Annotated in this window: 197 protein-coding genes, 1 tRNA gene, 4 pseudogenes and 2 riboswitches (1 of these 204 running past the window's edge); of the genes and pseudogenes, 107 read left to right on the plus strand and 95 right to left on the minus strand. The window is 68.6% G+C overall.

Annotated features, from left to right (window positions below; all coding sequences use genetic code 11):
* Window positions 1-204 (plus strand): annotated as a pseudogene (locus ACXJKM_RS05860) (IS481 family transposase); the annotation flags it as partial.
* Window positions 205-343: 139 nt separating this feature from the next.
* Here ACXJKM_RS05860 and ACXJKM_RS05865 read toward each other — a convergent pair.
* Genes ACXJKM_RS05865 through ACXJKM_RS05885 form a run of 5 tightly spaced genes read right to left on the minus strand, consistent with a single transcriptional unit; the run spans window position 344 to window position 7,507 of the window.
* Window positions 344-1,444 (minus strand): S-(hydroxymethyl)glutathione dehydrogenase/class III alcohol dehydrogenase, encoded by a 1,101-nt coding sequence (locus ACXJKM_RS05865; RefSeq protein ID WP_457351375.1) that lies wholly within the window; start codon window positions 1,442-1,444, stop codon window positions 344-346.
* 2 nt (window positions 1,445-1,446) lie between these two features.
* Window positions 1,447-3,573, minus strand: coding sequence for an FUSC family protein (locus tag ACXJKM_RS05870; RefSeq protein WP_457350915.1), 2,127 nt, complete (start codon window positions 3,571-3,573; stop codon window positions 1,447-1,449).
* Window positions 3,570-5,990, minus strand: coding sequence for a tetratricopeptide repeat protein (locus ACXJKM_RS05875; RefSeq protein WP_457350916.1), 2,421 nt, complete (start codon window positions 5,988-5,990; stop codon window positions 3,570-3,572). The genes ACXJKM_RS05870 and ACXJKM_RS05875 overlap by 4 nt, the downstream gene beginning before the upstream one ends.
* Window positions 5,991-6,017: 27 nt before the next feature.
* The gene (locus ACXJKM_RS05880) at window positions 6,018-6,980 is read right to left on the minus strand and encodes a Bug family tripartite tricarboxylate transporter substrate binding protein (protein WP_056192369.1); all 963 of its coding nucleotides are present in this window, start codon (window positions 6,978-6,980) and stop codon (window positions 6,018-6,020) included.
* 23 nt (window positions 6,981-7,003) lie between these two features.
* The gene (locus ACXJKM_RS05885) at window positions 7,004-7,507 is read right to left on the minus strand and encodes a MarR family winged helix-turn-helix transcriptional regulator (RefSeq protein WP_457350918.1); all 504 of its coding nucleotides are present in this window, start codon (window positions 7,505-7,507) and stop codon (window positions 7,004-7,006) included.
* A gap of 64 nt (window positions 7,508-7,571) precedes the next feature.
* Between ACXJKM_RS05885 and ACXJKM_RS05890 the strand changes: the two genes are divergently transcribed.
* Together ACXJKM_RS05890 and ACXJKM_RS05895 are read left to right on the plus strand one after the other, a co-directional pair.
* A complete protein-coding gene (locus tag ACXJKM_RS05890; protein ID WP_457350920.1) occupies window positions 7,572-8,795 on the plus strand; it encodes a flavin-dependent oxidoreductase in 1,224 nt (407 codons plus the stop codon).
* Between the two features lie 33 nt (window positions 8,796-8,828).
* Window positions 8,829-10,742 carry a hypothetical protein gene (locus ACXJKM_RS05895; RefSeq protein WP_457350922.1) on the plus strand — a complete coding sequence of 638 codons (1,914 nt, stop codon included), beginning with the start codon at window positions 8,829-8,831 and terminating at the stop codon, window positions 10,740-10,742.
* Here the strand turns inward: ACXJKM_RS05895 and ACXJKM_RS05900 are convergent.
* Genes ACXJKM_RS05900 through ACXJKM_RS05910 form a run of 3 tightly spaced genes read right to left on the minus strand, consistent with a single transcriptional unit; the run spans window position 10,732 to window position 14,616 of the window.
* On the minus strand, window positions 10,732-12,435 hold the full coding sequence (locus ACXJKM_RS05900; RefSeq protein ID WP_457350924.1) for a DUF885 domain-containing protein: 1,704 nt from the start codon (window positions 12,433-12,435) through the stop codon (window positions 10,732-10,734). The two genes, ACXJKM_RS05895 and ACXJKM_RS05900, sit on opposite strands and share 11 nt — an antisense overlap.
* Entirely contained in the window at window positions 12,432-13,379 is a 948-nt protein-coding gene (gshB, locus tag ACXJKM_RS05905; RefSeq protein WP_457350926.1) for a glutathione synthase, read from the minus strand. Before gshB ends, ACXJKM_RS05900 begins: the two co-directional genes overlap by 4 nt.
* A 58-nt stretch (window positions 13,380-13,437) precedes the next feature.
* On the minus strand, window positions 13,438-14,616 hold the full coding sequence (locus ACXJKM_RS05910; protein ID WP_457350928.1) for a benzoate/H(+) symporter BenE family transporter: 1,179 nt from the start codon (window positions 14,614-14,616) through the stop codon (window positions 13,438-13,440).
* A gap of 191 nt (window positions 14,617-14,807) precedes the next feature.
* On the opposite strand from ACXJKM_RS05910, the gene ACXJKM_RS05915 reads away from it, so the two are divergent.
* Window positions 14,808-15,578 carry a class II glutamine amidotransferase gene (locus tag ACXJKM_RS05915; RefSeq protein WP_457350930.1) on the plus strand — a complete coding sequence of 257 codons (771 nt, stop codon included), beginning with the start codon at window positions 14,808-14,810 and terminating at the stop codon, window positions 15,576-15,578.
* On the opposite strand, the gene ACXJKM_RS05920 is transcribed toward ACXJKM_RS05915, so the two are convergent.
* From ACXJKM_RS05920 to ACXJKM_RS05955, 8 genes are all read right to left on the minus strand, one after another.
* Window positions 15,575-16,894, minus strand: coding sequence for an APC family permease (locus ACXJKM_RS05920; RefSeq protein WP_457350932.1), 1,320 nt, complete (start codon window positions 16,892-16,894; stop codon window positions 15,575-15,577). The two genes, ACXJKM_RS05915 and ACXJKM_RS05920, sit on opposite strands and share 4 nt — an antisense overlap.
* 138 nt (window positions 16,895-17,032) lie before the next feature.
* Complete coding sequence (locus tag ACXJKM_RS05925; RefSeq protein WP_056192339.1) at window positions 17,033-18,916, minus strand: potassium transporter Kup; 1,884 nt, start codon at window positions 18,914-18,916, stop codon at window positions 17,033-17,035.
* A gap of 149 nt (window positions 18,917-19,065) precedes the next feature.
* Complete coding sequence (locus ACXJKM_RS05930; protein ID WP_457350934.1) at window positions 19,066-21,066, minus strand: M13 family metallopeptidase; 2,001 nt, start codon at window positions 21,064-21,066, stop codon at window positions 19,066-19,068.
* A 68-nt stretch (window positions 21,067-21,134) separates the two neighbouring features.
* Window positions 21,135-22,400 carry a glutamate--cysteine ligase gene (gshA, locus tag ACXJKM_RS05935; protein ID WP_056192333.1) on the minus strand — a complete coding sequence of 422 codons (1,266 nt, stop codon included), beginning with the start codon at window positions 22,398-22,400 and terminating at the stop codon, window positions 21,135-21,137.
* A 208-nt stretch (window positions 22,401-22,608) separates the two neighbouring features.
* Complete coding sequence (locus ACXJKM_RS05940; protein WP_457350936.1) at window positions 22,609-23,754, minus strand: GGDEF domain-containing protein; 1,146 nt, start codon at window positions 23,752-23,754, stop codon at window positions 22,609-22,611.
* Between the two features lie 88 nt (window positions 23,755-23,842).
* The gene (gene amt / locus ACXJKM_RS05945; RefSeq protein ID WP_457350938.1) at window positions 23,843-25,357 is read right to left on the minus strand and encodes an ammonium transporter; all 1,515 of its coding nucleotides are present in this window, start codon (window positions 25,355-25,357) and stop codon (window positions 23,843-23,845) included.
* Between the two features lie 35 nt (window positions 25,358-25,392).
* Window positions 25,393-25,731 carry a P-II family nitrogen regulator gene (gene glnK, locus ACXJKM_RS05950; RefSeq protein ID WP_056192325.1) on the minus strand — a complete coding sequence of 113 codons (339 nt, stop codon included), beginning with the start codon at window positions 25,729-25,731 and terminating at the stop codon, window positions 25,393-25,395.
* A 15-nt stretch (window positions 25,732-25,746) separates the two neighbouring features.
* On the minus strand, window positions 25,747-26,484 hold the full coding sequence (locus tag ACXJKM_RS05955) for a TorF family putative porin (protein WP_056192317.1): 738 nt from the start codon (window positions 26,482-26,484) through the stop codon (window positions 25,747-25,749).
* Window positions 26,485-26,809: 325 nt separating this feature from the next.
* Between ACXJKM_RS05955 and ACXJKM_RS05960 the strand changes: the two genes are divergently transcribed.
* From ACXJKM_RS05960 to ACXJKM_RS05975, 4 genes are read left to right on the plus strand one after another with little or no spacing between them, the layout of a single operon-like run.
* Window positions 26,810-28,324, plus strand: a complete 1,515-nt coding sequence (locus ACXJKM_RS05960; RefSeq protein ID WP_457350940.1) for a YifB family Mg chelatase-like AAA ATPase — start codon at window positions 26,810-26,812, stop codon at window positions 28,322-28,324.
* Window positions 28,325-28,326: 2 nt separating this feature from the next.
* Complete coding sequence (locus ACXJKM_RS05965; protein WP_457350942.1) at window positions 28,327-29,307, plus strand: ABC transporter substrate-binding protein; 981 nt, start codon at window positions 28,327-28,329, stop codon at window positions 29,305-29,307.
* Window positions 29,308-29,315: 8 nt separating this feature from the next.
* Window positions 29,316-30,278, plus strand: coding sequence for an ABC transporter substrate-binding protein (locus ACXJKM_RS05970; RefSeq protein ID WP_457350944.1), 963 nt, complete (start codon window positions 29,316-29,318; stop codon window positions 30,276-30,278).
* An 11-nt stretch (window positions 30,279-30,289) separates the two neighbouring features.
* Entirely contained in the window at window positions 30,290-32,635 is a 2,346-nt protein-coding gene (locus ACXJKM_RS05975) for a diguanylate cyclase domain-containing protein (RefSeq protein WP_457350946.1), read from the plus strand.
* Between the two features lie 9 nt (window positions 32,636-32,644).
* Here ACXJKM_RS05975 and ACXJKM_RS05980 read toward each other — a convergent pair whose 3' ends face one another.
* The 3 genes from ACXJKM_RS05980 to metH all read right to left on the minus strand — a co-directional run bounded on the left by ACXJKM_RS05980 (window position 32,645) and on the right by metH (window position 36,505).
* Window positions 32,645-33,094 (minus strand): glycine zipper 2TM domain-containing protein, encoded by a 450-nt coding sequence (locus tag ACXJKM_RS05980; RefSeq protein ID WP_457350948.1) that lies wholly within the window; start codon window positions 33,092-33,094, stop codon window positions 32,645-32,647.
* Between the two features lie 44 nt (window positions 33,095-33,138).
* Window positions 33,139-33,708 (minus strand): glycine zipper 2TM domain-containing protein, encoded by a 570-nt coding sequence (locus tag ACXJKM_RS05985; protein ID WP_056192176.1) that lies wholly within the window; start codon window positions 33,706-33,708, stop codon window positions 33,139-33,141.
* A 94-nt stretch (window positions 33,709-33,802) separates the two neighbouring features.
* Window positions 33,803-36,505, minus strand: coding sequence for a methionine synthase (gene metH / locus ACXJKM_RS05990; RefSeq protein WP_457350950.1), 2,703 nt, complete (start codon window positions 36,503-36,505; stop codon window positions 33,803-33,805).
* A 19-nt stretch (window positions 36,506-36,524) separates the two neighbouring features.
* Window positions 36,525-36,596: riboswitch (S-adenosyl-L-homocysteine riboswitch) on the minus strand.
* 83 nt (window positions 36,597-36,679) lie between these two features.
* Here metH and ACXJKM_RS05995 point away from each other — a divergent pair.
* The 6 genes from ACXJKM_RS05995 (at window position 36,680) to ACXJKM_RS06020 (ending at window position 42,977) form a co-directional block, all read left to right on the plus strand.
* Window positions 36,680-37,882, plus strand: a complete 1,203-nt coding sequence (locus tag ACXJKM_RS05995; protein ID WP_457320153.1) for an HD-GYP domain-containing protein — start codon at window positions 36,680-36,682, stop codon at window positions 37,880-37,882.
* A gap of 142 nt (window positions 37,883-38,024) precedes the next feature.
* Window positions 38,025-38,369, plus strand: a complete 345-nt coding sequence (locus ACXJKM_RS06000; RefSeq protein ID WP_457350952.1) for a GntR family transcriptional regulator — start codon at window positions 38,025-38,027, stop codon at window positions 38,367-38,369.
* The gene (locus tag ACXJKM_RS06005; protein WP_457350954.1) at window positions 38,366-39,262 is read left to right on the plus strand and encodes an ABC transporter ATP-binding protein; all 897 of its coding nucleotides are present in this window, start codon (window positions 38,366-38,368) and stop codon (window positions 39,260-39,262) included. Before ACXJKM_RS06000 ends, ACXJKM_RS06005 begins: the two co-directional genes overlap by 4 nt.
* Window positions 39,259-39,927 (plus strand): hypothetical protein, encoded by a 669-nt coding sequence (locus tag ACXJKM_RS06010; RefSeq protein WP_457350956.1) that lies wholly within the window; start codon window positions 39,259-39,261, stop codon window positions 39,925-39,927. Before ACXJKM_RS06005 ends, ACXJKM_RS06010 begins: the two co-directional genes overlap by 4 nt.
* Window positions 39,928-40,098: 171 nt before the next feature.
* Window positions 40,099-42,192 (plus strand): ATP-binding cassette domain-containing protein, encoded by a 2,094-nt coding sequence (locus ACXJKM_RS06015; RefSeq protein ID WP_457350958.1) that lies wholly within the window; start codon window positions 40,099-40,101, stop codon window positions 42,190-42,192.
* Window positions 42,189-42,977 carry an ABC transporter permease gene (locus ACXJKM_RS06020; protein ID WP_056192159.1) on the plus strand — a complete coding sequence of 263 codons (789 nt, stop codon included), beginning with the start codon at window positions 42,189-42,191 and terminating at the stop codon, window positions 42,975-42,977. Before ACXJKM_RS06015 ends, ACXJKM_RS06020 begins: the two co-directional genes overlap by 4 nt.
* Before the next feature lie 52 nt (window positions 42,978-43,029).
* Here the strand turns inward: ACXJKM_RS06020 and ACXJKM_RS06025 are convergent, their stop codons facing one another.
* Both ACXJKM_RS06025 and ACXJKM_RS06030 read right to left on the minus strand, forming a co-directional pair.
* Entirely contained in the window at window positions 43,030-43,839 is an 810-nt protein-coding gene (locus ACXJKM_RS06025; protein WP_457350960.1) for a hypothetical protein, read from the minus strand.
* 109 nt (window positions 43,840-43,948) lie between these two features.
* A complete protein-coding gene (locus tag ACXJKM_RS06030) occupies window positions 43,949-45,241 on the minus strand; it encodes a S8 family serine peptidase (protein WP_457320478.1) in 1,293 nt (430 codons plus the stop codon).
* A 78-nt stretch (window positions 45,242-45,319) separates the two neighbouring features.
* Between ACXJKM_RS06030 and ACXJKM_RS06035 the strand changes: the two genes are divergently transcribed.
* The 3 genes from ACXJKM_RS06035 to ACXJKM_RS06045 all read left to right on the plus strand — a co-directional run bounded on the left by ACXJKM_RS06035 (window position 45,320) and on the right by ACXJKM_RS06045 (window position 48,347).
* Window positions 45,320-45,817, plus strand: coding sequence for an RNA polymerase sigma factor (locus ACXJKM_RS06035; RefSeq protein WP_457320476.1), 498 nt, complete (start codon window positions 45,320-45,322; stop codon window positions 45,815-45,817).
* Window positions 45,814-46,413: a hypothetical protein gene (locus tag ACXJKM_RS06040; RefSeq protein WP_457320474.1), complete on the plus strand. Its 600-nt coding sequence runs from the start codon at window positions 45,814-45,816 to the stop codon at window positions 46,411-46,413. The genes ACXJKM_RS06035 and ACXJKM_RS06040 overlap by 4 nt, the downstream gene beginning before the upstream one ends.
* 74 nt (window positions 46,414-46,487) lie before the next feature.
* A complete protein-coding gene (locus ACXJKM_RS06045) occupies window positions 46,488-48,347 on the plus strand; it encodes a diguanylate cyclase domain-containing protein (RefSeq protein ID WP_457350962.1) in 1,860 nt (619 codons plus the stop codon).
* 41 nt (window positions 48,348-48,388) lie between these two features.
* Here the strand turns inward: ACXJKM_RS06045 and ACXJKM_RS06050 are convergent, their stop codons facing one another.
* Complete coding sequence (locus ACXJKM_RS06050) at window positions 48,389-48,829, minus strand: nuclear transport factor 2 family protein (protein ID WP_457320470.1); 441 nt, start codon at window positions 48,827-48,829, stop codon at window positions 48,389-48,391.
* Window positions 48,829-49,461 carry a TetR family transcriptional regulator C-terminal domain-containing protein gene (locus tag ACXJKM_RS06055; protein ID WP_457320468.1) on the minus strand — a complete coding sequence of 211 codons (633 nt, stop codon included), beginning with the start codon at window positions 49,459-49,461 and terminating at the stop codon, window positions 48,829-48,831. The genes ACXJKM_RS06050 and ACXJKM_RS06055 overlap by 1 nt, the downstream gene beginning before the upstream one ends.
* Before the next feature lie 105 nt (window positions 49,462-49,566).
* On the opposite strand from ACXJKM_RS06055, the gene ACXJKM_RS06060 reads away from it, so the two are divergent.
* The 9 genes and pseudogenes from ACXJKM_RS06060 to ACXJKM_RS06100 all read left to right on the plus strand — a co-directional run.
* On the plus strand, window positions 49,567-50,940 hold the full coding sequence (locus tag ACXJKM_RS06060; RefSeq protein WP_457320466.1) for an NAD(P)-dependent oxidoreductase: 1,374 nt from the start codon (window positions 49,567-49,569) through the stop codon (window positions 50,938-50,940).
* Complete coding sequence (gene preA / locus ACXJKM_RS06065) at window positions 50,933-52,240, plus strand: NAD-dependent dihydropyrimidine dehydrogenase subunit PreA (RefSeq protein ID WP_457320464.1); 1,308 nt, start codon at window positions 50,933-50,935, stop codon at window positions 52,238-52,240. Before ACXJKM_RS06060 ends, preA begins: the two co-directional genes overlap by 8 nt.
* A 10-nt stretch (window positions 52,241-52,250) precedes the next feature.
* Entirely contained in the window at window positions 52,251-53,750 is a 1,500-nt protein-coding gene (locus tag ACXJKM_RS06070; protein ID WP_457350964.1) for a CoA-acylating methylmalonate-semialdehyde dehydrogenase, read from the plus strand.
* An 18-nt stretch (window positions 53,751-53,768) separates the two neighbouring features.
* Complete coding sequence (locus ACXJKM_RS06075) at window positions 53,769-55,238, plus strand: NCS1 family nucleobase:cation symporter-1 (protein ID WP_457350966.1); 1,470 nt, start codon at window positions 53,769-53,771, stop codon at window positions 55,236-55,238.
* On the plus strand, window positions 55,235-56,686 hold the full coding sequence (gene hydA / locus ACXJKM_RS06080) for a dihydropyrimidinase (RefSeq protein WP_457350968.1): 1,452 nt from the start codon (window positions 55,235-55,237) through the stop codon (window positions 56,684-56,686). The genes ACXJKM_RS06075 and hydA overlap by 4 nt, the downstream gene beginning before the upstream one ends.
* Complete coding sequence (locus ACXJKM_RS06085) at window positions 56,683-57,042, plus strand: bleomycin resistance protein (RefSeq protein ID WP_457320458.1); 360 nt, start codon at window positions 56,683-56,685, stop codon at window positions 57,040-57,042. The genes hydA and ACXJKM_RS06085 overlap by 4 nt, the downstream gene beginning before the upstream one ends.
* Window positions 57,043-57,051: 9 nt before the next feature.
* Window positions 57,052-58,308 carry a Zn-dependent hydrolase gene (locus ACXJKM_RS06090; RefSeq protein ID WP_457350970.1) on the plus strand — a complete coding sequence of 419 codons (1,257 nt, stop codon included), beginning with the start codon at window positions 57,052-57,054 and terminating at the stop codon, window positions 58,306-58,308.
* Window positions 58,309-58,313: 5 nt separating this feature from the next.
* Complete coding sequence (locus tag ACXJKM_RS06095; protein WP_457350972.1) at window positions 58,314-59,399, plus strand: hypothetical protein; 1,086 nt, start codon at window positions 58,314-58,316, stop codon at window positions 59,397-59,399.
* Between the two features lie 33 nt (window positions 59,400-59,432).
* Window positions 59,433-59,593: pseudogene (locus tag ACXJKM_RS06100) on the plus strand (Zn-dependent hydrolase); the annotation flags it as partial.
* 79 nt (window positions 59,594-59,672) lie between these two features.
* Here ACXJKM_RS06100 and ACXJKM_RS06105 read toward each other — a convergent pair.
* The 4 genes from ACXJKM_RS06105 to ACXJKM_RS06120 all read right to left on the minus strand — a co-directional run bounded on the left by ACXJKM_RS06105 (window position 59,673) and on the right by ACXJKM_RS06120 (window position 60,931).
* Window positions 59,673-59,864: a GIY-YIG nuclease family protein gene (locus ACXJKM_RS06105; protein WP_457350974.1), complete on the minus strand. Its 192-nt coding sequence runs from the start codon at window positions 59,862-59,864 to the stop codon at window positions 59,673-59,675.
* The gene (locus ACXJKM_RS06110; protein ID WP_457350976.1) at window positions 59,858-60,052 is read right to left on the minus strand and encodes a type II toxin-antitoxin system VapC family toxin; all 195 of its coding nucleotides are present in this window, start codon (window positions 60,050-60,052) and stop codon (window positions 59,858-59,860) included. Before ACXJKM_RS06110 ends, ACXJKM_RS06105 begins: the two co-directional genes overlap by 7 nt.
* A 163-nt stretch (window positions 60,053-60,215) precedes the next feature.
* A complete protein-coding gene (locus ACXJKM_RS06115; RefSeq protein WP_457350978.1) occupies window positions 60,216-60,458 on the minus strand; it encodes a type II toxin-antitoxin system Phd/YefM family antitoxin in 243 nt (80 codons plus the stop codon).
* Window positions 60,459-60,493: 35 nt separating this feature from the next.
* Window positions 60,494-60,931, minus strand: coding sequence for a hypothetical protein (locus ACXJKM_RS06120; protein ID WP_457350980.1), 438 nt, complete (start codon window positions 60,929-60,931; stop codon window positions 60,494-60,496).
* A gap of 78 nt (window positions 60,932-61,009) precedes the next feature.
* Here ACXJKM_RS06120 and ACXJKM_RS06125 point away from each other — a divergent pair, with 78 nt between their 5' ends.
* Window positions 61,010-61,384 (plus strand): MerR family transcriptional regulator, encoded by a 375-nt coding sequence (locus ACXJKM_RS06125; RefSeq protein ID WP_056192111.1) that lies wholly within the window; start codon window positions 61,010-61,012, stop codon window positions 61,382-61,384.
* Window positions 61,385-61,388: 4 nt separating this feature from the next.
* Here ACXJKM_RS06125 and ACXJKM_RS06130 read toward each other — a convergent pair whose 3' ends face one another.
* From ACXJKM_RS06130 to ACXJKM_RS06145, 4 genes are all read right to left on the minus strand, one after another.
* Window positions 61,389-62,072 carry a methyl-accepting chemotaxis protein gene (locus tag ACXJKM_RS06130; protein WP_457350982.1) on the minus strand — a complete coding sequence of 228 codons (684 nt, stop codon included), beginning with the start codon at window positions 62,070-62,072 and terminating at the stop codon, window positions 61,389-61,391.
* A 107-nt stretch (window positions 62,073-62,179) separates the two neighbouring features.
* Entirely contained in the window at window positions 62,180-63,331 is a 1,152-nt protein-coding gene (locus tag ACXJKM_RS06135; protein ID WP_457350984.1) for a methionine aminotransferase, read from the minus strand.
* A 26-nt stretch (window positions 63,332-63,357) separates the two neighbouring features.
* Window positions 63,358-63,819: a hypothetical protein gene (locus ACXJKM_RS06140; protein WP_457350986.1), complete on the minus strand. Its 462-nt coding sequence runs from the start codon at window positions 63,817-63,819 to the stop codon at window positions 63,358-63,360.
* Window positions 63,816-64,229: a VOC family protein gene (locus tag ACXJKM_RS06145; RefSeq protein WP_457350988.1), complete on the minus strand. Its 414-nt coding sequence runs from the start codon at window positions 64,227-64,229 to the stop codon at window positions 63,816-63,818. Before ACXJKM_RS06145 ends, ACXJKM_RS06140 begins: the two co-directional genes overlap by 4 nt.
* Window positions 64,230-64,380: 151 nt before the next feature.
* Here ACXJKM_RS06145 and ACXJKM_RS06150 point away from each other — a divergent pair, with 151 nt between their 5' ends.
* Genes ACXJKM_RS06150 through ACXJKM_RS06160 form a run of 3 tightly spaced genes read left to right on the plus strand, consistent with a single transcriptional unit; the run spans window position 64,381 to window position 66,651 of the window.
* Complete coding sequence (locus ACXJKM_RS06150; protein WP_457350990.1) at window positions 64,381-64,980, plus strand: RNA polymerase sigma factor; 600 nt, start codon at window positions 64,381-64,383, stop codon at window positions 64,978-64,980.
* Window positions 64,977-65,486: a hypothetical protein gene (locus ACXJKM_RS06155; protein WP_457350992.1), complete on the plus strand. Its 510-nt coding sequence runs from the start codon at window positions 64,977-64,979 to the stop codon at window positions 65,484-65,486. The genes ACXJKM_RS06150 and ACXJKM_RS06155 overlap by 4 nt, the downstream gene beginning before the upstream one ends.
* A 19-nt stretch (window positions 65,487-65,505) precedes the next feature.
* The gene (locus ACXJKM_RS06160) at window positions 65,506-66,651 is read left to right on the plus strand and encodes a hypothetical protein (RefSeq protein WP_457350994.1); all 1,146 of its coding nucleotides are present in this window, start codon (window positions 65,506-65,508) and stop codon (window positions 66,649-66,651) included.
* A gap of 3 nt (window positions 66,652-66,654) precedes the next feature.
* Here the strand turns inward: ACXJKM_RS06160 and ACXJKM_RS06165 are convergent, their stop codons facing one another.
* The 3 genes from ACXJKM_RS06165 to ACXJKM_RS06175 all read right to left on the minus strand — a co-directional run bounded on the left by ACXJKM_RS06165 (window position 66,655) and on the right by ACXJKM_RS06175 (window position 72,031).
* The gene (locus ACXJKM_RS06165) at window positions 66,655-67,719 is read right to left on the minus strand and encodes a homocysteine S-methyltransferase family protein (protein ID WP_457350996.1); all 1,065 of its coding nucleotides are present in this window, start codon (window positions 67,717-67,719) and stop codon (window positions 66,655-66,657) included.
* 130 nt (window positions 67,720-67,849) lie between these two features.
* Window positions 67,850-68,737, minus strand: a complete 888-nt coding sequence (locus ACXJKM_RS06170) for an alpha/beta fold hydrolase (protein ID WP_457350998.1) — start codon at window positions 68,735-68,737, stop codon at window positions 67,850-67,852.
* Between the two features lie 300 nt (window positions 68,738-69,037).
* Window positions 69,038-72,031: a hypothetical protein gene (locus tag ACXJKM_RS06175; RefSeq protein ID WP_457351000.1), complete on the minus strand. Its 2,994-nt coding sequence runs from the start codon at window positions 72,029-72,031 to the stop codon at window positions 69,038-69,040.
* 490 nt (window positions 72,032-72,521) lie between these two features.
* Here ACXJKM_RS06175 and ACXJKM_RS06180 point away from each other — a divergent pair, with 490 nt between their 5' ends.
* Genes ACXJKM_RS06180 through ACXJKM_RS06190 form a run of 3 tightly spaced genes read left to right on the plus strand, consistent with a single transcriptional unit; the run spans window position 72,522 to window position 75,603 of the window.
* On the plus strand, window positions 72,522-74,105 hold the full coding sequence (locus tag ACXJKM_RS06180) for an ABC transporter substrate-binding protein (protein WP_457351002.1): 1,584 nt from the start codon (window positions 72,522-72,524) through the stop codon (window positions 74,103-74,105).
* Window positions 74,102-75,001, plus strand: a complete 900-nt coding sequence (locus ACXJKM_RS06185) for a LysR family transcriptional regulator (protein ID WP_457351004.1) — start codon at window positions 74,102-74,104, stop codon at window positions 74,999-75,001. The genes ACXJKM_RS06180 and ACXJKM_RS06185 overlap by 4 nt, the downstream gene beginning before the upstream one ends.
* Window positions 74,998-75,603 (plus strand): M15 family metallopeptidase, encoded by a 606-nt coding sequence (locus ACXJKM_RS06190; RefSeq protein WP_457351006.1) that lies wholly within the window; start codon window positions 74,998-75,000, stop codon window positions 75,601-75,603. The genes ACXJKM_RS06185 and ACXJKM_RS06190 overlap by 4 nt, the downstream gene beginning before the upstream one ends.
* On the opposite strand, the gene ACXJKM_RS06195 is transcribed toward ACXJKM_RS06190, so the two are convergent.
* The 5 genes from ACXJKM_RS06195 to ACXJKM_RS06215 form a co-directional block, all read right to left on the minus strand.
* Entirely contained in the window at window positions 75,575-76,057 is a 483-nt protein-coding gene (locus ACXJKM_RS06195; protein WP_457351008.1) for a GNAT family N-acetyltransferase, read from the minus strand. The two genes, ACXJKM_RS06190 and ACXJKM_RS06195, sit on opposite strands and share 29 nt — an antisense overlap.
* Before the next feature lie 76 nt (window positions 76,058-76,133).
* Window positions 76,134-76,418: a hypothetical protein gene (locus tag ACXJKM_RS06200; RefSeq protein WP_457326247.1), complete on the minus strand. Its 285-nt coding sequence runs from the start codon at window positions 76,416-76,418 to the stop codon at window positions 76,134-76,136.
* A 22-nt stretch (window positions 76,419-76,440) separates the two neighbouring features.
* On the minus strand, window positions 76,441-77,208 hold the full coding sequence (locus ACXJKM_RS06205; protein WP_457351010.1) for a hypothetical protein: 768 nt from the start codon (window positions 77,206-77,208) through the stop codon (window positions 76,441-76,443).
* 573 nt (window positions 77,209-77,781) lie between these two features.
* Entirely contained in the window at window positions 77,782-78,177 is a 396-nt protein-coding gene (locus ACXJKM_RS06210; RefSeq protein WP_457351012.1) for a pentapeptide repeat-containing protein, read from the minus strand.
* A gap of 447 nt (window positions 78,178-78,624) precedes the next feature.
* Window positions 78,625-79,611 carry a helix-turn-helix transcriptional regulator gene (locus tag ACXJKM_RS06215; RefSeq protein ID WP_457351014.1) on the minus strand — a complete coding sequence of 329 codons (987 nt, stop codon included), beginning with the start codon at window positions 79,609-79,611 and terminating at the stop codon, window positions 78,625-78,627.
* 327 nt (window positions 79,612-79,938) lie between these two features.
* Here ACXJKM_RS06215 and ACXJKM_RS06220 point away from each other — a divergent pair, with 327 nt between their 5' ends.
* A complete protein-coding gene (locus tag ACXJKM_RS06220; RefSeq protein ID WP_457351016.1) occupies window positions 79,939-80,529 on the plus strand; it encodes a hypothetical protein in 591 nt (196 codons plus the stop codon).
* Here ACXJKM_RS06220 and ACXJKM_RS06225 read toward each other — a convergent pair whose 3' ends face one another.
* The 3 genes from ACXJKM_RS06225 to ACXJKM_RS06235 all read right to left on the minus strand — a co-directional run bounded on the left by ACXJKM_RS06225 (window position 80,530) and on the right by ACXJKM_RS06235 (window position 85,277).
* On the minus strand, window positions 80,530-81,993 hold the full coding sequence (locus ACXJKM_RS06225; protein WP_457351018.1) for a C13 family peptidase: 1,464 nt from the start codon (window positions 81,991-81,993) through the stop codon (window positions 80,530-80,532). It lies immediately after the preceding gene.
* 30 nt (window positions 81,994-82,023) lie between these two features.
* The gene (locus ACXJKM_RS06230) at window positions 82,024-82,257 is read right to left on the minus strand and encodes a DUF1653 domain-containing protein (RefSeq protein WP_457351020.1); all 234 of its coding nucleotides are present in this window, start codon (window positions 82,255-82,257) and stop codon (window positions 82,024-82,026) included.
* Between the two features lie 179 nt (window positions 82,258-82,436).
* Window positions 82,437-85,277 carry a peroxidase family protein gene (locus tag ACXJKM_RS06235; RefSeq protein WP_457351022.1) on the minus strand — a complete coding sequence of 947 codons (2,841 nt, stop codon included), beginning with the start codon at window positions 85,275-85,277 and terminating at the stop codon, window positions 82,437-82,439.
* Between the two features lie 245 nt (window positions 85,278-85,522).
* Here ACXJKM_RS06235 and ACXJKM_RS06240 point away from each other — a divergent pair, with 245 nt between their 5' ends.
* The 3 genes and pseudogenes from ACXJKM_RS06240 to ACXJKM_RS06250 all read left to right on the plus strand — a co-directional run.
* A complete protein-coding gene (locus ACXJKM_RS06240; RefSeq protein ID WP_056192060.1) occupies window positions 85,523-86,560 on the plus strand; it encodes a S66 peptidase family protein in 1,038 nt (345 codons plus the stop codon).
* Window positions 86,561-86,591: 31 nt separating this feature from the next.
* Entirely contained in the window at window positions 86,592-87,878 is a 1,287-nt protein-coding gene (locus ACXJKM_RS06245) for a glycosyltransferase family 4 protein (RefSeq protein WP_457351024.1), read from the plus strand.
* A 79-nt stretch (window positions 87,879-87,957) separates the two neighbouring features.
* Window positions 87,958-88,161, plus strand: a pseudogene (locus ACXJKM_RS06250) (IS701 family transposase); the annotation flags it as partial.
* On the opposite strand, the gene ACXJKM_RS06255 reads toward ACXJKM_RS06250, so the two are convergent.
* From ACXJKM_RS06255 to ACXJKM_RS06270, 4 genes are all read right to left on the minus strand, one after another.
* Window positions 88,155-90,005, minus strand: a complete 1,851-nt coding sequence (locus tag ACXJKM_RS06255) for a hypothetical protein (RefSeq protein ID WP_457351026.1) — start codon at window positions 90,003-90,005, stop codon at window positions 88,155-88,157. The pseudogene ACXJKM_RS06250 and the gene ACXJKM_RS06255 overlap by 7 nt on opposite strands.
* 561 nt (window positions 90,006-90,566) lie before the next feature.
* The gene (locus ACXJKM_RS06260; protein WP_457351028.1) at window positions 90,567-91,133 is read right to left on the minus strand and encodes an FxDxF family PEP-CTERM protein; all 567 of its coding nucleotides are present in this window, start codon (window positions 91,131-91,133) and stop codon (window positions 90,567-90,569) included.
* A 211-nt stretch (window positions 91,134-91,344) separates the two neighbouring features.
* Window positions 91,345-92,760 (minus strand): D-alanyl-D-alanine carboxypeptidase/D-alanyl-D-alanine endopeptidase, encoded by a 1,416-nt coding sequence (gene dacB / locus ACXJKM_RS06265; protein ID WP_457351030.1) that lies wholly within the window; start codon window positions 92,758-92,760, stop codon window positions 91,345-91,347.
* A gap of 256 nt (window positions 92,761-93,016) precedes the next feature.
* Entirely contained in the window at window positions 93,017-93,949 is a 933-nt protein-coding gene (locus ACXJKM_RS06270; protein WP_457351032.1) for an ornithine cyclodeaminase family protein, read from the minus strand.
* Window positions 93,950-94,151: 202 nt separating this feature from the next.
* Here ACXJKM_RS06270 and ACXJKM_RS06275 point away from each other — a divergent pair, with 202 nt between their 5' ends.
* On the plus strand, window positions 94,152-97,064 hold the full coding sequence (locus tag ACXJKM_RS06275; RefSeq protein ID WP_457351034.1) for a TonB-dependent receptor plug domain-containing protein: 2,913 nt from the start codon (window positions 94,152-94,154) through the stop codon (window positions 97,062-97,064).
* Window positions 97,065-97,240: 176 nt separating this feature from the next.
* Here the strand turns inward: ACXJKM_RS06275 and ACXJKM_RS06280 are convergent, their stop codons facing one another.
* The 5 genes from ACXJKM_RS06280 to ACXJKM_RS06300 form a co-directional block, all read right to left on the minus strand.
* The gene (locus tag ACXJKM_RS06280) at window positions 97,241-98,143 is read right to left on the minus strand and encodes a S66 peptidase family protein (protein WP_457351036.1); all 903 of its coding nucleotides are present in this window, start codon (window positions 98,141-98,143) and stop codon (window positions 97,241-97,243) included.
* Window positions 98,122-99,210, minus strand: a complete 1,089-nt coding sequence (locus ACXJKM_RS06285) for a serine hydrolase (RefSeq protein WP_457351038.1) — start codon at window positions 99,208-99,210, stop codon at window positions 98,122-98,124. The genes ACXJKM_RS06280 and ACXJKM_RS06285 overlap by 22 nt, the downstream gene beginning before the upstream one ends.
* A complete protein-coding gene (locus ACXJKM_RS06290; protein WP_457351040.1) occupies window positions 99,207-100,451 on the minus strand; it encodes a D-amino acid dehydrogenase in 1,245 nt (414 codons plus the stop codon). The genes ACXJKM_RS06285 and ACXJKM_RS06290 overlap by 4 nt, the downstream gene beginning before the upstream one ends.
* Window positions 100,452-100,559: 108 nt before the next feature.
* The gene (locus ACXJKM_RS06295) at window positions 100,560-101,453 is read right to left on the minus strand and encodes a hypothetical protein (protein WP_457351042.1); all 894 of its coding nucleotides are present in this window, start codon (window positions 101,451-101,453) and stop codon (window positions 100,560-100,562) included.
* A gap of 10 nt (window positions 101,454-101,463) precedes the next feature.
* Window positions 101,464-102,660 carry an amino acid aminotransferase gene (locus tag ACXJKM_RS06300; RefSeq protein WP_457351044.1) on the minus strand — a complete coding sequence of 399 codons (1,197 nt, stop codon included), beginning with the start codon at window positions 102,658-102,660 and terminating at the stop codon, window positions 101,464-101,466.
* 109 nt (window positions 102,661-102,769) lie between these two features.
* On the opposite strand from ACXJKM_RS06300, the gene ACXJKM_RS06305 reads away from it, so the two are divergent.
* Window positions 102,770-104,221, plus strand: coding sequence for an alkaline phosphatase family protein (locus ACXJKM_RS06305; protein ID WP_457351045.1), 1,452 nt, complete (start codon window positions 102,770-102,772; stop codon window positions 104,219-104,221).
* On the opposite strand, the gene ACXJKM_RS06310 is transcribed toward ACXJKM_RS06305, so the two are convergent.
* A complete protein-coding gene (locus ACXJKM_RS06310) occupies window positions 104,218-105,321 on the minus strand; it encodes a DUF2332 domain-containing protein (protein ID WP_457351047.1) in 1,104 nt (367 codons plus the stop codon). The two genes, ACXJKM_RS06305 and ACXJKM_RS06310, sit on opposite strands and share 4 nt — an antisense overlap.
* A 56-nt stretch (window positions 105,322-105,377) precedes the next feature.
* Between ACXJKM_RS06310 and ACXJKM_RS06315 the strand changes: the two genes are divergently transcribed.
* Both ACXJKM_RS06315 and ACXJKM_RS06320 read left to right on the plus strand, forming a co-directional pair.
* Window positions 105,378-106,031, plus strand: a complete 654-nt coding sequence (locus ACXJKM_RS06315) for a Crp/Fnr family transcriptional regulator (protein WP_056192022.1) — start codon at window positions 105,378-105,380, stop codon at window positions 106,029-106,031.
* Window positions 106,032-106,163: 132 nt separating this feature from the next.
* Entirely contained in the window at window positions 106,164-107,720 is a 1,557-nt protein-coding gene (locus tag ACXJKM_RS06320) for a tryptophan halogenase family protein (RefSeq protein WP_457351050.1), read from the plus strand.
* A gap of 6 nt (window positions 107,721-107,726) precedes the next feature.
* Here the strand turns inward: ACXJKM_RS06320 and ACXJKM_RS06325 are convergent, their stop codons facing one another.
* Window positions 107,727-108,218, minus strand: a complete 492-nt coding sequence (locus ACXJKM_RS06325) for a glutathione peroxidase (protein WP_457351051.1) — start codon at window positions 108,216-108,218, stop codon at window positions 107,727-107,729.
* Between the two features lie 158 nt (window positions 108,219-108,376).
* On the opposite strand from ACXJKM_RS06325, the gene ACXJKM_RS06330 reads away from it, so the two are divergent.
* The gene (locus ACXJKM_RS06330; protein WP_457351053.1) at window positions 108,377-109,339 is read left to right on the plus strand and encodes a hypothetical protein; all 963 of its coding nucleotides are present in this window, start codon (window positions 108,377-108,379) and stop codon (window positions 109,337-109,339) included.
* A gap of 45 nt (window positions 109,340-109,384) precedes the next feature.
* Here the strand turns inward: ACXJKM_RS06330 and lplT are convergent, their stop codons facing one another.
* Window positions 109,385-110,674: a lysophospholipid transporter LplT gene (lplT, locus tag ACXJKM_RS06335; RefSeq protein ID WP_457351055.1), complete on the minus strand. Its 1,290-nt coding sequence runs from the start codon at window positions 110,672-110,674 to the stop codon at window positions 109,385-109,387.
* Between the two features lie 121 nt (window positions 110,675-110,795).
* On the opposite strand from lplT, the gene alr reads away from it, so the two are divergent.
* Together alr and arfB are read left to right on the plus strand one after the other, a co-directional pair.
* Entirely contained in the window at window positions 110,796-111,896 is a 1,101-nt protein-coding gene (alr, locus tag ACXJKM_RS06340; RefSeq protein ID WP_457351057.1) for an alanine racemase, read from the plus strand.
* Entirely contained in the window at window positions 111,889-112,296 is a 408-nt protein-coding gene (gene arfB / locus ACXJKM_RS06345; protein WP_457351059.1) for an alternative ribosome rescue aminoacyl-tRNA hydrolase ArfB, read from the plus strand. The genes alr and arfB overlap by 8 nt, the downstream gene beginning before the upstream one ends.
* Here arfB and ACXJKM_RS06350 read toward each other — a convergent pair.
* Window positions 112,290-114,461: a prolyl oligopeptidase family serine peptidase gene (locus ACXJKM_RS06350; protein ID WP_457351061.1), complete on the minus strand. Its 2,172-nt coding sequence runs from the start codon at window positions 114,459-114,461 to the stop codon at window positions 112,290-112,292. The two genes, arfB and ACXJKM_RS06350, sit on opposite strands and share 7 nt — an antisense overlap.
* A gap of 65 nt (window positions 114,462-114,526) precedes the next feature.
* Window positions 114,527-115,732 carry a Tet(A)/Tet(B)/Tet(C) family tetracycline efflux MFS transporter gene (tet, locus tag ACXJKM_RS06355; protein ID WP_457351063.1) on the minus strand — a complete coding sequence of 402 codons (1,206 nt, stop codon included), beginning with the start codon at window positions 115,730-115,732 and terminating at the stop codon, window positions 114,527-114,529.
* 30 nt (window positions 115,733-115,762) lie between these two features.
* On the opposite strand from tet, the gene tetR reads away from it, so the two are divergent.
* The gene (tetR, locus tag ACXJKM_RS06360) at window positions 115,763-116,401 is read left to right on the plus strand and encodes a tetracycline resistance transcriptional repressor TetR (RefSeq protein ID WP_457351064.1); all 639 of its coding nucleotides are present in this window, start codon (window positions 115,763-115,765) and stop codon (window positions 116,399-116,401) included.
* Here the strand turns inward: tetR and ACXJKM_RS06365 are convergent.
* Complete coding sequence (locus ACXJKM_RS06365; protein ID WP_457324114.1) at window positions 116,398-116,766, minus strand: winged helix-turn-helix transcriptional regulator; 369 nt, start codon at window positions 116,764-116,766, stop codon at window positions 116,398-116,400. The genes tetR and ACXJKM_RS06365 overlap by 4 nt on opposite strands.
* A 91-nt stretch (window positions 116,767-116,857) precedes the next feature.
* Between ACXJKM_RS06365 and ACXJKM_RS06370 the strand changes: the two genes are divergently transcribed.
* Complete coding sequence (locus ACXJKM_RS06370) at window positions 116,858-117,175, plus strand: DMT family transporter (RefSeq protein WP_056191993.1); 318 nt, start codon at window positions 116,858-116,860, stop codon at window positions 117,173-117,175.
* A 2-nt stretch (window positions 117,176-117,177) separates the two neighbouring features.
* Window positions 117,178-117,810: an FMN-dependent NADH-azoreductase gene (locus tag ACXJKM_RS06375; protein ID WP_457351066.1), complete on the plus strand. Its 633-nt coding sequence runs from the start codon at window positions 117,178-117,180 to the stop codon at window positions 117,808-117,810.
* Here the strand turns inward: ACXJKM_RS06375 and ACXJKM_RS06380 are convergent.
* A complete protein-coding gene (locus ACXJKM_RS06380; protein ID WP_457324116.1) occupies window positions 117,807-118,709 on the minus strand; it encodes a DMT family transporter in 903 nt (300 codons plus the stop codon). The two genes, ACXJKM_RS06375 and ACXJKM_RS06380, sit on opposite strands and share 4 nt — an antisense overlap.
* Window positions 118,709-119,338 carry a LysE family transporter gene (locus ACXJKM_RS06385; RefSeq protein ID WP_056192635.1) on the minus strand — a complete coding sequence of 210 codons (630 nt, stop codon included), beginning with the start codon at window positions 119,336-119,338 and terminating at the stop codon, window positions 118,709-118,711. The genes ACXJKM_RS06380 and ACXJKM_RS06385 overlap by 1 nt, the downstream gene beginning before the upstream one ends.
* Before the next feature lie 115 nt (window positions 119,339-119,453).
* Here ACXJKM_RS06385 and ACXJKM_RS06390 point away from each other — a divergent pair, with 115 nt between their 5' ends.
* From ACXJKM_RS06390 to ACXJKM_RS06425, 8 genes are all read left to right on the plus strand, one after another.
* Window positions 119,454-120,623 carry an MFS transporter gene (locus tag ACXJKM_RS06390; RefSeq protein WP_457351069.1) on the plus strand — a complete coding sequence of 390 codons (1,170 nt, stop codon included), beginning with the start codon at window positions 119,454-119,456 and terminating at the stop codon, window positions 120,621-120,623.
* 269 nt (window positions 120,624-120,892) lie between these two features.
* Window positions 120,893-122,257, plus strand: a complete 1,365-nt coding sequence (gene radA, locus ACXJKM_RS06395) for a DNA repair protein RadA (protein WP_056191984.1) — start codon at window positions 120,893-120,895, stop codon at window positions 122,255-122,257.
* An 81-nt stretch (window positions 122,258-122,338) separates the two neighbouring features.
* Complete coding sequence (locus ACXJKM_RS06400; RefSeq protein ID WP_056191980.1) at window positions 122,339-122,770, plus strand: hypothetical protein; 432 nt, start codon at window positions 122,339-122,341, stop codon at window positions 122,768-122,770.
* Between the two features lie 7 nt (window positions 122,771-122,777).
* Window positions 122,778-123,194 carry a VOC family protein gene (locus tag ACXJKM_RS06405; RefSeq protein WP_056191978.1) on the plus strand — a complete coding sequence of 139 codons (417 nt, stop codon included), beginning with the start codon at window positions 122,778-122,780 and terminating at the stop codon, window positions 123,192-123,194.
* Window positions 123,195-123,215: 21 nt separating this feature from the next.
* A complete protein-coding gene (locus tag ACXJKM_RS06410) occupies window positions 123,216-123,563 on the plus strand; it encodes an antibiotic biosynthesis monooxygenase family protein (protein WP_457351071.1) in 348 nt (115 codons plus the stop codon).
* Entirely contained in the window at window positions 123,560-123,937 is a 378-nt protein-coding gene (locus tag ACXJKM_RS06415) for a hypothetical protein (RefSeq protein WP_056191972.1), read from the plus strand. The genes ACXJKM_RS06410 and ACXJKM_RS06415 overlap by 4 nt, the downstream gene beginning before the upstream one ends.
* A gap of 37 nt (window positions 123,938-123,974) precedes the next feature.
* Complete coding sequence (locus tag ACXJKM_RS06420; RefSeq protein ID WP_056191971.1) at window positions 123,975-124,907, plus strand: branched-chain amino acid transaminase; 933 nt, start codon at window positions 123,975-123,977, stop codon at window positions 124,905-124,907.
* An 11-nt stretch (window positions 124,908-124,918) separates the two neighbouring features.
* Window positions 124,919-125,137 (plus strand): zinc-finger domain-containing protein, encoded by a 219-nt coding sequence (locus ACXJKM_RS06425; RefSeq protein WP_457351074.1) that lies wholly within the window; start codon window positions 124,919-124,921, stop codon window positions 125,135-125,137.
* 3 nt (window positions 125,138-125,140) lie between these two features.
* Here ACXJKM_RS06425 and ACXJKM_RS06430 read toward each other — a convergent pair whose 3' ends face one another.
* A complete protein-coding gene (locus ACXJKM_RS06430; RefSeq protein WP_457351076.1) occupies window positions 125,141-127,096 on the minus strand; it encodes a hypothetical protein in 1,956 nt (651 codons plus the stop codon).
* Between the two features lie 67 nt (window positions 127,097-127,163).
* On the opposite strand from ACXJKM_RS06430, the gene ACXJKM_RS06435 reads away from it, so the two are divergent.
* Genes ACXJKM_RS06435 through ACXJKM_RS06445 form a run of 3 tightly spaced genes read left to right on the plus strand, consistent with a single transcriptional unit; the run spans window position 127,164 to window position 129,195 of the window.
* Window positions 127,164-127,607 carry a YybH family protein gene (locus ACXJKM_RS06435; protein ID WP_056191962.1) on the plus strand — a complete coding sequence of 148 codons (444 nt, stop codon included), beginning with the start codon at window positions 127,164-127,166 and terminating at the stop codon, window positions 127,605-127,607.
* Between the two features lie 10 nt (window positions 127,608-127,617).
* Entirely contained in the window at window positions 127,618-128,667 is a 1,050-nt protein-coding gene (locus tag ACXJKM_RS06440; RefSeq protein WP_457351078.1) for a YheT family hydrolase, read from the plus strand.
* A 12-nt stretch (window positions 128,668-128,679) separates the two neighbouring features.
* Window positions 128,680-129,195 carry a DUF2946 family protein gene (locus ACXJKM_RS06445; RefSeq protein ID WP_457351080.1) on the plus strand — a complete coding sequence of 172 codons (516 nt, stop codon included), beginning with the start codon at window positions 128,680-128,682 and terminating at the stop codon, window positions 129,193-129,195.
* A 55-nt stretch (window positions 129,196-129,250) separates the two neighbouring features.
* Here the strand turns inward: ACXJKM_RS06445 and ACXJKM_RS06450 are convergent, their stop codons facing one another.
* On the minus strand, window positions 129,251-129,790 hold the full coding sequence (locus ACXJKM_RS06450; RefSeq protein WP_056192630.1) for a c-type cytochrome: 540 nt from the start codon (window positions 129,788-129,790) through the stop codon (window positions 129,251-129,253).
* A 140-nt stretch (window positions 129,791-129,930) separates the two neighbouring features.
* Here ACXJKM_RS06450 and ACXJKM_RS06455 point away from each other — a divergent pair.
* Window positions 129,931-130,006 (plus strand) — tRNA-Arg (locus ACXJKM_RS06455).
* A gap of 65 nt (window positions 130,007-130,071) precedes the next feature.
* Here ACXJKM_RS06455 and ACXJKM_RS06460 read toward each other — a convergent pair.
* On the minus strand, window positions 130,072-130,623 hold the full coding sequence (locus ACXJKM_RS06460; protein WP_457351082.1) for a pyridoxamine 5'-phosphate oxidase family protein: 552 nt from the start codon (window positions 130,621-130,623) through the stop codon (window positions 130,072-130,074).
* 232 nt (window positions 130,624-130,855) lie between these two features.
* On the opposite strand from ACXJKM_RS06460, the gene ACXJKM_RS06465 reads away from it, so the two are divergent.
* Window positions 130,856-131,365 (plus strand): DUF4142 domain-containing protein, encoded by a 510-nt coding sequence (locus ACXJKM_RS06465; protein WP_457351084.1) that lies wholly within the window; start codon window positions 130,856-130,858, stop codon window positions 131,363-131,365.
* Between the two features lie 276 nt (window positions 131,366-131,641).
* Here the strand turns inward: ACXJKM_RS06465 and ACXJKM_RS06470 are convergent, their stop codons facing one another.
* Complete coding sequence (locus ACXJKM_RS06470; protein WP_457351086.1) at window positions 131,642-132,532, minus strand: LysR family transcriptional regulator; 891 nt, start codon at window positions 132,530-132,532, stop codon at window positions 131,642-131,644.
* Window positions 132,533-132,623: 91 nt separating this feature from the next.
* Here ACXJKM_RS06470 and ACXJKM_RS06475 point away from each other — a divergent pair, with 91 nt between their 5' ends.
* From ACXJKM_RS06475 to ACXJKM_RS06485, 3 genes are all read left to right on the plus strand, one after another.
* On the plus strand, window positions 132,624-133,628 hold the full coding sequence (locus tag ACXJKM_RS06475) for an NAD-dependent epimerase/dehydratase family protein (protein ID WP_457351088.1): 1,005 nt from the start codon (window positions 132,624-132,626) through the stop codon (window positions 133,626-133,628).
* 33 nt (window positions 133,629-133,661) lie between these two features.
* Complete coding sequence (locus ACXJKM_RS06480; RefSeq protein ID WP_056191944.1) at window positions 133,662-134,399, plus strand: proteasome-type protease; 738 nt, start codon at window positions 133,662-133,664, stop codon at window positions 134,397-134,399.
* 193 nt (window positions 134,400-134,592) lie between these two features.
* A complete protein-coding gene (locus ACXJKM_RS06485; RefSeq protein WP_457351090.1) occupies window positions 134,593-135,690 on the plus strand; it encodes a PEP-CTERM sorting domain-containing protein in 1,098 nt (365 codons plus the stop codon).
* Here the strand turns inward: ACXJKM_RS06485 and nadC are convergent.
* A complete protein-coding gene (gene nadC / locus ACXJKM_RS06490) occupies window positions 135,687-136,562 on the minus strand; it encodes a carboxylating nicotinate-nucleotide diphosphorylase (RefSeq protein ID WP_457351092.1) in 876 nt (291 codons plus the stop codon). The genes ACXJKM_RS06485 and nadC overlap by 4 nt on opposite strands.
* Window positions 136,563-136,564: 2 nt before the next feature.
* Window positions 136,565-137,263: a fumarylacetoacetate hydrolase family protein gene (locus tag ACXJKM_RS06495; protein ID WP_457351094.1), complete on the minus strand. Its 699-nt coding sequence runs from the start codon at window positions 137,261-137,263 to the stop codon at window positions 136,565-136,567.
* Between the two features lie 28 nt (window positions 137,264-137,291).
* Between ACXJKM_RS06495 and ACXJKM_RS06500 the strand changes: the two genes are divergently transcribed.
* Window positions 137,292-138,173, plus strand: a complete 882-nt coding sequence (locus ACXJKM_RS06500) for a septal ring lytic transglycosylase RlpA family protein (protein WP_457351096.1) — start codon at window positions 137,292-137,294, stop codon at window positions 138,171-138,173.
* On the opposite strand, the gene ACXJKM_RS06505 is transcribed toward ACXJKM_RS06500, so the two are convergent.
* The gene (locus ACXJKM_RS06505; RefSeq protein ID WP_457351097.1) at window positions 138,170-138,910 is read right to left on the minus strand and encodes an SDR family oxidoreductase; all 741 of its coding nucleotides are present in this window, start codon (window positions 138,908-138,910) and stop codon (window positions 138,170-138,172) included. The genes ACXJKM_RS06500 and ACXJKM_RS06505 overlap by 4 nt on opposite strands.
* 314 nt (window positions 138,911-139,224) lie before the next feature.
* On the opposite strand from ACXJKM_RS06505, the gene ACXJKM_RS06510 reads away from it, so the two are divergent.
* The 5 genes from ACXJKM_RS06510 (at window position 139,225) to ACXJKM_RS06530 (ending at window position 147,290) form a co-directional block, all read left to right on the plus strand.
* Window positions 139,225-140,418: a GGDEF domain-containing protein gene (locus ACXJKM_RS06510; RefSeq protein WP_056191933.1), complete on the plus strand. Its 1,194-nt coding sequence runs from the start codon at window positions 139,225-139,227 to the stop codon at window positions 140,416-140,418.
* Complete coding sequence (locus ACXJKM_RS06515; protein WP_056191931.1) at window positions 140,415-141,575, plus strand: GGDEF domain-containing protein; 1,161 nt, start codon at window positions 140,415-140,417, stop codon at window positions 141,573-141,575. The genes ACXJKM_RS06510 and ACXJKM_RS06515 overlap by 4 nt, the downstream gene beginning before the upstream one ends.
* 110 nt (window positions 141,576-141,685) lie before the next feature.
* Window positions 141,686-144,004, plus strand: coding sequence for a TonB-dependent siderophore receptor (locus ACXJKM_RS06520; protein WP_457351099.1), 2,319 nt, complete (start codon window positions 141,686-141,688; stop codon window positions 144,002-144,004).
* An 8-nt stretch (window positions 144,005-144,012) separates the two neighbouring features.
* Complete coding sequence (locus ACXJKM_RS06525) at window positions 144,013-144,579, plus strand: YfiR family protein (protein WP_457351101.1); 567 nt, start codon at window positions 144,013-144,015, stop codon at window positions 144,577-144,579.
* Window positions 144,576-147,290 (plus strand): response regulator, encoded by a 2,715-nt coding sequence (locus ACXJKM_RS06530; protein ID WP_457351103.1) that lies wholly within the window; start codon window positions 144,576-144,578, stop codon window positions 147,288-147,290. The genes ACXJKM_RS06525 and ACXJKM_RS06530 overlap by 4 nt, the downstream gene beginning before the upstream one ends.
* 20 nt (window positions 147,291-147,310) lie before the next feature.
* On the opposite strand, the gene ACXJKM_RS06535 is transcribed toward ACXJKM_RS06530, so the two are convergent.
* On the minus strand, window positions 147,311-148,333 hold the full coding sequence (locus ACXJKM_RS06535; RefSeq protein WP_457351104.1) for an alpha/beta hydrolase-fold protein: 1,023 nt from the start codon (window positions 148,331-148,333) through the stop codon (window positions 147,311-147,313).
* A gap of 91 nt (window positions 148,334-148,424) precedes the next feature.
* On the opposite strand from ACXJKM_RS06535, the gene ACXJKM_RS06540 reads away from it, so the two are divergent.
* Entirely contained in the window at window positions 148,425-149,027 is a 603-nt protein-coding gene (locus ACXJKM_RS06540; protein ID WP_056191920.1) for a DUF4337 domain-containing protein, read from the plus strand.
* 102 nt (window positions 149,028-149,129) lie between these two features.
* Here the strand turns inward: ACXJKM_RS06540 and ACXJKM_RS06545 are convergent, their stop codons facing one another.
* From ACXJKM_RS06545 to ACXJKM_RS06560, 4 genes are all read right to left on the minus strand, one after another.
* Window positions 149,130-149,609 (minus strand): hypothetical protein, encoded by a 480-nt coding sequence (locus ACXJKM_RS06545; protein WP_457351106.1) that lies wholly within the window; start codon window positions 149,607-149,609, stop codon window positions 149,130-149,132.
* 282 nt (window positions 149,610-149,891) lie between these two features.
* Window positions 149,892-151,271 (minus strand): TAXI family TRAP transporter solute-binding subunit, encoded by a 1,380-nt coding sequence (locus ACXJKM_RS06550; protein WP_457351108.1) that lies wholly within the window; start codon window positions 151,269-151,271, stop codon window positions 149,892-149,894.
* A 295-nt stretch (window positions 151,272-151,566) separates the two neighbouring features.
* On the minus strand, window positions 151,567-153,141 hold the full coding sequence (locus ACXJKM_RS06555; protein WP_457351110.1) for an MFS transporter: 1,575 nt from the start codon (window positions 153,139-153,141) through the stop codon (window positions 151,567-151,569).
* 176 nt (window positions 153,142-153,317) lie between these two features.
* Window positions 153,318-155,375, minus strand: coding sequence for a M13 family metallopeptidase (locus ACXJKM_RS06560; protein WP_457351112.1), 2,058 nt, complete (start codon window positions 155,373-155,375; stop codon window positions 153,318-153,320).
* 162 nt (window positions 155,376-155,537) lie between these two features.
* Here ACXJKM_RS06560 and ACXJKM_RS06565 point away from each other — a divergent pair, with 162 nt between their 5' ends.
* The gene (locus tag ACXJKM_RS06565) at window positions 155,538-156,470 is read left to right on the plus strand and encodes an NAD(P)-dependent oxidoreductase (protein ID WP_457321969.1); all 933 of its coding nucleotides are present in this window, start codon (window positions 155,538-155,540) and stop codon (window positions 156,468-156,470) included.
* Window position 156,471: 1 nt separating this feature from the next.
* Here ACXJKM_RS06565 and ACXJKM_RS06570 read toward each other — a convergent pair whose 3' ends face one another.
* A complete protein-coding gene (locus ACXJKM_RS06570; RefSeq protein WP_157281053.1) occupies window positions 156,472-156,732 on the minus strand; it encodes a hypothetical protein in 261 nt (86 codons plus the stop codon).
* Window positions 156,733-157,099: 367 nt separating this feature from the next.
* On the opposite strand from ACXJKM_RS06570, the gene ACXJKM_RS06575 reads away from it, so the two are divergent.
* On the plus strand, window positions 157,100-158,494 hold the full coding sequence (locus ACXJKM_RS06575; protein ID WP_457351114.1) for a TonB C-terminal domain-containing protein: 1,395 nt from the start codon (window positions 157,100-157,102) through the stop codon (window positions 158,492-158,494).
* Window positions 158,495-158,528: 34 nt separating this feature from the next.
* Here the strand turns inward: ACXJKM_RS06575 and ACXJKM_RS06580 are convergent, their stop codons facing one another.
* Entirely contained in the window at window positions 158,529-159,725 is a 1,197-nt protein-coding gene (locus ACXJKM_RS06580) for a hypothetical protein (protein ID WP_457351116.1), read from the minus strand.
* Between the two features lie 251 nt (window positions 159,726-159,976).
* On the opposite strand from ACXJKM_RS06580, the gene ACXJKM_RS06585 reads away from it, so the two are divergent.
* The 12 genes from ACXJKM_RS06585 (at window position 159,977) to ACXJKM_RS06640 (ending at window position 175,568) form a co-directional block, all read left to right on the plus strand.
* On the plus strand, window positions 159,977-161,077 hold the full coding sequence (locus ACXJKM_RS06585) for an SGNH/GDSL hydrolase family protein (protein ID WP_457351118.1): 1,101 nt from the start codon (window positions 159,977-159,979) through the stop codon (window positions 161,075-161,077).
* Window positions 161,078-161,094: 17 nt separating this feature from the next.
* On the plus strand, window positions 161,095-161,757 hold the full coding sequence (locus tag ACXJKM_RS06590; RefSeq protein WP_457351120.1) for a hypothetical protein: 663 nt from the start codon (window positions 161,095-161,097) through the stop codon (window positions 161,755-161,757).
* Window positions 161,758-161,768: 11 nt separating this feature from the next.
* Window positions 161,769-164,201, plus strand: a complete 2,433-nt coding sequence (lnt, locus tag ACXJKM_RS06595; protein ID WP_457351122.1) for an apolipoprotein N-acyltransferase — start codon at window positions 161,769-161,771, stop codon at window positions 164,199-164,201.
* A 94-nt stretch (window positions 164,202-164,295) separates the two neighbouring features.
* On the plus strand, window positions 164,296-165,090 hold the full coding sequence (locus tag ACXJKM_RS06600) for a helix-turn-helix transcriptional regulator (protein WP_457351124.1): 795 nt from the start codon (window positions 164,296-164,298) through the stop codon (window positions 165,088-165,090).
* 89 nt (window positions 165,091-165,179) lie between these two features.
* The gene (locus ACXJKM_RS06605; protein ID WP_056191902.1) at window positions 165,180-165,701 is read left to right on the plus strand and encodes a (2Fe-2S)-binding protein; all 522 of its coding nucleotides are present in this window, start codon (window positions 165,180-165,182) and stop codon (window positions 165,699-165,701) included.
* Window positions 165,698-166,687 (plus strand): FAD binding domain-containing protein, encoded by a 990-nt coding sequence (locus ACXJKM_RS06610; RefSeq protein WP_457321984.1) that lies wholly within the window; start codon window positions 165,698-165,700, stop codon window positions 166,685-166,687. Before ACXJKM_RS06605 ends, ACXJKM_RS06610 begins: the two co-directional genes overlap by 4 nt.
* The gene (locus ACXJKM_RS06615; protein ID WP_457351126.1) at window positions 166,684-168,858 is read left to right on the plus strand and encodes a xanthine dehydrogenase family protein molybdopterin-binding subunit; all 2,175 of its coding nucleotides are present in this window, start codon (window positions 166,684-166,686) and stop codon (window positions 168,856-168,858) included. Before ACXJKM_RS06610 ends, ACXJKM_RS06615 begins: the two co-directional genes overlap by 4 nt.
* A gap of 110 nt (window positions 168,859-168,968) precedes the next feature.
* Window positions 168,969-169,625, plus strand: coding sequence for a TetR/AcrR family transcriptional regulator (locus ACXJKM_RS06620; RefSeq protein WP_082532361.1), 657 nt, complete (start codon window positions 168,969-168,971; stop codon window positions 169,623-169,625).
* A gap of 204 nt (window positions 169,626-169,829) precedes the next feature.
* Entirely contained in the window at window positions 169,830-170,624 is a 795-nt protein-coding gene (locus tag ACXJKM_RS06625) for an alpha/beta fold hydrolase (RefSeq protein ID WP_056191898.1), read from the plus strand.
* 253 nt (window positions 170,625-170,877) lie between these two features.
* Complete coding sequence (locus tag ACXJKM_RS06630; RefSeq protein WP_457351129.1) at window positions 170,878-172,377, plus strand: FAD-dependent monooxygenase; 1,500 nt, start codon at window positions 170,878-170,880, stop codon at window positions 172,375-172,377.
* A 365-nt stretch (window positions 172,378-172,742) separates the two neighbouring features.
* Window positions 172,743-174,311, plus strand: a complete 1,569-nt coding sequence (locus tag ACXJKM_RS06635; RefSeq protein WP_457351131.1) for a flavin monoamine oxidase family protein — start codon at window positions 172,743-172,745, stop codon at window positions 174,309-174,311.
* A gap of 54 nt (window positions 174,312-174,365) precedes the next feature.
* Window positions 174,366-175,568, plus strand: a complete 1,203-nt coding sequence (locus tag ACXJKM_RS06640; protein ID WP_457351133.1) for an erythromycin esterase family protein — start codon at window positions 174,366-174,368, stop codon at window positions 175,566-175,568.
* 4 nt (window positions 175,569-175,572) lie between these two features.
* Here ACXJKM_RS06640 and ACXJKM_RS06645 read toward each other — a convergent pair whose 3' ends face one another.
* The 5 genes from ACXJKM_RS06645 to ACXJKM_RS06665 form a co-directional block, all read right to left on the minus strand.
* Window positions 175,573-176,055 (minus strand): hypothetical protein, encoded by a 483-nt coding sequence (locus ACXJKM_RS06645; protein WP_056191892.1) that lies wholly within the window; start codon window positions 176,053-176,055, stop codon window positions 175,573-175,575.
* A 38-nt stretch (window positions 176,056-176,093) separates the two neighbouring features.
* The gene (locus tag ACXJKM_RS06650) at window positions 176,094-177,101 is read right to left on the minus strand and encodes a reverse transcriptase family protein (protein WP_457351135.1); all 1,008 of its coding nucleotides are present in this window, start codon (window positions 177,099-177,101) and stop codon (window positions 176,094-176,096) included.
* A 512-nt stretch (window positions 177,102-177,613) separates the two neighbouring features.
* Window positions 177,614-178,666: a 2-oxoacid:ferredoxin oxidoreductase subunit beta gene (locus tag ACXJKM_RS06655; protein WP_056191887.1), complete on the minus strand. Its 1,053-nt coding sequence runs from the start codon at window positions 178,664-178,666 to the stop codon at window positions 177,614-177,616.
* Window positions 178,663-180,498, minus strand: coding sequence for a 2-oxoacid:acceptor oxidoreductase subunit alpha (locus tag ACXJKM_RS06660; protein ID WP_457351137.1), 1,836 nt, complete (start codon window positions 180,496-180,498; stop codon window positions 178,663-178,665). Before ACXJKM_RS06660 ends, ACXJKM_RS06655 begins: the two co-directional genes overlap by 4 nt.
* A 79-nt stretch (window positions 180,499-180,577) precedes the next feature.
* Window positions 180,578-182,356: an FAD-dependent oxidoreductase gene (locus ACXJKM_RS06665; RefSeq protein WP_457351139.1), complete on the minus strand. Its 1,779-nt coding sequence runs from the start codon at window positions 182,354-182,356 to the stop codon at window positions 180,578-180,580.
* A 415-nt stretch (window positions 182,357-182,771) separates the two neighbouring features.
* On the opposite strand from ACXJKM_RS06665, the gene ACXJKM_RS06670 reads away from it, so the two are divergent.
* On the plus strand, window positions 182,772-183,482 hold the full coding sequence (locus ACXJKM_RS06670; RefSeq protein WP_457351141.1) for an Hcp family type VI secretion system effector: 711 nt from the start codon (window positions 182,772-182,774) through the stop codon (window positions 183,480-183,482).
* Here the strand turns inward: ACXJKM_RS06670 and ACXJKM_RS06675 are convergent.
* Window positions 183,460-184,161 carry a phosphatase PAP2 family protein gene (locus ACXJKM_RS06675; RefSeq protein ID WP_056191880.1) on the minus strand — a complete coding sequence of 234 codons (702 nt, stop codon included), beginning with the start codon at window positions 184,159-184,161 and terminating at the stop codon, window positions 183,460-183,462. The two genes, ACXJKM_RS06670 and ACXJKM_RS06675, sit on opposite strands and share 23 nt — an antisense overlap.
* A 137-nt stretch (window positions 184,162-184,298) precedes the next feature.
* Here ACXJKM_RS06675 and ACXJKM_RS06680 point away from each other — a divergent pair, with 137 nt between their 5' ends.
* The 5 genes from ACXJKM_RS06680 to ACXJKM_RS06700 all read left to right on the plus strand — a co-directional run bounded on the left by ACXJKM_RS06680 (window position 184,299) and on the right by ACXJKM_RS06700 (window position 189,845).
* On the plus strand, window positions 184,299-185,285 hold the full coding sequence (locus tag ACXJKM_RS06680) for a KpsF/GutQ family sugar-phosphate isomerase (protein ID WP_457351143.1): 987 nt from the start codon (window positions 184,299-184,301) through the stop codon (window positions 185,283-185,285).
* Window position 185,286: 1 nt separating this feature from the next.
* Entirely contained in the window at window positions 185,287-185,868 is a 582-nt protein-coding gene (locus ACXJKM_RS06685) for a KdsC family phosphatase (RefSeq protein WP_457351145.1), read from the plus strand.
* Window positions 185,865-186,524 (plus strand): LPS export ABC transporter periplasmic protein LptC, encoded by a 660-nt coding sequence (gene lptC, locus ACXJKM_RS06690; RefSeq protein WP_457351147.1) that lies wholly within the window; start codon window positions 185,865-185,867, stop codon window positions 186,522-186,524. Before ACXJKM_RS06685 ends, lptC begins: the two co-directional genes overlap by 4 nt.
* Window positions 186,521-187,294 carry an SDR family oxidoreductase gene (locus ACXJKM_RS06695; protein ID WP_457351149.1) on the plus strand — a complete coding sequence of 258 codons (774 nt, stop codon included), beginning with the start codon at window positions 186,521-186,523 and terminating at the stop codon, window positions 187,292-187,294. The genes lptC and ACXJKM_RS06695 overlap by 4 nt, the downstream gene beginning before the upstream one ends.
* 223 nt (window positions 187,295-187,517) lie before the next feature.
* Window positions 187,518-189,845, plus strand: coding sequence for a DUF5916 domain-containing protein (locus ACXJKM_RS06700; RefSeq protein ID WP_457351151.1), 2,328 nt, complete (start codon window positions 187,518-187,520; stop codon window positions 189,843-189,845).
* Window positions 189,846-189,915: 70 nt separating this feature from the next.
* Here the strand turns inward: ACXJKM_RS06700 and ACXJKM_RS06705 are convergent, their stop codons facing one another.
* Window positions 189,916-190,461, minus strand: a complete 546-nt coding sequence (locus tag ACXJKM_RS06705) for an RNA recognition motif domain-containing protein (RefSeq protein ID WP_457351153.1) — start codon at window positions 190,459-190,461, stop codon at window positions 189,916-189,918.
* A 234-nt stretch (window positions 190,462-190,695) separates the two neighbouring features.
* On the opposite strand from ACXJKM_RS06705, the gene ACXJKM_RS06710 reads away from it, so the two are divergent.
* From ACXJKM_RS06710 to ACXJKM_RS06745, 8 genes are all read left to right on the plus strand, one after another.
* The gene (locus ACXJKM_RS06710) at window positions 190,696-191,595 is read left to right on the plus strand and encodes a hypothetical protein (RefSeq protein ID WP_056191870.1); all 900 of its coding nucleotides are present in this window, start codon (window positions 190,696-190,698) and stop codon (window positions 191,593-191,595) included.
* Window positions 191,592-192,371 (plus strand): helical backbone metal receptor, encoded by a 780-nt coding sequence (locus tag ACXJKM_RS06715; protein WP_457351155.1) that lies wholly within the window; start codon window positions 191,592-191,594, stop codon window positions 192,369-192,371. Before ACXJKM_RS06710 ends, ACXJKM_RS06715 begins: the two co-directional genes overlap by 4 nt.
* Window positions 192,372-192,416: 45 nt before the next feature.
* Window positions 192,417-193,058 (plus strand): MarC family protein, encoded by a 642-nt coding sequence (locus ACXJKM_RS06720; RefSeq protein WP_056191866.1) that lies wholly within the window; start codon window positions 192,417-192,419, stop codon window positions 193,056-193,058.
* A 4-nt stretch (window positions 193,059-193,062) separates the two neighbouring features.
* A complete protein-coding gene (locus ACXJKM_RS06725) occupies window positions 193,063-194,088 on the plus strand; it encodes a nitronate monooxygenase (protein ID WP_457351157.1) in 1,026 nt (341 codons plus the stop codon).
* Window positions 194,076-194,744, plus strand: a complete 669-nt coding sequence (gene creB / locus ACXJKM_RS06730) for a two-component system response regulator CreB (RefSeq protein ID WP_457351159.1) — start codon at window positions 194,076-194,078, stop codon at window positions 194,742-194,744. Before ACXJKM_RS06725 ends, creB begins: the two co-directional genes overlap by 13 nt.
* Window positions 194,745-194,852: 108 nt before the next feature.
* The gene (creC, locus tag ACXJKM_RS06735) at window positions 194,853-196,274 is read left to right on the plus strand and encodes a two-component system sensor histidine kinase CreC (RefSeq protein ID WP_457351161.1); all 1,422 of its coding nucleotides are present in this window, start codon (window positions 194,853-194,855) and stop codon (window positions 196,272-196,274) included.
* 60 nt (window positions 196,275-196,334) lie between these two features.
* The gene (creD, locus tag ACXJKM_RS06740; protein ID WP_056192615.1) at window positions 196,335-197,714 is read left to right on the plus strand and encodes a cell envelope integrity protein CreD; all 1,380 of its coding nucleotides are present in this window, start codon (window positions 196,335-196,337) and stop codon (window positions 197,712-197,714) included.
* Window positions 197,715-197,765: 51 nt separating this feature from the next.
* The gene (locus ACXJKM_RS06745; protein ID WP_457351163.1) at window positions 197,766-199,415 is read left to right on the plus strand and encodes a GMC family oxidoreductase; all 1,650 of its coding nucleotides are present in this window, start codon (window positions 197,766-197,768) and stop codon (window positions 199,413-199,415) included.
* A gap of 37 nt (window positions 199,416-199,452) precedes the next feature.
* On the opposite strand, the gene ACXJKM_RS06750 is transcribed toward ACXJKM_RS06745, so the two are convergent.
* Genes ACXJKM_RS06750 through ACXJKM_RS06760 form a run of 3 tightly spaced genes read right to left on the minus strand, consistent with a single transcriptional unit; the run spans window position 199,453 to window position 204,670 of the window.
* Window positions 199,453-200,865, minus strand: coding sequence for an ATP-binding protein (locus ACXJKM_RS06750; protein WP_457351165.1), 1,413 nt, complete (start codon window positions 200,863-200,865; stop codon window positions 199,453-199,455).
* Entirely contained in the window at window positions 200,862-202,451 is a 1,590-nt protein-coding gene (locus ACXJKM_RS06755) for a sensor histidine kinase (protein ID WP_235531788.1), read from the minus strand. Before ACXJKM_RS06755 ends, ACXJKM_RS06750 begins: the two co-directional genes overlap by 4 nt.
* A 59-nt stretch (window positions 202,452-202,510) precedes the next feature.
* Window positions 202,511-204,670, minus strand: a complete 2,160-nt coding sequence (locus ACXJKM_RS06760; protein WP_056191853.1) for a S8 family serine peptidase — start codon at window positions 204,668-204,670, stop codon at window positions 202,511-202,513.
* A gap of 112 nt (window positions 204,671-204,782) precedes the next feature.
* A riboswitch (cyclic di-GMP riboswitch) is annotated at window positions 204,783-204,873 on the minus strand.
* 253 nt (window positions 204,874-205,126) lie between these two features.
* Here ACXJKM_RS06760 and ACXJKM_RS06765 point away from each other — a divergent pair.
* A pseudogene (locus ACXJKM_RS06765) lies at window positions 205,127-205,306 on the plus strand (GMC oxidoreductase); the annotation flags it as partial.
* Window positions 205,307-205,354: 48 nt separating this feature from the next.
* On the opposite strand, the gene ACXJKM_RS06770 reads toward ACXJKM_RS06765, so the two are convergent.
* Entirely contained in the window at window positions 205,355-207,781 is a 2,427-nt protein-coding gene (locus tag ACXJKM_RS06770) for a YCF48-related protein (RefSeq protein WP_457351167.1), read from the minus strand.
* Window positions 207,782-207,958: 177 nt separating this feature from the next.
* On the opposite strand from ACXJKM_RS06770, the gene ACXJKM_RS06775 reads away from it, so the two are divergent.
* From ACXJKM_RS06775 to ACXJKM_RS06790, 4 genes are read left to right on the plus strand one after another with little or no spacing between them, the layout of a single operon-like run.
* Window positions 207,959-209,869 carry a B12-binding domain-containing radical SAM protein gene (locus ACXJKM_RS06775; protein ID WP_457351169.1) on the plus strand — a complete coding sequence of 637 codons (1,911 nt, stop codon included), beginning with the start codon at window positions 207,959-207,961 and terminating at the stop codon, window positions 209,867-209,869.
* Window positions 209,869-210,201, plus strand: a complete 333-nt coding sequence (locus ACXJKM_RS06780) for an antibiotic biosynthesis monooxygenase family protein (protein ID WP_056191846.1) — start codon at window positions 209,869-209,871, stop codon at window positions 210,199-210,201. The genes ACXJKM_RS06775 and ACXJKM_RS06780 overlap by 1 nt, the downstream gene beginning before the upstream one ends.
* A 45-nt stretch (window positions 210,202-210,246) precedes the next feature.
* Window positions 210,247-211,011 (plus strand): ParA family protein, encoded by a 765-nt coding sequence (locus tag ACXJKM_RS06785; protein WP_457319924.1) that lies wholly within the window; start codon window positions 210,247-210,249, stop codon window positions 211,009-211,011.
* A 53-nt stretch (window positions 211,012-211,064) separates the two neighbouring features.
* Window positions 211,065-211,655, plus strand: a complete 591-nt coding sequence (locus ACXJKM_RS06790; RefSeq protein ID WP_457351171.1) for a hypothetical protein — start codon at window positions 211,065-211,067, stop codon at window positions 211,653-211,655.
* Here ACXJKM_RS06790 and ACXJKM_RS06795 read toward each other — a convergent pair.
* The 4 genes from ACXJKM_RS06795 to ACXJKM_RS06810 form a co-directional block, all read right to left on the minus strand.
* Window positions 211,612-213,006: a sensor histidine kinase gene (locus ACXJKM_RS06795; protein ID WP_457351173.1), complete on the minus strand. Its 1,395-nt coding sequence runs from the start codon at window positions 213,004-213,006 to the stop codon at window positions 211,612-211,614. The two genes, ACXJKM_RS06790 and ACXJKM_RS06795, sit on opposite strands and share 44 nt — an antisense overlap.
* Window positions 213,007-213,018: 12 nt before the next feature.
* Complete coding sequence (locus ACXJKM_RS06800) at window positions 213,019-213,687, minus strand: response regulator (protein WP_056191837.1); 669 nt, start codon at window positions 213,685-213,687, stop codon at window positions 213,019-213,021.
* 96 nt (window positions 213,688-213,783) lie between these two features.
* Window positions 213,784-214,713, minus strand: coding sequence for a hypothetical protein (locus ACXJKM_RS06805; RefSeq protein WP_457351175.1), 930 nt, complete (start codon window positions 214,711-214,713; stop codon window positions 213,784-213,786).
* Window positions 214,697-214,876: a DUF1731 domain-containing protein gene (locus ACXJKM_RS06810; RefSeq protein ID WP_457351177.1), complete on the minus strand. Its 180-nt coding sequence runs from the start codon at window positions 214,874-214,876 to the stop codon at window positions 214,697-214,699. The genes ACXJKM_RS06805 and ACXJKM_RS06810 overlap by 17 nt, the downstream gene beginning before the upstream one ends.
* Before the next feature lie 167 nt (window positions 214,877-215,043).
* On the opposite strand from ACXJKM_RS06810, the gene ACXJKM_RS06815 reads away from it, so the two are divergent.
* Window positions 215,044-215,916 carry a c-type heme family protein gene (locus ACXJKM_RS06815; RefSeq protein WP_056191831.1) on the plus strand — a complete coding sequence of 291 codons (873 nt, stop codon included), beginning with the start codon at window positions 215,044-215,046 and terminating at the stop codon, window positions 215,914-215,916.
* A gap of 13 nt (window positions 215,917-215,929) precedes the next feature.
* Window positions 215,930-217,429 carry a serine/threonine-protein kinase gene (locus ACXJKM_RS06820; RefSeq protein WP_457351179.1) on the plus strand — a complete coding sequence of 500 codons (1,500 nt, stop codon included), beginning with the start codon at window positions 215,930-215,932 and terminating at the stop codon, window positions 217,427-217,429.
* Window positions 217,430-217,441: 12 nt separating this feature from the next.
* Here the strand turns inward: ACXJKM_RS06820 and ACXJKM_RS06825 are convergent, their stop codons facing one another.
* The gene (locus tag ACXJKM_RS06825; RefSeq protein WP_457351180.1) at window positions 217,442-218,350 is read right to left on the minus strand and encodes a class I SAM-dependent methyltransferase; all 909 of its coding nucleotides are present in this window, start codon (window positions 218,348-218,350) and stop codon (window positions 217,442-217,444) included.
* A 34-nt stretch (window positions 218,351-218,384) separates the two neighbouring features.
* Between ACXJKM_RS06825 and ACXJKM_RS06830 the strand changes: the two genes are divergently transcribed.
* A complete protein-coding gene (locus ACXJKM_RS06830) occupies window positions 218,385-219,299 on the plus strand; it encodes a glutaminase (protein ID WP_457351181.1) in 915 nt (304 codons plus the stop codon).
* Here the strand turns inward: ACXJKM_RS06830 and ACXJKM_RS06835 are convergent, their stop codons facing one another.
* The 5 genes from ACXJKM_RS06835 to ACXJKM_RS06855 all read right to left on the minus strand — a co-directional run bounded on the left by ACXJKM_RS06835 (window position 219,300) and on the right by ACXJKM_RS06855 (window position 223,455).
* Window positions 219,300-219,905 (minus strand): redoxin domain-containing protein, encoded by a 606-nt coding sequence (locus ACXJKM_RS06835; RefSeq protein WP_457351183.1) that lies wholly within the window; start codon window positions 219,903-219,905, stop codon window positions 219,300-219,302.
* Window positions 219,902-222,007: a protein-disulfide reductase DsbD family protein gene (locus tag ACXJKM_RS06840; protein WP_457351184.1), complete on the minus strand. Its 2,106-nt coding sequence runs from the start codon at window positions 222,005-222,007 to the stop codon at window positions 219,902-219,904. Before ACXJKM_RS06840 ends, ACXJKM_RS06835 begins: the two co-directional genes overlap by 4 nt.
* A gap of 9 nt (window positions 222,008-222,016) precedes the next feature.
* A complete protein-coding gene (locus ACXJKM_RS06845; RefSeq protein ID WP_457351186.1) occupies window positions 222,017-222,571 on the minus strand; it encodes a tRNA-uridine aminocarboxypropyltransferase in 555 nt (184 codons plus the stop codon).
* Between the two features lie 10 nt (window positions 222,572-222,581).
* On the minus strand, window positions 222,582-223,160 hold the full coding sequence (locus ACXJKM_RS06850; RefSeq protein WP_056191818.1) for a hypothetical protein: 579 nt from the start codon (window positions 223,158-223,160) through the stop codon (window positions 222,582-222,584).
* A gap of 118 nt (window positions 223,161-223,278) precedes the next feature.
* Window positions 223,279-223,455 (minus strand): hypothetical protein, encoded by a 177-nt coding sequence (locus ACXJKM_RS06855; RefSeq protein WP_457319903.1) that lies wholly within the window; start codon window positions 223,453-223,455, stop codon window positions 223,279-223,281.
* Window positions 223,456-223,624: 169 nt separating this feature from the next.
* On the opposite strand from ACXJKM_RS06855, the gene ACXJKM_RS06860 reads away from it, so the two are divergent.
* Entirely contained in the window at window positions 223,625-225,004 is a 1,380-nt protein-coding gene (locus ACXJKM_RS06860; RefSeq protein WP_457351188.1) for a leucyl aminopeptidase family protein, read from the plus strand.
* A 13-nt stretch (window positions 225,005-225,017) separates the two neighbouring features.
* On the opposite strand, the gene ACXJKM_RS06865 is transcribed toward ACXJKM_RS06860, so the two are convergent.
* On the minus strand, window positions 225,018-225,572 hold the 3' portion of the coding sequence (locus ACXJKM_RS06865) for a ProQ/FINO family protein (RefSeq protein WP_457351190.1). 357 nt of this gene lie beyond the right edge of the window; only the last 555 of its 912 coding nucleotides appear in the window; its start codon lies off the right edge, out of view — the gene reads right to left on this strand; it ends in the stop codon at window positions 225,018-225,020.

The following is a 225,572-nucleotide window of genomic DNA, read 5'->3' on the forward strand; positions in this document are numbered from 1 at the left end:
ACCGACTGCGCCGACTGCGTCGTTAACGTCGGCTGGAACGGCTTCCTTCACTTCCAGGGCCGCCGACTGCATGTGTCCAGCGCGTTGAAGGGACTGCCCATCGGCATCCGCCCCAGCTCCGAATGCGACAGCGTGTACGACGTGTACTTCTGTCATCAGCGCTTCACGCAGTTCGACCTGCACGAGCAGCCGGTGGACACTTGAGAAGGTGTTACCCATGTCCTGGCACGGGTGTTACCCATGTCTCCGGTCCAAACAGCGCGTCAGAGAAAAGTTACCCGCCCTGCCGGGGCGGACTCCCGGCTCACTGCACCGAGTCATGAGGTACTGGGCAAAGGCCTCCTCAAAACTCCACCACCGAGCGAATGCTCTCTCCTCTTCGCATCAACTCAAACCCCTCGTTGATCCTCTCCAGCGGCAACTTGTGCGTGATCAGCTCATCGATCCGCACCTTGCCTTCCATGTACCAGTCGACGATCTTCGGCACATCCGTCCGCCCCCGAGCGCCACCAAAGGCCGAGCCCTCCCACTTCCGCCCCGTCACCAACTGGAACGGCCGCGTTGAAATCTCAGCGCCAGCAGGTGCCACGCCGATGATGATGCTGCGCCCCCAGCCCTTGTGCGTGCATTCCAGCGCCTGGCGCATCAACTGCACATTGCCGACGCATTCGAACGAATAGTCGGCACCGCCATCGGTCAGTTGCACGATGTGATCGACCACGTTGGCCACGTCCTTCGGGTTCACGAAGTCCGTCATGCCGAACTGCCGCGCCATCGCCTCGCGCGCCGGGTTGATGTCCACGCCGATGATCTTGCCGGCGCCCACCATCTTGGCGCCCTGGATGACGTTCAGGCCGATGCCGCCGAGGCCGAAGACCACCACGTTGGCGCCCGCCTCCACCTTGGCCGTGAACAGCACGGCACCCACGCCGGTCGTCACGCCGCAGCCGATGTAGCAGACCTTGTCGAAGGGCGCATCGGGCCGGATCTTGGCCAGCGCAATGCCGGGCACGACGATGTGGTTCGCGAACGTGCTGGTGCCCATGTAGTGAAAGATCGGCTCGCCGTTCAGCGAGAAGCGCGACGTGCCGTTGGGCATCAGCCCTTTGCCCTGCGTCGAGCGGATCGCCTGGCAGAGATTCGTCTTGCGGCTCAGGCAGAACTTGCACTCGCGGCATTCGGGCGTGTACAGAGGAATGACATGGTCACCCGGCTTCAACCAGGGCACCTTGCTCTCCAGCACGACGCCCGCGCCCTCGTGGCCGAGCACGGCCGGGAACAGGCCTTCGGGGTCGGCGCCCGACAGCGTGAAGTCATCGGTGTGGCAGATGCCGGTGGCCTTGACCTCAACCAGCACCTCGCCGTCGCGCGGGCCTTCCAGGTCCAGGGTTTCGATGCTCAGCGGTTGGCCGGCCTTCCAGGCGACGGCGGCGCGGGTCTGGATGCTCATTTCGGTTCTCCTGCAGGGGTTTGAAGTCGGGTCAGTGCGGCGACGAATTCGCGCGCTTCAAGGCGGCACAGCCTGAGCCGGCGCAGCAGCCAGGGCGTCAGGTCCTGCTGGCCGAGATGCTCGGGCCAGGCGCCCGCGTCTCCATCGGGCGTCTCCGCCGGATCGGTGCCCGTCATCGGCTCGCCCTTGAGCACATCCACACAGGCTTTGCGCGCCAGCGGCAGTGCGGTCTCGGCCTTGGCGGCGTCCAGCCGGGCCGTGCGGCGCTGCACCTGGTGCTGCACCGCGCCGAGCAGCGCCATCAGTCGATAACCATGGCTCAAGGCCGACTCGATCTCGGCCTCCGGCAGGCGCACGCGCTCCGGCTCGACACGCGTGCGCTGGGCGGCCGCGGCAAGAGCGGCCAACGCCGTGTACGCCTGCTGGCGCGACAGGCGCTGGGCGGTCTGTTCTTCGGCACTCGGCATCCAGCGCAGCATGTTGGCCGAATGCCGTGCCAGCGCACCGCGCAACTGCGCCCCCAACCTCGGCACCGCGGCGCGCTCCCATGACGGCAGCACGAAGCTGAACAGCCATGCCAGGCCCGCGCCGATGACGGTGTCGGCCAGGCGTTCAGCGATAAAGGGGTCGCTGCCGGGCGCCAGCATCAGCGGCTGCAGCAGGGCCATCAACGTCGCGGCCGTCGCGGCGACACGGTAGCGGCGGTTCACATAGGCATGGGCCGTGCCCACGGCCGCGATGAAGCACAGGCTCAGCAGCGGCGTCCAGCTCACGTGCGCCAGCAGCAGCACCAGCAGGCAGCCCTGCACGGTGCCGATGATGCGTTCGTTGCGGCGCGACAGCGTCTGCTCCAGGTTGCCGCGCAGCACAACGGCCACGCTGAGCATCAACCAGAAGGGGTGAGCCGCCCAGGGCAGGGCCGCACCCAGCGCATAGGCGAACGACAGCGCCAGCGCCGAGCGCAGCGCATGGCGCATGACGCCGGATTGCAGGTTCAGATGAGGTTTCAGCGCCGCCAGCGGCCAGCCCTCGGGCGACACGAAGGGCGCGAGGCGCTCGGGTGTCCAGGGGCTGTCGGGGTTGTCCGCGGCAGTCTGGCGGGCCACCATGGCGCTGACGTCGTCCAGCATGTGGCCGACGCGCGACGCCAGCGCGGACGCGAGATGGGTGCGCGAGTCGCCAGCCGGCGCGCTGACATCGGCCAGCCGCGCCGCCAACTGCGCCCGCCAGGCGTCGGCAGACACCTCGGGCAAGGGTGCGCCATAGGCCACGGTGTCGGCCAGGGCTGCGAGCACGTCGGCGAGGTGGCGCAGCGCGTCGGCCAGCGCGGCGCGCCACTGGCGGCCTGGGAAGTCCTGGCCCAGCAGCTCCGTGTCCAGCCGGCTGGCCAGCAGCAGGTCGCGCAGCTCGATGAGGCCAAGCACGAGGTCGGTCTGGCGGCGGCTGCGCGGTGAGCGCCGTGCGGAAAAAACCTGGTCGCGCGCGGCCTGCAATGCATCGGCGAGCAGCACATCATCGGCAATGGAGGCACGGATGTTCGCCTCGGCGCCGCCCACCGCGCCGGCAATGCGCTGGGCACGCGAACGCAGCCGCTTCTCGGTGGCGCGCAGTGCCGTAGCCAGTGCCAACTCGCGCAGCCGGTGGCGCAGCACGACCGCGCTGCCGCGCGCCCAGCCGGCATAAACGCAGCCGCCCAGGCCCACCCAGAGCGCGTGCTCCAGCGGCGACGTGGCGCCGGCCGTGCGGTCCCAGGCCATCGCGAAGACCATGGCCAGCACCGGTGCGAACGACAGCGGCCCGGCACGCAGGCCCCAGGCCAGGGCCATCAACGACAGGAAGGTGACGACGGCGATCAGGGCGACGGTCAACGCGAGCGAGTGGTCCGTCAGTCCGACCAGCAGCGTCACGAGCGCCGCGGCGGCCGCTGCCGGCAACACGCGCGGCAGCACGCGCTGGGGCGGGTTGGGCAGATCGGTCAGGCTGGCGCAGACGGCGCCACCGACGGCCGCCAGGCCCGCCGTCTCGCCAAACAGCGCGCCGACGGCGAGATGCGTGGCTGCCACGCCCAGGGCCACGCTGAGGCCATTCAGATGGGCCGCCTCCAGGCGCTTGATGAATCTCACTTGACGAACAGCTCCATGACACGGCGCTCGCTGGCCGGCAGCTCATGCACCGAGAACCAGCCCGACTTCTCGGGCCGGTAGACGTATTGCGGCGGCGCGTTGCCGGCGATGCGCTGCTTCAGCGGCGCGAGAGTCACCTGCGCCGCCTCGCCCTGCCCCAGGGCCTGCAGTGCGGCGGCCTCGACGATGACGGCCAGATCGCTCCACGGCCCCAGCCGCAGCGCTTCCTCGGCATCGCGGCGTGCGGCATCGGCGTCGCCATCGAGAAGGGCCAGCCAGCCCTTCAGCGCCAGCGTGTCGGGGTCGGTCGGGTCGAGGATCAGCGCTTCCTTGATCTGCGCTCGCGCCGCCTCCTTTCGGCCGGCGCGCAGCAGGTCCAGCGCGTAATCGCGGCGCAGCGGCACGAGGCCGGTGCGCAGCCGCAACACGGCCTCGTACTGCTTGAAGGCGTCGTCCCAGCGACTGCCCAGCGCCAGCGTGGCGGCACGGCCCCACAGCGCCTCAGGCTGGTCGCCCTGGTAGGCCAGCACGGCCTCATAGGCCGCCAGCGCCCGCGGCACATCGCCGAGGCGCCGGTAGTAGTCGCCCAGCGCGAGGTCGACGCGGAAGCGGTCCTCGCCCTTCAGCGCCTCGACATCGCGCCCCAGGCCAGGCACAACCTCGGCAGCCAGTGGGCGGCCGCCATGCCAGAGGGCGTCGGCGACACCCGCGCGCAGCGCACCGCTGCGCGGATGAGCAGCCAGGGCGCGGGCCGCCAGTTCAGCAACGGCGGCGCCATCACCCTCGATGGCCAGCGCATTGAGCTGGGCCGTCAGCGCGCGCTCGTCGGTGGGCGCGAGCTTGAGAGCGCGCGCAAACAGCGGCTTGGCCTCGGCCAGCTGGCCATCTTCCAGCTTCTGGTTGCCGGCATTGACCAGGGCCACAGGCAAGCTGGCGCGCGTGTCGCGCTGGGCGAAGAAGCGCCGGATCTCGGCACGCAGGGCCGGGTCCATCTCGATGAGGCGCTCGCGCACGATCTCGCGGCCGTCATACGCGTCGCGCCGTGGCGAGGCCGCGGCATTGGCGCCCTCGGCGAAATACTCCCACACCGAGCCGCCGGCATACCGCGACAGGAAGCCGTTGCGTGTCCTGGCGTCACGCGACTTGGCCTGCTGGTAGAGGGTCTCGATGCTGCGCGCCTGGTCGGCCGTCAGCACGCCATGGACCTGGTGGGTCAGCTCGTGCAGCACAGTGTTGTAGCGATCGAAGATGCTGCGCTCGACGTCTTCGATGCCGGTGACGGTGAAGTGCCCGCCCATGCCGCGTACGTCGTCCCAGAGGCGCGAGTCGTAGTCGATGCGCGCATCCTTGAGCGCATGGGCCTGCGGCGTCTCGGACAGGCGCATCCACATCGGCTTGATGAAGTGGGTAGCGCCCCCTTCCACCAGCACCGGGATGAAGGCCTTCCACGGCGCGACGGACAGTGCTACACGCTTCTGGTGGCGCGGCGACAGCTCTTTCCAGTTCAGTACATAGCGCTCGATGCCCGGCACGGTGGGCATGGGCAGGGCCTTGAAGCGGCGCTCGTAGTCGGCGCGGTGCACATCAATGGCGAAGCGTTGCGACTCCAGCGCCTTGGCCGCGATGGCATGAGCCCGGCCGAGCTGCGGGCAACGCTCCAGCACGGCGAGGCTGATGAGCAGCGCCGTGTCGAAGTCGCCCTTCTCGAAGGCGTCGGAGGCGCGACGCACGTCGGCCATCAGCGGCGCGAAGCCGTCGCCCAGGCGAGCAGCGAGCTGGCTGTAGTTCTCGCGCACATAGCCATTGCCGAGCAGGTAGTGGGCGGCTTCGTGATGACGGTTCAGCGCGACGGCGCCCTCGGCCGCAGCAATCGCGTCTTCGGTGCGGCCGAGCCGGATCAACGTGTCGGCCAGCGCGGCCAGGCCGTCGGCGGTGCGTTCGGCGGCGATGCCGGCTTCGAGCTTTTGTAGCGAGGCGTCGAACTCACGCAGCTGGTAATGGCGCTGGCCCAGGCCGCGCAGGGCCTGCGCCTTGTCGACGGGCCGCTTTGCCCGCTCAAGGGCTTTCTCGAAGCACTGCCTGGCGCGCTCGAAATCGCGCCGGTCCAGCGCAAGGCGGCCGGCGGCGAGCAGGTCGATGGCGTCGACGTTGGAAGTGGTCAGCACATGACGCGTGCGGCGATCGATGGCAGCCCCGTCATCACGGGCGAACAGCCATTGGTAGATGACACCGCGCTCGGTGGCATCGGGTTGCCTGGCGCGCAGCAATGCGTCGACATCGGTGCTCACCGCGGCGTATTGCTGTTCGGTCAGCAACGCCTGCAGCCGCGCGGCGTCGGTCGCCGCATGGGCCGCATTCAGGGTCAGGCAAACAGCAAGGCAAGCAGCGAGGCCAACAGCCAGTCGACGCCAGGGCATTCAGGCTCCATGAGTGGAGCGCCGATGCTAATCGTCCGACGAGAACCCCGAAGCCTTGACGACCGGCCCCCAGTACTCGCGTTCGGCGGCCAGGCGCTTGGCGTAGTCTGCCGGCGGCAGCGACAGCGGCTCGAAGCCCAGCTTGGCCAGGGCCTCGATGACGCCGGGCTCGCGCACCGCGGCGCGGGCCACCTCAGCCAGCTTGTCGACCGTGGCCTGCGGCGTCTTGGCCGGCAGAAAGAGGCCGTAGGTCTCGACGCCAACGATGCCCTTGAAGCCCTGCTCCTCAAAGGTGGGCACATCGGGCACGAAGCGCGAGCGGGCCTTGTCGGTCACGCCGAGCAGGCGCACGCGGCCGGAGGCGAGGTGGGGCAGGAAGTCGCCGATGGAGAAGCAGCCCGCGGCAATCTGGCCGCCCATCAGGTCCTGCATGCCGGGCGCCGCGCCACGGTAGGGCGCGTGCGTGAGCTTGAGGCCGGCCGCGTGCTCGAACTGGTTGCCGAGGAAGTGGGGCATGGCGCCCGCTGCGGGCGAGGCGTAGGCGGCCTTGTCGGGGTTGGCCTTCAGCCAGTCGGCCAGTTGCGCCAGTGTCTTGACGGTGGCCGGCACCTGAGGCCCGACGCCGAAGCCGCAGGTCGACAGCGCCAGCGGCGAGACCGGGATGACGTCGGTCGCCGGGTTGTAGGCCAGCTTGCGGTAGGCATGCGGGTAGACGGTGAACATGGACGAAGGGCCGAGCAGCATCGTCAGGCCGTCGGGGGCCGCGTCCTTCAACGCGCCAATGGCGATGCGGCCACCGGCGCCCACCTTCTGCTCGACGAGGATGGTCTCGGCCAGCTTGCCGCGGCCGAATTCGGCGAAGCGGCGGGCCGTCGTGTCCACCGAGCCGCCGGCCGGGAAACCGACGAGGATGCGCGGCGGCTGGCCTTGCGCGCGCGCAGCGAGCGGCAAGGCCGCGAAGGAAAGCATCAGGTGGCGTCGTTGCATCATTTCTCTTGTCTCCGGTCGTGTTGTCAGTTGATAGGCGCTGCAGTGGCAACGCGGGCGAGGCGCTCCAGGGCCGTTTGCAGTGCAGRCCCCTGGTCGCCCAGGGCCCGGACCAGTGCACGGTCATGCTCGGCGACGGCGGCTTCAAGCTTGGCCAGCAGTCTTTTGCCGGCCGACGTCAGATGCAGGCCCCAGCTGCGCGCGTCGTCGGGCGCGTCGCGGCGCTCGACCCAGCCCTGGGCGGTGAGCCAGTCGGTCAGGCGCAGCGCGCCGCTGCGGTGCAGGCCCATGGCCTGGCCGAGCAGCCCCTGGCGCAGGCCGGGGTTGCGTGCGATCAGCACCAGGGCGGCAAAGCGTGGCGGGCTGATGTCCCACTCGGCGGTGGCGCGGTAGAAGTCCAGGTAGAGCGCGTTCTGCGCGCGCCGCAGTGCATAGCCCAGCAAGCCGTCCAGCAGGCCGTAATCCAGCCCGGGAACAGGCAACATCGGGCCTTCGGGAGGAATGGCGCTGGGGCCGTCGGGCGTGCTCACCAATCCAGCTTAGTTTTTGTTGCTCACTGCAACTATCTCGCTTACCCTGAGTTAACCTGAGCTCATGAAGATCCTGATCGCAGGCGGTGGCATCGGCGGGCTGACGGCCGCGCTGGCCCTGCACGCACGCGGCCACGCCGTGACGGTGCTGGAGTCGGTGCGGGAACCTAAACCGCTGGGCGTGGGCATCAATCTGCTGCCGCATGCGGTCGCCGTGCTGGACGAATTGGGCCTGCTGCCGGCGCTGCGCGGCATGGCCGTCGAGACCTCGGCCCTCGTCTTCGCCAACAAGCACGGCCAGGCCATCTACCGCGACCCGCGCGGCCTGGAGGGCGGCTACAGCCATCCGCAGTTCAGCATCCATCGCGGTGAGCTGCAGATGCGGCTCTGGGCCGAAGCCTCGGCCAAGGTCACGGTGCTCGACGGCCAGCGCGTCGTCAACGTGCGCGATGAAGGCGACCGCGCCATTGCCGAGATCGCAACCGTGGACGGCCCGCGCGAGCAGGCGGCCGATCTCGTCATTGGCGCCGACGGCATCCACTCCGCCCTGCGCCGCCGCCTGGCACCCGACGAAGGTGCGCCCTGTTGGCGCGGCGTCATGATGTGGCGTGGCACGACCTGGGCGCCGCCCTTCCTGGACGGCCGCACCATGGTGCAGGCCGGCCACAGCCAGGCTAAGTTCGTCGTCTACCCGATTGGCGCGCCGCGAGCCGACGGGCTGCAGCTCATCAACTGGATCGCCGACCGCCGCGTGCAGGAACCCACGCCCGGCCTGACCGCCCCCGACCGCGCCGACTGGAGCCGCGCCGGCAATCTCGACGACCTGCTGCCCACCTTCGGCCACTGGCACTTCGACTGGCTGGACGTGCCTGGCCTCATCAGCCGCGCCGAGCAGATGCTGGAATGGCCCATGGTGGATCGCGATCCGCTGCCACGCTGGCAGCTCGGCCGCTCGACGCTGCTGGGTGACGCAGCCCACCCGATGGTGCCGATCGGCTCCAACGGCGCGACCCAGGCCATCATGGATGCCAAGGCGCTGGCCGAGGCCCTGAGCACGCACGCCGACCTCGACACGGCACTGGCCGCCTACGAGGACGAACGGCGGCCCATGTGCGCCCGCATCGTCGAGATGAACCGCCGCGAAGGGCTGGACGCCATCCTCGACCGCGTGGAGGCGCTGGCGCCGGAGGGCTTTGCCCGGCTGGCGGACGTCATCGACCCCGCCGAGGTGGCGGCCGAGATCAATGCGTACAAGGCGGCTGCGGGGCATCGCACACGCGCCCCTTGATCACCGCCGGGGCCGCGAGGATCATCGCGCCCCATGCCTTCACCCAAGCTCGGCCGCTCCGTTCCACCCCACGAACGCCATCCGGTCGCCTGGTACCAACCCAGCGTGCTGTGGACGGCCGCCAACCAGGTGCTGTCGTCACTGGACCAGCTGCGCAACCGCGACGGCCGCGAGGCACAGCCGCAACCGCTGGTGGTCATCGACCGCAGCCAGCCCGAGGCCGACGGTACGTTCTGGTTTGATTTCATCGCCGACACCGGTGACGGCGGCAACGCCAGCTATGCGGTGGCGAGCGCCGCGCTGGCGCCCGAGCTGGCGCTCGACGGCGAGACCCTGCAGACACTCCCAAGAGGCCAGCTGCTGCTCTTCGGTGGCGACCTCGCCTACCCGGCCGCCAGCACCGAGGACTACCGCTACCGCTTCGTCGAGATGTTCGAAGCGGTGCGCAACGACTTCGCTGACACCCTGGTGCGCGGCCGGCGGCTGACGCTGGCGGCCGTGCCGCAGAACCACGACTGGATGGACTCGGCCTCGACCTTCAGCCGTTACTTCGTGCGCGGCTACGACTCGGCACCGCTGCTGGGCGCCGACATCCCGCAGCGCCAGTCCTATTTCTGCGTCAAGCTGCCGGGCGGCTGGTGGGCCCTGGCCCTGGACTTTGCACTGACGCGCGACATCGATCGCGACCAGTACGAGCAGTTCGAGACCCTGGCCATCGGCGGCCATGGCAAGCCGGCCGTCATCGGCCCGGGCGACAAGGTCATCCTCATCTACCCCGAGCCCTACTGGACACGGCCCATCGGCGACGGCGCCGATGAGAGCCACCCCAAGCGCTACCAGCGCCTGGAAGGCCTGCTGCGCGGTCGCATCCGGCTGCGCCTGGCCGGCGACCTGCACCACTACATGCGTTGGGACTCCCAAGATCTGGCCCGAGACGGCCGCCTCGTCACCTGCGGCTGCGGCGGCGCCTTCACCCACCCGACGCACACCAGGGCGACCACACGGCCCGTGCGGCTGCAGGCCTTCGACACCGAGGACTGCATCCCGCCCGAGCCACGCACCGAGACGCCGGCCCTCAAGGTCGGCCTGACGGGCCGGCGCGCCCGGGGTGTGCATTTCGAGCGCAAGGAAGCCACCGTCTACCCGGCGGCCGAAGCGTCGCGGGGGCGGGGCTGGCGCAATCTGTTCGCCTTCCTGCCGCGTCGGGAGGGCGGCAACGGCAACGTGGGCTTTGCGCTGCTGCTGGGCGCGCTGTACTGGTTCAACGCCTACCTGAACTCCAGCCCCTTCTCCTGGTCGTTCCGGGCCGATGGTTTCCAGCCGCTGTGGGCCTACGGGCCGGGCGACTACCTGGCCGTGCTGGCGCTGTGGCTCAAGGCGATGGTGTTCAGCCCGCTGGGCTTTCTGATCAACGGGCTGATGGCCTTTGGCTGCATGACCATGGGCCGCGAGGCCGTGGACGAGCTGTCACCCGACGACGGTCGCACCAAGCGCTGGGCCGTCACCTGGGGCATGGGTGCCGTGCATGCGGGCGTGCACGTGCTGGCCGTGTTCAGCCTGGAGTTCTTCATGCACCAGGCCGTCAGCCTGTGGGCGGGCCTGGGCAGCCGCGACCAGTGGCTGGGGCTGATCCTGCATTCGCTGCTGGTCGGCGCGGGCGTCTTCGCTGGCGGCGCGGTGCTGGGCTCGGCACTTTTCGGCGGCTATCTGGCACTGATGTGTCGCCTGGGCCTGCTGACCAACAACGCCTATTCGGCGCTCGACGGGCAGGACCACAAGGGCTTCTTGCGCTTTCGCATCGATGCCGCCGGCGAGTTGACGGCCTGGTTCATCGCCATCGACCGCGTGCCGCGGCGCTGGCGGCGCGCGGGCGCGCCGGGGCCGGTCTGGCGCAACGATGATCCCGCGGCGACGGCGCCGCGAGTGCATGACCGCTTCACGCTTTGAGCATGTCGGCCGCAATCAGCCGCACCGGCGCATTGCCATAGCTGAGGAACTGCTCGTGGAAGGCCTTGAGATTGAAGCCCGCGACACCTGACTTGGCCTTGAGTGCCTCGCGCAGCGAAAAGATCTCGCTGTAGCCGCTGAAATAGCTGGTCAGCTGCACCGAGCTCAGTTGCACGCGGCGCCACTTTTCCTTGGCCTCGCGTTCGGTCTGGAAGGCCTGGCGCGTCAGCAGGTCCAGCGCGTCGGCCTCGGTCATGCCGAGCACGTGCACGCTGTAGTCGAGCACGGTGTTGGTGACCGAGCGCAGATGCCATTTGCCGTACATCAGCGTCATTTCGGGCGAGGCGCCGTAGCCGCTCTCGATCATCATGCGCTCGCCATAGACGGCCCAGCCTTCCACCATCGCACCGTTGCCGAACAGGGCTTTGACCTTGCTCGGCGCGCGGTTGGCGTGCACGAGCTGGGTGTAGTGGCCGGGGATGGCCTCGTGGATGTTGAGGATCTGCAGGATCCAGTGGTTGTATTCGCGCAGTGAACTCTCGGCCTGCTCGGGCGTCAGGTCGTCCAGCGGCGTGACGTTGTAATAGGTGCGGTCCTGGGGCCGGTAGGCGCCGGGCGCCTCGATGCTGGCGCCGGCCACGCCGCGCTGGTATTCGGGCGTCTCGCGCACAGCCAGGGGTTTGCTGGCGTCCTGGCTCAGCAGGTCGTGCTCGCGCACCCAGGCTTCCAACTGCGGGATCTGGGCACGGATCTCGTCGACGAAGCGCTCGCGGGCGACGTGGCGTTCACTGAGCTTGGCGATAACGCGGCCGATCAGTGCAAAGCGGTCGGTGGGCGGCGCCTCGCTGCCGATGACGGTGGGCCACAGCGCGGCCGCCTGAGTCTGCATGCTGGCCAACACCTCCTCGCGGCGTTGCTGGGCCAGCTCATAGGTTTCGCGGGCTGTGCGGGCCGACTGGATGTCGTGGGCGAACTTGGGCTCGTACAGCGTCGCGCCGAGGCGGAAGGGCCGCCGTGCCGTAGGCAGCAGTTGCTTCAGATGGCCCACATAGCTGCTCACCGCGGCGCGGGCCTGGTTCAACGGCGCTTTGAAGGCCACGGCCTGGCCCGCTTCGGCCGCACGCTTGGCAATGTCGTCGAGCACGCTGAGCACGCCCGGTGCCTGCTGGATGGCCAGCTCAGTGTGCTCGCGCGTGACGCCGGCCAGGCTGGTTCGCGCCGCGCGGTAGTAGGCGGGCAATGCTGCGATGCGCGGCTTCAGCGCCGCCAGGCGGGCGGCCAGCGGGGCGTAGTCGGTGTTGAGCAGCAGGTCCAGGGGCGCCGCGGGGTTGTGCTCGGCAGGGTTCCAGGACCATTCGCGCAGCGTGTCCAGTCGCCAGAGGTCGCTCTGGATCTTGGCAATCAATACCGCGCGATCCATACGCTGGCTGGTGTTCAGCGCCGCCTCGGGTTGGCGCTCGAACTCGGCCTGCCACTGCGTCAGGAAGGCCCGCATGCGCTCGCGCTGGGCGTTGCTCGGCAGAGTGACTTGCTGGGCGAACTCGAAGCGCCCGGCGGCCACGGCGGCATCGGGGTCCTGGCGCCACAGTGCCTCTAGGAACTTGTCGGTCAGCTTGCCGAAGCCCGCATCCTGGGCGAATGCCGGCAACGCAACGGCCGACAGGCCGAAGGCGGTGAAGTCACGGCGCCTCATGCCATGGCCTCTTCCAACGCATCGACGAACATCTTGGCCACGTCGAAGCCGCTTTGGTCCGTGATCTCCTGGAAGCAGGTCGGGCTGGTCACGTTGATCTCGGTGACGTTCTCGCCGATGACGTCCAGGCCCACCAGCAGCAGGCCGCGTGCGGCCAGGATGGGGCCGAGGTATTCGGCGATCTCGCGGTCGCGAGCGGTCAGCGGGCGGGCCACGCCCTTGCCGCCGGCGGCCAGGTTGCCGCGCACCTCGTTGCCCTGCGGGATGCGCGCCAGGCAATGCGGCACGGGCTTGCCGCCGATGATGAGGATGCGCTTGTCGCCCTCCGTGATGGCCGGGATGAAGCGCTGCACCATGACCGTCTGCGTGCCGTCCTTGTTCAGCGTCTCGATGATGCTGCCAAGGTTCAGGCCATCTTCCTTGACGCGGAAGATGCCCATGCCGCCCATGCCGTCCAGGGGCTTCAAGATGATGTCGCGCTGCTCGGCATGGAAGGCGCGGATCTCGGCCGGGTCGCGCGTGACGAGCGTCGGCGAGATGAACTGCGGGAACTCGAGGATGGCCAGCTTCTCGGGGTGCTCGCGCAGGGCGCTGGCCCGGTTGAAGACGCGGGCGCCCTCTCGCTCGGCCTGGCTGAGCAGGTGGGTGGCGTAGAAGAACTCGCTGTCAAAGGGCGGGTCCTTGCGCATCAGCACGGCATCGACGTCGGCCAGCGCGACATCACCGGTCGACGTGACGGTGTACCAGGCATCGGCATCGCCCGTCAGCGCGATCTCCAGCGCGCCGCGCGCCGTGACGCGGCCGCCGCGCAGCCAGACGAGCTGGCCGGCCTCGCAGGCGACGATGCTGTGGCCGCGCCGGGCGGCCTCGCGCATCATGGCGAAGGTGGAGTCCTTGTAGGTCTTGAAGGTATCGAGGGGGTCGGCAACGAAGAGCAGCTTCATGATCGATGGGGCCTGTGCAATCCGGCCAGTGTTGCACAGGGCCGGCCGCCTCGCCCACCTAAGGCCGAGTGCGGCGGAAGGTCGCGGCGAGCGTCGCGATGCCGCCCGCCACCACACCCCAGAAGGCCGCGCCGATGCCGAAGACGCTGATGCCGGACAGGCAGACCAGGAAGGTCAGGATGGCCGCGTCGCGGTGGGCCTCGTCCTTCAGCGACGTGGCGAGCGCGCCGGCGATGGTGCCCAGCAGGGCCAGGCCGGCGATGGCCGCGACGAGTTCGCGCGGGAAGGCGGCCAGCAGCATGGCGACGGCGCCGCCCGCCAGGCCGACGAGGACATAGAACAGGCCCGCGGCGATGGACGCCGTGTAGCGCCGCGCCGGGTCCTCATGCGCCTCACGGCCCATGCAGATGGCGGCCGTGATGGCGGCCAGGTTGAAGGCATAGCCGCCGAAGGGCGCCAGCAGCGTCGTCGCCGCGCCGGTCACGGCGATGGAGGCGGACACCGGCGTTGCATAGCCACTGGCCCGCTGGGCCGCGACACCGGGCAGGTTCTGCGAGGCCATGGTGACGATGAACAGCGGCAGGGCCACGCCGATGGCGGCATGCCAGGTGAACTCGGGCGCGGTCCAGACCGGCATGACGAAGATCTGACCCGTGTCGATGCCGAGGAAGCTGAGCCGACCCTGGACCAGGGCGACGATGACGCCGGCGATCAGCACGCCGGGCACGGCATAGCGCGGCCACAGGCGCCGCCCCAGCAGATAGGCGGCGGCCATCGCCAGGACGAGCTCCGGCGCGGTCTTGGCGCTGGTCACCGCGTCCAGGCCGAAACGGGCCAGCACGCCGGCCAGCAGCGCCGAGGCGACGGCCACGGGGATGCGGTCCATCAGCCTCTCGAACCAGCCACTGGCGCCGGCCCAGGCAATGAGCAGGCCGCAGACGATGAAGGCGCCCACCGCCTCGGGCATGTCCAGGCCCGAGGTGGACGCGAGCAGGGCGGCGCCCGGTGTGGACCAGGCCGTCAGCACGGGCTGGCGGGTCCACAAGCTCAAGGCGATACTGGTGACGCCCATGCCCAGGCCCAGGGCCCACAGCCAGGAGGCGGTCTGGGCCTGCGTGGCGCCCAGTGCCACGGTGGCCTGGAAGATGATGGCCACCGAGCTGGTGTAGCCCACCAGCACCGCGACGAAGCCGGCAACAACGGTCGAGGGCGAAAAGTCTTGCAGCAAGCGTGTCATGCGGCCAGCATAAGTTGAGCCCCTCGGCCAGGCTCGCGCCGCTGGACGCGGGCGCGCCGGACCGGTCCCCCGCGGGGACGAGGCCGCCCGCGGCATCGAGCCGCGTGCAGCCACAGGCGGGCCGGCTTGGGGCGGCCCGGCGCTCGGCCCGAATACAGCCGAGGCATGATGTGACCTGAGGAGATCTGTCGATGTGCCGTTTCCTCGCCTACTCGGGCGACGCGATCTTTCTGGAAGACCTGGTCTGCAAGCCGCGCCATTCGCTGGTGCGCCAGAGCCTGCAGGCTTCGGAGGCCAAGTCGGTCACCAATGGTGACGGCTTCGGCATCGGCTGGTATGGCGAGCGCGACACGCCGGGCGTCTACCGCGAGGTGATGCCGGCCTGGAGCGACGACAACCTGATGGCCCTGTGCGCCAATGTGCGCTCCCACCTCTTCATGGCCCATGTGCGGGCGGCGACCGGGGGCGGCGTGTCCAGGCAGAACTGCCATCCCTTTCATCTGGACTGCTATCTCTTCATCCACAACGGCCAGATCGGCGACTTCCCGCGCCTGCGCCGGGTGATGGAGACGCAGCTGAGCGACGAGCTCTACGACCTGAAGCGCGGCGCGACGGATTCGGAGCTGCTCTTCCTGCTCATCATGGGCCGCGTGAAGGCCGGCGCGACGGTCGAGGCGGCAACGCGCCAGGTGCTGCTGGACACGGTGGACGAAATGGGGGCGCGCGGCATCACCACGCCGCTGCGCTTCTCGGCGGCACTGGCCGATGGCGAGCAGCTGTGGGCGGTGCGCTGGGCCAGCGACGACAAGCCGCCCAGCCTCTATCTCAAGCCTCAGCCGGGCGGCTGGGCGATTGCGTCGGAGCCGCTGGGCGATGACGCCGAGGCCTGGCAGCCGCTGGCCAAGGGCGAGGTCGTGCATGTGCATGACGGGCGCATCGAGCGCCGGCTGCTCTGCGGCTAGGTGCCTCGCCACCAAAGCAGCAACGCGCCCACCGCCAGCACGACCACGCCGACGATGGCGCCGGCCTTCACGTAGACCAGGCTGGACCACAGCACATAGCTGCTGCAGGCGCTGAACAGCAGCGGCAGCCACGGGTACAGCGGCACGCGAAACGGTCGCAGCCGCTCGGGCTCGCGGCGGCGCAGCACGATCAGCGCCAGGCCGCTGAGCACCAGGAAGAACCAGTAGACCGGCGACAGATAGTCCACCATGGTCGAGAAACCACCACGCGTCAGGTCGCCAAGGCCGACGAGCAACAGAGCCACGGCCGATGTCGCGACGACGGCCGCGCTGGGCGTACCGCGGCGCGCGTTCCAGTGCGCCAGCCGCCACTCGGCCGCGAGATCGCGCGCCGCGGCATAGGTGGTGCGCGGGCCGGCGATCAGGATGGCGTTCATGACCGACAGCGCGGTCAACGTGACCACACCCACCATCAGCAACTCGGCACCACGGCCAAGGGCAAGGCGCATCAGCTCGGCGGCCGGCGCCTCGCTGCGCGCCAGCCCGGGCAGGCCCAGCACGCGCACATAGGCCCAGTTGGCGAGCAGGTAGAGGACCATCACCACGCTCAAGCCCAGCAGCAGCGCACGGACGATGCCGCGCTTCTCGTCGCGCATTTCAGCCGACAGCGTCGCCGCGTCGCTCCAGCCGCCATAGGCCAGGAAGACGAAGACCATGGCCGTGCCCCAGTTGGTCTCCAGGGTGGCCGCGCCTTGCGTCGCGGGCGGCTGACCGCCGAGCTGCTGCGCGCCGGCCGCGAAGCCAAGCAGTAGCAGGCCGGCAATCACCAGCGTCGTCAGGCCCAGCTGCGTGCCCAGGCCCACGCGCACGCCCAGCAGGTTCAACCCGGTCAGCAGCACGATCAGCGCGGCGGCCAGCAATGCGCTGGCATGCGTGCCCAGCCAGGGGCTCAGATCGACCACCTGCGCGAGATAGTCGCCGAAGACGAAACCCAGCAGCGCCATCGAGCCGGTGTGGATGACAGCGAAGCGTGACCAGGCGAACAGGAAGCCCAGCCGCCGGCCAAAAGCCCGGCGCAGGAAGTGATAGTCGCCGCCGGCATCGGGGAATGCCGAAGCCAGCTCGGCAAAGCACAGCGCGCCGACAAAGGACAGCACGCCGCCCAGGGCCCAGGCCAGATAGAGCTGCCCCGCGTCGGGCAGGGACTGCGCCACCATGGGCGAGGTCTTGAAGATGCCCGCGCCGACGACCATGCCGACGCAGAGCGCGCCGGCATGCCGCGCGCCAAGACGACGTTCAGGGGTGGGCAGTGACATAGGCCCGCGATGCTAAAGCTCGACGCTCTGCGGCCGGCGCAGCCGGACGCACCCTCGCGCGACTGCCGTGGAACCGGCTCTGCCGGGCCACTGGCAGTGCCCCCTTGAGGGGGCGCGCGAAGCGCGTAGGGGGTGGGCCTATATCTCGACCTTGCTGCCCAGCTCGACGATGCGGTTGGTTGGCAGGTGCAGGAAGTCGGCCGCGGCGGCCGCGTTGCGGTGCATGCTGGCGAACAGCTTCTCGCGCCACAGCGCCATGCCCGAGCCGATGGTCGGGATGACGATGTCGCGGCTCAGGAAGTAGCTGGTCTCCATCTCGTCGAGCTGCACGCCATGCTTCTTCAGCAGGGCCAGGGCCTCGGGCACGTCGGGCTCGTTCTTGAAGCCGAAGTGCAGGGCCACCTGCCAGCAGCAGTGCCCCAGGGCCTCGACCTCGCAGCGCTTCTCGAAGCCGACCCAGGGCACCTCATGGTGCTTGACGGTGACGAAGACGTTCTGCTCGTGCAGCACCTTGTTGTGCTTGAGGTTGTGCAGCAGCGCATTGGGCGTGGAGCCCTTCTCGGACGACAGGAAGACGGCCGTGCCGGCCACGCGGGTCGGCGGGTTGATGAAGACGGCATCGAGGAAGGTGTCCAGCTCAATGGCGTCCTCGCGCAGCTTGTCGGACAGCTGCTTGCGGCCCTGCTTCCAGGTCAGCATCAGCGTGAACATGCCGATACCGATCAACAGCGGGAACCAACCGCCGGCGGCAACCTTGAGTAGGTTGGACGCGAGGAAGGTGACGTCGATGAGGAAGAAGATGCCCGTGGCCGCGATGCACAGCGCCAGCGGGTATTTCCAGCCGTAGCGGATGACGAAGAAGGTCATCACCGTGGTGATCGTCATGTCGATGGTGACGGCCACGCCGTAGGCCCCGGCCAGCTTGGTGGACGAGCCGAAGAAGACGACGGCCAGGATCACCAGGCTGAACAGGCCCCAGTTGATGAAGGGCACGTAGATCTGGCCGATGTCGCGCACGCTGGTGTGCAGCACGCGCAGCCGCGGCAGGATGCCGAGCTGGATGGCCTGCTTGGTGACCGAGAAGGCCGCCGTGATCAGGGCCTGCGACGCAACGATGGCCGCGCCAGTGGCAAGCAGGAAGAGGGGAATCTCGGCCCAGCCGGGTGCCAGCAGGAAGAAAGGGTTCTTCACGCCTTCGGGGTTGTCCAGCAGCATGGCGCCCTGGCCGAAATAGTTGATCACCAGGGCCGGCATGACGACGCCATACCAGGCGATGCGGATGGGCTTCTTGCCGAAATGGCCCAGGTCGGCATACAGAGCCTCGCCGCCCGTGACGACGAGCACGACGGCGCCCAGGGCGACAAAGGCGACCCAGCGGTATTCGAGGCAGAAGTGCAGCGCATAGACGGGATTGACGGCCGCCAGCACACGCGGGTTCTCGAAGATGTGCGGCAGGCCCAGGGCCACCAGCGTCAGGAACCACAGCATCATGATGGGCCCGAAGGCCTTGCCGATGCCGCCGGTGCCAAAGCGCTGCACGGCGAACAGGCCGACCATGACGATCAGCGTGATCGGCAGGATGGCGTCGTGCAGATGCGGCTCATAGACGTCGATGCCCTCGACGGCGCCCAGCACCGTCATGGCCGGCGTGATGACGGCGTCGCCAAAGAAGATGGCCGTGCCGAACAGGCCGACCAGCATCAGCGTGCGGCGCAGCGGCGGCTTGTCGTTCACGGCATTGGTGGCCAGCGCCAGCATGGCGATGAGGCCGCCCTCACCGTTGTTGTCGGCGCGCAGGATCAGCAGCACATACTTGATCGAAACGACGACGGTCAGCGTCCAGAACAGCAGGGACAGCACGCCAAGGATGTTCTCGGGCGTCGTGCTGACATGACCGCCATGGAAGACTTCTTTGAGGGCATACAGCGGGCTGGTGCCGATGTCGCCATAGACCACTCCGAGGGCCCCGAGGGTCAGACCCGCCAGCGCCGAGGGGCTGCGGGCCGCATGAGAAGAACTCACTTCGCGAAGGCCACTGGCTTGAGCAGTGGCTTTTGTTGTTCGAAAGAGGGGATTCTGCGCCCGGTTTTGGGTTTTTGTGCAGCGCAGCAAAACCATGGTTCCGAGGCTTGACGCCTGCCCCTCTGCAGGCGTAAGCGCGGGCGACCCTCTCACCAGATGCGGATGCGCGCCTCCGCGGGCTTGAACATCCTGTCGCCGGCCTGGGTCTTGAAGGCTTCGTGGAAGCCGTCGTGGTTGACGGCGGCGCCATTGGCGCGGAATTCCGCCGGCGAGTGCGGGTCGGCCGTCAGTTGCTGCAGGCGGCGCGGCTCGCGCATCTTCTCCCGCCAGGCCTGCGACCAACCCATGAAGAAGCGCTGCGGGCCGGTCAGGCCGTCGATGACCGGGGCCGGCTTGCCGCCCAGCGAGCGCAGATAGGCCTTGTAGGCGATCTGCAGGCCGGACAGGTCGGCCATGTTCTCGCCCAGCGTCAGCTTGCCGTTCACATGCTTGCCCGCAATGGGCTCGTAGGCGGCGTACTGGGCCACCAGGCGCTCGCCGACCTTCTCGAAAGCCTGGCGGTCGGCATCGGTCCACCAGTTGGCCAGCGCCCCGTCGCCGTCGAACTGGCTGCCCTCGTCGTCGAAGCCATGGCTGATCTCGTGGCCGATGACGGCCCCGATGGCGCCGTAGTTGACCGCGTCGTCGGCGCGGGTGTTGTACAGCGGCGGCTGCAGCACGGCGGCCGGGAAGACGATCTCGTTGAAGGTCGGGTTGTAGTAGGCGTTGACGGTCTGGGGCGTCATGCCCCATTCGCGCTTGTCGACCGGCTTACCGGCCTTGGCCACCTGGCGCTGCCATTCGAACTGCGCGGCGCGCTGGCGGTTGCCCAGCGGATCTCCCACCTTCACGTCCAGCGCGGCATAACTGCGCCAGACATCGGGGTAGCCGATCTTGACCAGGTATTTGGAGAGCTTGTCCTTGGCCTTGGCCTTGGTGGCGGGCGTCATCCAGCCCAGGCCGTCGATGGACTCGCCATAGGCGGCCATCAGGTTGTTGACCAGCTTGAGCATGCGGGCCTTGTCGGCGGCCTGGAAGTTGCGCTTCACATAGGCCTCGCCGACCGCCTCGCCCAGCGCGTTGTTCAGGTCGGCCACGGCCTGCTGCCAGCGTGGCTGCTCGGTCTTGGCACCGCTCAGCGCGGTGCCACGGAAGGCGAAGCGGGCCTCCCGCAGCGGCTGGGGCAGCACATCGGCGCCCAGATCCAGCGCGCGCAGGGCGAGATAGGCGCGCACATCCTCCAGCGGCGCCTCGGCCATCAGTTGGGCGGCGGCCGCGGCATAGCTGGGCTGGGCCACGATGACACGGTCGGGCGCCGGCACGCCGGCGGCCGCCAGCAGGGCCGCCCAGTCCAGGCCCGGCGCCTTGGCGGCCAGTTCCGCCGGCGTCATCGGGTTGTAGATCTTCTGCGGGTCGCGGTTTTCCTCGGCCGGCCACTGGGCTTCGGCCAGACGCTGCTCGAAGGCGTAAGCGCGTGCAGCGGCGCCTTCCGGCAGACCGGCCGCGCCGGCCAGCACCTGCAGATAGGTCTGGTAGGCCGTGCGGGCGGCGGCCATGCGGGCGTCGTCCTTCAGGTAGTAGTCGCGGTTCGGCAGGCCCAGGCCGGTCTGGTTCAGCGTCAGGCGGTTGATGCCGGGCTGCTTGAAGTCGGCATCGACGACCATCGTCAGCGGCTGGTCGATGACGCCGTTTTGGCGCCCCAGCCAGGCGGCGAGCTGTTGGCGGGTCTGGAGGGCGGCAATGCCGTCCAGCACCGGCTTCATCGGCGCGAGGCCGGCCCTGTCGATGGCAGCCGTGTCCATGAAGCTGGCGTAATAGGCGCCGATCTTGTGTTCCGCCGAACCGGGCTTGGCCTGGGCCGGTCCCTCGACGAGGGCGCGCACGCGCTGGTCGGACAGGTCGCGCAGCTGGGCCACCATGCCGAAGGAGGACTTGTCGGCCGGGATCTCGGTGGTGGACAGCCAATGGCCGTTGCCGGCGCGGAACAGGTCGTCCTGCGGGCGCACGGCGCGGTCGATGCCGGTGAGGTCGAGGCCGGAATGCGGGGCGGCACCGGCAAGGCCGGCCAACTGAAGGGACAGAACGAGGGCGGCGAGGCGGTAGATCTTCATCTGGGGCAGCGGTTTGCGCGAAACCGCCAGCCTAGATCAAAGGCCGCGCCCTGCCGAAAGTTGCCCGCTCAGGCGGCTTCCGCCTCCGCCTGCGGATCGGTCGCCTCCAGCTCATAGCTGGCCGCCAGCATGGCCAGCCTGCCGATGACGCCATACATGTAGAAGCGGTTGGGCGCGCTCGCTCCAGGCTTCTCGCCGGGGCGCGGCAGATGAGGTGAGTCGGCGAAGGCCAGCGGCACATAGCTGGCGCCCGGGGCATTGAGGCTCTCGTCGATGCCGCGGTGGGCATGCACGCGGTAGTAGCCGCCGACGACGTAGCGATCCATCATGTAAACGACCGGTTCGGCCACGGCCTCGTGCACGCGCTCGTGGGTGGGCACGCCCTCCTGCACGATGACCTCCTGGCCCAGGTTCTCGGGCAGCGCTGCAGCCAGACCCTCGATGTCCTTGGCGTCGCGCACGGTCATGACGCCCTTGCCATAGCTGCCCACGTCGCTCTTGATGATGACGAAGGGCTTCTCGTTGATGCCGTATTCCTTGTACTTGCGGCGCACCTTGGTCAGCTGGGCGTCGGCCGCCGTCTGCAGCGCCTCCAGGCCCTTCTTGCCGTGCAGGTCGACGCTGCTGGACATGGGCGTGATCAGCCAGGGGTCCATGCCGAGCAGCTTGCCGAAGCGCTTGGCCACTTCCTCATAGGCGCGGAAATGCTGGCTCTTGCGCCGCACCGTCCAGCCGGCATGCAGCGGCGGCAGCAGGTATTGCTCATGCAAGCCCATCAGCTGCGGCGGCGTGCCGGCCGAGAGGTCGTTGTTGAGCAGGATGGTGCAGGGGTCGAAGCCCTTGAGCATCAGCCGACCACGCTTGCGCACCAGGGGCTCGACGACCAGGGTCTCGCCGTTTTGCATGCGCAGCTCGGTGGGCTCGGTGACGCTGGTGTCCAGCGTGCCGAAGCGCACGTTCAGGCCGGCCTGCGTGAAGATGCGGGCCAGCGTGGCGAGGTTGTCCAGGTAGAAGCTGCACTGCGCACCGGTCTCGGGAATGACCAGCAGGTTGCGCGCCTCGGGGCAGATCTTCTCGATGGCCGCCATGGCGGCCTGCACGGCCTGGGGCAGCATCTGGGCCGTGAGGTGGTTGAAGCCGCCGGGGAAGAGGTTGGTGTCGACCGGCGCCAGCTTGAAGCCGGCATTGCGCAGGTCCACCGAGGCGTAGAAGGTCGGCGTGTGCTCCATCCATTCCAGCCTGAACCAGCGTTCCGTGGCCGGCATGGATTCCAGGATGCGGGCCTCCAGCTCATTGATGGGGCCGTTGAGGGCGGTGATCAGATGGGGAACCATGGCCGAATGATCTCAGAAGCTGTGAATGGACTCTGCGCGGCCGAGCAGACCGCCGCAGCGTCGCCAATCAAGGCGCAAAACGCCGCCGTAGCTGGGGGCTACGGCAAGTTTTGCAACGCCGAGTGGCGGCGTTGCGGCGAGATGAGCGGGCGTGCGGTGTTCGTTTGCAGCTTCTGCAGGTCGACCCACCTGGGGGCGACCGGACGGATCACAAGACGCCGCCCGCGCAGGAGGTGCGCCCGCGCCCGGCGTGCTTGGCCCGGTAGAGCTCATCGTCGGCCCGCTTGATGGCAGCGGCCAGGGCCTCGCCGGGCTGGACGCGCACGGCGCCGGCACTGAAGTCGACGATGAAGCCCAGGCTCGCCTCACAGCGTCGCGTCAGTGCCATGTGCAGGCGCGAGTCCAACCGGCCGAAGGCCTCGGGCTCGCAGTGCTGCAGCAGCAGGCAGAACTCCTCGCCGCCGTAGCGGCCGACCAGGTCGCTGGCGCGCAGTTCGCCGCGCAGCACCTCGCCGGTGAGCTTGAGCACCTCATCGCCGACCGGGTGGCCGCGTTCGTCGTTGACGCGCTTGAAGTGATCCAGGTCCAGCATCATCAGCACGGGAGCCGCCTCCCTCGTGGCGCCGATCCCCAGCGCCCGGCCGGCGCGGTTCATCCATTCGCGGCGGTTCAGCAGGCCGGTCAACGTGTCCAGCGAGGCCAGCCGCACCAGGGCCTGCTCGGCCGCGTCACGATGAGCCAGCAAAAAGCCCATGGTGCCGAGCACGAGGCTGGCGTTGAGCAGCATCATCGAGCCGATGTTGAGCGGATTGGGCGTGAGAAAGCGCGGATAGATCTCGGGCCAGCCCAGCGCCAGGCAGCCGCGGGCCAGCGTCATCGCGCCGTTGGCCAGCGCAGCGCCGCCGCACAACCAGCGCCAGCGCATGCCGCCCGCGCCGCGCAGCAGCAGCACGCTGGCCCAGATGATCTGGGCGCCGATGGTCAGGTTGGTCAGGCCGGTGGCGACGCCGAGGTCGCTGAAGACCAGGGCATGCACGACGCCCAGCCCCAGCGGCGCACCCAGCAGCCAGCGCCGTGAGGCCCTCAACCCCAGGAAACGACAGGCCGTGATCACCGTGGCCGAGGCCGACCCGCTCAGCGCCATGACCCCGAGCGTCGCCAGCAGGCGCGGTGCGCCAAAGGTGGCGCCAATCAACAGGCCGAAGCCGAATGCCTGGCCGAGGAGCATGAACTGCCAGGCCTGCAAGCCGCTGCGGGTGCGCAGCCCAACGCCGACGGCCAGCGCCAGGCTCATCAACAGCGCGTTGACCAGCACCGCCCCGAGGAGGGTGATGACATCCATACGGGCCAGCATAACGGCGGGTCCGCAGGGGCCAAGAAAAAGCCGCCCCGAGGGGCGGCCTGGCGTGAAAGAGGGGCCGGCTTGGCGCCGGTCCCCGGGATCACTTGTGGTAGGCCGTCTCGCCGTGCGACGAGATGTCCAGACCTTCGCGCTCTTCCTCTTCGGTGACGCGCAGGCCGATGGTCATATCGACCAGCTTGTAGGCGATCAGCGAGACGATGCCCGACCAGACGATGGTGATGCCGACGGCCTTGGCCTGGATCCAGAACTGCGCGCCGATCGAGAAGTCGGCCGGCGTGATCATGGTCGCCGTGACCCAGTCACCCATGGCGCTGGGGCCACCCAGGTTGGGCGAGGCGAACACACCGGTCAGCAGCGCGCCGACGATACCGCCAACACCGTGCACGCCGAAGACGTCCAGCGAGTCGTCCGCACCCAGCAGCTTCTTCAGGCCCGACACACCCCACAGGCAGGCGAAGCCGGCGACGATGCCGATGACGAGACCGCCACCGATACCGACGTTGCCGGCGGCCGGCGTGATGGCCACGAGGCCGGCGACGGCACCCGAGGCAGCACCCAGCATCGAGGCCTTGCCCTTGAGCAGCGCTTCACCCACGCACCAGGCCAGCACGGCGGCAGCCGTGGCAGCGAAGGTGTTGATGAAGGCCAGAGCCGCGAAGCCGTTGGCTTCCAGTGCCGAGCCGGCGTTGAAGCCGAACCAGCCCACCCACAGCAGCGAGGCACCGACCATGGTCAGCGTCAGGCTGTGCGGCGTGAACTGCTCCTTGCCGTAGCCGACGCGCTTGCCGATCATGAAGGCACCCACCAGGCCCGCAACGGCGGCGTTGATGTGCACCACCGTGCCGCCSGCGAAGTCCAGCGCGCCCATTTGCCAGATATAGCCGGCCTTGGCGTTCATCGCATCGGCGACTTCCTTGGCGGAGTAGGCATCCGGGCCCATCCAGAACCAGACCATGTGGGCGATCGGCAGGTAGCTGAACGTGAACCACAGCGTCAGGAAGGCCAGGGCCGCCGAGAACTTGATGCGTTCGGCGAAGGCACCAATGATCAGGCAGGCGGTGATGCCGGCGAAGGTGGCCTGGAAGACGGCGAACACCATCTCGTACATCGGCACACCCTTGCTGAAGGTGCCGCCGGTGGCGAAGGTGCCTGCGACGTTGTCCCAGATGCCCTTCATGAACAGGCGATCCGTGCCACCGATGAAGGCATTGCCCTCGGTGAACGCGAAGCTGTAGCCGTACAGCACCCACAGCACGACGATCAGCGAGAAGCCGACCATGACCTGCATCAGCACCGACAGCATGTTCTTGCTGCGCACCAGGCCGCCGTAGAACAGCGCGAGGCCAGGCACCGTCATCATGATGACGAGCAGCGTGGACAGCAGCATCCAGGCGGTGTCGCCCTTGTTGGGCACGGCAGCGGCCGGGGCAGAGGCTGCATCAGCCGGCGCGGAGGCGGCAGAATCGGCTGCGGAAGCTGCGGGAGCAGCCGTGGCCGCCACGGCGGCGGCAGGCGCCGAAGCAGCTTCCTGGGCCCAGGCGGCCGGCGCCAGCAGGCCGGCGGCAAGCGCAAGGCCGGCGAGGAGTTTCTTCATTTGAGTGATCTCCAAACGGTTGTTATGGACGCGCTTCAGAGCGCGTCGTTGCCGGTTTCGCCGGTGCGGATGCGTACGACCTGATCCAGCGGCGACACGAAAATCTTGCCGTCACCGATCTTGCCGGTGCGGGCGGAGGACTCGATGGCCTCGATGACGCGCTCGACGACGTCGTCGTTCACGGCGGCCTCGATCTTGACCTTGGGCAGGAAGTCGACGACGTATTCGGCGCCGCGGTACAGCTCGGTGTGGCCCTTCTGGCGCCCGAAGCCTTTGACTTCGGTGACCGTCAGCCCCTGCACGCCGATGGCGCTCAGGGCCTCACGCACCTCGTCGAGCTTGAAGGGCTTGATGACGGCAGTGATCAATTTCATGTCGCTCTCCAGTAATCAGAAGGTCTTCTTCAGGCCGACAACCAGCATGGTCTTGCCCATGAACTTGCCGTTGGCGGGACTGGCGTAGAAGCTCTTGTCGGCATCGGTACCGATCACGGCGCCGCTCAGCACCAGGCCGGAGAAGTCCTTGGCCAGCGTCAGCGAGTAGTCGGAGTAGGAGCCGGCGGGCACGTGGCGCATCGTCTGATGGCCGATGTGCGGCGTCAGCGTCATGCCATCGCCCAGGTCGAAATTGGCCGACACGTCGAAGTAGCCGCTGTACTTGGTGCCCGGCACGCCGAACAGGTTGGTGCCGTTGGTGTTGGAGTACTTCGCCGTCACGGGGCCGTAGCTGAGTGCGCCGTAGATTTCGAAGGTGTTGGCGCTGGTGGACAGCTTGTTGCTGGGGTAGTAGTACTGCAGCACGCCGACGTCCAGCGTCAGGCCCGTGGCGACTTCGGTCTTGTAGCCGCCGTACAGGTCGACCTCGACCTGGCCGTCGCCGCCCGCGTCCTTGATCCACTTGATCGTCGACGCCCAGGCGCCCACGTAGAAACCGCTCGGCGCGGCGTAGTCCAGGCCGCCTTGCAGGGCCGGCTTCAGGCGCGACTGGGAAATGCCGCGGTAGCGGTATTCGCTGACGACGCCGACGTTGAACGACAACGGGTCCGGCGCTGGCGCCGGCTCATCGGCAAACGCAGGCAGAGCGGCCGCGGCCAGTGCCAGAACGAGCAGCGAAGGGGACAACTTCATGGCGGGGAGCTCCTGAGTAAAAAAGTGGGGGGTTTCGATCCGGCGGGGTATTTGCAGCTTCCGTGCCAAGCGTCACACCTTGTCACCCCGCACGAATCTGGGCGGGTCGCGCCCCCAAGTCAGGCATTTGCACCAAATTGGATCTTCGTGCGGTTTGGATGGCACTTATACGGTGCATTCCTGGGAGAAGCACCGGGCCGATCTGCGACGGACCGGCGGCTAGACTGGCCCGCCGGCTCAGGAGCCGCACTGATGCCGGGATCGTCCGCCCCCGGCACGATCAATGCAGCCGCCAGCGTCAACTACCCCCGCCAGCCGACCTTCAATGAGTCTCGCCACCGTCTACAGCCGCGCTCTCGATGGCCTCGCCGCCGCGCCGGTCACCGTGGAAGTCCATCTGGCCAACGGCCTGCCGTCGTTCACGGTCGTCGGGCTCGCAGACACCGAGGTCAAGGAAGCCCGCGAGCGCGTGCGCGCGGCGCTGCAGAACAGCGGGCTGTCATTCCCAGCGAACAAGCGCATCACGGTGAACCTGGCCCCGGCCGACCTGCCCAAGGAAGGCGGCCGATTTGATTTGCCGATGGCACTGGGCCTGCTCGCCGCGAACGGCCAGATCGATGCCGCCAGGCTCGCGCGTTTCGAGTGTGCGGGCGAACTGTCGCTGGCCGGCGAGGTGCGCGCAGTGCGCGGCGCCCTGGCCATGGCCCTGGCGCTGCGCCAGGACGGTGGCGAGCGAGAACTGCTGCTCCCCGAGGCCAGCGCCGCCGAGGCGGCCCTCGTCGACGGCCTGGTGGTGCGGCAGGCCCGCCATCTTCTTGACGTGGTGGCGGCCCTGCAGCCCGACGGCGAAGCCCTGCCGCGCGCCATCGCCCTGACCCGCGAGGCCGCACGCGGCCTGCCCGATCTCGCCGACATCAAGGGCCAGGCCGGCCCCAAGCGGGCGCTGGAGATCGCCGCGGCGGGCGGCCACAGCCTGCTGATGGTCGGTCCGCCCGGCACCGGCAAGTCCATGCTGGCGCAACGCCTGTCCGCGCTGCTGCCGGCGCTGGATGACGAGGCTGCGCTGGAATCCGCCGCCGTGCTCAGCCTGGCCGGCCAGTTCGACATCGCGCGCTGGGGGCTGCGCCCGCTGCGCTCGCCCCACCACTCGGCGTCGAGCGTGGCGCTGGTGGGCGGCGGCTCACCGCCCCGGCCGGGCGAAATCTCGCTGGCCCAGCACGGTGTGCTCTTCCTGGATGAACTTCCTGAATTCCCCCGCGCCGCGCTGGAAGCCCTGCGCGAGCCGCTGGAGACCGGTCGCATCCTGATCTCGCGCGCCGCGCGCCAGGCCGAATTCCCGGCGCGCTTCCAGCTCGTCGCCGCGATGAACCCCTGCCCCTGTGGTCATCTGGGCAGCCCCCTGAAAGCCTGCCGCTGCTCGCCGGACCAGGTCTCACGCTACCAGGGCCGCCTCAGCGGTCCCTTCCTCGACCGGCTCGACCTGCTCATCGAAGTGGCTGCCGTGCCGCCACGCGACCTGCAGGATCTCTCCCCGGGCGAGCCCAGCGCCGTCGTCGCGGAACGGGTCGCCGCAGCGCGTGAGCGGGCCGTAGCGCGCCAGGGCGTGGCCAACGCCCAGCTGCAGGCCCAGGACCTGGCCGAACATGCGGTGCTGGAGCCCGCGGCCAAGGCCCTGCTGGAGCGCTCGGCCGAGCGCCTGGGCTGGTCGGCGCGAAGCTTCCACCGCGTGCTGCGCGTGGCCCGCACGGTGGCCGATCTGGCGGGAGCGGCGGCGATTGGCAGCGCCCATGTCGCCGAAGCCATCCAGCTCCGCCGGGGGCTGCCCGGGCAGGCGGGCTGACCATGCGCCGCCGCATCGGGCTGGCGCTCGGGCTGGCCACCGCGCTGCTGCTGGCGGCGATCGCGGTGCCGTCGCAGGCCGCGACGATCAGCATTGCCGTGCCCAGCGGCCCGGTCGCCCTGCCGCTGCTGGTCGCCATCGAGCAGCACCTGTTCCAGGCCGAGGGGCTGGACGTCGTACGCATTCCCTGCAACAGCGGCAAAGCCTGCCTGGCCGCGCTGCGCTCTGGCGTCGCCGAAGTCGCCGCGGGCGCCGAATTTGCCGTCGCGATGACGGCTGCGCAGACACCGGCCGTCACCATCCTGGCGTCCATCGGCGAGTCGACCGCTCAGATCAAGCTCATCGCCAGCCGGCGCGCCGGCGTGCGCGAGAGCCGGGACATGGCCGGCAAGCGCATCGCCACGGTGGCGGGCACCTCGGCCGAGTACTTCCTGGACCGCTGGCTCACCTATCAAGGCATCGACCCCGACCGCGTCAAGCTGAGCTTCGCCGAGCCGGGCGCGTTGGGCGATCTCGTGCAGCAGGGCAAGGTCGCCGCGGCCGTCGTGTGGGAGCCGGAGGCGGCCCGCATCGAGGAGCGGCTTGGCGCCGATGCGGTCCGCCTGCCCTCGGCCCATGTCTACACCCAGCACTTCTGCATCGTGGCCCAGGCCCGCGCCGTCGAACGGGACCGGCCGCGTTTCGAGAAGGTCCTGCGCGCCTTGCTGCAGGCCCAGCGCTTCATCGCCGAATCGCCCAACGAGGCCCAGGCCATCCTGGCGGCCAACCTGAAGGTCAGCGCCGCGGTGGCGCAGCGCCTGATGGCCGAACAGGACTACCGGCTCGCCCTGCATACCTCGCTGCCGGCGACGATGCTCAGCCAGATCCGCTGGCAACTGGGCCAGGACGGCAAGGCGACGGAACCGGTCCCTTCCATGCAGCAGCTGATCGACGCCCGCCCGCTGCAGTCACTCGCCCCGGGCTCGGTCACGCTGACACGATGAGGTTCGCCTTGAACGCACGACGCCTGCTGGCATTGCTGGTGGCATGGCTGGCAGGTACCGTCACCGCGGCGCCGCTGACCGTGGCGGTGTCCCGGTCGCCGCATTCGCTGCCGGTGCTGGTGGCCCTGTCCGAGGGGCTGTTCGAGGCCGAAGGCCTGACGGTCAAGGCCATCGAGGCGCCCAGCGGCCGCCGCTGCCTGAAGTTGATGGCCGAAGGCCAGGCCGACCTCGGCACGGCCGCCGACACCGCCATCGCCTTCGAATCCTTCGAGCGCACCGATTTCTCCGTCATCGCGACCTTCTCCAGCACATCCAGCGACGTCGAACTGGTCACCCGCCGCAGCGCGGGCATCAAGGCCGCCCGCGACCTCATCGGCAAGCGCGTCGGCGTCGTCAAAGGCACCTCGGCCCAATACTTCCTGGACACTTTCCTGCTCAACAACGATGTTGATCCCAAGAACGTCCTGCAGGTCGCCGTCCAGCCCGAGGGCGCGCTGGACGCCCTGGCCGCCGGCCAGGTGGATGCGGTGGCCGTCTTCCAGCCCTTTGCCTATGCGGCTGCGCACAGCCCGCGCGCGGACGGGGTCGTGCTGAGCGAATCCGGGGACTACAAGCAGACCTTCAACCTCGTGGTCCAGACCAGCGTCCTGAAGGCGCGGCGGCCCGACCTGGAGCGCTTCCTCAAGGCCATCCACCGCGCCAACGAATTCATCCGCGCCCAGCCGCGCCGGGCCGAGGCCATCTTCGTGAACCGGCTGGGCGTCGAGCCCGGCTTTGCGCGCTGGTCGATGCAGCGCACCCACGCCGAGCTGTCCCTGGACGAGGCCTTGCTGCGCACGCTGCAGTCGCAGGCGAACTGGGCGGTGCGGGAGGGCTATGCCACCGGCAGGAAGCCTGCCGATTACCGCGCCTTGGTCGACGCCGCGCCGCTGCGTGCCGTGCTGCCCAACGCCGTCGGCCTGCCTCGCTGACCTGCACCACCATGAAGATCCGCTCCCTCTTCATTGCCGCTGGGGCCGTCGCCGCGCTGGTGGGCACGTCGGCCATCGTCGCGATGTGGACCGCCACCCGGCTGGAAGGCCGCGCGGAAGCCCAGCAGCAACGGGCGCAGCAGGTGGCGCGCGACGTGGCGGGCCTGGTCGGCGCGACCTACGTGTTCCAGCGCGAGCGCGACGAGCTCTCGGTCTCGGAATGGAAGAGCTGGCACGCCAACATCGTGCGTGACCTGGCAGGCGCCGATCTTCAGGGATCGGCGCATGCCGAAGTCGAGTTGCTGAGAGACGCGGCCGGCCGGCTGCCTGCTCTCTTTGAGCGCGCGCTGAAGACGGCAGCCGCGCCAGACAGCGACTTCCAGCGCCGCCGCCACGACCAGGCCTTCGAGCTGCTGCTCGGCGACACCCAAGCCATGGCGGACGCGGCCTTCCGCTGGTCACGCAACGCTGGCGACGCGCGCAGGCTCGCGGAGGACGTGCACGAGCAGGTCACCATGGCCGCGGTGGTCGCCTTCAGCATGCTGCTGGTCGTGCTGGCCAGTGTTGGCGTGCGCCGCGTGCTGCGGCCGCTGGCCCTGCTCACGCAGGCCACCGAGGCCCTCGAGCGCGGCGAGCAGGTGCCGTTGTTCGGCAGCACGGCCCGGGACGAGCTCGGCACCCTCAAGCGCCGCTTTGACGCCATGACCATCGCCCTGCAGCGCCGCACGGGCGAGCTGCGCGAAGCCGAGCAACGCATGCGCGCCGTTGCGGACAACGTCCCCGTGCTCATCACCGAGTTCGATGCCGGCGCCCGCATCGTGTTCGCCAATGCAACGGCCGGGCGGATCTACGGCGTGCCGGCCGAAGCGCTTGTCGGCAAGCATGTCAGCGACGTGCGCGGCGAGGACGGGGCGCGGCAACTGCAACCCCACATCGAGGCTGTGCTGCAGGGTCAGTCCGTCGAGTTCGACAGCACGCAGGCACTGCCCGGGGCGCAGCGGCATTTCCATCAACTCTATGTACCCAGGCGCGACGCGTTCGACACGGTGGTGGGCTTCTATTCGGTGTCGATGGACATCACCGAACGCAAGGCCGCCGAGCTGGCCGTCCAGGCTTCGGAACATCGGCTGAAGGACATCACGGACAACATCCCCGTTGTGGTCTCGCACTTCGACAAGGACCTGCGCGCGGACTTTGGCAACCTGGCCGCCGAGCGCGTGCTGCGGCGCCCCATCTCCGAGCTGCTGGGGCAGACCTTCCGCGAGATCCGGGGAGACGCGGTGTGGGAGATCGCCAAGCCCCATATCGACGCCGTGATGCAAGGGCAGCCCCGCCAGTTCGAATCCTTCGTGACCCATGGCGATGGCACCCTGTACTTCGCGCAACGCTATGTGCCCGACGTCGATGCGGCCGGCCAGGTCCAGGGCTTCTATTCCGTCTCCTTCGACATCACGGAGCGGCGCCAGGCCGAGGCAAAGCTGGCCGAAAGCGAGAAACGGTTGCGTGACATCGCCGACAACCTGCCGGTGATGATTTCCTATATCGACAAGGACCAGCGCCTGCTGTTCCTGAACGAAACCTTCAGCAAGTGGACAGGCCTGGATCACCGCACCACCGTCGGCAAGACCGTGGCGGAGGCCGTGCCGGCGGCGCTGTACGAACAGCGCCGCGAGCACCTGGCGCGCGCGCTTGGCGGAGAGCGTGTCGAGTTCCATGTCGAATCCACGGCGGCCGGCGCGGCCCGCTCGCTGCACAACCTCTACCTGCCCGACATCGCCGAGGACGGCTCAGTCCGCGGCCTCTATGCGCTCAGCACGGACGTGACCGAACGCCGGCAGCTCGAGCGCCAGCTTGCCGAGCTGGCCCGCACCGACGCCCTCACCGGGCTGCCCAACCGCTACAGCTTCAACGAGCAGCTGGCCGCGGTGATCAAGCGGGCCCACCGGGCGCAGAGCTTCACGGCGCTGCTGTTCCTCGACATCGACCGGTTCAAGCTCATCAACGACAGCCATGGCCACGGTGTCGGCGACGAGGTGCTGCGCGAGTTTGCGCGGCGGCTGCTGCAGCTGGTCAGGGGCACCGACTTTGTCGGCCGGCTGGCGGGTGATGAATTCGTCGTCGTGCTGGAAGGCCTGCGCGCTGCCACCGAGGCCGAGATCGTCGCCGGCAAGATCATCGAGGCCATCAACCGGCCGTTTGCCACATCGGCCGGCGAACTGTCGATAGCGACGAGCATCGGCATTGCCGTTCACCCGCGAGACGAACTCGGCGGCGAGGAATTGCTCGGCCGGGCCGACCAGGCCCTGTATCTCGCCAAGGGCGCGGGGCGCAATCAGTACCGGTTGCACGCGTCGTAGCGGGCCTCGTCAGGGCCTGACGAGCTGGCCGTCCCGCTCGCGCACCGTGTCGCCGGCCCTCAGCATGGGATCGGCGCCGAGTTCGACGCGGTGCATCTGGCCGTGGCGATCGACGACCTGCGCGACCCAGACGGTGGACTTCTTGGCGTTCTTCTCGACCTCATTACCGGCATAGCCGCCAGCGGCAGCCCCGCCGACGGTCGCCAGCTTCTTGCCGGTGCCGCCGCCCACCTGGTTGCCCAGCAGGCCGCCAATGACGGCACCACCCACGACTCCCAGGCCGCTGCCCTTGCCCTTGCGGGTCTCGCTGTGGATTTCCTGCACCCACAAGCAGCCGTCGCAGAGCGCGTTGCGCTGAGCCTGCGTCGGGATGGCCAGCACCGGGGCGGGGTTGTCCTCGGCACGCACGGCAGTGGACAGGGTGGCCGCCAGGGCCGCGGTGGCAATCAGCAACTTCATCGCATCACTCCTTGGAACCCGCCCTGCCCAGGCTTCGCGTCGCGTCAGGCGCGCACGAAGCCGTTCTCGGTCAGCCTGACCTCATCGCCGACGCGCAGGCCCGGGTCGGCGCTGCGCTCGAAGCGGCGCAGACGGCCATCACGCTCGCGCACCTGCACGATCCAGACGTTGTAGCTCTTCTGGTTCTTCTCGATCTCGTTGCCGGCATAACCGCCACCCACGGCGCCCGCCACGGTGGCGAGCTTCTTGCCGTTGCCGCCACCCACCATATTGCCCAGCAGGCCGCCGACGACGGCGCCGCCCACGGCACCGACGCCGCTGCCCTTGCCACGGCGCGCCTCGGTATGCACGTCGGTCACGCGGCCGCAGCTGTCGCACAGCGCGGGCGGGGCCTGGGTTTCAACCACGGGCGCCGGCTGGGCCTGGCGTACCGGGTCGGCACTGGCCAGCCGTTGCGGTGCGGCGGTGGTCTGCTGCTGTGTCGTCGCGGCAATCGGCTCACTGGTGACCGTCTGCGACCGGCCCACTGCATAGGCGCCACCGAGCAGCGCCAGCACGACGGCGACGCCGGCGACGATCTGCGTGGACTTGACGGAATTCATGGGGGTCGACATGGGGCCTCCGATGTGGTTGGTATGACCCGAAGCATGCCGCCCCTACAGCGGCCCTCCCTGTAGGACGAAACCGCTTCAGGCCCAGGGTGTCGACCTAGCCCAACAGCGGCGCCAGCGCGCGGCGCGCCTCGGTCTCGTCCAAGCCACAGCGCACGGCCCAGTCGGCGAGCTGGTCGTCGCCGATGCGGCCGACATTGAAGTACGCCGCGTCAGGGTGCGCCAGGTAGAAGCCGCTGACGCTGGCCGCTGGCGTCATTGCCATGCTGTCGGTCAGGCCCATGCCGATCTCGTCGGGCGCGAGCACGCGAAACAGGTCGCGCTTGGAGAGGTGGTCGGGGCAGGCCGGATAGCCGGGCGCGGGGCGGATGCCTTCGTACTTCTCGGCCACGAGCTCTGCATTGCTCAGCGACTCGGCCGGCGCATAGCCCCAGAACTCACGCCGCACACGCTCGTGCAGCCACTCTGCGGCGGCCTCGGCCAGGCGGTCGGCCAGGGCCTTGAGCATGATGGCCGAATAGTCGTCATGGGTGGCGAGGAAGTCCGCCTCCTTCTTGTCGACGCCCAGGCCCGCGGTGACGGCGAACATGCCGACGTGGTCGCCCTCTTCCGCAACAAAATCGGACAGGCAGCGGTTGGGGCGCTTCACTCCTTCGACGACGGGCCTCTCTGACTGCATGCGCAGGCCGTGCCAGACCATGGGCGGTTCGCTGCGAATGGCAATGTCGTCCTCGTTGACGCGCGCGGCCGGGTAGAGGCCGAAGACGGCATGCGCCTGCAGCCAGCGGCCGTCGATGATCTTTTTCAGCATCGCCTGCGCATCGGCAAACACCTTGCGCGCCTCGCTGCCAACGACAGCGTCATCAAGGATGGCCGGATACGGGCCAGCCAGGTCCCAGGTCTGGAAATAAGGGCCCCAGTCGATGTAGCGGGCCAGTTCCGCAAGGTCCAGGTTCTTCAGCACACGACGACCGGTGAACTTCGGGGCGGGCGCGACGCGGCTCAGGTCCAGCACGGCCTTGTTGGCCCGTGCGGCAGCCAGCGTCACCAGCGGCGTCTGCTTCTTGTTGGCATGCAGTTCGCGGGTCTTCTCGATGTCGGCTTTCAGCTCTGCGATATAGGCCGCGGCGCGGTCGTCGCTGAGCAGCTCGGTGCACACGCCCACGGCGCGCGACGCATCGGGCACGTAGACCACCGGGCCGTCGTAGTGCGGCGAGATCTTGACGGCCGTGTGCACGCGGCTGGTCGTGGCGCCGCCGATCAGCAGCGGCATGTGGCGCGAAGCGAAGTAGTCGTCGCGCTGCATCTCGGCCGCGACGTGCTGCATCTCCTCCAGGCTCGGCGTGATCAGCCCGGACAGGCCGATGATGTCCGCGCCCTCTTCCTTGGCTTTGCGCAGAATGTCCTGGGCCGGCACCATGACGCCCATGTTGACGACCTCGTAGTTGTTGCACTGCAAGACCACCGTGACGATGTTCTTGCCGATGTCGTGCACGTCGCCCTTGACGGTGGCGATGACGATCTTCCCCTTGGGCTTGGCGTCGCCGCCGCCCTCGATCAGCAGCCGCTTTTCTTCCTCGATATAGGGCAGCAGGTGGGCCACGGCCTGCTTCATCACGCGCGCGCTCTTCACCACCTGCGGCAGGAACATCTTGCCCTGGCCGAACAGGTCGCCGACGACATTCATGCCGGCCATCAACGGGCCTTCGATGACGTGCAGGGGCCGGCCGGCCTTGGCCAGGATGGCCTGCCAGGCTTCCTCGGTGTCTTCGGTGATGAAGTCGGTGATGCCATGCACCAGCGCGTGCGACAGCCGCTGGTTCACATCGCCGGCGCGCCAGGCCAGGCGGGCCGAATCGTCCTTGCCGGCACTCTTGGCGCGGTCGGCGATCTCGATGAGGCGCTCGCCCGCATCCGCGCGGCGGTTCAGCACCACGTCTTCGACGCGCTCGCGCAGCTCGGCATCAAGGTCGTCGTACACGCCCACCATGCCGGCATTGACGATACCCATGTCCATGCCCGCCTGGATGGCGTGGTACAGGAAGACGGTGTGGATGGCCTCGCGCACCGGCTCGTTGCCACGGAAGCTGAAAGACACGTTGGACACGCCGCCTGACACCTTGGCGCCGGGCAGGTTCTGCTTGATCCAGCGCGTGGCTTCGATGAAGTCCACGGCGTAGTTGTCGTGCTCCTCGATGCCGGTCGCGATGGCGAAGATATTGGGGTCGAAGATGATGTCCTCGGGCGGGAAGTCCACCTCGTCGACGAGGAAGCGGTAGGCCCGCTCGCAGATCTCCGTCTTGCGCGCGAAGGTGTCGGCCTGGCCTTTCTCGTCGAAGGCCATCACGACCGCGGCCGCGCCGAAGCGCCTCACCAGCTTGGCCTGGCGCTTGAACTCAACCTCGCCTTCCTTCAGGCTGATGGAGTTGACGATGCCCTTGCCCTGGATGCACTTGAGGCCAGCCTCGATGACGCTCCACTTGGACGAGTCGATCATGATCGGCACGCGCGCGATCTCGGGCTCGCCGGCGATCAGGTTCAGGAAGCGCACCATGGCCGCCTGGCTGTCCAGCATGGCCTCGTCCATGTTGATGTCGATGACCTGGGCGCCGTTCTCGACCTGCTGGCGCGCCACGGCCAGCGCCTGTTCGAACTGGCCCGCGAGGATCATGCGGGCGAAGGCCTTGGAGCCGGTGACGTTGGTGCGCTCGCCGATGTTGACGAACAGGCTGCCGGCATCGATGGCAACGGGCTCGAGGCCAGAGAGCTTCAGTGCAGGAGGCGAAGGGGGCGTGGTCATCGATGGGGCTCAGGCAGAGGATCGATGAGCGCCGTTTTCAGAAATCCGAGCCTGGCAGGCAAGAAAACCCGTCGCAGCGCTCCTCGGATGGCCGGGAATTCTACGCAGCCACCCCTTCGTCCTCGCTCAAGATCGGCTTGCCGAAGCCGAAGGCCGTTGAGAATGCCTCAATCCATGGCCTCTGAACTCATCCCTCTACCGACCCGCACGCTGCGCCTGGGCATGACCCTGCCGTACGACCTGTTCGACGCCAACGGCAAGCTGCTGTTCGCGCGCGGCCAGGTGCTGCGTGACTCGCCGCTGGTGCGCAGCCTCGTCGATGGCGGCGCGTGGGTGAACTCCGCAGACACCATGGAGTACCAGCGCGCGCTGGCCCATCGGCTGGACACCATGGTCATGCAGGACGTGCCGCTGTCCGACATCGTCAAAGCCGACGGCAGTTTCCGGCTCGACACTCTGGCCCCGACCAAGGTGGAACTCGGCCCGCGCGAGGCCTGGTCCAACCTGCTGCTGCACACCCACAGCCTGCTGCGCGAGGCCGATCCGGTTGATTTCACCGCCCGACTGGCCGCGCTGCGCGACACCGCGCTGAAGCGCCTGCACGCCCACCCTGACGCAACCCTGATGCTGCTGATCTTCGAGAGCAGCCAGGAATTCGGCGACTACAGCGCCCGTCACGCGCTGTTGACGCTGCTGCTCTGCGACCTGGTCGCCCAGCAGATGCAACTGGCACCGGAACTGCGCAGCGCGCTGCAGGGCGCCGCGCTGACGATGAACTACGGCGCCGGCCCCGCCCACGACCGCTTGGCCAGCCAGCTCGACGCCGCCACGCCCGCCCAGCGCCAGGCCCTGGCCGCTCACGGCGACCGCGCTGCGCAGCGCCTGGCCCAGGTCGGCGTCGCCGACCCCGTCTGGCTGACCGCCGTGCGCCTCCATCACGAGGCCGGGCCCGGCCCGCTCGGCAGCCGCAGCGATGGCGAGAAGCTGGCCCGACTGCTGCGCCGCATCGATCTCTTCGGCGCGCGCTTGTCGCCCCGCCGCAGCCGCCAGGCCATGAGCGGCGCCGCGGCCGCCCGCGCCGTCTTCCTCGACGAACTCGGCCAGCCTGACGAAGCCGGCGCGGCGCTGATCAAGACCGTGGGCCTGTACCCACCCGGCAGCATCGTGCGCTTGGCCAATGGCGAAGTCGGGCTCGTCTTCAAACGCGGCTTCAGCGCCAATGAGCCTCTCGTCGCTGCATTGATCGGCAAGAGCGGCAGCCCGTTGAGCAACCCCGTGCCACGCGATACGCGACTGGCCGCCCAGGCCATCTCGGCCAGCCTGGCACCGGCGGAATTCAAGCTGCGCGTGAATCTGGAAGCCCTGCTGAAGCTCTAGACGGCGGTTGAATCGACCGGCAAGAGCGGCCCGCGGGCCGCTCTTTTCATTCCGCCGCTTGCATTCGCCGGACTGCGCATATATTCTGTGTATACACATTATGCACAGCAGTCTCTTCATCTCGCAGACCGACGCGAGGCCGATGTACCTCCAGATCGTCGAACAGATCCGCCAGCGCGTTGCCGCCGGGGACTGGCCAGCCGGGCAGGAGCTGCCGTCCATCCGCGCGCTGGCGGCGGATCTGCGCGTCAGCGTCATCACCGTCAAGCGCGCCTACCTGGACCTGGAATCCGAAGGCGTCATCGTCACCCGCCACGGCAAGGGTTCGTTCGTGGCCGACGCGCAAGGCCTGGCCAAGGACATGCGCCTGGCCCAGCTCGATACCCACCTCGCCGCGGCTGGCGAGATTGCCAGGTCGCTGGCCATGCCCGAGCCGGATTTGATCGAACGACTGCGCAACGCGCTGAATCAGGAGCCCGACAAATGAGCGCGAAAGCCATTGAGATGAACGGCGTGCGCAAGGCATTCCGCTTCTTCACGCTGGAGAACGTGTCCCTCGACCTTGAGCAGGGCCAGATCATGGGGCTCGTCGGCCCGAACGGCGCCGGCAAGAGCACCACCATCCGGCTGCTGATGGGCCTGCTGACGGCCGACGCCGGCAGCATCCGACTGCTCGGCCATGACATGCCTCAAGACCAGGCCGCCGCCAAAGCCGATGTCGGTTTCGTCAGCGACGACATGAAGCTGCTGCCGCAGGCGACGCTGGCCTGGCACATGGACTTCGTCGCGTCCCTCTACCCCGGCTGGGACGCAACCTACGCCGCCACGCTGTTGAAGCGCTTCGGCCTGCATGGGGGGCAGATGGCCAAGAGCCTGTCCACGGGCGAACAGGCCAAGGCCCTGCTGCTGCTGGCGCTCGCGCGGCGCCCGCGCCTGCTGGTGCTGGACGAGCCCACCTCGGGCATGGACCCGGTCGCCCGCCAGGAACTGCTGACCGAGTTCATGGACGTGCTGCGCGACGACAGCCGCTCCATCCTGTTCTCGTCGCACAACACGCTGGACGTGGAGCGCATTTCCGACCGCATCACCTTCATCGATCGTGGCCGTGTCGTGGCGTCCAACAACAAGGAGGACTTCCTCGAACGCTGGCGCACGCTGCGTTTGCGGCTACCGGACGGTGCGCCCGATTGGCGTCTGCCAGAGATCGTCCACCGCGACGTCGACGGCCCCAACGTCACGCTGACCATCGACGGCTTCAACGACGACTTCCTTGCCCGCCTCGGCGCACCGGTGCAAGAGGTGCACCGCATGAGCCTGGAAGAAGTCTTCGTCGCCACCGTCATGCACAGCCGGCAAGCCCAAGAGGCACACCCGTCATGAAGCTGCTCACCCGCAAGCTCGTTGCCAAGGAGCTCTACGTCTACCGCTGGCTGCTCGTCGGCGCCACCGCTGCCGGCTTTGCCGGGCTGCTGACCGCGGCCAGCGGCGAGGTGGGCTTCAACGTCGGCTTCATCGTCTGGCTGACGGCGATCATTGCGTTGGGCGTCATGCTGGCGCTGTTCGGCGTCGCCTCCGAGCGCAAGGAGCGCTCGCTGCTTTTCGTGCTGAGCCTGCCGCTGTCGCCAGGCGACTATGTGCGCGCCAAGCTGCTGGGCCTGCTCGCCAGCTTCCTGTTGCCGTGGGCTGGCTTAAGCGCCGGCGCGGTGGCGCTGATCCTCGTCATGCCGGGCATCGCCGACGGGCTGCTGCCCTACGCCGTGCTGCTGTGCGTCTTCCTGCTGCTGAACTTCGCGCTGGTGCTGTGCGCCGCGCTGAACATCAGCTCCGAGGCGGGCATGGGCGGCGTCATCATCCTCACGAACATGTCGGTCTCGCTCTTCATGATGGGCGTCGGCCGCATTCCCGAGGTGGGGCAGTACATGCTCGCCGCCACCCCCGTCTGGAACGGCACGTTCTGGCTGCTCCTCGCCGCTGAAGCGGCGCTCACCGTCCTCGCCCTGTCCCTGCCCCTGTTCACCGCCGCGCGTCGGCGCGACTTCCTGTGAGGAGGCATGAACCAACCCCTCACGCCCGCTCATCCCACCGCAACGCCGCCACTCGGCGTTGCAAATGCTCGCCGTAGCACGGGCTACGGCTCCGCTTTGCGCCTTGATTGGCGACGCCGCGACGGCCTGCTCGGCCGCGCGGGGTCGATCCACACCTCCTAGGGAAACACCATGACTTCACAACCCAACGGCGAGAGGCTGCACGCCCTCGACGCAGTGCGGAGCTTTGCCCTTTTGCTGGGCGTGGCCTTCCACGCCAGCATGTCCTTCATCCCCGGCATCCCCAAGGGGCTATGGGCCATGAGCGACAACTCGCCCAGTGCCTTCCTGGGCGACACGGCCTTCGTCGCGCACAGCTTCCGCATGACGCTGTTCTTCTTCATCGCCGGCTACTTCGCGCGGCTGCAGCATAAGAAGCTGGGCACCGCAGGCTTCTGGCTCAACCGCGGCAAGCGCATCGCCGTGCCGCTGGTCGTCGGCTGGCCACTGGTGTTCGTCGCCATCGTCTTCGTGTGGGGACTGGGCATGCAGAAGGTGTTCAACGGCGCGCCGCCAGCCGCTCCGGAAATGCCCAGGACCTTTGGCGCGCTGCCGCTGTTCCACCTGTGGTTCCTCTACCAGCTGTTGTGGCTGTATGCCGGCGCCCTGCTGCTGCGCAGTGCCATCGCGGCGCTGGACCGGGGCCAGGTGCTGCGCGGCTGGCTGGACCGCATCACGACCGCTGCCTTGCGCTGGCCGGCCGGTGCGCTGCTTCTGGGCCTGCCGCTCGCGGGCTGCCTGCTGTCCCTGCAGATGTGGATGCCCGCGGTCGGCATCCCCACACCGGACCAGTCGTTGATCCCGCAACTGCCCGCCACGGTCGGCTTCGGCACGGCCTTCATGTTCGGCTGGCTGGTGCATCGCGCGCCAGATGCGCTGGCGGCGCTGCGCGCACGCTGGCTGCCGCATCTGGCGCTGGCCATCGCGTCCTCGGCCGTCTGCCTCTACATCCTGAGAACCCAGCCGCCATTCGGGATGCCCGATACGCCGAAGCTGATCTTCGCGTTGTCCTTCGTTGCTTCGGCCTGGTCGTGGACCTTCGCCATCACGGGCCTCGCGCTGCGTTTCCTGTCCGGCCACAGCCCGGCCCTGCGCTACGTCGCCGATGCGTCCTACTGGATCTACCTCGTCCACCTGCCGCTGGTCTGCGCTCTGCAGGTTTGGGTGGGCGACTGGCCGCTGCACTGGGGCGTGAAGTACCCGCTCGTCCTGCTGGGCAGCCTCGCCGTGCTGCTGCTGAGCTACCAGGGGCTGGTGCGATCGACGGTCATCGGCAAGGTCCTCAACGGCAAGGCTTATCCCCGTCGCGCCGTTGCCGTCTCCACCGAAGAAGCGACGACCGATGACGTCGTCGCCTCGCTGTGCGGCGTGTCCAAGCGCTACGGCAAGCTGGAGGCGCTGAGCAGCGTCGACCTGCAGCTCAAGCGCGGCGAACTGCTCGCACTACTGGGCCCCAACGGCGCCGGCAAATCCACGGCCATCTCGCTGTGGCTGGGCCTGCACGACGCCGACGCCGGCATCGTGCGCCTGCTCGGCGGCTCGCCGCAGGAGATCGCGCGGCGCCAGGGGCTGGGCGTCATGATGCAGGATGTTGAGTTGCCAAAGGATCTCAAGGTGCATGAGCTGGTCGCGCTGTCGGCCAGCTACTACCAGCACCCGCTGAGCGTGAAGGACGCGCTGGAGCGCGCCGGCATCACGGCGCTGGCCAACCGGCCCTACGGCAAGCTCTCCGGCGGCCAGAAGCGCCAGGTGCAGTTCGCCATCGCCGTCTGCGGGCGCCCTCGGGTGCTGTTCCTGGACGAGCCCACCGTCGGTCTCGACATCCAGGCCCGCGAGCTGATGTGGGCCAACATCCGTGCACTGCTGCGCGAGGGCTGCTCCATCCTGCTGACGACGCACTATCTGGAAGAGGCGGAAGCACTGGCGACCCGCGTGGCCGTGCTCGGCAAGGGCCGCGTCATCGCCTCGGGCAGCGTGGCTGAGATGCGCGCGCTCGTATCTCGCCGCCACATCCGCTGCGAGACCTCGCTGGTGCCGGGCGACGTGCGCCGGTGGCCGGGCGTGGTGGACGTGAGCTGCGACCACGACCAGCTCGCCATCGTCGCCACGGATGCCGAAGCGGTGGTGCGCCGCCTGCTCGCGGCCGACCCTCAGCTCTCGCGCCTGGAAGTGAAGCAGGCCGGGCTCAATGACGCTTTCAACGAACTGACCCGGGAGGCCGCATGACCACCTTGACCCGCCCCACCCCGGCTTTCGCGCCGGCCCACCGCACCACATCGCCCTACACGGCCGAGATCCGCCTCGAACTCATCCGCCTGCTGCGCGCGCCGGCCTTTGCGCTGCCGATGTTCGTGCTGCCGGTGGCCCTGTACCTGCTGTTCGCCTTCGCGGTGGCCGGCGAGATGACGGCCAAGGACCCGGACGCCGCCCGCTTCATGTTCGCCGGCTTCTCGCTGATGGCCGTGACCATGGCCGCGGTGTTCGCCACCTGCCCGTCCATCGCCATGGAACGAGAGCTGGGCCTGCTGACCCTCAAGCGCGCCCAGCCCGCGCCGCCCGGCGCCTGGCTGACGGCCAAGATCGTCGCTGGCGTCGTGACCGGCGTGATCGCCTACCTGCCCATCCTCGTCGTCACCGCCGTCAGCGGCCAGGCTGGATTGAGCGCCGGTCAACTCGCGGCCATGAGCGTCGTGCTCATCACCGGCGCCATCCCTTTTTGCGCCCTGGGTCTGATGGTCGGCGCGCTGGCCAGCGGTTCGGCCGCGCCGGCCTACGCCCACCTGCTCTACCTGCCGGGGCTCTACCTGTCGGGCGTGTTCTTCCCGCTGCCCAAGTCCATGTACTTCCAGGCGCCGTTCTGGCCGCAGTTCCACCTCAACCAGCTCGTCTTCGCCGCGGGCGGGGTGGAGAAGTTCCGCTGGATCGCACCGGAGATGGCCTTCGCCATGCTGTTCGGGTTCACGGTGCTTTGCTCCGGGATTGCGCTGTACCGCCTGAAGCGGCGCGGCTGACAAACACAAGGGCGGCCCGCAGGCCGCCCTTGCTCTTCAGCCCCGATGTCGATCAGCGCTTGACCGAGCCATTGGCCGCGCCGTCCACGGCCACCGACTTGTCGGTGCGCGAGGCCTTGGCCGAGGCGCCGCCCGCACCCTGGGTCTGGCGGCCGGTGGCCTGGCCGCTGGCATTGCCGCTGACTTCCTTCTTGCTGGCGCTGCCCGCGGCGGCACCCCCCAGCGTCAGCGGCGAGGTGGCGGCGGGCGCGGTGGAGGCCGTGGGCGTGGCCGGAGTTGCCGGCATGGCGGGTGTCGTGGCCGTCGGCGTGGCCGGGTTGGCGGGCGTCGTCGCGGCCGGCGTATCGCCACGGCTCAGCGTACCGTTCAGCATGCCGCTGCCTTGGCCCGCCAGATTGCCATTGACGCCGTTGGCCGTGCCATTCAACGCGCCGCTGATACTGCCATCGGCGCTGCCCGAGGCGCTGCCGGCAGCATTGCCCAGCGAGTCCTTGGCGCCTTCGCCGGCGGTCTTCAGCTCACCCACCTTGTCGGTCGCGGTGGACTTCACCTCGCCGACCTTGGCCGTCGCCGTGTCCTTGACGCCGCCGACGGCGCCCTTGGTCTTGTCCAGCGTGCCCTTGACGAGGGAACCGTCCGCCGAGCCGCTGGCATTGCCGTTCGCGCGGCCACCGACATCGAGCTGGCGGGGCGACAGCGCGCCATTCAAACCGCCGGTCAAGCCACCGGTGAGGCCGCCACCGCCACCGCCGAGCAGGCCGGCGTGGGCGTTGGAAGCGAGCAGGCCGGCCGCGACGGCCGAAATGGTCAACACGGTGCTCAGCGTGGTGCGAAGAACTTGGGTGCGACGGGTTGCAAACATGATGGATCTCCGGGTGGTTGTTGCGGAAGAGCCAGCCATTCCGGCCCTTTCACTGAGTACAACGACCGCAGCCGAGACTTCCTTCCCGATCGAGATGCAAGTGTCTGTTTCAGCGTGCCTGGCGTGCTTGCAGCTGCTCGGGTACCACGCGCAGGTCTTCGGCGACGAGGCCACGGCCATAGACCGGATCGCGGCCGGGCGCGCCCAGATCGATGGCGGCAGCGGCCAGGCGCTCCAGCACTGCCGCAGCGGCGGCCGGGTCGGGCTCGCGCAGTTCCGCAGCAAGCAGGCCCGCCACCAGCGGTGCCGCAAACGAGGTGCCGCGCGCGATGCCATAGCCGCCGCCACTGCGGGCCACGGCGACATCGGCGCCCGGCGCCGTCAGCAGCACCTGTGGCCCCTGCGCCGCCTCGGGCAGCACGCGGCGCGATGGGTTGACGCCGGTCACGCCGATGACGCCGGCATAGGAAGCCGGGAACAGCGGCGGCGCGGCCGGGCCGTCGTTGCCGACCGCCGCGACGAGCAGATGCCCGCGCTTGACCAGGGCCGCGACGCCCTGCTCCAGCAGCCGGTTCGGTGGGCCGACCAGGCTCAGGTTGATGACGGCGACGCGCTCGCGCGCCATCCAGGCCAGGGCGCGCACGACCTCCTCGGCCGAGCCGCCGTCGGGCTTGTCGCAGTACACGTCGGCAGCAAACAGCTCGGCCTTGGGTGAAGCGCCCGCAAAGCCGCGGTCGCGGCCGACGAGCAGGGAGGCGATGGCCGTGCCATGTTCGCTCGGTACGAGGCTGCCAGCGCAGCCGAAGCTGCCGCCGGCCGCATGGCGCAGGGCGGTGTGACGGCGGTCCACGCCACCATCGATGAGGCCCACCCGCACCGGGCCGCGCGGCTTGGCTGGGGCGACAGCGGCGCCGGGTGCGAGCTCGCCGCTGCGCGAATACAGATGGTTGAAGTCGGCCTGCAGATCGGGCTGGGCGGCGCGCAGCTTGTCCAGCGCCTCGGCTGTGCCCAGGCTCGCGGGCACACTCAGCACGACCTCGCGAAGTTCCAGCTCGGGCCAGGCCTCCTCGCGCAGCTTGACGAGGCCCAGGGCCGCCGCTGCGGCCAAGGCGGCATCGCTGGGCGAGAGCAGCACGAGTTCGCGGCGGCGTATCAGCTCGCCGCGCGGGTCGGCCTCGACGAGGTCCGAATGGCGCTGCAGCAGGTCGCGCACCGTCGTCGCGCGCAGGTCCACCAGCTGCGTGGTCGACGACAGCAGCTCGGGCAGGGGTTGCACGACGCGGTCCACGACACGGTCCACCATACCGGGCAGGCGCGACACGCCCGGCAGCTGCGGCAAGCGCAGTTGGGCCTGGGCCGGCACGGCCAGGGCGGCGAGGGTCAGAGCGAGAAGAGGTTTCATGGCGTCGCAACAGCTTTTGTGAGGATAACGAGCGAGGGAGGGAAGAAAATCCATGCCTCGTCCGTTGTCCCTGTATCGATGCCCGAGAACCTTTCCGAACTTCGCCAGGAAATTGCTGCCCTGCTGCCGCGGCTGCGCCGTTTCGGCCGCACGCTGGCCCACTCCCGCGAAGACGCCGACGACCTCGTGCAGGTCGCCATCGAGAAGGCGCTGAACCGCACCGACCAGTGGACGCCTGGAACGCGTCTGGACAGCTGGATGTTTCGCATCATGCAGAACGCGTGGATCGATGAACTGAGGGCCCGTGAACGGCGCGGCCAGACTTTCCTGCCCGAGGAGGAAGGCGAGCACGTCGGCGACGGCGCCATGACGGGCGCGCCGCTGGACGCCATCCTCGTGCGCAAGGCCGTAGCCAAGTTGAGCGACGAGCACCGCACGGTGGTCGGCCTGGTGCTGGTCGAGGGCTTGAGCTATCAGGAAGCCGCCGAGACGCTGGGCGTGCCGGTCGGCACCGTGACGAGCCGCGTCGCCCGCGCCCGCGAGGCGCTGCAGGAACTGCTGGGAGAGTGGCCATGAACATGAACGAGGATCAACTGAAAGCCGAGCGCCGCCGCCTGGCCGCCGCCTTTGACGGCGTGCTGAAGGAGCCTGTGCCGGAGCGGCTCAAGGCCCTGCTGGCCGAGCCGGCCGCGCAGGTCGTGGACCTCGGCACCGTGCGCGCCCAGCGGCGTGCCATGTCCAGCTGGGCCGCCTGGGGCGGCATGGCCGCAACGCTGCTGCTGGGCACGCTGATCGGCACCCGCCTGACGCCACCGGGCGCGACCGATGAAAACCGCCTTGTCGCCACCGGCGCCATCGCCCAGGCGCTGGACCGCCAGCTCGCCAGCGCACCAGGCGGCGCAGTGGCCGTGCAGGTCAGCTTCAAGGCCAGGGACGGCCGCTACTGCCGCAGCTTCACGACCACCGCCTCGGCCGGCCTGGCCTGCCGCGACGGCGACGGCGCCTGGGCCTTGCAGCAGGTCGCGGCCGTGGCGCCCACGCCCGGCACCGGCATGCGCCAGGCCGCCACCGCCCTGCCACCCGCCGTGCTGGGTGCGATGGACGGGCTCATCGCCGGCGAAGCCCTCAACGCCGAGCAGGAGCGCACCGCGCGCGACGCCGGCTGGCACTGAAAGCACCGCGGCTGGGCTAGCATGGGGCAGCCGGGGAGGGCAAACCACATACCAACCCCTGACTTTGCCTTCGCATGCCCTGGCGAATCTCTGCAAGCCTGCTGCGCTTCAAGCGCTACCTGATCCTCGGCAACCTCGTCATCCTGGCGATGGTTGTCCTGGTCGCGCTGCGGGTCGCCTATGCCAGCCAGCAGACCCATGAGGCGCAGGCGCGCCAAACGGCGGCCAATCTGGCGCACACGCTGGGGCAGAACGTCAGCGCGGGCTTCAGGCTGGTGGACAACAGCCTGCAGTCCTTGCTGAAGCGGCTGGATGAGCTGCCGGCCAAGGGGGCGGACCTTCGCGAGATCGCGCGCATTGCCGAGGAGCAGCGGGCCCTGGTGCCCACCATCGATGCGCTGCGCGTGACCGACGCCAACGGCCTGGTGCTCAACCCCGGCGACAGGCCGGCCGTGTCCATGGCCGACCGCGACTATTTCCGCGCGGCGCAGGCCGACCCGACGCGCACGGCCGTTTCCGAGCCCCAGCGCGGGCGCATCATCGGCGGCTGGGGCCTGGTCCTGGCACGCGCCCGCACCGCCGCCGATGGCCGCTTCTTGGGCGTGGTCTACGCCAGCATCAAGACGGAGCGCTTCCGCGACGACTTCAAGCGTGCCAACGTCGGCGCCCAGGGGGCCGTGACGCTGCGCTCCAGCTCGCTGCAGCTGATCGCGCGGTATTCACCGCTGGATGCCAACCCCGAGGCCGGCACCGGCACGACCCGGGTGTCCGAACAGCTGCGCGCGGCACTGGCCGCGAACCCGAAGCAGGGCAGCTTCGTCACACGCACGGCGCTGGATGGCGTGGAACGCGCCACCGCCTACGAGACCGTGCCCGACTACCCGATGCTGATGCTGGCGGGCCTGGCCACCGAGGACTTCTACGCCGGCTGGCGCCGGGAGGTCGGCGTGCTGGCCGCGCTGCTGTTGCTGCTGGAGGCGCTGCTGGTCGCGTTCTCGGTCTTCATCTACCGCGCCCAGGCCCGGCAGGTGCAGGAGCGCAGCCGCGTCGAGCTGCTGGCCGCCGAGCGCGGCGCACTGCTGGACAACGAGCTGGTGGCGATGGTCAGGCTGCGCGGCCGCAGCGAGGTCTGGCACAACGCCGCCCTGGACCGGCTGTTCGGCTACGAGCCTGGCGAGCTGAGCGGCCAGCCCTCACGGTTGCTCTATCTCGACGATGAGTCCTACGCCCAGATCGGCCGCGCCTCCCAGCGCCTGGAGGCACCGCACCGCTACCGCACTCAGCTGCGCATGCGGCGCAAGGATGGCAGCCCGGTCTGGATCGACCTGAGCGGCACGGCCCTGCCGGACGGCGAGTCGTTGTGGCTGATGCTGGACATCACGGCCATCAAGCACAGCGAGGAGCAGGCCCGCCACCTGGCTTTCCACGACATGCTGACCGGCCTGCCCAACCGGCACCTGCTGTTCGAGCGCCTGGCCTTCCTGCTGCGCGACGCCGAACGCAACGACCGCTGGCTGGCGGTCTGCTATCTGGACCTGGACGGCTTCAAGGCCATCAACGACGCCCAGGGCCATGACGCCGGCGACGCGCTGCTGCGCATCACCGCCGAGCGCCTGAGCGCCAGCGTGCGCGGCAACGACGTGGTGGCGCGTATCGGCGGCGATGAGTTCGTGCTGGTGCTCAACCAGCTCAACGGCCTCTACGACGAAAGGCATGCGCTGAACCGGCTGCTGACCGCCTTCGAGGCGCCCATCCCCCTGCCGGGCGGCGGCGAGGCCCGGGTGGGGATCAGCATCGGCGTGGCCATGTACCCGCGGCATGGGCGCGACGTCAACACCCTGATCACCTGCGCCGACCGGGCCATGCTGGCCGGCAAGCGCACCGGCAAGGGCCGCTGGGTCATGCATGAAGACGAGGACGGGCCGACAGCTTGAGCCGCGTGCTCAACTCAACTGCCGCGCCCCTTGGTCAGCAGTCAGGGTTCGGGGATGCGGCTGATCTGCACGCTGACGATCTTCCAGGCGCCGCCACGCTTCACGTAGATGTCGATGTAGCGGTAGTGGCTCTTGAAGGCCTGGCCCTGATAGCGGCCCGTCATGCGCGTGCGGCCGCTGAGCAGGGCCGTGTCGCCATAGACGCGCACCTCGAAGTCCTCGACGGTGTAGGGGTCGATGACAAGGTCGGGCGAGACCAGCCCTTCGACAAAGCTGGCCTTGGTTTCGACATTGCCGCGGCCGTCGATCTGGCGGAAATCCTCGGCCATGTTGGCCTCGATGGCGGCGCGGTCCCGGCGGACGATGGCCTGGTCCCAGGCGTCCGACTGGGCCTTGAGCTGCGCGACCAGCTCGGCCGGCGGGGCGGCCTGGGCCAGGCCGGCTGCCAGCATCAACCCCATCAAGAGACCGCGACGCTTCATCAGGCCACTTTCAGACTGCGCCAGATCAGCCCCGTGATCAGCTCGCGGGCACGGTCGAAGTCCTCTTCTTCCAATGCTGGCTTGCCCATGTAGAGAGCGAACTGCGGCCCCAGATCGGCATAGGCCTGGGTGGACGACCAGATCAGGAACATCAGGTGGGTGAAATCGACGCGCCGGATGCGGCCCTCGGCCGCCCAGCCCTCGAAACGCGCCACGTCGGCATGCAGCAGCGGCATGACCTGGGCCTTGAGCACGTCCTGGTAGCGCGGCGCGCCAGCCATGATCTCGCGCGTGAAAACGGCGTTGCCGCTGGGCCGTTCACGGCTGAATCGTAGTTTTGCCGACACATAGGTGTGGATGGCGGCTTCGGGTTCGTCGGCCTCGGTGATGGCGTTCATGTTGGCCATCCACTCGCCCATCACGCTGTCCAGCACGGCGCGGTAAAGCTCCTCCTTGCTGGGCCAGTGATAGAGCAGGTTCTGGCGCGACAGATCGAGCACGGCAGCGATGCTGTCGAGGCTGACACCTTCGAATCCGTATCGGGCGAACTGGCGTTCGGCTTCAGCGAGGATGGCCTCCTGCTTGCGCAGGGTGGCGGCGCGCGGGGTGCGCGCGGCAGCGGTCACGGTCATGCCCGCATTCTGACGGCGCGCACCAAGCTGAAGCTGCGGGTTTTTACGCTTAGGTCAATTTTTACGGAGTAGTAATGTTTGGGTGTTTTCCACCCGGAGATTCCCGTGGACCTTGCCGATCTGAAATCCGGGCGCCTGACGCCCGATGACTACGCGCAGAATTTTGCCGACGCGCATCCGCCGCTGAACCGGACGCAGGCGCTGATCGAGGCGGAGCGCTGCTATTACTGCTATGACGCGCCCTGCCAGACGGCCTGCCCGACCGGCATCGACATCCCCAGCTTCATCCAGCGCGTGGCGCAGGACAACGTGCGCGGCGCGGCCGAGGCCATCCTGACGGCCAACCCGCTGGGCGGCATGTGCGCCCGCGTCTGCCCGACCGAGGTGCTGTGCGAGCAGGCCTGCGTGCGCAACACCAATGAGAGCAAGCCGGTGGAGATCGGCATGCTGCAGCGCTATGCGGTGGAGGGTCACTTCGCCAACCCCGGCGCCAAGCCGCTGTTCGAACGCGGCATGCCGACGGGCCGGCGCATCGCCGTCGTTGGCGCCGGGCCGGCCGGCCTGGCTGCGGCCCACGGCCTGGCGTGGCGCGGTCATGACGTCGTGCTGTTCGACGCCAACCCCAAGCTCGGTGGCCTGAACGAATACGGCCTGGCGACCTACAAGGTGGCCGGCGGCTTCGCGCAGAAGGAGATCGACTGGCTGCTGAGCATTGGCGGCATCACGCCCAAGTTGAACTGTCGACTCGGCCGTGACATCACACTCGACGGCCTGCTGGCTGAATACGACGCGGTCTTCCTCGGGCTGGGCCTGGGTGGCGTCAATGCATTGGGCATTGCCGAACCGCAGGTCACGGGCCTGCGCGACGCCGTCGACTTCATCGCCGAGCTGCGCCAGAGCGCGCCCGAGATCGTCACAGTGGGCCGCAAGGTCGTCGTCATCGGCGGCGGCATGACAGCCGTGGACGCGGCCGTGCAGAGCCGGCTGCTGGGTGCCGAGCAGGTGACCATGGTCTACCGCCGCGGGCCCGACGGCCTGTCGGCTTCCACCCACGAACAGCACTGGGCACAGACGAACGGCGTGACCATCCGCTGCTGGGCTCGGCCGCTCGGCGTGGAAGGCCAGGGCGGCGTGCTGCGAGGCATGCGCTTTGCGGCGACGAAGCTCGAAGGCGGCAAGCTCGTCGACACCGGCGAACAGTTCTTCATCGAGGCCGACATGGTGCTGCGCGCCATCGGCCAGACGTATCAGCCGGAACCGGCTGGCAGCGCCATCGCCCTGGAAGCCGGCCGCATCAAGACCGATGCGGACGGGCAAACCAGCCTGGCCCGCGTCTGGGCCGGCGGCGACTGCCGCGCCGGCGGCCGGGACCTGACCGTAGAAGCCGTGGAGCACGGCAAACGCGCCGCCATCAGCATCGACCGCGCCCTGGGCCTGAGCGCCGTCCGCCATCACGATACGGAGGCCTCCCATGGCTGACCTGAGCACCAACTTCCTCGGCATCCAAAGCCCCAACCCCTTCTGGCTCGCGTCCGCACCGCCGACCGACAAGGAGATCAACGTGCGCCGCGCCTTCGAGGCCGGCTGGGGCGGCGTCGTCTGGAAGACGCTGGGCGAGGACCCGCCGGTCGTCAACGTCAACGGCCCGCGCTACGCCACGCTGTGGAGCCAGGACCGGCGCGTCATCGGCTTCAACAACATCGAGCTGATCTCCGACCGGCCGCTGCAGATCAACCTCGACGAGATCAAGCGCGTGAAGCGCGACTTCCCTGACCGGGCCATGATCGTCTCGCTGATGGTGCCGGTCAACGAGGCGAGCTGGAAGGCCATCCTGGAGCGCGTGGCCGACACCGGCGCCGACGGCGTGGAGCTGAACTTCGGCTGCCCCCACGGCATGAGCGAGCGTGGCATGGGCTCGGCCGTCGGCCAGGTGCCGGAGTACATCCAGCAGGTCACCGAGTGGTGCAAGAAGCACACGAAGATGCCCGTCATCGTGAAGCTGACGCCCAACATCACCGACGTGCGATTCCCGGCGCGCGCAGCCCATGCGGGCGGCGCCGATGCGGTCAGCCTCATCAACACCATCAATTCGGTCATGGGCGTGGACCTGGACCGCATGACCATGAGCCCGGTCACCGACGGCCTGGGCTCGCACGGCGGCTACTGCGGCCAGGCTGTGAAGCCGATCGCGCTGAACATGGTGGCCGAAATCGCCCGCGACGCGGCAACCGCCGGCCTGCCGATCAGCGGCATCGGCGGCATCACCACCTGGCGCGATGCGGCCGAGTTCATCGCCATGGGCTGCGGCACGGTGCAGGTCTGCACCGCCGCCATGGTCTACGGCTTCAAGATCGTGCAGGACATGTGCTCGGGCCTGAACACCTTCATGGACGAGAAGGGCTACAAGAGCATTGCCGACTTCCAGGGCCGCGCGGTGCCGACCGTGAAGAACTGGAACCAGCTCAACCTGAACTACGTCGAGAAAGCCGTCATCGACCAGGACAGCTGCATCAAGTGCGGGCGCTGCCATGTCGTCTGCGAGGACACCTCGCACCAGGCCATCTTTGCGATGAAGGACGGCCAGCGGCATTTCGAGGTCAATGATGCCGAATGCGTCGGTTGCAATCTCTGCGTGTCGATCTGCCCCGTCCCTGGCACCATCTCGATGCGCGCGCTGCAGCCGGGCGAGACCGATGCGCGCACGGGCCGCGTCATCGACGGCAGCTATGCGAACTGGACCACGCACCCGAACAACCCGATGAGTGCCGGATGCACTTGAAGGAATCGAGATGAGTCCCTACGAAGTCGGTCATTGGATCAGCGGCGCCATCACACGCGGCAGCGGCGAGCGCCAGCAGGACATCTACAACCCCGCCAGCGGCGCCGTGCAGGGCAAGCTGCTGCTGGGCAGCGTGGCCGACCTCGATGCGGCCGTGGCCAGCGCCACTAAGGCCGCCAAGGCCTGGGGCCAGACGCCGGCGCTGGCGCGCTCGCGCGTGCTGTTCAAGTTCCTGTCCATCGTGCAGGACAAGCGCGAGGAGCTGGCCGCCGCGCTGGTGCGAGAGCATGGCAAGACCATGCCGGATGCCTTGGGCGAAGTGGCCCGCGGCATCGAGAACATCGAGTTCGCGACGGCCATGCCGCAGCTGCTGAAGGGCGAGTACACCGAGCAGATCGCGCGCGGCTTGGACGCCTGGAGCGTGCGCCAGCCGCTGGGCGTCGTCGCAGGCATCACGCCGTTCAACTTCCCCGCCATGGTGCCCATGTGGATGTACCCGCTGGCCATCGGCTGCGGCAATGCCTTCATCCTGAAGCCCAGCGAGCGCGATCCGTCGGCGTCGCTCTTGATGGCGCAATGGCTCAAGGACGCCGGCCTGCCCGACGGCGTGTTCAGCGTCGTGCAGGGCGACAAAACAATAGTCGACGCCATCCTGGCCCACCCCGGCATCGCTGCAGTCAGCTTCGTCGGCTCCACGCCCGTGGCCGAGCACATCTACAAGGTGGGCTCTGCCCACGGCAAGCGCGTGCAGGCCCTGGGCGGCGCGAAGAACCACATGGTCGTCATGCCCGACGCCGACCTCGAACAGGCCGTCGACGCGCTGATGGGTGCGGCCTATGGCTCGGCCGGCGAGCGCTGCATGGCGATCTCGGTGGCCGTGGCGGTGGGCGATGCGGCCGATGCGCTGGTGGCGGCGCTGGCACCCAAGGTGGCCGCGCTGAAGATCGGTGAAGGCCATGGCAGCGGCATCGAGATGGGGCCGCTGATCACGCGAGCTTCACAGCAGCGCGTGGAGAAGCTGATCGGCGAAGGCGTGGCGGCCGGTGCGAAGGCCGTCGTTGATGGCCGTGGCCACCGTGTAGCCGGCTTCGAGGACGGCTTCTTCGTCGGTGGCACGCTGCTGGACGGCGTGTCGGCCGACATGAGCTGCTACACCGAAGAGATTTTCGGCCCGGTGCTGTGCGTCGTGCGCGTGCCGGACCTGGCCGGCGCCATCGCGCTGATCGAAGCGAACGAGTACGCCAACGGCGTCGCCATCTTCACGCGTGACGGCCACGTGGCGCGCGAGTTCGTGCATCACATCCAGGTCGGCATGGTGGGCGTCAACGTGCCGCTGCCGGTGCCCATGGCCTTCAACAGCTTTGGCGGCTGGAAGCGCAGCCTGTTCGGCGACCACCATGCCTATGGCCCCGAGGCGGTGCGCTTCTATACCAAGCACAAGGCGGTCATGCAGCGCTGGCCGGATTCCCTGCCCAAGGGCCCGCAATTTGCTTTCCCGCAGAACACCTGAACTCGACGGAAGCTGACCATGAACGATCCGACGCTGAGCAATCCTGACCTGGTCCCGACCACGGCCGCCCAGCGGACCTGGCGCTGGTACCACTTTGCAGCGCTGTGGGTGGGCATGGTCATGTGCATCCCGGCGTACACGCTGGCGGCCAGCCTCATCGAGTCGGGCATGAGCTGGAGCCAGGCCGTCGGCACGGTCTTCCTGGGCAACCTCATCGTGCTGGTGCCCATGCTGCTGATCGGCCATGCCGGCGCCAAGTACGGCATCCCATATGCGGTGCTGGCGCGGGCCTCCTTCGGCACGCAGGGCGCGCGGCTGCCGGCGCTGCTGCGGGCGCTGGTCGCCTGCGGCTGGTACGGCATCCAGACCTGGTTTGGCGGCCAGATGATCTACACGCTGGCCGGCGTGCTGATCGGCCACCCGCTCACGGGCGACCCGCTGCCGGGCCTGGGCATCAACGCTGCGCAGCTGGGCTGTTTCCTGCTGTTCTGGGCCCTGCAGTTCTGGTTTGTCGTGCACGGCATCGAAGCCATCCGCAAGCTCGAGACCTACACGGCGCCGATCAAGATCGTCATCTGCTTCGTGCTGCTGTGGTGGGCCTGGGACAAGGCCGGTGGCTTCGGCCCCATCCTGGACCAGCCCTCGGCGTTTGTGGAAGGCGGCAAGAAGGCCGGCCAATTCTCCGCCGTGTTCTGGCCGTCGCTGACCGCCATGGTGGGCTTCTGGGCCACGCTGGCGCTGAACATCCCCGACTTCACGCGCTTCGCCAAGACGCAGCGCGACCAGCTCATCGGCCAGGCCATCGGCCTGCCACTGCCGATGGGCTTGCTCGCGGCGCTCGCCGTGTTCGTCACCTCGGCCACCGTCGTCATCTACGGCAAGGCGCTTTGGGACCCGGTGGACGTGGCCAGCCGCATGACCGGTGCGGCGGTGCTGATCGCGCTCATCGTGCTGCTGATCGACACCGTCAGCGTCAACCTCGCCGCCAACCTGGTCGGCCCGGCCTACGACTTCTCGGCGCTGGCGCCGGGTCGCATCAGCTACAAGACCGGCGGCATGCTGACTGCAGGCATCGCCATCGCGATGATGCCGTGGAAGATCCTTGAGTCCACGCAGGGCTATATCTTCACCTGGCTGATCGGCTACTCGGCGCTGCTGGGGCCGGTGGCGGGCATCCTCATCGTTGACTATTACGTGCTGCGCAAGACCGAGCTGGTGGTGGAAGAGCTCTACCGCGAAGGCGGCCGCTACAGCTACCGCGGCGGCTGGAACATCGCCGCCGTCATTGCCTTCGCCGTCGGCGTCGCGCCCAACATCCCCGGCTTCCTGAATGCCGCTTTCCCGGCGGCATTCCCCGAGGTCGGCGCGGTCTTCAAGGCCGTCTATACCTATGCCTGGTTCGCCGGTCTAGCACTGGCGGCCATGGTCTACGCCGCACTGATGGCCGGCAAGACCCAACCCCAAACGCTCACAAGGCGCGCGACATGACTTCTTCTCTCTTGATCCGAGGCGCCGTCGTCGTCAATGCCGACGCCGAGTCCCGCACTGATGTGCTGTGCGTCGACGGCCGCATCGCCGCCATCGGCGAACGCGCCGCGCGCGAAGCACCGGCCGGCACCACGACGCTGGATGGCACCGGCCAGTACCTGATCCCCGGCGGCATCGACCCGCACACGCATATGCAGCTGCCCTTCATGGGCACGGTGACGCAGGACGACTTCTTCACCGGCACCGCCGCTGGCCTGGCGGGCGGCACGACGTCCATCATCGACTTCGTCATCCCCAACCCGCAGCAGCCGCTGATGGACGCCTACCAGCAGTGGCGCGGCTGGGCCGAGAAGAGCGCTTCCGACTACGCCTTCCATGTCGCCGTGACGTGGTGGAGCGAGCAGGTCCACGCCGACATGGGCACGCTCGTGCGCGAGGAAGGCGTGAACAGCTTCAAGCACTTCATGGCCTACAAGAACGCCATCATGTGCGACGACGAGACGCTGGTGAACAGCTTCAAGCGTGCGCTCGAACTCGGCGCCATGCCGACCGTGCACGCCGAGAACGGAGAGCTCGTCTACCTGCTGCAGGCCGAGGTCGCCAAGATGGGCATCACCGGCCCCGAGGGCCACCCGATGTCGCGCCCGCCGATGGTGGAAGGCGAGGCCGCCAACCGCGCCATCGCGATTGCCGATGTGCTGGGTGTGCCCATCTATATCGTGCACGTCAGCTGCATCGAGAGCGCCGAGGCGATTGCGCGTGCGCGTGCGCGTGGCCAACGGGTCTACGGCGAGGTGCTGGCCGGCCATCTGCTGATCGACGACAGCGTCTATCGCGACCCGTCTTTCGAGAAGGCTGCCGCCTATGTGATGAGCCCGCCCTTCCGCCCCAAGATCCACCAGGAGTTCCTGTGGCGCGGCCTGCAATCGGGCCAGCTGCACACGACGGCAACCGACCACTGCACCTTCTGCGCCGAACAGAAGGCCGCCGGCAAGGACAACTTCGCCAAGATCCCCAACGGCTGCGGCGGCGTGGAAGAGCGCATGGCCGTGTTGTGGGATGCCGGCGTCAACTCCGGCCGCCTCACGCCGAGCGAGTTCGTCGCCATCACATCGGCCAACGCGGCCAAGCTCTTCAATATGTACCCGCGCAAGGGCGTCATCGCCGAGGGGGCGGACGCCGACCTCGTGCTGTGGGACCCGGCCGGCATCAAGACGTTGAGCGCCAAGACACAGTTCTCCAGGAACGACTTCAACATCTTCGAGGGCCGCACGGTGCGTGGCATCCCCAGCCACACCATCGCGCAGGGCCGCGTGGTGTTCGCTCGGGGCGAGCTGCGGGCGGAACAAGGCAAGGGCCGCTATCTGAAGCGCCCGCCGTTCGGCCCGCAGTTCGACGCGGCGGCCAAGCGCGCTGCCGACCTGCAGCCCACCGCCGTGGCCCGATGAACACCCAGACCGTCATCCCGCAGCTGCGCATGACGGACGCGGCGCGAGCGCAAGCCTTCTATATCGATCAGCTCGGGTTCAGCATCGACTGGCAGCACCAGTTCGAGCCCGGCCTGCCCCTCTTCCTGCAGATCACGCGCGACGGCCAGACGATCTTCCTGAGCGGCCACGCCGGCGACTGCGCGCCCGGCGGCGCCGTCTACTTCTGGGTGCCCGACGCCGACGCGGTCTATGCCGCCTTCACGGCCAAGGGCGTGAAGCCCGTCAAGGCCATCGAAGACATGCCCTGGGGTGTGCGCGAGTTCCTGCTCGTCGACCCCGACCACAACAAGCTGCGCTTCGGCACGAAGCTCTAAGGATTCGTCATGGATACCGTCGTCACCCGCCCCGACATCACGAAGCTGCGCGTCAACGGCCAACGCCTCTGGGACTCGCTGATGGAACTGGCCCAGATCGGCGCCACCGAGAAAGGCGGCGTCTGCCGCCTGACACTGACCGACCTCGACAAGCAGGGCCGCGACCTCGTCACGCGCTGGGCGCGCGAAGCCGGCATGACGGTCACCATCGACCAGATCGGCAACGGCTTCATGCGACGCGCGGGCCGCAACAACAGCCTGCCGCCCATCATGACCGGCAGCCACATCGACACCCAGCCCACGGGCGGCAAGTTCGACGGCAACTACGGCGTGCTGGCCGGCATCGAGGTCGTGCGCACGCTCAACGACCACGGCATCGAGACCGAGGCGCCCATCGAGGTGGCCTTCTGGACCAACGAGGAAGGCTCGCGGTTCGTGCCCGTCATGATGGGTTCGGGCGTCTTCGCCAAGGCCTTCACGCTCGAGCATGCCTACGCGGCGACGGACACCGAGGGCAAGACCGTCAAGGGCGAGTTGGAGCGCATCGGCTACATCGGCGATCAAATCCCCGGCGACCACCCCATCGGCGCCTACTTCGAGACCCACATCGAGCAGGGCCCGGTGCTGGAGGACCACGACAAGACCATCGGCGTCGTCACCGGCGTGCTGGGCATCCGCTGGTATGACTGCGTCGTCACCGGCATGGAGGCCCACGCCGGCCCAACGCCCATGGCCCTGCGCAAGGACGCGCTGCAGGTGGCCACCAAGCTGATGCAGGAGGTCGTCGCTTGCGCCCACCGACACCCGCCGCACGGCCGCGGCACGGTAGGCATGGTGCAGGTCCACCCCAACAGCCGCAACGTCATCCCCGGCCGCGTCAAGTTCAGCATCGACCTGCGCAACGCGACCGATGCGCTGTGCGAAGCGATGGACGCCGACATCCGCGCAGTGGCCGCCAAGCTCAGCGCCGAGAGCGGCCTGCCCATCGAGATCACGCCCGTCAGCGCCTACCCCGCCCAACCCTTCCACGCCGACTGCATCGCCGCCGTGCAGAAGGCCGCCGATGCGCTGGGCTACAGCAATATGCGCGCCGTCTCCGGCGCCGGCCACGACGCCGTCTACATGGCCCGCCTGGCCCCGGCCGGCATGATCTTCATCCCCTGCAAGGACGGCATCAGCCACAACGAGATCGAGGACGCCAAGCCGGCGCACATCGAGGCGGGGTGCAATGTGTTGTTGCAGGCGATGCTTGAACGAGCGGGCTGATTGATGTGAGCGCAGGCGCGGGCCGCATCGCGTTGAGGTTCGCCACGCTGGTGCTGGCCTGCCCGCTAGCTGCTTTCGCCGCACCTCCCAGCTGCCCCGAAGTCACAGGCAGCTTCACCGTCAACGGCGACCCCGCCGTCGTCAATGACGCACTGCGAGCGCTCGGTACCGGTGGCGGCGACGCGGCCGGTGCCAGCCTCACGCTGAGCGGCTCGCCACGGGGCACGCTGCGCCTGAGCGTCATGCCGGCTCGGCCCGATCGATTCAGCCGACCCACCGAGTGGACCTTGAACAACCCCGCAGACTTCCGCTGCGAGGGCGGCTGGCTGGTGCTGAGCCGACCCGTCACCGCGTCCCGGCGCGTCAAGGACGGCCTGTTCACCGGTCGCTCCATCGTCCGCCTGGCGCCCGCCGCCGGCGGCGACCTGCAGATCGAGGTGCGCTTCAAGGGCGGGGAAACCACCCGCATCTACAGCTACGACTCGGCCACGATCGACCTCCCACTGCCCTGGTCGCGCGCTGCCGCGACCGACCGACTGGCGTGGCCCGAGGGCCTGGTGGCCGTGTTCAGACCCGAGCCGGCGGCGGTGGCGGAGCCCGCCCGCGTGGCGGAGGCGCGCCGGCTGCTGGGCAGTACCGGGCTGCGGGTGGGCAACATCGTCGCGGATGAGACGGCCGTGCGCGCCAAGGTCTCGGCCACGCCGCGGGACCTGGTGCGCCTTGAAGACAAGTTGCGGGCGGCGGGGGTGGCCTATGAAGTCCCGGCGTCGCCGGTACAGACCGCCAGCGCCTACGTCGTCGACCTCGTGCTGCCTCAGCGGCCCGGTGCCACAAGCCAGCCCAGCCGCCAGTGGGTGGAGCAGGAGTTGACGTCTTGGCGGCACCCGTCCGCGGATGTGAACAAGGTCGACTGTCGCGACGGCGCCTGCATCGCACAACTCGGCCTGAGAAGCGGCTTGAGCGCCGAAGACGCCGTGCAGCGGGTGCGCTCCATGAGCCAGGCCTTCAGCGACGTGCGCGTGCTACCCGGCACCGAGCGAGCCCTCAGCCCCAGCCTGCGGGTCGTCGATGTGCAACTGCGGCCCCGGTAGGCGGCAAGAGCAGGCCCGGCCGAGCCCTTCCACGCCGTCTGCATGGCCCGCCTGGCGCCGGCCGGCATGATCTTCATCCCCTGCAAGGACGGCATCAGCCTCAACGAGATCGAGGACGCGAAGCCGGAACACATCGAGGCGGGTGCAATGTGTTGTTGCAGGCGATGCTGAGTTCGGACCGAGCAAGGTCCTGAGGACCTTGCGACGCCTAACGAAGGACTCGCCCTGTCTCGCAGGGCGAGGCATGGAGCGTGCGGGCCGAAGCGCCACCCTTCACATGAACTTGCGGCGCTTGAATGCCCGCAGGTCCAGCGCGAACCATTCGCCGTTGGTCTGCTTGGACGCGAAGCGTCTGTGCCAGTACGCCTTGATGCCAGCAGGGTCGTCCGTCTGAATGGCGTGAACCTTGGTTCTTGTCGAGACTTCAGTCCTCAACCCGCGGCGAGTCGCGCCCAGCCTCACCACAACATCCCCACCCCAAACCCCGCCAACGCCCCATCCCGGCTGACCAGCGTGGCCTGCTCCAGTTCGGCCTGGGCGGCCAGCATGCGATCAAAAGGGTCACGATGTTCGGCCGGATGGCTGCCGGCGCGCAGTGCATGCGCAGCCTGCATCGGCATGAGTCGGAAGCCGTCCGCCGCGACCAGTTCCATGAAACGGCTGCTCGCCTCAGGCACGCCATCGAGCTTGCCCAGGCACTGGCGGCGCTGACCCAGATCTCGTTGGCAGGATCAGCAATCGCCATGCGGGCGGCGGGGCTGAGCTGGGGATCGTCCAGCCACCACCAGAGCAGCGCGTGGGTATCCAACAGCAGCTTCATCGCCCGTTCCATGCATCGAGTTCGGCATCAAGCAGCGCGTCGAAGAAGCTCGCGTCCACCTGTGCGCCGGGTCGCTTGAGCCGGCCGGGTTGGCGCTGCCCGGGCTGCGTGGCCAGCGGCATCAGCCGCGCATAGGGCTTGCCGGCCTTGGACAGGACGATCTCCTCGCCGGCATGGGCTTTCTCCAGCAGGCGCGAGAAATGGGTCTTGGCGTCGTGGACATTGACCGTTTCAGACATGGCCTGCCTCCTTATGCGGCACGATTTTGACTAAGTTACCGGACTAAGTCCGTACGAAATGCAGCGCCCCGAGGCCCCTGCCGTACCCACCAGCCCTGCACCACCGCCCACGCCACCTCCGGCACGATGAACAGCAGCAGCACCGGCGCCCCGGACTGCATCCAGGCCCACCCCATCCAAACGCCGAACAGTACCCGCGCCGCCGCGTCATAGCGGCCGAACTGCTGCGTCGGACCGCGCAGCCGCAGTACCGCCCAGACCATCACGACGCTGCCCATCAGCACCGCGAACAGCGTCTGCATCGGGTCGAAAGGCGGCAGCGGCTGGCCGCCCAGGGCTTGGTTGATGGCGCTCAGCTGCGCCCGGTTCAGCTCGAAGGTCCAGGGCGTCGCAAAGGGCGCGGTGACGATGAGGTCGTAGAGGGCGCTGAACCAGACGACGCGCAGGAAACCGGAGTTGCTGAAGGCAGGCATGGAGAGGCATGAAATGGGGACGTGCACACATGCTCGACCTTGGACCACACTCCAAGGTCAAGCTATTTCGGATGCCCCATGCTCATCGGCACCCTCTCCACACTGACCGGCCTGAGCCGCGACAGCCTGCGCTTCTACGAGAAGCGCGGGCTGCTGCAGGCGCGCCGCGCTGACAACGGCTACCGCGACTACCCCGAGGAGACCGTGCAATGGCTGGGCTATGTGCGCACGGCCCAGCAGCTGGGCTTCACGCTGACCGAGATCGCGGCCGACATGCCCTTGCTCGCCCAGGGTGAAGAGGCCGGCCCGGCGCTGCGGGCAGCGCTGGCGCGCAAGCTGGCAGACATCGACGCGCGCATTGCGGCGTTGCAGGGGCTGAGGGCCGAGCTGTCCATGCGGTTGGCCGAGACTCCCGAGACAGGCGCGAGCTGCCCGCTGCGACCTACCGCCTGACCGATCAAGCCACCGCGCTTCTCACGGCCTCGCGCACGAGGCCGTCCAGCTTGCCGGTGATCTGCGTGAACTCGCCCGACACGACCGCGAACTCGCGGCCCGATGTTCCCGCCCGCGCCGCGACGACCTGCGCGTTGAAGGACACGATGCGCGCATGCCTGGCGATGAGCTCGATGTCGCCCATGACGGCCGTCAGCTGTTTCTTGGCCGAGGCGGCCTGCTGGCGGGCGAGGTCCTCATAGATCTGGGTCAACCGGTTCAGCGTGGCGAGCAACGGCGTCGCGGCCTCGACGAGTTCCTCAAGCAGGGCCGGTGCGCTGTGTGCGCTGGCCGAGATGGCCTCGATGGCGCGCCGGGCCAGTTCGATGAAGCCGACGATGCGCTCGTTGGCGCGGTCAGGGCCGAAATAGGCCTGTTTCAGCTCGCCGCCCAGCGCGTCGGGTGACAGCTCGCCCTGCAGCAGCGCGCCATGCGCGTCGCCGAAGGTGGTCAGTGCGTCGCGGGCAATGGTCAGTGCACCGTCGCGGCCCTGCGAGGCGAGCACTGCATAGAGCACGACGCGCTGCGACGTGAAGCGGCGGCGGCCCGACAGGTTGATGGTCTTGCCGAACAGCTCGCCCGCGGTCTGCTTGGGTGCAGCAGACGCCCGCTTTGGTGCATCGGTAAGCGCACGCGTGTGGTGCAACATGAAGGACTCCGTGAACTGGTTCTCGACCGACGCCTCGTACAGCGGGCGTGCCGGTCATGTGACCTCGGGTTTGCACGGAGCGTGCCAGCGCCAGGGACGGGCGCCCTTCAGCGGGGCAAGCCGCGCTGCAAACGCTGCGTCGCCAGTGCCAAGGTCTCGTCCCGCTTCGCAAAGCAGAACCGCACATGCCCTCGCTCCTGCGGCTGCTGGTAGAAGACCGACAACGGGATGGCAGCGACGCCGACCTCGGTGGTCAGCCATTTGGCGAAGTCCAGCTCGGGCCGATCCGACACCGCGCTGTAGTCCACCGTCTGGAAGTAGGTGCCCTCGCAGGGCAGCAGCTTCAGCGGCGTGGCTTCCAACGCGGCGCGGAAGCCATCGCGCTTGGCTTGATAGAAGTCGCTCAGGCCTTGCCAGGGGGCCGGGTTGGCGAGGTAGGCCGCGATGGCGTGCTGCGTCGGCGTGTGGACCGTGAACACCGTGTACTGGTGCAGGCGCCGGAAGGCCGCGCTCAACGCTGGCGGCGCGGCGACGAAGCCGACCTTCCAGCCCGTTACGTGAAAAGTCTTGCCAAAGCTGCTGACGAGGAAGCTGCGCTCGCGCAGACCCGGATAACGCGCCACGCTCTCATGCGGCGCGCCGTCGAAGACCATGTGCTCGTAGACCTCGTCGCTGACGATGAAGAGGTCGTGCGCTTCGGCGATGCGCTCCAGCTCGCGCAGGTCCTCGGCGGTCGCGATGCGGCCGCTGGGGTTGTGCGGTGTGTTGATCACCAGCGCCCGCGTGCGCGGCGTGATGGCGGCGCGTACCGCCGTCCAGTCGATGCGGTAGTCCAGAGTCATCGGCACGCCGACGGGCACCGCGCCGGCCAGGCGGATGGCCGGGTCGTAGCTGTCGTAGGCTGGCTCGATGATGATGACCTCATCACCTGCGCCAACGCAGCTGTGCAACGCCGTGATCAGGCCTTGCGTGCCGCCAGCCGTGATCGTGATGTCGCGGTCCGCGTCGTAGGCCGAGCCGTAGAGCGCATTCAGCTTGGCGGCCACGGCCTGGCGCAGCGCCGGCACGCCGGTCATCGGCGGGTACTGGTTGTGGCCGGCGGCCATCGCGTCGGTGACGGCCTGCATGAGCGCCGGGTCGGCATCGAAGTCCGGGAAGCCCTGGCCGAGGTTGACGGCGCCATGCTCGGCGGCCAGGGCCGACATGACGGTGAAGATGGTGGTGCCGGTGTTCGGCAGCTTGGTGGGCAGGACGGGCATGGCGGCAATTCTGCCGGCGCCAGGTTTCAACGCACTGGCGGGCCCAGCAGACAACGCCGCGCCGCCAGCGCGATGGGCAACCCGAAGACGAAGCAATGCGCCGCAATCGCCGCCGCATCCAGCTTGGGTGGCCAGAACGGCGTGTGCAGGGCCGACAGCGGCAGCACGACGTTGTTCATGCCGAAGTAGACGACAAAGCCGTAGGCCAGGCCGGCGGCGGTCGCATTGCGCAGCAGGACGGGCAGGCGCAGCGCCACCACGCAGAAGATGGCGGCCCAGATCCATGCGATGCCGTAGTGCAGCGCCACGCCCAGCGCAAAGGTCTCCGGCCCGCCGCCAAAGGCCGCCTCGCGGCCGATGAGGCCGGCGGCGACGCCCTGGAAAACGCGCAGCTTCATGCCGTAGTAGCTCAGCGCAAAGATCAGGTCGCCGGTGCCGGCCAGCAGGCCGCCCCAGACGATGGCGCGGGTCAGTGGTTTCATGCTCATGTGATGCTCCCGGGCGGGCCCTTGAGTTCGACGACATTGCCTTCGGGGTCGCTCAGATAGATGGACGGCCCCTCGCCTTCGGCGCCGTAGCGGCTCTCGGTCTTGCCGGCTTCGACACCGTGAGAAGCCAGGTGGGCACGGATGGCTGCCGCGTCGAAGGGTTCGACGCGCAGGCAGAAGTGGTCCATGTTGCGCCCCTCGGCGCCGGGCGCTGCGCCGCCCATGCGGCCGAGCTTGCCGGCCACCGGCACGAGGTCGATCAGCGAGTGGCCGGCGCGCAGTTGCACCAGGCCGATCTCGTCCTGGCGGCGCTCGATCGAGCAGCCCAGCGTGTCGACGTAGAAGCGCACCATCGTGTCCAGGTCGATGACACGCAGCACGAGGTGGTCAATGCCTTGCAGCTTCAACATGGCGGCGTTCTCCTTTTTTCGGTGCGCAGCATCATGCCGCGCCGGGCCTGTGCTGAAAGTGACGGCGGGTTTGTCCGGAGTAACGAAAGGGCCTGCCCACGCTCAATAGAGGCATGCAAACCCCGCAGGCCCTCACACCATGCTGCCCGGAATGAGCTGGCTGACCCGCCTCGGCTTTGTCGCGCCGGCCGCTTCGGCGTCAGGGGACGAGGCCGCCCTGATGGCCCGCGTGGCCAATGGCGATGCCGATGCGCTGGCCCTGCTCTACCGGCGCGAGAGCGGCTCGGTCTACCGTTATGCACTGGCCCTGGCCGGCGACGAAGCGACGGCACTGGATGCCGTGCAGGAGGCTTTTGCCCAGTTGCTGCGCGGCCCGCAGGCCTACCAGCCCGGCCGCGGCTCGCTCGGCGCCTACCTCGCCGGCATGGCCAGGCACCAATTGCTGACCCAGTGGCGCGACGCACGCCGCCACGTGTCGCTGGACGACTCGCTCGACACCGACGACACCGCCGAGCCCATGCCGGGCAGCGACACGCGCTTGAATCAAAACCAGCAGCAGGATGGCCTCTGGGCCGCCATCCGCCGGCTGAGCTGGCCGCAGCGCGAGGCCATCGTGCTGGTGGACCTGCAGGAGCGCAGCTACGACGACGCCGCGGCGATTGCCGGTGTCAGCGCCGACGCGCTGCGCACCCGCCTGCACCGCGCCCGCCAGCGGCTGGCCGACCTGCTGGCCGTGGGAGAACGACCATGAGCATCGACAACGACACGCCAGCCTGGCTGCGGCTGGCCCGCGCGGACTTTTCCAAGCTGCAACCCGGCGCGGAACAGGACGCCACCGTACTGGCCCGCCTCACCGAGCAGCAGCACCTGCAGCGCGCGCGCCGCACGGCGGCCCAGACGGCAGAAGCTCATGAGCCGCGCTGGCTGCGCCGCCTCGCCTGGGGCAGCGGCGCACTCGGCGCCACGGCCGCCGTGCTGTTGAGCGCCATGCTTTTGCTCGACCCGCCGGGCAGCCAGACCGCCCAGGCCGCCACGGCCGGCAGCGGCTTCATCCCGCTGGTGTCCGAGCGCGAGTTCCAGGCCGCGCTGACGGCCGGACGCAGCGCCGCCGTGTGGCTGCAGCCCACCGAACTGCCGCGCGAGCGCCTGGCGCTGCTGGGCCTGCCCTTTGACGCCGCACGCGCCGACGAAACGGTGCGCGCCGAACTGATGCTGAACCCGAGCGGCCAGGTGCTGGCCGTGCGCATCCTGAATTGACTTGACGACGGAGAACGACATGAAGACATCCATCACCGGCCTGGCGCTGTTGGCCCTGGCGGCCTCGGCCACCGCGCTGGAGGCCGACCGCCTGATCGAGCGCGATTTCGAACGGGATATCGAGCGCAGCGTGCAGATCGCCCTGTCCGACATGCCCGTGCGCATCGCTTTGGGCGACCAGGCCTTGAGCTTCGCCGGTCGCGAGCTGGAGAGCGAGCGCGTCGTCAGGGGCGCGCCCTACTGCGCCACCGCCGTGCACGAGAACGTACAGACGCTGGGTGACGGCAACCGCATCGTGCGCAAGCAGCAAAGCCAGCTCTGCCGCGACGGCGAGGGCCGCACTCGCCGCGAGGTGCAGCGCGAAGGCGGCCCCAAGGTCATCTACCTGAACGACCCGGTGTCCAAGGAGAGCTGGGTCGTCTACCCCGACCAGAAGCGCGTGCAGCGACTGCGCAGCAACGCGGCCTGGGCGCCTGGCGCCGACGCGGCGGCCCATGCCGCCTGGGAAGCTTCGATGCAGGACTGGGGCGAGCGCATGAAGGAACAGGCGGCGCGCTGGAAGGAATGGGGAGGTCGGGTCGCCGAGCGCGCCCGCAGCGTGGATGCGGAGCGCGTGCGCGCCCGGGCGATGGCCGGTGAGCCGGGCATCGTCATCGAGCAGGAGCTGATGACAACACCCGCACCGGGTGCCAGCGCCGTCGAGCGTCGCCGTGAGCTGCGCGTCATCCGCGCCAGCGAATTGCCCGCGCCGCCTGCCATGCCCGCCCCACCCACACCGCTGATGGTGCCCACGCCCCCTGTGCCGCCCATGCCGCTGCTGCTGCCTGGCATGCTGCCGCGCGAAGGCGGCACGACGACGGCGCTGGCGCCCAAGGAGATCGACGGTCTCAAGGTCACCGGCGAGCGCACCACCTGGACCATCGAGGCCGGCAAAATCGGCAACGAGAAGCCCATCGTCAGCACCCGCGAGGTCTGGCGCAGCCCCGAGCTGATGCTGACCGTGCAGAGCCGCGACGCCGACCCGCGGATGGGCGAACAGAACTACCGGCTGGAGAAGCTCAAGCGGGGTGAGCCCGACCCGGCGCTGATGAAGCCGCCGGCGGAATTCAGCGAGAGCCCGCGGCGCAGCGCCAAGCCAGCAAGCGCGCCGAACCGCGCCTCCTGAGGCTCAGGCCGCCGCCAGCATCTGGCTGAAGAACTTCTCGCCACTGACGCGCGGCTTGTAGGCCGACACGGCCTTGGCAATCGCCGCGATGTGGTCGGGCGTCGTGCCGCAGCAGCCGCCGGCGATGTTCAGGAAGCCGGCCTTGGCGAACTCGCCCACGAGCCGCGCAGTCACGTCCGGCGTCTCGTCGAAGCCGGTGTCGCTCATCGGGTTGGGCAGGCCGGCGTTGGGGTAGCAGCTCACCGCCACGTCGCCCGCCACCTTGGACAGCTCCTCGATGTAGGGGCGCATCAGCGTGGCGCCGAGTGCGCAGTTCAGGCCGATGGCGATGGGCCGGGCGTGGCGCACCGAGTGCCAGAAGGCGGTCACCGTCTGGCCGGACAGGATGCGGCCGGAGGCGTCGGTCACCGTGCCGGAGATGATGACGGGCAGGCGCTCGCCGGTGTCTTCCATCAGCTCGTCCAGCGCAAAGATGGCGGCCTTGGCGTTGAGCGTGTCGAAGATGGTCTCGACCAGGAAGAGGTCGCATCCGCCTTCCAGCAGCCCCTTGGCCTGCTCGTAGTAGGCGGCCCGCAGGGTGTCGAAGTCGACATTGCGCGCGCCCGGGTCGTTGACGTCGGGGCTGATCGACGCGGTGCGCGGGGTAGGGCCCAGGGCGCCCGCCACATAGCGCGGCTTGTCGGGCGTCGAGTACTTGTCGCAGGCGGCGCGGGCCAGCTTGGCGGCCTCGACGTTCATCTCGTAGGCCAGGCCGGCGAGGTCGTAGTCCTCCTGGGCGACCGAGGTCGCGCCGAAGGTGTTGGTCTCGATCAGGTCGGCGCCGGCGGCCAGGTACTGCTCGTGGATCTCGCTGAGCACGTCGGGCCGCGTGAACATCAGCATCTCGTTGTTGCCCTTCAGGTCCTTGTGATGGTCCTTGAAGCGCTCGCCGCGGTAGTCGGCCTCGACCAGCTTGTAGCGCTGGATCATGGTGCCCATCGCACCGTCGAGCACGGCGATGCGTTGCTGGAGCAGGGCGGGCAGGCCCTGGGCGCGGCTGTACTTGGGGGTTTGGGCGATGGACTTCATGGCGCTATTTTCGCTGGCTCCTGGCGCGTGAACCGTTGACGCGCAGGAAACCCTGATTTGCGAGCATTCCTACGATAGGAATCAACGCGCCAAGACCATGTCGCAGCTCGGGCAATGGCCTCGAAAGCCCTTAATCCTCGTTGAAAAAGGCTTGCGCCTCGGCCAGCACCACCTCGGGCACTTCCTCGGCGATGTAGTGGCCGCTGTCAACGGCGCGGCCGCTGACGTGTTCGGCCGCCGCCTGCCAGAGCTTGAGCGGGTCAAAGCAACGACCCACCACGCCATTGGCACCCCACAGCACGCGCAGCGGCGGGGTCACACGCCGGCCCGCGGCACGGTCGGCACGGTCGTGTTCGAGATCAATGCCGGCGCTGGCACGGTAGTCGGCGCAGACGCCCGCGGCCGAACCCGGTCGCACCATACAGCGCTCGTATTCCGCCCAGGCCCGCTTGTCGAAGAAGCCGCTGCCCCGCCGGCCCATGCCGTCGCGCAGATAGGCGATCGGATCAGCCTCGATCAGGCGCTCCGGCAGCGGCGCCGGCTGGATCAGGAAGAACCAGTGCCAGTAGGCACGCGCAAAGGCCTCGGTCGTGCCCTCGTACATGGCCAGCGTGGGCGCGATGTCCAGCAGCATCAGTCTTGTCACAGCCTGGGGGTGGTCCAGCGCCAGCCGGTGGGCCACCCGCGCGCCGCGGTCATGGGCGAGCACGGCGAAGCGCTCATGGCCCAGGGACTGCATCAGCGCGATGGCATCCCGCGCCATTTCTCGCTTGGCATAGGCCGCGCTGCCCTCACCGGCCGGTGGGCGGTCGCTGTCGCCATAGCCGCGCAGGTCCATCAGCACGATGCGTCGCGTCTTCGCCAAGGTGGGCGCAACCCGGTGCCACATCGCCATGGTCTGCGGGTGGCCGTGCAAAAGCAGCAAGGGCGGTCTGCCGGATGCCGACGGGCCGCCCTGGCGGGCGAACAGCGTGACGCCGTCGCGCTGAACGGTTAGCGGTTGGAAGTCGGCCCACATCGTGGACCGATTCTGCCGCCACCTTCAGTTGTCCGCGGCGCAGTGCCGGTGCCGCAGCCGACGGGGTCGACATCTTGCGGGCCGAGCGCTGGGCCGCTCCCGAGCCGGCCCGCGCTGGCGATGTGCTTGCGGTTCGATGCCGCAAGCATCGCCGTCCCCCCCGGGGGCTGAGGCCGGACACATGGCGCCCAGTGGGCGCCATGTGCCTGCCGAAGGGCTGCGGCACTGCCGCAGCGCGGTCTGCAAGACCGGTCGGTCGCACCGCGTTCAGCGGTGTGCGGCCGGACGAGGGGCTGCATGTCAGGCCGTGCGCAGGAAGTAGAGGTTGGCGCTGCCACGCGTCAGCAGCACGAAGCCACGCAGAGCCGGCACGTAGCGCATGCGGTTCTGCAGGCCGCTGCCGTTGTCGGGGGTGGGCGCGATCTTCTGGCTGCCGCCGTTGAGCAGGCTCATGTCCCAGACATTGCTGTCATTGGGAGTGACGACATAGACGCGGCCCGCCGCTTCGCCCTGGCCGCTGTAGAACAGGAAGCGGTCACTGTCCGGGTCATAGTCCATCGCCGCATAGCTCGGCTTTTCGTTCTGCCATTGCGTCAGCGCGCTGCTGGCGTTGAATGTGACGGCGATCTGCTGGCCGCTGCCCAGCGGAACGCGGCTGGCCACCATGCGCTGCGGGTCGAAGCCCTGGCCGTCGCCCCATTGCAGGCAGAACATCTGGTTGCGTCGCGCATCGAAGGCGATGGGCCAGCGCACCGCGTCACCCACGGGGTTGGTGACGAGGTCCGTCCACTTCTTATCGACGGGCGACCACTTTTTCAGGCCAGTGCTGACAACCTCGCCGGTCGCGCGGATCTGCGCAGCACCGTAATAGCCCGAGGGCATGTCGGCCCAGGTGCCGGCCTTGTCCCAGGTGTTGGTGTCGAGGTTGAAGGCGTCGACCTTGGCAAAGTCCCAGGATGAACCGTACACACCGCGCGCACCGAACAGCATCAGGCGGTTGATCTGCGGAATGAAATGAGCCGTGCTGTAGAGATGGCGCGACGACGGCATGCCATCGGTGTAGTGGGCAACGTTCTGCGCGTAGCTCTTGCTGGCCGCCAGGCGCACCTTCCAGGTCGGCGTGTCCGACGCGAGGCTGATGGAGACGACGCGGTTGTCGTAGGAGTCGGTGTGGCCACCGGCCGCCGCGATGATGATTTCGCTGGTTCGGTCGTTGATGGCGATGCCGCTGTAGGCATCGACTGCCGCGCCGCCGGCGCCAGCCGTGCCGGGGATCTCGAACCAGGTGTTCAAGGGCTTGCTGGCCAGCCAGCTTGGAATGACCCGCGCCGGCGCCACCGACCAGACCGGCGCGCTGTTGAAGGCATCTCGCAGCGCCGGATAGTTGCTGGCCGAAATGAGGCGCTGGTAGGCGGTGGCGGCGCCGTCGACGCCATGCCTGACTGCATAGGCCATGGCCGTCGTCAGGTTGCCCCATGCCGCGCGATCACCCGGCATGATCTCACCGGCCAGCTTACCTTCCACGGTGCCAAACCAGGCGGGCTGGCTGGCGTAGCTGGCCAGGTAGACAGCTGCATCGTTGAGATGCCAGGGGCCCTTGCCGGTCTGGAAGTCGGGCACCGCAACAGGCGAAATGCTCATGGTGTAGACGGCCGCGTTCACGTACCAGAAGCCGGTGACCGGCCCCAGGCGCATGACGGCGCTGCGCGCCTTCCAGCGGAAGAAGGCCGCGTGCTTGGTTTCGACGGCCGCCGGTACCGGCAGGCCCATGGACAACGAGTAGCCGAAGGCGGCGGTGACGAAGTCCTGCTGCCAGACCGCACCGAACTGCATGGTGTTCTCGTAGCCTTCGCCCGGCTGGATCCAGCCATAGGGGTTGTTGGGCTGGGCGACGTAGACGGCGTGGAAGTTCTCGATGTTGGACTGCACGCAGTTGATGAACTCCTGGCGCAGCGTGGTGTCGTCGTCCGGCGTCACGTTCAGCGCCTGAGTCAGAGCGCGCCACTGCCACGCAGCGGAACGGGTCTGCCAGCCGCCGAAGCAGGACTGCACCAGGCCTTGCGAGCCACGGCGCATATTGGGCTCGTCGGCCTTGCTCAGGTAGTTCAGCGTGGCGGCGAACTGCACCTGCTCCATGAAGTACCAGCGCCCCGTGACCAGATAGGCCATATAACCCACCGAGGGGCTGTGGGCGCAGTCCCAGCGCGGCGACTGCGTGCCGGTGGGCTGGGGCGTGAACTGGCTGCGCGTCGAACTGCCGAGGTCGCTGACGCGGCTGTCCTTGTGCAACACCAGGTTGGGGTACTGGGAAAAGCGGATCGGGCGCTGCGTCTTCTCGTCGCGGTAGAACAGCGGATAGCGACCGGCGGCGAAGCCGTTGCGCACGACGGCCGCATAGGTGTTGCTGCTTTCGCAGGTCAGATAGAGCGCGTCATGCATCGGCAGCAGGCCGATGGGTTCCTGGTAGCCGGTGGCCGCCATGGAGTCACCTGCGTAGGTGAAATTGGCCTTGTCCAGCGGCGTGTAGCTGGTCACCAGCCACTGGGCGACGGCGCCATTGGCGTCCACGCGGGCGCTGTAGGTCGGCACCTGCTCGGTGGCCTGCAGATAGGCCAGGTCATGGCGCGGCGTCACGTCGGGGTCGGTGCCTAGCCAGTAGGACAGGGCCGTGCCGTTGATCAGCGCCGTGCGGCAATGGTGGGACAGGTCGATGGTGGCCGAGAAACGCTGCGTGCCATTGATCTTGAAGGTGTAGGTCGCCGCCTTGCTGGTCGGGCCCGCCACCATCAGGTAGCCGTTCTCGATCCAGGGCAGGATCTCGACGGCGCCGCCGGCGAACAGGCGCACCTCCAACCAGGCCACCAGGTGAGCGTCACTGCCCACCGGCTTGCGGAAGACCCAGGACGACATCTGCGCGCCACTGACCCAGGTGGCCTGCGGCGCATCCCAGTCGGCAGCGCCAAAGCTGGCCGTGCCGAGGCTGCCGGCGCCAACCTCGGCGGTGATGCCAGTTTTCTTCAGGTCCGCAACGGTCAGCAGCGCAGCGCTGCCAGCGCTGGCTGCAACGCGACGCAGCCGCACGGTCAGCAAGCTGTTGGCCGTCAGGTCGGCAAAGCCGGCGATCTGGGCGAACTTCAGGGAGCCGTCAGGCCAGGTCGTACGTGGTGTGACCTGCAACACAGACAGGCTAGAGCCCACCGTGCTGCCCGCCGGGATGTCGCCGCGCTTGAAGGCGAAGCCCAGGCTGAAGGGCGCCTTGGCTTGCGTCTTGGTACTGACCAAGCTGAACTGCATCGCGCCAGTAAACAGGCCGAGCGTCGGAGTGGCCACAGGTGCGGGGGCCGGAGCTGGAGCCGGGGGCGGAGCCGGAACGGGTGCGGGGGCAGGAGCGGTCGTGGGCAGCTTGATCACCGAAGCAGTGACGGTCGCTCCGTCCGACGCAGTCGCCTCGGCCATGGCCTCTCCCCCTCCACCACCGCAACCGGCCAAGGGAACAGCTCCGCCAAGAGCGGCTGAATACTGGAGGAATTTACGGCGCTGGGGGTCAGTCATGGAAAAGCAATCCTTAGCAGCGAACGTCGCTGCACTTCGGTACTAGGGGGGTGGCCTAGGGGGCGGAACGGATTCTGATGGCAGGCCCTGACGGGACCGTGGCTAAACGTTACGAACTAGGGGGCGCGGAGGGTATAAGTTTGGGTTATGCGTCTCGACCTTCACCGCCCTTGCCGCGACGGGTCGTGCTCCAAACAATTCCCGCCCGTTCTCCCTCTGAAAAGCCACCGTCATGAAGCCCCTGCACTTCGCCCTGCTGACCCTGGTTGCGCTGGCCAGCGCGCCTGCGGTGCAAGCCCAAAACAAGCCGCTGATCTACTGCGCCGACGCCAGTCCGGAAGGTTTTGACCCTGGAATGTGGGACAGCGCTAGCACCAACACGGTCAGCGCACAGATGTTCGACGGGTTGCTTGGCTTCAAACGACCCACGACGGAGCTGACCCCCAAGCTCGCCACAAGCTGGGAAATCTCGCCCGACGCGAAGAGCTTCATTTTCAGATTGCGGGACGGCGTGAAGTTCCACACCACCCCCTGGTTCAGGCCCACCCGCAACCTCAATGCAGATGATGTGCTGTTCACTTTTCAACGCTTCATCGACCCCAACCACCCGTTCAACAGGGCGTTTCCGGCAAATTTCATCTACCCGCAGAACCTTGGACTGACCAAGCTGATCGAGGGCATCGACAAAATCGACGACCGCACAATTCGTTTCCGGCTTCGTCAGCCCAATGTGACATTCGTCGCAAACTTCGCCTTCGCCTGGGCGGGCATCCAGTCCGCCGAGTACGCCGCGCAGCTACTGAAGGAAGGAAAGGCCTCGCAAATCAATGTGCAGCCGGTCGGCGCGGGGCCCTTTCGCTTCAAAAGTTATGCCAAGGACGACGTGCTGCGTATGGAAGCGCACCCAGATTACTGGGGCGGCAAGCAGCCCACGTCGAATCTGGTCTTCAGCATCAGCCGTGAGCCCAATGTGCGCGTGCAGAAGATCGCCGCCGGCGAATGCCATGTAACGGCAGCCCTGCGCGACGTCGACATCGCCCCGCTGGCGAACAACGCCAACATCAGCATCGAGAAGATCCAGGCGCTCAACATCTCCTACCTGAGCTTCAACCTGAAGAAGCCGCCCACCGACAAGCGCGAGGTGCGCGAGGCCCTGGACATTGCCGTCGACCGCGACGCCATCTTCAAGGCCCTGTTCCCGCGCGGCGACGCCATGCAGGCCGTCAGCGCCTTCCCGCCGGCCATCCCCGGCTACAACAAGAAGCTGAAGAACGAGTTCGACCCGGCGAAGGCCAAGGCGCTGCTGGCCAAGGCGGGCTTTCCCAACGGCTTCGAGATCGACCTCTGGGCCCTGCCCGTGCAGCGCCCGACCAACCCGAACGGCCAGTTGATGGCCCAGCTCATCCAGCAGGACTGGGCCAAGATCGGCGTGAAGGCGAACATCAAGACCTTCGAATGGGGCGAGTACCTCAAGCGCGCCAACAACGGCGAGCACAACGTCTACATGAGCGGCTGGAGCGGCGAGACCGGCGACGCCGATGACTTCCTGACGCCCAACCTGAGCTGCGCGGCCAACAAGAGCGGCATCAAGTTCTGCAACGCCGAATTCGAGAAGCTCATCGACGAAGCCCGCGCGACGCCCGACCAGAAGAAGCGCGTCGCGCTGTACGAGAAGGCCCAGGAGATCTTCAAGCACGAGCGGCCCTGGATCACGATGGCCCACTCCACCGTCTACATCCCCATCCGCAAGGACGTGGTGGGCTTCAAGATGGCGCCCAACGGCTCAGTGAACTTCGAAGGGGTGTATCGCAAGTGAGGCTGCGCCACATCGAAGTCTTCCACGCCATCATGCAGGCCGGCACCATCAGCGGTGCCGCCCAGCTGTTGCACATCTCCCAGCCCGCCGTGACCAAGGTGCTGCAGCATTGCGAGCTGCAGCTCGGCATGGCCCTGTTCGACCGCGTGCGCGGCAAGCTCTACCCGACGCCCGAAGCCCAGCGCCTCTTCGTCGAGATCGACAAGCTCAACCGCGATCTCGTCGGCATCCGCCGCCTGGCGGCCAACCTGAAGAGCGGCGAGAGCGAGCAGGTGCGCCTCGTTGCCACACCAGCCCTCGCGATGGCCATCGTGCCGGCCGCGATGACGCCCTGGTGCAAGGCCTACCCGAACGCGAGCTGCTCGCTGGCCACCCATCACACGCGCGAGATCGTCTCGGCGCTGCTGCTCGGCGAGGCCGACCTGGCCCTGTCGCTGCAGGACCCGCGCCATCCCGGCATCAAGGCCGAGGTCATCGCCAGCGGCGCCATGGTTGCCCTGTGCCCCTTGAGCAGCCCCGAGGCCAAGGGCGAGGGGCCGCTGGGCCTGGCCGACATCCGCACCGAGATCGTCGGCCTGCAGAGCGACGACCCGCTCGCCGGCCTGCTGCACCACGCCGGCGAGGCCCTGGGCCAGCCGCTGGCCAGCCGCATCACCGTGCAGACCTACCAGCTCGCACGCGCCCTCGTCGAGGCCGGTGTGGGCATGACGCTGGTGGACCCCTTCACCGCCGCCAGCGCCGACGCCAGCAAGGTCCGCGTGCGGCCGCTGTCACCCACCGTGCCGGTGCAGCTCTATCTGCTCAGCGCCGCCAGCGCGCCGCTGGGCCAGGCCTCGCGCCGCCTGGTCAAGTTCATCACGGCCGCTGCGCACGAACACCTTTCTCGACTGCCGTGATTCGCATCGAAGACATTGCCTCGCATTCGGACTTCCGCCCGCTCGCGTCGCTGCAGCACGGCATCGCCGTGGATCTGCGCTACGCGACGGCCGACAACTTCGTCGGCCATTCCGTTTACGCCGGCATCGATTGCGCCTGGCTGCGCCGCGAGGCCGCGGACGCGCTGGAGCAGGCCGCCGCCTGGCTGCATGAGCGCCGCCCCGGCTACCGCCTGCTCGTGCTGGACGCCCTGCGCCCCCAGCGCGTGCAGCAGCGCCTGTGGGACGAGCTGCAGGGCACGCCGTTGACGATGTATCTCGCCCACCCCGAGCGCGGCTCCATCCACAGTTTTGGCATGGCCGTGGACCTGACGCTGCTCGACCCGCAAGGCCGCGAGGTCGACATGGGCAGCGGCTTCGACGAGATGACGCTGGCCTCCCACCCCGACCACGAGGCCGAGCACCTGGCCCTGGGCGCGCTGACGCCCGAACACCTTGTGGAGCGTGGCTGGCTGCGCGCAGCGATGCGCGAGGCGGGCTTTCACGGCATCACCACCGAGTGGTGGCATTTCGACTTCGGCGACCGCGTGGCGGTCAGGCGGGATCTGCCGCGGGTGCTTTGACGTCGATGCGCTTCTCCATGAAGACGCTCAAGGGATCGTCGGCATAGCCGCCGTAGGGCCCGCGGCGAACGTAGCCGCATCGGGCATACAGCGCCAGCGCTTCGAGCTGGTAGGGCCCCGACTCCAGCGTCACCAGCCTGCAACCCCGAGCGGCCGCTTCGGCTTCCAGCTCGGACAGCAGCCGCTGGGCCAGCCCCTGGCCACGTGCCGCCGGGCTGATGAACATGCGCTTGAGCTCGCCGAACTCCGGGGTCAGCACGACTGCGCCGCAGCCCACGGCCCGCCCCACCGTATCCCGGGCCACGGCGAAGACGACGTTCGGCTGGGTCAGCGAAGCCAGGTCCAAGGCATACCGGGCTTCGGGCGGATAAAGGGTGTCCTGGTAGGCGTCCAACTCGGCGATGAGGGCGATGACCTCCGGCTGGTTGGCAGATTCAAAGGTGATGCTCGTCAAGCAAATGGCTCCATGGCTTGTAGGGAAGGCATAACTCGCCTGACGCGCCGGTCTGCGTCACGGCCTGCTCACTCAGTTAGGTGGTGGGCCCAGACATCATCCATTCCGATGGCGCGATGTCATAGGAGTCTTGTGCACAGGCAACGGCCTCCTCAAGGGTTTCATGCCAGGTATCGGCGGCATAGCGCCCATCCAACGAATGGCAAACAAGCAAGAAGTTCTTGTTTCCATCGTCTGTGATCTCGAATCGAAACTCGATCTCCAGCGCGTTATCGTCATCAGGATCTGCGGGCGACCACCCACTGTTTGGGTGCCCGAGGATGCGTACCGCTCGGCGAGCGATGGTTGCGTAGGATTTCATTGATGCGCTCTGACGTGTGAGCTCAGCGGACGGCGAGGCCGTCCGCTGCAGTGCCCGGTTGGGCCACACGGATGGCAGTGACCACGCATGTTGCAGTAGACCCATTGAAGGGGGCCTTCAACTCTTGCTCGACGTGGTCAATCTCAACTTGAGCGTCAAGCATAAAGTGCTGCGTAGCCTCTAGCGCGGGGATAAGACAGCCCCAGTTTGAAGATGCTCCGCCCGATTCACGCAGTTCGATTTCGGGCCAATCGCCGTGGTGGCCGGGCCAGAAATGAATGACGGTTCCGCTGGTCGTGTTTGTTGGCAGCGATCCCTTGTCGACTTGCTCCCACCAGTCAGCCGAGCCGACGAGTCCATGAGTCTGCTTCAGCCCATGGGGACCATCCCCTTGCGAGGCAGCCTGCATGCTCGCCAAGCCGGGATCGCTTCTCAAAGAGTAGACGGTTCTCATGGCGCCCAACGTCCGCTGCAGCAAAGGGTTGTCCGGCATGCGCCACCCAGTGGCGACCCCGTTCTGCGCAATAACAACGAAGCCGCTGAACTCGCGATCAGCAATGCGGATCTCGCCTTCCCCGATGTGAGTTGCCGCGAAGCGGGCGGCCTCGCCGATGGGCAACAGCGCACCCAGCTTCCGATGGACTTCCACCAATGCCTCTGACGAGCGAACGTACTCAGTCAGGAGAGCTTCGATTTGGTCGCTGTCGGCGACGACCGCCCATTCCCGACGTGCATGTCCGATCGGCGGAAACTTTTGCCTCATCAGGTCGTGGACGCGCCGCGTGTTCATGCTGGATAGCGTGCAAACTCAGCGGACGGCAAAGCCGTCTGCTGCAGTGAAAGGTTAGGCGGCAGGCGTGAATGAGGATTTAGCAGCCGCATGAGACTGGCCAGCAGAAGATGACATTGACGCGGAGAAGATACCCTGCCACGACGGGCCCTGAGAAGCAAACGAGCGCTAGAAGGGCGAAAACCCACCCATCGACTCTTGCCTTCCAACCCGTTCGGACCTTGGTTCGGGACCACACCCAGGCGCCGGGAAAAGGGGACTGACCGGAACGAAGCGTCAGGATTGCGGCGCGCGAGGCTGAGAAGCCCGCCGATAGGAACAAGAGGACGAAGGCAATGATGATGCCGCGATACCAAGGCAGTGACTCGCATGTGGGAAGACCCTTGACGAATTCCATGAATGGATCCCACCAGCGATCCATGGCGACAGACAGAGCGATTCCGAAGACCACGCACAGCGCCAGCTTGACGCGACTCGCGATGGTCGGTTCGATGAACTTGGCTTCCATGCCGCCTAACGCGCGAGCTCAGCGGACGGCGGAGCCGTCCGCTGCAGCGAAAGGTTGGACGGCATTCATTGCCACTCCCACGACGGCAGTTCCGCACCATCGGGCAACTCGCAGCCGTAGAAGGTGGCGCCTCTGACCTTAACGCCTCTGAGGACGGCACCCGTTGCCCTGATCGACTCGATTGAAGCGAGCTCGAATATGGCACCCGTGAGGTCAGCGTTGGAGAAGTCGGCGCACTTGACGTTGCATTCCCGAAAGCTCGTGCCGCGCAAACTGGCGCCAGCAAAGTTGGCGCTGTGGAACCACGAATGCTTTTCAAAGTCAGCGCCATCTAGCTGCACGCCCGACAGATCGGCGTCACTCAGATCGGTTTCCGGAAAGCAGCGCTCTCCCGCGGCGTAGCGGCTTTCAAGCTCAGCCCGAGTTTCTGGTGGTCGATAGTCGTTCGCGCGTTCAGGCACGGATGTAGCCATTGCTGTTCAACGTGGAAGGTGAGCGGCGCCACGCAGTGGCGTCCGTTCTAGTGGCAGGTTCTCTGGAGCTTCTGCGGGGCACTTTCCGACGGGGTTTAGCTCACCACTCTGTGCGCAAAACAGCCTACGCAAGGCTGATACGTTCACGCTGCGTTGCTGGCTCGTCCGCACCAAGCCCGCTTGGGCGTGCGCGCCAGCTACGCAGCGCAAGCTAGCAGTTTTTCGATGCTGTATAAACATACAGTCGTCGCTTTATCCTGTTAGGTTTTCTGCAGCAGAAGATCAAGGGAACGTGTTCTAGGGCGACAGCCACTGCTGCATAAAACCGGAGCAGCCGTTGCAAGTGTTTGATGGGCAATGACTATGCCAATAAAACATCGGCAAAAGCGGCGCGAAGTTACAAGTTCTCCGCCTGATGGCACTGCAGCGAGTTGCCTATGCCATTGCATGACGCCGCACCAACTCTCCTGCCCATTCCGCCACCCTCGCCCTCACCTCCGCCGGCCCCATTGCTTCAGCCTCCGGCGCCAGCGACAACACCAGCCGCGCCGCCTGGTCCACGCTCTCGATGGGCAACTTGACCCTGGCCCAACGCTGCGGCCCCGCCGGCTTCTCGGGCACCGCGGCAGCGACGGCCTGGGCGGCATAGCTGCCCTTCTCGGCCAGCCGCCGGCGGCCCTCGGCGGTGATGCGGATGACGGCGACCTCGGGCCGCAACTCCCTCTCAAAGCGCTGCAGCGAAGCCTGCCACCAAGTCGACAGATCGAAGTCAGCCGGGCGCTCGAAGCTCTCCTCGCCGACGCTGAGCGACTGGATGTTGGCGACCTTCAGCGTCAGCGTGCGCGCCCCGGCCCGTGCGACGGCATACCAACTGCCGCCCTTGAGCACGAGGCCGAGCGGCTCGGCGCGCCAATCCCGTTCGCCCTTCCAGCTCAGATAGCGCAGTTCGACGCGGCGGCACTCCAGCACCGCCTGGGCCAGCGCCGGCAGGTGCGCTGCCGGCTCGCCGCCCTGGTACCAGTCCAGCGGGTCCACATGCAGCCGCGCCTGCAACCGGCCGGCCAGCGCGGCGGACTCGCCCGGCAGCGCCGACTGCAGCTTGAGCCGCAGCCGCTGCGAGGCACCGCCCAGGCCCAGTTCGCTGGCCGCCCCCGGCAGGCCCAGCAGCGGCAGGGCCTGGGCCTCGTCGCCGAGCAGGCCGTTGAGGCGTGTTGCAAAGCCCTCGCGCAGCTTGAAGCCGCCGCTGCGGCCGCGTTCGGCATAGACGGGCACACCGGCGGCGGACAGCTCATCGATGTCGCGCAGGATGGTGCGCAGGATGGTGCGCACCGACACCTCGAACTCGCGCGCCAGCGCCGGCGCCGTGATCTGCGGGCGCAGCTGCAGCAGGATCAGGATGGAGAGGAGTCGGCTGGCGCGCATGCTTGAAACCTGGACTCGGCAGTTGGCCGCTTGCTACTCATCAAAAACCTCGGCGCTTTATGAAGTGGCCGTGGCCTCCACCCTCACCACTTCGTTGCCAGGCGCTGCACGTCCGCTGGTTCGGCGCTTCGGGCCGCCGGCTGCGTTGCTTCTCCTTGTGGGCTTGAGCCCACATCGTCGGCGCGCCTTGCCCGCGGCCCGCCTCGCCACCCCCTCGGGCGCGCCCGACTGCCGAGTCCAGGTTGGATGATGTTCCGCAAAACATGACGCCGATTGTCATGTCATGCCGCGCAGCATGCGCCACCTCCACTCACTCACGAGATGCGCATGACCGACAACTCCGAACGCCGCCGCCTGCTGCAAGCTGCCGCAGCCCTTGCGCTGACGCCGAGCAGGGCCGCACCTGCCGAACCCGCCGAACCCCAGCCCGGCCCGGCCATGACGGGCGCCCTGCCCACCACGCGCACGCCCGGCAAGCCCGGCGACTTTGACTTCCTGAGCGGCCGCTGGAAGATCCTCAACCACAGGCGTCGCAATGGTGTCTGGGATGTCTTCGAGGGCGAGGCCACGGTGCACGCCATCCTGGCCGGCGTCTGCAGCGTCGAGGAGCTGCGCATCCCAGCACGGCAGTTCGGCGGCATGGGCCTGCGGCTGCTGGACATGAAGAAGGCTCAGTGGTCGGACTTCTGGGTCAACGCCGCTTCGGGCGAGCTGGGCGCACAAGGTCTGCCAGGCAGCTTCGAAGGCGGGGCGGGCATCTTCCAGGAGCAGTCCGAGGAGGACGGCAAGCCCGTGCTCTACCGGAGCGTCTGGGACCGCATCACGCCGACGAGCTGCCGCTGGCAGCAGGCCGCGTCGCGCGACGGCGGCAAGACCTGGGTGATGGACTGGGCTATGGATTGGACGCGGGTGGCGTGATCAGCGCGCCCGTCGCTCGTCCGCCAGGCGCTCGAGCACAGCGCGGATGCCGGCGCCTTCGCTGATCTGCGGGTTGGAATAGCCGTCGCTCTTGCCCGCCTCCTTCTCCCTCACCTCGATGACCTGGCGGGCCCATGCATGTGCCTCGGTGAAGGACCAGGTCTTGCGCAGCGCCTCCTCGTACATCGCCCGGCCGAAAAAGGTCAGCTCGGAGCGCTTGCCGCAGCCGTAGGAGGTGTGGTCCGCGTCGGCCGCCGTCATCACCAGCGTGCCGTCGCCGGCCAGCGGCGCGATCCAGCTGCCCGAGTAGCAGGCCGACACCGAGATCACGCGCCAGCGCACGCCGGCTTCGTCCAGCCAGCGCTTGAGCAGGTCGGGCGTGACGGGCTCGGTCTTCAGCGGCCAGGTGTCGTTGGCCAGCTTGCCGTCGCGGCCGCCGTGCGAGGTCAGGTGCAGAAAGAGCACGTCCCGGTCGCGGTCCATCACCGCGGCCATGCGGGCGATGGTCTGGCGCAGGTTGGCCGGCGTGCCCCAGGGCAGCGTGTCAGTGGTGGCGCGGTTGGCCACCAGCTCCACCAGACGACCGTCCGCGCCGAAGCGTTCGCGCATCGTCTTGGCAACGGTGGCACTCTCGCGCATGAAGACGTCTTCCGAGGCGTTGGGCGCGTAAGTCGCTGCGTAGACGTTGACCCGGCCCGGCTGCGGTGGTCGCAGGCCCTGCAATGCAACAGCGACGAGCTGCGCTTGCCTGCCTATGGTCTCGTCGGTCAACGGCAACCCGACCTCGGGTTCGGCGTCCGCCTCGGCACTGGCCACTGGCTCGGCCCACCAGAATGTCGGCGGCGCGAGCCAGCCGTTCAGCATCAGCGGGATAGGGACCAGCAACAGGGCAGCACCACGCGCCAGCCCGGAACCCGCCGCCCGCCACAGCAGCACGAGCTGCGTCAGGCCAGCCCAGCACAAGGGCACCAGCCATGCCGTCAGCTGCAGGCTCAGGGGCCAGCTCTCAAACGGATCGAGCGCGGCTCGCATCCCAAGAAAGACACCGCCGGAAAACAGGCCGAGCATCAGCCCGGCAATGCAAACCAGTGCAAACAGCGTGGCTGGCCTTGGCGTCGCTGGCGCTTGTGCCGAGCGAGACCGCGCCACCACCCAGCACAGCCAGGCCATGATGGCGATGCCCGCCCAACCTGCGAGAAAGCCTTGCCAGAGCAACATCGGCGCGCCCTGCATCATCACGCGCTGAGCAATGAACTGCAGCAGATAGCCCGCCAGGATCGGCGCCGCCACCGTCACCGGCGCGGCCTCCAGGCCCTCCCATCGCGGCGGGAGGAACACCAGCACGCGCGCGCCTTCGCGCAGCCATGACGCGCCACCCACTGCGGGCGCACCGTCGTCCAGCGCCGCAGCCGTCAGCAACGGCCCGCCTGCAGGCGCGTCCTGCGCCTGATCTTCTTCATTCATCCACCCGCCCTCCCCTGCCGGCCACCGTCTCTAGCCGATGCACTCGAAGCGCTGCCGCACGACGCCGTCAACCTCCAGTGTGCCGGTGAACATCTCGTAAGGCCTCACCCACCAGCCGCTGTCGTTGTACAGCGGCCGGTAGAACACCACGACCTCCAGCGTCTCGCTATGGCGAGCCACATGAAGCACTTCGTATTCGCCGCCCTTGTAGTGACGGTAGCGGCCGGGGGCCAGGTGGGGCAGCGGGGGCAGGTCTGAGCTCATGCCCCCGATTTCACCTCAGTGGTCGACGTACCGACGTTCTTGCGGGCCGAGCGCCGGGCCGCTCCCTAGCCGGCCCGCTCTGGCGATGTGCTTGCGGCTCAATGCCGCAAGCATCGCCGTCCCCTCGGGGGACCGGCTGGGCACGCCCGCGTGCAGCGGGGCGAGACTGGACGAGGGGTTCACCGGAATGCGGGGTCGCTTTCCGCGCCGCGGCGCGGCTGCCAGCCCAGGCCGTAATACTCGCCGCGGTCACGCGCCCAGGGGTCGAAGGCGTTGGTCACATGCGCCAGCTCGGGCGCCAATTCGGGCACGGTGCGCAGCAGCACGCGCTTGAAGGGAGAGACCTCGATGCGGTGGCCGTTGCTTTCCTTGGCCTCGAACTGCTTGCCCGTCGGGCCGTTGTTCATCAGCCATTCGATGCCCAGGTTGCCGTAGAACTCGGGGCGGAAACTGCTGGTGAAGAAGCGGTCGCTGAACAGGCGCCGCGACGCATTCAGGATGAAGACCTGGAACTGCGTCTCCGAGATCGCATAGCCATGCGGCCGCGTGAACTCGGAGAGCCAGCCCACCACCGTGTCCACGTCCTCGATGTTGTCCACCAGGCTGCCGTCGGGCTTGCCCAGGCAGTCGTTGATGGGGCTGCCGTCGAGGTTCCTCTGCGCGGCGGTGATGACCTTCTTCGCATCGCATTTGTGCTGGCCATAGATGCCGCGCAGGTCGTTGATGACCTTCTGCTGGCGCGCGCGTTCGGGTGAATCCGCCGGCAGGCGGGCGTCGATGAAGTCGTCGAAGCTCGTCAGCTGGCGCAGGCCATACTGGCGGCGGAACTCGTTGAAGCGCGGCACGCCATGTTCGCGGTCGCGGATGATGTCCAGCGCGGCGACGTCGATCTTGCCGGTGCTGGACTGCAGCCGCGGGATCGCCAGGTTCTGCAGGAAGGCCGGCGTGTTGCCCAGCGTCAGCAGGCCCAGGCGCTGGCGGCCCATGGACAGGGCCCAGTCGGCCGCGCCTTCGCTGGCCAGTGCGCCGGTGGCCTTGCCGCGGAAGGTCTCGATGACGGGCACCTTGGCGGCGATGCGATTGGGGTCGCTGTCCCAGTGGCGCAGCTCGATGAGGTCCGGCACCAAGGCATGCAGGCGGTAGACGCTGACGAACTCCTCGGGGAAGTTGAAGGGCGAGCCGAAGTGGTTGACGCCGCCGTTCACGTGGTCGGGGTTGGCGAGGTTCCAGATGTCGTCCTTCTTGGCGTCATGGCGCGCAAAGAAGCTGTCGTCCTTGTAGACCCGCGCACCGAGGCCAAAGATGCCCGGCCCCGAGGCCAGGGCCGAATACCACTGGCCGGCTTTCTTCGCGTCGGTGCTCTTGCCATAGTTCTGCACGACGATGGCTTCGAGGGCGTTCTCGACGAACGGATGCCCTTCGAACAGGCCGCCCCAGTTGGCGTTCATGCCGAGGTAGAGGGGCTCGTCGTAGAGCAGCTGCGTCGTCCACTCGATGGTGTGGATCTTGGCGATCTCGGCGGCGACGACGAGGCGCCCCACCTCGAACAGCACGTCGGGCGACACGTCGCGGTAGCGGATCACGGCTGTCGGGTTCGCCGGGTCGCGCAGGCCCGAGTCGGCATCCGGCGTGGCCGCGGCGCGGCGGCGGAACTCGGCGACGAAGGCGTTGTGCTCACGCGAGAACACCGTCTGATAGAAGCCGACGCCGATGCTCCAGTTGTCGGGGAAGGCTGCCGCGCCCTGGCCGGCCCACTGCGGCAGGATGGGGTCGTTCGCCGCGAAGACGGGCAACTGGCCCAGAGCCTCACCCGCGCCGCCACGTGCGCCGGGCGGCATCAGCAGCCTGGCCGGGTCGGCCGGGTCGCGCTTCACGCGCTGGCGCGAGACGTTGTTGTAGCCATAGATCTGCGAGGCGTCCCACCAGGCCGTGTTGTTGTTGGCATGGGTGCGGAAGGCGCGTGCCAACGGCTTGGTTCCGTCAGCCGCCGTGTAGCGCGGCGGCGCATTGCCGTCGGCGACAAAGGCGCGGTCGATGCGATCATCGGGCCGGCAGCCCAGCTTGGCCGCATCGCCCGTGCAGCCCACCGGCATCCACTTGGGTTCGTTGCGGCCCTCCTCCATGTGGGAGAACCAGTCATGCGTCATGTACTGGATCCAGAACGCCGCCAGCACGTTGAAGAAAGGCGCCTTCTGGTAGTCGCAGTTGGCGTCCACCGGATTGCCGGGCAGGCCTTGCCCGTCGCGGCATTTGGCGGGGTCGCTCTGCGCGCGGGTGAAGAGCTTGCGGCTGATCAGCTGCGGGTCGGGCTGCAGCAACGCGATGCGGTCACCATGGCGGTTGCGCGCCAGGGCGTCGTCGCTGATGTCGGGGTAGGTCGCCTCGAACTGCACATTGCGCGCGAACAACGCGCCGGCCGAGCCCATCTTGGGATTGCGGATGTCGTTGCAGACGCCGCTGAGCTGGCGCCAGCGGATCAGATCACCCTGGCAGAGCTGCTGCCCGTCGCCGCCCACGGCCGCGTAGAACGGCGAATCGGCCGCCAGCCGCATCGAGGGCCAGGTCTTGACGGCCGCGCCCGCCACGCCTTCACGGCCCAGGGCGTAGTCGGCAAAGCTGCCGGAGTTGTCGAACAGGTTGAACTTGATCAGCTCCATGCGCTGGTACTCGAGGTCCAGCAGCGCGCCGTCGACGCCGCGGCCGTTGGGCCCGAGATGACTCCCGACGCCTTTCGTTCCCGGCAGCAGCGTGGCCTTGTCGCCGGTGGCCCAGTAGTTGGACCAGTCGACATAGGGCGTGTTGCGGAAGGCCGCGGCCTTGTCGCTGCCGCGGCAGCGCGCCACCTCTTCGCCGACCTTGCCATTGAAGCGCTCGCCGCGCTCGTCGGCCACCTTGCGAAAGCCCCCGGCCACCATGGCCGTGCAGTTCCTGGTGTCGTCCAGGCTGGCCTGGGGGGTGGTGCTGATGCAGCCGGCCAGCAGCAGCGGCGTGAGCAGCAGCCAGGTGAGTGCATGCTTCATGAGCTTCTCCTCGTCTTGTTCTTCGCAGATCGCGCAACATAGCGAGGCTACGGCCATAGCGTCAATCCTTCGAAGGCCCCGAAAAATTCACCTTGAGGACAGCCACCCGTGCCTGCCCTTGCACGCGACTGGCAACAGGCCGCGGCAGCTGATGCCGCCAGGGCGCACACAATGCCGCGCAAATCGTCGAATCCGCGCGACCGAGCACGCGGCCAGCCCCTCATCTCTGATTGTTTGCGAGCGATATGAACCCGTCACGCCGTCAACTCCTGCAGTTCAGCGCCGCCACGGCCGGCCTGCTGGCCGCCGCCCAACCGGTGCGCGCCGCGGGCGGGCCATTGCTCGCGCCGCGGCTGCGCCCGGGCGACACGATCGGCCTCGTCAGCCCCGCCAACGCCACCTTCGAGCGCGAGCCGCTGAAGATGGCCGTCGAGGTGCTGCAGGCCCTGGGCTTCAAGGTCAAGCCGGGCGAATTCGTCGCCGCACGCCGTGGGCCCTTCGCCGGCACCGACGCCCAGCGTGCCGCCGACATCAACGCCATGTTTGCCGACGATTCGGTGGCCGGCATCCTCGCCATGACCGGCGGCTCGGGCTGCAACCGCATCGTCGACAAGCTCGACTACGAGCTGATCCGTCGCAAGCCGAAATTCTTCGGCGGCTTCAGCGATCTGACCTGCCTGGTGAACGCCATCCACCGCCAGACCGGCCTCGTCGCCTTCCACAGCCCCGTGGCCGTGTCGGAATGGAACGACTACTCGGTGCAAAGCTTCAAGGCCATCGCGATGAATGCCGAGGCCGCCGTGCTGCGCAACCCTGTCGTCAAGCCGGTGGACGACCTGATCGCCCGCGAGGAGCGCATCACCACCGTGCGCCCCGGCAAGGCGCAAGGCCGGCTGGTGGGCGGCAATCTCACCGTGCTGGCGTCGATGGCCGGCTCGGCCTATTTCCCCGATTGCCGTGGCGCCCTGCTCTTTCTCGAGGACATCAACGAGTACATCTACCGCATCGACCGCTGCCTCTCCACGCTGCGCCTGGCCGGCGCGCTGTCGCAACTGAGCGGCGTCGTGCTCGGCCGCTTCACCAAATGCGAGCCCGGCGAGGGCTACGGCAGCCTGACACTGGACGAGGTGTTCGACGACTACTTCCTGCCGCTGAACGTGCCCGTCTACCGGGGTGCGGCCATCGGCCACATCAAGCGCAAGCTGACCGTGCCGGTCGGTGCGCCGGCCGAGATGGATGCCGACGCGGGAACGATCCGGCTGCTGAGCCCGGCCGTGGCCTAGGTTCCCCGGCGCCCGGCCCCCAGACTGCCGCATGCGTGCCAGCGGACCCCGCCTGCTGCTCATCCTCACCGAATGGCCGCCCGCCATCGGCGGCATGCAGACGCACGCGAGGTATCTGGCGGCGCACTTCGCGCGCCACGCCGCCTGCGTGGAAGTGCTGACCTATCGCGTGACCGACCCGGCCATGGCCGAGGCCGCGCGCGCGTTCGATGCCGGCTGCTCCCATGCGGTGCATCGCGTCCTGTCGCGGCTGGGCTATTGGCACAACCAGGAGCTGCTGCTGGAGCGCATCCGCGTGTTCCGGCCCGACGCAATCTATGCATCGACCGTGTTCTACGGCCTGCTGCGCTCGCGCGCCGGCGTACCGGTCGTCTGTCGCTCGGTGGGCAACGACGTGCTGCGGCCCTGGCTGGGCTATCCCTATCCCTGGGGCAGCCGGGCCATCGGCTCGGCGGCCATGCAGCGTGCACTGAGCTGGTGGCTGGAGCATGGCCAGCATCCCGACTGGGTCGACCGCCTGTTCCGTGACGGCCGCCACCGCGTGATGCGCCACGCCGCGGCGGCCCACAACGGCATCCTGGCCAACAGCGACTACACGGCGAACCTGCTGCGGGCGATTGGCGTGGCGGGCGAGCGGATCGAGGTCGTCTCGGGTGGGGTCGCCGCTGGCGAGTTCCGCCCACCGCCCGGTGCGCGGTCTGCAGCGCGCGCGGAACTCGGCGTGCCCGAGGCTGCGCAGGTGGTGCTGACGGTGTGCCGGCTCGTCGAAAAGAAGGGCGTTGAAGTCCTGCTCGATGCGCTGGCCAGTTTGCGCGGTGAATTCCCGGCCATCCGCCTGTTGATCGTCGGCGACGGCCGCCGCCGCCGAGCCTACGAGGCCTGTTGCGCGCGCCTGGGGTTGGCTGACGTGGTGCGCTTCGAGGGCCGTGTACCGCACGAAAAGATTGCCCGCTACTACTGGGCGAGCGACGTGTTTGCGTTGGCCAGCTACGAAAGCCACCACGCCGGCGCGCGTGACGTCGAGACCATGGGCCGCGTGCTGTGCGAGGCCAACGCCGCCGGCGTGCCCGTGGTGGCCACCGCCAGCGGCGGAACGCCGAGTGTGCTGCGTGACGCCGACAACGGCCTGCTCGTGGCGCCGGGCGACGCCCAGGCGCTGGCCGCGGCGATCAGGTCGCTGCTGCGCACACCGGCGCAGGCCAGCCGCCTGGCCGGCAACGGGCTGGCGCGTGCGCGGCTGGAATTCGATTGGTCGGCGGTGATGGCGCGCAACGAGGCTGTCGTGGCTCGGTCGCTGGCGTCGCCACCGGCGCAGTGAACCAGCGGCGGTCGCAAGGCCGCGCCGTCAGCGCTGCGCCGTGACCCAGTTCACGAGCGCATCCAGCATGGTGTTGGAGGGCAAGATGCGCTGGCGCATCGAGCGCGACTACCAAGACCTCAAGCAGCAGCTGGGGCTGGGGCACTACGAAGGCAGAGGCTGGCGGGGCTTCCATCATCACGCCAGCCTGAGCATTGCCGCTTACGGCTTCTTGCTGACGCAACAGCTCCGGCATCCCGAAGGCGCCGGATCGACTGCCGCGCACCCCAGCGCAGGTCATTGAACGTGAAAGCTTGTCTTGCAGAAAGAGGAAACGCACGTCGCCACCAGCGCAAGACCTTCCTCCCGCGGCCAGCCGTAGCCGTCGAGGATCGCGAAGACCAAGGACGCCTCCAGGTTCTCGTCATCATGAGAGCCTCGGCCCGCCCGCAGTGCCTCGCGCAGGCGCTGCAGGCGCGCGTTCAACAACGGCCGGTCGTCCGCTGCGCCGATGCTGGCGAGCACCATCGCCGCCTGCGCCGTGTCGTGCGCGGAACCGTTCTCCAGAGTCCTGCGATAAAAGGCGCGCATCGCGTCAGCGGGTAAGTGGCTGGTGACCTTGGCGGTGTAGCTCATCACATCGCCCTCGTCTTGTTGCGCAGCGACCTCGAACTGCGCCGAATAGGTCTTGGGGTCCCAGCGCATCAGGTAGACAAGCGCGGCAGCTCTGGCATTGGGCAACCAGCGCCCCTGAAGCGAGGGCATCAGCCGGGCGACGTCCTGGATCAGATCCGGTGTGGCGAAACGCGCCACGAAAGCCAGGGTCACACCCAGCCCGATCTGACCGGAGGTTGTTGCCGCTGTCGGCGCCTCCTTCAGCAGCTTGCGGCGAAGACAATCGTCAACACCGGCCAGCGTCGCCACGGGCAAGTCCCGGACCTGCTCGAAATACATCGGATGATCGCCGCACGCGTGGCGGACGACATATGGCTGGGCCAGGTCGGGATATTGGTTCACGACCAGGCTCAGCGCGTTGGCGTCGTCCGGATGCGCGTCCAGGTAGTGCTGCAACGCGGCGACGATGGCGAGGCCGTCGAAGGCGCCACGGAAGTCGCGCGCCAAGCCGACCAGTTGGTAGCCTTGCAACTTGTCGAGATGCGCGGCGATGAAATCCCGAGCGACGACAAAGTCGGCCACATCCATGGCCGCTGCGTCACCGCGGAAGGGTCCGAGAACCAGCCAGCTGGCCTGCAGACGGGACTCCCCATCGCGCAGCGGCAGGGTCGCGGCGAGCCGATGCAGCGCCGTCGCGCGGATGCGCTTGCTGAGCGCGGCGTCCGCCGCCCAATCCGCCGGCCATGAAGCCTCGACGCTGCTCTTCAGGAGCACGAGGTCGTCGATCAGATCCGTGCGCGCCGGCGCCGGGTCCATGACGGCTTTCTCAAGCGCCTCGATGACTCGTTGACGGTCGCTGGCATGCCAAAGCCCCCGCAGGATGTCGATGCGGTACGGATGAGCGCCTTGCGATTCGAGAACCAGATCGAGCTTGGCCCGCGTCGCGGCATCGGAAGACATTCGGGCCAGCGCTTGTATGGCCGCCTCCGACTTGCGCCCTGACCGCGCGCCGGTGATTTCTGCAGCCAGCATGCGGACGCGCGCCGCATCCTCATCGGGCGACGGCATCTCCACGGCAAACGTGACGTCGTTCGTGGTGAGTGCCTTGCGTCCCGCCCGCCGAGTAACGACGTGCACCGAATAACGCCCCGGGCGATCGAAGCGGTACCGCTGATCGAGCACCAGCGTTAGCGTCAACTCCCGCCCCTCGGGCACAGCCTGCCGGTTGATCACGTCATGCTGCTGCGGCATCCAGCGCTCGCGATCGATCGCGGCGGGAGGACTGCCATCAAGCGCCGTGATGACGACCTCGTCAGAGAGGTAGTCACCCAGCGAATTGGTGACGATGCGCTCCGGCGCCTGCGGCGCGCGAAATCTCAGATCCAGCGCAATGGGCTCGCCGGCCTTGAACGCCGCCCGGCCACTCTTGACCGACAAACTGACCCTGACTGGCGCATCGGCCGCGTCGGCCTGCGCTGGCGCGGGCTGGATCGTCAGGCAGGCAATGAGGAGCGACAGGAGCGGCAGGCGCATGGAGATATCCCGGCTGGGGATTGGGATCGTAGGACCATCACGCAAAACCTGGACGTCGCTACCGTTTCGATGGAATCCCGCCTCCGCGCGTTCGCCGCGAGCAGCTCAGGCGGCGGCACGAAGCGCCCGCGCCTGTGGCCATTGCGTCGCAAGCGTCTACGCATGGATTTCAACGCCCGATCGGCACGAAGACAGCTGCCGAGTCGCCGGTGAGCACCGCGGGATGACAACGCCGGGTCGGCGTCGTGCTGGGCTCGCTTCACGACGCGCGAGCCCGGCGACGACTACTTCCTGCCTCTGAACGTCCCCGTCTTCCGCGGCGCAACCATCGGCCGCATCAAGCGCAAGCTGACCGTGCCGGTGGGAGCGATGGCCCAGATGGATGCCGACGCCGTCACGCTGCGCCTGCTGGCGCCGGCCGTCGCCTGAGGGCCACGGCCGAAGCCGCCTTCCCGGCGGCGCCCTCAGTCCTTGCGCTGGCTTGCCCGATGAAGGCGCTGCCGTCACGGTGGGACGTCCCGACGCAACTGCGACGGACCGCCTGCCGCACGCCCAAGAGCCTCAACCCAAGCGCCGCCTGCGCGCCAGCAGACCCACCGCCCCAATCCCGGCGAGCAGCAACGCGTAGGTGCGCGGCTCGGGAACCGCGCTGATGGAAATATTGAGCACCGCATCGCGCACTGCAGTGCCATTGGCCACCAGGTGATAGGTGCCGGGACCGATGGCCCCGTCGAAGGTCGACACGGCGTATCCGGCCAGGACACCACCGAACGCATCGCTGATAACGAGGGTGTTGCTGGCATCGAAGATGTCGATGTTGACGCCGACGAGGCGCGGCCCCGGGCCGGCGGCAGTCGAGATCTCCCACACCGCACGCCCGGTCAAGCCGGTGATGCCCGCCCCTAGCGTGAACGTGACGCTCTGCGACAGCGCACCGGTTTCCTGCGTCACCACCGTGTCGACGATCAGCGTGTCGCCAGAGCCGAACGTTCCCTGGAGCGTCGCTGTGGCATTGAGCACGTTGAAGTCGACCTCCCGGGTCATCGCGTGCGCTTGCCCCACCATTGTCGCGAACCACGTCGCGGCCAATGCCAATGCCGCCTGCCTGAACCCTGCAAATCTAGCCATCGCGATCTCCTGTTGCCTTGGCATGGCGCCCGATACCTAACCGGGTGCCGAGCAGAAAACATAGGTGACGCTGCGGCTTAAGCAACTTTCCAACTAGGGGTTCGGCAAGGCGATTGACACACACGATCAGGCGTGATGTCGACGGGTCGTGTTGCAGTGCGGTCAGTCGGCCAACAAACGCCGCCGCCTGACGCCGCTCGGGATCAAGCCTTCAGCGCTGCCCTGCCACCCACTCCACCAGCGCATCCAGCACCGGCCGCCCCTTGGCCGCAGCCTCGGGATGGTTGAGCAGCGCGACGAAGACCCAGGGCTTGCCCGACGCATCCGGCACGAAGCCGGCAAGGCCGACGGCATCGCGCAGCGTGCCGGTCTTGAGCCGCGCTCGGGCCGTGGCCGGGCCGTCCTTCAGGCGGCGTGACAGCGTGCCGTCGACACCGGCGATGGGCAGGGTGCCGAGCAGCTCCGGCCCCTGGGCGCCGCGCTGGCCCGCGCGCAGCACGCCGGCCAGCAGGGCCGGGCTGACCCGCTCGCCGCGCGACAGGCCCGAGCCGTTGTCCAGCACCAGCGCTGCCGTGTCGACGCCATGGCCCGCAAGCCAGTCGCGCACGACGCGCTCAGACGCCGCCAGCGTCGGCTCGCCGGGTTGCGCCGCCTGGGCGCCGAGCTGCAGGTAGATGAGCCTTGTTGCCGCGTTGTCGCTGCGCTTCATGACCCCGCGCAGCACCTCGGCCAGCGGCCGGCCGCGGTGCGTGGCCAGCACGACGGCACCGGCCGGTGCGGCCGCCTCGGCGTCACCCGGCCCCATGCTGCCGCCCAGCTCGGCCCAGAACTGGCGCACGGCCCGCGTCACCAGCCACTGCCGGTCGACGATCTGCAGCGGCGCGCGCTGGTGGCAACCGGCCGGGAAGGCGCCCTGCAGCTTCAGCGCCCAGCCCTCGCTGGCGGGCTGGACAAGAGCGGGTTTCCAATCCTCGTCCCAGTCCTTGCACGGCCTTGCTGACAAGGTCATCGAGCTCGCATCCACGCTCAGCCCTGGCAGGGCCGGCAGGGCGCGCGCCGTAACGCCGGTGGCCATGGCTTGCAGCTCGAAGTCGAGCAGGCTGCCGTTGAGATGCAAGGCGTCGGGGATGACGTTGTAGTCGAACTCGGGGGCATCGTCGAAGGGCGGCAGGCCGACATCGAAGCGGGTCGGTTTGAACAGTGTGCGGTCGATGACGAGGCCGCCGCGGATCTCGCGCACGCCGCTTTCTCGCAGCTGGCGCAGCAGCCACCACAACGCCGGCCAGTCAAGGTCGGGATCGGCGCCGCCGCGCAGGATCAACGGACCATCGATGGCCCCTCCGACAGGAACCGAACCTGCCAGCAGCTCGGTGCGGCCGCGGTGGTTGATGCCGAGCTTGTCCACGGCGACGGTCGCCGTCACCAGCTTCATCGTCGAGGCCGGCGCCATCGCCGCGTCGGCGCGTTGGCTGAGAGCCGGCCGAGAGCCGTCCAGCGGTTGCAGCACGAAGCCGAGGCTTTCCGCCGGCAGGCCGGCCTTGGCCAGCGCAGCCTGTACGGGGTCGGGCACCGAAGTCGTCGCGCAGCCGGTCAGCAGCACCACTGCAACCGGCAAAGAGATCCGCATCAGCCATCGCAGGAAACCTGCGCATTGCGGGCCGAGCGCCGGGCCGCTCCCAAGCCGGCCCGCGTTGGCGATGTGCTTGCGGCTCGATGCCGCGAGCATCGCCGTCCCCGCGGGGGCTGAGGCCGGACACGGCAAGTCCTGTGGACTTGTTGAGCCTGCCGAAGAGCAGCCGCTCCGGCGGCTGCGCGGTCTGCAAGACCGACCGGGATTGCCGGCGTTCAGCCGGCGCAAGACCGGGCGAGGGGCTCGTTTCACTTCAACAGGCTCCCAGGCGGTGGGCGACGAGGCGAGCCAGGGCCACGTCCTCCAGGCCGATGCCCACGCTCTTGTAGACGACGATGTCCTGCGCCTCGCGCGGACGCGGGCTGACGATCAGTTCGCCCAGCTCAACGAGCCGCTCGGGCGCGATGACGCCCGGCACGGCCTGCACGATGTCGCCGGCTTCCAGCTCGGCGGCGGTGCGCCATTCAACGACGACCAGGGCCGCACGGGCCAGCAACGCATCGTCCAGCTCGCGCGCCGTCTTCGTGCTGGAACCAACCGCGGCAACGAAGGCACCGGGCTTGACGAGAGCGCCGCCGAACAAAGGCGTGGCCGAGCGCGTCGCCGTGACAACCACCTCGGCCTCGGCAGCCGCCGTGGCGGCGTCCACAACCTGGGCCGGGAAGCCGATCTGCGCCTCGATGTCGCTCGCGAAGGCCTCGCCGCCACTGCGCGCGCAGACGAGCACGCGCTCGAAGCGCCGCACCCGCGTCAGCGCCTCGACATGGGCTCGCGCCTGGATGCCGGCGCCAAAGACGGCCAACGTCCTGGCCTCTGGCAAAGCCAGCAGGTCGGCCGCCACGGCGCTGGCCGCGGCCGTGCGCAGCCGCGTGAACTCGTTGGCCTCCAGCGTCGCAATCGCCTCGCCGGTCTCGGCCGAGAACAGGCTGACGAGGAAGTGGTACTTGCCGTTGCGCGCCGAATAGACCTTGGTGCCGAGCACCGCCGGCAACTCACCGTCGGCGTCGAGGATGGCCCCCATCGCGCTGATCGCGAGCGCGGCGCTGCCCTGCGTGGCGGTGGCACGGTGGCGGGCCAGCACCTGCGCCTGGCCGCGGCCGTGCTGGGCAAAGGCGGCACGCAGGGCGGCCACGGCGCTGTCCGGGTCGAGTACGGCCGCGACATCGGCCTCAGTGATCAATCGCATGAAGAAAACCTCCGCCGGCACTGTATGAGGGCCGCCGCGCACCGTGCGCGTGCTTTCACATCAGCACGCATTCCCGCAGGTTATGTGCAGCGCACAAGCATTCATTGAACAGCGCGCAACACCTGGGGTGCGGCCCCCTGGGCGCTCCCCCGCGCGCCAGCGAACATCGGCGGCAATCGAATCACATGCAGGAGTCCTTGAGATGAAGTTGAATCGTCTGGCAACCCAGCTCGCCATCGTCGGCCTCGCCGGCCATACCGGCGCTGCCCTGGCGCAGAACGACAGCGCGCGACTGGAGCGCGTCGAGGTGACGGGTTCCAGCATCAAGCGGATCAAGGATGAGGGCGCCCTGCCCATCCAGGTGATCAGCCGGCGTGAGCTGGAGCGGGCCGGCATCGCGTCGGCCGAGCAGATGATCATGCAGCTCAACATCAACGGCAACGGCCTGGACAACCTGGCCGGCAATGCCGACGTGGTGGACGGCGCCGCGCGCGGCAACAACGGCGCCAGCAGCGCCAACCTGCGCGGCCAGGGCAGCAATGCAACGCTGATCCTGCTGAACGGCCGCCGCGTGGCGGCCCACGGCTTGAACGGCGGCACGGTCGACCTGAACCAGATTCCTTTCGCCGCCATCGACCGCGTCGAGATCCTCAAGGACGGCGCCTCGGCCATCTACGGTACCGACGCCATCGGTGGCGTCATCAACTTCATCCTGCGCCAGAACTACAGCGGCGTGACGATCAACGCGCTGGCCGACGTGCCGCAGCAAAAAGGCGGCGAGATCTACGGCGCCTCGGTGACGGCCGGCTACGGCAACCTCGACACGCAGGGCTTCAACTTCCTGGCCTCGCTGTCAGTGCGCGACAACAAGGTGCTGCGCGGCGACCAGCGCGACTTCGTCAACACCTACCAGCCCGATCGCGGCCTGTCGCCCGACACGCGCGGCACGCCGATTGCGACGCTGTTCGCTGTGGCCGGCACCACGCCAACCGGCGCTGCGCTGGGCAACGTGCTCAGCCAGGGTGGCAACAACACCGCCGGGCCGTTCGACTTCGCCAACCCGGCGCTGCGCGTCAACGGCATCAACATCCTCGACCTGCCCGGCGGCGCCGGCTGCTCGTCGGTGGATGGCATGAGCCCTTACCAGGAGACGCTCTGGGCCACCGCGGCGTCCAAGTACGGCTGCGCCTGGGACACCGGCCGTGCCGCCGTCATCCAGCAGCCGATCAAGAACACCAACCTCGTCAGCCGCCTGACCTTCAAGCTGGGCGACCACCGCGTGTTCGGCGAGGCCGTGCTGGGCCGGGCCGAGTCCACCAAGAGCTTCTCGCCCAACCAGATCACCAGCGGCTCGGGCACCGCCACCATCAATCTGGCCGGCACTGTTTACCCCAGCCCCTTCCGCAACCTGCGCTACCCCAGCACCGGCGCAGGCTACAACGACGTGTTCAACGCGCTGGTCAAGTCATTCCCGGCGCTGGAGGCCAACCGCGGCCTGCCGATGGCCTTCCGCTGGCGCTGCATGCCCTGCGGCAACCGCGAGATCGACACCACGGCCGACACCGCGCGCTTCCTGGTCGGCGCGGACGGTGCCTTGCCTTTCCTCACCGATTGGGACTACCGCGTCGGTTTCTCGCGCGCCGAGAGCAAAGGCAGCTCCACGGTCGGCAAGGGCTATCACTACTGGCAGCCCTTCGCCGACCTGATCAACACCGGCGTGCTCAATCCCTTCTCGCTGACGCAGACGCCCGAGGCCCTGAAGGCGCTGGACGCCATCAAAGCCGAGGGCGTGACGCTGTACGGCGGCAAATTCACGATGGAGCAGGCCGACGCGACCGTGTCGGGCCCGGTGTTCAAGCTGCCCGGCGGCACGGTGATGGCTGCATTGGGCGTTGACTCGCGCACCGAAAAGTACAAGTTCGACGGCGACCAGCGCTCCAATGCCAACACCGTCGCCGCACAGATCTTCAACGTGCCCTTCGACAACGCACTGGCCACGGCCGGCACCCTCAAGCGCACCATCAAGGCGGTGTTCGCCGAGGTGGCCGTGCCAGTCATGAAGGACATGGAGATCACCGGCGCCATCCGTCGCGACGACTACACCGGCTTCGGCTCGACGACCAACCCCAAGGTCTCGCTGCGGTACAACCCGACCGAGCAGCTGCTGTTCCGCGGGGCCTACAGCACGGGCTTCCGCGTGCCGACCTTCAAGCAGATGTTCGACCCGATCACGGAGAGCACCTTCGTCGGCGCCGACTTCACCGACCCGGCCACCTGCTCTTCGCGCGTCGTCTCCAACACGCCGGGCTGCCAGTCCGTGCGCGACTTCAGCACCCTGTTCGGCGGCAAATCGACGCTGGGCCCTGAAGAGGCCAAGATGTACAGCGCGGGCGTCGTTTTCCAGCCAACGAAAGACCTGGTGGCCAGCCTGGACTGGTGGTCGATCGAACGCACCGGCACGATCCAGTCCTTCGGCCTGACGACGCTGGCCGAGAACTACCAGTACTTCAAGGACAACTTCATCCGTGACGGCAGCGGCAAGCTCCTCGCCGTCGACACCCGCTATGTGAACGCCGGCGAGACCAACACCAAGGGTCTGGAACTGGGCCTGCGCGGCAACACCAACGCCTTCGGCGCGGCGTGGACGGGCAGCTTCGACGTGTCCTACCTGCTCGACAAGAAGTCGCGCCTCGTGCCGAGCGCGCCGATGGGCAGCAGCGAGGTCGGCCGCTTCACCCGCGCCGGCGACCTGGGCATCCGCTGGAAGCACACCGCCACGCTGACCCGCACCGAGGGCGACTGGGCGGCCACGTTCCAGCATGTCTACCGCACCGGCTACCAGGACTTCGTGCTGCCCGGCGTGGCTAACGGCACCGTGACGCCGGCGAACTGGAACCCGCGCGTGGCGGCCTACTCCATCCTGAACGCCAGCCTGGCCTACGGCGGCATCAAGAACCTGACCATCACGGCCGGCATCAAGAACCTGCTCAACGAAGACCCGCCGTTCAGCGTCACCTACGACACCAACACCGGCGCCGGCTCCAGCTGGGAACCGCGCGTGGCCGACCCGCGCGGCCGCTCGTTCACGCTGCGCCTTGAGTACCGCATGTTCTGACCCCTCTGACTCCCTGCCGGCCCCGGAAGCCGGTTTCCAGCCCCGCCTGTGTCGGGGCTGTTTTTTTGATGAGTGCCAGTTGTGTCGCGAGGCGGCCCAACCCGCGCAAGCGCGGCACGCCTGGCGGCGCGTGACTGGCCCTCCTCACTCGGCTGCTTCGCAGTCGAGAAGGCCGTTCACACGAGGGTCAGCGTGCCGGCAGCGACGGCCATCTCGGCGGCTACGCCCAACGGCAGCGGCCGATTCGGCTGACCATGGCCCGAAGGCCAGCCGGCGAGCACCGGGCAGCGCAGCTTGGGGAGGTGATCGGCCAGCACGGCGTCGGGACTCTCAGCGCCGCTGAAGCTGCCAACGACAAGACCGGCAATGCGGTCCAGCACACCGGCCAGGCGCAGTTGGCTCAGCATGCGGTCGACACGATAGGGCTCTTCGCTGATGTCCTCGATGAAGAGCAAGGCGCCGTCGGCATCGGGCAGATAAGGCGTGCCGAGCAACGCACAGAACATCGCCAGATTGCCGCCGATCAGGTGGCCCCTCGCACTGCCGCCGTGGCTGAGCGCATGTGGCGGAGCCTGACCGATGACGTCACCGACGCGCCAACCGCGAGCCAGGCCCTCGAACAGCGCATCGGTGTCGGCTTGCGCGCCGGGCAGGCCCCAGTCGCTGGCCGGCATGGACGCGTGCAGGGACGGGATGCCCGCCTGGCTGCGCAGTGCATGCAGCACGGTCAGGTCGCTGTAGCCGATCAGCAGCTTGCGCGTGTGCGCCAGCAGGCCGAGGTCGATGCCATCCATCAGCCGGATGCAACCGGAGCCGCCGCGCAGTGCAAGCACGGCGTCGAACTGCGGGTCGCCAAAGGCCGTGTGCACGTCGGCCAGGCGCACGGCGTCGGGTGCGGCGAGGAAGTCCAGCGGTGGCGGGCCGAAGCAGCTTGGCAGCAGACGGGCTTGATAACCGCGCTCGCACAACCAGCCTTCAACTGAATCGAGCCGACCTGGCTTGGGCGGGCCGGCCGGCGCGATGACGGCGACGCATGCGCCCGGGCGCAGCGGCGGGATCAAGAATTCGTCTTCAGCCATTGGTGAACGGCTGCGCCCAGGGCCGGCAGCTTCCAGGTTGTCGAAGCCTCCGGATGCGGTGCGTAACGCATCCCCAGGCTGGTGGTCACCGCAATCAAGTAGTGCAAGTCGCCGTCGTGCACGATGCCGGCATCGCTCGTGTAGTTCTGCGTGTTGCCGGTCTTGTGCGCGAAGTGCACCGGGATGCCGGGCACCCAACCCGGCAAGGCTCGCAGCGACTCGCTGCTGAGGTTGTGGTGCAGCTTCTGTGCATCGAGCGCGCGGCGGATGACTTCGCGGCTGGCGGGGCTGATCAGCGTGGGCTGGGCGGGCGCATCAGCGTCCAGCCGCCACATCAGCCGCAGTGCGTCCCAGGCCGTCATCTGGATCTGGCCCACGCCCGAGCCGGCCGCATTGCCCCAACCGCCATCGGGCTGGGTGTTGGCGATCATCAAGCCCGGCAGGCCAGCGGCAGCGAACAACTCGTGCATCTCGTTGTGCACCTCGCGGCCGCCTTCGCGACGGATGGCACCGCGCTCGTGCAGATGGGTAACCAGCGCCGAGGTCGCTTCGTTGCTGCTGACGGTGATCATGTCAAACAGCCAGTCGGCCATTGCGCGGGTCTTGCCCGTGAAGTTCAGAGGCAGCGCCCAGTCGCTGCGACCCGCATCGACGAGATGACCCGTGCCGACGGCCACCATCATCTTCAGCAGCGAGGCCGGATAGGGCGCGACAAAGCGCGGCCCGCTGCCGAACCAGGCCGGGAAGTCGATGCGAGTCCAGTCCGCGCCAGGCAGCCAGGCGTAGGAATCGCCCTTGGCGTCGCGCACGTCGGCATGAAAGGCGATGTTGGCGACGGCACCGGTGGTGGCATCGAAGCGCGCAATCAGCCCCTGCGGATGCTCGCGCGAGAACAGCACATTGGCGCAGACCGGCGCCTTGCCGTCGCGCGGAAAAACCGCCACCGCGAGGTCGATGCTGGGCGGGGCATCCAGCGGCTCGCCGCCACGCAGGCTGTCGGCCGTCTGCTCGAAATGCCGGGCCTGGACGGCTTGCAGCAGCGCTGCAGCCAGGTCGTCTTTCCTCACAAGCGCAATCCCTCCAGGGGCAGCGGACTCGCGCGGCCCGACACCAGTTCGGCCACGATGTTGGCCGTTGCGAAAGAGAACGTGAACCCCAGGGCACCATGCCCGACATTCAGCCACAGCCCGGGCACGCCGCTGGCGCCGAGGATGGGCGCGCCGCTGGGCGTGGCCGGGCGCAGGCCGGCCCAGGGCGTGGCGCGGTCATAGTCGGCCGCGTGCGGGAAGGTGGCTCGCACCGAACGCTGCAGCGAGGCCAGCCGCCTGCCGTCCAGACTCAGGTCGTCGCCGACAAGGTCGACCATGGCGGCGATGCGCAGTTCCTGGCCGATGCGGGCGTAGAGGATCTTCTTCTCGAAGTCGGTCACGCTGACCTCAGGAGGCCGGTGGCCGGTCTCGATGGGCGCAGTCAGGCTGTAGCCTTTGAGCGGATAGAGCGGCAGCTCGACGCCCACCGTGGCCGCCAGCGCCCGGCTGTGCAGGCCGGCGGCGAGGACGACCGAATCCGCGCCAATGCCGCCGAGTTCGGTCTGCACGCCCAGCACGCCGCCCTGGGCATCGCGCTGCAGGCTCTTGACGCGGCCGCCGAGCCGGCCGCGAAAGCGCTCGTGCTGGCCCAGCCTTTCGTACAGCGCCGTGCAGAAGGCATGGCAGTCGGCCACCGCCTCGCCGGGCGTGAAGATGCCGCCGGCCAGCGTGGCCTCGGTGTCGGCCAGGGCGGGTTCCAGCGCGACGCACTCGTCATGCGACAGGGCCTGTTCGGCACCACTGCCCTTCACACGGGCGGCGACACGCACGAACTCCGTCGGCTTGCGGTAGACGACCAGCTTGCCCGGCGTGCGCAGCGCGATGCTGTCGCCCAGCTGCGCCTGGGCCTGCAGCCGCGCGAACGAGGCCTGGCTGTAGGCGCCCAGGGCCAGCAGCCTCTCGGTGGTGCGCCGGTTGACCGGCCCGCGGCAATTGCGCAAAAAGGCGATCAACCAGGCCCATTGCGCCCAATGGGCCTCGGGTTTGAAGCGCAGCGGGCCGTCGGGGTCGAGCAGCCAGCGCAGCGCCTTCAGCGGCACGCCAGCGTCGGCCAGCGGCGACACGTAGCGATAGCTGAGCTGGCCGCCATTGGCACGGCTGGCGCCCTGGGCCACCTCGCCGTCGCGCTCGATCAGCGTGACGCCGTGGCCACGCTCCAGCAGCGCCCAGGCGGTGGTCAGGCCCACCACACCGCCGCCGATCACCACGCAATGCTTCATCCTGCCCTGAACTTCTTGAACCTGGCGGCAGGGTAAAGACGGCGTGCGGCCGCTGCCAATGAAACCGGCGGCCACGGCCATAACCGTGCGACATGGGAGCGGGCGCACTCAGAGGCCGGGCGTCGGCCTGGCGCGGCGGTTGAAATGATCGTCAAGCACATCCAGATAGGCGCGCTGCGTGTCGGGCGGCAATGAGATGCGCAAGGTGTCGCGCAGCATCGCGGCGCCCTCTGGCGTACCCAGAGCCGCGTCGATGATGCGGATGGCCGCGTGGCCCCAGGCGGTGCGCGGGCAGGCGATGCCGCTGACGATGGCCTCGCTCGCACCCTTGATGGGCAGCGCCGCCAGCGCCGGTTCGCCCGATTGTTCGTCCGCGGGCTGGCTGGCCTGGGCGATCAGGACGTTCGGGTAGTCGAGGGTGTAGTCCGCCCGGCGCTGCATGAGCATGGGCAACAGGCTGCTGCCGTAGTCGCCGCCGAACAGGTGCTGCACCTGCGGGCCGGCGGGCTGGGCCTTGATCAGCGCATCCAGGGCCGGCCCGTAGCTGCGTCCCTGGGCCAGCACGCCGCGCAGCGAGGCGTCGGCCAGCAGGGCCTTGAGGTCCACGGCGCCGTTTGCGTCCAGCGGCAGCGCGGCGCGACGGTCCCGGCGCACGATGAGCTGGGGCGGCGGCACCAGCCAGGTGTCGGTGAAATAGGCCAGGCGCTCGCGCTCCGGTGTGCGCGCGGCGCCGGCATGGCAGGCCCGCCGACGCTCGCGGATGAGCACCCAGCTGCGCTCGGCATTGGCCACCGTGGGCTGCAAGGCCACACCGGGCAGCCGCGCCTGCAGCCAGCGCGTCAGCTCGTCTGCGGGGTAGCGCATGACGTCGCCATCCGGCACCACCATGGTGTTGCTGACCAGCCAGAGGATGGAGTCGACCGCCGGCGGTGCGTCGGCGGCCAGGCCGGTGCTGCTGGCTACCGCAATAGCAAGGGCAAGGCCGGCCTCCCGGACTCGCATGCGCGGGTCCTCAACCAGCCAGCACGGCCGCCATCGCCTCGGCGGTGGCTTCGACGTTGCGGGTGTTCAACCCGGCCACGCACATGCGGCCGGAGCGCAGGATGTAGACGCCGAACTCGGTCTTGAGCCGCTCGGCCTGCTCGGCGGTGAGGCCGGTGTAGCTGAACATGCCGCGCTGGGTCAGGAAGTAGCTGAAATCGCGGCCCGGCAGCTTGGCGGCGAGCACGTCGTGCAGTTGGCGGCGCATGGACTGGATGCGCTCGCGCATGTCGGCCACTTCGGCCTCCCACATCTCGCGCAGCACCGGCGTGGTCAGCACCTTGGCCACGACCTGGCCGCCATGCATGGGCGGGTTGGAGTAGTTGCGGCGGATCATGAACTTCATCTGGCCAAGCACGCGCGCGGCCTGGTCAGCATCCGGGCAGACAACGCTCAAGCCTCCGCAGCGTTCACCGTACAGGCTCATGCTCTTGGAGAAGCTGTTGGCGATCAGGAAACTCAGGCCCTCGTCGGCCAGCAGGCGCGGCGCGAAGGCGTCTTCGTCGATGCCGTCGCCATAGCCCTGGTAGGCCAGGTCCAGGAAGGGCAGCAGGCCGCGCTCGCGGATCACGGGCACCAGCGCGCGCCATTGGTCCTGCGTCAGGTCGACGCCGGTCGGGTTGTGGCAGCAGGCGTGCATGACGACGATGCTGCGCGTGGGCAGGGCCTTGAAGAAGGCCAGCATCGCGTCAAAGCGCAGGCCGCCGGTGGCCGGGTCGTAGTAGGGATAGGTCTCGCAGGTGTGGCCCGAACCCTCGAAGACCGCACGATGGTTGTCCCAGGTCGGGTCGGACAGGTAGATCTTGCTGTCGGGGAAGTAACGCTTGAGCAGGTCGGCGCCGACCTTGAGGCCGCCGCTGGAACCCACGCCCTGGATGGTGGCGATGCGGCCGGCGGCAATCGCCGGGTGGTCGGCACCGAACAGCAGGGCCTGCACGGCGCTGCGGAAATTGGCCGCGCCTTCCATCGGCAGATAGGGCCGCGGGCCGGCCACCTCGACAACGGCCAGTTCGGCCGCGCGCACCGAGGGCAGCATGGGGATGCGGCCGTCGTTGTCGAAATAGATGCCGATGGACAGGTTGATCTTGCCGGCGCGGGGGTCCTTCTGGAAGGCCTCGTTGAGGCTCAGGATGGGATCGCCGGCATAGGCATCGACGTGCTCGAACATGGGGTGGGTCTCCGATGGGAAGTGCCGATTATCCAGAGCCTCGTCATCAAGGCTGTGGACTGCGGTTGAACCCACCGGTGCTAGCCTGCGGCGGCTCAGGGAGAGCCCTATGCCGGTGCGTCATGTCTTCGTGTTGATGTTGGAGAACCGCTCCTTCGATCACTTCTTCGGGCTCAGCGGCCGCGTGCCCCGGCCCGCCGACCCTCGCTTCGGCCCCGGCGCCACCGACCGCGCCAGCGCTGATCCGCCGCACGAGTTCGATGCCGTTCGCCAGCAGATCAACGGCGGCGCGATGGACGGCTTCCAGGGCGTCGGCTGGCAGGGCTTCGAGCCTGCACAGGTGCCCGTGATCCAGCAGCTCGCCGACGAGTTCCTGCTGTTCGACAACTGGTTCTCTTCCCTGCCGGGCCCGACCTGGCCCAACCGCTTCTTCGTGCATGCCGCGTCCAGCGGCGGCCTGGCCACCAGCCCGACGAACCTGCAGATCGCCGGCTCGGTGATCGCGAGCAATTCGGTCTTCCGCTTCGAGCACGGCACCCTCTTCGACCGCCTCAACCAGCGTAGCCAGCCCTGGCGCATCTATCACGGCGACGTCGTTCCCCAGGTGCTGGCCCTGCCCGGCATGGCCAGCACCTTCATCAAGCCCAACGAACGCTTTCATCCGTTCAGCAATGGCGATGAAGAGCACCCCGTGCACAGCGATTTCGCGACCGACGTCGCCCACGCCAACTACGCCCCCGTCTACACCTTCATCGAGCCCGCCTATGACCCCAGCGGCAGCTTCGGCAGCGGCAACTCCCAGCACCCGCTGGGCCGGGTCAGCGCCGGCGAGGCGCTGATCAAGTCCACCTACGAGAGCCTGCGCAATTCGCCACTGTGGCCCGACAGCCTGCTGCTCATCACCTGGGACGAGCATGGCGGCTTCTACGACCGGGAGCCGCCGCCGGGCGCCACCCCGCCGGGCGACGCGCCGCTGAACCGGCCGACGCCCGACGTGGGCTTCGCCTTTGACCGCCTGGGCGTGCGCGTGCCCGCCCTGCTCGTCTCGCCGTGGGTGGCGCGCGGCAGCCTGGGCAGCCAGGTTTTCCCCGGCCAGTCTTTCGACCACAGCTCGGTGGTCAGGTCGGTGTTCGACACCTTCGGCCTCGGCCCGGCGCTGACAGCCCGTGACGCGGCAGCGCCCAGCTGGACCTCCGGCCTGCTGGCCGCGGCCCGCCAGGGCGCCGCCGCCGGCCCGCTGACGCTGGCGGACCCGGTGCGCGATGCCGCGCCGGCCGCCGCGCCGCCTCACCGCGACGAGGTGGACGGCTTCCTCGCCGGCCGCGCGCTGATCGCGCACGAGCTCGACCGTGCGATGACGGCCGCATCGGGCGATCGCCCCGTCGGCAATCTGAAGCCGCTGACGCCGGCCCAGTTCCGCGCCAAGCGCAAGGCGGCGCTGAACGATCCCGAATTCCCGTCGCACGTCGCCCAGTACGTGCAGGAGGTGGGTGCACGCGCTCAGGCGCACCGTGACCGCGTGAAGCGCCGGGCCCGACGCACGGCGGCGGCGCCGGTCTAGCGCCAGGCCACCCAGCGCCCGTGCGGGTGGCTCCAGCCCAGCGCTCGCTCCGCGACCCGGCCGGCTTCGAGGTGGCGCAGCGTCCACAAGGTCATCGACGAGGCGGCCTCGTCGGCAGGCAGGACCGGTTCGGGAGGCACCGCCTCTTGCGCACTCAAAGCCGGCAGATCGCCGCAGATCCAGGCCAGGCCGTGGCTCAGCGCCAGCCGGTCGGTCGTCGCGCGCAGCCGGTCGAGGTCGGCGTCATTCAAGTAGTACAGCACCCAGCTCGTCAGCAGCACCGGTTGAACGCCCGCGGGCAGACCGGCCAGCCACGGCTCGATCGCGGCGATGCAGTCGTCGGCCTGGCGCACCGTGTGCGGCAGAGACTGCATCTGATGCGCGGCGCGGGCCAGGCGTTCGCGGCGGGTGGCGTCGTGCGGCCACAAACAGGCCTGCAACCAGCGCAGGCGCTCCGGGTCGCCCGGATCGACGGGGGCGGGATCGAGGCCGTAGCGCAGCGTCAGTCGCCAGTCGGCGGCCGCGGGCGGCGGCGCAGCGCCCAGCCAGCGCGATTCGATCTCGGCGCGCCGACCATCGCGGGCCGGACCGCGCTCATGCCAGCGACCATCGTCAGTGCGATAGCGCAGCGCGTATTGGTCGACACCGAGGTTGAGGCCGGCACTGCAACCCAGGTCCAACAGCGCGAGGTGGCGGGCGCCGGTGGCACGCGCCGCATCGCCTAAAGCCGGCCAGAGGGCCGCGCCGCGGGCGATCTCGTTGGTCTGCGTCGCGCCATGACGCAGGTGATGCAGCAGCGCCGGCCATTCGCGCTCGAGGCAGGCCGACAGCGCGGTGGCCAAGGCCGCGTCCGGCTCACGGCTGCCACCGGCGCTGGGATAGTAGGCGGCCAGTTCGGGCGCCGCACCGGCCAGCACGCGTTCATGCAGGGCCGCCAGCAGCAGATTGACCTTGCGCTGCTCGGGCGGCGCCTCGGCCAGCAGCGCCAGCGCCCCCTCTTGATCGGCAGCGACGCGGCACAGCGCGACGTAGAGGGGCTCCTGGCTGCATTCCTCGCGCCCGAAACGGGCCAGCAGCGTCGACAGGTCTGATCTTTCCATGTGCCCAGCATAGGCAGGCCGCGCGTCGCCTTGTGTCGGCCAGCCGACAATGCGCCATGCCCCTCGACTCGGCCCTGCAGCGCGTCTTCGATGCCCATTTCCCGGGCGTCGCGCTGCCCGCCGATATCGCCGCGGGCATTGCCGGGCGCCGCCTGGCCAATGGGCGCAGCCTCTTCGTGCAGGGCCAGAAAACGGCGGCCTTCTACGCGGTCGCGGCCGGCGAGATCGAGACCCGTTTCACGGCCGCGGACGGCACGGTGTCGGTCATCGAGAACGTCGGCCCGCCGCGACTCTTCGGCCTCGCCGCCTTCGCCGCCGGCCAGCCTTCGGAATACGAGGCGATCGCGCGCGGCGCCACCGAGGTGCTGGTCTTCGGCCGCGAGGCCTATACGCGCCTGATGGACGAGGTGCCGGGCTTCGCGCGCGCCCTGCTGGCCGAGTTCGCCCGCCGCTATGACGGCACGCTGCGCCTGCTGCAGGCGGCGCGCCACCAGGGTGCAGCCGAACGCTTCGCATTGGCGCTGGCGCAGCTGGCCCGCGAGCGTGGCCGTGCGGCTGACGAGGGTTGGGTCGAAGTGCAGGCCACGCAGGCCGAGCTGGCGCGCCTGGCCCATCTGTCGCGGCAGACGGCCAACGAGCTGCTGGGCGAGGCGGAGGCCGCCGGCCAGGTCAGGCGGGGCCGAGGCCGCTGGCTGTGGCGGGCTCGGTAACGGCCGGAACGGGCGTGCAGGACGGCACGCTCGCTCGCCGCGTTACATGTCGGCGCGCCGGGCTTCGGCCGTAATGTGGCAACCACCGGCCCGGGCTTCCCGACCCGCCGGCGTTTTTCCGGAGCTACTGCCTTGTCCGACATCCAATCCATCGTCATCGTGGGCGGCGGCAGCGCCGGCTGGCTGGCGGCCTGCTTCCTGCAGCGCGCCCTCGGCGCGGTGCGCCAGACACCGCTGCCCATCACGCTGATCGAGTCACCGCGCATCGCCGGCATCGGCGTGGGCGAGGCCACGCTGCCGACGCTGCGCGGCATGATGCAGGCGCTGGGCCTGCCCGAGGCCGCCCTGTTCGGCGCGGCCGATGCGACGCTGAACAACGGCGTGCGCTTTCACGGCTGGCGCAGCGGCGGCAGCGCGGCCGACGACAGTTACGACCACCCCTTCGACGCGCCCCCGCCCTTCGGCGGCTTCGCGACGACGGCCCACTGGCTGAACCTGATGCAGCGCGGCCTGACCCAACAGCCCATGGCCCAGGCCTGCACGGTGCAGACGACGCTGTTCGACGGCCACCAGTCACCGAAGCTGATGGACTCGCCCGACTACCAGGCGCCGGTCAACTATGGCTACCACCTGGATGCCGCCAAGCTGGCCATGCTGCTGCAGCAGACCGCGCTGCGGCGCGGCGTGCGCCATGTGCAGGGCGAGGTGGCCCAGGTGCAGCGCGGCGCAGCCGGCATCGAGGCGGTCGAACTGGCCGACGGCCGGCGCTTTGCCGCCAGCTTCTTCGTCGACTGCAGCGGGGCAGATTCACTGCTGCTGCAGCGGGCCCTGGGCGTGCCCTGGGTGTCCTATGCCGACTGGCTGCCCTGCGACCGCAGCATCGCCGTGCCGGTGGCCTATGCGCGGGACGACACCGCGCTGCGCAGCCACACCGCCATCACGGCCCAGGACGCCGGCTGGAGCTGGGAGATCGACCTGCAAAGCCGCCGCGGCACGGGCTATGTCTATGCGTCGCGCTTTTGCAGCGACGACGAGGCCCTGCAGCGGCTGCAACAGCTCAATGCCGGGCACCGCGCGCTGGCCGCGCCTCATTTCACGACGCTGCGGGCCGGCCATGCCGCGCGGATCTGGGAGCAGAACTGCCTGGCCCTGGGTGCGGCGGGCGGCTTCGTCGAGCCGCTGGAGTCCACCAGCCTCTACCTGGTCGAATGGGCGCTGCAGATGTTCGTCGACCATGTCGCGCCCTCGGGCAACAGCGCGGTTTGCCGCGACCGGCTGAACCGCCTGGCGGGCGACTTCCACGAGGAGCTGCGCGACTTCATCGTCGCCCACTACACACTCTCGCAACGGCGTGACACGCCGTTCTGGCGTACCTGCACCGACGCAGCGGCCCTGCCGCCGCGCCTCGTCGAGTTGCTGGCCCTGTGGGATGCCAAGGTGCCGACGGCCACCGATCTGGACAGTCGCCTGTCGCCCTTCGGCCCGTCCAACTGGTCCTATGTGCTGGCCGGCCTGCACCGCCTGCCCAGCCAGGGCATCGGCCTGGCCGCCCACATCTCCGCGGAGGTCAGCCAGCAGGCCCTGGCCCATGTGCGTGACGTCCGCCGCGCGGCATCGGAGCAGTCACCGACGATGCGGGACTATCTGCGCAGCCAGCAGGGGATGGCCCCGCAGGTAACAGCTCACTGAAGCGAGTCAGGTCGCGGCGAGTGCCGCTTCAATGTCGCCCCGCATCTTTTCAGGCGGGTCATTTGGCGCATAGCGCTTGATGACCTGGCCGTCGCGGCCGATCAGGAACTTGGTGAAGTTCCACTTGATGGCCTCGGTGCCCAGGAAGCCCGGCTTCTCGCTCTTCAGGAACTTCCACAGCGGGTGGGCCTCGCCGCCATTGACCTTGGTCTTGGCCATCATCGGGAAGCTGACGCCGTAGTTCAGCTCGCAAAAAGACGCGATCTGGTCGTTGCTGCCGGGGTCCTGGCCGCCGAACTCGTTGCTCGGGAAGCCGATGACGACCAGCCCCCTGGGGCCGTAATCCTCCCAAAGCTGCTCCAGGCCCTTGAACTGCGGCGTGAAACCGCATTCGCTGGCCGTGTTGACGATGAGCAGGACCTTGCCGCGCTGCGAGGCCAGGTCGGCCGGCTCGCCGCGGATGGAAACGGCCTGGAAGTCGAAGACGCTCTCGCTCATGGGCTTCCTCCCTAGAAAGGCCGTCCATACTAACCCCAGGCAGGCCCGAGGGTTTGTAGCATGGCGCCGCCCGCGCGGCTGGCCGTCCAATCGCGCGAACTTGGCGCCCCGTCCTCCGGGACAGGCTCACGTCAGCAACTTCGGAAACCACCCCATTCATGGATCACCTGGCTTGCTACACCCCGGCCGACCTGGCCGGACGCACCCCGCCCGACTTCAGCACCTTCCGCTGGAAGCTGCTGGCCCAGGGTGACTCGTGGTTCTCGAATGCGCGCGCCAAGCTCAACGCCCACGCCAACCTGCTGCAGGAGCTGGTCTTCAAGTCCAACACGGCCGCGGTCAATTGCGCCGGCACCGGCAATGCGCTGTCGCACATGGTGGACCTCGAGTCCAGCCCCGACTTCGTGCGCCTGCTGACCGGCCCCGACGCGCCGACCTGGGACGGCATCCTGCTGTCCGTCGGTGGCAATGACCTGATCGCCGCGGCACGCACGCCGGCCCAGAACTGGAATGGCGAGCCCATCCCCCTGGAGCTGCGCCTGCTGCGCCGCCAGACCGAATGGGGGCCGCCTTCGGCCGGCGTCGCGCGCTATTTCTCCGAGCCCGGCTGGGCGACCTATTCCGACTACCTGCGTGCCAACGTCAAGCACCTGCTGTCCTTGCGCGACCAGGGCCCGTCCACGGGCAAGCCGGTCTTCATGCATTGCTACGCCGTGCCCATGCCGCGCCCGGCGGCCGCCGAGGGCGGCGATGACCTGGGCGCGGGCGGCCCCTGGCTTTACCCGGCGCTGAAGGCCTATGGCGTGCCCGCCGCCGATTGGGCTGCCGTCAGCCGGCTGATGGTCTTCCATCTGGCCCAGCTGCTGAAGAGCATGGCCGCAGACAAGGAAGCCTTCCGCGGCCTCTTCATCTTTGATTCGACCGCCGTGCCGCTGGCACTGGCCGCGCCGGGCTCCACCGGCATCAGCGGCGACTGGCACAACGAGATCCACCTCAACCACAGCGGCTGCTTCAAGATCGCACGTGCCTGGAGCGAGCACATCGAGATGGTGCTGGAAGGCAAGCACCTGATCCCGGTTCCCACCGGCCGCAAGGGCCGCGGCAGCAGCGCCAGCAGCTGACCGTCCCGTCTTTCTGGCAGGTCTGCCAGGTCTGCCGGGGCCGGATTACCGGTCCTGCGGCAGGTGATCCGTGCGGGCCAAGTCGAGCAGATGCTCGACCTCTTCCTTGTGCACGACCAGGTTGCGCTGGTGCCAGCGCCGGATCCACCACATGGCACCGGCCACGACGACGCCGAAGATCGTGATCGCGCCGAAGGCCGACAGGCCGAAGCGGGTCATCGCCGTGTAGAAGGCGCCCAGGCCCAGGATGCAGGCTTGCTCGTTGAAGTTCTGCACCGCGATGCTGCGGCCGGCCCCCATCAGGTTGTGGCCGCGGTGCTGCAGCAGCGCGTTCATCGGCACGACGAGGTAGCCGCCGATGCCGCCCAGCAGGATCAGGAAGGGCGCGGCCACCCACACGTTGTGGATGAGGTTCATGAAGATGACCAGCAGCCCCATCGCGATGCCCAGCGGGATGACGGAGGTGGCGCGGTCCAGCCGGCAATACAGCGATGCGACGACGGCACCAACCGCCGTGCCAATGGCGACGACGCCCACCAGCGAGGACGCCTGCGTCGTGCCGTAGCCCAGGGCGGCCGCGGCCCAGGCCAGCACGATGTAGCGCAGATTGCCGCTGACACCCCAGAACAGCGTCGTCGTCGCCAGCGAGATCTGCCCGAGCTTGTCCTGCCAGAGCCTGCTGTTGCAGGACGAGAAGTCGCGCACCAGGCCCAGGAAGCTGTGCGCATAGGGCTGCAGCGGCGCCGAGGTGCGCGGGATGCGCAGATTGAACAGTGCCGCCAGCACATACAGGCCCACCAGGCTGGCGATCGCCGCCTCGGGTGCGGAGTCGATGCCGGTCTCCATCATCGGCATGTCGATCAGCAGCAGCAGGTGCGAGACGCGGTCACCGATCAACTGACCACCGAGCAGCACGCCCAGGATGATGGACGTGATGGTCAGGCCCTCGATCCAGCCATTGGCCTTGACGAGCTGGGACGGTGGCAGCAGTTCGGTCAGGATGCCGTACTTGGCCGGCGAATAGGCGGCCGCGCCCAGGCCGACGATGGCATACGCCGCCAGTGGGTGGGCGCCGAACAGCATCATCAGGCAGCCCACCACCTTGATGCTGTTCGAGAAGAACATCACCTTGCCCTTGGGCACGGCGTCGGCAAAGGCTCCGACGAAGGGCGCCAGCACGACGTAGAACAGGGCGAACATCGGCACCAGCGCGGCGCGCTGCCACTCGGCGGCGCCGGAGGAACGCAACAGCTCGACGGCCGCGACGAACAGTGCGTTATCAGCCAGCGAGCTGAAGAACTGCGCCGTCATGATGGTGTAAAAGCCGCGTTTCATCGGTCGGAGCGCAATCCTGAACTGTCTTCTGCTTGTAGGCCGGTAAAACGGGAGCGGCGCGGGTTTATAGCACGCCCCTAGTTCGGCAGCGGCGCCCCAAACCCGGGCGCAAAATCCGGCCATGCCTCGCCCGATTGAAGCCCTGATTCATACCGAAGCGCTCGCTCACAACCTGGGTCGCGCGCGCGCTCAAGCCCCCAACGCCCGAGTCTGGGCCGTCGTCAAGGCCAATGCCTATGGTCACGGCATCGAACGCGCCTTTGAGGGCCTGCGCGCCGCCGACGGTTTCGCGCTGCTGGACTTGGCCGAGGCCGAACGGTTGCGCGCCCTGGACTGGCGGGGCCCCATCCTGCTGCTGGAAGGCGTGTTCGAGCCGCGCGACCTGGAGCTGTGCTCGCGCCTGAAGCTGTGGCATGCCGTGCACTGCGAGCAGCAGATTGACTGGCTGGCCATGCACAAGACGCACGAGCCACACCGCGTCTTCCTCAAATTGAACTCCGGCATGAACCGTCTGGGCTTCACGCCAGCCGCGTTTCGCGCCGCCTACGCGCGGCTGGAGGCCCTGCCCCAGGTCGACGAGATCGGGTTGATGACTCACTTTTCCGATGCAGACAGCCTCCGGCAAGGTATCGACGGCATCGCCCACCAGTTGGCCGCCTTCGAGGCCGTGACCGAGGGCCTGGCCGGCGAGCGCAGCATCGCCAACAGCGCGGCCACGCTGCGCCATCCGGCGCGCACGGCCCAGGACTGGGTGCGCGCCGGCATCATGAGCTATGGCGGCGTGCCCGATTTCCCCGAGCACGACGCCGCTCACTGGGACCTGCGGCCGGCGATGACGCTGCGCTCCAAGATCATTGGCGTGCAGCAGCTGCAGCCCGGCGACACCATTGGCTACGGCAGCGCCTACACCGCCGAGCGGGTCACGCGCGCCGGTATCGTCGCCTGCGGCTATGCCGACGGCTACCCGCGCCATGCGCCCACCGGTACGCCCGTCCTGGTGGACGGCAAGCGCACGCGCACGCTGGGCCGGGTGTCGATGGACATGCTGGCGGTGGACCTGTCCGAGCTGCCTGCCAGCGGCTTTGGCAGCGAGGTGACGCTGTGGGGCGAAGGCCCACACGGCAGTCGCCTGCCCATCGATGAAGTCGCGCAGTCAGCCGGCACCATCGGCTACGAGCTGATGTGCGCCGTCGCGCCGCGCGTGCCAATTCGAAATGCCTGACATCCACTGGACCCCGCGCCCGGACGAACTCGAGTTCGACGCCATCCGCGCCAGCGGCCCCGGCGGCCAGAACGTCAACAAGGTTTCGAACGCGGTCCATCTGCGCTTCGACATCCACACCTCCAGCCTGCCCGAGGCCGTCAAGGCGCGGCTGCTGAACTGGGCCGACCAGCGCATCACCTCGGAGGGCGTCGTCGTCATCAAGGCCCAGGACTCGCGCAGCCTGGAACGCAACCGGGCGGACGCCGTCGCGCGGTTGATCGAGCTGGTGCAGGCCGCCGCGCACGTGCCCAAGGCGCGCCGCGCGACCAAGCCGACCTATGGTTCCAAGCAGCGCCGGCTGGAAGGCAAGGCCAAGCGCAGCGACATCAAGGCCGGGCGGCGCAGCAAGGACTACTGAAGCGGGGACTTCATGCCCAGCTGGTCGAACAGGAAGGCGTAGATGTCCGCCATTTGGTTCACGCGGATGGACAGCGAGCTGCCCATGCCATGGCCGGCGTGGGCGTTGATGCTCAGCAGCACCGGCCGGCCGGAGCCGGTTGCCGCCTGCAGGCGCGCAACCATCTTGCGCGAGTGCATCGGGTTGACGCGCCCGTCCGTCTCGCCGGTGGCCATGAAGATGGCCGGGTACTTCGCACCGTCCTGCACGTGGTGATAGGGCGAGTAGGCGTACAACGCCTGGAACTGCTCCGGGTTCTTCACCGTGCCGAATTCGGTGACGTTGAAGGCGCCGTTCGGGTCCAGTTCCACGCGCAGCATGTCGTAGATGCCCACTGTCGAGACGACGGCGCGGAACAGCTCGGGATGCTGCGTGAACACCGCCCCCATCAGCAGCCCGCCGTTGCTGCCGCCTATGGATCCCATGCGGGCCTTGGAGGTGTAGCCCTTGTCGACCAGGTATTGGGCCGAGGCGGCGAAGTCGTCAAAAACGTTCTGCTTGTTCGTCAATGCGCCCTGGGTATGCCAGGTTTCGCCGAACTCACCGCCGCCGCGCAGGTTGGCGATGACGTAGACGCCGCCCGCGTCCAGCCACAGCCTTGTCGCCGCGCCCAGGAAGCGCGGCACCAGGCTGACGTTGTAGCCACCATAGCCGGTGAACAGCAACGGTGCGCTGCCATCGAGCTTGAGGCCCTTCCTGCGCACGATGTTGAGCGGGACGCGCGTGCCATCCTTGCTTGTTGCGAACTCGCGCACGACCTCCACGTCGCCGAAGGACACCGGGCTGGTCTGGCGCAGCGCCGTGGGTCGGCTCCTGCCGCTGTCGGCATCGATGCGCATGAACTGCGGCGGCTCGAGATAGGTTTTCACCGCGACGAGCAGGCTGCCGTCGTCCATCACGGCCATCTCGTCCACGGTCGCCACCTCGGGCAGCTGCAGCTGGCCGCGAGGCTTGCCGTCCAGGCCGTAGATGGCCACGCGCGACGGCCCGCCGACGATCTCACGCAGGTAGATGGCGTTCCTGGTGAGGGTGATGTTGCCCGCGCCGAACTCGCCGCCGGGCTCCAGCGCCGCATCGGACTCGGGCACGATGGTCTGCGCATGGGCCAGCGTCAGGTCATCGAGCGCCAGCTTGAGCAGCTTGCCGCGCGGCGCGCCCTGCCGGGAGATGAGATAGAGCCCGTCAGGTCCCAGGGCTGCGGCGACGACCTTGTCCTCGAAGCGTGTGACCTGGCGGACGCCTCCATCCCTGGCGATCAGGTAGTGGGCGAACTCGCCGCCGTCGCCATTGGCGACCGAGGCGATGACGCCAGGCGCGCCGGGCCGGGCGTCCAGTGCGATTTCGGCGACGCGCGGGAAGTCCTTGCCCAGCACATAGACGTCCTTTGCCGGATCGTCGCCGACGCGGTGGTAGTAGATCTGCTGGTAGAAGTGCTGGCGCTCGGCCGGTTCCTTGGCGCCGGGGTAGCGCGTGTACCAGAAGCCGGAGCCATCCTCGCGCCAGGCCAGGCTGCCGCCGCCGGTGGGGTATTGCACGTTGAGAATGACCTTGTCGACATCCTTGCCCGTGGCCACGTCGACGATGTGCAGCGAGCCGTCCTCGCTGCCGTTCTCCGACATCGACACCGCCACCAGCTTGCCCGTCGGCGAAGGCACATACCAGTCGATGGCCGTCGTGCCCTTGGGGTTGAGCGTGTTCGGGTCCAGCACCACGCGGGCCTTGGCGGGGTCGGCGTCCTGGCCCAGCACGGCCAGCATGGGCTGCTGCCTGGGCGGCTGGTTGTACAGCGCGAACAGCTGGCCCGGCGTGGCGTGCAGGTCGTAATAGGCGCTGGAGCTGGCCGTGGCCTGCTTCATCAGCCAGTCGAACATCGGCTGGCGCGCCGGCAGCTTGCCGAAATAGGCGCGCGTGCGCTTGTCTTGCGCCGCGCTCCACTGCTTCACCTTGGGATCGCTGGCTTTCTCCAGCCAGCGGTAGGGGTCCCTGACGCTGACGTCGCCGTAGCGGTCGGTGACCGGCTTCACCGGCGTCGGCGGCGCGCCCGGGTCGGCGGCATGGGCCAGCAGCGCGGCACCCGCGAGGGCAAAAGCGCCGCACAGGCGCGTCAGAGCGAATTGCCAGGCCATCTGTTCTCCCCGTGAAGAGCGCGCCAGCGTAACGCCCTTGCCGAGTGGTGGGGAACGGCTGGTTGTTACGCGGTGCGAGCGCGGCGACTGAACAGCATGGGCAGCGCGATCAGATACAGCACCGCGGCGATCACCCAGACGCAGCCAGGCCAGGCGCCCTGCGTCGCCGCAAAGCCGGCCGTGACCACCAGCGGCCCGCCGATGCCGATCAGGCTGGTCAGGCTGGCCAGCGTGCCCTGCAACCCGCCCTGGCGCTGCTCGTCCACCTGCCGCGCCAGCATGGCCTGCAGCGCCGGCAGGGCCAGCCCGCCGATGGCGAACAGCGGCAGCAGCGCAAACGGCATCCAGCCCGCCACCGCCACACCCATGCCGACAAAGCCCAGGCCGTCGGCCGCCATGCCGGCCAGCAGCGCGCGCTTCTCGCCGAGCCTGGCCACCATCGGCCCGGTGACAAAGGCCTGCGAGATGGYATGCAGGCCGCCATAGCAGGCCAGCGACAGGCCCGCCACCCAGGCAGTCCAGCCGTAGCGGTCCTGGCCGTACAGGATCCACAGCGCCGCCGGCACCTGCGACACCAGCGCGACGACGGCAAAGACCCCCACCAGCGGCAGCAAGGGCCGCTTGCCCTCCAGGCGATGCAGTGCCGAGAAGGCGTTGAACTTGCTGGCGTCCAGCCGGGCCGTGCGGTTCAGGTTGGATTCGGGCAGGGCGAACCAGGCCATCCCCAGGTTCAAGGCATTCATGACGGCCGCGGCGACGAAGGGCGCTCGCAGCGACCACTCACCCAGGGCACCACCGATCAGCGGCCCGACGACAAAGCCCAGGCCCATGGCCGCGCCCATCTGGCCATAGCGCCTGGCGCGGTCGGCCTCGGGCGTCACATCGGTGATGTAGGCCGTGCCCACGGCCATGCTGGCGCCGGTGATGCCGGACAGCACCCGCCCGACGTAGAGCCAGGCCAGGTTGGGCGCCAACGCCATCAGCACATAGTCCGCCGCGGCCCCGGCCAGCGAGGCCAGCAACACCGGCCGGCGGCCGAAACGGTCGCTCAGCGCACCCAGCACCGGGGAAAACAGGAACTGCATCGCCGCGTAGACGGCCAGCAGGGCGCCGTAGTGGTGGGTCGTGGCCTCGGCGCCGGCCAGCTCGCGCAGCAGGCCGGGCAGGATGGGGAACACCAGGCTCATGCCCACGGCGTCCAGCAGCAGCGTCATCAGGATGACGGTCAAGGCTCGATTCACGTCGGTCTCTCTATCGTTGATAGGGAACATTCTGCCGCAGCTTCTCTATCATTGCTAGAGATGAATGCCACCGAACGTTCCAGTCGACTCAACCGCGACGATGTGCTGCGTGCCGCCCTCTACCTGCTCAACGAGGTCGGCATCGACGCGCTGAGCACCCGCAAGCTGGCCGAGCGCCTGGGCGTGCAGTCGCCGACGCTGTACTGGCACTTCAAGAGCAAGGCGGCGCTGCTGGACGCGATGTCCGAGGCCGTCGTGCTGGAGAACCACGCCCAGGCGGAGCCAACTCTCGGCCAGCACTGGCAGGACTGGCTGATGGCCAACGGCCACAGCTTTCGCCGCGCGCTGCTGGCCTACCGCGACGGCGCGCGCCTGCATGCCGGCACACGGCCGAGCCCCTTGCACTTCGATTCCATCGAGGCCCGCCTGCGCCTGCTGTGCGATGCCGGCTTCGAGCCGGGGCAGGCCACCCGACTGATGATGTCGGTGGGGCGCTTCGTCGTCGGCTGGGTGCTGGAGGAGCAGTCCGCGCAAGCGCCCGATGCGCCGCCCTCGTCGATGCTGAGCGGGCCCGACGCGGTGCAATACCCGCTGCTGGCCGCCGGCTGGGCGCAGACGCTGGGCGGCGACCCCGACACGATGTTCGACCGCGCCTTGCGCCTGCTGATCGACGGCGCACAGGCGCAGCTGAAGGGCTAGCGCCGGCGGTCGAACGCCATGCGCGCCGATGCTACGGCGGGGTAGTGCCGTTCGGCCCAGCGGTCCACCACCACCAGCGCCTCACTCAGGGACCGGCCCAGTTCGGTCAACTGGTAGTCGACGTGCGGCGGCACGGTCTGATGGTCGGTGCGCTGCACCAGGCCGTGGCGCTCCAGTTCGCGCAACGTCTGCGTCAGCATCTTCTGCGAGATGCCGCCCACCTGGCGCAGCAGCTCGTTGTTGCGCAGCGGCTGCCGGGCCAGCAGCGGCACGATCAGCAGCGCCCATTTGCTGCCCACCACCTCCAGTGCGGCACGCGAGGGGCAGCTGGCGCTGAGCACATTGCCGGTTGAGGTGTCGGCCATCGTCTGGATTTCCCTGGTTACCAAAAGGTGCGTACTTCCGATTCTGTGCCTGGCCTCCCACAGTGAGCCCATTGCAACTTGGAGAGACCCCATGGCTTGGTTTCTGTTGGTAAGTGCCGGTCTGGTCGAGATCGCCATGGCCGCGGCGTTGAAGGCGTCCGACGGCTGGCGCCGGCCGCTGCCAGGCGCGGCCGGCGTGCTCGCCGCGCTGCTGTCCATCGTGCTGCTGACGCAGTCGCTCAAAAGCCTGCCGACCGGCACGGCCTATGCAGTCTGGACCGGCATCGGCGCCGTTGGCGTGGCGCTGCTGGGCGTCTGGGTGCACGGCGACAGCGCCTCGCCCGCACGGCTGGGCTGCATGGCCCTCATCGTGGCCGGCATCGCCGGCCTGCGCTGGCTGGAGGGCTGAAGATGAGCCGGCTGCTGCACATCCAGGGCTCGCCGAATCCGGCCTCCACATCGCGCGAGATCGCCGAGGCCTTCGTCGCCCGCTACCGCGCCGTCCGCGCCGACGCCCAGGTCGAAGTGGCCGACGTCTGGCAGCTCGCGCTGCCCGAATTCGACGCCGACATGATCGCGGCCAAGTTCGCCGTGCTGCGCAGCCAGCAGGCGACCCACGACCAGCGCCGCCACTGGGCGCGCGCCGTCGCGCTGGCCGAAGCCTTCAACCGGGCCGACCACTACGTCATCAACCTGCCGATGTGGAACCTGGGCCTGCCCTACCGCCTCAAGCACTACATCGACGTGGTCACGCTGCCAGGCCAGAACTGGGCCTGGCAGCGTGACACCGGCTACCGGCCGTTGCTGTCGGGCAAGCGCGCCGTGCTGGTCTACAGCAGCGCGAGCGACTATGGCAGCGAGGGCCGCTCGGCCCAGGGTCACCTGGACACGCAAAAGGCCGCGATGCGCGCCTGGCTCGGCTTCCTGGGCATCAAGGTGGCGCAGGAGATCGTCATCGCACCCACGCTGACCGACCCCACCTCGCTGGCCGCGCTGAAGCAGGTCCGGCGGGCCCAGGCCGAAGCGGCGGCCGAGCGCATTTAGCGCTGCGGCCGCGTCGCGACGAACAGGCTGGCCAGGCACAGCACCATGCCGCCGATGGCTAGCGGCGTCGCCTGCCAGCCCTCCAGCACGGCCGACACGATCAGCGCGATGACGGGCACCAGCACGCCGATGAGCGCCGCCTGAGCGGGGCCGCGGCGCTCGGCGAGCTTGTAGTACAGCGTGAAGGCGATGACCGAGCCAAAGGCGGCCAGGTAGACGAGGCTGCCGACATAGGTCCAGGCGCCGTCGAAGGGCAGGCCGTGGCCCAGCGCCAGCGACATCCCCAGCAGGAAGGCCGCGCCATAGCCCATGCTCCAGGCCAGCACCGGCACCAGCGGCAGGCCGCGGCGCGTCAACACCAAGGTGAAGAAGCCACCGATGACCGCCACCACGACGGCGAAGAAGCTCAGGCCCAGCCCCAGGGCCGCATTCGGCCGCGCGCCGGTAGACGCGAGTTCGGGCCAGAAGATCAGCGCCACGCCCAGCACCGCGCCGCTGGACGCGACGAGGAAGCGCCGGCTCACCGGCTGGCGCCACAGCAGCCAGGCGACGAGTGCATTCATGAACACCATCAGGCAGAACAGCACCGCGACGAGGCCGCTGGGGACAAAGCGCTCAGCCTCGTAGATGGACCAGTAGTTGCCGGCGTACTGGATGACGCCGGTGCCCAGCATGTAGCCGTGGGCATAACGCGGCAGCTTCAGCGACGTGCCCTGCCAGCGCGCCAGCCCGGCGAGCATCAGCGCCGACAGCGCGAAGCGCCAGCCCACCGACGTCAGCGCCGGCACAGTCGACGCGAGCTGGTACAGGATGACGTGCCAGGTGCTGGCCCAGATCGCGACCGGGGCCAGGAAGAGGAACCAGGTGGGCAGGCGGCCGGGCTTGTCTCCCGCCGCCATCAGGCCGCGCGCTTGAAGGTCGCCAGCAGCGCACCGGCCGCGACGAACAGCGAGCCGAAGACGCGGTTCAGCACCTTGATGTGGTGCTCGCTCTTCAGCGCCGCCAGCACCCGCGCGGCCAGCACGGTGTAGCCGGCCATGACGACCAGGTCGGTGAAGGCCAGCGTGCAGCCGATGACGAGGTATTGCGGCGCCAACGCGGCATGCAGGTCGAGGAACTGCGGCACGACGGCCAGCAGGAAGACCGTGCCCTTGGGGTTGACGGCATTGATGCCCCAGCCGCGCAGCACCAGCTGGCGGCGCGTGGCCAGCACGGCGCCGTCATCCGCCGCCACCATGGGCTTGGCCGGTGCACGCCATTGCTGCACACCCAGCCAGACCAGGTAGGCCACGCCAGCCCATTTGACGAGGGCAAAACCCAGCGACGAGGCCGCGATCAGCGCGCCCAGGCCGGCGCCGACGAGGACGACCTGGGTCAGGATGCCCAGGATGAGGCCGAAGGTCATGAAATAGCCGCGCCTGAAGCCATGCGACAGGCCGGCGCTCATCGCCGCGACAGCACCTGCGCCGGGGGACAGGCTGATCGCCCAGGATGCGGCAAAAAAGGCCAACCAGACCGAAAACTCCATGACCGGCTCCATCGAGAAACTGCAAGGCGCCGAGTGTCCCACGCCCCTGCTCAGTGGATGCCAGAGCTACTCGCTGCGCTCGGGCGGTCTGGCACCCAGGACATAACATGCCCCGATGCTCAGGGCCCTTTTCTCGCTGCCGCGCAGCGTCTGGCTGCTCGGCCTGATCAGCCTCGTCAACGACAGCGCCAGCGAGCTGGTCTACCCCCTCGTACCCTTGTATCTGAGCGGCGTGCTGATGGCCGGCCCGCGGGTGCTGGGCCTCATCGAGGGCCTGGCCGAGGCGCTGGCCAGCCTGCTCAAGCTCTGGGCCGGCGTCATGGTGGACCGCAGCGGGCGCAGCAAACCCTGGGTCATCGCCGGCTACGGCCTGGCCGGCATCGCACGGCCGCTGATCGCCTTCGTGACCGGCTGGCCCATGCTGCTAGCCCTGCGCCTGACCGACCGTATCGCCAAGGCCGTGCGTGCCGCGCCGCGCGACGCGCTGCTGGCTGCCAACATAGTGCCCGGCCAGCGCGGCCTGGCCTTCGGCCTGCACCGCGCCATGGACAACGCCGGCGCCGTCATCGGGCCGCTGCTGGCCTGGGCGCTGCTGCGTGCGGGCGTGCCGCTGGGCCAGGTTTTCCTGTGGGCCATCATTCCCGGCCTGCTCTGCCTGGGGCTGACGCTGGCGGTGCGGGAAGCCCCGCCACCGGCCACCGCGCCACCGCGCTTCAGCTGGACGCTGGCTGGCCTGCCCAAGCCGCTGCGGCGCTACCTCGTCGTCGTTGCGCTGTTCACGCTGGGCAACTCCAGCAACATGTTCCTGCTGCTGCGCGCCAAGGAGCTCGGCGTGGCCGAGGCCCAGGTGCCGTTGCTGTGGGCCGCGGTGTCAGGCGTCGCGGCGCTGTTCGCGGTGCCGCTGGGCGGGTTGTCGGACCGCGTCGGCCGCGTTCACCTGCTGGTGGCCGGCTATGCCGCCTATGCCGCCTTCTACATCGGCATGGCGGCGTGGGCCGCGCCGGGCTGGCGGCTGTACCTGCTGTTCGGCCTCTACGGCATCTTCATGGCCGCGACGGAGGGCGTCGAGCGCGCGCTGCTGGCCGACCTGGCGCCGGCCGAACAGCGCGGCACGGCCTTCGGCTGGCTCAACCTCGTCATGGGCGCCATGCTGCTGCCGGCCTCGCTGCTGTTCGGCTGGCTGTGGGAGGGCCTGTCGGCGACCGTCGCCTTCGGCTTCTCGGCCGGCTGCGCGCTGGCCGCGGCACTGCTGCTGACAGCCTGGGTGCGCCCCAGGGTCTGCTGACACGGCGGCAATGGGCCGCGAAGGCCGGCAGCCAGGGGCCAATCAAGGCGCAACGAGCCGCCCGCACTCATGTGCGGGCAAGCGGTGCAACGCCGAGTGGCCCCTGGCTGCCGGTCTTCCCGAAGGGTTGTGACCAGAAAGGCCGCGCGCGGCGTTGCAAATGCTCGCCGGGTGCCCAACCCGGCTCCGCTTTGCGCCTTGCTCGCGACCCTTCTGGTCACAACGCGGCCCATTGCCACCGTGTCAGCAGACCCTAAGACAATGCGCTGATGGCGACAAGCAAGAGCATCTACACCTGCACCGAATGCGGTGGCACCAACGCCAAATGGCTGGGCAAATGCCCGCACTGCGGCGCCTGGAACACGCTGACCGAGGGCATCGCCGAGCCCACCGGCGGCGTCAAGAACCGCTACCAGTCGCTGGCCAAGAGCCAGCCGGTGGCCACGCTCTCCGAGATCGAGGCCAGCGACTTCGAGCGCACGCCCACGGGCCAGGAAGAGCTGGACCGGGTGCTGGGCGGAGGCATCGTCGCCGGCGGCGTCGTGCTGATCGGCGGCGATCCGGGCATCGGCAAGTCGACGCTGCTGCTGCAGGCGGTTGAGTCGTTGTCGCAAACCGTGAAAGTCCTGTACGTGACCGGCGAGGAAAGCGGCGCCCAGGTCGCGATGCGCTCGCGGCGCCTGGGCCTGTCGGGCGCCAAGGTGCGCGTGCTGGCCGAGATCAGCCTGGAGCGGATCCTCGCCACCATCGACGTCGAGGAGCCCGACTTCTGCGTCATCGACTCCATCCAGACGCTCTACTCCGAGCAACTCTCGTCCGCGCCCGGTTCGGTCGCCCAGGTGCGCGAGTGCGCGGCCCAGCTCACACGCACGGCCAAGGCGCGCGGCTGTGCCATCGTGCTGGTGGGTCATGTGACCAAGGAAGGGGCCCTGGCCGGCCCGCGAGTCCTGGAGCACATCGTCGACACGGTGCTGTATTTCGAGGGCGACACGCACAGCAGCTTCCGCCTGGTGCGCGCCATCAAGAACCGCTTCGGCGCGGTCAACGAGATCGGCGTGTTCGCGATGACGGAGAAGGGGCTCAAGGGCGTCACCAACCCGAGCGCCATCTTCCTGTCCACCCACGCCGAGCCCGTGCCGGGCAGCTGCGTGCTCGTCACGCTGGAGGGCACGCGGCCGCTGCTGGTCGAGCTGCAGGCGCTGGTGGACAGCGGCGGCGTCAGCCCGCGGCGGTTGTCGGTGGGCCTGGACCGTGACCGCCTCGCGATGCTGCTGGCCGTGCTGCACCGGCATGCGGGCGTGGCCACCGGCGACCAGGACGTGTTCGTCAACGCGGTCGGCGGCGTGCGCATCAGCGAGCCGGCGGCCGACCTGGCCGTGCTGCTGGCCATCCAGAGTTCGCTGCGCGGCAAGGCCCTGCCGCGTGGCTTCATCGCCTTTGGCGAGGTCGGCCTGGCCGGCGAGGTTCGCCCCGCGCCGCGCGGCCAGGAGCGCCTCAAGGAGGCTGCCAAGCTGGGCTTCAGCGTCGCCGTCGTGCCCAAGGCGAATGCGCCCAAGAAGGCCATCGAGGGGCTGACCATCCATGCCGTCGAGCGGGTGGAGCAAGCCATCGAGGTCTTGCGCGGGCTCATTTGAAACTGAGACAACAGGTTTCCATGGTGCACGCCACGCCAAAGTCTGCTTAGGATCGGGGCCTCGCACCGGAGGACCCCGTTCATGTCAGATCCCGCCAATCTCAGGCAGCACGCCCGCACCGATTTCCTGGCCGCCCAGCACGATGCCGACTCCCTGCCCGGTTGGGTCTTCAAGCCGGTGCAGTTCAGCCAGGGGCCGGCCGGCCTGGTGCTGAACATGAGCGACGGCGGCCTGCAGGTGCTGACCAGCGCCGCGGAGCCGCTGACCGAGGACAAATACGAGGTCGTGCTGCTGCTGGGCCGCGCCGACGTGGACAGCGACGATGAGCAGGTGTCCTGGTTCAACGGCGTCGTCGAGCGCAAATGGTCGCGGCCCGTGCCACGCATGGGCATCCTGCACGGCATGTGCTTCACCGCGCGCAACTCGACGGCCGAACAGTTCCTGAACGGCCACAAGGACGCGCTGGAGTCTGGCCAGTGGGTGCGCTGCGTGCTGCTCAAAGTAACCAAGTAGGACGGATATGGAGCACTGCGGCCGCCTGCTCGACCACGTGCATCTGCGCGTGAGCGACCTGGCGGCCAGCCGGCGCTTCTACCGTGCGGCGCTGGACGCCATCGGGCGGCTCGAGGCCTTCGGCGAAGCAGAGGGCTGCTTCTACGCCGACGAGTTCTACGTCGACAAGGCCGATGGCCGCGTGTCACATGTGCATCTGGCCTTCCAGGCCCACAGCGAGGATGAGGTCCGGCGCTTCCATGCGATGACGCTGTCCGCCGGCGGCCGCGATCACGGCACCCCGGGGCCGCGCCATTACCACCCGGGCTATTACGCCGCCTTCGTGCTGGACCCCGACGGCAACAACATCGAGGCTGTCTACCATGGGCCGACGCAACGCTCGGCCGACAGCGTCGAGGTGACCCGCCTGCCGCTAGCGGCCTGACGGCGTGGCAGGATGTGCGCCATGAGCGCACTGCCCGAGCCCCCCTACTACGCCGTCATCTTCACCAGCCAGCGCACGCCCGTTGACGGCGGCTATGGCGACATGGCTGACCGCATGGCGGCCCTGGCTTCCGAGCAGCCGGGTTATCTGGGCGTGGAGAGCACCCGCGGCGAGGATGGCCTAGGCATCACGGTCTCCTACTGGCGCAGCCCCGAGGACATTGCCGCCTGGCGCCGCAACGCCGAGCACAAGATCGCGCGCGACACCGGCCGCAGCGATTGGTACCAGCACTACACGCTGCGCGTGGCCAAGGTCGAGCGCGCCTATGCCTGGCAACGCGACGATGGGCTGAAGGACCCGCAAGCATGAATCCGTGGATCGGTGTTGGCCTGGCGCTGGTGGCTCTCATTGGTGGCGGGGCGCTGCTCGGCTGGCAGGGCGTCATCTTCGCGACGACGGGCATCGTCTTCTGGCTGCTGTTGCAGATCTCGCGGCTGATGCGGGTCATGAAGGTGGCCGGCGCGGCCCCGCTGGGCTCGGTGGCCAATGCCGTCATGTTGAACAGCAAACTGCACGCCGGCATGAAGCTGGTGGACCTGATCGGCCTGGCCGGCAGCTTGGGGCAAAAGCAGGCGCCGGAGACCTTTGTCTGGCGCGACGCCGGCGGCGACGCCGTCGAAGTCAAGCTGGTGAAAGGCAAGCTCGTCGAGTGGCGGCTGATCCGCGCAGCCCAAGCTTCGTAAAATCGCCCGCTTTCACCCCGCACGCACTGGAGTAACGATGGTTCCCGCCCCCCTGCATGACCGCGACGGCAAGATCTGGATGGACGGCGAGCTCGTCGACTGGCGCGACGCCAAGATCCACGTGCTGACCCACACCCTGCATTACGGCTGCGGCGCCTTCGAGGGCGTGCGCGCCTATGACACGGTCAACGGCACCGCCATCTTCCGCCTGCAGGAGCACACCCAGCGCCTGTTCAACAGCGGCAAGATCCTGCGCATGAAGATCCCCTTCTCGGTGGAGCAGGTCAACGAGGCCCAGCGCGAGGTGGTCAAGGCCAACGGCCTGAAGAGCGCCTACATCCGCCCGCTGATCTGGATCGGCTCCGAGAAGCTGGGCGTCAGCCCCAAGGGCAACCAGGTGCACCTGATGGTGGCCGCCTGGAGCTGGGGCGCCTACCTCGGCGAGGAAGGCATGAAGCGCGGCATCCGCGTCAAGACCAGCTCCTACACACGCCACCACGTCAACATCACGATGACGCAGGCCAAGACGGTGTCCAACTACACCAACTCCATCCTGGCCAACATGGAAGCCACCGACGACGGCTACGACGAGGCGCTGCTGCTGGACGCCTCCGGCTTCGTGTCCGAAGGCGCCGGCGAAAACTTGTTCGTCATCAAGGGCGGCGTCGTCTACACGCCCGACCTGTCGGCCGGCGCGCTCAACGGCATCACCCGCAACACCATCTTCGCGATCTGCCAGGACCTGGGCCTCAAGCTGGTCGAGAAGCGCATCACCCGCGACGAGGTCTACATCTGCGACGAGGCCTTCTTCACCGGCACCGCCGCCGAAGTGACGCCCATCCGCGAGCTGGACCGCGTCGAGATCGGTTCGGGGTCGCGGGGTCCCATCACCGAAAAGATCCAGTCGGCCTTCTTCGACATCGTCAACGGCCGCAACCCCAAGTACGCCGAGTGGCTGACCGCGGTCTGAGAGCAAACAACATGAGCACCACCACCACCACGCCCGCCGCCACCGTCGAAGTGACGGCCAAGGACTGCAACGACAACGGCACGGTCTTCTGCCCCAACCCCAAGATGCCGCTGTGGAGCGCGCATCCCAAGGTCTTCATCGACCTGACCCATGGTGGCCAGGGCCAGTGCCCTTACTGCGGCACGGCCTACAAGCTAAAGGCCGGCGAGGTCCTCTCCAGCGGACACTGAAGTTCAACGCGCCAGCGCGGCGGCCCTGCGGCTGCCGCGCCGCTGGGTGTCCAGATCAGCTTCCAGAGCGCGTTCCGTCGCCGACAGCGGCTTCACCATCCCAAGAGCCAGCGCACCCTGGTCGAGGTTCTGACCCCAGGTCAGGCCGGCGCGCAATTGAACCGGAGCGGCCAGGCCGTCGGTGAAACCGGCGGGCAGCCAGGGCATGGTCTGGGACAGCACCAGCGCCACGCGCGACTTGATGGCGGCATCACCCACGCGGCCGCGCTGGCCCCAGGTCACGACCTGGTCTGCGCTCGCCCCGCTCAGGAATTGCGGCGTCACCGCGACATCGCGCAGCACGCCGTGGCGCAGCTGCATCAGCGCCTCCTCGGCCAGCATCGCCGCATCCTCGCGCGGCACGCTCTGGCCGCTGGGCCAGGAATAGCTGTAGTCGTCGGTGACGCGGTCGCTGCTGAAGAAACGCACGATGTCGGCCGGCTGGTAGGCGCGCTGCACCGCCGTGGACGCCACGCCGAAGAACTGCACGCGGCCCAGGTCGACCATCTCCTGTGAATAGAACGGCAGTTGCGTGCGCAGCTGTTCGGACGCAGTGTTGGCGGGAATGGCCTCGTAGACGCGCAAGCCGCTGTTGAGCAGCAGGTGCACGCGGGGCGGCAGGAAGTCGTTGGCGTGCGTCAGCTCGTGGTACAGCAGGCGGCCGAGTGCCGGAATCAACGCGGCGCTGTCGCGTGAGCCGCGCGCCAGCACGGACGGGCGCCCACCGGCCGACTGATTGCCCTGCACATAGCGCCACAGCATCGCGTAGGCGAGGTCTAGCCCATAGTCACTGCGCGGGTCGGGCGCTTCGCTGACGCTGTCGCGCTCGGCAGGCGTCTGCCAGAGGTAGTCGGCATCGAGATAGATGGCGCCGGTGGCGCTCCAGTAGAAGGCCGGCCGCACCCGGCCGCCGATGACGATGGCCGTGGTGGCGTTGAGCAAGCGGCGGAAGTCGCCATTCACGTCCTGCTCGCGCAGGAAGGCCTCGAAGCGCTGGCCCATCCAGTCGTTGGACACCAGCACGCGGGCCATCACCTGCTCCACGGTGGGCAGCTCGCCGCGCGTCTCGGTGCCGAGCAGCGGCAGGCGGCCCAGCGTGCAGAGCGTGGCATTGGTCAGGGCCGGCGTGTAGATGCAGTCGCGCAATTCGGCCGCGTGTGCGCCGCCTGCCACATAGGGGTAGGCGCGCGAGGACAGGTTGCCAGCGCCGAAAAGCGGCGACGCCACGGCGGGCGGTGAGGCCTGCACGAGCAGGCTGAAATCCTGGCTGAGGCTGCGCCCATCGGCCAGCGTGGCCTCGGCGCGCAGGCGCAGCAGGCTGTCTTCGGCCACCGCAGGCGCGGTAAAGATGACGCGCCATTGGCTTGCATCGCCCAGGTTCACGTCCGGGCCGTCGACGCGGCTCCAGCGCACGCGCGCCAGCGGGTAGTCGGCCACGGCCAGCCCCTCGACCCAGGCGCGCAACGACGTCTGGCCGCCCGCCCACACCGACGGTTCGCCGCGGATCACCATCGGCGTCGCGTCGGGTGCCGTGGCGTTGAGCTCGGCTTGGCCGCTGTAGCTCGCCCCCTTGGCGTCGGTGAAGTCCACGCTGAACGTGAAGCGGCCCGCCGCAGCCGGTGCGACGCTGAGGGCCTGCGAACGCGCCGAACCGAGGGCCTGCGCGGCGCCATCGGTCTGGCGCCACTGCACCGTGTCCAGCCGCGAGCCGGGGCAGGCCAGCACCGCCAGCTCCTGGTTGTGCCCCGCACCGGCTGCGGTGGGCAGGGCCAGGCGCGCGACGGAGCCGCTCAGGCATTGGGCCCCGAGGGGGGGCACGGTGACCGGCCCGGGCGCTGGCGCGGCATCACCGCCACCGCCACCGCAGGCCACCAGCAACAGACAAAGGAACAGGGACGCAACGGCTTTCAGCGAAAACATCGGTTGGGATCAGGCAGCGGTTGGGGCGGGGTCAATGTAGCGCCGTCCGACTTCCTACAATCGCGCCATGCCCCGCTCCGCCGCCCAGACTGCCGCCCTGCTTGCCTCGCCCGACGACACCGAGGCCCAGTTCTACGAGGCGCTGCAGCACGCCGACCTGGATCACCTGATGGCCCTGTGGGCCGATGACGAGGAAGTGGCCTGCGTCCACCCGGGCGGCCCGCGCATCGTCGGCCTGCCTGCCATTCGCGCCGCCTTCGAAGCGGTGTTCCAGCGCGGCGCGGTCAGCGTCCACCCCGAGCGCGTGCGCCGACTGCACAGCGGCGATTGCGCCATCCACCATGTGCTGGAGCGCGTGCAGTTGCATGGCGAGGCCCAGCAGGCTTGGGTCATCGCGACCAATGTCTATCTGAAGACGGCGCTCGGCTGGCGCCTGGTGCTGCACCACGCCAGCCCCGGCAATGCGGGCGATGTCCAGGAGCTCGTCGCCGACGCCGGCACGCTTCACTAGGAGTCGGCGCATGCAGTACCGCGCCCCCCGCTGGCTGCCCGGCGGCCACGCCCAGACCATCTGGCCCGCCCTCTTCAGCCGCCAACACGACGGCCCGCCGCCGAACTGGACGCGCGAGCGCTGGGACACACCGGACGGCGACTTCATTGATGTCGACTTCCTGGCTGGTGGTGAGCCGCCCGCACGCGAGTACGCGTCCGGCCCCCCGGGGGGGCCAAGTCGGTCTTGGGAGCGGCCCGGCGACCGACTTGGGCGCCCGCCGGAGACGCCGCTGCTGGTGTTGTTCCACGGCCTGGAGGGCGACCGCACCAGCCACTCCAGCGTCGCCTTCGCCAGCGTCGCCCGCGCACGCGGTTGGGCCATGGCCCTGCCCCACTTCCGCGGCTGCTCGGGTGAACTGAACCGCGGCCCGCGCGCCTACCACTCGGGCGACTTCGAGGAGGTCGGCTGGATATTGCAGCGCCTGCGCGAGCGCCATGGCAGCAAGCTCCTCGTCGCGGGCGTGTCCCTGGGCGGCAATGCACTGATGCGCTGGGCGGAGGAAGCCGGCCACAGTGCGGCCCAGGTCGCCCAGGCGGTCTGCTCGATCTGCTCGCCCATCGACCTCGCCGCCGCTGGCGCGGCCATCGACCGCGGCTTCAACAGGCAGGTCTATGCGCGCCGCTTCCTGCGCACCATGATTCCCAAGGCCCTGCGCAAGCTGCAGCAGCATCCGGGCCTGTTCGATGGCGAGCGGCTCAAGCGCGCGTCGACCATCTACGAGTTCGACAACCTGTTCACCGCGCCGCTGCACGGCTTCAGGAACACCGAGGACTACTGGACCCGCGCGGCCGCCAAACCGCACCTGCACCGCATCCGCATCCCGGCCCTGGTGCTGAACGCCCGCAACGACCCTTTCGTGCCCGGGGGCAGCCTGCCACACGCCGCCGAGGTGGGTGCCCATGTGACACTCTGGCAGCCTGGCCACGGCGGCCATGTCGGCTTCCCCGCCGGCCGCCTGCCGGGCCATCTGCTGACCATGCCGGAGCAGGTCTGCGACTGGCTCTGGAAGCAACGCTGAAGGAGGTCTTGCATGGACCCCATCGTCGAAGCGGCCCTCAAGAAGTGGCCCAACGTCCCGCACTGCTACGGCTGGCTGGCGCTGGACGCCCGTGGTGATTGGTATATGCGCGACGAACGCATCCAGCACGCCGGCCCCTTCCCCGAGGTCAAAGGCAGCCGCATCAACCACGACAAGCTGCGTGCCTTCATCGAGCGCAACTACGCGGCCGACGCGGCTGGCTGCTGGTTCTTCCAGAACGGGCCGCAGCGGGTCTATGTGGAGCTGGAGTCGACGCCCTGGGTTTGGCGCCTGCAGCCTGATGGCCGCGTGCTGAGCCACACCGGCATCGAAGCCGCCGTGGAGTCCAGCTGGCTGGACGAAGCCGGGCGGCTCTACCTGCTCACCAACCTCGGCCTGGGCCTGGTGCACACGGCCGACATGGGCCTGGCGGCCGACGCCGTCGAGCAGGGGCGCTGGACGCCACAGCAGTTCCTGTCGGGTGAGCTGCCGGAGCGCTTCGGCTTCGTGCGCCGCCCTGGCGCCTGAGCCAGAAACGACGAGGGCTGCCGAAGCAGCCCTTGGCGGGATTCAAGCCGAAGCTTTACTGCGCGGCCGAAGCAGCCGGCGCGGCCATCTTGGGCTCGTCGAACTTGGCGCCACCCTGGTTGGCCATGTAGACGACGGCACGGGAGACTTCGAAGTCGCTGAAGTCGCCGCCGCCCTGCGGGCCCATATTGCCCTTGCCCTTGAGCGCCGAATGCACCAGCGTGTCGAAGCCACTCTTGATGCGCGGGCCCCAGGCCGACGCGTCGCCCAGCTTGGGTGCGCCGGCGGCGCCGGTGGCGTGGCAGGCCGAGCACTGGGCCTGGAAGACCTGCTCGCCCGTCTTCATGGTGGCGGCGTCGTTGACGTCCTTGACCTCGACGTGCGCGACCGGCGCAATGCGCGCTGCAATGGCCTGGGCCTCGAAGGCAGCCGTGCCGGCCGCCGGCTTGGTGTCGGTGGTGACGTAATTGGCCAGCAGGATGATGACGATGACCGGCACCACGAAGGCGAACAGCACGGCCCAGGCGAGCTGCTTGGGGGTCTTGATCGGCCCGGTGTGGGCGTCGTCGTGGTCGTGATCGTGGCTGGCGCTCATGAATTCCTCTTGTCGATCTTCGTCGGTCGGGTCTCGCTTCATGCCGGGCTGGGTGCGCGACACGAAAAACCGCCGAATTATAGGCAGGCCCCGACACTGCCCCGGGGCCCTGGTACCCCGCTGCTAGAATGCACGGCTTCGCGCCCGTAGCTCAATGGATAGAGTACTGCCCTCCGAAGGCAGGGGTTGTTGGTTCGATCCCAACCGGGCGCACCAAAAGTCTCAAGCACCTTGCAGTAATGCCAGGTGCTTTTTTGTTGGGCGCCGAATGGGGAGGTGCCTCAGAGCTTCAAATGCCCATGCACGCCCTCGTCCACGCGCTGGGCCGTGATGGCGCCGAACAGCATCTTGAGGCCGGCGATGGCGCTGCCGTGGCGGTTGTCCCAGTATTCGCCGCTGAGCGCGTCGACGCGCAGTAAGCAGATGCGGGGATCGTCCTCGCCTTGCGTGAACCAGGCCCGCAGCTTGGGGCTCCAGAGCCGGTGGATGGTGGCCTTGTCAGTCACCTGCTCGACGCTGCCGTCCAGCTTCAGGTGGCCGCCGTTGTCCCCCTCCTTGAAGAACAGCGTGACGCGCGGATCGCGGTCGAGTTCGATGTTCTTCAGGCTGTCGATCTCGCTGAAGAACCACAGGGCGCCGCTGTCGTCGACCTCGATGACGGTCATCGGTCGGGCATGCAGTTGCCGCGTGCCCATGCCGAGGGTGCAGAAGAAGCAGCTGTTGCCGGCCTTGACGAGATCGGTGATCTTCTTCGCGGCGGCCGGGCCACTGAGGTCTTCTTCGGTGCTCACGTCATTGTCCGATGGATAGCTGCGGCTGTCGTCGTCGTGCATGTCGGCTCCTTGGCATTGACTGATCCTGCAGCCTAGACAGCAGGAGGCTGGCGGGTTGTCGGCCGGCGCCACGCGCCGCTGTCGGAAGCTGCCGGCCGCCGGTTCTCCTACAGCAGCTTCGTCCTCGGCTGACGCTGTCGGCATGTACCGCCGCCTAGATTGGGCGTTAGTCCGGTGGTGCCGTTGCGCATGCCGGCTTCAGCCGTCCGCCTCAACCCGTCAAGGAGCCCCCATGCGCACCGCCCAGAAATTCATGAGCGTCACCCTGATGCTTGCCAGTGCCGCCTTTGCCGGCCAGGCCCACGCCCGCTCGGACAAGTCCTTCATGAAGGAGGCAGCTCACGCCGGCGCGGCCGAGATCGAGGCCAGCAAGCTCGCACAGTCCAAGGCCAAGAATGCCGATGTGAAGTCCTTCGCCGATTCGATGATCACCGACCACACCAAGGTGGCCGATGAGCTCAAGGCCCTGGCTGCCAGCAAGAACGTCACGCTGCCCGACGGCCCTTCCGTCAAGCAGAAGGCCGAGATCAAGCTCATCGATGCCGGCGACAACGACAAGTTCGACGAACGCTACGCCAAGACCTTCGGCGTGAAGGCCCATCAGAACACGATCAAGCTCTTCCAGGACGCCGCCCAGAATGCCAAGGACCCCGAGATCAAGGCCTGGGCCGAAAGGACCCTGCCCGGCCTGAGGCACCACCTGGAGATGGCCCAGGCGCTCAGCGTTGCGCCCAAGAAGTAACGCGTCCATTTGCCGCTGCTGAGTGAGGTGCCCATGCCACTCCCTGCTTTGACATCCTGTCGATGCGCATTGACGCTCGCGGCCGTGGTCACCATGGCGCCGCTGGCGGCCTGCCGCTCCGAGCAGCAGCCGCTGCCGTCGGCCAACGCCGCCACCTCGCAGGCTGCGCCGCCGCCGCTGCCGCCACCGTCTTCGCCCGCCTCCTCCTCGCCACCATCCTTCCCGCCAGCCTCTGGACCGGCGTCCGCGCCGGCATCGAATCCCGTGCGCTGAGCCTCAGATGGCGATGTGGCGCGTGAGCCCGTCCACCAGCGCCTCGAAGACGACTCGGCAGGGCGTGTTCTGGCGCAGGTCCTCGTGCATGGCGACCCAGGTCTCCAGCGGCCAGGCGAACTGGTCGGCCAGCACGCGCTCGAGCACGGGCGCACGCCGCGCCAGTGCGACCTGACACATGCCGATGCCGGCGCCAGCACGCACCAGTGCCAACTGGGCGAGGTCGGAATCGCTGCGCAGCGCAAAGCTGTCACGGCTGATGCCGCTCAGGCGCTTGGACCCGGCGCGGATGAAGGGCGTCACGGTGTCGAAGCCGATCAGCGTGTGGCCCTGCAGTTCTGCCAGCGTCGCCGGCCGGCCGTGGCGGTCGAGGTAGTCGGTGCGCGCATGCAGGCCCAGCTCAATGCTGCCGATGCGGCGCGCGATCAGCTGGCCCTGTTCGGGCGGCGTCATGCGCACGGCGATGTCGGCTTCGCGGCGCAACAGGTCCTGCAGCTGGTTGCTCAGGGCCAGTTCCAGGACCAGCCCGGGATGAGCCTCGCGCAGCGCAGCAAACACGCCTGCCAGCACCTCGGCCCCGATGATCTCGCTGGCCGTCACCCGCACCGTGCCCCTCACTTCGCTACCGCGCGCCGTCGCCGCCCGTTGCAGCGCGGCCGCCGCGGCTTCCATCTGCTCGGCGTGGCCGCGCAGGGCCAGCGCCGCCTCGGTGGCCAGCAGGCCGGTGGGCGAGCGGGTGAAGAGGGGCTGGCCGAGCGCCTGCTCCAGTGCGGCGACATGGCGCCCGACGGTGGGCTGCGTCAACCCCAGCGCCCGCGCCGCGCCCGACAGCGAGCCCTCGCGCAGCACGCCGAGAAAGGTGTGCAGCAGGTCCCAGGGCAGTGTCGAGGCCATGCATAAATGTATATCTACGACACTACCTTCAGCAATTCCCAATCAAGCCGTCACTTCCCAGAATCCGTTCCATCAACTTCTGGGGAACGACATGGAAACAAGCAGCAAGACGGTCCTGGTGCTCGGCGCGAGTGGCGGCATTGGCGGCGAGGTGGCACGCCAGTTGCGCGACACGGGCTGGCTGGTCAAGGGGCTCAAGCGTGGCCTCCCGACGGCGCACGCGCAGAGTGACGGCATCCAATGGCTGCGCGGCGATGCGCTGAACGCGGCCGACGTGCTCGCTGCCGCCCAGGGCTGCGACGTCATCGTTCATGCCGTCAACCCGCCGGGCTACCGCGACTGGGATCGCCTCGTGCTGCCGATGCTGGAGCACAGCATCGCCGCCGCCCGCGCCCTGGGTGCGACGCTGCTGCTGCCGGGCACGGTCTACAACTACGGCCCCGACGCTTTCCCGCTGCTGCACGAGGACGCGCCGCAGCGGCCGGCGACGCGCAAGGGCGCCATCCGCGCCGAGATGGAGGCGCGGCTGCGAGCGGCCAGCGAGACGGGGCTGCGCGTCATCGTGCTGCGCGCCGGCGACTTCTTCGGTCCGCGGGTCGGCAACAACTGGTTCTCGCAAGGCCTGGTGAAGCCCGACAAGCCGGTGACGTCCATCAGCAACCCGGCCGCCGCCGCCGCTGGCCACCAATGGGCCTATCTGCCGGATGTCGCCCGCACGATGGTGGAGTTGCTGGAACGACGCGCGACACTGCCCGCCTTCGCCAACTTCCACATGAGCGGCCACTGGGACGCCAGCGGCCGCGAGCTGGCCGAGGCCATCCAGCGCGTCGTCGTCGCCCGGGGCGGCAAGCCGCCGCGTATCTCTGCCTTCCCCTGGTGGCTGCTGACTCTCGCTTCGCCCTTCGTCACGACCTTCAAGGAGATGCGCGAGATGCGCTATCTGTGGCGCCAGCCGGTGCGCATGGACAACAGCCGCCTCGTCGCTGCCCTGGGCCGCGAACCCCACACGCCGCTGGATGAAGCCGTCGAGGCGTCGCTGCGCGGCCTGGGCTGCCTGCCTGCCCATTGCACCCGCAAGGGCACAGGCCAGCCGTAACATGCCTTCCAGCTCATTCGCCGGGACCACACCATGACCTATTGCGTCGCCATGCGCCTGCGTGCGGGCCTGCTGTTCGCCTCCGACACCCGCACCAACGCCGGCGTGGATCACATCGCCAGCTTTCGCAAGATGTACCAGTTCCAGATCCCGCACCAGCGCGAGATCGTCATCCTGACCGCAGGCAACCTGGCGACGACGCAATCCGTCATCTCCGTGCTGAACCAGCGCCTGCATGGCGACGGCGAACACCTGCTCAACGTGCCCACCCTGTACGACGCGGCCGTGCTGCTGGGCCGCACGCTCAAGGAGATCGTCAACCGCGACAGCGACAACCAGCACAACGGCGTGGACTTCGGCGCCAACATGCTGCTTGGCGGCCAGATCAAGGGTGAAGGCCCGCGCCTCTTCCATGTCTACCCGCAGGGCAATTTCATCGAGGCGACCGAGGACACGCCCTACTTCCAGATCGGCGAGAGCAAATACGGCAAGCCCATCATCGACCGCGTCATCCGCTACGACACGACGGCGCTGGACGAAGCCGCCAAGTGCACCCTCGTCAGCTTCGACTCGACCATCCAGTCCAATCTGTCGGTCGGCCTGCCCATCGACATGATCATGCTGCGCGCCAACCAGTTCGAGCAGGCCATGAAGCCGCCCAACCGCATCGGCCGCGACGATCCTTATTTCCAGGCCCTGCGCACGGGCTGGAGCGCCGGGCTCAGGAAAGTCTTTGACGACCTGCCCAACGAGCCCTGGTTCGACGGCTGAGAACTCGTCGCGCCAGCCATCTCGGCGCGCGAAGGTTGACAACGGTGTCCCACTCATTCGCGGCTGTCGAGTCCTTTGACAGTGCGACGACGGGTCAAAAGTCAAACGCAGCCAATTCAACAACTTAGGGGGCCTGGCCCGATAAATGCTCATTTCTCATCGCGAAGCCAACGCTTCGCGTGAGAGGTGACATATGAAGAAGACTTCCTGGGGCATCCAACCGCAGTGGCTTCTCGCCCTGCTCTTCCCTGCCGGCCTGGCCGCCGCAGCGCCGCTGCCGGTCTACTCGCCGACCTACCCCTCTCCCAACTCCGCCTGTGCCACCTATGGCAACGTCGTCTCCTGTTCGACGACAGTGCTGGACCACCTGGCCGCCAAGGGCTACGCGGGCTTCAACGGCCCCTACAGCTTTGCCGCCAGCCAGGGCGCACTGATCGACACCATCGTCGTCACCGCCAACAACGGCAACATCCTCAACAACGGCGACCAGCTCATGCCGTCGGAGGATGGCTTCTCGACGAACAACGGCGGCACCAAGAAGTACTTCTTCACCGGCGACGGCAACGACCCGGCGAACAACGGCGGCCTGGCGGGTGATACGCCCTTCAGCTGGGACACCGGCCTGAGCACCCTCAACCAGAAGTTGACCTTCGGCGGGGCCTATCACGAGATGGCCATCGCCTTCGACTTCAACAACCCGCAGAACGACACCTCCAGCATTCCCATCTGGGCGTTGGTCACGGTGCGCGACACCGACGGCAACCTGGGCAACAAATACTTCGAGACCCAGGCGCTGGACCCCAACAACATCTTCAAGGATCCATCGCTGTATTCGTCGGACAAGACCTTCGACGGCAGCGCCATCACGACGCCCGGTGCTGGTGACTTCGCGCTGACCGTCGGCGCGATCTGCGTCGTCAACGCCACGGTCTCCTACCCCTCGCCGGATGGCAGCAACTGCCCGAACGGCGGCGACCTCGTCAAGACCAATCGCGCCTCCAACGAGGTCGAATTCATCAACTACCTGCCCACGCTGGATCTGCGGGGCCTGGAGAACCAGGGTTACGACACGATGTCGGTCCAGGTCTGGATGGGCTGCTTCAACACCGGGGTCAGGGGCTCGGGCCCGGCCTTGGAGAACGGCGGATCCGTCGGCCCCTGCGACACCGGTGGCTTTGGCGACATCTTCCTGCTGGCCGGCGCTGAATTGCCGGGCCGCCTGCCCGAGCCCGGCACCCTGGGCCTCACCGGCCTGGCCTTGCTCGGCCTGCTGCGCCGTCGCGCCCGCTAGACCGGCCCGAGCACGCGCATCGAATAGTCCACGGCCCTGACGTCCTTGGTCAGGCGGCCGATGGAGATGCGGTCCACGCCGGTCGCGGCAATCCAGCGCAGCTGATCCAGCGCGACGCCGCCCGACACCTCCAGCAGCGCTTGAGCCGAATACGCGGCATTCACCGCCACGGCCTCGCGCATCTGCGCTTCGCTGAAGTTGTCCAGCAGCACGCTGACGGCGCCGGCGTCCAGTGCCTCATGCAATTGCGCGATGGTTTCGACTTCGATCTGGATGTCCACGCCGGCATTCAGCGCCTGGGCAGCACGCAAGGCAGCGCCCACGCCACCCGCTGCGGCGATGTGGTTTTCCTTGATAAGGATGCCGGCATAAAGCGCCAGCCGCTGGTTCTGCCCGCCGCCGACGCGCACCGCGTACTTCTGCGCCAGGCGCAGGCCGGGGATGGTCTTGCGCGTGTCCAGGATGGCGCAGCCCTGGGCGTTGGGACTGGCGCCGGCTACCGCGTCGACATGGGCACGCGTGATCGTCGCCGTGCCCGACAGCAGCTGCAGGAAATTCAGCGCCGGCCGCTCGGCACTGAGCAGCGCACGGCCATCGGCCTCGATGCGGCAGGCGATGCTGTCCGCCACCATCACGGCGCCTTCCTCGTACAGCCATTCAATGCGCGCCGTTGCATCCAGTGCGGCAAACACACCGTCGAACCAGTCGCGGCCGCACAGCACCGCGGCCTCGCGCACGCGCACCTGGGCGGCCACGCGCTTGGCCAAGGGCACGAGCAGCGCCGTCCAGTCGCATTTGCCGATGTCCTCGGCCAAGGCCTCGTGGATATTGCGCGAGCGCGCCTGCGCCAAAGTCTCTTCGGTGGAGAACATCGTCACTCCGCCGGGCCGATGGTCAGCGTGATCTCGCCCAGGCCTTCGATGCGCCCGACGATGACGTCACCCGCCACCACGGCGCCCACGCCCGCCGGCGTGCCGGTGTAGATCAGGTCGCCCGGATGCAGGTGGTAGAGGTGGCTCAGGTTGGAGACGATCTCCGCCTGGTTCCAGATCATGTCGGCCAGGTCGCCATGCTGCTTCTCGACGCTATTGACAGCCAGCGTGATGGCGCCCTTGTCGAGCGCGCCCAGTTCGCTCTTGCGCACGATGTCGCCGAGGATGGCCGACTGGTCGAAGCCCTTGGCGGTGTCCCAAGGCCTGCCCGCCGCCTTGGCCACCGCCTGCAGGTCGCGGCGCGTCATGTCCAGACCCGCGGCATAGCCCCAGATGGCGGCGACGGCCGCTTCGGGCGTGACCTTGAACACCGGCGCGCCGATGGCCAGCACCAGTTCCATCTCGTAGTGGTAGTTCTTGGTCTCGGTCGGGTAGGGCACCGTCGAGCCCGAGGGCGTCAGTGCCGTGGCCGGCTTGGTGAAGTAGAACGGCGGCTCGCGCGTCGGGTCGGCACCCATCTCGCGGGCATGATCGGCATAGTTGCGGCCGACGCAGAAGATGCGGCTGACCGCGTAACGGGCATCCGTGCCGCGCACGGCGGCGCTGGGGATCTCGGCTGGAGGAAAGACGAAATTGCTCATGGCATGGCTTCGACATTGCAGGAACAGCGTGCAGCATACTGGCCTGCCCATCGCACTGCTGCTGCTCGCACTGATGACCGGCTGCGCGACCCGCTCGGCCGTGGCGCCGGTCGGCATCGAGCGTGACGGCCCGCTGCCCAATCCGCCGTCCGACCTCGCCAAAGTACCCGACGCCGCGCCGCGCATCGAGCCCGTGCGCAGCGGCGGGCCCAACAAGCCCTATGAGGTGCAGGGCGAGCGCTACGAGCCCATCACCGGCGACAGCCCTTATGCCGACCGCGGCCTGGCCTCCTGGTACGGCCGCAAGTTCCACGGCCGGCCCACCGCCAGCGGCGAGGTCTACAACATGTATGCGATGACGGCGGCTCATCCGACGCTGCCCATCCCCAGCTATGCCCGCGTGCGCAACCCGGCCAACGGCCGCGAGGTCATCGTGCGCATCAACGACCGCGGCCCCTTCCACAAGGGCCGCATCGTCGACCTCAGCTACACGGCCGCCCTCAAGCTCGATCTGCTGCGCGGCGTGGCGCCGGTGGAGGTGCGACGCATCACCTATGCCGAGATCCGCGCCGGCACCTTCCAGAAGCCGGCGGGCGAACCGACGCCTGTTTTCGTGCCCGACACGCCGCCCGGCGCGCCGCAGCGCGAGACAACCGGCAACATGGCGGGCACCGGCCCGAGCGCCTGGTTGCAGTTCGGCGCCTTCGCCAAGCTGGACGGCGCTGAAAGCCTACGCCAGCGCATTGCCGAGGCCGACCTGACGCTGCTGCCGCTGCTGACCATCGTCCGCGAAGGCGGCGTGCACCGGCTGCGCGCCGGGCCCTTCCCGAGCGCCGACGAGGCGCGTGCCACCGCCGTTCGGCTGCGCGACGAGAGTGGCGTTGAATCGACGCTGGTCGAGAAGCGCTAGCGGCCTCCAGCCACATCCAGCAAGGTGCCGACCGTGTAGCTGGCCGCATCGCTCAGCAGCCAGACGATGGCCTCGGCGATCTCCTCGGGCCGGCCCAGGCGCTGGATCGGAATGGTCGACACAGCGCTACTCGCGTCCATGCCGCTGGCCGCATGGATGTCGGTCTCGATGATGCCGGGCCGCACGCCATTGACGCGGATGCCCTCGCTGATCAGTTCGCGCCCCAGGCCTTTGGTCAGGGTGTCGATGGCGCCCTTGGTGGCGGCGTAGTCCACATAGATGCCCGCCGAACCGAACTCGGCCGCGCGCGAGCTGAGGTTGACGATCGCCCCGCCTGCGCCGCCCTGCCGGGTGCTCATGCGCCGCGCGGCCTGCTGGCAGCACAGCAGCGTGCCGATCACGTTGACGTCGAAGAGGCGGCGCCACCGCTCGGTCGTCATCGCCTCCAGCCGCGCCGCCGGCGCCACGATGCCGGCGTTGTTGACCAGGCCTGCCAGCCGGCCACCGGCCGCGTCCAGTTGCTCGAACATGGCCGCCACCTGAACTTCGTCGGCCACGTCGGCCTGCAGGGTCAGCGCGCGCCGGCCGAGTCCGTGCAATCTGGCCGCGAGCTTGTCCGCAGCGAGGCTATCCTGGGCATAGTTGATGGCCACGTCCCAGCCGGCCTCGGCGCAACGCAGCGCCGTCGCGCTTCCAATGCCACGCGAGCCTCCGGTGATCAGTACCCAAGCCGACATGGCCGGCATTGTGGCGTTGTCGGAGAAGATGCGCGTCCGGGGACTGTGAACGCTACGGCAATAGGCTGAGTTGTGACCAGAAAGGCTGCGAGCAAGGCGCAAACCGGAGCGGGGTGGGGTACCCGGCGAGGATTTGCAACGCGGCGCGCGGCCTTTCTGGTCACAACCCTGCGGGAAGGCTCGCCGCCAGGGGCCACTCGGCGTTGCACCACTTGCCCGCACATGAGTGCGGGCGGCGTGCTGCGCCTTGCTTGGCCCCTGGCGGCGAGCCTTCTCAGCCCATTGCCGTAGCGTTCACAGGCCCACCTCGCTGCATGGAATTCCTCGACGTCCCGACGGTCCTCAAGGTCAGCGCCCTCTTCAATCTGATGGCGGCCCTGGCCTGGCTGACGCTCGCGCAGACCTTCCGCATCGCGCCGCGTGCCGGCCGGCTGATGGCGGCGGCTCATCTGGTGCGCATCGCCTCGCAGGGCTGCGGCGACTGCATGGCCGGCTGGCCCGGCCTGCTGCGCCAGGCGATTCCCGAGTTCGGCCTGCTGGCCTGCGCCGTGCTGCTGCTGATGGCGCTGCGCCGCATGCTGCGCAGCCGCCAGCGCCCGCGCGACATCAGCTGGATAGGCGGCCTCGGTGCCATCGGCATCGCGCTGGGCCTGGCCAGCGGCTCGGGCCTGGCGCCGCAGGTGGCCAGCACTTTCAGCGTGGCGCTGCTGGCCCTGCTGTCCGTGCGCGAGGTCGTGCGTGGCATCGGCAACCAACTGTCGCGCGTCGTCACCGCCTGCACCACCCTGCCCTTCGCCGCAATGGCAGCCGTGACGCTGACGCACGCCGCGGAGCTGCTGCTCGTGCCGGGCTGGGATGACCACATCCTCAATGGCGAACTGCCGTCGCCGGCGCGCGCGGCGCTGTGGTTCGTCGTCACCGCCGCCATCACCCTCAGCCTGATCGCGCTGATGATCTGGCGCCTCATCACGCGCATCCAGCACCTGACCTACCGCGACCCGCTGACCGGCGCCCTCAATCGCCGCGCCTTCGAGCAGGCGCTCGGCGAGGCCCAGGCCCAGCTGCAACGCGGCCGCGGCTTCGCGCTGGCCATGATAGACATCGACCACTTCAAGCGCGTCAACGACCAGCACGGCCATCAGGCCGGCGACGCGGCCCTGCAGCATTGCGTGCGCGTGTGGCAGGCCTGCCTGCGCGAGGTGGACTGCCTCGGGCGCCTGGGCGGCGAGGAGTTCTGCGCGCTGCTGCCGCTGACCGGCCCGGCCGATCTCGCCACCGCCGCCAGCGTGGCCGAGCGCCTGCGCCACAGCCTGGCCGCTCAACCGCTGCGCTGGAAGGACGTGGAGCTGCCGTTGTCGGCCAGCTTCGGCGTGGCCCTGCCGGTGGCCGATGACCCGCGGGGCGAAGTCGGCATGGCGCGCGCCGACGGCGAGCTCTACCGCGCCAAGGCCGAGGGCCGCAACCGCGTCTGCGTGGCAACGCACCTCGGCGGGATCGCCACGGCATGATCACGCCAGCGCAGACCCAGACGCTGCTGGCCAGCATCATCTTCGTCGCGGCGGCGGCGACCCTGGTGTGGATGGCACTGGCCCTGGTCGCGCGCATCGCGCCGCGGGCCTCTCTGGCGATGGCCGGAGCGAACGCAGCCGCCGCCGGTTCGCTGACCCTGCATGTGCTGCGAGGTGTGCTGCCCGACGCCCTGACCTACTGGCCCGGCGACGTGCTCGCCATCGCCTCCTTCGCGCTGCTCGGCGCGGCGGTGCCGGGCATCACGACGCGGGCGCTGAACTGGAAGCCTGGCGCCGCCGCCGTGGCTGCCACGGCGCTGCTGCTGCTGGCGCTGCCCTATGAAGGCGACCTGCGCTGGCAGGCCCGCATCGTCAACGGTGCCGGCGCCGCGCTGACGCTGGTGGCCGGCGTTGTCGCCTGGCGCAGCCTGGCGCGCTCGGCCGGCGGCCGGCGCACGCCCGCGCCGCTGGCCCTGCCCCTGTTCCTCATCGCGGCGCTGATGGCGGCGCGCGGCCTGGAGACCTTCGTCAACCCCGGCCGCACACCCGACCTGCGCATGCCCACCGGGTTCAACATCGCCTTTCTGTGGACGGCCCTGGTGCTGGCCTTGCTGCAGAACGCGACGCTGGCCTTCCTGGTGCTGATGCGGTTGATCACGCGCATCGAGCGCCTGCTGGAGCGCGACCCGCTGACCGACACGCTGAACCGCGGCGCCTTCGACCGGGCCCTGGAGCGCGCCCACGCCTGGCTGGCGCGCGGCCGCGGCTATGCCCTGGTCATGATCGACATGGACCGCTTCAAGCAGCTCAACGACACCCTGGGCCACGCCGCCGGCGACGCGGCCTTGCGCCTGATGGTCAAGGAGCTGCAGCCCTGCGTGCGCGAGGTGGACCGCTTCGGCCGCCTGGGTGGCGAGGAATTCTGCGTGCTGCTGCCCGACACCGACATCGCCGGCGCGGCGCTGGTGGCCGAGCGCATGCGCTGGCTGGTCAATATGGCGCCACTGCGGTGGCTGGAGCAGGACTGGTCGCTCAGCGCCAGCTTCGGCATCGCCGAAGCCGAACGCGCCGATGCCAGTGGCGGCGCGGTGCTGGCGCGCGCCGATGCGGCGCTTTACCGGGCCAAGGGCCAGGGCCGCAACGTCGTGCAGGCCTGAACGGCAGGCCGCCCCTTGCGGCGGCGCACAGGCATAAACTCGATGCAAACAAGCCCAATGGAATCGAGTGATCGATGACAGCAGCCGGGGGCAGGAGACAGGGAACCGCCATGCGCTTGCGGGTCGCGGGCGTAGCGCAGCTGTTGGTGCTGGCCGCCGGCCTGGCGGCTGCCGCCGGGGTCGCGGCGAGTTCCTCCAGCGTCGCCGACCTCGACATCGGCGAACTCGTGCAGGTGCGGCTGTCGCCCTTCGATGTCGCCGCCAACCTCGACCGCGGCTATCGCGCCGCCCACGCCGTGTCCGCCTCGCGCTTCGACGCGCCGATCCACGACCTGCCGTTCGCCATCCAGGCCTTCAACGAGCAATTCATCCGCGACCAGAAGCCGCAAGGCCTGTTCGACGTGGCCCGCTATTCGCCAGGCGTGACCTACCGGAGCAACGACTTCAATGAGGGCAATGCCAACCTGGCGATCCGCGGCTTTGCGGTGAGCCAGGTGCCTGGCGCCTACCAGGTGCTGCGCGACGGCTTCGTCGGCCCCTCGATCTTCGACCTCACCAGCGCCTCGCGCATCGAGATCGTCAAGGGCCCATCCTCCTTCTTGTACGGCCAGGTGGCGCCCGGTGGCATCGTCAACGTGATCACGAAGAGCCCGCGGCCCCAGCCCTTCGCCGAGGTCGAGGTGGGCGCCGGCAGCTACGGCCGCTACCGGCTCGACGCCGACATGGGCACGCCGCTGCGGCCCGACCTGCTGCTGCGTGTCGCAGCCTCGTTCGACCAGGACATCCACTACTGGCGGCCCTACGACGCGCATGCCACCACCCTGGCACCTTCGCTGCGCTGGACACCGGACCGCCGCGTCAGCGTGACCCTCAAGGCCGAGCAGTACAGCAAGCGCGAAGCCCCGCAGCTGATGCAAAAGCCCGGCTACGGCAGGCAGGCCGGCCTCGTGCCGACCGCGGCCGACCCGAACCGCGCCGGCGTCGACGTGCCCGGGCTGCCGGACGACTGGAACAGCATGTCCGACGTCGACTACCGCCGCAGCGACAGCACGGGCGCCAGCGGCTGGGTCGATGTCGAGGCCAGCGACCACTGGCATCTGCGCGCCGGCTACTCGCGCCTGCGCTTCGCCATCGATGCGCTGTTCTCCGGCAACCTCGGCATGTCCGACAACCAGACGTTTCTGCAGGGCCGCCGCCTGCGTCGCCAGACCTACACCAACCAGGCCGAGACGCTGACCGCCGACGGCGTCGGCGTGTACCGCTTCGACCGCGCCAGCCTGCGGCTGCTGCTGGGCGCGCAGGCGCTCAGGCGGCGCTTCGACAACACGGCGGCGCAGGCGCCCAACGACCCAGCCCTCGGCAGCCGCCCCATCGCCTCGCCCCTGCCGCTGTGGGACCTGCGCGACCCATCGACCTGGAACCGCCAGGTGGACATCCCGCTGTCGGCGTTGACCGAGAATCGCACCGATCGCAGCCTGCATCAGACGGACCGCTCGGCCTATGCCGGCGCCACGCTCGGGCTGCTGGACGACGACCTGCTGCTGCTGGCCGGCCTGCGCTACACCGCCGCGCGTGCCCGGGTCGACGACCGGATCACCGCGGCATCCCAACCCTTCTCCACGCATGAGCTGACGCCGCAATACGGCGCCCTGCTGCGACTGGCGCCCGAGTGGTCGCTGTTCGCCTCGTTCGCACGCTCCTTCGTGCCCGTCGCGCAGGTGCTGAACCGGCCCGACGGCACGCGCACACCCGCCCTGCCCACGCGCGGCAGCGGCTGGGACCTGGGCGTCAAGGCGGAGCTGCTGAACGGCCGCGCCACGGCCACGCTGACCGCCTTCGACCTGCGCAACCGCAACGCCGTCAACGACCTGGCGCAGACCGACAGTTCGGGCAACGTCGTCATCTACAACGTCCAGAGCGGCCAGCAGCGCTCGCGCGGCATCGAGTTCGACGCCACCTTGCTGCCAGCAGCGGGCTGGCAGATCTACCTGGCCTACAGCCGCACCGCCGCCCGCATCCTGGAGTACAGCGGCAACGACTCAGCGCTGCTGTCGCGCGATCCGGCGACGCTGAATGCCGCCGAGCGCATCAACTACAAGAGCGCCCAACTGCTGCACGGCGCGCGGCTGCAGATGAGCGCGCCGCATCTGTTCAACCTCTGGGCGCGGCATGATTTCTCCGGCGGCCTCTACCTGGGCGGCGGGGCGCACGTCGTGCGGGACCAGACGCTGTTGCCCGAGGGCCCGGCGGCGTCGCGGCAGAGCTATGCGCTGATCGACGCCCTGGCGGGCTATGCCTGGCTGGACGGCGGGCGCCGCATGTCGATCGAGCTGTCCGGCAAGAACCTGCTTGACGAGCACTACCGCCCCTCGCAGAGCACGCGTTCGCGGCCCCGGGAGTGGCTGCTGGCTTTGAAAGCGGCCTGGTGAGGGCCGCCGTGCGTTTCGGACGCTCCGTCGCGCTGGCGGTCCTGGCCTGGGCGCTGAGCGGCCTGCCGGCCGGCGCGCAGGCGCCGCTGGTCGAGCGGCAGTCCCGCGTCGAGGCCGCGTTCATGCGCAACTTCGCCCGCTACGTCACCTGGCCGTCGCGGGCCTTTGCCGACGGCACCATGCCCTGGAACGTCTGCACCGTCGACGAGAACCACTTCGACGCCTCCCTGGAACAAACCTTCCAGGGCCGGCTCGAACAGGGCCGGCCGTTCACCGTGCGGCGCGCCGTGTCACCCGAGGCGCTCGCCAGCTGCCACATCGTCTTCGTCGGCGCCATCAGTTCGTCGGCGCGCCGGGCGGCACTGGCGCAGCTGAGCGGCCTGCCGGTCCTGACCGTGGGCAACGCGCCCGAGTTCCTCAGCGAGGGCGGCGTCGTGCGCCTGCTGCCCGGCGAGCACATCGAGATGAGCATCAATCTCGACCAGGCACGCCGGGCCTCGCTGGGCATTCCGGCCAAGCTGCTCGAAGTGTCCAGCGAAGTGGTCGAGCACGGCAGCCTGCGGAGGCTCCGGTGAACGCCGCGCGGCCGCGTCGCATCCGCAGCGTGCTGATGCTGTCGCTGCTGGTGGCGGCGGCGCTGGTATTCGCCGCGGGCGCGGCCGGCCTGGTGCTGGTGCAGCGCCTGACCCTCGAACAGCGCGCCCGCGCCCAGGTCGAACCCATGGCGCAATTGATCGCCGTCGGTGCCGAGGCGGCGGTCGCCTTCGGTGACGCGCGGCGCGCGCAGGAGATCCTGGACTCGCTGCGCCCCAACCCGCTGGTGCTGTCGGCCGAGTTGCGCCTGGCCGACGGGCGGCTGCTGGCGCAGCTGCGTGCGCCGCAGGCCGTCGAGTGGCCGCCTTCCGCACCGGGCGGCGGCAGCGAGCCAGGCTTCGCGCTGGCGACCGACCTCGGCGCGGCCCGCTGGGTGCAGGCGCTGGACGGCGATGCGCGCCTGGTGCTGGTCACCAGCCTGGCCGAACTGCAGCGGCAGAACCTGGCCGCCATGGTCGCCTTCGGCGCTGCGCTCGTGCTGCTGGGGGCCGCGGTGATGCTGGGCCTGCTGTGGGCGCTGCAACGCTCCATCGGCCGGCCGCTGGCCACGCTGGCGGCGGTGGTCGACGAGGTGCGCGTCAGCGCCGACTACGACCGCCGCGTGCCGGTCGAAGGCGCCGACGAGCTGGCCCGGCTGGGCGAGGGTTTCAACGCGCTGATGGGCGCGCTGCACGCGCGCGACGCCGAGCTGCGCCGCCAGCACACGGCCCTGGAGGGCACCGTCGGCCAGCGCACCGCCGAGCTGAGCCAGGCGCGCGACGCCGCCGAAGCCGCCAGCATCGCCAAGAGCGCCTTCGTCGCCAACATGAGCCACGAGATCCGCACGCCGATGAACGCGATCATCGGCATGTCGGGCCTGGCGCTGGAAGGCGCGCTGCCGCCCCGCGAGCGCGTGCACATCCAGAAGGTCAACCGCGCGGCACGCTCGCTGCTGACCATCCTCAACGACATCCTCGACTTCTCCAAGATCGAAGCCGGCAAGCTGGTCGTCGAGACCCTGCCCTTCGACCTGCCCGAGGTGCTGGACAGCCTGGCTTCCATGATGGGCCCGCAGGCGCATGACAAGGGGCTGGAGCTGCTGTTCTCGGTGCAGGGTGACCCGCCGCGGCAGCTGCTGGGCGACCCCGTGCGCCTGGGCCAGGTGCTGCTCAACCTGGCCGGCAACGCGGTCAAGTTCACCGATCACGGCCAGGTGCAGGTGAGCGTCGAGACGGTGAGCCGCGAGCGCGAGCGGGCGGTGCTGCGCTTTGCGGTCAGCGACACCGGCATGGGCATTTCCGACGAACTCAGGCAGCGCCTGTTCGAACCCTTCGAGCAGGCCGACGCCGCAACCAGCCGCCGCCACGGCGGTACCGGGCTGGGGCTGGCGATCAGCCGCCAGCTGGTGCGGCTGATGGGCGGTGAACTCGAAGTCGACAGCTCCGCCGGCGGGGGCAGCCGCTTCTCGTTCATGCTGAGCCTGGCGGCATTGCCCGAGGCGACAAACGCCCAGCCCGCCGCCGGCCTGCACGGGCGGCGGGCGCTGGTGGTCGTTGCGCATGCCGCGGCACGCCAACTGCATGCCGCGACGCTCACTCAGGCAGGGCTGCAGGTTGACTGCGCCGCCAGCGGCGCCGAGGCGCTGGCGCGGCTGTCAGAGGACGCGGCGCAAGGCTACGACCTGGCCGTGCTGGAGCATCCGCTGGCCGGCCTGGACCTGGCGGACTTCGCGCGCCGCCTCGCCGCCCAGGCTACGGGCGGCTTGCCGGCCCTGGTGCTGCTGGCCGAGGCGGGCCGCCAGGACCCACCCACCGCGCTGGCGGCGGCCACCGTGATGGTGGCCAGGCCGGTGACGCCCTGGTCGCTGCTGGACGCCTGTGCCCAAGCGTCGGGCCTGGGCGGCGAGCACGCCGCTACCCCGCTGCCGCCGCGGCTCGACGTGCGCCTGGACGGCGCACGGGTGCTGCTCGTGGAGGACAACGAGATCAACCGCGACCTCGCCGCCGAATTGCTCGGCCGCATAGGCATCGCGGTGGACATGGCCTGCAATGGCCGCGAGGCCCTGGAGCGGCTGGCCACGCACGACTACGACGCCGTACTGATGGACTGCCAGATGCCGGAGATGGACGGCTTCGAGGCAACGCAGCGGCTGCGCCAGCAGCCGCGCTGGCAGGACCTGCCCATCATCGCCATGACCGCCAACGCAATGCTGGGCGACCGCGAGAAGGCGCTCGCGGCCGGTATGAGCGACCACGTCGCCAAGCCGATCAACGTGGCGCACCTGTATGCCACCCTGGCACGCTGGGTGCGCCCCCGCGCGCCGGCCGACAACGGCAGCGCTGCCGCCGTGGGCCTGCCCACACCGGGCATCGACATGGCCGGCGCCCTGGGCCGCCTCGGCGGCGACGCCGCGCTGCTGCGACGTGCCCTCGGCGGCTTTGCCGAGAAATACCGCAGCTTTGAACAGGACTTCGATGCCGCGCGCAACGCCGGCGACGCGGCGGCCGGGCGCCGCCTGGCGCACGACCTTCAATCCCTGGCCGGCACCTTTGGCATGGACGGGCTGCGCGAAGCCGCGCTGCGGCTGGAGCGGGCGTGCATCGCCGGCATCCATGGCGCCGCCGTCGACGCCGCACTCGACGAAGTGATCACCGCACTCGCGCCCGCGATCTCCGCCAGCGGCTCACTCTGCGCCGCGCCGCCGCTGGCCTGAACGCCGCGATCAGCGAATCTTCAGGGACCGGCGCGACGGAAGTAGGCGTCGACGCCCTCCAGCATCTCCGCCGTCACGTGGCTCCAGTAGTGGAAGGTATGGGCGCCGGCGTCCTCGCGATAGTCGGGCGCCTGGCCCTGGGCGCGCAGCGCCGCCTGAAGTGCGCGATTCGTCGTGACCAATTCGTCCTCGCTGCCGCAGCGCAGCACCAGTGGCACCGGCAGCCGCCCGGCGCGCTGGACCTCGGCGATCAGCTCGTCCGGATACCAGCCGCTCAGCGCGAAGGCATAGCCCCAGCGCTGCGGCGCCGCCAGCGGCAGCTTGACCGAGCCATAGCCACCCAGGGACATACCGGCGATGGCCGACTGCGCGCGTATGGGTGAGAGGCCGTACTGTTCCTTCAGCCAGGCCGGCAACTCGTCGACGATGAAGCGCTCGGCCGGGCCGTCGTAGCGCCGGCCGTTGCTGCTGGGCATGACGATGACGAAGGGCCGTGCACGGCCGCTGGCGATGAGGCGGTCGGCATAGCGCTCGATGTGGCCGGTGCGAAACCACTGGTCGGCGTCCATGCCGCCGCCGTGCAGCAGCGTCAGCACCGGCAGGGCCTGGCCGCGCTCGAAGCCGGGCGGCAGATAGACGTTGACTTTGTCGGTCCGGCCGAAGGCGGCGGAAGCCACCTCGTACGTCTCGACACGGCCTCGACCGGTGGCCGGTGGCGTCCATGCACCTTCGCCAACGAAGACGAAGGAATGCTGGCCGCCCTGGCCATCGGCATCGTGGTCTGGCGTGGCCGGGTCATGCACCCAGCGGCCGTCGACGACGAACTTGTAGAGCCACTGCCCCGGCGCCAGGTCCAGGCGCACGCGCCAGATGCCGTCGGCGCCGCGCGCCATGGCCTGCTTGTGCTTGTCCCAGCCCGTCATTTCGCCGGCGAGGAGGACCCGGCTCGCCTGCGGCGCCTCCAGCGCGAAAGTGACGGGCTCAGCGCGCACCGTGGCGGTGACGGCAAACAGCAATGTCAGCAGCAGTGTCTTGGCTTTCATTCGGCTTGCGCAGGAACTGAAGGCCGCGAGATTGCCACAGACAAGGCCCGTGCTGCGCGCATAGTTCCGCTGCCAACTACACACCCCTTCCATGGACCTCGATCCCAAAGACCTCATCGACCAGGCCGCCGAAGCCGCGCAGGAGGCGCGCACCGCGCGCCTGAACGCCGCTGTCGCCATCACGGTGGCGATCCTGGCCACCTTCATGGGCATCTGCAAGGTCAAGGACGACAACATCGTGCAAGGCATGCAGCAGGCCCAGGCCGACAAGCTCGATTACTGGGCCTACTTCCAGGCGCGCACGATTCGCGCCGACGTGGCCGAGCAGGCGGCCACCCAGCTCGAGCTGGCCAAGGCCGGAGCACCCAACGCGCAAGCCGCGGACTACGACAAAGCCATCGCTGGCTACCGCGCCAAGGCGGCCGACCAGCTCAAGAAGCGCGACGAACTCAAGGCCCAGGCCGAGGCAGCCCAGACCGCTTACGAGACGCTGAACCGCCGCGACGACCAGTTCGACCTGTCCGACGCCCTGCTCGCCATCGCCATCGCCCTTCTGGCCGTGACGGCGCTGACCCGGCTCTGGCCGCTGTACTTCGTGGCCCTGCTGCCAACCTTCTTCGGCGTGCTGATGGGCGTGGCCGGCCTGATGGACCTGCCCATCCATCCCAACATGCTGTTCCGGTTGCTGTCGTAGCGTTGCTGCTTGAGCAGCGAGAGATGCGAGGCGGTCTTTGCGGGACGTCGGGCGCCGCGCAGTTTTGGGCTTGGGCTTGGGCTGCTTCAGGCTGAAAGCGGTCTAGCTGCCTTCACTGCGGCGCACTTCGCTCTGCTTAGCCGAGATGACAGCCAGCATCGCCGCATACACGGGAACGAGTATCACCGCAGCAAATTCCAAGAACAGAGTGGCCACCAGCGTCTCGTCACGTGCTCCGCACACACCGTCGAGAGCTGCCGCTTTTGAATGCATGTAAGCCAACAGTCGCATGAAAAGGTGCCCGGCAAGGATGGGGCTCCATGCCACGGCTCGCCAGCCTCGGAACTGACGTGCCGCCAGCGAAAACAGGATGAGGCTGTTCCACATCCCCAACATCCAAAGCCACATGCTCAGTGCCGTTATTGCCTGCCATGCTCCGGGTGGCTCGGGCATGGGCGAGTCACAGTTCCAACGGAGCAGCGCTGGACGCCACGCCTCTTGCGTGCCAAACGCGACGGCGAACAGCAGCGTGCTTAGGGCAGCAATCGCAAAGGCGGCTAGGTACTTAGTTTTGATGTTCACACTGAGCGCGGTAAGCCCATTGATCGGGGCGCCGCTATTTTCGAGACTGCGATTCTCATGGTTAGGCGCCCCCCCCCCCCCGCGGATCGGTTCTCCAGAGGCAGTAATCGCTGCAGAGCCGACGGCGGCATCAGGCTGATGCCGGACTTCCGGAAACCCAAGGCAGCTTTTTCACAGCCTGTCCGCTGCAGACGCGTTCCCCACCCGAATTACTCGGACGCATCCCGGGATCGGATTGGATGGCGGTACGGACAGGCAGCAAGCCGCCGCGCCGCTTGTTGACTAGTCGGTCGGTCCGTCTGTCGGCCGGGACCGCTGCGCCAGCAGGCGCTTGCGCACCGCATAGATGTTGTTGCGCAGCGCGTAAAGCTCTTCGGCATAGGACAGCGGCACCGCAATGCGGTGTGTGACGCGGTCCAGCTCATCCAGCTCGTCGAGCAAAGCGCCGCGCTCGCCTGCGCCGCTTTCAAGCTTTGCTTCCACCTCGCGCAGCCGCGCATACCAGCGGAACACGCGCGAGCGCACGCGGAACGTGTAGAGCGGCGGCACCACGCGCGACAGCGGCAGCATCAGCACCAGCAGGCCGCCGACCACCAGCCACATGCGTTCCAGCAGATTGCCGGCCCAGAAGGGCAGGTAGCGCGCCCACGCCGGCGTCGTGCCGTTGATCGCGCGATCGCCCTCGGCGCTGACCGGCAGCTCGCTGGTGCGGGTGTTGGGGAAGTCGCGCGCGCCATTGAACCAGCCGGCGTCGCTGTGCTGGCCCAGGGCCGCCTGCGCGAACAGCTGGCGCAGCGCAGGGTGCGTCTGCTCGCGCGCCAGCAGTGCGGTGGTGGTGGCGAGCAGCGGCACGTCGTGCGGCGGTAAATCGGCTGCCAGGCCCACCACACCACGCGGCAGCCTCACGGTGGACAGGAAGGGCAGCTGGCGCGAATAGGCCTCGTTCTGCTCGAAGGCCATCAGCGCAATGGCCGGGTCGCGCAGCAGCTCGCGGATCAGGCGGGCCTGCGGCGCCGAGATCAGCACCGTGGCATCCAGCCGCCCCTGGCGCAGCGCCTCACCCGCGGCGTCGGGCGCCAGATTGGACAGCCGCAGATCGGTCGGCTTCAGTTGGTTCAGCGCCAGCAGCTTCTCAACAATCTGCGGTACACCGCTGCCGTCCTGATCCACATTGACTCGCAGGCCGCGCAGCTGGTCCAGGCGCTGCAGTTCGCCCCCGGGCTGGCGGCGCGCGATGCCGAGATCGCGGCGGTAGAAGATCCAGATCGGCTCGTAAAACAGACTGCCCAGCGAGACGATGCCGGCCTCGGTATCGGTCACCGGATCGGCCATGCCGCCGCGTACGAAGCCCACATCGACCGTGCCCGCGCGCAGATGGGCCAGATCGTCCTGCGCGCCTTCGCTGGCGATCAGCTCCACCTGGATGCGCTCGCGTGCCAGCGCTTTCGCATAGCCCTCGCCGAAGCTGGCGTAGGCACTTCCGGCCGGGCCGGTCGCTAGCCTTACCTGGCGCGGCGGCTGCGGATCCAGCCACCAGTAGGCAGCGACCAGCAGGCCTCCGCCGAGCAGTAGCAGCGGCCCCATCGAGACCATCAAGTCGCGCAGCGTCTGCAGCAGCAGGCGCAGGCTGCGGGTGGCATGCCATTGCTGAATCGGGGTCATGGCTTGCCGTCCTGAGCGGGCAAAGGCTGGGCCTGCGTGTTGCAGAGTCGCTCGCATTCCCGAGCACCCGCATGAGTGGTGGCAGCAAGGCTGAGGATGATCGTGATGCCGAGGCGTCGCACGGGCTGGGCCTTTACCGATGGAGGACCGGCCGATCGTATGGGAGGCGCGCAGGCGGACTGTTACGCCCGCTTTCGCTGCAAAGCGGGCGACGGCACTAGGCTGGAAGCGTTCTTCCAAATCGCTGTCGGTTCTGGCACAGGCGTCCCAAGTCAGCCCGTGCGCACTGCGTGTCTTAACGCTCAACCTTGCGCATCAACATCGCGGCAACCGCCGCGCCCAGTACGCACAGCGCGGCGCTCACGCCCATCACCCAGCGGTATCCGCTGATGAAAGCCTCGTGGATGGCGCTCTGGGCCGCGGCTCGGGTGGCTGCGTCGATGTCCCGCGGCAGCTCGATGGCCGCGAGCCGGCTCTGTTGCTCCAGCACCAGCGACGCCACAGCGGCAGGCACGCCGTGGTGGTCGAGCTGGCCTCGAAGCGCAACACCGAATGCCCAGGCCATCAATGCACCCAGCGCAGCGATGGCCAGCACGCCGGCCGCACGGGACACCGCGTTGTTGATACCCGATGCCACGCCGGCCGCGTCGGCGCCCGCCGCATTCATGACAGCCGTGGTCAATGGCGCGACCGTCACGCTCATGCCCACGCCGAGCACCACGATGCCCGGCAGGAACCCGGTCCAGTAATTGGCCTCGATGGAAGGCAGCGCCAGCGCAGCGAAGCCGGCGCCCGCAATCACGGGGCCGATGGCCAGCGGTGTGCGCGGCCCGACCCGGTCGGCCAGGCCGCCGGCCCAGCGCGACAGCGCAAACATGATCAGGATAAAGGGCAGCAGCGCCGCTCCGGCGGCGGCGGCCGACAGGCCATGGACCTGGATCAGCGCCAGCGGCACGAAGAAGAGGCCACCGCCGAGGGCCGCGTAGACCAGCAAGGTCAGCACATTGGCGCCGGCAAAGACGGGGTCGCGAAAGAACTGCAGCGGCAGCATGGGCCGAGGCGTACGTTTCTCGACCCAGGCGAAGGCCCCCATCGCGACGATGCCGATCACGAGGGCGGCGATCACGGCGGGCGAATCCCACTGGCGGGCCGGCCCTTCGACGAAGGCGAACACGATGCCGCCCAGGCCCACCGTGACGAGCGCCGCCCCCGGCCAGTCCAGCCGCCCCGTGGCTTGTGGGTCGCGGGATTCCGGCACCCGCAGCATCGCCATCGCCGCAACCAGCGCGGCCAGCGGCGCATTCACCAGGAAGGCCCAGGTCCAGGAGTAATGGTCGATCAGCCAGCCGCCGATCACCGGCCCCACGGCGGCCGTGATACCGCTGAAGCCGGCCCACGTGCCGATGGCCCGGCCCCGTTCATGCTCGGGAAAGGCCGCACTGATCAGCGCCAGGCTCCCCGGCACCAGCAGGGCTGCACCCACGCCCTGCAATGCGCGCGCCGCGATCAATGCGTTCACGCCGCTTGAGAGCGCGCACAGCACCGAGGCCACGCCGAAGATCGCCACACCCATCAGGAAGATGCGGCGGCGGCCGTAGCGGTCGCCCAGCGCGCCGCCAAGCAGGAGCAGCGCGGCCAGCAACAGCGCATACGACTCCACGACCCATTGCACCTGATGCAGCGTGGCATGCAACTCGTTCTGGATTGCCGGCAGCGCCACGTTGACGACCGTGCCGTCGATGAAGGCCATGCCGGACGCGAGGATTGCGGTCGCCAGCACCCACCGCTGCCTGGCCGGCGAGCAGGGCGATGCCGGAGGGCCGTGGCGGATGGCGGCCTGGTCGCAGGGTGGATGCAGCGCAGCGGTCATGGAACTCCGGCGGGCAATCGAGGTGCCACCCGGCTTTCACCAAGGCACCCGCGCCAGGCACGCCGGGAAATGGGCGCATCCTGCGTGCGCAATGCTACCTTCACGGTCAGTGGCCGCTGCCGACAACGCCGCTGCTCATCGCGGCGGCAATGAGCAGCGCCCTCAGCCCGTGTAGATCACCACACCTTGCAATGCTGCCCCGCCGGCTTCACCAGCTTGGCGCCCGGCTTGCACGCAAAGGCCTTCTCGAACTCCGGCATGTTGACGACGACGCCGTTGATGCGCCAGCGCGCCGGCGAGTGCGGGTCGACCTTGGCCTGCACGCGCAGGGCTTCGGGGCGGGCATCGGCGCAGTCCCACTGCGCGAAGCCGACGAAGAAGCGCTGCTCGGGCGTCAGGCCGTCGCGGTTCTCCAGCGTCTTGCCGGTCATGTGCACCTTCCAGGCCTCCCAGGCCAGCACCAGGCCGCCGAGGTCGGCAAGGTCTTCGCCCAGCGTCAGCTTGGAGTTGATCTTGATGTCATCGACGACGGTGTAGGTGGCGTACTGGTCGGCCACGCAGGCGGCGCGCTTCTCGAATTCCTTGCCGTCCTTCTTGGTCCACCAGTTCTTCAGGTTGCCCTGGGCGTCGAACTGGCGGCCTTCGTCGTCGAAGCCGTGGGTCAGCTCGTGGCCGATGGTGCCGCCGGTGTTGCCGTAGTTGGGTGCCTCGTCGAGAGCTGCGTCGTACAGCGGCGCCTGCAGCACGCCGGCGGGGAAGTTGATGTCGTTCATCTGCGCGTCGTAATACGCGTTCACCGTCTGCGGCGTCATGCCCCACTCGCCGCGGTCCAGCGGCTGGCCGATCTTGGCCAGGCGGCGCTTGGCCTCAAAGGCGTTGCCGCGCGTGACGTTGCCCAGGAAATCGCCAGGCTGCACGGCAAAGGCCGAGTAGTCGCGCCAGCGCTCCGGGTAGCCCACCTTGTTGACGATGGCCTTGAGCTTGGCGTGGGCGCGGGCCTTGGTCTCGGCGCTCATCCAGGCCAGGCTGTCGATGGACCGGCCCATGGCCACCTCGATCTCGTCGGTCATCTGCACCGCCGCGGCCTTCAGGTCGGGCGTGAAGTTGCGCGCAATGAATTCCTGGCCCAGCGCCTCGCCCATCTGCACGTCGACGAGCTGCACGCAGCGCTTCCAGCGCGGTTTCAGCTGGGGCGTACCGTGCAGGGTCTGGCCGTAGAAGTCGAAATTGGCCTGCACGAAACCGTTGTCCAGCGCGGGGCTGAGGCTGCTGGCCAGCTGCCAGCGCAGATAGGTCTTCAGGTCCGCCAGGCTCATCGCGTTGAGGCGCGCGCCGAGTGCCTTGAAGAAGGCCGGCTCGGTGACGTTGTAGCGGGCATGCCAGGGCGTGGTGCCCAGGGCCGCCTGGTAGCTGGCCCAGTCGAAGCCGGGCATCAGCGCCTTCAGGCCGCGCGCGTCGACGACGTGGAAGGTCTTGTAGGGGTCGCGCTTGTCGACCTTGGAGAGCGACGCGCGGGCCAACGTGGTCTCGGTGGCCAGCACGCTGCGCGCCCCCGCCTTGGCGGCCTCGGGTGTGTCGCCCAGCAACTCGAAGATGCGGGCCACATGGGCCTCGTAGGCGGTGCGGATCTTCAGCGTCTTGTCGTCACGCTTGAGGTAGTAGTCGCGGTCGGGCAGGCCCAGGCCGCCGGCCGAGGCGAAGGCGATCTGGCGCGTCGCGTCGGCGAAGTCCTGGCCCGCGCTGAAGCCGAAGAAGAGGCGGTCATTGCCGGCCGCCAGCTGCAACTCGGCCAGCAGGGCCGGCAGGGCCTTCTTGTCCTTCAGCGCGGCGATGCGGTCCAGCGTCGGCTGCAGGCCCTTGAGCCCGGTGGCCTGCACGGCGCCCTCGTCCATGCAGGCGGCGAAGTAGTCACCCAGCTTGGCCTGGGCCGCGGTGCGCTCGGCGCCCGGCTGGCCCAGCTTGTTCAGCACGCCCCACAGGTAGCGCTGGTTCTCGTTGGCCATCTTGGCGTAGACCGACCAGCGCGACTGGTCGGCCGGAATGGGGTTGGTCTTGGTCCAGGCGCCGCAGGCGTAGCGGTAGAGGTCGTCGCAGGGGTCGGCGCTGCGGTCCATGGCCGTCACGTCCAGGCTGGGCGTGTAGGGCAGGGCATCCAGCGGACCTTCCGCAGCATTGGGGCCGGCCGCGTGGGCCAATGTCGCCGCCAGCAAGGCGGGGAGCAGCAGTCGTTTCATGGTGGGCGAGGAATTTGAAGTGGGGCGATTGTGGGCGCTGGGCGCGCCAGCAGCCATTCGTCAGACCTGGGGGAGCGGCCAGCCCGTCGCGGAATTCGGCGGGGGAGGAGAAGCAGATAGGTTCGGCCATGATGGGCGCTTTCTGATTGCTGCAATTTGCCCATGGAAACCTTGCTGCTGCTCGTCCCGATCGCCGCCGAACACAAGGCCCTGCTGCTGGAACGCTTTCGCGTCATCGACGCCCCCGACGCCACCCGCCGGGCCGCGGCAATAGCGGCCCACGCCGCCGAGATCGACCTCGTGCTGACGAATGGCGGCACCGGCTTCTCCGCCGACGAGATCGCCGCGCTGCCCAACCTCAAGCTGCTGGCCGCCCAGGGCGCCGGCTACGAGAATCTCGACGTGGCGGCCGCCAAGGCGCGCGGCGTGCTCGTCTGCAACGGCGCCGGCACCAATGACGACTGCGTGGCCGACCACGCCCTGGCCCTGCTGCTGGCCAGCGTGCGCGCCCTGCCTCAACTGGGCGTGGCGCTGCGCGCCGGCGTCTGGCGGGACGCCCTGCCCCTCTTCCCCAACTTCAAGGGTAGGCGCCTCGGCGTCATCGGCCTGGGCGGCATCGGCCGCAAGATCGCCACGCGTGCCGCCGCTTTCGGCATGGTCATTGGCTACAACAACCGCCGCCCGCGGGAGGATGCTGGCGATGCGGCCTGGTTCGACAGCGTGATGGCCCTGGCGGCCTGGGCCGACGACCTTGTCGTCGCCACGCCCGGCGGGGCGGCCACCCGGCACATCGTCAACGCCGAGGTGCTGGCGGCGCTGGGCGCCGGCGGCCATGTCGTCAACATCTCGCGCGGCAGCTGCGTGGATACCACCGCGCTGGCCGCGGCCCTGCGGGCTGGGCAGATCGCCGGTGCGGCATTGGATGTCTATGAAAGCGAGCCCCGCCCGCCGCAGGAGCTGCTGGGCCTGGACAACGTCATCCTGACGCCCCATGTGGCCGGCTGGTCGCCCCAGTCCATCCGCGCCACGGTGGAGAACTTCATCGCCAACGTCGACGCCTGGCGGCGCGGCGAGGCGCTGCTGACGCCGATCTGATTCAGCGCCGCTCGCGCCGCGCCTCCATGACTTCGCTCTCTTCGCGCGCGGCGTACTGGCGGCGGCTGCCCTCCTGAAGCGCCACCTCTGCCGCCAGTCGGCCCATCTGGGTGCTGGCCATCTCCTGCATCATCAGCACGTCGGCGTCTTCGGGCATGCGCGTCAACTGCGGCTCTTCGCGCTCCGCCCGCGCCGGACGTCGGCGCGCGAACAGCGCATCCAGGGTCAGCAGGCGGCGGGGATCGGGCAGGGAGGCCATCATGGAATCTCCGAAAAATGTCAGGCTTGTGGAACAGACGTTATTGCGACGCCGATAGCGACACGCCCCCGCATCAACCCTTCCCTAATTCCGCGGTTGGCGGGTGGCGTGCCGGTCCAGCACGCCCCCCGCATCCGCGGGGCCGGGCGCCCCTGATGGCAACCCGGTGCTGATCGGCCCGCACGTCTGACGACAATGGGCGCATGCGCTGCCAGGATCATCCCGAGCTGATTCGCCCCCGCCTGGTGGGGCCGGCTTGAGCCGCTGGTCTTCAGGCCCCAGCCTCGCGCAGGCGCTCGCCGCTGAAACCGCCCCCTCCTGGCCGCGGAGATCGCGCCATGGCCCGGCGCGGGCCCTGCTGATCTCTCTGGTGGCCCATGGGCTGCTGCTGAGCCTGACCTTTGGCGGTGAAGGCCTGGGCCTGCCCGGCCTGAGCTTGCCCTGGCAGGCCCGCCGCGCCGAGGTGCCCGACCTGCGCGTCGTGCTGGTCACCCCGCCGCCAGCGCCTGCCGCTGAGCCATCGCCCCTGCCCGCCGAACCGCTTGCGCCGTCCGAAACCTCGGCTGTGCCGGCGCCACGCGCCCCGGCGGCCGACGAGGCACCGCCACCCGCCCCCGCCCCGGCCGTCATCGCCGTGGAACGGCCCAACGAAACGACCTGGACGGTGCCGCCTCAACCCCCGGCCTCCGCCCCCGTCATCGCGGCCCTCTCGGCTGCCTCCAGCGCCCTGACCACGCTGACGCGCGACGACAGCACACGCGCCGCACTGGACCGCGAGGCCCGCGAGCGCGCCGCCGAAATGGCCCAGCTCGACCGCGCCAGGCGCGACACCCAACAGCAAGCCCAGCAGCAGACGGAAAAACTGGCCGAAGCGGAACGACTGGAGGCTGCGAAACAGGAGGCGACCCGACAGGAGGCCGCTCGCAAGGAGGCTGCACGTCAAGAGGCAGCGGCCCGGGCCGAGGCGGCGCGGCTGGAAGCCGAACGCCAGGAAGCCCAGCGCCAGGCCGCCGCGAAGCAGGAAGCGGCACGGCTGGAGACCGAACGCCGACTCGCGGCGCAACAGGACGCGGCTCGGCAGGAGACAGCTCGCGCCGAGGCCGCTCGTGCGGAAACCGCCCGGCAAGAGGCAGCCCGCCAGGAAACGGCCCGCCAGGAAGCTGCACGCACCGAAGCCGCCCGTCAGGCCGCCGAGTCCGCCAGGCAGGAGGCCGCACGACAGGAAGCCGGGCGCCAAGAGGCGGCTCGCCAGGAAGCTGCCCGCGCCGCGGCCGCCAAGCTGGCCGAGGCCAAGGCCGCCGAGGAGCAGCGCGAAGCCCGGCTGCGCGCCATCGGCCAGCAGCTCAACGAGGAAGCCGCCAAGCGTGACGCGGCACGCCAGGCCCCCTCCAACCTGCCCTCGTCCTGGAGCAGCGCCCGCCGCGGCCGCCTCTTCGGCCGCACCGATGCCAACGCCGAGATGGTGCTCTACGCCGAAGCGTGGGCGCGAAAGATCCAGTTCAACCAGACCTTCGACCTCGTCCGCGACGCGATCAAGCAACCCTACACCGACCCGCTCGTGACGGTTGCCATTCGCGCCGACGGCACGGTGGAGTCGGTCAGCTTCTACCGCTCCAGCGGCGTGCCGGCGCTGGACGAGGCCATCCGCCGCGTCATTGAGAGCCAGGCCAACTACCCGGCCTTCACGCCGGCGCTGGCGCGCGAGTACGACGTCATCGAGATCCGCCGTACCTGGCATTTCGATTCGGCGATCCGGCTGTACTGATCGCCCGCCAGGAGCAGCCGTCTGCCGGCGTCACTCAGCGCCAGAGCGCCGGTTGCGGCGACCAGCCCTCGGCTGATGACGCTTCCACCAGCGCCGCCGCGCAGGCGCCCAGGTCCAGCCCCAGCGCGTCACGCGCCGCGCTGCCACCTGCGTCGGTCGCGTGAGCGGCCGCGCGCACGAAAGCAGCAAAGCCGTCCCAGTCCCGCGACATTTGCTCCACCAGGATGCGCGCCAGCTCATAGGACAGCAGCGTGTCATCGTCGGCGCGCAGGAAGGATTCGCCCGACCACAGCCGCTGCACCTTGGCCGCATTCCAGTGGTCGCGCAGTAGGCCGTGCAATTCCGGCGCCGTGTGCAGCGAGGGCTGCGCACCGGCCACACGGCGTTCGCTGTTGACGGCGATGCCCTCGTCCAGCCAGCGCGGCAGCCTCAGGTGAGCCAACGCGCTGTGCGTCAGCTCGTGCGCAATGACGGGCTCGATAGCGCCGAGATGGGCACGCACCACGACGAAGTGCGGACAGCCGGCATCTATGAACATGCCCCCTGAAACGGCAAACTCGCCGTCCGGGTAGTAAAGCGAAACATAGCGGTAGTAGTCGTCCTCGCTGTTGAGCACCAGAACAAGGCTGCGCTGGCCCGCAGGGAAGCTCGCAAGCGGCCCCAGCAGCCGCTCGATGCGTCTGCGGGCCGTATGTACGTAGGCGGCGGTCGCGCGCTCCTCGCGCTCGTTCAGCGGCGACAGCACCATGGCCTCCTCCGTCTCCAGCAGGCCCATCTGCGGCCCCAGCGCCTCGCCCAGGTGCAGCAGCCAGGCCCGGCGCCCGGCCTCAAGCGCAGCGATGCGCTGCTCGTCACTTGCATGGCTGGTCTCGTCGCCCGCTGCCCAGCGGTTCAGGGCGCGCCAGTCCAGCACCGGCAGTTCGTGGCCCCATTGCAAATGGTCCATGACTGAAAAACTCGCACCCCTCGCCGCGTGAGCCAATTCCTCGGGCGCCGGACCCTGCCCGTTGCTGCGATCGCGATAGCCCGCGTCCGCGACGACCTTGTCCACCACACGACGCCATGGTGTGGACAGGAAGGCGATGAAGGCGCCTCCCAACGGGAACAGCCAGATCGCCACCAGCAGCATGCCCACCGGCAGGTGTATCCGCCGCCCCGTCGCGATGACGCGGCGCGACACCAGCACATTCACAACCAGCAAGACTGCTAGAAAAACGACAAATTCAGTCATGAAGCGGTAGCCAGAGATTGTTGGGCTCGAACTGCAAGTGCGCGATCTTCGCCGCGGCTTCGACACGTCGATTTGGTCGTATTACCAGGGTTCCCCCGTCCCTCTTGCTGCACCGCACACAGAGGGAATGTCCCCGATTCACCCCGAAGGTGGGGTGCTAGCGTGAAGTGTTGTTCGTGGTTCCGGCCTGCCCACGCGGCGGCCGGGCGCTCTGTTGGTTCCCGTCGCAAACACCAAGCTAGGAGACACAGATGAGGACTTCCCTTCGCGCGGTCCTGGGCCGCGCCGCCTGCCGCCTGGGCGTACCACTGCTTGCGGTCATATGCGCCACACCGGCCGCCGCCAGCACGCTGACGCAGAACGTGTCCTGGACCATCAACCGCACAGGCACGACCGCCAAATACCGCGTCGTCGCCTATGGCGATTCCATCTATGCCGGCTACAACGGCTCGGTGCTGAATGCCGCCAAATACGCGGCGCCCACGGTGGACGCGGAATACCTTGCGGCCAAGTGGAATGCAAGCATCGAGAGCGTGCGCCGCGCCAAGTCCGGCGCCGTCGCCTCCGACGTTTACAGCAACAAGATCGTGGCCGAGAAGTCGTACATGCAGGCGGCGTCCACCCGCGTCGTCACCTTCGAGATGTGTGGCAACGACGGCCTGCAGGCCCGCTCCGCCTTCAAGAGCCAGACCGGCACCTGCAACTACGCAGGCATGGACGCCGCCGTGAACAGCTGCAAGACCTATGTGGCTGCCGCCATGGACTTCATCAACGCCAATGCCTATGCCGGCGTGAAGCTCAAGCAGATCTCCAACCTGCACTACCCCGGCTACAACGCCGACAACACGCAGAGCAGCTGCAAGGACGCCAGCACCGGCGCCACTGTGAACATGCGCGATCGCTTCCTGCCCAAGATTGCGACGATGAACTACTGGATGTGCGAGTACGCGCGCCAGAAGGGCTTCAATTGCGCCGACAACTTCGCGCAGTACATGGGCGCGGACTACGACAGCAACGGCGACGGCATCATCGATTCCGGCGCCCTGCGCTATGTGGCCGGCGAGAGCGAGGCCAGCTACGTGACTCGCATCACGACGACGCTGAAATCGACCATCCGCGACGCCAACGCCAAGTTCGTCTCCAGCAGCAGCAGCTACGACTACATCCAGTCCGACGACACCCACCCGACCTACAGCGGCGGCACTGTGTCCGCCGGCATCTTCGGCGGTACCACCGGATCGGGCGCGGCGCGCTACACGTCATTCACGAACGGCAAGAGCCCCATCTGGAACCAGTACGGGCATGAGCGCATGGGCTGGGCGATTTCGACGTCCAACCCGGCGGCGCCATGAACTGAACGCGGGCTGTCATGACGCGACCCAACGACCGCCACAACACCACCTGGGGGCCCTCCCCCTGGGTGCTGGTGGTTGCGATCGCCGTGGTAGTTGGTGGGCTCGCCTGGTGGTGGCCGGCGGCTGAGGCACCCGCATCGCCAGCGGTTGCTGCGGCACCGACTCAGCCGGCATCAGTGGCTGCCCAGACACCCACCGCCTGGGCCAGTGCCCCGGATACAACGGTCGCCGTGGTCATGACCGGGACGGCCACTGCGCCGGTCGCCCGCATCCCGCGTCTGCGCGACCCCAACGGCGACCAGACGCCCGACCTGGCCGACTACATCAACGAGGGCGAGCGCCCCACCATGGCTGAAGTGATCCAGCGCCTGCATGCAGCCGGCGTGCGCACCGGTCTCGGCGCCTTCAATCCCCCCGGCACGCGCCCGCCGCTGATCGGCCTGGCCGTGCCCGAGAACTTCGAGTTGCCGCCCGGCTATGTGCGCCACCACCAGGCCACCGACGACGGCCAGCGCATCGAGCCCATGCTGATGTTCTCGCCGGATGCGCAGACGCTGGTCATCAATGGCCGCAGCGTCGCCGTGCCGGCCGACCGCGTCGTGCCGCCTGAACTGGCGCCGCCGGGGTTGCCGATCCGGCGCATCGTCGTGCCGGCGCCGGTGGACGGCCCGCGTTGACGCTCGCTGCCTTGCCCAGCCGGCTCGCCCGCAGCCGGTGGACAGGCGTCGTCGCGGCCGCGCTGCTCTGCGGTCTGTACGCCCGCGGCGGGCCGGCATGGATGCTGGGCTTCGTCGCTTTGGTGCCCTGGCTGCGCACGCTGGATGCCGAAGCCCGTCTGGGCCACACGTTGCTCGGTGCGTGGGCCATGTCGGTCGCTTACACGGCCGCGGTGTTCTTCTGGTTCGGCAGCGCGCTCGGCGCCTACACGCAGATCGGCACGGGTGCGGGCCTGGCGCTGCTCCTGCTCGCCGCGCCGCTGTTCCAGCCGCAGATCCTCGTCTTCGCCGTCGTGCGCCACCTGGTGCGCCGCCATCACGGCGTGACCCTCGCCGCATGCATCGGCGCGACCGCCTGGGTCGCGGCCGAATGGGCGCTGCCGCATGTGCTGGGCGACACGCTGGGCCACGGCCTCTACCCCGCGCCGCTGCTGCGCCAGGCCGCCGAGCTGGGCGGCGCCACCGGGCTGACCGTCGTGCTGCTGCTGGCCAACGAGGCCATCGCCGCCGCACTGGCGCGTCGTCGCGAAGGCCTGCGCGCGATGGTTGTGCCGCTGGTGCTTGCTGCCGTCGGCCCACTGCTGCTGGCCGGCTATGGCCTCTTCGCGCTGCAACCTGAGCAAACCTCAGCAGCCAAGCCACTGCGCATGGGCCTGGTGCAGTCCAACATCACCGACTACGAGCGCCTGCGCCGCGACAAGGGTGCTGCCGCCGTCGTGCGTGAAGTCCTTGATACGCACTTCGCCATGAGCTACGACGCCGTCGAGCGCCAGCATGTCGACGCGGTGCTGTGGTCCGAGACCGTCTACCCCACCAGCTTCGGCCAGCCCAAGAGCGCGGCCGGTGCCAAACTGGACGCCGAGATCCAGGCCATCGTCGACGCGGCCGGAGTGCCCTTCGTGTTCGGCACCTACGACCGCGATGAGGTGGGCGAATACAACGCCGCCGCCTTCGTGTCGCCCCGCAGCGGCTTGGCTGGCATGTACCGCAAGACGCGGCTCTTTCCGTTCACCGAATACCTGCCCGAGTGGCTGGACAACGCCACCGTGCGGGGCTGGCTGCCCGGCGCCGGCAGCTGGCGGCCGGGCAGCGGCGTGCGCGTCTTCCCGCTGCGCCTGGCCGATAGGCGCGAGGTGCCCGTGTTACCGCTGATCTGCCTTGACGACACCGACTCCGGCCTCGCCATCGCCGGCGCACGCCTGGGCGCGCAAGTCATCCTGACCATGTCCAACGACTCGTGGTTCACTGACCACGAGCAAGGCGCCGCACTGCACCAGGCCGTCGCAGCCTTTCGCAGCATCGAGACCCGCCTGCCGCAGTTCCGCGTCACGACCAATGGCTTCAGCGCCGTCATCGATGCCCGCGGCACCGTCATCGCCGCCACGCGCATGGGCGAACGCACCCTCGTCATCGGCGACCTGCCAGTGCGCGACCCGGCGCCCACGCTGATGGTCCGCTGGGGCGACTGGGTCGGGCGCGCGGCGGCGGTCTTCATTGCCGGACTGGCGATGTGGTCGGTGCTGCGGCGTTGGGTGGGTATCTCTCCCGTCGAGTTGCCAGCCACTCTTGCGAGCCAGTTCGTCGTGCTGCCCCCTGCCGCCCGCGCCGTGGCGGGCCTGCTGCAGCTGATCTCGCGCGGCGGCGCGCTGGCCATGGGTGCAATCTGGCTGTGGGGCGATGGCACGCTGCAGACCAACACCCTCGCGCTGCTGCGCATGTTCACGGCCCTGTGCCTCATCCCCGAGGCAGCGGCCTGGGCCCTGTTGCGCGCCTGCACAGCCCAGGTCACGCTGGCGGAAGGCTTACTGGTGCTGACGCGCGGCTCGCGGCGACTGGAGGTCCCACTGAGCGACATCGCCGCCATCGAGCCTTGGTGCTTGCACCTGCCTGGCTCAGGCGCCTCGCTGCGTCTGAACTCAGGCGAGCGCTGGCTCCACGGCCTCGCCCTGCCCGACCCCTGGGCCCTGGCCCGTGCCCTCGGGCTGCCCATGCATGAACAGCCTGCCTGGCTTGCCTGGTGGGCCTACGCCCGCAGCCGCGCACAACTGCCGCCCAGCCGCCTCGCCCAGCCGGCGTTCAAGTTCCTGCTGCTGCCTTTCCTGCTGGCCGTGCCCGCCTTCCAGCTGCACCAGAAGATCGCCTACGGCAGCGCCTTCGGGGAGTTCTACAGCTACGGGCTGGCGGCCTACCTGACGGCCTTTGCGCTGTGGTGGGCGGCCTGGATTGCCGGCGTGGTGCTGTGCGCGGCTGCGGTGCGGGCGGTGATCGAGTTGGGCGCGTTTGCTGGCTGGCTGGTACTCCCGGGGTGGGCGACAGCGGCGCGCGCGGGGCTGGAACGACTCGGGTTGCTGGCGCTATATCTGGGGTTGCCCGCTTGGTTGTTGCTGCGGACTGTGCCCGGTTGAATCCGCCGCCTATCAGCGACATTCACTTCTCCGCCTTGATTGCCGAGAAGCTGTCACACGCTGGCAGTCGATTGCGAGGCCTGATAATTTTCACGTGACCCTCGATGCACGCAAGGAACTGGCAGTCTTCCTCACCAGCCGCCGGGCTCGCCTGGGGCCGGCCGACGTGGGACTGCCGAGCGGCGCGCGGCGTCGCGCTCGCGGGCTTCGCCGCGAGGAGGTCGCGGCGCTGGCCGGCATCGGCGTCACCTGGTACACGTGGCTTGAACAGGCGCGGCCCATTCGCGTTTCGGCGAGCGCACTCGAACGGGTAGCCGACGCGTTGCGCCTGGGCAGCACCGAACGGGCGCACCTGTTGGCGCTCGCGGGCCACCCTGCGCCGGCTGTCGAGTCAGCCGCCATCGGCCGCGTCGTGGACGACCTTTCAGCGCTGGTCGGATCATTGACCTTGCCGGCCTACCTGAAGACGAAACGTTGGGATCTGCTGGCGTGGAACGAACCGCTGTGTCAGCTCTTCGGCGACTTCGGCAGCCTGCCGGCCGAGGCGCGCAACCAGTTATGGCTCACCTTCACGAGCCCGCTCTACCGCGAGCGGATGGCGGACTGGGAGATCGACGCGCGGGACGTGCTCGCGCGCTTCCGTGTCGACTTCGGCCGCTCGAACGGGGACCCCGGCTTTGCAACCTTGGTCGCGCGCACCGCGGCGGCAAGCCCCGAGTTCCGCGCCTGGTGGGCTCATCACGACGTGGTGGCCGATCGATCGACCGTTCGAAAGACGCTACGGCACCCCGTGCATGGCGAGGTCCCCTACAACATCACGTCCTTCACGCCCGACGGAGCTCCCGACTTGCGGCTCACCATCTTCAGGCCCGAACCACCCGTGGTGTGACGGCGCGGTCAGTTCCGCAAGCCGGGTAGTGGCGATACCCGTATGGCGACCGCACTTGTTGGGTGACGCAGCGTCGATATCCTCGACGCATGCGAACCGAATCTTTCCCACCCGCCGTCGATCCAGGTGTTGCCGGCAACGCCGATGACCGCACGTCTGTGTGCCTGTCGATCAACGGCCGAGCCCACACGCTCACGGTGCCGGCTTCGACCACGTTGCTGGACCTGTTGCGCGACCACTTGGGGCTGGCGGGTACGAAGAAGGGCTGCAGCATGGGCGCCTGCGGTGCTTGCACCGTGCTCGCCGACGGGCGCCGCATCAACGCCTGCCTGACGTTGGCGGCCATGCAGGACGGACGCGAGATCACGACGATTGAAGGTGTGGCGCGCGACGGCCTGACGCACCCACTGCAGCAGGCTTTCATCGACTGCGACGCACTGCAGTGCGGCTACTGCACGCCGGGGCAGATCGTTTCAGCACTCGGCCTCCTCCAAGAGGACGGCGTGACGGATCGCGGCAGTGTCGAGGCCTCGATGAGCGGCAACCTGTGCCGATGCGGCGCTTACCCGAACATCGTCGACGCAATACTCCAGGTGGTGGGCCAACGATGACCCTGCACCCGTTCTCGTATGTGAGGGCGGTCGACCTGCAATCCGCGCTTGTCGCGGTGCAGGCCGAACCGGGTGCGGCTTTCATTGCCGGCGGCACGGAGTTGATCCCTTTGCACAAGGCCGGCCTCGCCTCGTTGACGCGGGTCGTGGACATCGGTCGGTTGCCGCTAGCCACAGTGGCGATTGACGATGGCACGTTGTCGATCGGCGCGCTGGCACGCTTGAGCGACGTTGCGGCAAACGCGGACGTGCGCCGCGAAGCGCCGGCCGTCGCGCAGGCGCTGCTCGCAAGCGCTTCACCGCAAGTGCGGCACATGGCCACTGTCGGAGGCAACCTGCTGCAACGAACCCGCTGCAGCTACTTCCGCAACGGCTTGGCCCTCTGCAACAAGCGGCAGCCGGCCAGCGGCTGCGGCGCCATCGACGGTGAAAACCGCCTGCATGCGGTATTCGGCGCGAGTGCACACTGCGTCGCGACGCATGCGTCGGACCTGGCAGTCGCGCTCATTGCGGCCGACGCCCAGTTGCGTCTGATCGGGCCGCGCGGCGAGCGGCGCCTTGCGCTGCAGCGCTTGTATCGCCTGCCGGGCGACCGGCCCGAATGCGAGACCAACCTTGAACCCGGCGAACTGATCACTCACGTCGAGTTGCGGCTTGCGCCTTGCATGCGGCAATCGAGCTATCTGAAGCTGCGCGACCGTGAGTCGTTCGAGTTCGCCGTCGTTTCGGTTGCTGCCGGCCTGTCAATCGCCGATGGCATCGTGCGCGCAGCGTGCATCGCGGCCGGGGGCGTCGGCACGGTGCCGTGGCGGCTGCCCGCTTGCGAAGAGGCGCTGCTCGGCGCTCGCTGCGACGACGAGAGTCTGCAACGTGCTGCCGAGTTGGCCTCGGTCGGGGCGGCGCCGCTGCGTCACAACGCATTCAAGGTAGATCTGCTGCCCCGTGCGGTACTGCGCGCGCTACTGCAGACAAGGGACCGGTCATGACCGTACCTGAGCGTCCAAACGGTCGTGCCACGCCGCGGCTGGAAGCCGAACTGAAGGTGACCGGCGCAGCCCGCTACGCTGCCGAACAAACAGTCCAGGGACTGCTTCACGCGGCGCTCGTGCAGGCAGATGTGCCCAGCGGCGTGGTGCGCAACGTCGATGCCACTGCCGCGCTGGCAATGCCGGGGGTGGTCGCGTTGCTCTGGCACGCAAACGCGCCGAGGGTCCGCAATGGCGGTTTTCTTGCGCTGCTGCAGGACGCGACCGTTCATTTCGCCGGGCAGCCCGTTGCGCTGGTGATCGCTGAGTCGCCGCAGCAGGCGCTGCGCGCCGCTGCGGCCGTGAAAGTCGATATCGAACCGGCACCGGCCATCACCGCGATGAACGCCGCGCTCGGCGAAGTGGTTTCACCCAAAGAGGCGGCCGGCGGTGTGGCTGTGGACAGCCGCCGCGGCGAGCCCGAACGCGAGTTGACGCAAGCTGCGCACGTCCTCGCGCAGCGCTACACCACGCCGACGCACAACCACCTTCCGCTCGAACCGCACGCCGTCGTCACCCATTGGGAGCAGGGCCGCCTCACGGTGCACACCTCCACCCAGGCGGTGTTCGGCTCGCGACGCATTCTTGCGCATTGTTTTGATTTGCCGCCGGAGCGGGTGCGCGTCGTCGCCCAGTACGTCGGGGGTGGCTTCGGATCCAAGGGTCGCGCGTGGTTTCCGGCGCTGGTGTTGGGAGTCATGGCGGCGCGGCACGTGCAGCGACCCGTTCGGTTAGAGCTGACGCGCGCACAAATGTTCTGTGTAGTCGGCAGGCGGCAGGAGACGGTGCAGGACCTGAAGATCGGCATGGATGCCGATGGCCGTCTGCGTGCCATCGTGCACGACGCGCTTGCGCAGACGTCGACATTCGCAGAACACCTCGATCCAGTCGCGACCCCGAGTCGGGTGCTGTACGGCTGCGCCCATGTGGCGACCACGCAGCGCCTGGTGCGCGTGAATGCACCGCAGCCGAACCCGATGCGCGCCCCGGGAGAAGGCCCTGGAAGCTTTGCGCTCGAATCGGCGCTCGACGAGTTGGCCCACCGACTCGACATCGATCCGCTCGAACTGCGTTTGCGCAACCTCGCCGAGCGCGACATGCACACCGACCTGCCCTGGTCCAGCAACGGCCTGGAGACATGTCTGCGCGTCGCAGCCGATGCCTTCGGGTGGTCGCGTCGCCCGCGCAAGCCGCAGCAGTGGCAGCAAAATCATTCGTGGGTCGGCTGGGGCATGGCGTCCGCGCTGTACCCGGTGTTTCGCATGGCGTGCGAAGCCAGCGTCGGCTTGAGCCGCGAAGGCGTGGTGTGTGTGCGGTGCGGCACGCAGGACATCGGCACCGGCACGTTGACGGTGCTGGCGCAAATTGCAGCGGAAGCGGTGGGCGTACCGCTCGCTGCCGTGCAAGTCGAACTCGGTGACACCGATCTGCCCGAGGGGCCGTACTCCGGTGGCTCCATCGCGACAGCCAGCTTCACCCCGGCGGTGGAAGAGGCGGCCCGTGGGCTGAAGAAGCGCATCCTCGCGAACGTGGTGGCCGATCTCGATTCGCCCTTGTACGGCCTTGCGAGCGATCAGGTCACGCTCGTGGAAGGGCTGCTGCACAGCCGCATCGACACTCGCCGGCAAACACTCGCCGCTTGGGCGGCCACCCCCGCCGCGCAAGGACTGCAGGTCCATGCCCGGACCGCGCCCGCCGAGCGGCCGGCCTACAGCGCCTATGGCTTCGGCGCGGTTTTCGCCGAAGTTCACGTCGATGCGACGCTGGGCACCGTACGTGTCACCCGGATCACAGCGGCGTACGCGGCGGGCCGGATATTGAACCCGATGCTTGCGCGCAGCCAGTACGTCGGCGGGATCGGGATGGCGCTGCACGAGGCCACGCTGATGGACCAGGCGTCGGGTCGCGTCGTCAACACCAGCTTGAGCGACTACCTCGTGCCCGTCCACGCCGATATGCCGCGCTTCGACATTCACATCGTCGAAGAAGACGACCCTCACCTCGCCGGCGGCATCAAGGGCATTGGCATGCTGGGGACGGTGGGCACCGCCGCAGCGATTGCGAACGCGGTGTTCCATGCGACCGGCCGCCGCCTGCGCGATCTCCCGATTCGCCTCGAACACCTGCTCTAGCGCTTGGAGAACAAGTCATCAGCCAGACGACAACAGGTTTTCATCGCCGCTTGACTCCATACCGGTTGGTATGTAGATTACATACCAACCGGTATGCAGGAGGGCGTGCGATGGCAACGACTTCGAGAGAGCGTTTGTTGGATGCGGCGGTGAATCTGATCCGCATCAAGGGCTACGCGGCGATGCGCGTGGAAGACGTCTGCGAAGCCACGGGCCTCACGAAGGGCAGCTTCTTCCACCACTTCGCGAGCAAGGAAGACCTCGCCATGGCGGCGGCCGAGCGCTTCTCGGCCAAGGCCGACCTGATGTTCTCGCGTGCGGCCTTCCGAGACGAACCCGACCCGCTGGCGCGGCTGCTGGCCTATGTGGACTTCCGCCGTGGCGCGATGCAAGGCGACCTGGCCGCGTTCACCTGCCTGCTTGGCATGCTGGCGCAGGAAACGTACTCGACGCATCCGCATCTGAGCGAAGCCAGCGGCCAGCACATCCAGGAGCACGCCGCGACTCTGGAGCCGGACATCGAAGCGGCAAAGGCATCTCACGCACCGCACGCCGAGTGGAGCGCACACAGCCTGGCGATGTTCACCCAGGCCGTCGTGCAAGGCGCCTTCGTGCTGGCCAAGTCGCAGCATGACCCGGCGGTTGCAGCCGATTGTCTGGACCATCTGCGCCGCTACCTCGAACTGACCTTCAACAAGCCACAGGCGCCCCCCAAGGCCGCACCGGCGCAGCGCGGGTCACGCGTTGGCGCCCGGCGCAAGACCTAGCGCTTCCCCACTTCCGCGCATTGCCTGTCTGGCGGCCTCCGTGAGCCGCCGGGGTCGGCTCGCGCCTTCGACGACCCAAAGGAGAGCTTCATGTTCGAAAGACGCCGCTTTCTCACCGCCTTGGCCGCCGCCGCACTGCCGGCAAGGGCTTTTTCCGCCGTCACTCCGGCGGCCCCCACCACCCTCGCATCAGGAGCAACGACCATGACATCGCAGAGCCCCAAGACCGCCTACGCCTCGATCCACGGCCAGAAGATGTACTACGAGGTGCACGGCAACGGCAAGCCGCTGGTGCTGCTGCATGGCGGGGTTGCCGCCAGCGAGGCCTTCGGCGCCAATCTGCCTCTTCTGGCCGCCTCGCATCAGGTCATCGCCGTGCACATGCAAGGCCACGGACACACCCGCGACGTTGACCGGCCGCTGCGCTTCGAGACGCTTGCCGATGATGTTGCGGCCCTGATCGAGCACCTCGGCCTGAAGAAGGCTGCGGTGATGGGCTATTCGCTCGGCGGGGGCGTGGCACTGCAGCTCGCGATTCGCCACCCCTCCCTGGTCGACCGCCTGGTCGTCGTTTCCCAAGCCATGAAGCGCTCGGCCTGGTTCCCCGAAGTGCTCGCCGCCTTCGACCAGATGGCCACCAATGCGCCCATGATCGGCGGCCATCTCAAGCAGTCGCCGATGGGCAAGCTCTACCCGGAGGTCGACTGGGAACAGCTGATGCGCCGCATCGCCGAGATGGAAAGTCACGACTACGACTGGTCGGCCGCGGTCGCCGGCATCAAGGCACCGACGATGCTCATCTTTGCCGACGCAGACGCCATGCGGCCGGAGCACATCGTCGAGTTCTACAAGCTGCTCGGCGGTGGGCAGCGCGATGCCGGACTGGATGGCTCGCAGCGCGCGCCTGCCCAACTGGCCATCGTGCCTGGGGCCAGCCACTACAACATCCTTGCGACCGATGCAGTCGGGAGGCTCTCAGCTTCGTTCCTGACGTCGTGATGGCGGGCCGGACCGTTGGAGTTGCCTGCAGACATGGAGACACTTCAGCGTCAAGGCGCTGGGAAATTCTGAGCTATGTTCCGGCGGCGGTCGCTGACGAGTTGTCGAACTTGTCTCGACGGCGAGCTGAAGAACGGTTTCGATGCAAAGGTCCAGCCCCGCAGAGATCCGGCAGGATGCGGCCGGTGCGAAGCAGCAGCCAGGATTGCTTTCGACTGAGCCGGCCTATGCTTTATCTTGGAGCACACGAGCGATGACCGAGCATGCGGTGGTGATCGCCGGCGCGGGCCCGACAGGGCTGATGTTGGCGGGCGAATTGGCACTGGCAGGGGTGGACGTCGCCGTCGTCGAACGCCGGCCCAACCAAGAACTCTCCGGCGCGCGTGCCCAAGGACTCTCCTCGCGCACCATTGAAGTGCTCGACCAGCGCGGCATCGCAGATCGATTCCTCTCGGCGGGGCAAATCGCGCAGGTCACGGGCTTCGCCGTCACCCGTTTGGACATCAGCGACTTCCCGACCCGCCACAACTATGGGCTTGCGCTGCGGCAGAAGCACATCGAGCGCATCCTCGCCGACTGGGTCACCGAGCTCAAGGTGCCCATCCTCTACGGCCGAGAACTTACGGGCTTCGTGCAGCACGACGCGGCTGTCGACGTCGCCCTCGCAGACGGTCGGTCACTGAGGGCGCAATATCTCATCGGGTGCGACGGTGGGCGCAGCCTCGTACGCAAGATGGCGGGCATCGACTTCGCGGGCTGGGATGCGACGACAAGCAACGTCCTCGCGGAAGTGGAGATGACGGAGAAGCCGCCGTACGGCGTGCATCGGTCGCTCGCGGGCACGCACGCCTTCAGCCGGTCGGAATACGAGATCAAAGGCGGAGAAATCAAATACAAGGACGTCGGCCCCATCGGCGTCATGGTGACCGAACCGAACACGAATGCAGCCACCGAACCGACGCTGCGCGATCTCAAGGAACTGCTCATCGCCGCGTGCGGCACCGACTACGGCGTCCACAGCCCAACCTGGATCTCCAGGTTCACGGACATGACGCGGCAGGCTACGGCGTATCGCAGGGGACGCGTGTTGCTCGCCGGCGATGCCGCGCACATTCACTCCCCGATCGGCGGGCTGGGGCTCAATACGGGCCTGCAGGATGCGGTGAACCTCGGGTGGAAGCTGGCACAGGTGATCAAGGGCACGTCACCGGACAAGCTGCTCGACACGTATCACGCCGAGCGCCACCCGGTTGGCGCTCGCGTGCTCAAGACCACGATGGCGCAAGTTGCGCTGCACCGCGAGGACGATCGCACGCTGGCCGTGCGCGACATCGTGGGCGAGCTCCTCAAGATGGAGGAGCCGCGCAAGCGAGTCGCTGCGGAGATGTCCGGCCTGGGCATCCACTATGACCTTGGCAAGGGCCACCCCCTGCTCGGACGCCGCATGCCCGATCTCGACTTGGTCTCCGCGATCGGCCCGCTGCGCGTCTTTTCCCTGCTGCATGGTGCCCGACCGGTGCTGCTCAACGTCGGTGAGCCCGGGAGCTTTGACATCGCTGCCTGGGCAGATCGGGTTCGGCTGGTCGACGCAAAGTACATAGGTACGTGGGAGCTTCCGGCAGTCGGGGTGGTCACTGCGCCCGACGCGGTGTTGATTCGACCCGACGGCCATGTTGCTTGGGTCGGAAACACACCTCGGGTCGGGCTCGTCGACGCACTGACCACCTGGTTCGGGCCGCCCGCGGCGGCGTAGCGCATCCGGCTCGATGGTGCGGCGCGACAGGGCAATCGTTGCCTTCTGTCTCGCTTGCCGTCAGCTAGCGTGCGGGACTCAGTGGCGCCCGGAGAAGGCCCTGAATCAGGGGCTCCGAATAGAACTCTCCGCCGCTCTCACTGCCCGCCACAGCGGCACCGGCGCCATCGCATAGCCCCTGACGCGCTTGAAGCCACGGGCGTAGAAGGCCGCGATAGACCGTCACATCGCACTGGGCATGAGGGTCTCCGCGTCGCCTTCGTGGATCCAGGGATCGCGCTCACAGCAAACGGGCCGCGGTGGTAGCCGCGGCGCCGCCTCCGATATGCTCCCGCCCCAGTTGTACATACAAGTGGAGCATTCCCATGACGACCTATGACATCGTCATCGCCGGCGGCGGCGTGTCGGGCCTGTATTGCGCGCTGCGCCTGGCCGACGCGGGCCACCGCATCCTCGTGCTGGAGGCAGCGGCCGACCGCTGGGGTGGGCGCATCGAGACCGAGGACATGGATGGCTTCATCGCCGAGTACGGGCCGATGCGCTTTGAGCCGACCCTACAGCCGCGCTTTGCCGCCCTGTGTGCCGAACTGGGCGTGGGCCTGCTCGATTTCTCCGGCCCTTCATCGGATCAGGTCAGCACCGATGACACCGACCTGCCCGAGGCCGAGCGCGGCCTGAACTCGCTGCAGCTGCTCAAGCGCGGGGTCATGCTCATCATGGGCCGTGCGCCCGATGACCAGGCCTGGATCGATGCGCTGACGGAAGGCGACTACATGCGGCTGCGCAAGCACGCCCAGCTGCACGGCCAGCCGCTGTGGGACATGGGCTTCTGGAACGCGTTGTCGGCGCAGGGCATCCTGAGCCACCGGGCGCTGGTGAAGCTGCGCGACACCGGAACTTTCTATCACATGATCCCGGAGAACCTGAACGCGGCGGAATGGATCATCTGGTGGCTGCGCGCGCTCAAGACCGTGGGCCAGCAGCTCGCCAGCATCGAGGGCGGTTCGGCCAAGTTGACCGAAGGGCTGCTCACACGGCTGCGCGGCCATGCCAACGTGACGCTGGCCGGCGGCCACAAGCTGATGGGCGTGCGCCCCGTGGAGCTGGGCAAGCCGACGCTGGCCCTGGACGTGGCGACGCAGAACGGCGCTCTCACGCTGCGTGCCGAGCGGCTCATCCTCGCGCTGCCGCGGCTGCCGCTGCTCAAGCTGACGCGCCACCTGCCCGAACACATCGGCTCGCAGCTGGACTGCGTCAATGGCTTTCCGATGCTGAAGGTCTTCTTCGTCTGCAACACGCCGTGGTGGAGCTATGGCCAGGCGCCACAGCAATACGCCAATTGCATGCCGACGCGCGAGATCCACTACTTCCGCCGCGCCCCCGAGGCCGACGCCGACGGCCACGGCATGGTGCTGCTCTATATGGACCGCCCGTCCACCGAGTTCTGGCGCCACTACGTCATCGACGGCGACCGCCACGACCGCGCCGAGGTGGACCAGAACGCGCGCATCGTCGATGCCTTCACCCTCTTCGTGGCCCGCGACGTGAAGCGGGCGGCGGATGCGAATGCCGAGTCGGCCTTGAAGTTGACCGACAACGCACGGCGCGTCTTTGGCGACCTGAGCCTGGCCGAGACCAGCCAGTACATCCGCAACAGCATCATCACGTATGGCATCCGCGACTGGGCCCGCGCGCCCTACGGCGCGGCCAACCACGGATGGCAGCCGGGCGTGCGCTCGTGGAAGGTCATGGACGCCTTCAAGGCCTTCGATTTCGGCAGCGGCGCGCGCAACTTGCACATCGTCGGCGAGGCCTATTCGGACTACCAGGGCTTCATCGAAGGGGCGCTGAACAGCGCCGAKCTGGCGCTGGCGACCATACCAGCGCGGCCCGTGGACGAGGCCGACCAGGAGCCCAGCTTGGGCCTGTCCTGAGGAGCCAGATACCAGTTGCGAGTGGCTATCCTGCCCGCCACAGAAGGAGTGGCGATGAGCAGGAAATGGCTGGCGCTGGCCGCGCTGACGATGATGGTGACGAGTGCCCGGGCGGCCGAAGACGGCTCGATGGACTGGGTGCGCGCCCGGATGAAACCCATGGCCGCGAACTCACCGGCAGAGCTGACCGATGCGCAGCTGCAGGCCTTTGGCGACGCCATCGGCCATGCCCGCGTCGTGGCCCTGGGTGAGCAGACGCATGGCGGCCGCCAGGAGTTCGAGCTCAAGACGCGGCTGGTGCGCTATCTGCATGAGCAGAAAGGCTTCGACGTGCTGCTGCTGGAGAGCGGCGTCTTCGACGTGGCGCTGCTGCAGCAGGCCATGCAGCGCGGTGAGCAGCTCGATGCGCTGGCGCCGGGCAATGTCTTCTACATGTACTCCAAGAGCGACGCCGGCCGCACGCTGCTGCGCTATCTGGACGAGGCGCAGGCCGGTTCCAAGCCCATGCTGCTGTCTGGCATCGACAGCCAGCTCAGCGGGGCTCTAAGCCGCAGCGAGCTGCCGCCACGACTGCGCGCCAGGCTGCAAGGCGATGCCAGCGACTGGCCGGTGTTCGAACGCCTCGCCGACAAGCTGATGCAGATGGACCGCACGCCACCATCAAGCAACGACGCGAAGACCTTCGACGCGGTGGCCACGCGTCTGAAGGCCGCGCTGTGCAAGCCCGGCGGCGACGAGTTGCTGTGCCGCAGCCTGGCCGGATTGCAGGCCCAGGCGGCCAACTTCTGGCACGGCGAATACTTGCGCGACCACGAGATGGCCGACAACGTGCTGTGGCAGCTGCAGCACGTCTACCCGGGCCGCAAGGCCGTCATCTGGGCCCACACCATCCACGTGGCGCGCGGCGTGAAGTTCGACGACAGCCATCGCTATGCCGGCGACATCCTCGGCCAGAAGCTGGGCCGCGACTACTACGTGCTGAACACCACCGCGCTGCAGGGGCGCTTCATGGAGTTCGCCTCGGGCGAGGTGCAGGCAATCCCGCCGGCCTATCCGCGCAGCCTCGAGTCCGCCCTGGCCAGTGATCCGGCCGGCTTCGCCTTCCTCAATGCGCCGAAGAAGCTCAAGATCGGCCTGCCGGCGCGCGGCATGGAGTTCGGCTACAGCATCCCTCTGGGCACCGGCATTGGCCTGGGTGCGCAATGGGACGGCGTCTTCTACATCCGCGACATGGCGCCCGTGAAGATGGAGCGCTAGGCGCTCAAGCCGGCTTCGCCGTGCAGGCCTTGGCGGCCGAAAGCCCACGAAGATAGCCGCGCCTCACGCCGCCGGCGGTGATGGCCGCGCTGACTTGATGCGCGTAGCGCTCGGCGCCGCTGAGCTTGCGCACCCAGCCGCGGAAAGGAATGACCCCCTCGGCCGTGCGCTGCAGCGCACCGGTGGCGGCATCTCCGCCCCGATCTAGCAGGCCGGGATTGCCACTGGTGTGAGGGGCATCGAGGTCAGGGCCGAGCACTTCGTCCAGCGCACGGATGCCGGCCGCCAGGCCGCCACAGCTGGCGTCAACGGGCGTCGCGTAGGGCGCCGCGGCCGCGGTCTTCAGCACCTCGGGGATGTCGGCGCGAACGACATTGAGGTCGCTGAGTGGCGTGGTCGCGGCGGTGGCGACCTTGTCCTGGTTGGAGCTGGCACAAGCGGTCAGGACGAGGGCAGTGGCAAGGAGGATGAAGGGATATGCGCGCATAGTCTGCGCATCATCTCAGGCCTTGCAACACACCCGCATCACGTCCCGACGCCGTAGCTCAGCCTCATAGGGCGCAAACGGGGAACAACACTCGCGACTTTGCTGTCTGACGGCGATGGTCGGGCGGGCAGGGCTGCAGCGAGCTTGCGTGCCGCAAAACAGCGGCTGCTCAACTCCGGCCGAAAGCTATCGTCGACGCTGGCTGCCGCGGCGAGATGCCCGATCAGGCGAGACAGCAATACACGACGCGACTCATTTCCCTCGGCCAATAGCAGTTCCTGACGCGCCGCGTCGATGCGGCGCAGCTGAGGCGCAGGAACCCGCAGCCCGTCGCGCGTCAACATCACGCCCGTGACGAGCTTGTCCTCGCCCGGTCCGTAGCAGGCTTCTGCATGAGGAAGGAAACCATGCCTCCGCACGACATCACCGGCCAGCGCGAGGAAGCCATGATCCGCGCCATCACCCGAGAACGTCAGATCGTCCACATAGCACGTGAAGCGGAGCCTGTGCCGCGACGCAAGTTCCTGCAATTCATCCAGCATTGGCCGAACCACGTGAAATGCAAGCACCTGACTGACCGGGCTGCCGATGGGAGCGCTGCCTTGATGCGTAAAAAGCCTTGCAAGCAGCGATGCCACATCTCGGGAACACAGCATCCCATCGACGAAGAGGTGCCAGACTCTGTCCTTCGTGATCGAGGGGTAGAAGTGGCGAATATCCAGCTTCGCGATGTTGCGCGCCGTCTCATGCGCACGCGCGTTTGTCAGATGCGATCGATGTGTCTGCCCGGACTGCAGGTAATGCGGCACGGCTATTCGATTCAGCAGCACTGCAAGGCGCCGATGGACCGCGAGAAGCAACGGCATCGGAACATGAACCGTTCGCTGTTTGCCACCCGTGACGCGGGTGCATTCACGGTAATTGTTCGCCCGCGCCGCAAGGCCTTCCAACTTCGGCAGCGACAGTCCCAGTATTTCGCCAGCCAGCCGTTTTCGGCTTTCAAGACAGTACAGCGGACTTTGATTGGAAAGATAAGGACGCTTCATTGATGCTGAGAAAACAGGGGTGTTGAAGACATTCCCATCAGACCCCCCAGAAGGTCTTGATGAGCCAGACCACACTGGCGGTGGCTCTCAAAGCCAGCTCCAGCTTCGCCCAGAGGGTGTCTTTCAACGCTCGCCGACGGCTTGGACGTCGTTGCTGCTTTGCCATAAAGGCATCCTTTCTGCACAGCGCCTCCCAGTTGGAGGCTCCAAACGGCTGTGCATGCGCAAAGCGTGGCGAGTGCACCCTGCTACCCAACCCGTTAACACCGGGGCGTCCAAGCCCCGGGGGAACGCGCCCCCGAAGAGGGAAGCGACTACGGCAGAGGCCAGAAGGTCTCCACGGACTGAAAGTCCCTGTCAATGAATTTTGCAAAACGCCCAAGCGCGTCAAGACTAGGCGCTGGCGGCAAGACTTCGATCAAGGGAAACACTGTCCGGATTGATCCGAGTGACCCACCTTGGGATCATCCGGTCATCACACTCGCCGCGGGCACGAGGACGGCCCGCGCCTGCTATCGCAGGCTGGCGTTGATCTTGGCGAGGGCGGCGGCGCCCGGGCAAAGTGCTGCTTCGCCCAGGGTGTTCAAAGGCACCGTGGCCGTGCGCTGGGCAGCGTGCCAATCCCTGGCCGCCGGGTCGACATAGAGCAGGCCAGTGGCAATCTCGCCGGCTGCGGCATGGAGTTGCATCGCATGCATCGCGTTCAGGCGGTCGGTGGGGTCGTAGTCGGGCGCCATCTTGCGCAGCCGCAGCGTGCTGCCATCGGCCTGCGGCACATCGATGACATCGGGCGAGTGCTCGACGACCTGCTCTTCGGCCAGGTCGATGAAGTCGATGCGGTTCAGCGCCTCGTTGTGGTCGCGGACATGGTCATAACTGCGCGTCGAGCCGGCGTGGTTGTTGAAGGCCACGCAGGGGCTGATGACGTCGATGAAGGCCGCGCCGCCGTGGCGCATGGCGCCTTCAATGAGGGGCACGAGCTGGGTCTTGTCGCCCGAGAAGCTGCGCGCGACGAAGGTGGCGCCGAGCTGCAACGCGAGGGCCGCGAGGTCGATGGCGGTGTCGTTGTTGGTTGCGCCCTTCTTGGCGACCGAGCCTTTATCGGCCGTGGCGCTGAACTGGCCCTTGGTGAGGCCATAGACGCCATTGTTCTCGACGATGTAGACCATGCGCACGCCGCGCCGCATGGCGTGCGCGAACTGGCCCAGGCCGATGGAGGCCGAGTCGCCGTCACCGGAGACGCCCAGATACAGCAGCTCGCGGTTGGCGAGGTAGGCGCCGGTCAGCACGCTGGGCATGCGCCCATGCACGGTGTTGAAGCCGTGGCTGGCACCGAGGAAGTAGTCGGGCGTCTTGCTTGAGCAGCCGATGCCGCTGAGCTTGGCGACGCGGTGCGGCTCGATGTCGAGCTGCCAGCAGGCCTGCACGATGGCGCCGGAGATGGAGTCGTGGCCGCAGCCGGCGCACAGCGTCGAGACCTTGCCTTCGTAGTCGCGGCGCGTGTAGCCGACCGCGTTCTTGGTCAGGCTGGGATGGTGCAGCTTGGGCTTCGCAAGATAGGTCATGCGGCACTCCTCGGCGCCGTGGCCAGCGCATGCACATGACGCGTGATCGCGTCGATGATGAAGCGGGCCGTGATCGGCGTGCCGTCGTAGTGCAGCACCGGCGTGAGGTGAGCCGGCGCCACCTCCAGCTCGTTGACCAGCATGCGGCGCATCTGCGCATCGCGGTTCTGCTCGACGACGAAGACGGCGCCATGCGCGGCGATGAACTCGGCCACCGACGGCGGGAAGGGGTAGGCACGCAGCCTCATCGCGTCGATATGGATGCCAGCCTCGGCCAGCGTCACCAGCGCCTCATCCATGGCTGGCGAAGTGGAGCCGAAATAGAGAACGCCGACGCTGGTCTTCTGCGCGGCGGCGCGCACCAGCGGCTGAGGCGCCAGCAACGCGGCGGTGGCGAACTTGGCGCGCAGGCGCTCGACGTTGCGGATGTAGTCGTCACCGCGCTCGGAGTAGAGGGCCTGCTCGTTCCTCGTCGTGCCGCGCGTGAAGTAGGCGCCCTTGCTGGCGTGCGTGCCGGGCAGGGTGCGCCAGGGGATGCCGTCGCCGTCGACGTCCTTGTAGCGCGCAAACTCCTTGCCGGCGTCCAGCTGCTCGGCCGTCATGACCTTGCCGCGGTCGTAGCGGCGTTCGTCGTTCCATTCGAGCGGCGCACACAGGCGCTGGTTCATGCCGATGTCGAGGTCGCCCATCAGGAAGACGGGCGTCTGCAGGCGCTCGGCCAGGTCCAGCGCATCGGCCGCGAACTCGAAGCACTCGCGCGGGTCCTCGGGCAGCAGCAACACATGCTGGGTGTCGCCGTGCGAGGCGTAGGCGCTGGAGAGCAGGTCGGCCTGCTGGGTGCGCGTGGGCATGCCGGTGCTGGGGCCACCGCGCTGCACGTCGATGACGACGAAGGGAATCTCGGCGAAATAGGCCAGGCCCAGGAACTCCGTCATCAGCGACACGCCGGGGCCGGACGTGCAGGTGAAGGCGCGCGCGCCGTTCCAGCCGGCGCCGGTGATGATGCCGATGGAGGCGATTTCATCTTCGGCCTGCACGATGGCGTAGCGCTTTTCGCCGGTCTCGGGGTCGGTGCGGAACTTGGTTGCGTATTTCTCGAAGGCTTCGGCGACCGAGGATGATGGCGTGATCGGGTACCAGGCGCAAACGGTGGCGCCGCCGTAGACGCAGCCCAGGGCTGTCGCCGCATTGCCCTCAATGAAGATCTTGTCGCCGACCGCATCGGCCGTCTTGACCTTGAGCCCGAAAGGCTGCACCGACAGATGGTCGCGCGCGAACTCAGCTCCCGCATGCAGGGCGCGCACATTGGAGTCCAGCAGCCTCTCCTTGCCCTTGTACTGCTCGGCAAAGAGCTTCTCGATGACAGCGGCTTCGATGCCCATCAGCTCGCTCAAGGCGCCGAGCACGAGGATGTTCTTGAACAGCGTGCGTTCGCGCGGCACGTCGTAGGTCGCGTTGCAGATGGCCGTGGCCGGCATGCCGATGACGTGGATGTCGGGCCGGAAGGCGCTGGCCGGCATGGGCTTGGTGCTGTCGTAGAACAGATAGCCGCCAGGCTGGATCTCGGCCAGGTCCTGGGCCCAGGTCTGCGGGTTCATGGCCACCATCAGGTCCACGCCGCCGCGCCGGCCCAGCCAGCCGGCCTCGCAGACGCGCACCTCGTACCAGGTCGGCAGGCCCTGGATATTGCTCGGGAAGATGTTGCGCGGGCTGACCGGCACGCCCATGCGCAGGATGGCGCGCGCAAACAACTCGTTGGCCGAAGCCGAGCCAGAGCCGTTGACGTTGGCGAACTTGACGACGAAGTCGTTGACGGCTTCGATGCGGCTCATGCGGCCTCCCGACGGGCCGCCCCTAGGGAGGCCGAGCCCCCTCGGGGGGCAGTGCGCGAAGCGCGCGTGGGGGTCGTCGTCATACCACCTCCTTGCGTGTCGCGGTGTCACGGCAGGCCGCGCCGGCCTTGGCGGTGACCAGCAGGAACTTCTGCATGTCCCAGGCTCCCGTCGGACAGCGTTCGGCGCACAGGCCGCAGTGCAGGCAGACGTCCTCGTCCTTGGCCATCACGCGGCCAGTCTTGAGACCGCCCTCGACATAGACGTCCTGCATCAGGTTCAGCGCCGGTGCCTTGAGCCGCTCGCGCAGGTCATCGCCGTTGTCGGTGAAGGTGATGCAGTCSRTCGGGCAGATGTCSACGCAGGCGTCGCACTCGATGCAGAGCTTTGGCGCGAACACCGTCTGCACGTCGCAGTTCAGGCAGCGCTGGGCCTCCTTGAAGGCCGTGGCGGCGTCGAAGCCCAATTCCACCTCGACCTTGATGCTGGCCAGCGCGATGTTGGCAGCCGTCCAGGGCACCTTGCTGCGCAAGTCGTTGGTGATCGCGTTGTCGTAGCTCCACTCGTGAATGCCCATCTTCTGGGACACGAGGTTGACGTGCGGCGGCGGGCGCTGTGTGACCGGCTCGCCGTGCAGCAGGCGGTCGATGCTGACGGCCGCCTCATGGCCGTGAGCGACGGCGGTGATGATGTTCTTCGGGCCGAAGGCCGCGTCGCCGCCGAAGAAGACATGGGGCAGCGAAGACTGGAAGGTCTGCGCGTTCAGCACTGGCAGCCCGTGCTCGTCGAAGGCGATGCCCGAGTCGCGCTCGATCCACGGGAAGCTGTTCTCCTGGCCGACGGCGATCAGCACCTCATCGCAGGGGATGACGATCTCCTCACCTGTCTGCGCCTTCTTGAAGCGCATGCCGGTCAACTTGCCGCCGACATGCTCGAAGGCCAGGGGCACATGGAAATCGAGGATGGGGATGCCTTCATGCTCGGCGTCCTCCTTCTCCCAGGGCGAGGCCTTCATCTGCGCATAGCCGCTGCGCACGGTCACCGTGACCGACGAGGCGCCCAGGCGCCGTGCCGAGCGGCAGCAGTCCATGGCCGTATTGCCACCGCCCAGCACGATGACACGCGGCGCGACGCTGGTGACATGGCCAAACGACACGCTGGCCAGCCAATCGATGCCGATGTGGATCTGCTCGGTGGCCTCCTGGCGCCCTGGCAAGGGCAGGTCGCGCCCGCGGGGTGCGCCGCAGCCGACGAAGACGGCGTCCCAGCCCTCGGCCAGCAGTGCCTTCATCGATTCGATGCGTTGCCCGGCGCGCCACTCGACACCCAGGCCGAGGATGTAGCCGCACTCCTCGTCGATGACGCGCTCCGGCAGCCTGAAGCGCGGGATCTGCGTGCGGATGAAGCCGCCGGGCTTGGCTTCCCCGTCGAAGACGGTGACCGCATAACCCTCCAGCGCCAGGTCACGCGCCACCGCCAACGATGCTGGCCCGGCACCGACGCAGGCCACACGCTTGTTCTTGCGCGCGGCGGGCTTGGGGATCATGGCGCGGAACCCGTCGCTCTTGTTGTCCGCCGCCACGCGCTTCAATCGGCAGATGGCGACGGGCTCGGGCTTGGCTGCCTGCTTTTCTTCCACGCGACCACGCCGGCAGGCCGGCTCGCAGGGCCGGTCGCAGGTGCGACCCAGCACGCCGGGAAAGACGTTGCTGACCCAGTTGACCCAATACGCCTCGTCATGCCGCCCCTGCGCGATGAGGCGGATGTACTCGGGCACCGGCGTGTGCGCCGGGCAGGCCCATTGGCAATCGACGACCTTGTGGAAATAGGCCGGGTCCGAGATATCGGTCCGCTGCACGGTGTCTCCTCCGTGGTGTTGGGACCTGCTCACATGGCGGGAGTCGGATGCGTTGCCACCCAACAGCCCGCGAGCAAGGCGCGAAACGAAGCTGGGGTAGGCCCCAGCGAGGCTTCGCAACGCCGTGCGCGGGCTGTTGGGCGGCAACCCTGCGGGAGAGGGGCTGCGCGGGCGCACAGCGTTGTTGCGCGCATCGCCCGGGCATGCAGCCCGGGCTTCAGCGCGACGCCTAGCCGTACACCCGCGCGGTCCCTCTCGCACCGATTCCCGTCATGTGAACAGGTCCCTGTGCGGCGAGTCTAGGACGCCCGTTCCCTCCTCGACTCTGTGGAAACCCTTTGCATCGTGGGGATGGCGGGCACCCCCGCTCTTGCCCAGCATCTCTGCGCCCATTCCGGGCGCAAGGAGATTCGACATGGCTTCTGGTTTCAAGCAGGCCTGGCGGGTGGCGGTGCTCGCCATCGGTCTGGCCACGGCGGGCCTCGCCCAGGCCGCCAACGACTATTTCCTGCACATCGACGGCATTCCCGGTGAATCGACCGACAAGGACCACAAGGACTGGATCGACATCGAAAGCTTTTCCTGGGGCCTGACCCTGGTCAGCAGCGGGGGCATCGGCAAGGCCAGCTTCTCCGACCTGGCCTGGACCCAGCATGTCGACGTCTCGATTCCCAAGTGGTTCCTCGCCGTCGCGACGGGCAAGCACGTCAAGACGGTCACGCTGGACGTGGTCAAGGTATCCGCCGGCCGCAACGACTCCTTCTTCCAGATGATCTTCAGCGACACCCTGGGCAGCAGCCTGCACATCAGCGGCGGCGGCGGCGGCAGCGAACTCTTCGCCAGCGCGTCCATGACCTCGGGCGACACCGTGAAGCTGCGCTATCGGCCCCAGGACAACAAGGGCGGCTTCGGCGCCTGGGTGGAGGGCAGCTTCAATCTCAAGACCAACTCGGCCACGGCCGTCTTCAGCGGCGACGAGACGGTGCTGCTGGGCCTGTTCGGCTCCGGCGGCAGCGTCGCGTTTGACGCCGGCGCGGTCACGCCGGTGCCGGAACCGGCGAGCGCCCTGTTGCTGCTCGGTGGCCTGGCCGCCTTGGCCGCTCTCAGGCCGCGGCGCCGCGCTTGAAGCGCCACGGCCGGACCTGGGCGGCGGCCACGGTCACCGCCCAGCAGATCCAACCTGTCCACATCGTGTGGCTGGGGTAATGCGCACCGCGCAGCATCTGCCCCACGCCATAGACGACGCCCAGCAACACACAGGCCAGCACCCAGGCGCGCGCAGCCCGCGGGTAGGCCCGCGCCAGCGCCCAGCCGCCGCAGAGATAGGCGAAAGCCGCGCTCGCATGGCCGGAAGGGAAGCAGTGCCCGCCACCGCCGTCATGCGCACCCAGCACCCAGTGGGAGATGTAATGGGCCACACCGCCAAACTCGGCCAGATCCCAGGGGCAGCTCGTCAGGCTGAAGCGCTTCATCAGCGAGATGACGGCCAGGCAGACCAGCGTCGTCACCAGCCACCAGCGCCGCTCCGGCCGGCTCAGCGCGGGCAGCAGCCGCGGCACCAGATTGAGCAGCACGATGAAGCCCATGGCCAGGTAGGAGACCAGCCGCCCGCCTTCGTGGATCAGCACCCGCGTGACCCAGGCCTCGCGCAACGCGAAACCGTTGGCGTCGCCGCCCAGGCGCACCGCCCAGAGGTCGAGATGGCTGAGGTCCCAGGCCAGCAGCGCCAGCAGGGCCAGGGCCAGCGCCAGTGCGCCGGCCGGCAAGGCGGCGCGCGCGGATCGATCTAATGGCTTGGTCGGCATAGGCCGGCATTGTCCGGTGGCGCCGAAACCACCAGGCTTGCTGCTTGCTGGCGTCTCACGCGCGCTCTGACCTGCCCCGCGAAGAGGCTGAATGCCACGCCGGTTACCCCGCGTGAGCCCTTGTCTACACTGGCCTCATGAGTTCTCCCGTCTTTGCCGCCGAGCGCGCTGTGCGCATCGGCCGTCAGGCGCTCGAGGTCGAGGCCCGTGCCCTCGCCGAGCTGGCGCCCCGCCTGGGCGACGCCTTTGCGGGCGCCGTGCAGCTGATGCTGGCCTGCCGCGGCCGCGTGGCCGTCATGGGCATGGGCAAGAGCGGCCACGTGGGCCGCAAGATCGCCGCGACGCTGGCCTCCACCGGCACGCCCGCCCTCTTCGTCCACCCCGCCGAGGCGGCCCATGGCGACCTCGGCATGGTCACCAGCAGTGACGTCGTGCTGGCTCTCTCCAATTCCGGCGAGAGTGACGAGCTCAACGCCATCCTGCCCGTGCTCAAGCGCCTGGGCATTCCCATCGTCGCCATGACGGGGCGGCCGCAGTCCAGCCTGGCCGCCCATGCCGACATCGTGCTCGACAGCGCGGTCACCGAGGAGGCCTGCCCGCTGCAGCTCGCGCCCACGGCCAGCACCACGGCCCAGATGGCCCTGGGCGACGCCCTCGCCGTGGCCCTGCTCGACACCCGCGGCTTCAAGGCAGAGGACTTCGCCCGCTCCCACCCCGGCGGCACTCTGGGCCGCAAGCTGCTGACGCACGTGCGCGACCTGATGCGCAGTGGCGACGCCCTGCCCCGCGTGGCGGCCGACACCGGCTTCACCGACCTGATGCGCGAGATGAGCGCCAAGGCCCTGGGCATGGCCGTGATCGTCGACAGCGACGATCACGTCCTTGGCATCTTTACGGACGGCGACCTGCGCCGCCTCGTCGAGCAGGGCCGCGACCTGCGCGCGCTGACAGCCGCCGAGGTGGCCCATGCCAGGCCACGCACCGTCGGCGCCGAAGCCCTTGCCGTGGACGCGGCCGACCTGATGGAAGCCGCGCGCATCACCGTCGTCCTGGTCGTCGATGCCGAGCAGCGCCTGCTGGGTGCCATCAGCATCAACGACCTCATGCGTGCCAAGGTGATCTGAAGTGAAGCCAGCACTGAAATTCTCTCCCGAACTCCTGGTCAAGGCGCAAGGCCGTGGCCTGGCCATCAAGCTGGCCATCTTCGATGTCGACGGCGTGCTGACGGACGGCCGCATCTACATCGGCGAGCATGGCGAAGGGTTCAAGGCCTTCAACACGCTGGACGGCCATGGGCTGAAGTCGCTGCAGCAGGTCGGCATCACGCCGGTCATCATCACCGGCCGAGACAGCCTGGCCGTGCGCCGCCGCGTCGCCGACCTGGATCTGAAGCACGCTGTCTACGGTGCGCGCGACAAGCTCGCCGCCGCCGAGCCCCTATTGGCCCAGTTAGGCGCCAGTTGGGACGAGGTCGCCGTCATGGGCGACGACTGGCCTGACCTGCCCCTGATGACGCGGGCCGGCTTCGCTTGCGCGCCACCCGGCGCTCATGCCGAGGTACTGGCCATCGCCCACCATGTCACGCGCGCCGCCGGTGGCTACGGCGCGGCGCGCGAGTATTGCGATGTGCTGCTGATGGCCGCCGGCCATTACGAGCGTCTGCTCAACACTCATCACGACACGCTGGACGGGGGCAAGGCCTCGTGACACCGGTTGCATTGCCGGCACCGCTGCCGCGCCGCCAGAAGCCCAGGCCCATGCTGTGGCGGCTGCAGAGCCTGCTGTCCAACTACCTGCCGCTGCTGCTGATGGCCGCGCTGGCCAGCGCAACCTGGTGGCTGGTGAAGAACACGCCGCTGATTGACGCACCGGGCGAGGTCGCGGCACCGCGCCATCTGCCCGACTACCGCATGGCCAACTTCGAGATCCAGCGCATCGGCGCCGATGGGCGGCTGCATGTGCAGATCGCCGGCGCCGAACTGCGCCACTACCCGGACACCGACACCGTCGAGATCGACGAGGTCCGCGTGCGTGCCATCGGGCCGGACGGCAGCCTGGCCATCGCCGACGCCAAGCGCGCCCTCAGCAATGGCGACGGCAGCGACATGCAGCTGCTCGGCAACGTCCACCTGCGCCGCCTGCCACCCGGCGCCGGCGAGAACGCGCCGGCCCAGCTCGAGGTGCGTGGCGAGTTCCTGCAGGCCCTGTCCAACAGCGAGATCCTGCGCTCGCACCTGCCGGTCACCATCCGCCAGGGCAGCTCGACGCTGCACGCGCAGAACTTCGAGTACCGTCACCTGACCGGCCAGGTCCACTTCACGGGCAGGGCGCAGGGGCAAATCGTCTCCAAGGCCCCGAAATGAGCGAGCTGGTCTTCATCACCGGCGCGTCCAGCGGCATCGGCCAGGCCCTGGCCCTGCGCTACTACCGCGACGGCGCACGCCTCGCACTGGTCGCGCGCCGCACCGCCGAGGTCGAACGCTGGGCGGCCGAGCAGAAGCTCGACGCGGCCCGCTTCAAGGTCTACGGCGCGGACGTTGCCGACCTGGACGCCATGGCCCGCATCGGCCGCGAGTGCATCACCGCGCAAGGACTGCCGGATGTGGTCATCGCCAATGCCGGCATCAGCATCGGCATGGACACGGCCCACTTCGACGACCTCGAGGTGATGCGCCGGACCTTCGAGACCAACAACGTCGGCCTGGCCGCGACCTTCCATCCCTTCGTCGCGGCGATGAACGAGCGCCGCTCGGGCACGCTGGTCGGCGTCGCCAGCGTCGCGGCCATCCGCGGCCTGCCGGGGCACGGCGCCTACAGCGCCAGCAAGTCCGCCGTCGTCGCCTACTGCGAGAGCCTGCGCGGCGAATGCCGCCCCTTCGGTGTGAGCGTCGTCACCCTGCTGCCGGGCTATATCGACACACCGCTGACGCGCGGCAACCGCTACAGCATGCCCTTCCTGATGCAGGTCGACGACTTCGCCGACCAGGCCGTGCGCGCCATCCGCGCCCAGGTCAGCTACCGCGTCATTCCGTGGCAGATGGGTGTGCTGGCCAAGCTGCTGCGGATATTGCCCAACTGGCTCTACGACCGGGCACTGGGCAGCCGGCCGCGCAAGAAGCGGGCGAGCGAATAGGACTGTTCACGGCCCGCGCGCCGTGGCTACACTGCGCGCCTTCGACCCGAGAGCTGCCGATGCAGCCGAGGAGGACATCATGGCCAAGGTGCTTCACCCCTGCTAAGCCCGCGCGCTGAACATCGTTTCAGCGCCGCCCGCTCGCTGCTGCACGTCCACCGCTGACGGCGCCAGCCCATTGATTCCTGCGGCCCCGTTCGGCGGCCGACCTCGGACGAAATTCATGATTTTTCGCCTTCTCGGCTCGGGCATGGCCCTGGGCCTTTGCGCCCTGGCCCTGCCCGCCTGGGGCAACACCCCCGAACTTCAACACCCCACCGCCCTGCGCCTCGCAGCCGGCGAAGCCACGCCTGTCATTGACGGGCAGCTGGATGACGCGGCCTGGCTGCGTGCGCCCGTTTACGAGCGCTTTGCGCAGTTCCTGCCCGCCGACAAGCAGGCCGCGCGCTGGCGAACGACGGTGCAGGTTCTCGTCACCGAGGACGCCCTCATCTTTGGCATCCGCGCCTGGGACCCCGAACCCAGCCGCATCCGCGCCCCGCTGGCCCGGCGCGATCAGGTCAAGGCCGACCAGGACTTCGTCTCCGTCTTCATCGACCCCGTCGGCCATCGCCGCACGGCTCAGTACGTGCGAGTCAGTGCGGCCGGCGGCGTCGAGGACGGCCTGTTCGCGGCCGAAGAGGACACCGAGGACTCGGCGCCAGACTTCGACATCCACGCCGCCGCGACCCGCCTGCCCGACGGCTACAGCATCGAGCTGCGCTGGCCCATCGCGGCGCTCAGGTTCCCACACGACGGCGGTGCACCCTGGCGCATCATGGTCGCGCGCAACATCCCGCGCGACGACCGTACGCTCAACGTCAGCTCGCCGGCTCTGAACAAGGACGCGCTGAGCTTCATCGCCGAGCTGCAGCCGCTCGATGGCCTGGGCGATCTGGTAGAACAGGTGCGCGAACGCAGCTTCATCGGCTTCCGGCCCGAGCTGACGTTGCGCTCGACGCGCGACAGCAGCAGCAGCAGCAACGGAAATGACAAGGACGGCACCCGCCGCACGCGCAAGGCCTCGCTGGGCGCCGAGTTCAAGTGGCGACCGCGCGCCGACTGGGTGCTGGACGCAACGCTCAACCCCGATTTCTCCCAGGTCGAACTCGACGCACCCCAGCTCGCCGGCAACACGCGCTTTGCGCTCAGCGTGCCCGAGAAGCGCCCCTTCTTCCTGGAGAGCGCCGACGTCGTCGGCCCGACCCAGCCCGATGAGTCGGGCGAGAACCGCAGCCTCGCGGCCTTCTACACCCGTGCCATCACCGACCCCGACTGGGGCCTGCGCGCCACCTGGCGCGGCGCGGGTGCCGAGGCCACCGCCCTGCACCTGCGCGACGCGGGCGGCGGAACGGTGTTGCGCGCCGGTGCCTTTGCGACGCGCAGCGGCGTGCAGCCACGCGGCTCCCAGGCCAGCTTCGCGCGCGGCCGCACGCAACTTGGCGACCTCGGCCTGGCGGGCCTGGTGTCGCTGCGCGACTTTGGCAAGGGGCTGACGACTCAGGTCATCGGCAGCGACGCTGTCTGGCGTGCCGGCGACAGCGACCAATGGCGCGGCCATCTGCTGCTGTCCGATACGACGCTGGGCCTGGACGCCGACGGCCAGGTACTGCGCGTGAGCCGCGAACGCGGCCACCGCGCCTGGGCGGCCTGGCGCCACCGGGATGCCGACTGGGCGGCCAACGTCAACATCGAGGAAATCAGCCCGCGCTTTGCCAATGACAACGGCTTCGTCAACCAGAGCGGCATTCGACGTGCGTCGGCCTTCGGCTATCTGCGCCTGGGGCCACGGGAGTTCGCCGGCATCGACATGCACGACCACGAGGTGCAGCTGAAAGTTCAGGAGACACGCACCCTGGCCGATCCGCTGCTCGGCGTCGCGGCAGGCCAGGTCGTCGACCGCCTCTTCCAGCCAGGCTTCTGGTTCGCCGCCGCACGCAACACCGGCGTCTGGGGCCATGTTGGCCTGGACAGCCACCGCGCCCGCAGCGGAGGCCGGCTGCATGCGACGCGCACGCTGCTGATCGGCATCGAGTCCAACCCCGGCGAACTGCTGAACTACGTGGATGCCGAGGTCGAATGGGGCCGGCGCCTGGACGTCGACGCCGATCGCGTGGGCCTGGGCGCGCAAGCCCAGATCCAGGCCCAGATGCGCCTGCCGCTGCCCGCCGGGTTGTGGCTGGAGTTCGAGCAGCGCTTCGGACTGGCCTGGGTCGATGCACCCGATGGCCACCGCGCCTTCACCGACCGCAGCGCCCAGAGTCTGGTCGTCTTGCACCTGAGCCCGCGCGATTCCCTGCGGCTCATCCAGCAGCAGACCCGCTTCAACCGCCGTGACGACGCCAGCGCGAATCTGGCTGCGCAGAACAACCGGGGGCGGGTGCTGTCGTTGATGTTCCAGCACCGTGTCGGGCTGAGCCGCATCATCAGCCTGGGCCTGAACCGGGCTCGTGAACAGCCAGGTGCCGTGCGCGCCAGCGAGGTTTTCGCCAAGGCGACGCTGGGGTTCTAGAGATGCAGCCCCAGAAAAGACAAAGCGCCCGAAAGGGCGCTTTGCTCAGATCTCTTGCGAGGCTGTGGGATCAATAGCCGCCGGAACGGCCACCGCCGCCGTAGCCACCGCCACCACCACCGTAGCCGCCGCCACCGCCGGAACGGCCACCGCCGCCACCGCCATAGCCGCCGCCACCGCCGGAGCGGCCACCGCCACCACCACCGTAGCCGCCACCACCACCGTAGCCGCCGCCACCGCCGCTGCTACCGCCGCCGCCGTAGCCGCCGCCACCGGAACGGCCACCGCCGCCGCCGTAGCCGCCACCACCACCGAAGCCGCCACCGCCGGAACGGCCACCGCCGCCGCCGAAGCCGCCCGGACGCTCTTCACGAGGACGAGCCTCGTTGACGACGATGGCGCGGCCTTCGAGGGCCTGGCCGTTCATGCCGTTGATGGCTGCTTGCGCCTCAGCGTCCGAACCCATTTCGACGAAACCAAAACCCTTGGAACGGCCCGTCTCGCGGTCCATCATGACCTTCGCGGAGGTCACCGTACCAAATTGACCGAACGATTCTTGCAGCGATTCGTCACGCACGCTGTAGGCCAGATTGCCCACATAAAGCTTGTTTCCCATGGGGAAGCCCTTCTCTACTCAAAACCAAAAAACCATGTGGAGCTTCAACCCTACGTGAACCATTCAAGCGAAGGTGCGGCGTCCAGACACAGGCAATTGATTATGGTGGCGGGGTAAAGAGATTGCGGAACGCCACTCCGGCAAGTGTTGTTTTTCAGAGCTAGCACAAACCCTGGCGCCTGGGAGCCATCACGGTCCCGTCATCGATACCATCGCCCCGCCCCACCCGAATTCATGACAACCAGCCTGCTCGTTCCCCTCACCCGCGTGCTCGCCAGCGTCGACGCGCCGCGCAATCTGCGCGCCCTCTATGCACTGCTGGCCGGTTTTTGCGCCGCCGGCCTGCTGCTGGCCATGGCCCAGTCAGCCTTGGCGCGCGATCAAGGCCTCTTGAGCGCGCTCTGGGTGGGGCTGGCCTTGGCTGTCGCTTTTTTCAGCGTCAATGCGACGGGTCTGATGCTGATGGACCAGGCGCGCGGCCTGCCCGTGCGCGACCCTCAGGACGCGCTCTCGGACGCCCTGCGCAGCGGCCATCGCGTGCTGCTCGCCCTGTTGGCCTGCCTGGCCCTGGCCGGCGCGGCCGCCCTGGTGCTCGCCGGGCTGCTGTGGGCGACGCATTGGCCGGTCGTCGGCGCGCCTCTGCTGGCCGTCGTGCTGCCGGCTGGCGTGCTGGTGCTGGGCGGCATCAGCTTCGTCCTGGTCGTTCTCGTCGGACCTCTGGCGGGGCCAGCGGTGTGGGCGGGGCGGCGCAGCGCCGGCGTGCTGGTTTTTTTGCGCGAGCGCCTGCGTCACGGCCTGCCCGAAACGGCGCTGCTGATGGCCGCCGTCTACCTGATGACGGCGCTGGCCACGGCGGCCGTCAGCTTCGTCGTCGTCAGCGGCGGGCGGATGGTGGCCGGCCTGGCCATCCTCGGCGCGGGTGTGGAGCTGCCCGCCAACCAGTTGCTGGCCGGCGTCATGGGCTTGGGGCCGCGCGGCCTGGGCGCCAGTGGCGTGCCGCTGCAGGGCGGCGCGCTAGGCCTGGCTGCATTGATCGGCGGCGGCGTCGTGTTCGCCATCGCCCTGGTGCTGCCGACCCTGGTCTGGCTGCGCGGCTGCTGTGCCGTTTATCTGGCAGTGACCGAAGCGGAATGACGTCGCCCCGAATCGCGTCGCTCGTGCCAAGCGCGACGGAGACGCTGGTGGCCTTGGGGCTGGGCCATCGCTTGGTGGCCCGGACCGGTTTTTGCGTCCACCCCGCCGAGGTGGTTGCCACCGTTGCCAAGGTGGGTGGCACCAAGGACGTGAATCTGGCCAAGCTGAGAAAGCTCGCACCCACCCATGTCATCGTCAACGTGGACGAGAACCGGCTGGAAACCGCCGAAGCGCTGCGGGAGTTCGTACCCGAGGTCATCGTGACCCACCCGAGCCGGCCCGAGGACAACCTGGCGCTGTTCGAGCAGTTGCGCGCTGCCTTTGCCGACCAGCCGGGCGTCAACGAACGCGCCGCGGCGCTGTCGGCCGAGTTCAACGCCGCACTGGCCCGCTGCCGCGAGCGCGCTTGGCCCGGCGAGAACGTGCTCTACCTGATCTGGCGCGACCCATGGATGACGGTGGCGCGCGACACCTATGTCTCGACGCTGCTGGTCGAAGTCGGCTGGCGCACCTGGCCCGACGTGCTGGGCGGAGAGCACGGCGCCGGCCGCTACCCTGCGCTTGCGGGCGATGAAGCCTGGCTTCGCGACATCGACCGCGTGCTGCTGAGCTCCGAGCCTTATCGCTTCGGTGCTGCGCATATCGCCGCGGCGCAGGCGCTGTGCCCGCAGGCACGCGTGCAGTTGGTCGACGGCGAACTGCTCAGCTGGTGGGGTTGCCGCGGCGCGGCAGGGCTGGACTATCTGCGCACCCTGCGCGAACACGCAGAGGCTTGAGTTTTTCGGCCTTGACAGCATCGGGGCCCGCCACAATCAGTCGCCATGGACATCTACAAGCCCCTCGTCGCGCTGTTGGCCATCGTGAATCCGGTCGGCGTGGTGCCCTTCTTCATCCACTTCACGTCCGCCTTTTCGCGCACGCAGCGGCGCAAGACCATCCTCGTCAGCGCCAGCACGGCCGGCATCGTCATCGCCTTGAGCGCGCTGTTCGGACTGAAGATCATCGAGTTCTTTGGCATCTCGCTGGCCAGCTTCCAGGTGGGCGGCGGCTGCCTGCTGCTGATCAGCTCGCTGCAGATGCTCAACGCCCAGCCGGCCGAGGCGCGCAAGGAGGATGTGTCGGAGGGCAACACCAAGGCCGACGCCGGCGCCAGCATCGCCGTCGTGCCGCTGGCCATCCCGCTGCTGACCGGCCCGGCCACCATCTCCACCATGGTCATCTACGCCGACAAGACGCGCGTCTGGTGGGAGCTGGCCGTGCTTTGCGGCTATGGCGTTGTCGTCGCCCTCGTCACCTTCGTGGTCTTCTCCGCGTCCAGCAAGATCGCCAAGGTGCTGGGCCAGACCGGCATCAACATCATGACGCGGCTGATGGGCCTCATCCTCGCCGCACTGGCGGTGGAGCTGCTGGCCGACGGCCTCATCAAGCTTTTCCCGGTACTGGCCGCACGAACCGTGGGGTGACCACATGAGCCTGTTTGACCTGCCTCCCATCTGGATGGCGCCGATGGCCGGCGAGGCGTCCAGCGCCGCGCTGGTGGCCGCCGTGAGCGCAGGCGGCGGCTTCGGCCAGCTCGGCGCGGCCTATCTGACGCCGGCACGCATCACCGAGATTGCCGCCGACATCCGCGCGCGCACCGGCCAGCCCTTCGGCATCAACCTGTTCTGCCCGCAGCCCTGGCTGCGCGACGACAGCGCACTGGACGCCTACCTCGCCCGCCTGGCCGCCTGGCACTCCGAACTGGGCCTGCCAGCGCCGGCGCGGCCGGAGCGCTTCGAGGAGGACTTCGACACCCAGCTTGAGGCCACCATCGCCGCGCATCCCGCCGTCATCAGCTTCGCCATGGGCGACCCCGGCGTGGCGCGCGTGGCGGCGTTGAAGGCGCAGGGCTTCACCGTGCTCGGCACGGCCACGCAGGTGGCGGAAGGCCTGCTGCTGCAGGCCAGCGGCGTGGATGCCGTCATCGCCCAGGGCTACGAAGGCGGTGGCCACCGCGGCGGCTTCCTGGGCAGCGCGGAAGGCGCGCTGATCGGCACGATGGCGCTGGTGCCCCAGCTCGTCGACGCGCTGGATGTCCCGGTCATCGCTGCCGGCGGCATCGCCGACGCACGCGGCGTTGCGGCGGCGCAGGCGCTGGGCGCCAGCGCAGTGACGGTCGGCACGGCTTTTCTGCTGGTCGACGAATGCCCACTGTCGCCGCCCTACCGCGCCGCCCTGCTGGCTGCGAGCGACGCCGATTCGACGCTGACGCGCGCCTTCTCCGGCCGCCTGGCGCGCGGCGTGGCCAACCGCGTCACGCGGGAGCTGGAGGGCATCGTCCTGCCCGCCTTCCCGCAGCCCAACGCGGCCAGCCGACCGATGCGCCAGGCGGCGGCCAGGGCCGGCCAGGCTGACTTCATCAGCCTCTGGGCCGGTCAGGCGCTGCCGGTCAACCGTGCGCCGGGTTCGGCTGCGCAGCTCGTCGCGAGCTTGGCCAAGGGTTGGCGCACTTGATCCTGCTGCTGGAAGACGACCCGGCGATTGCGGACACCGTCGCGTTCGCGCTGCGGCGCGAGGGCTTCGTCGTCGAGCACTGCGCCTGGCTGGCTGAGGCCCGCGAGCGCCTTCGCGCGGCACCGGCGCCCGAGCTGCTCATCCTCGACATCGGCCTGCCCGACGGCCACGGCCTGGACCTTTGCCGAGAGCTGCGCAATGGCCCGCTCTCCCGCCTGCCCGTCATCGTGCTGAGCGCGCGCAGCGAGGAGATGGATCGCGTGCTCGGCCTGGAGCTGGGCGCCGACGACTACCTCGCCAAGCCTTTCAGCCCGCGCGAGCTGGTCGCCCGCGTGCGCGCCCTGCTGCGCCGCGCCCAGGCCGCGCCCGCGCCAATGCTGGGCTTCACGGTCGACGGTACGCGAGTCAGCCTGGACGGCGTGCCGCTCAACCTCACCAAGCTGGAGCTCGGCCTGCTGACGCATCTGCTGCGCGCCCCGCAGCGCATCCACAGCCGCGACGCGCTGCTGGACGCCGTCTGGGGCAGCAGCGCCGAAAGCACAGATCGCACCGTGGACACCCACATCAAGACGCTGCGCGCCAAGCTGCGCGAGGCGGCGCCGGCGCGCGACCCCATCAAGACGCATCGCGGGCTGGGCTATTCACTGGAACCATGAGCAGCCGCCAACCGCCCATGAACACAGCCACAGAGGCACAGAGACACAGAGGACAAGCCTGCTTCTCCGTGTCTCTGTGCCTCTGTGGCTTTGTTCGGAGTTCCTGACGTGCGGCTGGGGCTCAGAGTCTTCTTCGGCTTCTTCCTGATCGCCGGCCTCAGCGCAGTGCTACTGCTGAAAGTCTTCCTGGCCGAGGTCAAGCCCAGCGTGCGCGAGGTCATGGAAGACCTGATGGTGGACACCGCCCATCTGATGGCAGAGACCGCCGCCGATGAGATGGGCGCCAACGGCCTCAAGCCCGACAGCCCTCTGGCCGCGCGGCTGCAGCGCTATGTGAAACGCGAGGTCGACGTACCGATCTGGGGTTTGCGCAAGCAGAGCCTGGACCTGCGCATCTATGTGACCGACGCCCACGGCCGCGTCGTGCTCGACTCCGGCCAGCCCTCGGCCGTGGGCCAGGACTACTCGCAGTGGCGCGACGTGGCGCTGACGCTGCGCGGCGACTATGGCGCGCGCTCGACGCGCTATTCCGCGGACGACCGCAGCACCATCCTCGTCGTCGCGGCGCCCATCCTCAAGGACGGCCGCACGCTGGGCGTCGTCAGCGTCGCCAAGCCGGTGGCCAGCGTGCAGCGCTTCATCGACCGCGCCGAGCGCCGCGTGTTCTGGGCTGGCGCCGCACTGCTGGCCGCCAGCCTCATCGTCGGCGTGACGGTGACGCTGTGGCTGGTCGCCTCGGTGCGGCGGCTGCGCCGCTATGCCCAGCAGGCCCAGGCTGGCCAGGCCATTGCGCCGCCGGCCATGCCAGGTGAATTGGGCGATCTCGCCCATGCCATGGACGACATGCGCCGCCGCCTCGAAGGCCGTGAGCAGCTCGAACACGACGTGCGCGCACTGACGCATGAACTGAAGAGCCCGCTGGCCGCGCTGCGCGCCAGCGGCGAGCTGCTGCAGGACGAGCTGCCCGCCGCCGACCGCCAGCGCTTCGCCGCCCAGGTGCTGGACCAGACCGCGCGGCTGCAGACGCTGGTGGAGCGCGTGCTGGCACTGTCGCAGCTGGAGGCCCAGGTCGGGCCGGGCGAGCGCCAGCAGATCACCTTGGCCGACTGGGCCGAAGGCCAGCTCGAGCGGCAGGCGTCACGCCTTGCGCAGAAAGGCGTGAACGTCACCTGGACGGCGCGCGAGGAAGCGATCGTCAAAGTGGACACGGCGCTGCTGGAGCTGGCCCTGGGCAATCTGCTGGTCAACGCCATCGACTTCGCTCCGGCGGGCTCGACGCTCGAACTGGCCGTCACCACGACACCGGTGACCGCACGCCTGGCGCTGCGCGACCACGGCCCGGGCGTGCCGGCGGCGGCTTTTTCACAGCTGGGCAAACGCTTCTTCTCGACGGCGCGGCCGGGCAGCTTGGTCAAGGGTTCGGGCCTGGGCCTGGCGATTGCACGGCGCGTGGCGGAGCTGCACGGCGGCGGGCTGGCCTTCGAGGCGGCGGAACCGGGGTTGCGGGTGACGCTCGTGCTGCCTCGCTGACTTCACACAGACTTCACGCACTTCGTCGCCTCCTCACCGCCGCTGGCGATGCTGGCGGGCATGAAGCTCAACCCCACCTTCTCCAAGCTGGCCATCCTGGCCGTCATCACCGCCGTGCTGTGCATCGTGCTCACCCAGATCGGCGGGCTCGTGCACGAGCGCCAATGGCGACAGCGCGAGGCCGCGCAGAGCGTCGAGCAGTCGCTTGCCGGCCCGCAGGCCTTCGCCGGGCCGCTACTCGTGCGCGACTGCAAGGAAAGCTGGGTCGTGCCGGGCGTGGACAAGAAGAAGGACTCCATCGAAACGCGTGACTTCCAGCTGATGGCATCGCCAACCACGTTGAAGATCGACGGCGGCGTGAGCCCGGAAGTGCGGCACCGCGGTCTCTTCAAGGTGAACACCTACCTCGCCCAGCTGAACGTGGAGGCGCGCTGGGAACGGCTCACCGCATTGGCTCCGCGAGCCGAACACCCGAACGGGCGGCTGAGCTGCGGCGACCCCACCGTGGTCATCGCGCTAAGCGACCCACGCGGCATCCGCACCGCCGAATTGAAGCGGGATGGCGGGACCCTGGCCGTCCTGCCCGGCAGCGCACACCCGACCCTTCACGGTGGCTTGCATGCGACGCTGGCCGAACTTCACACGGACGAGCCCTTGGTGCTTTCGCTGAAACTCAGCCTCGTCGGCAGCCAGCGCCTGGGCATCGTGCCTGCCGCCGGCGATACCCACGTCGCCTTGCAATCGAGCTGGCCGCACCCCAGCTTCACTGGCCAGTTCCTGCCCATCGAGCACCAGATCGGCGTCAGCGGCTTCTCCGCGCGCTGGCAGGTCTCGTCGCTGGCCAGCACGGCGGTAGCCGATGTGCAGGCCGGCCATGCCTTGCCCGACCTCTCGGGTGGTGGCGCGCTGGAGGCGCCCTACCCCGACGGCGGCAAGGTGGTCAAGGGGGGTGGCCTGGACGTCCTCGCCGTCGAGCTGATCGACCCCGTGAACCCCTACGTCATGAGCGACCGTGCCATCAAGTACGGCCTGATGTTCATCGCGCTAACCTTCGTCACCGTCGGCCTGACCGAACTGCTGACGGGCCGGCGCGTGCACCCGGTGCAGTACCTGCTGGTCGGCCTGGCGCTGAGCCTGTTCTTCCTGCTGTTGCTGAGCCTGTCGGAGCATCTGCCCTTCCTGGTCGCCTATCTGATCGCAGCCGGCGCGGCGGCCCTGGTGCTGACGCAGTACGCCGCGGCCATGCTGGGTGGCTGGCTGCGCGGCGCGGCGTTCGGCGGCGGCATCGCGCTGTTGTACGGCGCGCTGTATGTGCTGCTGAGCCGCGAGCAGACGGCCCTGGTGATCGGCGCCGTGCTGCTGTTCGCCGTGCTGGCCGCGGTCATGACACTCACGCGCAAGCTTGACTGGTATCGCCTGGGCAGCGCCGCCGCCGAGTGATTTACGCTAGGGGCTGCATCTCACCCCCCAAGCACGCCCCGTTAGCGCTCAATGTCCCGACAAGGTTTCGACTACATCATCGTGGGCGCCGGCACCGCCGGCTGCCTGCTCGCGAACCGGCTCAGCGCCAACCCGGAGAAGCGCATCCTGCTCATCGAGGCCGGCGGCAAGGACGACTACCACTGGATCCACATCCCCGTCGGCTACCTCTACTGCATCGGCAACCCGCGCACCGACTGGTGCTTCAACACCGAGGCCGAGGCCGGGCTGAACGGGCGCAGCCTGCGCTACCCGCGTGGCAAGGTGCTGGGCGGCAGCTCCAGCATCAACGGCATGATCTATATGCGTGGCCAGAGCCGCGACTATGAGCACTGGGCCGAGACGACAGATGATGACACCTGGCGCTGGGAGCGCGTGCTGCGCGCCTTTCGCAAGCACGAGAACCACTGGCGGTTGGACACGCCCAAGACCGCACCCGAGGGTTTTGCCGCCGTGCACGGCCACAAGGGCGAGTGGCGGGTCGAGCAACAGCGCCTGCGCTGGCCCATCCTCGACGCCTTTGCCGCCGCCGCCGCCCAAGCCGGCATCCCGGCCACGAGCGACTTCAACGCCGGCAACAACGAGGGTGTGGGCTATTTCGAGGTCAACCAGAAGAAGGGCTGGCGCTGGAACACGGCCAAGGCCTTTCTGCGGCCGACCACCTTTGGGCGACCCAACTTCGAGCTGTGGACGGGCGCCCAGGTGCGCAAGCTGCGCCTGCTCAAGGATGACACGGGCCTGCGCTGCAGCGGCGTCGAGGTGCTGACACCTCATGGCGTCGAACAGCCCTGGCTCAACGTCGGCGGCGAGGTCATCCTGGCCGCTGGCGCCATCGGCTCGCCGCAGATCCTGCAGCTCAGCGGCCTCGGCCCGGCCGACCTGCTGCAGAGCCTGGGGCTGACGGTCGAGCAGCACCTGCCGGGAGTGGGCGCCAATCTGCAGGACCATCTGCAGATCCGTGCCGTCTACAAGGTGGACGGCGCGAAGACGCTGAACACGCGCTCGGCCTCGCTGCTCGGCAAGGCCATGATCGGCCTGGAGTACGCGCTGCGCCGCAGCGGCCCGATGAGCATGGCGCCCAGCCAGCTCGGCGCCTTCACGCGCAGCCACCCCGACAAGGTCTGGCCCGACCTGGAATACCACGTGCAGCCGCTGTCGCTGGATGCCTTCGGCGAACCGCTGCACGGCTTCAACGCCTTCACGGCCAGCGTCTGCAACCTCAACCCGACCAGCCGCGGCACGGTGCTCGCCACCTCGCCCGACGCGACGGTGGCGCCGGCCATCCGGCCCAACTACCTGTCCACCGAGGCGGACCGGCACGTCGCGGCCGAAAGCCTGAAGCTGACGCGCCGCATCGTGTCCCAACCTGCGCTGGCCGGCTTCAAGCCCGAGGAATACAAGCCGGGCCCGCAGTTCCAGACCGACGAGGAACTGGCGCGGCTGGCCGGCGACATCGCGACGACCATCTTCCACCCCGTGGGCACCTGCCGCATGGGCCGCAAGGACGACCCCGGCGCGGTGGTCGACTCGCGGCTGCGCGTGCGCGGCGTGAGCGGCTTGCGCATCGCGGATGCCAGCGTGATGCCGACGATCACGAGCGGCAATACGAATTCGCCGACATTGATGATTGCGGAAAAGCTGGCGGGGTGGTTGGCGCAGTAGCCATTCGGCGCACCGACCTGGGCCCCAGTCACCGCGCTCAGCCCGGCGTCGCCTCGGCTCGCCGCACCGGCAGCGTGACGCGGAACGTCGTGCCGCTGCCGACCTGGCTGTGCACGTCGATGCGCCCGGCGTGCTTTTGCACGATGCCGTAGGACAAGGACAGCCCGAGCCCTCTGCCCTGGCCGACCGGCTTGGTGGTGTAGAAGGGCTCGAAGATGCGCCCGAGCACTTCTTGCGGCATGCCGCAGCCCGTGTCGGCCACTTCCAGCCACACATGCGCGTCGCCTTCACAACCGGTTCGAAGCGTGATCGTGCCGCGCACCCCGCTATCGATCGCATGGGCTGCGTTGACGACCAGGTTCAGTACCACCTGGTTGATCTGCGACGGCATGCAGTCGACGTCCGGCAACCGGCCGAACTCCCGCACCAGGTCGGCCTTGTGCTGCACTTCGCCAGCGACCAGGTTGAGCGTGGATTCGATGCCCGCGTGCAGGTCGACGCGCTGCCATTCCTGCCCGGCGTCGACGCGTGAGAAATCCTTCAGATCCTGCACGATCTGGCGAACCCGCATCAGGCCCTCGCGCGACTCCTGGATCAGCGCCGGCATATCGTCGTGCAGATAGTCCAGGCCCACCTGCTCCCGCTGTGCTGCAAGCGATGCGGCCAGGCTCGCGGGCAGCTGGTCCTCGGCCGCGCGGTAGGCGCCGAGCAGCCCGAACAACTGTTCCCGGTAGGTATCCAGCGTGCCGTGGTTCGCAAAGACATAGCCAATCGGGTTGTTGATCTCGTGCGCCACCCCGGCGGCGAGCTGCCCGATGGACGCCAGGCTCTGCGATTGCACCAGCTGGGTCTCCAGCTGCTTGCGCTCCGTGATTTCCGCCTGCAGCGCCGCGTTCGCCTGCGTCAGCTGGGTGGTACGCGCGGCCACCGCGGCTTCAAGTTGATCGATCTGCGCGGCAGCCTGCTGCGTGGCCTGCCATTTCGCAGCCAGCGCGTTGGCCAGCTGGCTCACCTCGATGTTGTCGAAGGGCTTCTTCAGGATGAGCAGCCGGCCGCGGGTGTCCAGGCGCTGCAGCACCTCCTCCCATGAGGCGTCGGAGTAGGCGGTGCAGAAGACCACCTGCAGCCTCGGGTCGGCTTGCCAAAGGCGCTCGACCGTCTCCACGCCATCCCACCCGGGCGGCATGCGCATGTCGACGAAGGCCACCGCATAGGGCCGGCCCTGCGCCAGCGCCTCGACCACGCGGGCCAGGCCTTCCTGGCCCTGGTAGGCCGAGTCGAGCTCGAAGGGCTGGGCGGCTGCGGTGATTTCGTCGCCGAACAATGCCGCCTTGGCGGCTTCCAGCGCCGACGCGGCGCCGAGTTCGGGCGCGAGGATCTTGCGGAAGTCCGCATGGATCGTCGGCATGTCGTCGACCAGCAGGACGCGACGGTTCTCGAAGGAGTTCATGCCTGGGTGTCCGTGGCAGCGGTCAGCGGTAGTTCAAGCGTGAAGGTGGCCCCGGTTCCGGGGCCGTCACTGTGGGCAGTCAGCGTACCGCCCATCTCCTGAGCTGCCAATACGCAACTGTGAAGGCCAAAACCGTGGCCGTCCTGCTTGGTCGTGAACCCGTGCGCGAAGATGCGCGTGAGATTCTCCGGCGCGATGCCGCAACCGTTGTCGGCAACAGCCACCTGGAGGCGATCCCCTTCAACCGCCCGTACCCGCACCACGATGCATTGCCCGACGTCGGGCGGCGCCTGCAGCACCGCATGGCGCGCGTTGCCAATCAGGTTCACCAGGATCAGCAGCGTGCGGTGCTTGTCCAGCATCAATGCCGGCACATCCTCGAACTCGCGCTCCACGCGCAGAGGGCCGATGCCGCCGGTATCGATGCGCAGCGCATCCTCGATCAAGTCGGTGATGCGGGTCGATTCGACCATGCTGGACGCGCCGGCGTAGGACTGCTGCGTCGCCACGATTTCCTTGATGTGGCGCACGCTGCGCGTCAGCGCCGCCAGCTCGTCAAGGATCTGCTGGCGCTCCTCGGCCACCGCCACCGAGAGTTGCTTCAGATAGCCTGGCAGCAGCCGCCCGCGCGCGTCGCGGGTGAGGTAGTCGCCCAGGTCCTGCGCATGCGCGTCCAGCAGCGCCACCGCGCGGGCCAGCCCTGCGGCCTCCGAACCGCGGACCTTGCCACTGATCAACTCGGCCGACACATTGACGCTGTTGAGCACATTGCCGACGTTGTGCAGCACGTTGGTGGCGATCTCGGCCATGCCCGACTGGCGCGCGTTCTCCAGCGCCTGCTTCTGCGCCAATTGCTGCTCGCGCGCCTTGCGCACCGCTTCGGCCGCTTCCTCGCGGCGAAAGAAGAAGTGGCCGGTCGTCAGCAGGATCACGATGATCGGCGTGGCCGCGACGACGACGACGATGCCCGACTGCCGGAAGCTGAGGAACAGCAATGTCGCCACCGAGGCGTTGCCCGCGTAGGCGATGCCAAGCCAGCCGAATGCGTCGACGAATGCCCGGACCGACAGCGGCTCGTTGCGCTTGAGCCGTGGCACGGCCGTGGCCATCACGGTGTTCAGCACGAAGTAGGCGAGCGCAAACAGGATCGCGCCCAGCAGGATCAGGCTGTCGCTCTCCAGCTGATGGCTACGCAGTTCGCCCAGTGCCACGTGCAGCACCGTGCCGGCGCTGAACATGGCAATGGCCGCCATCGCGGGGCTGGCGATGCGGCTGGTCCAGCGCTTGGAGGTGCGCCAGGCGCCGACCAGCGCTTCCGCTGCCGACGCCACGGCCGCGGCCTCCGGCCCGTTCAGCAGCAGCAGCAGGAAGATGAAGATCTCGCCAGCGGTGAACGAGTTCGTTGAACGCGGAATCCGCACCGGCACCAGCCCGGCCAGCATCGCCAGCAGCGTGCCGCCCACCACGCGCAACCAGGCATCCGGCGAAAGGCTCACAACGTGGCGCAACGAGTGCGCGAGCACCACCACACCGATGCAGACCACCGCCCACCAATACACCGCCGCCTTGCGGTTGTAGTCCGGCATCAGTGCCTGATGGACGCGCCGAGGCCAGCTCACTCCGGGCTCGGCGCCTGCAGCAACCATCATCGTTCGCCGGTGCGGGCAACTTCGCTGAGCACGACACCCTCGCTGAGCACCACGCCCTCGCTCAGCACGACACCCTCGCTGAGCACCACGCCTTCGCTCAGCACCACGCCTTCGCTGAGGACGACCCCTTCGCTGAGGACCACACCCTCACTGAGGACGACGCCTTCGCTGAGCACCACACCGCTGCCCGATGCCAGCCAGCCGGAAAGCGTCGCGGTGGGGACGAAGACGCCCGTGCGACCCAGCAGCGAACTGCGGCCGACCAGCGAATTCAGCGTGATGACGCCGTCGGTCAGGAAGCGCTGCCCCGTCGGCACGGGAGACGCCGTGATCGTCGACAGCGCCGCGCCGGGGCGGATCTGGACAGTAACGCGCGTCGCGCTGCCGCCCACCCAGAACAGGCCCGGGTCGTACACCGGCTGGTAGCGGGTGAAAAGCGCGCTGCCGCTGTAGAGGTGGCGCCCGCCGGCGAAGATGATGCGACTCCAGGGCACCGACTGACCGCCGATGATCGACACCGGCGCGGGCATCACCTGGCCCGGCGCCAGCAGCGGCGCACCCGCCGCGATGCGGCCGCTGGCGATGACCGTGGCGAGATCGCTGCGCAGCGCACCGGCCAGCCGCACCGCGCCGTCGACGTTCAACAGGCCCGCGCCCTGCTGCAGCAGGTTGGCGCCCGGCAGGGCCTGCGCGGTGTACTGCAGGATCGCCTTCACCAACGGGGGCGTCAGGCCGGGGTTGGCCTGCAACATCAGGGCCACGGTACCGGACACCACCGGCGCAGCGACCGAAGTGCCGCTCAGGTCCATCAGCTCGCGGCCCCGCGGCTGCGCCGTGCCGCCATAGGGCGCCGACAGCGAGGGGAAGTCCGTGGCGAGCGTGCTGCCGGCCGCCATCGGGCCGACGATGCGATTGCCCGGAGCCACCAGGTCCGGCTTGAGCAGGTTGTCGGCGACGCGGCGCCCGTCGGGCAGGAACAGGCCGCCGCGGGTGGGCCCGCGGGAACTGAAATGGTTGACTGCGTCGTCGCTGCGCGAGGCCGTCGCCTGCGTGTTGGCCGACCCCACGGTGATGACCGAGGGCTCGTTGCCCGGCGAGCTGATCGTGCCGTAGCGCTCCTGGCCGGAAGCGTCCGTGCCGTAGTTGCCGGCGGCAACGACCACCACGAGGCCGGCTGCGCTCGCGCCGCGCAGAGCGCCGCACAGCGGGTCGGTCCGATACGACTCGGTCGAATCGGCGGCAAGGCTCACGTTGAGCACGCGGATGTTTTGCTGCTTCGCATGCGCGATGACCCAGTCGATCCCGGCCAGCACATCGCTCAGCTCGCCTTCGCCGCGGCTGTCAAGCACCTTGACGTCGACCAGCGAGGCCTGGGTGGCGATGCCGCTCGACTCGGGCAGACGCGACGTCGAGCGGCCTGCGGCGACGCCCGCGACATGCGTGCCGTGGCCATATGCATCCGCCCCGCCCGCCGCTTGGGGGCGTTCATCGAGCGCCGCGTCGGATCGGTCGACGCCGGGCTGCCAGGCGCGGCCCGCGCCGCCTTGCGTCACCTTCTCAAAGTCGACGGCGCGTGCGACCCGCGAGCGCTGGCCATCGGTGAACGCGGTGTGGTTCCCAGCGATGCCCGAATCCAGCACGGCGATGGCGACGCCCGAGCCGTCCAGGCCCCGCGCCGCGCCGATCGTGGCGGCACGCACGTCGGCTGCGCCGGTGGAGGCCTCGGTCAGGCTGAACGTGCGGGCCGCGCGCCGGTTCGGCGAGATGCTCTGCACGTCCGGCCGCGCAGCGAGCGCGTCAACCTTGTCAACGGGCAAGGTCACGAAAAGCGCCGGCACCGACTGGTAGCGCCAGTAGACGGTGCCTCCCGCCGCCACGACCGCGCGGCGGAGCTCGACCAGCTCGGCGTCCCGCCCGTCGCTGACGACCAGGGTGTGCACGTAGCGGCGACCAGCCAGTTCCTGTTGCCAGCGCTGGCGAGGCGCAGCGGCCGAATCGACGGCCTGGCGCAGATCGGCGGCAATCTTGTCGCGCGGCGCTGCTTGCGCCAGTGCAGGCCACAGCAATGCAGCCAGCGTCAGCAGCAGCGCAAGCGCCGCGTGCAGGCGCCACTCGATCAGAACTACGAATCGAAGAGGGAGCGTGGTGGACTTCATGGACAGCTTTCGTTGTTGCGCTGATTCCTACGCACACGCCCGGTCGGGCGTCGCGCCGCATCCCGGCGACGGAAGAGCTGCCATGTCGACGGCGACCTGCCGGCGGCTTGTCCTTGGCAACCCCGCTGTCGTAACCCGCCAGGCGGGCCTTAGACCGGAAGCTTTGCGACCCCGGCTTTCGCTCGGGTGTGCCTTTGTCATCAGTGAAAAAGAATGTATTTGAAATCGCAGCGACGCGTTGTGAACAAGTGGCGCTTCCGGCAGCGCCGGGTGACCGTTACACATCGACGGTTCGGTCATGAATGCAGCACCGCCCAGATAGGAAGTCATGCGCCGATCGACGCAAGCCATGTTGGGGTGCCCGGGCCTCAGTCTTGCGCTGCAGCAGCTGACGCTGGCGGCGGCCGTAGTACCAGACCGACGAGGAACTGGCGCGCGATATCAACAACCATCTAGCCCGTGGGCACCTGCCGCATGGGCCGCAAGGACGACCCCGGTGCGGTGGTCGACTCACGGCTGCGCGTGCGCGGGCTGCGCATCGCGGATGCGAGCGTGATGCCGACGATCAAGAGCGGGAACACGAATTCGCCGACATTGATGATTGCGGAGAAGTTGGCGGGGTGGCTGGTAGCGTGAGCCGCGCCTGGTCGGCGCGTTCCGCCACAGCGCACCGGGGCCGGCGCACTAACGCCCCCCGTTGCCGGTAGCCAGCACCGTCCCCGCCTCACCTTCGATCCAGGCCGTCTTGCTGTCCACGGTCTGGATGCGCCACAGGTCGCGGTCTGCTTGTGTGGGCTGTCTGACCCACGTCTTGCCGCCATCCGTGGTGGCAACAACCATGCCTCCACGGCCCACCGCCCATCCGTTGTTGGCATCGGCGAACGCAATGTCAGCGAACTGCCCGCTGACGCCCGTCACCTCGGTCCAGGTGGCGCCAGCGTCGTCCGAACGGTACAAGCCGAAGGTTTGCGCGGACCACCAGGTCTTGGCATCGCTCGCGATGACTTTGCTGCGCGTGTTGAACGGCGATTCAACGTTGGGCGCGAGAACCGTCCAGGTCTGGCCATCGTCCACCGTACTTGCCAGCAACGTGCCACGTCCATAGATGACGATCTGTCGCCCGTCTCCGAAGAACAGCCCACCTACGCTCACCGTCTGCGGCGGTGACAGGGTCATCCACGTCTGGCCGCCATCGCGGGTAAACACCAGCCCGCGCCGATCGGTCGGCTCGCCCCAGCCACGGTTGGCGTCGACGAAGTCGAATCGCACCAGGCCCCCATGAACTAGCTGGCCATCACGCCATGTGGCGCCGCCATCCGACGTCTTGTACAGGCGGCCGTCGCTCTGCAGCATCCAGCCGATCTTGTCGTCGACGAAGCGCAGCGCCGTGTTGGTGGCCGTGGAGGGCAGGCCCGTGCTCGGCTTGGTCGTCCAGGTTCGCCCGCCGTCGCTCGTCTGGCGCAGTTGGCCCGTCGCATCCAGACCAAGGCCGCGCTTGGCGTCGAGGAAGGCGAGTTTCATGGAGTACTCGCCAAACCAGGGCGACGAGGGAAGGTCGTTGCGCAGCAGAGCGGCGTCGACCGCGATCGTCCAGTTGCGTCCTCCGTCGGTCGACAGGAAGGCGCGCCCGGTGCTGTCCTGCATGCTGAAGACGTTGCCATCGACCTGACGAAGGCGCTTGAAGGCCGCATAGGTGGGTTTGCTGAGGCCCTCCACCGATGCGGAGGACCACGTTTGCCCTCCGTCACCGCTCCAGGCCAGACCGCGTTCTGCGTACTCGCCTCCCAATTCGGATGGCCGCCAGATAAGGGGGCCCCGTGACGGCACCAGCACCGTGGTGCCGACGGCCAGGGCTCCCTCGCCGGTGGCGGCGCTCAGCGCAGGCAGCCGCACGGTGCTCCAGTGCGTTCCGCCGTCACTGCTGGAGATCAGCTGATCACGGAGGCTGGCGAGCAGCACCCGATCCGCAGCACTCGCCCGGATGATGCGCAGCCCGTCGCTTGACGGCATCGCGTTGCCATCCAGGGTGCTCGGGTCGACGCGGCGCCAGCTGTCGCCGCCGTCAAAGCTCAGTAGGAGCGTATAGGTTGCTACCCAGCTCACCGTGGCCGGGTCGAACGTCGACAACGCCCATCCGGCAGCCATGGTCTGGTCGTCGACCAGGTTGAAGAACGCGCTACCGCCATTGCCATGAGCCAACAGGTCGAGCACCACCGTGCTGGTCCGTCCGAAGTCCGTGGAGCGTCTCAACTCGGTACCGGAGAAACCCCAGAACGTCCCGCGCGACGAAATGTCGCTGAGAAAAAAATCGTGCCGCGCCCAGGTTGCGCCCCCATCGGTCGTGTGCAGGCCCGTGGTGCCGACGATAGCGATCTGGTCGTCAACAGCCACCAGCCGCCCGCCAAAGCCGGCTTGCAGTGCAACGGGCACGGGAGCCGTACGGCTCCATGTCACCCCACCATCGGTCGTGCGGAGCAACGAGGGATCGTCACCCATGACCCAGCCGTGCTTCGCCGAAACGAAACTGACGGCCCTCAGCGCTTTCGTGGAACCGCTGGCCTCAATCGACCAGGTGACGCCGCCATCCGTGCTCCGGGACAGCTCGCCATGCTCTCCCGTTACGAACAGCGTGGTCTTGGATGCAAAGAAGCTGTCGGTGTGCACATTGCCATGCGGTAACGGCTGCTGCCAGCACCAGCCGCCATCGCCTGACTTGGAGCATTGCAGGCCCCTGACGTTGTTCAGGTTGGTGATGCTGACGCGGACGGCCTCCGTCTTTGAGGCGCCTGCAGCGTTGCTCACCGTGAGCTTGACGTCGTAATCGCCACCCTTGGCGTACTGATGCTTCGGACTGGTCTCGGTGCTGGTCTTGCCGTCACCGAAATCCCAACCAAAGCTGAGGCCCGCCGTCGAGGGCGCGCTGCTGCCAAACTGGAGCTCACTGGTCGACTCGGCCGTCGCCGGTGCCGTGACGCTGAGGGTATCTGGCAAGGGGGTCGGCGGTGTGGGAGGCTCGCCGCCGCTCCCACCACCGCCGCCACATGCGCTCAGCAGCGCCGCTGCAACCATTGCACCCCACCAGCTCGGCAATTTCCTGTTCAGTTTTTTCACTCGCACTTTTCGGCTGATATTTGCTAATCAGTCTATCCGTGCAATAGGGCACGAAACGATGTGCCTATTTCCCGTCAGTTAGCAAAAGGCCAAGCAAAGCATCACGCTGCAGACACGGCCGGCTAGGTGCGGCCGGCATGCAATCTCCGTGAGGCCGACGGCCGCGACAATCACGGCATGCCGTCTGATCGTTCCCGCGTCCTCTCCGTCATCCCGCCGATGACGCAGCTGAACACGCCCTACCCGTCCACCGCCTACCTGACGGGCTTCCTGCGCTCGCGCGGCATCGATGCGCAGCAGGTGGACCTGGCGCTGGCCCTGGTGCTGGAGCTGTTCACGCCCGCCGGCCTGGCCCAGTTGCGTGACGCCGTGCTGGCGCTGCCCGAAGCCAAGCGCACGCCGCAGACCGCCTGGTTCGCTGCCGAGTTCGACGCAATAGCGGCCGCCACGCCGCGCGTCCTCGGCTTTTTGCAGGGCCGCGACCCGACGCTGGCGCATCGCATCAACACCCGCGCCTTCCTCCCCGAGGGCGCGCGCTTCGCCTCGCTGGACGCCTATGTCGACGAGGACGGCGGCGACCCGCTCGCCTGGGCGTTTGGCGCCTTAGGCCTGCAGGACCGCGCGCGCCACCTCGCAACCCTCTTCCTGAACGACCTCGCCGACGTGCTGCGCGACGCGGTCGATGAACGCTTCGAGTTCGTCCGCTATGCCGAATCCCTGGCCGCGGCCCAAGCGCATTTCGACCCGCTGGCCACCGCCCTGGCCGCACCGCCCAATCTCGTCGACCGCACGCTTCACACGTTGACGCTGGCCGCGCTGGAACAGCACCAACCCGAGGTCGTGCTGCTGTCCGTGCCCTTCCCCGGCTCGGTCTATGCGGCCCTGCGCATCGCTCAGACGATCAAGGCCGCACGGCCAGAGGTCGTTTGCGTGCTGGGCGGCGGCTATGTGAACACCGAACTGCGCGAGCTGGCCGAGCCGCGCGTCTTCGACTTTGTCGACTACGTGACGCTGGACGCCGGCGAGCGGCCACTGCTGGCGCTGCTGGAGCACGTCGCCGGCAAGCGCTCCAAGACCCGCCTGGTGCGTACCTTCTGGCGCGACAGCGATGCGGTCAAGTACACCAACTTCGTCGAGCCCGACATTCCCTTCGATGACGTCGGCACACCGACCTGGGACGGCCTGCCGCTGGACCGTTATCTGTCGCTGCTGGACATGCTCAACCCGATGAACCGGCTCTGGAGCGACGGCCGCTGGAACAAGCTGACCGTGGCGCATGGCTGCTACTGGAAGAAATGCAGCTTCTGCGACGTCAGCCTGGACTACATCTCGCGCTACGAGGCGGCCTCGGCCGAGGTGCTGGTGGACCGCATCGAGGCCATCGTCAAGGAGACGGGCCAGACGGGCTTTCACTTCGTCGACGAAGCCGCGCCGCCCAAGGCGCTCAAGGCCCTGGCCGAAGAGCTGATCCGCCGCGGCGTGGCCATCTCGTGGTGGGGCAATATCCGCTTCGAGAAGACCTTCACACCCGAGCTTTGCCAGCTGCTGGCCGACAGCGGCTGCATCGCCATCTCGGGCGGGCTGGAGGTGGCATCGGACCGGCTGCTGAAGCTGATGAAGAAGGGCGTCTCCATCGAGCAGGTGGCGCGCGTGACCAAGGCCTTTGCCGACGCCGGCGTGCTGGTGCATGCCTACCTGATGTACGGCTTCCCCACGCAGACAACGCAGGACACCGTGGACGCGCTGGAATACGTGCGCCAGCTGTTCGAGAACGGCTGCATCCACAGCGGCTTCTTCCACCGCTTCGCCTGCACGGTGCATTCGCCCGTCGGACTGAACCCGGCGGAATACGGCGTCACGCTACAGCCCCTGCCCGCCGATGGCCGCTTTGCGAAGAACGACGTCGCCTTCATCGACCCCACGCCCACCGACCACGACGGCCTGGGCCAGGGGCTGAAGAAGGGCCTGTACAACTTCATGCACGGCATCGGCGTGGACAGCGATATCCGCAGTTGGTTCCCGGTGCGCGTACCCAAGACGACAGTGCCGCGCCGCTTCGTCGAGCGCGCCCTCGCGACAATCACCTGATGTACACCTCCACCTTCACCTTCGCCAAGGGCGACTACGACGCCGATTTCTTCGCGCTGGACGACCGCATCGCCGCCATCGCCCGCGCCATTCCCGGCTACCTCGGCGAGGAAGCCTGGGAGAACGCAGCGAACGGGCTGATCTCCAACGTCTACTACTGGGACTCGATGGAGGCCCTGCAGCAGCTGATGAGCCACCCCGCGCACCGCGAGGCCAAGCAGGCCCAAGCCAAATGGCTGAGGGGCTACCAGGTGGTCATCGCCGAGGTGGTGCGCACCTATGGCGATGGCGGCATCGCCCATCCGCTCGCCGAAACCACGCCGGCCCACTGACTTTTGTGCAGTGCACAATCGCCGCATCCAGCAACGGAGGCGGCGATGCGGCGAGTCGTGTTCAACCAGAAGGGTGGCGTGGGCAAGTCCACGATCACCAGCAACCTGGCGGCGATTGCCGCGGCAGCGGGCAAGCGGGTGCTGGTCATCGACCTGGACCGCCAGGGCAACACCAGCCGCTACCTGATGGGCGATGCGCTGGATGAAGGCGCACCGGGCTCGGCTGAATTCTTCGAGTCAACGCTGAAGTTCAGCGTGCGCGCACCTGGYGCGACCGAGTTCGTCGTCGAGACGCCGTGGGAGAACCTGCACCTGATGCCGGCCAGCGCCGAGCTCGATGAGCTGCACGGCAAGCTGGAGAGCCGCTACAAGATCTACAAGCTGCGCGACGCGCTGCTGCCGCTGGCGGACGAATATGACGAAATCTGGATCGACACGCCGCCGGCGCTGAACTTCTACACGCGCTCGGCGCTGATCGCGTCCCAGGGCTGCCTGATCCCCTTCGACTGCGACGACTTCTCGCGCCGGGCGCTCTACGGCCTGCTGGAGGCCGTGGAAGAGATCCGTGCCGACCACGCGCCCGAGCTGTCGGTCGAGGGCATCGTCGTCAACCAGTTCCAGGCCCGCGCCTCGCTGCCGCAGCGCGTCGTGCAGGAGTTGCTGGACGAGGGCCTGCCGGTGCTGCAGCCGTATCTGTCGAGCAGCGTGAAGGTGAAGGAGTCGCACGAGCTGAGCCGGCCCATGATCCATCTCGATGCGCGCCACAAGCTGACGCAGGAGATGCAGGCGCTGTACGAAGCGCTGGGCTGAACCGGGCGTTTTTCCGGCCTTGGCCCGCCAGCGCCGATGGCCAGAATGTCGGCATGAGCACTCCCGAATCCGTACGCATCGTCGGCGCCAGCGTCCAGACCGAACTGCCCGTCATCATTGCCGAGCTGGGCCCGATCGCGGACCGGCTGCAGCTGGCGCGCGAGGCCATCGAGGAGTTGCGCGTCAGCCACCCGCAATCGCCCGAGTCCAACGTGAAGTCGGTGTACATGAGCCCGTGGAAAAGCCACATGCTCAATGCCAAGCTGCTGCCGCTGTGCGCCAGCGTCGTCGAGATCGCCAAGGCGGCCGCGCCCAAGGCCTGGTCGGGCGAGCTCGACTCGCTCGGGCTGGACCTGCTCGTCACCCACTGCTGGGGCGCCATCTACGAAGAGGCCGACTACACGGCCCCGCACAACCACTGGCCGGCCGACCTGAGCTGCGTTGTCTACCTGGAAGCTGAAGCCGGTTGCGCGCCGCTGGTGTTCTCCAAGACCAGCGCCTACCAGCCGCGGCCCGGCACGTTGATCATGTTCCCGGGCATCACCATGCACGAGGTGCCGGCCACGCCGGGGCGGCGCGTCGTCGTCGCGATGAATCTCTTCAAGCAGCTGGGGCTGGGTCCGCAGGCACCGGCGGCAGGCTGAGCCGCGCCCGCAGCCCCGGGCCGGCGTGGGCATCCAGCAGCTCCAGCCGGCCGCCGTGCCGGGCCGCGATGTCGGCCGCGATGGCCAGGCCCAGGCCGCTGCCGGTGCCCGTGGCAGCGTCACCGCGGCGGAAACGCAGCATGGCGGCGGGGCGGTCGGCTGGCGCAATGCCGGGCCCGTTGTCCTCGACCTCCAGCCACGGTCCGGCCGCATCGCTGCCGCAACGCACCGTGATGCGGGCGCTTGCGCCGGCGTAGCTGACGGCGTTGTGGATGAGGTTCTCGAGCAGCTCGCGCAGCAGGAAGGCATGGCCCAGCGCCGGCGCCTCGGCCAGTTCGAAGCCGAGGTCGACACCCGCAGGCAGCGCGCGATGGGCCCAGTCCTGGCCGCTTTCGGTGGCGATGTCGCGCAGGTCGATGCGCTGCCCCACGTCGACGCTGCGGTCCTCCGCGCGGGCCAGCGACAGCAGCTGTTGGGCCAGGCGGGCGCTGCGCACGACACGCTGGCGCAGCCGCTCCAGCAGCGGGTCCACGCGCTGGTCGTGCGGCTCCAGCATGGCCAGCTCGATCTCGGTCTGCAGCGAGGTCAGCGGCGTGCGCAGCTGGTGGGCCGCGTCGGCCAGGAATTCGCGCTGGGCGCCGGCCGCGCGGGCCAGGCGCTCGAACAGGCGGTTGAAGGCGGCCTGCAGTGGCACCAGCTCGCGCGGCAGGCTGGCCGCCAGCGGTGTCAGCCGGTGCAGGTCGCGATGCTCCAGCTCGGCGCTCAGGCCCGTCAGCGGCGCCAGGCCCTGGCGGATGGCCCACCAGCCGGCCAGGGCCAGCAGCAAAGCCAGCGCCACGCCGTTCAACGCGACCGAGCTGCCGATCTCGCTCTGCAGCGCGTCGCGCTTGTGCAGGGTCTCGGCAACGAGGATCTGGCAGACACCGGTGCCGCAGTCATGGCCGAGTTGCACCAGGCGCAGCTCTCGGCCGCGCAGCCTGACGTCGCCGTAGGAGGAGTGGCCCGCCGCCTGCGGGGCCGGGCGGGGCTGCAACTCGGCCAGGCCGGCGTCGCCCTGCAGCACCTCGCCGCGCGGCGCCAACACCAGGTAGAAGACATCGTCCTGGCGGTCGAAGCGCAGGGCGCGGTCCATGGTGGCGCTGACATCGATGCGGGGCTCGCCGCTGCGCACGTCGATCTGGCCCGCCAGCGTCAGCGCGGTGTCCTCCAGGCCCTCGTCGAGCCAGCTCTGCGCGCTGTGCCTGACCTGCTCGTACAGCGCCGTGCCGAGCACGGGCAAGGCCAGCACCAGCGGCAGCATCAGCCAGCCGAACAGCCGCCGCTGCAGGCTGGAGCGTGAACCCTCAGCCAATGTCAGCCACCGTCAGCCTATTTCCTCGAGCAGGTAGCCGAGGCCGCGCACAGTGCGAAGTTGCACGCCACCCGGCTCGATCTTGGCGCGCAGGCGCGACAGGCAGACCTCGATGGCGTTGTCGCTGACGCCCTGGTCCCAGGCATTGCTGGCCAGCGCGATGTGTTCCTTGGGCACGACCTTGCCCGAGCGCGCCATCAGAAAGCCCAGCACATCCCACTCGCGGGCGGACAGGGCCAATGGCTCGTCGTCGATGTAGGCGCGGCGGGCTTCCTGGTCGATGCGCAGGCGCGCCAGCTGCAGCTGGTTGCTGGTGCGCGCCTGGCTGCGCCGCACCAGGGCGCGGGCGCGGGCGACCAGTTCGGTCAGTGCAAAGGGCTTGACGAGGTAGTCGTCGGCGCCGCCTTCCAGGCCACGCACGCGGTCCTCGACGGCGTCGCGGGCGGTCAGGATCAGCACCGGCACGGCGATGCTCTCGGCGCGCACGCGGCGCAGCGTCTCGAAGCCGTCGATGCCCGCCAGGCCGATGTCCAGGATGAGGAGGTCGTAGGCGTCCTCCTTCAGCGAGCGCGGCACGGGCTCGCCGCGGGCGGTGCAGTCCACGACCCAGCCTTGGGAGCGCAGCGCGCGGGCGGTAGTTTCGACGAGTTGTTCGTCGTCTTCGACGAGCAGGATGCGCATGGTGGCAGCAGTATGGCGCGAGAGCGGCCGATGTGCTGACGCAGGGCTGTCACGCCGGGGCCATTCACATGCCAGCAATGCGCCGCGAAGCGAATGTCAGCGCGGCGCGCCCACCACGGCGCGTGTTGCCGCCTCGAAACATTCGCCGGCGATCTGCCACAGCCGCCCGGCGTCCACGTAGCGGTCGCTGGGCTCACCGTTGAAACGGTCGCCCGCCAGGTCGACACGCGGCTGGGCGTAGTGCAGCCAGAAGTCGGCGCCCATCTTCTGCGGCAGCAGCTCGGCGTTGAAGCTCAGGTAGTCACCCGGCCCGGCGCCGCGCAGAAAGCCCTCGAAGCAGCGCTGCCACATCCAGCGGAAGTGGCTGAGGTAGTCGCCGGGGTCGTCGAGCCCGGTCTGGATGCATCCCGGGTTGCCGACGCGGGCATGCAGGAAGCGCACGCGCTCGAACACCGGCGCGAGCCGCTGCGCACGTTCGTGGAACTCGCCGCCATAGGTCAGCTCGTGGCCGGTGTACCAGTGCGACAGATCGGCGTTGAAGCGCAGCGCCGGCCAGCGTTCGACGAGATCCAGCGTGCGGCGGAGATCCTGGGTCATCGTGCCGCGGTGGGTCTCGACATAGAGCGGGTGGCCGTGCCGCGCCGAGGCTTCCAGCACGGCCGCGGCAAGGGCATCCATCTCGGCGTCGGTCTCGAAGCTGTTGCCCACGTGCAGCGTCGTGATCTCGCAGCCGAGGTCGCGCTGCTCACGCACGATGGCGTCCACCTCGGTTGGAACCAGTGCGCGGCAGATGCCGGTGACGGCCAGGCCGGCGTCGCGCGCGGCCCGGGCGGCCTCGCGCGTGGGCTGCCAGATCTGCACGGCTTCGTGGCCGTCGGCCTTCAAGAGGGCGAGCTGCTCGGCGTGCGTCTCGCGCCAGCCGGTCGAGGCGCGCGGCAGCTCGGCCAGGGTGCCGAGGTTGATGTCGCGGCGCAGCCGCGGCGGGTTCGCACTGCCGTCGTTGCAGCGGTCAATGGGCGAGTTCATGGCCGGCATCATGCCGCGCCGCCAGGTCGGCCAAAGTCGCCTGCAGCGTGGGGAAGCGGAAGCAATAGTCTGCGGCCCGCGCCGCGGCAGGAACGACGCACTGGCCGTCCAGCAGCAGCGTGGACATCTCGCCGGCCAGCATGCGCAGCGGCCAGGCGGGCATGCGCAGCCAGGCACGGCGGCCGAAGGAGGCGGCCAGACCTGCATCGGCAGGCCCAATTTCGGTCCGGCGCCCTTTCTTCTGTGGATTTGCACCGGGAACCACGAGCAAGCACGAAGCCACTCAGCCATATCGGCGCACTACCATTGCCGGCCTCCGGGAAAAACACCATGAAACTGCTCGCCAAATTCAATCTGGTCTATCTGCTCGTGATGAGCCTGGGCATCGCCCTGAGCGGCTACATCGCGCGCAATCTGCTGCAGGACAACGCCAAGCAGGAAACCATCGCCACCGCGCAGATGCTGATGGAGAAGGCGCTGGCCGTGCGCAGCTACACCAACACGAAGATCAAGCCACTGCTGGTCTCGCAGATGACCGACAAGTTCCTGCCGGAGACGGTGCCGAGCTTTTCCGCCACGGAGGTGCTGGGGACGCTGCTGGCCAAGCACCCCGAGTTCGCCTACAAGGAAGCGACGCTGAACCCGACCAACCCGCGCGACCGCGCAACGAGCTGGGAGGTCGACATCGTCGGCCAGTTCCGCTCCTCGGCCGACCTGAAGGAAACCGTCGGCACGCGCGACACGCCCGCCGGCCCCTCGCTGTACATCGCTCGCCCGCTGCGCATCACCGACCCCGCCTGCCTGGCCTGCCACAGCAGCGTGGAGGCCGCGCCGGCCACCATGGTCGCCAAGTACGGCCCCGCCAACGGCTTTGGCTGGAACCTCAACGAAGTCATCGGCGCGCAGGTCGTTTCAGTCCCCCTGGGCGTGCCGCTGCAGCGCGCCGACCAGACCTTCAAGGTCTTCATCACGTCGCTGATCGGCGTCTTCGTCGCCGTCGGCGTCGTGCTGAACCTGATGGTCTGGATGCTGGTCGTGCGCCCCGTCACCCGCCTGTCGGCCCTGGCCGACCGCGTCAGCCAGGGCGATCTGGATGCGCCCGAGTTCCAGGCCAACAGCAAGGACGAGATCGCCACGCTGTCCCATTCCTTCTCTCGCATGCGGGCCAGCGTCGTGCAGGCCATGAAGCTGCTGGACACATGAGTCATTTCAGCGCATGAGCGACAAGAAGCACCCGACACAGCTTGGCAAATACCGCATCACCGAGGTTCTCGGTGAGGGCGCGATGGGTGTCGTCTACAAGGGCTTCGACCCCGACATCCAGCGCACCGTCGCGCTGAAGACCATCCGCACCCAGCTCGACGCCGACGACGACAGCCCCGGTGCACCGGCCTCGCGTTTCCGCAACGAGGCCCAGGCTGCCGGCCGGCTGCACCATCCGGGCATCGTCGCCGTCTACGACTTCGGCCGCGCCGAGAACGTGGCCTATATCGCGATGGAGTTTGTCGAGGGCCGCTCGCTCGCCAGCTACCTCGGCGCCAAGGTTCGCTTCACCGACACCGACATCCCCGGCATCATGAGCCAGCTGCTCGATGCCCTCGGCCATGCGCACGAGAAGGGCGTCTGGCACCGCGACATCAAACCCGCCAACATCATCATGACGACGGCCGGGGGGCGGCTCAAGGTGGCCGATTTCGGCATCGCCCGCATCGAGAGCACCAACCTCACGCAAACCCACTACATGGTGGGCACCCCCAGCCACATGGCGCCCGAGCAGTTCCTGGGCAAGCCCATGGACCGGCGCGTGGACATCTACGGCGCCGGCGTCGTGCTCTACCAGCTCCTCACCGGCCGCGCGCCCTTCGCCGGCACGACCGAGGCGCTGATGTACAAGGTCGTCAACGACATGCCGCAGCCGCCGTCGACCATCGAGGGTGTCGAGCGCCCGGGTTGGTTCGACGCCATCATTGCCCGCGCGTTGGCCAAGCGCCCCGAAGACCGTTATGCCACCGCCGAGGAATTCAAGCAGGCCATCACCGACGGCATCGGTCAAAACATCGACGACACCGGCTGGGAAAAGACCGTGATGCTGGCCCCCGCGCGCGCCCGCCCCACCCAGCCGCTGGCCACACCCACCGTCGCGCCGCCTTCGCTGTCCGGCTCTTCGCTGCCCGGTTCCACGGCCGGCACTGCCAGTGCCCCCACGCCCTCGCACTGGGACAAGGCCCAGCTGACCCAGGCCGAGCTGACGCTGGCGAAACACGTCGGCCCACTGGCCAGCGTGCTGGTGCGCCGCGCCGCGCGCGAGTGCCAGGATATCAACGAGCTCTACAGCAAGCTGGCCGAGCAGGTCACCGACCCGCGTGCGCGCGACGCCTTCCTCGGCCAGGCCAGCCTCGTCACCGGCGGCCACCACCGCACGGCAGGCGGCGGCACGGCCGGTTCGCCGTCGGCCGGTGGCTCCAAGGGCGTCACGGCGGGCTCAGCCGGCTCCGCGGGCAGCGGCACCCTCATCGGCGGGCCGCTGAACGAGGCCGTCATGGACAAGGCTCAGGTTCTGCTGGCGAAACATGTCGGGCCTATCGCCAAGGTGCTGATCAAACGGGCCGCCGCCGGCACGGACAGCCGGGCGGTGTTCTTCAACCGGCTGGCGGAGTCGGTCAACGATCCGGCAGCGCGGGCGAAGTTGCTGGCGGAGCTGGGGCGACTTTCCTGAGGCGCGGCAGGCTCAGGGCAGGCGATAGGCCAACACCTTGAGTCCTCGATCTGCCGAGACGTCCGCATACACCTCCGGATTCGCCACGCGTTCGACGAATGCCAGCTCCGGTGCGTGCTCGGCCATCACGCCGTGCAGGAAATCCAGGCCCAGCTTGGGCGTGTTCAGGCAAAGCAATGCGTGGCCCCCGGGCGCCAGCAGCGCAGGCAGCCGCTTTGCGAGCCGCGCATAGTCCTTGGTTGCGACGAAGCTGCCCTTCTGGAAACTGGGGGGGTCGCAGATGACGAGGTCATAGGGCCCGCCGCGGGTCAGCTTGCCCCAGGAGTTGAAGATGTCATGGGCCAGGAACCTGGCGCCCGCCTTCACACCGTTGAGTTCATGGTTGGTGCGGCCGATGGCCAGCGCACCCGAGGCCATGTCGACATTGACTACCTCGGCTGCACCGGCCTGCAGCGCGACGACCGAGAAGGCGCAGGTGTAGGCGAACAGGTTGAGCACCTTGGCGCCCGGTTGCACCTGCTCGCGCACCCAGCGTCGCCCCTCGGCCATGTCGAGAAAGAGGCCATGGTTCTGGCCGCGCAGCAGGTGCACGAGGTAGCGTGTATCGGGTACTCCAGCCTCGCTGACGACGTGTGGCTCGGGCAGGGTGCCGGCCATCAGGCGCGTCTGAACGCGGCCGCCGTCCTGGCGGCATTGGAAGACCCAGGGCGCCTCAGGCCAGCGCGCCTGGATCGCCGCACCGATGGCAGCCAGCGCCTCGTCGGCCAGCGGCTCAAAGCTGGTCAGCAGCAGCGCAGGCGGGTAGGCGTCCAGCGTCAGGTGCTCGCAGCCGGGATGCAGGCCGCCGCGGCCGTGGAAGAGGCGTTGAGCGCCCTGGGGAAGGGCCGCCGAGGCGGCGATGACGTCGAGTAGAGCTTGCATGGGTGAGGCATTGTCCCGGGCCAGAATGGCCGCCATGGACCTCCAGCTCATCCTCGACGAGATCAACGCCGAACTGCGCCCGCAACTCGCCACGGCCGGCGGCAAGGTCGCCAGCTACATCCCGGCGCTGGCGCGGGTGTCGCCGCTGCAGTTCGGCATCGCGCTGCGCACCTGCGCGGGCGAGACGGCCGCGGCTGGCGACAGCGCGGTGCCCTTCTCCATCCAGAGCATGTCCAAGATGTTCTCGCTGACGCTGGCGATTCGCGCGCTGGGCGAGGCCATGTGGGACCGCATCGGCCGCGAGCCCTCGGGCAGCCCGTTCAACTCGCTGGTGCAACTGGAGACGGAGCGCGGCATCCCGCGCAACCCTTTCATCAATGCCGGTGCCATCGCAGTGGCGGACCGGCTGGTGTCGCAGGGCGACGCCAAGGCCGAACTGCTGGCGCTGCTGGGCCGGCTGTGCGGCGAGCCCGTCGGCATCGACAAGGAGGTCGCGCAGTCCGAGGCCAACACCGGCTTTCGCAACACGGCGCTGGCCAATTTCATGAAGGCCTTTGGCACGCTGGACAACGACGTGGCCACGGTGCTGGACGTCTACTTCAACCAATGCGCCATTGCCATGAGCTGCGAACAGGTGGCCTGCGCCGCCGGCTATCTGTGCCGCGACGGCCGCCACCCGCTGGCCGGCACGCCCGTGCTCAGCACGGCGCAGACGCGCCGCGTGAATGCGCTGATGCTGACCTGCGGCACCTATGACGCGGCCGGCGAGTTCGCCTTCCGCATCGGCCTGCCCTGCAAGAGCGGCGTCGGCGGCGGCATCGTCGCCGTGGTGCCCGACCAGCTCACGCTGTGCGTCTGGTCGCCAGCGCTGGACAGCACCGGCAACTCCTTGCTGGGCCGCCGGGCGCTGGAGCTGTTCGTCGCGAAGACGGGGCTGTCGGTTTTCTGATCAGCTGGCGTACTTGACGCTGCAGCCATAGGGCCGCGTCGACGCCTTCTCGACCTTGCGGCCCGCAGCCACCGCGGCCAGGGCCTCGGTGACGTAGGGCTCGGCCTTGGCGATGTCGGCCTTGTCGGGCGTGGCGAGGCTGTCGATGCCGCCCTTGTAGGCCAGCGTGCCATCGGCCTTGATGACGTACATGTGTGGTGTCGTCTGCGCGCCGTAGAGCTTGCCGAGCTCGCCCTTGGGGTCGAGCAGGGTCGCAGTGGGCGCTGCGCCGCGGTCGGCGTTGAGCTTCTGCGCGGTAGCACCGTCCACGAAGCCCTGTTGGCCGGGCGCGGAGGAGATCACCTGCAGCCAGACGACGCCCTGGGCCGCGGCGGCTTTCTGCTGGGTTTGCATATTGCCGCTGCCATAGTGCTTCCTGACATACGGGCAGTCGTGGTTGGTCCACTCCAGCACGACGGTCTTGCCTTTGTAGTCGGCCAGATTGACGGTCTTGCCGTCGGCCGTCGTGGCAGAGAAGGTCGGCGCGGGCGCGTCGACATTGGCCGTGGCATGGGCCAGTGCAGGAAGGATCAGGGCGGCGAGCAGGCTGCGGCGAAGCAAGGTCATGTCGAACTCCTGGAAGAGGCGGGGGGCACAGAGATGGCCTCGACGATGAGACCGGGGGTAAGGATCTGCGGCAGCACCTGGGCCTCGGCGGCGCCCGGTGCGTAATAGAGGTAGAGGGGCACGCCGGAGCGGCCATGGGCTTTCAACACGGCGGTGATGTTCGGGTCCTCACGCGTCCAGTCGCCCTTCAGATAGGCCACGCCGGCCTTGGCGAAGGCGTCCTTGACCTCGGGGCGCGACAGCGCGACGCGCTCGTTGACGAGGCAGGAGATGCACCAGGCCGCCGTCATGTTGACGAAGACCGGCTTGTTTTGAGCGCGCAGTTCGGCCAGGCGCTCGGCGCTGTAGGCCTCGATGGCCGATCCCGGGGCGGCAGCATGAGCGTCGGCAGGCACGGGCCTGATCCAGTGAATGACACTGAGCGCCAGCACGAAGCTGGCCACCACCGCCACGCCGCTGACGACGCCCCTCCCAGCGCGGTGCAGCCACAGCGCGAAGGCGATCAGCACCAGGCCGCCCAGCGCCATCGCGACGCCATCCGGGCCGGCCTGCTGGGCCAGCACCCACAGCAGCCAGACGACGGCCGCATACATCGGGAAGGCGAGGAACTGCTTGAACTTGTCCATCCACGCGCCGGGCCGCGGCAACCAGCGCTGCGCCGCGGGCCAGAAAGCCAGCAGCAGGAAGGGCAGCGCCAGGCCCAGGCCCAGCGCGAGGAAGACAGCCAGCAGCACCGCCGCCGGCTGGGACAGCGCAAAGGCCAGCGCGGCCCCCATGAAAGGCGCCGTGCAGGGCGTGGCGACGACGGCCGCCAGCACACCGGTGAAGAAGCTGCCCGCCAGGCCCTGGCGCGCGGCCAGGTTGGAGCCCACACCGGTGAAGCTGCCGCCGAATTCGAAGAACCCTGACAGGTTCAACCCGACCAGGAAGAGCAGATAGCTGACGATGAGCACGAACACCGGCGAATGGAACTGGAAGCCCCAGCCCACCTGCTGGCCGCCGGCGCGCAGCGCGATCAACACCGCCGCCAGCGCCGCGAAGCTGACGAGCACACCGGCCGTGTAGGCCAGACCCTCCGCCTTGTGGTTGCCCTCGCGCACCAGGGCCAGCGCCTTGATGGACAGCACCGGGAAGACGCAAGGCATCAGGTTCAGGATCAGGCCGCCAACCAGGGCCAGGGCCAGGGCAGGCAGCAGGCCGAGGTCGCTTTCTGGCGCGGGGGCGGGCGTGGCGGTTTCGGCCGCAGGAGCGTTGAGATCGGCCGGGCCGGGTCCCTTGCCGGCGCCTTCGGGCATGGGCACGGAGACGGTCCAGGCCTGTTCGCCGGCCGCAGTCGTCAGCACGATGACACCGGACAACGGCTTGCCAGCGGGCAAGGGTTCGTCACCGGCAGGGATGTCCAGCACCCAACCGGCTCCCTCGGCTCGGAACACCTGGGGGGCGCTGTGAGCGACGGCGCCCCAGGTGTCGGCGAAGAAATAGGCCTTGCTGATGGGCAGGTTCAGGCCAGTCGCTGGGCCGCTGAGGCGCACGCCTTGCGGCGCGGGCTTGAGTTGCACGGCGAAGGTTGCGGGCCTGGGAATGGCGCCACGCCATTCCTCGATCTGGGCTGCGTCGGGGCCGGCCTTGGCCTCGGCCGCCACCGGCAGGTCCAGCCCGAGCGACACCTGCTCGGGAATGCAGACATCCTTGCAGACCAGCCACTTCACCTCGGCTGCCGGCTTGAAGCGGCTGCCGGGCTTGGCGTCGGCCGGCACCGTCAAGTCGACGAGCAGGGCCGCGCGGCCTTCGTAGCCGTAGTTGACGATGGGGCCGATGGCCTGGATGGCCGGCGTGGGCCACTGGATGGGCCCGGCCTGGGCGCCACTCCAGTCGATCGTCGTCGCCTGGCCGGAGTCGCCCGGGTTGAGCCAGTAGGTGTGCCAGTGCGACTTGATGTTCTGCTCGAGTGCCACCGTGAAGCGCTGGCCCGGCGCCACCGCGGCCTGGCTGGAGACGAGGCGGGCCTGCACATGCTCCGTGGACGCTTCGGGCGGTGCGGCAAAGGCCAGCAGCGGGGCGGCCAGCAGAGCCGGAAGGAGGGGGCGCAGGAACGAGAACATCCCGAAATCCTAGGCCATCCCGCTTTCACCCTGTCGTGACAGGCCTGCCTGAACAAATGCATCGAACGCGGCCCACAGCGGTGCGAAGCGTTCCGGCCCGCCTTCCAACAGGGCCAAGGCATGCAAACCGGCTTCCAGTGTTGACAGCTGGCCAGGGCGGTGGGCTCGGCGTATCGCATAGCGGCCGGGCTGCTCGGGCAAGCTCAGCCGCGGCAGCGCGGCCAGCCAGGGGTTGACTGCCAGCAGGCGGCGACTCTGGCGCCAATTGCCGTCCAGCAGGATGAGGTGATTCACTTCGGCTAACGTGCCCGGCTCGCCCTCGCCCGGGTAGAGCAGCGCCGTGCCGGGGCGGGCCAGTGCGGGGTCGAAAGCCTCGCCGCGCAGCAGGCACGCGGCTGGGCTCAGGCCGAGCGTCAGAAAGGCGGCGGTGTTCTTGGCATGGCCGGCCTCGGCCGGGTGCTGGAGGATGAGCAGTTCGGTGCGCACGGCCAGCGGCGCCGGCAGCGTGGCGCACAGGCAGGTGCAGGCCGGGCGCTCGCAGCGCGGGCAGACCGCGCGGGGCATGCGCCTCGGCTCAGTTCACCGGTGGCGACACGGAGTGCGGCGCGATGGTCGACACCGTGCTGTCGGCGCCGGCATCAGCGGCCGACTCCTCCTCGCCGTGGTGGCGGCGCGAGCGCGTGGTGGGCAAGCCGACCTGGCGCCTCTTGGCCAGCCGGCCGGCCAGCCAGACGCCGCCAACGACGCCGAAGATGTTGAAGGCACCGAACAGCGGCGCCGCACTGGACGACAGCAGCATGCTCTGCAGGGGCGCCGAGTAGGCGCGCGGCTTCAGCGCGAAGCTGAAGGCGCCGAAGATCAACCAGCCCGCCCAGGCCACGCCGACGCCGGACATCATCCACGCGACATAGGGGCGGTGCCGGCGGCGCTGCGGCCGCAGCGTCAGATAGCCCCAGATCAGCGCGGCAATGAAGAGCAGCAGCGCAATGGCGACGGCCTCGCCGAGCATGACCTGAAGGCTGTTGCGGCCACCCAGCTGGGCATAGACCTGGCGCGGCAGGCCGGTGCTGGCGTACTTCATGGCGGCGCCCGCGCCGAAGCAGTACAGCAGGAGGCCGGAGAAGAAGGCGATGGAGCGGCGGGCGGCTTTCATGGGGGCGCATTCTCGGCGCTGTCACGCCAGCAAATCCGGGAGGATTTCCCGTTCAGCCCAAAACAAAGCCCGCCGTCCGGTGTCGGACGGCGGGCTGCAAAGAGGAGAGTTGCCGATTTCAGCGCTTGCGGTCCAGGCGCATGGCGCGGGCGAGGCCGCGGCGTTCGCCGCTGTAGAAACCGGTGTCGAAGGCCTCGTGCTTGCGGCCCTTTTCGACGGATTCCTCGGCGCTCCAGGCCACCTCGGAGAGGGGCAGGCGGCGCGGCGGGTGTTCAGTGCGGGGCTGGATCTTCATCATGGCTGTCTGGCCTTTTGAGGGCCGTCTCACGCCGAGTGGGGCGCGATTGGGAGGCACAACGCGGGCTGGTTGGGGGTGGTTGACAGGCCAAACACACTTCTTTGCACTTGTGGCCTGCGGTCACCGGCTATGCAGACAATGCCGCTTTTGAATCCAGGACTCCGCGATGACCGTCCAGCTGAAAAAGACCCTCCCGGCCAAGGCCACTCCCATCACCGTCGTGGACCGCGCCGCCTTCCAGGCCCTGGCCCCCGGCCTGCCACCGGCCACCCGCGCCTGGCTGGCGACGGTCGGCTTTGTCGGTGCGCCGGACAGCCACGCCCTGATTCCCGGAGCCGATGGCCGCCTGGCCCAGGTCTTTGCCGGCGTGGCCCACAGCGCTCACCCCTTTTCGCTGAGCCATCTGCCGCTGACCCTGCCGGAAGGTGTCTACAAGCTGGATGACGCCGGCCTGGCCCTGCTGCCGGAGGGCGCGGCCATGTCCTGGGAGCTGGGCGGCTACCGCTTCGACCTCTACAAGCCAGCCAAGCGCGCGCCGGCCACATTGGTGCTGAAGGGCGGTGCTGACGCCGAACGCGGCCTGGCGTTGGCTGCGGCGATTTCGGCCACGCGCGATCTCGTCAACACGCCGGCCGAGCACATGGGCCCGGCCGAGCTGGCCGCCGCCGCCAAGGCCCTGGCCAAGCAATACGACGCGACCTATGCAGAAACCATCGGCGACGCCCTGCTGAAGAAGAACTTCCCCAGCATTCACGCCGTCGGCCGCGCGAGCATGCGCTCACCTCGCCTGATCGAGCTGAACTGGGGCAATCCCAAGCACCCCAAGCTGGCCCTGGTGGGCAAGGGCGTCTGCTTCGACACCGGCGGCCTGAACATCAAGCCCGGCGAGGGCATGCGCCAGATGAAGAAGGACATGGGCGGCGCGGCCAACGCGCTGGGCCTGGCCACCCTCATCATGGCCTTGAAGCTGCCGGTGCGTCTGCAGCTGCTGATCCCGGCGGTCGAGAACTCGATCTCGGGCAACGCCTACCGGCCCGGTGACGTCATCAAGACCCGCAAGGGCCTGCACATCGAGATCGGCAACACCGATGCCGAGGGTCGCGTCATCCTGTGCGACGCGCTGGCCTATGCCGCCGAGGGCAAGCCCGACCTCGTCATCGACCTGGCGACGCTGACGGGTGCCGCGCGCGTGGCCCTGGGCGCCCAGCTGCCGGCGCTGTTTGCCAAGCACATGGACACGGCCCGCGACCTCGTTGACCTGGGCCTGAAGCTGGACGACCCGCTCTGGCATATGCCGTTGTGGGCGCCGTACCACGCTGGCATCGAGAGCACGATCGGCGACATCGTCAACACCGGCAAGAGCCCGCTGGCCGGTGCCATCAACGCCGCGCTGTTCCTGGAAGACTTCCTGCCGCCTCAGCAGGACTGGCTGCACGTCGACCTGTTCGCCTGGAACGACGCGCCTCGCGCCGGCCGGCCAGTGGGCGGCGAGGCGCAGACGATCCGCACCCTGCTCGCCTACCTGGAGCAACGCTACTCGGCCTGATGACGCGGCCCGATTACTCGGGCGCCTGATCCTTGGTCGGCTCAGCTTCGGGGGCCGGCTGCGCCTTTGCTACCTGGGGCTTGGCCGCCTGGTCGCGGCGCGGCTGATCGGGCTTCCTGCCCTGCCCCTGGCGCTGCGGCGGCCGGCCACCCTCGCGGCGACCTTCTGAGCGACCCTCGGGGCGACCGCCGCCACCGGGGCGTCGGTCATCGCGGCGCGGCGGGGGGCCCTCGCGGCGCACCTCCCGCGGCGGGGCAGGCGGCGCCTCGGCGCGCTCCTTGCGAGCGATCTCCAGCAGGCCCGGCAGCTCCTCAGCCACCACGCCCTTGAGCACGCAGAAGTTGGCCTCGGTCAGCGTCGTGCGCTCGAAGTCCCACAGCAGCTGGGCTCGGTTGCGGCGCTGCTGCGCCTCGAGCTGGTGGCGCTCCTGCTCCACCTGCTCGCGCTCCTGCTTCAGGCCGCGGCGGCGGGTCAGCTCTTCCTTGGCGGCATTCAGATGCTCTTCCGTGATCTCACCGGCGGGGTTGCCGTCGAGGTCGAAGCGGCTCTTGGCCTGGGTCAGCGCGAT

This window comes from Roseateles sp. P5_D6, from assembly GCF_054049415.1.

Excerpts from the sequence above, each read along its gene's own strand:
- ACXJKM_RS06710 (WP_056191870.1), top strand. The coding sequence starts at position 190,696 with ATGACAACCAGCCTGCTCGTTCCCCTCACCCGCGTGCTCGCCAGCGTC.
- ACXJKM_RS06555 (WP_457351110.1), bottom strand. The coding sequence starts at position 153,141 with ATGACCGCTGCGCTGCATCCACCCTGCGACCAGGCCGCCATCCGCCAC.
- ACXJKM_RS06725 (WP_457351157.1), top strand. The coding sequence starts at position 193,063 with ATGAGCCTGTTTGACCTGCCTCCCATCTGGATGGCGCCGATGGCCGGC.
- ACXJKM_RS06215 (WP_457351014.1), bottom strand. The coding sequence starts at position 79,611 with ATGCGCGCCAGCCGACTCCTCTCCATCCTGATCCTGCTGCAGCTGCGC.
- ACXJKM_RS06305 (WP_457351045.1), top strand. The coding sequence starts at position 102,770 with ATGCCGGTGCGTCATGTCTTCGTGTTGATGTTGGAGAACCGCTCCTTC.
- ACXJKM_RS06160 (WP_457350994.1), top strand. The coding sequence starts at position 65,506 with ATGAAGACATCCATCACCGGCCTGGCGCTGTTGGCCCTGGCGGCCTCG.
- ACXJKM_RS06825 (WP_457351180.1), bottom strand. The coding sequence starts at position 218,350 with ATGCAAGCTCTACTCGACGTCATCGCCGCCTCGGCGGCCCTTCCCCAG.
- ACXJKM_RS06440 (WP_457351078.1), top strand. The coding sequence starts at position 127,618 with ATGCAGTACCGCGCCCCCCGCTGGCTGCCCGGCGGCCACGCCCAGACC.
- ACXJKM_RS06715 (WP_457351155.1), top strand. The coding sequence starts at position 191,592 with ATGACGTCGCCCCGAATCGCGTCGCTCGTGCCAAGCGCGACGGAGACG.
- ACXJKM_RS06645 (WP_056191892.1), bottom strand. The coding sequence starts at position 176,055 with ATGCGCGCATATCCCTTCATCCTCCTTGCCACTGCCCTCGTCCTGACC.
- ACXJKM_RS06015 (WP_457350958.1), top strand. The coding sequence starts at position 40,099 with ATGACTTCACAACCCAACGGCGAGAGGCTGCACGCCCTCGACGCAGTG.
- ACXJKM_RS06415 (WP_056191972.1), top strand. The coding sequence starts at position 123,560 with ATGAATCCGTGGATCGGTGTTGGCCTGGCGCTGGTGGCTCTCATTGGT.
- ACXJKM_RS06325 (WP_457351051.1), bottom strand. The coding sequence starts at position 108,218 with ATGAGCGAGAGCGTCTTCGACTTCCAGGCCGTTTCCATCCGCGGCGAG.
- ACXJKM_RS06075 (WP_457350966.1), top strand. The coding sequence starts at position 53,769 with ATGAACGATCCGACGCTGAGCAATCCTGACCTGGTCCCGACCACGGCC.
- ACXJKM_RS06720 (WP_056191866.1), top strand. The coding sequence starts at position 192,417 with ATGGACATCTACAAGCCCCTCGTCGCGCTGTTGGCCATCGTGAATCCG.
- ACXJKM_RS06155 (WP_457350992.1), top strand. The coding sequence starts at position 64,977 with ATGAGCATCGACAACGACACGCCAGCCTGGCTGCGGCTGGCCCGCGCG.
- ACXJKM_RS06290 (WP_457351040.1), bottom strand. The coding sequence starts at position 100,451 with ATGAAGCATTGCGTGGTGATCGGCGGCGGTGTGGTGGGCCTGACCACC.
- ACXJKM_RS06695 (WP_457351149.1), top strand. The coding sequence starts at position 186,521 with ATGAGCGAGCTGGTCTTCATCACCGGCGCGTCCAGCGGCATCGGCCAG.
- ACXJKM_RS06515 (WP_056191931.1), top strand. The coding sequence starts at position 140,415 with ATGATCACGCCAGCGCAGACCCAGACGCTGCTGGCCAGCATCATCTTC.
- ACXJKM_RS06280 (WP_457351036.1), bottom strand. The coding sequence starts at position 98,143 with ATGGCTGAAGACGAATTCTTGATCCCGCCGCTGCGCCCGGGCGCATGC.
- ACXJKM_RS06630 (WP_457351129.1), top strand. The coding sequence starts at position 170,878 with ATGACCGAGCATGCGGTGGTGATCGCCGGCGCGGGCCCGACAGGGCTG.
- ACXJKM_RS06085 (WP_457320458.1), top strand. The coding sequence starts at position 56,683 with ATGAACACCCAGACCGTCATCCCGCAGCTGCGCATGACGGACGCGGCG.
- ACXJKM_RS06380 (WP_457324116.1), bottom strand. The coding sequence starts at position 118,709 with ATGGCGGCGGGAGACAAGCCCGGCCGCCTGCCCACCTGGTTCCTCTTC.
- ACXJKM_RS06465 (WP_457351084.1), top strand. The coding sequence starts at position 130,856 with ATGCGCACCGCCCAGAAATTCATGAGCGTCACCCTGATGCTTGCCAGT.
- ACXJKM_RS06470 (WP_457351086.1), bottom strand. The coding sequence starts at position 132,532 with ATGGCCTCGACACTGCCCTGGGACCTGCTGCACACCTTTCTCGGCGTG.
- ACXJKM_RS06165 (WP_457350996.1), bottom strand. The coding sequence starts at position 67,719 with ATGAAGTCCATCGCCCAAACCCCCAAGTACAGCCGCGCCCAGGGCCTG.
- ACXJKM_RS06115 (WP_457350978.1), bottom strand. The coding sequence starts at position 60,458 with ATGTCTGAAACGGTCAATGTCCACGACGCCAAGACCCATTTCTCGCGC.
- ACXJKM_RS06620 (WP_082532361.1), top strand. The coding sequence starts at position 168,969 with ATGGCAACGACTTCGAGAGAGCGTTTGTTGGATGCGGCGGTGAATCTG.
- ACXJKM_RS06315 (WP_056192022.1), top strand. The coding sequence starts at position 105,378 with ATGCCCCTCGACTCGGCCCTGCAGCGCGTCTTCGATGCCCATTTCCCG.
- ACXJKM_RS06220 (WP_457351016.1), top strand. The coding sequence starts at position 79,939 with ATGACCGACAACTCCGAACGCCGCCGCCTGCTGCAAGCTGCCGCAGCC.
- ACXJKM_RS06655 (WP_056191887.1), bottom strand. The coding sequence starts at position 178,666 with ATGACCTATCTTGCGAAGCCCAAGCTGCACCATCCCAGCCTGACCAAG.
- ACXJKM_RS06780 (WP_056191846.1), top strand. The coding sequence starts at position 209,869 with ATGTACACCTCCACCTTCACCTTCGCCAAGGGCGACTACGACGCCGAT.
- ACXJKM_RS06835 (WP_457351183.1), bottom strand. The coding sequence starts at position 219,905 with ATGACCTTGCTTCGCCGCAGCCTGCTCGCCGCCCTGATCCTTCCTGCA.
- preA (WP_457320464.1), top strand. The coding sequence starts at position 50,933 with ATGGCTGACCTGAGCACCAACTTCCTCGGCATCCAAAGCCCCAACCCC.
- ACXJKM_RS06425 (WP_457351074.1), top strand. The coding sequence starts at position 124,919 with ATGAGCACCACCACCACCACGCCCGCCGCCACCGTCGAAGTGACGGCC.
- ACXJKM_RS06495 (WP_457351094.1), bottom strand. The coding sequence starts at position 137,263 with ATGAGCAATTTCGTCTTTCCTCCAGCCGAGATCCCCAGCGCCGCCGTG.
- ACXJKM_RS06570 (WP_157281053.1), bottom strand. The coding sequence starts at position 156,732 with ATGATGGCCTCCCTGCCCGATCCCCGCCGCCTGCTGACCCTGGATGCG.
- ACXJKM_RS06610 (WP_457321984.1), top strand. The coding sequence starts at position 165,698 with ATGACCCTGCACCCGTTCTCGTATGTGAGGGCGGTCGACCTGCAATCC.
- ACXJKM_RS06615 (WP_457351126.1), top strand. The coding sequence starts at position 166,684 with ATGACCGTACCTGAGCGTCCAAACGGTCGTGCCACGCCGCGGCTGGAA.
- ACXJKM_RS06410 (WP_457351071.1), top strand. The coding sequence starts at position 123,216 with ATGAGCGCACTGCCCGAGCCCCCCTACTACGCCGTCATCTTCACCAGC.
- ACXJKM_RS06365 (WP_457324114.1), bottom strand. The coding sequence starts at position 116,766 with ATGGCCGACACCTCAACCGGCAATGTGCTCAGCGCCAGCTGCCCCTCG.
- ACXJKM_RS05875 (WP_457350916.1), bottom strand. The coding sequence starts at position 5,990 with ATGCCCTGGCGTCGACTGGCTGTTGGCCTCGCTGCTTGCCTTGCTGTT.
- ACXJKM_RS06750 (WP_457351165.1), bottom strand. The coding sequence starts at position 200,865 with ATGAACTCCTTCGAGAACCGTCGCGTCCTGCTGGTCGACGACATGCCG.
- ACXJKM_RS06390 (WP_457351069.1), top strand. The coding sequence starts at position 119,454 with ATGCTCAGGGCCCTTTTCTCGCTGCCGCGCAGCGTCTGGCTGCTCGGC.
- gshA (WP_056192333.1), bottom strand. The coding sequence starts at position 22,400 with ATGGTTCCCCATCTGATCACCGCCCTCAACGGCCCCATCAATGAGCTG.
- ACXJKM_RS06670 (WP_457351141.1), top strand. The coding sequence starts at position 182,772 with ATGGCTTCTGGTTTCAAGCAGGCCTGGCGGGTGGCGGTGCTCGCCATC.
- ACXJKM_RS06680 (WP_457351143.1), top strand. The coding sequence starts at position 184,299 with ATGAGTTCTCCCGTCTTTGCCGCCGAGCGCGCTGTGCGCATCGGCCGT.
- ACXJKM_RS06845 (WP_457351186.1), bottom strand. The coding sequence starts at position 222,571 with ATGCCCCGCGCGGTCTGCCCGCGCTGCGAGCGCCCGGCCTGCACCTGC.
- ACXJKM_RS06035 (WP_457320476.1), top strand. The coding sequence starts at position 45,320 with ATGCCCGAGAACCTTTCCGAACTTCGCCAGGAAATTGCTGCCCTGCTG.
- ACXJKM_RS06225 (WP_457351018.1), bottom strand. The coding sequence starts at position 81,993 with ATGAATGAAGAAGATCAGGCGCAGGACGCGCCTGCAGGCGGGCCGTTG.
- ACXJKM_RS06310 (WP_457351047.1), bottom strand. The coding sequence starts at position 105,321 with ATGGAAAGATCAGACCTGTCGACGCTGCTGGCCCGTTTCGGGCGCGAG.
- ACXJKM_RS06150 (WP_457350990.1), top strand. The coding sequence starts at position 64,381 with ATGAGCTGGCTGACCCGCCTCGGCTTTGTCGCGCCGGCCGCTTCGGCG.
- ACXJKM_RS06350 (WP_457351061.1), bottom strand. The coding sequence starts at position 114,461 with ATGGCCTGGCAATTCGCTCTGACGCGCCTGTGCGGCGCTTTTGCCCTC.
- ACXJKM_RS06145 (WP_457350988.1), bottom strand. The coding sequence starts at position 64,229 with ATGTTGAAGCTGCAAGGCATTGACCACCTCGTGCTGCGTGTCATCGAC.
- ACXJKM_RS06420 (WP_056191971.1), top strand. The coding sequence starts at position 123,975 with ATGGTTCCCGCCCCCCTGCATGACCGCGACGGCAAGATCTGGATGGAC.
- ACXJKM_RS05930 (WP_457350934.1), bottom strand. The coding sequence starts at position 21,066 with ATGAAGATCTACCGCCTCGCCGCCCTCGTTCTGTCCCTTCAGTTGGCC.
- ACXJKM_RS06700 (WP_457351151.1), top strand. The coding sequence starts at position 187,518 with ATGATTTTTCGCCTTCTCGGCTCGGGCATGGCCCTGGGCCTTTGCGCC.
- ACXJKM_RS05920 (WP_457350932.1), bottom strand. The coding sequence starts at position 16,894 with ATGTCACTGCCCACCCCTGAACGTCGTCTTGGCGCGCGGCATGCCGGC.
- ACXJKM_RS06175 (WP_457351000.1), bottom strand. The coding sequence starts at position 72,031 with ATGCAGTTCAGCTTGGTCAGTACCAAGACGCAAGCCAAGGCGCCCTTC.
- ACXJKM_RS06860 (WP_457351188.1), top strand. The coding sequence starts at position 223,625 with ATGACCGTCCAGCTGAAAAAGACCCTCCCGGCCAAGGCCACTCCCATC.
- ACXJKM_RS06130 (WP_457350982.1), bottom strand. The coding sequence starts at position 62,072 with ATGTTGCACCACACGCGTGCGCTTACCGATGCACCAAAGCGGGCGTCT.
- ACXJKM_RS06855 (WP_457319903.1), bottom strand. The coding sequence starts at position 223,455 with ATGAAGATCCAGCCCCGCACTGAACACCCGCCGCGCCGCCTGCCCCTC.
- hydA (WP_457350968.1), top strand. The coding sequence starts at position 55,235 with ATGACTTCTTCTCTCTTGATCCGAGGCGCCGTCGTCGTCAATGCCGAC.
- ACXJKM_RS06050 (WP_457320470.1), bottom strand. The coding sequence starts at position 48,829 with ATGAAGCGTCGCGGTCTCTTGATGGGGTTGATGCTGGCAGCCGGCCTG.
- ACXJKM_RS06755 (WP_235531788.1), bottom strand. The coding sequence starts at position 202,451 with ATGCCGGACTACAACCGCAAGGCGGCGGTGTATTGGTGGGCGGTGGTC.
- ACXJKM_RS06255 (WP_457351026.1), bottom strand. The coding sequence starts at position 90,005 with ATGCGCCTGCCGCTCCTGTCGCTCCTCATTGCCTGCCTGACGATCCAG.
- nadC (WP_457351092.1), bottom strand. The coding sequence starts at position 136,562 with ATGTTCTCCACCGAAGAGACTTTGGCGCAGGCGCGCTCGCGCAATATC.
- ACXJKM_RS06585 (WP_457351118.1), top strand. The coding sequence starts at position 159,977 with ATGAGGACTTCCCTTCGCGCGGTCCTGGGCCGCGCCGCCTGCCGCCTG.
- ACXJKM_RS06230 (WP_457351020.1), bottom strand. The coding sequence starts at position 82,257 with ATGAGCTCAGACCTGCCCCCGCTGCCCCACCTGGCCCCCGGCCGCTAC.
- ACXJKM_RS05915 (WP_457350930.1), top strand. The coding sequence starts at position 14,808 with ATGTGCCGTTTCCTCGCCTACTCGGGCGACGCGATCTTTCTGGAAGAC.
- ACXJKM_RS05890 (WP_457350920.1), top strand. The coding sequence starts at position 7,572 with ATGAAGATCCTGATCGCAGGCGGTGGCATCGGCGGGCTGACGGCCGCG.
- ACXJKM_RS06070 (WP_457350964.1), top strand. The coding sequence starts at position 52,251 with ATGAGTCCCTACGAAGTCGGTCATTGGATCAGCGGCGCCATCACACGC.
- ACXJKM_RS06775 (WP_457351169.1), top strand. The coding sequence starts at position 207,959 with ATGCCGTCTGATCGTTCCCGCGTCCTCTCCGTCATCCCGCCGATGACG.
- ACXJKM_RS06090 (WP_457350970.1), top strand. The coding sequence starts at position 57,052 with ATGGATACCGTCGTCACCCGCCCCGACATCACGAAGCTGCGCGTCAAC.
- ACXJKM_RS05895 (WP_457350922.1), top strand. The coding sequence starts at position 8,829 with ATGCCTTCACCCAAGCTCGGCCGCTCCGTTCCACCCCACGAACGCCAT.
- ACXJKM_RS05985 (WP_056192176.1), bottom strand. The coding sequence starts at position 33,708 with ATGTCGACCCCCATGAATTCCGTCAAGTCCACGCAGATCGTCGCCGGC.
- ACXJKM_RS06605 (WP_056191902.1), top strand. The coding sequence starts at position 165,180 with ATGCGAACCGAATCTTTCCCACCCGCCGTCGATCCAGGTGTTGCCGGC.
- ACXJKM_RS06535 (WP_457351104.1), bottom strand. The coding sequence starts at position 148,333 with ATGAAAGCCAAGACACTGCTGCTGACATTGCTGTTTGCCGTCACCGCC.
- ACXJKM_RS06485 (WP_457351090.1), top strand. The coding sequence starts at position 134,593 with ATGAAGAAGACTTCCTGGGGCATCCAACCGCAGTGGCTTCTCGCCCTG.
- ACXJKM_RS06590 (WP_457351120.1), top strand. The coding sequence starts at position 161,095 with ATGACGCGACCCAACGACCGCCACAACACCACCTGGGGGCCCTCCCCC.
- ACXJKM_RS06640 (WP_457351133.1), top strand. The coding sequence starts at position 174,366 with ATGAGCAGGAAATGGCTGGCGCTGGCCGCGCTGACGATGATGGTGACG.
- ACXJKM_RS06560 (WP_457351112.1), bottom strand. The coding sequence starts at position 155,375 with ATGAAACGACTGCTGCTCCCCGCCTTGCTGGCGGCGACATTGGCCCAC.
- gshB (WP_457350926.1), bottom strand. The coding sequence starts at position 13,379 with ATGAAGCTGCTCTTCGTTGCCGACCCCCTCGATACCTTCAAGACCTAC.
- ACXJKM_RS06505 (WP_457351097.1), bottom strand. The coding sequence starts at position 138,910 with ATGTCGGCTTGGGTACTGATCACCGGAGGCTCGCGTGGCATTGGAAGC.
- ACXJKM_RS05980 (WP_457350948.1), bottom strand. The coding sequence starts at position 33,094 with ATGAAGTTGCTGATTGCCACCGCGGCCCTGGCGGCCACCCTGTCCACT.
- ACXJKM_RS06400 (WP_056191980.1), top strand. The coding sequence starts at position 122,339 with ATGTCAGATCCCGCCAATCTCAGGCAGCACGCCCGCACCGATTTCCTG.
- ACXJKM_RS06475 (WP_457351088.1), top strand. The coding sequence starts at position 132,624 with ATGGAAACAAGCAGCAAGACGGTCCTGGTGCTCGGCGCGAGTGGCGGC.
- creD (WP_056192615.1), top strand. The coding sequence starts at position 196,335 with ATGAAGCTCAACCCCACCTTCTCCAAGCTGGCCATCCTGGCCGTCATC.
- ACXJKM_RS06125 (WP_056192111.1), top strand. The coding sequence starts at position 61,010 with ATGCTCATCGGCACCCTCTCCACACTGACCGGCCTGAGCCGCGACAGC.
- ACXJKM_RS06550 (WP_457351108.1), bottom strand. The coding sequence starts at position 151,271 with ATGACCCCGATTCAGCAATGGCATGCCACCCGCAGCCTGCGCCTGCTG.
- ACXJKM_RS06000 (WP_457350952.1), top strand. The coding sequence starts at position 38,025 with ATGTACCTCCAGATCGTCGAACAGATCCGCCAGCGCGTTGCCGCCGGG.
- ACXJKM_RS06745 (WP_457351163.1), top strand. The coding sequence starts at position 197,766 with ATGTCCCGACAAGGTTTCGACTACATCATCGTGGGCGCCGGCACCGCC.
- ACXJKM_RS06445 (WP_457351080.1), top strand. The coding sequence starts at position 128,680 with ATGGACCCCATCGTCGAAGCGGCCCTCAAGAAGTGGCCCAACGTCCCG.
- ACXJKM_RS06480 (WP_056191944.1), top strand. The coding sequence starts at position 133,662 with ATGACCTATTGCGTCGCCATGCGCCTGCGTGCGGGCCTGCTGTTCGCC.
- ACXJKM_RS06135 (WP_457350984.1), bottom strand. The coding sequence starts at position 63,331 with ATGCCCGTCCTGCCCACCAAGCTGCCGAACACCGGCACCACCATCTTC.
- ACXJKM_RS06435 (WP_056191962.1), top strand. The coding sequence starts at position 127,164 with ATGCCCCGCTCCGCCGCCCAGACTGCCGCCCTGCTTGCCTCGCCCGAC.
- ACXJKM_RS06850 (WP_056191818.1), bottom strand. The coding sequence starts at position 223,160 with ATGAAAGCCGCCCGCCGCTCCATCGCCTTCTTCTCCGGCCTCCTGCTG.
- ACXJKM_RS06020 (WP_056192159.1), top strand. The coding sequence starts at position 42,189 with ATGACCACCTTGACCCGCCCCACCCCGGCTTTCGCGCCGGCCCACCGC.
- ACXJKM_RS06055 (WP_457320468.1), bottom strand. The coding sequence starts at position 49,461 with ATGACCGTGACCGCTGCCGCGCGCACCCCGCGCGCCGCCACCCTGCGC.
- ACXJKM_RS06810 (WP_457351177.1), bottom strand. The coding sequence starts at position 214,876 with ATGCCCGCCTGGCCGCTGCGCATGCTGGCCGGCGAGATGTCCACGCTG.
- ACXJKM_RS06260 (WP_457351028.1), bottom strand. The coding sequence starts at position 91,133 with ATGGCTAGATTTGCAGGGTTCAGGCAGGCGGCATTGGCATTGGCCGCG.
- ACXJKM_RS06200 (WP_457326247.1), bottom strand. The coding sequence starts at position 76,418 with ATGAAATCCTACGCAACCATCGCTCGCCGAGCGGTACGCATCCTCGGG.
- ACXJKM_RS05910 (WP_457350928.1), bottom strand. The coding sequence starts at position 14,616 with ATGACACGCTTGCTGCAAGACTTTTCGCCCTCGACCGTTGTTGCCGGC.
- ACXJKM_RS06370 (WP_056191993.1), top strand. The coding sequence starts at position 116,858 with ATGGCTTGGTTTCTGTTGGTAAGTGCCGGTCTGGTCGAGATCGCCATG.
- ACXJKM_RS06805 (WP_457351175.1), bottom strand. The coding sequence starts at position 214,713 with ATGAACTCGCCCATTGACCGCTGCAACGACGGCAGTGCGAACCCGCCG.
- ACXJKM_RS06460 (WP_457351082.1), bottom strand. The coding sequence starts at position 130,623 with ATGCACGACGACGACAGCCGCAGCTATCCATCGGACAATGACGTGAGC.
- ACXJKM_RS06245 (WP_457351024.1), top strand. The coding sequence starts at position 86,592 with ATGCGTGCCAGCGGACCCCGCCTGCTGCTCATCCTCACCGAATGGCCG.
- ACXJKM_RS06675 (WP_056191880.1), bottom strand. The coding sequence starts at position 184,161 with ATGCCGACCAAGCCATTAGATCGATCCGCGCGCGCCGCCTTGCCGGCC.
- ACXJKM_RS06510 (WP_056191933.1), top strand. The coding sequence starts at position 139,225 with ATGGAATTCCTCGACGTCCCGACGGTCCTCAAGGTCAGCGCCCTCTTC.
- ACXJKM_RS06270 (WP_457351032.1), bottom strand. The coding sequence starts at position 93,949 with ATGCGATTGATCACTGAGGCCGATGTCGCGGCCGTACTCGACCCGGAC.
- ACXJKM_RS06790 (WP_457351171.1), top strand. The coding sequence starts at position 211,065 with ATGAGCACTCCCGAATCCGTACGCATCGTCGGCGCCAGCGTCCAGACC.
- ACXJKM_RS06815 (WP_056191831.1), top strand. The coding sequence starts at position 215,044 with ATGAAACTGCTCGCCAAATTCAATCTGGTCTATCTGCTCGTGATGAGC.
- alr (WP_457351057.1), top strand. The coding sequence starts at position 110,796 with ATGCCTCGCCCGATTGAAGCCCTGATTCATACCGAAGCGCTCGCTCAC.
- ACXJKM_RS06540 (WP_056191920.1), top strand. The coding sequence starts at position 148,425 with ATGGACCTCGATCCCAAAGACCTCATCGACCAGGCCGCCGAAGCCGCG.
- ACXJKM_RS06025 (WP_457350960.1), bottom strand. The coding sequence starts at position 43,839 with ATGTTTGCAACCCGTCGCACCCAAGTTCTTCGCACCACGCTGAGCACC.
- ACXJKM_RS06010 (WP_457350956.1), top strand. The coding sequence starts at position 39,259 with ATGAAGCTGCTCACCCGCAAGCTCGTTGCCAAGGAGCTCTACGTCTAC.
- ACXJKM_RS06275 (WP_457351034.1), top strand. The coding sequence starts at position 94,152 with ATGAAGTTGAATCGTCTGGCAACCCAGCTCGCCATCGTCGGCCTCGCC.
- ACXJKM_RS06120 (WP_457350980.1), bottom strand. The coding sequence starts at position 60,931 with ATGCCTGCCTTCAGCAACTCCGGTTTCCTGCGCGTCGTCTGGTTCAGC.
- ACXJKM_RS06760 (WP_056191853.1), bottom strand. The coding sequence starts at position 204,670 with ATGAAGTCCACCACGCTCCCTCTTCGATTCGTAGTTCTGATCGAGTGG.
- dacB (WP_457351030.1), bottom strand. The coding sequence starts at position 92,760 with ATGCGGATCTCTTTGCCGGTTGCAGTGGTGCTGCTGACCGGCTGCGCG.
- ACXJKM_RS05960 (WP_457350940.1), top strand. The coding sequence starts at position 26,810 with ATGAGTCTCGCCACCGTCTACAGCCGCGCTCTCGATGGCCTCGCCGCC.
- ACXJKM_RS05955 (WP_056192317.1), bottom strand. The coding sequence starts at position 26,484 with ATGAAGTTGTCCCCTTCGCTGCTCGTTCTGGCACTGGCCGCGGCCGCT.
- ACXJKM_RS06650 (WP_457351135.1), bottom strand. The coding sequence starts at position 177,101 with ATGAAGCGTCCTTATCTTTCCAATCAAAGTCCGCTGTACTGTCTTGAA.
- ACXJKM_RS06180 (WP_457351002.1), top strand. The coding sequence starts at position 72,522 with ATGAAGCCCCTGCACTTCGCCCTGCTGACCCTGGTTGCGCTGGCCAGC.
- ACXJKM_RS06820 (WP_457351179.1), top strand. The coding sequence starts at position 215,930 with ATGAGCGACAAGAAGCACCCGACACAGCTTGGCAAATACCGCATCACC.
- ACXJKM_RS06625 (WP_056191898.1), top strand. The coding sequence starts at position 169,830 with ATGACATCGCAGAGCCCCAAGACCGCCTACGCCTCGATCCACGGCCAG.
- ACXJKM_RS06040 (WP_457320474.1), top strand. The coding sequence starts at position 45,814 with ATGAACATGAACGAGGATCAACTGAAAGCCGAGCGCCGCCGCCTGGCC.
- arfB (WP_457351059.1), top strand. The coding sequence starts at position 111,889 with ATGCCTGACATCCACTGGACCCCGCGCCCGGACGAACTCGAGTTCGAC.
- ACXJKM_RS05940 (WP_457350936.1), bottom strand. The coding sequence starts at position 23,754 with ATGCTGGCCCGTATGGATGTCATCACCCTCCTCGGGGCGGTGCTGGTC.
- ACXJKM_RS06450 (WP_056192630.1), bottom strand. The coding sequence starts at position 129,790 with ATGAGCGCCAGCCACGATCACGACCACGACGACGCCCACACCGGGCCG.
- ACXJKM_RS06840 (WP_457351184.1), bottom strand. The coding sequence starts at position 222,007 with ATGTTCTCGTTCCTGCGCCCCCTCCTTCCGGCTCTGCTGGCCGCCCCG.
- ACXJKM_RS05900 (WP_457350924.1), bottom strand. The coding sequence starts at position 12,435 with ATGAGGCGCCGTGACTTCACCGCCTTCGGCCTGTCGGCCGTTGCGTTG.
- radA (WP_056191984.1), top strand. The coding sequence starts at position 120,893 with ATGGCGACAAGCAAGAGCATCTACACCTGCACCGAATGCGGTGGCACC.
- metH (WP_457350950.1), bottom strand. The coding sequence starts at position 36,505 with ATGACCACGCCCCCTTCGCCTCCTGCACTGAAGCTCTCTGGCCTCGAG.
- ACXJKM_RS06300 (WP_457351044.1), bottom strand. The coding sequence starts at position 102,660 with ATGTTCGAGCACGTCGATGCCTATGCCGGCGATCCCATCCTGAGCCTC.
- ACXJKM_RS06705 (WP_457351153.1), bottom strand. The coding sequence starts at position 190,461 with ATGGGAAACAAGCTTTATGTGGGCAATCTGGCCTACAGCGTGCGTGAC.
- ACXJKM_RS06205 (WP_457351010.1), bottom strand. The coding sequence starts at position 77,208 with ATGAACACGCGGCGCGTCCACGACCTGATGAGGCAAAAGTTTCCGCCG.
- ACXJKM_RS06565 (WP_457321969.1), top strand. The coding sequence starts at position 155,538 with ATGGAAACCTTGCTGCTGCTCGTCCCGATCGCCGCCGAACACAAGGCC.
- ACXJKM_RS06375 (WP_457351066.1), top strand. The coding sequence starts at position 117,178 with ATGAGCCGGCTGCTGCACATCCAGGGCTCGCCGAATCCGGCCTCCACA.
- ACXJKM_RS06330 (WP_457351053.1), top strand. The coding sequence starts at position 108,377 with ATGGATCACCTGGCTTGCTACACCCCGGCCGACCTGGCCGGACGCACC.
- tetR (WP_457351064.1), top strand. The coding sequence starts at position 115,763 with ATGAATGCCACCGAACGTTCCAGTCGACTCAACCGCGACGATGTGCTG.
- ACXJKM_RS05880 (WP_056192369.1), bottom strand. The coding sequence starts at position 6,980 with ATGATGCAACGACGCCACCTGATGCTTTCCTTCGCGGCCTTGCCGCTC.
- ACXJKM_RS05995 (WP_457320153.1), top strand. The coding sequence starts at position 36,680 with ATGGCCTCTGAACTCATCCCTCTACCGACCCGCACGCTGCGCCTGGGC.
- ACXJKM_RS05965 (WP_457350942.1), top strand. The coding sequence starts at position 28,327 with ATGCGCCGCCGCATCGGGCTGGCGCTCGGGCTGGCCACCGCGCTGCTG.
- ACXJKM_RS06140 (WP_457350986.1), bottom strand. The coding sequence starts at position 63,819 with ATGAGCATGAAACCACTGACCCGCGCCATCGTCTGGGGCGGCCTGCTG.
- lplT (WP_457351055.1), bottom strand. The coding sequence starts at position 110,674 with ATGAAACGCGGCTTTTACACCATCATGACGGCGCAGTTCTTCAGCTCG.
- ACXJKM_RS06240 (WP_056192060.1), top strand. The coding sequence starts at position 85,523 with ATGAACCCGTCACGCCGTCAACTCCTGCAGTTCAGCGCCGCCACGGCC.
- ACXJKM_RS06110 (WP_457350976.1), bottom strand. The coding sequence starts at position 60,052 with ATGGAACTGGTCGCGGCGGACGGCTTCCGACTCATGCCGATGCAGGCT.
- ACXJKM_RS06430 (WP_457351076.1), bottom strand. The coding sequence starts at position 127,096 with ATGTTTTCGCTGAAAGCCGTTGCGTCCCTGTTCCTTTGTCTGTTGCTG.
- ACXJKM_RS06520 (WP_457351099.1), top strand. The coding sequence starts at position 141,686 with ATGCGCTTGCGGGTCGCGGGCGTAGCGCAGCTGTTGGTGCTGGCCGCC.
- ACXJKM_RS06405 (WP_056191978.1), top strand. The coding sequence starts at position 122,778 with ATGGAGCACTGCGGCCGCCTGCTCGACCACGTGCATCTGCGCGTGAGC.
- ACXJKM_RS06580 (WP_457351116.1), bottom strand. The coding sequence starts at position 159,725 with ATGACTGAATTTGTCGTTTTTCTAGCAGTCTTGCTGGTTGTGAATGTG.
- ACXJKM_RS06385 (WP_056192635.1), bottom strand. The coding sequence starts at position 119,338 with ATGGAGTTTTCGGTCTGGTTGGCCTTTTTTGCCGCATCCTGGGCGATC.
- ACXJKM_RS06235 (WP_457351022.1), bottom strand. The coding sequence starts at position 85,277 with ATGAAGCATGCACTCACCTGGCTGCTGCTCACGCCGCTGCTGCTGGCC.
- ACXJKM_RS05975 (WP_457350946.1), top strand. The coding sequence starts at position 30,290 with ATGAAGATCCGCTCCCTCTTCATTGCCGCTGGGGCCGTCGCCGCGCTG.
- ACXJKM_RS06045 (WP_457350962.1), top strand. The coding sequence starts at position 46,488 with ATGCCCTGGCGAATCTCTGCAAGCCTGCTGCGCTTCAAGCGCTACCTG.
- ACXJKM_RS06295 (WP_457351042.1), bottom strand. The coding sequence starts at position 101,453 with ATGCGAGTCCGGGAGGCCGGCCTTGCCCTTGCTATTGCGGTAGCCAGC.
- ACXJKM_RS06660 (WP_457351137.1), bottom strand. The coding sequence starts at position 180,498 with ATGAGCCGCATCGAAGCCGTCAACGACTTCGTCGTCAAGTTCGCCAAC.
- glnK (WP_056192325.1), bottom strand. The coding sequence starts at position 25,731 with ATGAAATTGATCACTGCCGTCATCAAGCCCTTCAAGCTCGACGAGGTG.
- ACXJKM_RS06170 (WP_457350998.1), bottom strand. The coding sequence starts at position 68,737 with ATGTGGGCCGACTTCCAACCGCTAACCGTTCAGCGCGACGGCGTCACG.
- ACXJKM_RS06030 (WP_457320478.1), bottom strand. The coding sequence starts at position 45,241 with ATGAAACCTCTTCTCGCTCTGACCCTCGCCGCCCTGGCCGTGCCGGCC.
- ACXJKM_RS06830 (WP_457351181.1), top strand. The coding sequence starts at position 218,385 with ATGGACCTCCAGCTCATCCTCGACGAGATCAACGCCGAACTGCGCCCG.
- ACXJKM_RS06800 (WP_056191837.1), bottom strand. The coding sequence starts at position 213,687 with ATGCGCATCCTGCTCGTCGAAGACGACGAACAACTCGTCGAAACTACC.
- ACXJKM_RS06005 (WP_457350954.1), top strand. The coding sequence starts at position 38,366 with ATGAGCGCGAAAGCCATTGAGATGAACGGCGTGCGCAAGGCATTCCGC.